Annotated in this window: 196 protein-coding genes, 1 tRNA gene and 8 pseudogenes (1 of these 205 only partly in view); 89 read left to right on the top strand and 116 right to left on the bottom strand. The window is 53.3% G+C overall.

The annotated features are described in order from the left end of the window. Positions 1–113 precede the first annotated feature (113 nt). The 3 genes from feoA to feoC are packed head-to-tail and all read left to right on the top strand — an operon-like array spanning position 114 to position 2,936. Positions 114–341 carry a ferrous iron transporter A gene (feoA, locus tag M1D91_RS21645; protein ID WP_437432787.1) on the top strand — a complete coding sequence of 76 codons (228 nt, stop codon included), beginning with the start codon at positions 114–116 and terminating at the stop codon, positions 339–341. Positions 342–361: 20 nt separating this feature from the next. Beyond that, positions 362–2,680: a Fe(2+) transporter permease subunit FeoB gene (gene feoB / locus M1D91_RS21650; RefSeq protein ID WP_437432786.1), complete on the top strand. Its 2,319-nt coding sequence runs from the start codon at positions 362–364 to the stop codon at positions 2,678–2,680. Positions 2,681–2,690: 10 nt separating this feature from the next. Next, positions 2,691–2,936 carry a [Fe-S]-dependent transcriptional repressor FeoC gene (gene feoC / locus M1D91_RS21655; protein WP_437432785.1) on the top strand — a complete coding sequence of 82 codons (246 nt, stop codon included), beginning with the start codon at positions 2,691–2,693 and terminating at the stop codon, positions 2,934–2,936. A 39-nt stretch (positions 2,937–2,975) separates the two neighbouring features. On the opposite strand, the gene M1D91_RS21660 is transcribed toward feoC, so the two are convergent. Both M1D91_RS21660 and bioH read right to left on the bottom strand, forming a co-directional pair. Next, positions 2,976–3,245 (bottom strand): YdgH/BhsA/McbA-like domain containing protein, encoded by a 270-nt coding sequence (locus M1D91_RS21660; protein WP_437432784.1) that lies wholly within the window; start codon positions 3,243–3,245, stop codon positions 2,976–2,978. Between the two features lie 116 nt (positions 3,246–3,361). After that, a complete protein-coding gene (gene bioH, locus M1D91_RS21665; protein ID WP_437432783.1) occupies positions 3,362–4,135 on the bottom strand; it encodes a pimeloyl-ACP methyl ester esterase BioH in 774 nt (257 codons plus the stop codon). 37 nt (positions 4,136–4,172) lie between these two features. On the opposite strand from bioH, the gene gntX reads away from it, so the two are divergent. From gntX to gntT, 3 genes are all read left to right on the top strand, one after another. Next, positions 4,173–4,856 carry a DNA utilization protein GntX gene (gntX, locus tag M1D91_RS21670; protein WP_437432782.1) on the top strand — a complete coding sequence of 228 codons (684 nt, stop codon included), beginning with the start codon at positions 4,173–4,175 and terminating at the stop codon, positions 4,854–4,856. A gap of 58 nt (positions 4,857–4,914) precedes the next feature. Next, the gene (nfuA, locus tag M1D91_RS21675; protein ID WP_437432781.1) at positions 4,915–5,490 is read left to right on the top strand and encodes a Fe-S biogenesis protein NfuA; all 576 of its coding nucleotides are present in this window, start codon (positions 4,915–4,917) and stop codon (positions 5,488–5,490) included. Between the two features lie 332 nt (positions 5,491–5,822). Further along, positions 5,823–7,139, top strand: a complete 1,317-nt coding sequence (gene gntT, locus M1D91_RS21680) for a gluconate transporter (protein ID WP_437432780.1) — start codon at positions 5,823–5,825, stop codon at positions 7,137–7,139. 55 nt (positions 7,140–7,194) lie between these two features. On the opposite strand, the gene malQ is transcribed toward gntT, so the two are convergent. Next, the gene (gene malQ / locus M1D91_RS21685; RefSeq protein ID WP_437432779.1) at positions 7,195–9,285 is read right to left on the bottom strand and encodes a 4-alpha-glucanotransferase; all 2,091 of its coding nucleotides are present in this window, start codon (positions 9,283–9,285) and stop codon (positions 7,195–7,197) included. An 8-nt stretch (positions 9,286–9,293) separates the two neighbouring features. Next, the gene (malP, locus tag M1D91_RS21690; RefSeq protein ID WP_437432778.1) at positions 9,294–11,687 is read right to left on the bottom strand and encodes a maltodextrin phosphorylase; all 2,394 of its coding nucleotides are present in this window, start codon (positions 11,685–11,687) and stop codon (positions 9,294–9,296) included. Between the two features lie 16 nt (positions 11,688–11,703). Here malP and M1D91_RS21695 point away from each other — a divergent pair, with 16 nt between their 5' ends. Continuing rightward, entirely contained in the window at positions 11,704–12,015 is a 312-nt protein-coding gene (locus M1D91_RS21695) for a hypothetical protein (protein ID WP_437432777.1), read from the top strand. Positions 12,016–12,322: 307 nt separating this feature from the next. Then, a complete protein-coding gene (gene malT / locus M1D91_RS21700) occupies positions 12,323–15,028 on the top strand; it encodes an HTH-type transcriptional regulator MalT (RefSeq protein ID WP_437432776.1) in 2,706 nt (901 codons plus the stop codon). A 74-nt stretch (positions 15,029–15,102) separates the two neighbouring features. Here malT and M1D91_RS21705 read toward each other — a convergent pair whose 3' ends face one another. From M1D91_RS21705 to glpE, 3 genes are read right to left on the bottom strand one after another with little or no spacing between them, the layout of a single operon-like run. After that, positions 15,103–15,861 carry a DeoR/GlpR family transcriptional regulator gene (locus tag M1D91_RS21705; protein WP_437432775.1) on the bottom strand — a complete coding sequence of 253 codons (759 nt, stop codon included), beginning with the start codon at positions 15,859–15,861 and terminating at the stop codon, positions 15,103–15,105. Between the two features lie 17 nt (positions 15,862–15,878). Next, the gene (gene glpG / locus M1D91_RS21710) at positions 15,879–16,709 is read right to left on the bottom strand and encodes a rhomboid family intramembrane serine protease GlpG (RefSeq protein WP_437432774.1); all 831 of its coding nucleotides are present in this window, start codon (positions 16,707–16,709) and stop codon (positions 15,879–15,881) included. 59 nt (positions 16,710–16,768) lie between these two features. Next, positions 16,769–17,098, bottom strand: a complete 330-nt coding sequence (gene glpE / locus M1D91_RS21715; protein WP_437432773.1) for a thiosulfate sulfurtransferase GlpE — start codon at positions 17,096–17,098, stop codon at positions 16,769–16,771. Between the two features lie 263 nt (positions 17,099–17,361). Here glpE and glpD point away from each other — a divergent pair, with 263 nt between their 5' ends. Then, the gene (gene glpD, locus M1D91_RS21720) at positions 17,362–18,867 is read left to right on the top strand and encodes a glycerol-3-phosphate dehydrogenase (RefSeq protein ID WP_437432772.1); all 1,506 of its coding nucleotides are present in this window, start codon (positions 17,362–17,364) and stop codon (positions 18,865–18,867) included. Between the two features lie 76 nt (positions 18,868–18,943). Here the strand turns inward: glpD and glgP are convergent, their stop codons facing one another. From glgP to asd, 6 genes are all read right to left on the bottom strand, one after another. After that, on the bottom strand, positions 18,944–21,391 hold the full coding sequence (glgP, locus tag M1D91_RS21725; protein ID WP_437432771.1) for a glycogen phosphorylase: 2,448 nt from the start codon (positions 21,389–21,391) through the stop codon (positions 18,944–18,946). A gap of 18 nt (positions 21,392–21,409) precedes the next feature. After that, a complete protein-coding gene (glgA, locus tag M1D91_RS21730) occupies positions 21,410–22,843 on the bottom strand; it encodes a glycogen synthase GlgA (protein ID WP_437432770.1) in 1,434 nt (477 codons plus the stop codon). Positions 22,844–22,933: 90 nt separating this feature from the next. Then, a complete protein-coding gene (glgC, locus tag M1D91_RS21735) occupies positions 22,934–24,220 on the bottom strand; it encodes a glucose-1-phosphate adenylyltransferase (protein ID WP_437432769.1) in 1,287 nt (428 codons plus the stop codon). Positions 24,221–24,234: 14 nt separating this feature from the next. Further along, positions 24,235–26,211 carry a glycogen debranching protein GlgX gene (gene glgX, locus M1D91_RS21740; protein WP_437432768.1) on the bottom strand — a complete coding sequence of 659 codons (1,977 nt, stop codon included), beginning with the start codon at positions 26,209–26,211 and terminating at the stop codon, positions 24,235–24,237. Continuing rightward, complete coding sequence (gene glgB, locus M1D91_RS21745; protein ID WP_437432767.1) at positions 26,208–28,394, bottom strand: 1,4-alpha-glucan branching enzyme; 2,187 nt, start codon at positions 28,392–28,394, stop codon at positions 26,208–26,210. The genes glgX and glgB overlap by 4 nt, the downstream gene beginning before the upstream one ends. Before the next feature lie 263 nt (positions 28,395–28,657). Continuing rightward, positions 28,658–29,764 (bottom strand): aspartate-semialdehyde dehydrogenase, encoded by a 1,107-nt coding sequence (gene asd / locus M1D91_RS21750; protein WP_437432766.1) that lies wholly within the window; start codon positions 29,762–29,764, stop codon positions 28,658–28,660. 162 nt (positions 29,765–29,926) lie between these two features. Between asd and M1D91_RS21755 the strand changes: the two genes are divergently transcribed. Next, the gene (locus M1D91_RS21755; protein WP_437432765.1) at positions 29,927–30,520 is read left to right on the top strand and encodes a YhgN family NAAT transporter; all 594 of its coding nucleotides are present in this window, start codon (positions 29,927–29,929) and stop codon (positions 30,518–30,520) included. 558 nt (positions 30,521–31,078) lie between these two features. Here the strand turns inward: M1D91_RS21755 and gntU are convergent. From gntU to M1D91_RS21780, 5 genes are all read right to left on the bottom strand, one after another. Then, the gene (gene gntU / locus M1D91_RS21760; RefSeq protein WP_437434113.1) at positions 31,079–32,419 is read right to left on the bottom strand and encodes a gluconate transporter; all 1,341 of its coding nucleotides are present in this window, start codon (positions 32,417–32,419) and stop codon (positions 31,079–31,081) included. 11 nt (positions 32,420–32,430) lie between these two features. Then, positions 32,431–32,952, bottom strand: coding sequence for a gluconokinase (gene gntK / locus M1D91_RS21765; protein WP_437434114.1), 522 nt, complete (start codon positions 32,950–32,952; stop codon positions 32,431–32,433). Positions 32,953–33,088: 136 nt separating this feature from the next. Beyond that, a complete protein-coding gene (gene gntR / locus M1D91_RS21770) occupies positions 33,089–34,084 on the bottom strand; it encodes a gluconate operon transcriptional repressor GntR (protein WP_437434115.1) in 996 nt (331 codons plus the stop codon). Between the two features lie 102 nt (positions 34,085–34,186). After that, on the bottom strand, positions 34,187–34,882 hold the full coding sequence (locus M1D91_RS21775; RefSeq protein ID WP_437434116.1) for a pirin family protein: 696 nt from the start codon (positions 34,880–34,882) through the stop codon (positions 34,187–34,189). 114 nt (positions 34,883–34,996) lie between these two features. After that, complete coding sequence (locus M1D91_RS21780; protein WP_437434117.1) at positions 34,997–36,043, bottom strand: oxidoreductase; 1,047 nt, start codon at positions 36,041–36,043, stop codon at positions 34,997–34,999. Between the two features lie 281 nt (positions 36,044–36,324). Here M1D91_RS21780 and M1D91_RS21785 point away from each other — a divergent pair, with 281 nt between their 5' ends. The 4 genes and pseudogenes from M1D91_RS21785 to M1D91_RS21800 all read left to right on the top strand — a co-directional run bounded on the left by M1D91_RS21785 (position 36,325) and on the right by M1D91_RS21800 (position 38,543). After that, positions 36,325–36,999, top strand: a complete 675-nt coding sequence (locus M1D91_RS21785) for a bactofilin family protein (RefSeq protein ID WP_437434119.1) — start codon at positions 36,325–36,327, stop codon at positions 36,997–36,999. A gap of 185 nt (positions 37,000–37,184) precedes the next feature. Next, positions 37,185–37,673 (top strand): N-acetyltransferase, encoded by a 489-nt coding sequence (gene yhhY, locus M1D91_RS21790; RefSeq protein ID WP_437434120.1) that lies wholly within the window; start codon positions 37,185–37,187, stop codon positions 37,671–37,673. 192 nt (positions 37,674–37,865) lie between these two features. After that, positions 37,866–38,342, top strand: a pseudogene (locus M1D91_RS21795) (Hcp family type VI secretion system effector); the annotation flags it as partial. Positions 38,343–38,345: 3 nt separating this feature from the next. Continuing rightward, complete coding sequence (locus tag M1D91_RS21800; protein WP_437434150.1) at positions 38,346–38,543, top strand: hypothetical protein; 198 nt, start codon at positions 38,346–38,348, stop codon at positions 38,541–38,543. A 141-nt stretch (positions 38,544–38,684) separates the two neighbouring features. Here the strand turns inward: M1D91_RS21800 and M1D91_RS21805 are convergent, their stop codons facing one another. Continuing rightward, positions 38,685–39,038: a hypothetical protein gene (locus M1D91_RS21805; protein WP_437434121.1), complete on the bottom strand. Its 354-nt coding sequence runs from the start codon at positions 39,036–39,038 to the stop codon at positions 38,685–38,687. A gap of 654 nt (positions 39,039–39,692) precedes the next feature. Next, positions 39,693–41,447, bottom strand: a complete 1,755-nt coding sequence (gene ggt / locus M1D91_RS21810) for a gamma-glutamyltransferase (RefSeq protein WP_437434122.1) — start codon at positions 41,445–41,447, stop codon at positions 39,693–39,695. A gap of 122 nt (positions 41,448–41,569) precedes the next feature. Between ggt and M1D91_RS21815 the strand changes: the two genes are divergently transcribed. Further along, the gene (locus tag M1D91_RS21815; RefSeq protein WP_437434123.1) at positions 41,570–42,019 is read left to right on the top strand and encodes a DUF2756 family protein; all 450 of its coding nucleotides are present in this window, start codon (positions 41,570–41,572) and stop codon (positions 42,017–42,019) included. Here the strand turns inward: M1D91_RS21815 and ugpQ are convergent. The 10 genes from ugpQ to livK all read right to left on the bottom strand — a co-directional run bounded on the left by ugpQ (position 42,016) and on the right by livK (position 52,083). Next, on the bottom strand, positions 42,016–42,756 hold the full coding sequence (gene ugpQ, locus M1D91_RS21820; RefSeq protein ID WP_437434124.1) for a glycerophosphodiester phosphodiesterase: 741 nt from the start codon (positions 42,754–42,756) through the stop codon (positions 42,016–42,018). The two genes, M1D91_RS21815 and ugpQ, sit on opposite strands and share 4 nt — an antisense overlap. After that, entirely contained in the window at positions 42,753–43,826 is a 1,074-nt protein-coding gene (locus M1D91_RS21825; RefSeq protein ID WP_437434125.1) for a sn-glycerol-3-phosphate import ATP-binding protein UgpC, read from the bottom strand. The genes ugpQ and M1D91_RS21825 overlap by 4 nt, the downstream gene beginning before the upstream one ends. A 1-nt stretch (position 43,827) precedes the next feature. Continuing rightward, entirely contained in the window at positions 43,828–44,673 is an 846-nt protein-coding gene (gene ugpE / locus M1D91_RS21830; protein ID WP_437434126.1) for a sn-glycerol-3-phosphate ABC transporter permease UgpE, read from the bottom strand. Continuing rightward, entirely contained in the window at positions 44,670–45,557 is an 888-nt protein-coding gene (gene ugpA, locus M1D91_RS21835) for a sn-glycerol-3-phosphate ABC transporter permease UgpA (protein WP_437434127.1), read from the bottom strand. The genes ugpE and ugpA overlap by 4 nt, the downstream gene beginning before the upstream one ends. Before the next feature lie 114 nt (positions 45,558–45,671). Next, positions 45,672–46,988: a sn-glycerol-3-phosphate ABC transporter substrate-binding protein UgpB gene (gene ugpB, locus M1D91_RS21840; RefSeq protein WP_437434128.1), complete on the bottom strand. Its 1,317-nt coding sequence runs from the start codon at positions 46,986–46,988 to the stop codon at positions 45,672–45,674. Between the two features lie 270 nt (positions 46,989–47,258). Then, a complete protein-coding gene (gene livF, locus M1D91_RS21845) occupies positions 47,259–47,972 on the bottom strand; it encodes a high-affinity branched-chain amino acid ABC transporter ATP-binding protein LivF (RefSeq protein WP_437434129.1) in 714 nt (237 codons plus the stop codon). Between the two features lies 1 nt (position 47,973). Further along, the gene (gene livG / locus M1D91_RS21850; RefSeq protein ID WP_437434130.1) at positions 47,974–48,741 is read right to left on the bottom strand and encodes a high-affinity branched-chain amino acid ABC transporter ATP-binding protein LivG; all 768 of its coding nucleotides are present in this window, start codon (positions 48,739–48,741) and stop codon (positions 47,974–47,976) included. Next, positions 48,738–50,015: a high-affinity branched-chain amino acid ABC transporter permease LivM gene (locus tag M1D91_RS21855; RefSeq protein WP_437434131.1), complete on the bottom strand. Its 1,278-nt coding sequence runs from the start codon at positions 50,013–50,015 to the stop codon at positions 48,738–48,740. Before M1D91_RS21855 ends, livG begins: the two co-directional genes overlap by 4 nt. Next, positions 50,012–50,938 (bottom strand): high-affinity branched-chain amino acid ABC transporter permease LivH, encoded by a 927-nt coding sequence (livH, locus tag M1D91_RS21860; protein WP_437434132.1) that lies wholly within the window; start codon positions 50,936–50,938, stop codon positions 50,012–50,014. Before livH ends, M1D91_RS21855 begins: the two co-directional genes overlap by 4 nt. 35 nt (positions 50,939–50,973) lie before the next feature. Then, positions 50,974–52,083, bottom strand: a complete 1,110-nt coding sequence (livK, locus tag M1D91_RS21865) for a high-affinity branched-chain amino acid ABC transporter substrate-binding protein LivK (RefSeq protein WP_437434133.1) — start codon at positions 52,081–52,083, stop codon at positions 50,974–50,976. Positions 52,084–52,556: 473 nt separating this feature from the next. Here livK and panM point away from each other — a divergent pair, with 473 nt between their 5' ends. Continuing rightward, positions 52,557–52,940 carry an aspartate 1-decarboxylase autocleavage activator PanM gene (panM, locus tag M1D91_RS21870; RefSeq protein WP_437434134.1) on the top strand — a complete coding sequence of 128 codons (384 nt, stop codon included), beginning with the start codon at positions 52,557–52,559 and terminating at the stop codon, positions 52,938–52,940. A gap of 545 nt (positions 52,941–53,485) precedes the next feature. Here the strand turns inward: panM and M1D91_RS21875 are convergent. Beyond that, a complete protein-coding gene (locus M1D91_RS21875; protein WP_437434135.1) occupies positions 53,486–54,589 on the bottom strand; it encodes a branched-chain amino acid ABC transporter substrate-binding protein in 1,104 nt (367 codons plus the stop codon). 251 nt (positions 54,590–54,840) lie between these two features. Beyond that, the gene (locus M1D91_RS21880) at positions 54,841–56,106 is read right to left on the bottom strand and encodes a 4-aminobutyrate--2-oxoglutarate transaminase (RefSeq protein WP_437434136.1); all 1,266 of its coding nucleotides are present in this window, start codon (positions 56,104–56,106) and stop codon (positions 54,841–54,843) included. Positions 56,107–56,212: 106 nt separating this feature from the next. On the opposite strand from M1D91_RS21880, the gene pdxR reads away from it, so the two are divergent. Then, a complete protein-coding gene (gene pdxR, locus M1D91_RS21885) occupies positions 56,213–57,688 on the top strand; it encodes a MocR-like pyridoxine biosynthesis transcription factor PdxR (RefSeq protein WP_437434137.1) in 1,476 nt (491 codons plus the stop codon). A gap of 63 nt (positions 57,689–57,751) precedes the next feature. Here pdxR and rpoH read toward each other — a convergent pair whose 3' ends face one another. The 4 genes from rpoH to ftsY form a co-directional block, all read right to left on the bottom strand. Further along, positions 57,752–58,606 carry an RNA polymerase sigma factor RpoH gene (rpoH, locus tag M1D91_RS21890; RefSeq protein ID WP_437434138.1) on the bottom strand — a complete coding sequence of 285 codons (855 nt, stop codon included), beginning with the start codon at positions 58,604–58,606 and terminating at the stop codon, positions 57,752–57,754. A gap of 267 nt (positions 58,607–58,873) precedes the next feature. Beyond that, positions 58,874–59,932, bottom strand: coding sequence for a permease-like cell division protein FtsX (gene ftsX / locus M1D91_RS21895; protein ID WP_437434139.1), 1,059 nt, complete (start codon positions 59,930–59,932; stop codon positions 58,874–58,876). Then, positions 59,925–60,593: a cell division ATP-binding protein FtsE gene (gene ftsE / locus M1D91_RS21900; protein ID WP_437434140.1), complete on the bottom strand. Its 669-nt coding sequence runs from the start codon at positions 60,591–60,593 to the stop codon at positions 59,925–59,927. The genes ftsX and ftsE overlap by 8 nt, the downstream gene beginning before the upstream one ends. A 2-nt stretch (positions 60,594–60,595) precedes the next feature. Next, entirely contained in the window at positions 60,596–62,068 is a 1,473-nt protein-coding gene (gene ftsY / locus M1D91_RS21905) for a signal recognition particle-docking protein FtsY (protein ID WP_437434141.1), read from the bottom strand. A gap of 188 nt (positions 62,069–62,256) precedes the next feature. Here ftsY and rsmD point away from each other — a divergent pair, with 188 nt between their 5' ends. The 4 genes from rsmD (at position 62,257) to zntA (ending at position 66,146) form a co-directional block, all read left to right on the top strand. Next, positions 62,257–62,859: a 16S rRNA (guanine(966)-N(2))-methyltransferase gene (gene rsmD / locus M1D91_RS21910; protein ID WP_437434142.1), complete on the top strand. Its 603-nt coding sequence runs from the start codon at positions 62,257–62,259 to the stop codon at positions 62,857–62,859. Next, positions 62,849–63,118, top strand: coding sequence for a DUF1145 family protein (locus M1D91_RS21915; RefSeq protein WP_437434149.1), 270 nt, complete (start codon positions 62,849–62,851; stop codon positions 63,116–63,118). The genes rsmD and M1D91_RS21915 overlap by 11 nt, the downstream gene beginning before the upstream one ends. 124 nt (positions 63,119–63,242) lie before the next feature. Then, positions 63,243–63,869, top strand: a complete 627-nt coding sequence (locus M1D91_RS21920) for a lysoplasmalogenase (RefSeq protein ID WP_437434143.1) — start codon at positions 63,243–63,245, stop codon at positions 63,867–63,869. A 75-nt stretch (positions 63,870–63,944) separates the two neighbouring features. Next, positions 63,945–66,146, top strand: a complete 2,202-nt coding sequence (gene zntA, locus M1D91_RS21925) for a Zn(II)/Cd(II)/Pb(II) translocating P-type ATPase ZntA (RefSeq protein WP_437434144.1) — start codon at positions 63,945–63,947, stop codon at positions 66,144–66,146. 481 nt (positions 66,147–66,627) lie between these two features. On the opposite strand, the gene M1D91_RS21930 is transcribed toward zntA, so the two are convergent. The 4 genes from M1D91_RS21930 to tusA form a co-directional block, all read right to left on the bottom strand. Further along, positions 66,628–67,914, bottom strand: a complete 1,287-nt coding sequence (locus tag M1D91_RS21930; RefSeq protein ID WP_437434145.1) for a TRAP transporter large permease — start codon at positions 67,912–67,914, stop codon at positions 66,628–66,630. A 10-nt stretch (positions 67,915–67,924) separates the two neighbouring features. Further along, positions 67,925–68,434, bottom strand: coding sequence for a TRAP transporter small permease (locus M1D91_RS21935; RefSeq protein ID WP_437434146.1), 510 nt, complete (start codon positions 68,432–68,434; stop codon positions 67,925–67,927). A 23-nt stretch (positions 68,435–68,457) separates the two neighbouring features. Then, entirely contained in the window at positions 68,458–69,441 is a 984-nt protein-coding gene (locus tag M1D91_RS21940; protein ID WP_437434147.1) for a TRAP transporter substrate-binding protein, read from the bottom strand. Between the two features lie 187 nt (positions 69,442–69,628). Continuing rightward, positions 69,629–69,874: a sulfurtransferase TusA gene (gene tusA / locus M1D91_RS21945; RefSeq protein ID WP_437434148.1), complete on the bottom strand. Its 246-nt coding sequence runs from the start codon at positions 69,872–69,874 to the stop codon at positions 69,629–69,631. A gap of 337 nt (positions 69,875–70,211) precedes the next feature. Between tusA and M1D91_RS21950 the strand changes: the two are divergent. The 13 genes and pseudogenes from M1D91_RS21950 to M1D91_RS22010 form a co-directional block, all read left to right on the top strand. After that, positions 70,212–72,254, top strand: a pseudogene (locus M1D91_RS21950) (type VI secretion system Vgr family protein); the annotation flags it as partial. A gap of 671 nt (positions 72,255–72,925) precedes the next feature. Further along, positions 72,926–73,324 carry a hypothetical protein gene (locus M1D91_RS21955; protein WP_437434550.1) on the top strand — a complete coding sequence of 133 codons (399 nt, stop codon included), beginning with the start codon at positions 72,926–72,928 and terminating at the stop codon, positions 73,322–73,324. Between the two features lie 380 nt (positions 73,325–73,704). Continuing rightward, a complete protein-coding gene (locus tag M1D91_RS21960) occupies positions 73,705–74,211 on the top strand; it encodes a hypothetical protein (protein ID WP_457975829.1) in 507 nt (168 codons plus the stop codon). 52 nt (positions 74,212–74,263) lie between these two features. Continuing rightward, the gene (locus M1D91_RS21965; RefSeq protein WP_457975830.1) at positions 74,264–75,670 is read left to right on the top strand and encodes a hypothetical protein; all 1,407 of its coding nucleotides are present in this window, start codon (positions 74,264–74,266) and stop codon (positions 75,668–75,670) included. Between the two features lie 28 nt (positions 75,671–75,698). Beyond that, positions 75,699–76,721 (top strand): hypothetical protein, encoded by a 1,023-nt coding sequence (locus M1D91_RS21970; protein WP_437434552.1) that lies wholly within the window; start codon positions 75,699–75,701, stop codon positions 76,719–76,721. A gap of 417 nt (positions 76,722–77,138) precedes the next feature. Further along, positions 77,139–77,420 (top strand): type VI secretion system PAAR protein, encoded by a 282-nt coding sequence (locus tag M1D91_RS21975; protein WP_437434551.1) that lies wholly within the window; start codon positions 77,139–77,141, stop codon positions 77,418–77,420. Between the two features lie 101 nt (positions 77,421–77,521). Next, a complete protein-coding gene (locus M1D91_RS21980) occupies positions 77,522–78,328 on the top strand; it encodes a bacteriophage T4 gp5 trimerisation domain-containing protein (RefSeq protein ID WP_457975831.1) in 807 nt (268 codons plus the stop codon). Then, complete coding sequence (locus M1D91_RS21985; RefSeq protein ID WP_437433470.1) at positions 78,321–79,139, top strand: hypothetical protein; 819 nt, start codon at positions 78,321–78,323, stop codon at positions 79,137–79,139. The genes M1D91_RS21980 and M1D91_RS21985 overlap by 8 nt, the downstream gene beginning before the upstream one ends. Before the next feature lie 82 nt (positions 79,140–79,221). Next, positions 79,222–80,079: a hypothetical protein gene (locus tag M1D91_RS21990; RefSeq protein ID WP_437433469.1), complete on the top strand. Its 858-nt coding sequence runs from the start codon at positions 79,222–79,224 to the stop codon at positions 80,077–80,079. Positions 80,080–80,228: 149 nt separating this feature from the next. Further along, positions 80,229–81,086, top strand: a complete 858-nt coding sequence (locus M1D91_RS21995) for a hypothetical protein (RefSeq protein WP_437433468.1) — start codon at positions 80,229–80,231, stop codon at positions 81,084–81,086. A 110-nt stretch (positions 81,087–81,196) separates the two neighbouring features. Next, entirely contained in the window at positions 81,197–81,481 is a 285-nt protein-coding gene (locus tag M1D91_RS22000) for a type VI secretion system PAAR protein (protein WP_437433467.1), read from the top strand. Positions 81,482–81,628: 147 nt separating this feature from the next. After that, positions 81,629–82,294, top strand: coding sequence for a 7-cyano-7-deazaguanine/7-aminomethyl-7-deazaguanine transporter (locus M1D91_RS22005; protein ID WP_437433466.1), 666 nt, complete (start codon positions 81,629–81,631; stop codon positions 82,292–82,294). 72 nt (positions 82,295–82,366) lie between these two features. Then, on the top strand, positions 82,367–82,924 hold the full coding sequence (locus tag M1D91_RS22010; protein ID WP_437433465.1) for a DcrB family lipoprotein: 558 nt from the start codon (positions 82,367–82,369) through the stop codon (positions 82,922–82,924). On the opposite strand, the gene M1D91_RS22015 is transcribed toward M1D91_RS22010, so the two are convergent. Beyond that, a complete protein-coding gene (locus M1D91_RS22015) occupies positions 82,925–84,127 on the bottom strand; it encodes an MFS transporter (RefSeq protein WP_437433464.1) in 1,203 nt (400 codons plus the stop codon). Between the two features lie 145 nt (positions 84,128–84,272). On the opposite strand from M1D91_RS22015, the gene M1D91_RS22020 reads away from it, so the two are divergent. Beyond that, positions 84,273–85,322 (top strand): AI-2E family transporter, encoded by a 1,050-nt coding sequence (locus tag M1D91_RS22020; RefSeq protein ID WP_437433463.1) that lies wholly within the window; start codon positions 84,273–84,275, stop codon positions 85,320–85,322. Positions 85,323–85,325: 3 nt separating this feature from the next. Here M1D91_RS22020 and M1D91_RS22025 read toward each other — a convergent pair whose 3' ends face one another. Then, positions 85,326–85,463 carry a phenolic acid decarboxylase gene (locus M1D91_RS22025; RefSeq protein WP_437433462.1) on the bottom strand — a complete coding sequence of 46 codons (138 nt, stop codon included), beginning with the start codon at positions 85,461–85,463 and terminating at the stop codon, positions 85,326–85,328. A gap of 128 nt (positions 85,464–85,591) precedes the next feature. On the opposite strand from M1D91_RS22025, the pseudogene M1D91_RS22030 reads away from it, so the two are divergent. Both M1D91_RS22030 and M1D91_RS22035 read left to right on the top strand, forming a co-directional pair. Next, positions 85,592–86,120: pseudogene (locus M1D91_RS22030) on the top strand (ABC transporter substrate-binding protein); the annotation flags it as partial. A 129-nt stretch (positions 86,121–86,249) separates the two neighbouring features. Then, positions 86,250–87,044, top strand: coding sequence for an SDR family NAD(P)-dependent oxidoreductase (locus M1D91_RS22035; RefSeq protein WP_437433461.1), 795 nt, complete (start codon positions 86,250–86,252; stop codon positions 87,042–87,044). A 45-nt stretch (positions 87,045–87,089) separates the two neighbouring features. Here the strand turns inward: M1D91_RS22035 and M1D91_RS22040 are convergent, their stop codons facing one another. From M1D91_RS22040 to M1D91_RS22055, 4 genes are all read right to left on the bottom strand, one after another. Further along, positions 87,090–88,064 (bottom strand): AEC family transporter, encoded by a 975-nt coding sequence (locus M1D91_RS22040; protein WP_437433460.1) that lies wholly within the window; start codon positions 88,062–88,064, stop codon positions 87,090–87,092. A gap of 250 nt (positions 88,065–88,314) precedes the next feature. Then, positions 88,315–90,249: a methyl-accepting chemotaxis protein gene (locus M1D91_RS22045; protein WP_437433459.1), complete on the bottom strand. Its 1,935-nt coding sequence runs from the start codon at positions 90,247–90,249 to the stop codon at positions 88,315–88,317. A gap of 192 nt (positions 90,250–90,441) precedes the next feature. Continuing rightward, entirely contained in the window at positions 90,442–91,557 is a 1,116-nt protein-coding gene (locus tag M1D91_RS22050; protein ID WP_437433458.1) for a metallophosphoesterase, read from the bottom strand. 89 nt (positions 91,558–91,646) lie between these two features. After that, positions 91,647–92,714, bottom strand: coding sequence for an SDR family oxidoreductase (locus M1D91_RS22055; protein WP_437433457.1), 1,068 nt, complete (start codon positions 92,712–92,714; stop codon positions 91,647–91,649). A 100-nt stretch (positions 92,715–92,814) separates the two neighbouring features. On the opposite strand from M1D91_RS22055, the gene M1D91_RS22060 reads away from it, so the two are divergent. Then, a complete protein-coding gene (locus M1D91_RS22060) occupies positions 92,815–93,753 on the top strand; it encodes a LysR family transcriptional regulator (RefSeq protein ID WP_437433456.1) in 939 nt (312 codons plus the stop codon). Here M1D91_RS22060 and map read toward each other — a convergent pair. From map to M1D91_RS22075, 3 genes are all read right to left on the bottom strand, one after another. After that, positions 93,710–94,495 (bottom strand): type I methionyl aminopeptidase, encoded by a 786-nt coding sequence (gene map / locus M1D91_RS22065; RefSeq protein WP_437433455.1) that lies wholly within the window; start codon positions 94,493–94,495, stop codon positions 93,710–93,712. The two genes, M1D91_RS22060 and map, sit on opposite strands and share 44 nt — an antisense overlap. Beyond that, positions 94,492–94,743, bottom strand: a complete 252-nt coding sequence (locus tag M1D91_RS22070; protein WP_437433454.1) for a ParD-like family protein — start codon at positions 94,741–94,743, stop codon at positions 94,492–94,494. Before M1D91_RS22070 ends, map begins: the two co-directional genes overlap by 4 nt. A 184-nt stretch (positions 94,744–94,927) precedes the next feature. Next, on the bottom strand, positions 94,928–95,512 hold the full coding sequence (locus M1D91_RS22075; protein ID WP_437433475.1) for an EAL domain-containing protein: 585 nt from the start codon (positions 95,510–95,512) through the stop codon (positions 94,928–94,930). 1,048 nt (positions 95,513–96,560) lie between these two features. Here M1D91_RS22075 and M1D91_RS22080 point away from each other — a divergent pair. Next, on the top strand, positions 96,561–96,809 hold the full coding sequence (locus M1D91_RS22080) for a biofilm development regulator YmgB/AriR family protein (protein WP_437433453.1): 249 nt from the start codon (positions 96,561–96,563) through the stop codon (positions 96,807–96,809). Positions 96,810–96,845: 36 nt separating this feature from the next. Here M1D91_RS22080 and M1D91_RS22085 read toward each other — a convergent pair whose 3' ends face one another. From M1D91_RS22085 to M1D91_RS22115, 7 genes are all read right to left on the bottom strand, one after another. Then, positions 96,846–97,160, bottom strand: coding sequence for a hypothetical protein (locus M1D91_RS22085; RefSeq protein WP_437433452.1), 315 nt, complete (start codon positions 97,158–97,160; stop codon positions 96,846–96,848). Between the two features lie 49 nt (positions 97,161–97,209). Further along, a complete protein-coding gene (locus tag M1D91_RS22090; RefSeq protein ID WP_437433451.1) occupies positions 97,210–97,452 on the bottom strand; it encodes a hypothetical protein in 243 nt (80 codons plus the stop codon). A gap of 223 nt (positions 97,453–97,675) precedes the next feature. Beyond that, entirely contained in the window at positions 97,676–97,915 is a 240-nt protein-coding gene (locus M1D91_RS22095; protein ID WP_437433450.1) for a hypothetical protein, read from the bottom strand. A 65-nt stretch (positions 97,916–97,980) separates the two neighbouring features. Continuing rightward, positions 97,981–98,196 (bottom strand): hypothetical protein, encoded by a 216-nt coding sequence (locus tag M1D91_RS22100; RefSeq protein ID WP_437433449.1) that lies wholly within the window; start codon positions 98,194–98,196, stop codon positions 97,981–97,983. Positions 98,197–98,412: 216 nt separating this feature from the next. After that, on the bottom strand, positions 98,413–98,619 hold the full coding sequence (locus tag M1D91_RS22105; RefSeq protein WP_437433448.1) for a hypothetical protein: 207 nt from the start codon (positions 98,617–98,619) through the stop codon (positions 98,413–98,415). 259 nt (positions 98,620–98,878) lie between these two features. Continuing rightward, positions 98,879–99,610, bottom strand: a complete 732-nt coding sequence (locus M1D91_RS22110; protein WP_437433447.1) for a MerR family transcriptional regulator — start codon at positions 99,608–99,610, stop codon at positions 98,879–98,881. A gap of 241 nt (positions 99,611–99,851) precedes the next feature. Next, positions 99,852–101,066, bottom strand: coding sequence for a diguanylate phosphodiesterase (locus M1D91_RS22115; RefSeq protein WP_437433446.1), 1,215 nt, complete (start codon positions 101,064–101,066; stop codon positions 99,852–99,854). Positions 101,067–101,415: 349 nt separating this feature from the next. On the opposite strand from M1D91_RS22115, the gene ycgZ reads away from it, so the two are divergent. From ycgZ to M1D91_RS22130, 3 genes are all read left to right on the top strand, one after another. Beyond that, positions 101,416–101,658 (top strand): regulatory protein YcgZ, encoded by a 243-nt coding sequence (ycgZ, locus tag M1D91_RS22120; RefSeq protein WP_437433445.1) that lies wholly within the window; start codon positions 101,416–101,418, stop codon positions 101,656–101,658. Positions 101,659–101,792: 134 nt separating this feature from the next. Further along, complete coding sequence (locus M1D91_RS22125; RefSeq protein WP_437433444.1) at positions 101,793–102,104, top strand: hypothetical protein; 312 nt, start codon at positions 101,793–101,795, stop codon at positions 102,102–102,104. Between the two features lie 50 nt (positions 102,105–102,154). After that, a complete protein-coding gene (locus M1D91_RS22130) occupies positions 102,155–102,421 on the top strand; it encodes a biofilm development regulator YmgB/AriR family protein (protein WP_437433474.1) in 267 nt (88 codons plus the stop codon). On the opposite strand, the gene M1D91_RS22135 is transcribed toward M1D91_RS22130, so the two are convergent. Further along, on the bottom strand, positions 102,418–103,617 hold the full coding sequence (locus M1D91_RS22135) for a BaiN/RdsA family NAD(P)/FAD-dependent oxidoreductase (protein ID WP_437433443.1): 1,200 nt from the start codon (positions 103,615–103,617) through the stop codon (positions 102,418–102,420). The two genes, M1D91_RS22130 and M1D91_RS22135, sit on opposite strands and share 4 nt — an antisense overlap. Positions 103,618–103,845: 228 nt before the next feature. On the opposite strand from M1D91_RS22135, the gene pitA reads away from it, so the two are divergent. After that, the gene (gene pitA, locus M1D91_RS22140) at positions 103,846–105,348 is read left to right on the top strand and encodes an inorganic phosphate transporter PitA (RefSeq protein ID WP_437433442.1); all 1,503 of its coding nucleotides are present in this window, start codon (positions 103,846–103,848) and stop codon (positions 105,346–105,348) included. 104 nt (positions 105,349–105,452) lie between these two features. Here pitA and uspB read toward each other — a convergent pair whose 3' ends face one another. Continuing rightward, positions 105,453–105,788 (bottom strand): universal stress protein UspB, encoded by a 336-nt coding sequence (gene uspB, locus M1D91_RS22145; RefSeq protein ID WP_437433473.1) that lies wholly within the window; start codon positions 105,786–105,788, stop codon positions 105,453–105,455. A gap of 397 nt (positions 105,789–106,185) precedes the next feature. Between uspB and uspA the strand changes: the two genes are divergently transcribed. Beyond that, positions 106,186–106,623 carry a universal stress protein UspA gene (uspA, locus tag M1D91_RS22150; RefSeq protein WP_437433441.1) on the top strand — a complete coding sequence of 146 codons (438 nt, stop codon included), beginning with the start codon at positions 106,186–106,188 and terminating at the stop codon, positions 106,621–106,623. Positions 106,624–106,713: 90 nt separating this feature from the next. Here the strand turns inward: uspA and rsmJ are convergent, their stop codons facing one another. Both rsmJ and prlC read right to left on the bottom strand, forming a co-directional pair. Further along, positions 106,714–107,478 carry a 16S rRNA (guanine(1516)-N(2))-methyltransferase RsmJ gene (rsmJ, locus tag M1D91_RS22155; RefSeq protein WP_437433440.1) on the bottom strand — a complete coding sequence of 255 codons (765 nt, stop codon included), beginning with the start codon at positions 107,476–107,478 and terminating at the stop codon, positions 106,714–106,716. A 129-nt stretch (positions 107,479–107,607) separates the two neighbouring features. Continuing rightward, on the bottom strand, positions 107,608–109,650 hold the full coding sequence (prlC, locus tag M1D91_RS22160) for an oligopeptidase A (protein ID WP_437433439.1): 2,043 nt from the start codon (positions 109,648–109,650) through the stop codon (positions 107,608–107,610). Between the two features lie 229 nt (positions 109,651–109,879). Between prlC and M1D91_RS22165 the strand changes: the two genes are divergently transcribed. From M1D91_RS22165 to gorA, 3 genes are all read left to right on the top strand, one after another. Further along, complete coding sequence (locus M1D91_RS22165) at positions 109,880–110,329, top strand: hypothetical protein (protein WP_437433438.1); 450 nt, start codon at positions 109,880–109,882, stop codon at positions 110,327–110,329. 240 nt (positions 110,330–110,569) lie between these two features. Further along, positions 110,570–111,412 (top strand): 23S rRNA (adenine(2030)-N(6))-methyltransferase RlmJ, encoded by an 843-nt coding sequence (locus tag M1D91_RS22170; protein ID WP_437433437.1) that lies wholly within the window; start codon positions 110,570–110,572, stop codon positions 111,410–111,412. 77 nt (positions 111,413–111,489) lie between these two features. Beyond that, a complete protein-coding gene (gorA, locus tag M1D91_RS22175; protein WP_437433436.1) occupies positions 111,490–112,842 on the top strand; it encodes a glutathione-disulfide reductase in 1,353 nt (450 codons plus the stop codon). 89 nt (positions 112,843–112,931) lie between these two features. Here the strand turns inward: gorA and M1D91_RS22180 are convergent, their stop codons facing one another. After that, positions 112,932–113,906: a fimbrial protein gene (locus tag M1D91_RS22180; RefSeq protein WP_437434604.1), complete on the bottom strand. Its 975-nt coding sequence runs from the start codon at positions 113,904–113,906 to the stop codon at positions 112,932–112,934. A 330-nt stretch (positions 113,907–114,236) separates the two neighbouring features. Between M1D91_RS22180 and M1D91_RS22185 the strand changes: the two are divergent. Next, positions 114,237–114,446 (top strand): annotated as a pseudogene (locus tag M1D91_RS22185) (glutathione-disulfide reductase); the annotation flags it as partial. A gap of 3 nt (positions 114,447–114,449) precedes the next feature. Here M1D91_RS22185 and M1D91_RS22190 read toward each other — a convergent pair. The 6 genes and pseudogenes from M1D91_RS22190 to M1D91_RS22215 form a co-directional block, all read right to left on the bottom strand. After that, positions 114,450–114,638: pseudogene (locus M1D91_RS22190) on the bottom strand (SDR family oxidoreductase); the annotation flags it as partial. A 250-nt stretch (positions 114,639–114,888) separates the two neighbouring features. Continuing rightward, positions 114,889–115,896, bottom strand: coding sequence for a fimbrial protein (locus tag M1D91_RS22195; RefSeq protein WP_437433434.1), 1,008 nt, complete (start codon positions 115,894–115,896; stop codon positions 114,889–114,891). A 459-nt stretch (positions 115,897–116,355) separates the two neighbouring features. Further along, positions 116,356–116,646: pseudogene (locus M1D91_RS22200) on the bottom strand (methyl-accepting chemotaxis protein); the annotation flags it as partial. 39 nt (positions 116,647–116,685) lie between these two features. Then, a complete protein-coding gene (locus M1D91_RS22205) occupies positions 116,686–117,756 on the bottom strand; it encodes an SEL1-like repeat protein (RefSeq protein ID WP_437433433.1) in 1,071 nt (356 codons plus the stop codon). 169 nt (positions 117,757–117,925) lie between these two features. Then, positions 117,926–119,824: a methyl-accepting chemotaxis protein gene (locus M1D91_RS22210; RefSeq protein WP_437433432.1), complete on the bottom strand. Its 1,899-nt coding sequence runs from the start codon at positions 119,822–119,824 to the stop codon at positions 117,926–117,928. 503 nt (positions 119,825–120,327) lie between these two features. Beyond that, entirely contained in the window at positions 120,328–121,236 is a 909-nt protein-coding gene (locus M1D91_RS22215; RefSeq protein WP_437433431.1) for a fimbrial protein, read from the bottom strand. A 775-nt stretch (positions 121,237–122,011) separates the two neighbouring features. On the opposite strand from M1D91_RS22215, the gene M1D91_RS22220 reads away from it, so the two are divergent. The 3 genes from M1D91_RS22220 to M1D91_RS22230 all read left to right on the top strand — a co-directional run bounded on the left by M1D91_RS22220 (position 122,012) and on the right by M1D91_RS22230 (position 123,729). After that, the gene (locus tag M1D91_RS22220) at positions 122,012–122,770 is read left to right on the top strand and encodes a glutamine amidotransferase (protein WP_437433472.1); all 759 of its coding nucleotides are present in this window, start codon (positions 122,012–122,014) and stop codon (positions 122,768–122,770) included. A gap of 234 nt (positions 122,771–123,004) precedes the next feature. Then, positions 123,005–123,292, top strand: a complete 288-nt coding sequence (locus M1D91_RS22225) for a type II toxin-antitoxin system HigB family toxin (protein WP_437433430.1) — start codon at positions 123,005–123,007, stop codon at positions 123,290–123,292. A gap of 20 nt (positions 123,293–123,312) precedes the next feature. Continuing rightward, positions 123,313–123,729, top strand: coding sequence for a helix-turn-helix domain-containing protein (locus M1D91_RS22230; RefSeq protein ID WP_437433429.1), 417 nt, complete (start codon positions 123,313–123,315; stop codon positions 123,727–123,729). Positions 123,730–123,772: 43 nt separating this feature from the next. Here M1D91_RS22230 and M1D91_RS22235 read toward each other — a convergent pair whose 3' ends face one another. Continuing rightward, positions 123,773–124,669, bottom strand: coding sequence for a LysR family transcriptional regulator (locus M1D91_RS22235; RefSeq protein ID WP_437433428.1), 897 nt, complete (start codon positions 124,667–124,669; stop codon positions 123,773–123,775). A 154-nt stretch (positions 124,670–124,823) separates the two neighbouring features. On the opposite strand from M1D91_RS22235, the gene aguB reads away from it, so the two are divergent. After that, on the top strand, positions 124,824–125,711 hold the full coding sequence (aguB, locus tag M1D91_RS22240; protein ID WP_437433427.1) for an N-carbamoylputrescine amidase: 888 nt from the start codon (positions 124,824–124,826) through the stop codon (positions 125,709–125,711). Then, entirely contained in the window at positions 125,711–126,793 is a 1,083-nt protein-coding gene (aguA, locus tag M1D91_RS22245) for an agmatine deiminase (RefSeq protein WP_437433426.1), read from the top strand. The genes aguB and aguA overlap by 1 nt, the downstream gene beginning before the upstream one ends. 76 nt (positions 126,794–126,869) lie before the next feature. Here aguA and M1D91_RS22250 read toward each other — a convergent pair whose 3' ends face one another. The 3 genes from M1D91_RS22250 to M1D91_RS22260 form a co-directional block, all read right to left on the bottom strand. Next, positions 126,870–127,058, bottom strand: a complete 189-nt coding sequence (locus tag M1D91_RS22250) for a type II toxin-antitoxin system RelE/ParE family toxin (protein WP_437433425.1) — start codon at positions 127,056–127,058, stop codon at positions 126,870–126,872. Positions 127,059–127,171: 113 nt separating this feature from the next. Further along, a complete protein-coding gene (locus tag M1D91_RS22255; protein WP_437433424.1) occupies positions 127,172–127,366 on the bottom strand; it encodes a TA system antitoxin ParD family protein in 195 nt (64 codons plus the stop codon). Positions 127,367–127,369: 3 nt separating this feature from the next. Then, positions 127,370–127,774 (bottom strand): GNAT family N-acetyltransferase, encoded by a 405-nt coding sequence (locus M1D91_RS22260; protein ID WP_437433423.1) that lies wholly within the window; start codon positions 127,772–127,774, stop codon positions 127,370–127,372. A gap of 321 nt (positions 127,775–128,095) precedes the next feature. Here M1D91_RS22260 and M1D91_RS22265 point away from each other — a divergent pair, with 321 nt between their 5' ends. Beyond that, positions 128,096–129,745, top strand: coding sequence for an alpha,alpha-trehalase (locus M1D91_RS22265; RefSeq protein ID WP_437433422.1), 1,650 nt, complete (start codon positions 128,096–128,098; stop codon positions 129,743–129,745). Positions 129,746–129,761: 16 nt separating this feature from the next. Here M1D91_RS22265 and M1D91_RS22270 read toward each other — a convergent pair whose 3' ends face one another. After that, positions 129,762–131,357, bottom strand: a complete 1,596-nt coding sequence (locus M1D91_RS22270; protein ID WP_437433421.1) for an STY4199 family HEPN domain-containing protein — start codon at positions 131,355–131,357, stop codon at positions 129,762–129,764. 150 nt (positions 131,358–131,507) lie between these two features. Between M1D91_RS22270 and M1D91_RS22275 the strand changes: the two genes are divergently transcribed. Both M1D91_RS22275 and M1D91_RS22280 read left to right on the top strand, forming a co-directional pair. Beyond that, on the top strand, positions 131,508–132,044 hold the full coding sequence (locus M1D91_RS22275; protein WP_437433420.1) for a GNAT family N-acetyltransferase: 537 nt from the start codon (positions 131,508–131,510) through the stop codon (positions 132,042–132,044). A 67-nt stretch (positions 132,045–132,111) separates the two neighbouring features. Then, the gene (locus M1D91_RS22280; RefSeq protein ID WP_437433419.1) at positions 132,112–132,510 is read left to right on the top strand and encodes a YdeI family stress tolerance OB fold protein; all 399 of its coding nucleotides are present in this window, start codon (positions 132,112–132,114) and stop codon (positions 132,508–132,510) included. Positions 132,511–132,555: 45 nt separating this feature from the next. On the opposite strand, the gene M1D91_RS22285 is transcribed toward M1D91_RS22280, so the two are convergent. Continuing rightward, complete coding sequence (locus M1D91_RS22285; protein ID WP_437433418.1) at positions 132,556–133,314, bottom strand: SDR family NAD(P)-dependent oxidoreductase; 759 nt, start codon at positions 133,312–133,314, stop codon at positions 132,556–132,558. A gap of 119 nt (positions 133,315–133,433) precedes the next feature. Here M1D91_RS22285 and M1D91_RS22290 point away from each other — a divergent pair, with 119 nt between their 5' ends. The 3 genes from M1D91_RS22290 (at position 133,434) to M1D91_RS22300 (ending at position 137,008) form a co-directional block, all read left to right on the top strand. Further along, positions 133,434–134,333, top strand: a complete 900-nt coding sequence (locus M1D91_RS22290; protein ID WP_437433417.1) for a LysR family transcriptional regulator — start codon at positions 133,434–133,436, stop codon at positions 134,331–134,333. A gap of 52 nt (positions 134,334–134,385) precedes the next feature. After that, positions 134,386–135,429: an inner membrane protein YhjD gene (yhjD, locus tag M1D91_RS22295; protein ID WP_437433416.1), complete on the top strand. Its 1,044-nt coding sequence runs from the start codon at positions 134,386–134,388 to the stop codon at positions 135,427–135,429. Between the two features lie 262 nt (positions 135,430–135,691). After that, positions 135,692–137,008, top strand: coding sequence for an MFS transporter (locus M1D91_RS22300; RefSeq protein WP_437433415.1), 1,317 nt, complete (start codon positions 135,692–135,694; stop codon positions 137,006–137,008). Positions 137,009–137,369: 361 nt separating this feature from the next. On the opposite strand, the gene lldD is transcribed toward M1D91_RS22300, so the two are convergent. The 6 genes from lldD to M1D91_RS22330 all read right to left on the bottom strand — a co-directional run bounded on the left by lldD (position 137,370) and on the right by M1D91_RS22330 (position 144,046). Then, on the bottom strand, positions 137,370–138,557 hold the full coding sequence (gene lldD / locus M1D91_RS22305; protein WP_437433414.1) for an FMN-dependent L-lactate dehydrogenase LldD: 1,188 nt from the start codon (positions 138,555–138,557) through the stop codon (positions 137,370–137,372). Further along, positions 138,554–139,330 carry a transcriptional regulator LldR gene (gene lldR / locus M1D91_RS22310; protein ID WP_437433413.1) on the bottom strand — a complete coding sequence of 259 codons (777 nt, stop codon included), beginning with the start codon at positions 139,328–139,330 and terminating at the stop codon, positions 138,554–138,556. The genes lldD and lldR overlap by 4 nt, the downstream gene beginning before the upstream one ends. Before the next feature lie 423 nt (positions 139,331–139,753). Then, positions 139,754–140,116 carry a YibL family ribosome-associated protein gene (locus M1D91_RS22315; RefSeq protein ID WP_437433412.1) on the bottom strand — a complete coding sequence of 121 codons (363 nt, stop codon included), beginning with the start codon at positions 140,114–140,116 and terminating at the stop codon, positions 139,754–139,756. Between the two features lie 59 nt (positions 140,117–140,175). After that, positions 140,176–140,763 carry a mannitol operon repressor MtlR gene (mtlR, locus tag M1D91_RS22320; protein WP_437433471.1) on the bottom strand — a complete coding sequence of 196 codons (588 nt, stop codon included), beginning with the start codon at positions 140,761–140,763 and terminating at the stop codon, positions 140,176–140,178. Then, entirely contained in the window at positions 140,763–141,911 is a 1,149-nt protein-coding gene (gene mtlD / locus M1D91_RS22325) for a mannitol-1-phosphate 5-dehydrogenase (protein WP_457975842.1), read from the bottom strand. The genes mtlR and mtlD overlap by 1 nt, the downstream gene beginning before the upstream one ends. A gap of 224 nt (positions 141,912–142,135) precedes the next feature. Continuing rightward, complete coding sequence (locus tag M1D91_RS22330) at positions 142,136–144,046, bottom strand: PTS mannitol transporter subunit IICBA (protein ID WP_437433410.1); 1,911 nt, start codon at positions 144,044–144,046, stop codon at positions 142,136–142,138. A gap of 533 nt (positions 144,047–144,579) precedes the next feature. Here M1D91_RS22330 and M1D91_RS22335 point away from each other — a divergent pair. From M1D91_RS22335 to selB, 3 genes are all read left to right on the top strand, one after another. Further along, positions 144,580–145,188 (top strand): glutathione S-transferase, encoded by a 609-nt coding sequence (locus M1D91_RS22335; RefSeq protein ID WP_437433409.1) that lies wholly within the window; start codon positions 144,580–144,582, stop codon positions 145,186–145,188. 93 nt (positions 145,189–145,281) lie between these two features. Then, a complete protein-coding gene (gene selA / locus M1D91_RS22340; RefSeq protein WP_437433408.1) occupies positions 145,282–146,670 on the top strand; it encodes an L-seryl-tRNA(Sec) selenium transferase in 1,389 nt (462 codons plus the stop codon). After that, the gene (gene selB, locus M1D91_RS22345) at positions 146,667–148,508 is read left to right on the top strand and encodes a selenocysteine-specific translation elongation factor (RefSeq protein ID WP_437433407.1); all 1,842 of its coding nucleotides are present in this window, start codon (positions 146,667–146,669) and stop codon (positions 148,506–148,508) included. Before selA ends, selB begins: the two co-directional genes overlap by 4 nt. A 32-nt stretch (positions 148,509–148,540) precedes the next feature. Here selB and M1D91_RS22350 read toward each other — a convergent pair whose 3' ends face one another. Further along, on the bottom strand, positions 148,541–149,428 hold the full coding sequence (locus tag M1D91_RS22350; RefSeq protein WP_437433406.1) for an ROK family protein: 888 nt from the start codon (positions 149,426–149,428) through the stop codon (positions 148,541–148,543). Between the two features lie 290 nt (positions 149,429–149,718). Between M1D91_RS22350 and M1D91_RS22355 the strand changes: the two genes are divergently transcribed. The 4 genes from M1D91_RS22355 (at position 149,719) to dbpA (ending at position 151,936) form a co-directional block, all read left to right on the top strand. Further along, on the top strand, positions 149,719–149,859 hold the full coding sequence (locus M1D91_RS22355; RefSeq protein WP_437433405.1) for a type II toxin-antitoxin system HicA family toxin: 141 nt from the start codon (positions 149,719–149,721) through the stop codon (positions 149,857–149,859). A gap of 16 nt (positions 149,860–149,875) precedes the next feature. After that, complete coding sequence (locus M1D91_RS22360; protein ID WP_437433404.1) at positions 149,876–150,283, top strand: type II toxin-antitoxin system HicB family antitoxin; 408 nt, start codon at positions 149,876–149,878, stop codon at positions 150,281–150,283. A 66-nt stretch (positions 150,284–150,349) separates the two neighbouring features. Continuing rightward, entirely contained in the window at positions 150,350–150,481 is a 132-nt protein-coding gene (locus M1D91_RS22365; RefSeq protein ID WP_437433403.1) for a hypothetical protein, read from the top strand. Between the two features lie 81 nt (positions 150,482–150,562). Beyond that, positions 150,563–151,936 carry an ATP-dependent RNA helicase DbpA gene (dbpA, locus tag M1D91_RS22370; protein ID WP_437433402.1) on the top strand — a complete coding sequence of 458 codons (1,374 nt, stop codon included), beginning with the start codon at positions 150,563–150,565 and terminating at the stop codon, positions 151,934–151,936. A gap of 40 nt (positions 151,937–151,976) precedes the next feature. Here dbpA and M1D91_RS22375 read toward each other — a convergent pair. Then, positions 151,977–152,249, bottom strand: a pseudogene (locus tag M1D91_RS22375) (glycoside hydrolase family 127 protein); the annotation flags it as partial. Here M1D91_RS22375 and M1D91_RS22380 point away from each other — a divergent pair. After that, a pseudogene (locus M1D91_RS22380) lies at positions 152,238–152,579 on the top strand (helix-turn-helix domain-containing protein); the annotation flags it as partial. The pseudogenes M1D91_RS22375 and M1D91_RS22380 sit on opposite strands and share 12 nt — an antisense overlap. Positions 152,580–153,886: 1,307 nt before the next feature. On the opposite strand, the gene M1D91_RS22385 reads toward M1D91_RS22380, so the two are convergent. After that, positions 153,887–155,941: an AsmA family protein gene (locus M1D91_RS22385; protein ID WP_437434324.1), complete on the bottom strand. Its 2,055-nt coding sequence runs from the start codon at positions 155,939–155,941 to the stop codon at positions 153,887–153,889. A 68-nt stretch (positions 155,942–156,009) separates the two neighbouring features. Further along, complete coding sequence (gene pdeH, locus M1D91_RS22390; RefSeq protein ID WP_437434325.1) at positions 156,010–156,780, bottom strand: cyclic-guanylate-specific phosphodiesterase; 771 nt, start codon at positions 156,778–156,780, stop codon at positions 156,010–156,012. Between the two features lie 239 nt (positions 156,781–157,019). Between pdeH and kdgK the strand changes: the two genes are divergently transcribed. After that, on the top strand, positions 157,020–157,949 hold the full coding sequence (gene kdgK / locus M1D91_RS22395) for a 2-dehydro-3-deoxygluconokinase (protein WP_437434326.1): 930 nt from the start codon (positions 157,020–157,022) through the stop codon (positions 157,947–157,949). A gap of 110 nt (positions 157,950–158,059) precedes the next feature. Here the strand turns inward: kdgK and M1D91_RS22400 are convergent, their stop codons facing one another. The 9 genes from M1D91_RS22400 to bcsR form a co-directional block, all read right to left on the bottom strand. Next, on the bottom strand, positions 158,060–159,559 hold the full coding sequence (locus tag M1D91_RS22400) for a M16 family metallopeptidase (protein WP_437434327.1): 1,500 nt from the start codon (positions 159,557–159,559) through the stop codon (positions 158,060–158,062). Between the two features lie 216 nt (positions 159,560–159,775). Further along, positions 159,776–161,062: a dicarboxylate/amino acid:cation symporter gene (locus M1D91_RS22405; RefSeq protein WP_437434328.1), complete on the bottom strand. Its 1,287-nt coding sequence runs from the start codon at positions 161,060–161,062 to the stop codon at positions 159,776–159,778. 157 nt (positions 161,063–161,219) lie between these two features. Further along, a complete protein-coding gene (gene hmsP, locus M1D91_RS22410) occupies positions 161,220–163,226 on the bottom strand; it encodes a biofilm formation regulator HmsP (RefSeq protein ID WP_437434329.1) in 2,007 nt (668 codons plus the stop codon). A 215-nt stretch (positions 163,227–163,441) separates the two neighbouring features. Continuing rightward, a complete protein-coding gene (bcsC, locus tag M1D91_RS22415; protein ID WP_437434330.1) occupies positions 163,442–166,927 on the bottom strand; it encodes a cellulose synthase complex outer membrane protein BcsC in 3,486 nt (1,161 codons plus the stop codon). After that, entirely contained in the window at positions 166,909–168,015 is a 1,107-nt protein-coding gene (gene bcsZ, locus M1D91_RS22420; protein ID WP_437434331.1) for a cellulose synthase complex periplasmic endoglucanase BcsZ, read from the bottom strand. Before bcsZ ends, bcsC begins: the two co-directional genes overlap by 19 nt. Positions 168,016–168,021: 6 nt before the next feature. Next, on the bottom strand, positions 168,022–170,454 hold the full coding sequence (gene bcsB / locus M1D91_RS22425; RefSeq protein ID WP_437434332.1) for a cellulose biosynthesis cyclic di-GMP-binding regulatory protein BcsB: 2,433 nt from the start codon (positions 170,452–170,454) through the stop codon (positions 168,022–168,024). Between the two features lie 26 nt (positions 170,455–170,480). Further along, positions 170,481–173,084 (bottom strand): UDP-forming cellulose synthase catalytic subunit, encoded by a 2,604-nt coding sequence (gene bcsA / locus M1D91_RS22430; protein ID WP_437434333.1) that lies wholly within the window; start codon positions 173,082–173,084, stop codon positions 170,481–170,483. Continuing rightward, the gene (gene bcsQ / locus M1D91_RS22435; protein WP_437434334.1) at positions 173,081–173,845 is read right to left on the bottom strand and encodes a cellulose biosynthesis protein BcsQ; all 765 of its coding nucleotides are present in this window, start codon (positions 173,843–173,845) and stop codon (positions 173,081–173,083) included. The genes bcsA and bcsQ overlap by 4 nt, the downstream gene beginning before the upstream one ends. A gap of 11 nt (positions 173,846–173,856) precedes the next feature. Beyond that, positions 173,857–174,045: a cellulose biosynthesis protein BcsR gene (gene bcsR, locus M1D91_RS22440; RefSeq protein WP_437434335.1), complete on the bottom strand. Its 189-nt coding sequence runs from the start codon at positions 174,043–174,045 to the stop codon at positions 173,857–173,859. A 174-nt stretch (positions 174,046–174,219) separates the two neighbouring features. On the opposite strand from bcsR, the gene bcsE reads away from it, so the two are divergent. The 3 genes from bcsE to bcsG are packed head-to-tail and all read left to right on the top strand — an operon-like array spanning position 174,220 to position 177,654. Continuing rightward, positions 174,220–175,782, top strand: coding sequence for a cellulose biosynthesis c-di-GMP-binding protein BcsE (gene bcsE / locus M1D91_RS22445; protein WP_437434336.1), 1,563 nt, complete (start codon positions 174,220–174,222; stop codon positions 175,780–175,782). Beyond that, entirely contained in the window at positions 175,779–175,976 is a 198-nt protein-coding gene (gene bcsF, locus M1D91_RS22450) for a cellulose biosynthesis protein BcsF (RefSeq protein ID WP_437434337.1), read from the top strand. Before bcsE ends, bcsF begins: the two co-directional genes overlap by 4 nt. After that, entirely contained in the window at positions 175,969–177,654 is a 1,686-nt protein-coding gene (gene bcsG / locus M1D91_RS22455; protein ID WP_437434338.1) for a cellulose biosynthesis protein BcsG, read from the top strand. Before bcsF ends, bcsG begins: the two co-directional genes overlap by 8 nt. Before the next feature lie 673 nt (positions 177,655–178,327). Here the strand turns inward: bcsG and M1D91_RS22460 are convergent. The 9 genes from M1D91_RS22460 to rbsK all read right to left on the bottom strand — a co-directional run bounded on the left by M1D91_RS22460 (position 178,328) and on the right by rbsK (position 190,814). Then, complete coding sequence (locus M1D91_RS22460; RefSeq protein WP_457975847.1) at positions 178,328–179,287, bottom strand: IS110 family RNA-guided transposase; 960 nt, start codon at positions 179,285–179,287, stop codon at positions 178,328–178,330. 1,908 nt (positions 179,288–181,195) lie between these two features. Beyond that, positions 181,196–182,209, bottom strand: coding sequence for a dipeptide ABC transporter ATP-binding subunit DppF (gene dppF / locus M1D91_RS22465; RefSeq protein ID WP_437434479.1), 1,014 nt, complete (start codon positions 182,207–182,209; stop codon positions 181,196–181,198). Further along, the gene (gene dppD, locus M1D91_RS22470; RefSeq protein WP_437434478.1) at positions 182,206–183,189 is read right to left on the bottom strand and encodes a dipeptide ABC transporter ATP-binding protein; all 984 of its coding nucleotides are present in this window, start codon (positions 183,187–183,189) and stop codon (positions 182,206–182,208) included. The genes dppF and dppD overlap by 4 nt, the downstream gene beginning before the upstream one ends. A 10-nt stretch (positions 183,190–183,199) precedes the next feature. Continuing rightward, positions 183,200–184,102, bottom strand: coding sequence for a dipeptide ABC transporter permease DppC (dppC, locus tag M1D91_RS22475; protein ID WP_437434477.1), 903 nt, complete (start codon positions 184,100–184,102; stop codon positions 183,200–183,202). Between the two features lie 9 nt (positions 184,103–184,111). After that, positions 184,112–185,131, bottom strand: a complete 1,020-nt coding sequence (gene dppB, locus M1D91_RS22480) for a dipeptide ABC transporter permease DppB (protein WP_437434476.1) — start codon at positions 185,129–185,131, stop codon at positions 184,112–184,114. Between the two features lie 160 nt (positions 185,132–185,291). Beyond that, positions 185,292–186,899, bottom strand: a complete 1,608-nt coding sequence (dppA, locus tag M1D91_RS22485; protein ID WP_437434475.1) for a dipeptide ABC transporter periplasmic-binding protein DppA — start codon at positions 186,897–186,899, stop codon at positions 185,292–185,294. Between the two features lie 622 nt (positions 186,900–187,521). Further along, entirely contained in the window at positions 187,522–188,535 is a 1,014-nt protein-coding gene (locus M1D91_RS22490) for an aldose 1-epimerase family protein (protein ID WP_437434480.1), read from the bottom strand. Positions 188,536–188,546: 11 nt separating this feature from the next. Beyond that, positions 188,547–189,863 carry an L-fucose:H+ symporter permease gene (fucP, locus tag M1D91_RS22495; protein ID WP_437434474.1) on the bottom strand — a complete coding sequence of 439 codons (1,317 nt, stop codon included), beginning with the start codon at positions 189,861–189,863 and terminating at the stop codon, positions 188,547–188,549. 30 nt (positions 189,864–189,893) lie between these two features. Next, complete coding sequence (gene rbsK, locus M1D91_RS22500; RefSeq protein WP_437434473.1) at positions 189,894–190,814, bottom strand: ribokinase; 921 nt, start codon at positions 190,812–190,814, stop codon at positions 189,894–189,896. A gap of 327 nt (positions 190,815–191,141) precedes the next feature. On the opposite strand from rbsK, the gene M1D91_RS22505 reads away from it, so the two are divergent. Next, the gene (locus tag M1D91_RS22505) at positions 191,142–191,927 is read left to right on the top strand and encodes a DeoR family transcriptional regulator (RefSeq protein WP_437434472.1); all 786 of its coding nucleotides are present in this window, start codon (positions 191,142–191,144) and stop codon (positions 191,925–191,927) included. Between the two features lie 1,767 nt (positions 191,928–193,694). Here the strand turns inward: M1D91_RS22505 and M1D91_RS22510 are convergent. From M1D91_RS22510 to M1D91_RS22520, 3 genes are all read right to left on the bottom strand, one after another. Beyond that, positions 193,695–193,771 (bottom strand) — tRNA-Pro (locus tag M1D91_RS22510). A gap of 89 nt (positions 193,772–193,860) precedes the next feature. Further along, on the bottom strand, positions 193,861–195,543 hold the full coding sequence (gene eptB, locus M1D91_RS22515; protein ID WP_437434076.1) for a kdo(2)-lipid A phosphoethanolamine 7''-transferase: 1,683 nt from the start codon (positions 195,541–195,543) through the stop codon (positions 193,861–193,863). 368 nt (positions 195,544–195,911) lie between these two features. Next, positions 195,912–197,114 (bottom strand): L-lactate MFS transporter, encoded by a 1,203-nt coding sequence (locus M1D91_RS22520; protein ID WP_437434077.1) that lies wholly within the window; start codon positions 197,112–197,114, stop codon positions 195,912–195,914. On the opposite strand from M1D91_RS22520, the gene M1D91_RS22525 reads away from it, so the two are divergent. Continuing rightward, on the top strand, positions 197,113–197,271 hold the full coding sequence (locus M1D91_RS22525) for a hypothetical protein (RefSeq protein WP_437434078.1): 159 nt from the start codon (positions 197,113–197,115) through the stop codon (positions 197,269–197,271). The two genes, M1D91_RS22520 and M1D91_RS22525, sit on opposite strands and share 2 nt — an antisense overlap. 82 nt (positions 197,272–197,353) lie before the next feature. Here the strand turns inward: M1D91_RS22525 and M1D91_RS22530 are convergent, their stop codons facing one another. Then, positions 197,354–198,043: an autotransporter domain-containing protein gene (locus M1D91_RS22530; RefSeq protein WP_437434079.1), complete on the bottom strand. Its 690-nt coding sequence runs from the start codon at positions 198,041–198,043 to the stop codon at positions 197,354–197,356. A 158-nt stretch (positions 198,044–198,201) separates the two neighbouring features. Here M1D91_RS22530 and tag point away from each other — a divergent pair, with 158 nt between their 5' ends. Together tag and M1D91_RS22540 are read left to right on the top strand one after the other, a co-directional pair. Further along, positions 198,202–198,783: a DNA-3-methyladenine glycosylase I gene (tag, locus tag M1D91_RS22535; RefSeq protein WP_437434080.1), complete on the top strand. Its 582-nt coding sequence runs from the start codon at positions 198,202–198,204 to the stop codon at positions 198,781–198,783. After that, positions 198,761–199,207 carry an N-acetyltransferase gene (locus M1D91_RS22540; RefSeq protein ID WP_437434081.1) on the top strand — a complete coding sequence of 149 codons (447 nt, stop codon included), beginning with the start codon at positions 198,761–198,763 and terminating at the stop codon, positions 199,205–199,207. Before tag ends, M1D91_RS22540 begins: the two co-directional genes overlap by 23 nt. Here M1D91_RS22540 and M1D91_RS22545 read toward each other — a convergent pair. Further along, positions 199,170–201,518 carry a molybdopterin guanine dinucleotide-containing S/N-oxide reductase gene (locus M1D91_RS22545; RefSeq protein WP_437434082.1) on the bottom strand — a complete coding sequence of 783 codons (2,349 nt, stop codon included), beginning with the start codon at positions 201,516–201,518 and terminating at the stop codon, positions 199,170–199,172. The genes M1D91_RS22540 and M1D91_RS22545 overlap by 38 nt on opposite strands. Positions 201,519–201,713: 195 nt before the next feature. Between M1D91_RS22545 and M1D91_RS22550 the strand changes: the two genes are divergently transcribed. The 5 genes from M1D91_RS22550 to ghrB all read left to right on the top strand — a co-directional run bounded on the left by M1D91_RS22550 (position 201,714) and on the right by ghrB (position 206,981). Further along, complete coding sequence (locus M1D91_RS22550) at positions 201,714–202,730, top strand: LacI family DNA-binding transcriptional regulator (protein ID WP_437434083.1); 1,017 nt, start codon at positions 201,714–201,716, stop codon at positions 202,728–202,730. Between the two features lie 110 nt (positions 202,731–202,840). Next, positions 202,841–203,590 (top strand): sugar phosphate isomerase/epimerase family protein, encoded by a 750-nt coding sequence (locus M1D91_RS22555; protein WP_437434084.1) that lies wholly within the window; start codon positions 202,841–202,843, stop codon positions 203,588–203,590. Between the two features lie 4 nt (positions 203,591–203,594). Next, positions 203,595–204,533: a sugar kinase gene (locus M1D91_RS22560; RefSeq protein ID WP_437434085.1), complete on the top strand. Its 939-nt coding sequence runs from the start codon at positions 203,595–203,597 to the stop codon at positions 204,531–204,533. A gap of 166 nt (positions 204,534–204,699) precedes the next feature. Then, the gene (locus M1D91_RS22565) at positions 204,700–205,986 is read left to right on the top strand and encodes an MFS transporter (protein ID WP_437434086.1); all 1,287 of its coding nucleotides are present in this window, start codon (positions 204,700–204,702) and stop codon (positions 205,984–205,986) included. 20 nt (positions 205,987–206,006) lie between these two features. Then, positions 206,007–206,981 carry a glyoxylate/hydroxypyruvate reductase GhrB gene (gene ghrB / locus M1D91_RS22570; RefSeq protein ID WP_437434087.1) on the top strand — a complete coding sequence of 325 codons (975 nt, stop codon included), beginning with the start codon at positions 206,007–206,009 and terminating at the stop codon, positions 206,979–206,981. Positions 206,982–207,038: 57 nt separating this feature from the next. Here the strand turns inward: ghrB and M1D91_RS22575 are convergent, their stop codons facing one another. Then, positions 207,039–207,749, bottom strand: coding sequence for a DUF3053 domain-containing protein (locus tag M1D91_RS22575; RefSeq protein WP_437434088.1), 711 nt, complete (start codon positions 207,747–207,749; stop codon positions 207,039–207,041). 377 nt (positions 207,750–208,126) lie between these two features. Here M1D91_RS22575 and M1D91_RS22580 point away from each other — a divergent pair, with 377 nt between their 5' ends. Then, the gene (locus M1D91_RS22580; protein ID WP_437434089.1) at positions 208,127–208,420 is read left to right on the top strand and encodes an HTH-type transcriptional regulator; all 294 of its coding nucleotides are present in this window, start codon (positions 208,127–208,129) and stop codon (positions 208,418–208,420) included. Between the two features lie 43 nt (positions 208,421–208,463). Here the strand turns inward: M1D91_RS22580 and M1D91_RS22585 are convergent, their stop codons facing one another. The 4 genes from M1D91_RS22585 to M1D91_RS22600 all read right to left on the bottom strand — a co-directional run bounded on the left by M1D91_RS22585 (position 208,464) and on the right by M1D91_RS22600 (position 213,740). Further along, on the bottom strand, positions 208,464–210,086 hold the full coding sequence (locus M1D91_RS22585) for an ABC-F family ATP-binding cassette domain-containing protein (RefSeq protein ID WP_437434090.1): 1,623 nt from the start codon (positions 210,084–210,086) through the stop codon (positions 208,464–208,466). A gap of 256 nt (positions 210,087–210,342) precedes the next feature. After that, entirely contained in the window at positions 210,343–212,412 is a 2,070-nt protein-coding gene (glyS, locus tag M1D91_RS22590; protein ID WP_437434091.1) for a glycine--tRNA ligase subunit beta, read from the bottom strand. A gap of 9 nt (positions 212,413–212,421) precedes the next feature. Further along, positions 212,422–213,333: a glycine--tRNA ligase subunit alpha gene (gene glyQ / locus M1D91_RS22595; RefSeq protein WP_004126458.1), complete on the bottom strand. Its 912-nt coding sequence runs from the start codon at positions 213,331–213,333 to the stop codon at positions 212,422–212,424. 104 nt (positions 213,334–213,437) lie between these two features. Further along, the gene (locus tag M1D91_RS22600; protein ID WP_437434092.1) at positions 213,438–213,740 is read right to left on the bottom strand and encodes a YsaB family lipoprotein; all 303 of its coding nucleotides are present in this window, start codon (positions 213,738–213,740) and stop codon (positions 213,438–213,440) included. Between the two features lie 175 nt (positions 213,741–213,915). Here M1D91_RS22600 and M1D91_RS22605 point away from each other — a divergent pair, with 175 nt between their 5' ends. Further along, a complete protein-coding gene (locus M1D91_RS22605; RefSeq protein WP_437434093.1) occupies positions 213,916–214,911 on the top strand; it encodes an acyltransferase in 996 nt (331 codons plus the stop codon). 243 nt (positions 214,912–215,154) lie between these two features. Here the strand turns inward: M1D91_RS22605 and xylB are convergent, their stop codons facing one another. Continuing rightward, the gene (gene xylB, locus M1D91_RS22610) at positions 215,155–216,609 is read right to left on the bottom strand and encodes a xylulokinase (RefSeq protein WP_437434094.1); all 1,455 of its coding nucleotides are present in this window, start codon (positions 216,607–216,609) and stop codon (positions 215,155–215,157) included. Positions 216,610–216,671: 62 nt separating this feature from the next. Continuing rightward, complete coding sequence (xylA, locus tag M1D91_RS22615; RefSeq protein ID WP_437434095.1) at positions 216,672–217,994, bottom strand: xylose isomerase; 1,323 nt, start codon at positions 217,992–217,994, stop codon at positions 216,672–216,674. A gap of 362 nt (positions 217,995–218,356) precedes the next feature. Between xylA and xylF the strand changes: the two genes are divergently transcribed. The 4 genes from xylF (at position 218,357) to xylR (ending at position 223,408) form a co-directional block, all read left to right on the top strand. After that, the gene (gene xylF / locus M1D91_RS22620; RefSeq protein WP_437434096.1) at positions 218,357–219,349 is read left to right on the top strand and encodes a D-xylose ABC transporter substrate-binding protein; all 993 of its coding nucleotides are present in this window, start codon (positions 218,357–218,359) and stop codon (positions 219,347–219,349) included. An 83-nt stretch (positions 219,350–219,432) separates the two neighbouring features. Further along, entirely contained in the window at positions 219,433–220,974 is a 1,542-nt protein-coding gene (locus M1D91_RS22625; protein WP_437434097.1) for a xylose ABC transporter ATP-binding protein, read from the top strand. Beyond that, positions 220,952–222,133: a xylose ABC transporter permease XylH gene (xylH, locus tag M1D91_RS22630; RefSeq protein ID WP_437434098.1), complete on the top strand. Its 1,182-nt coding sequence runs from the start codon at positions 220,952–220,954 to the stop codon at positions 222,131–222,133. Before M1D91_RS22625 ends, xylH begins: the two co-directional genes overlap by 23 nt. A gap of 93 nt (positions 222,134–222,226) precedes the next feature. Further along, positions 222,227–223,408 (top strand): D-xylose utilization transcriptional activator XylR, encoded by a 1,182-nt coding sequence (gene xylR / locus M1D91_RS22635; protein WP_437434099.1) that lies wholly within the window; start codon positions 222,227–222,229, stop codon positions 223,406–223,408. A 56-nt stretch (positions 223,409–223,464) separates the two neighbouring features. On the opposite strand, the gene M1D91_RS22640 is transcribed toward xylR, so the two are convergent. Then, positions 223,465–224,292, bottom strand: coding sequence for a protein bax (locus M1D91_RS22640; protein WP_437434100.1), 828 nt, complete (start codon positions 224,290–224,292; stop codon positions 223,465–223,467). 317 nt (positions 224,293–224,609) lie between these two features. On the opposite strand from M1D91_RS22640, the gene M1D91_RS22645 reads away from it, so the two are divergent. Continuing rightward, positions 224,610–226,640: an alpha-amylase gene (locus tag M1D91_RS22645; protein ID WP_437434101.1), complete on the top strand. Its 2,031-nt coding sequence runs from the start codon at positions 224,610–224,612 to the stop codon at positions 226,638–226,640. A gap of 178 nt (positions 226,641–226,818) precedes the next feature. Further along, positions 226,819–228,072, top strand: a complete 1,254-nt coding sequence (gene avtA / locus M1D91_RS22650) for a valine--pyruvate transaminase (protein WP_437434102.1) — start codon at positions 226,819–226,821, stop codon at positions 228,070–228,072. A gap of 638 nt (positions 228,073–228,710) precedes the next feature. Here avtA and M1D91_RS22655 read toward each other — a convergent pair. Continuing rightward, positions 228,711–229,184, bottom strand: a complete 474-nt coding sequence (locus M1D91_RS22655; protein ID WP_437434103.1) for a 4Fe-4S dicluster domain-containing protein — start codon at positions 229,182–229,184, stop codon at positions 228,711–228,713. Positions 229,185–229,304: 120 nt separating this feature from the next. Continuing rightward, complete coding sequence (gene yiaJ / locus M1D91_RS22660; protein ID WP_437434104.1) at positions 229,305–230,120, bottom strand: IclR family transcriptional regulator YiaJ; 816 nt, start codon at positions 230,118–230,120, stop codon at positions 229,305–229,307. A 368-nt stretch (positions 230,121–230,488) separates the two neighbouring features. Between yiaJ and yiaK the strand changes: the two genes are divergently transcribed. After that, positions 230,489–230,686: the beginning of a 3-dehydro-L-gulonate 2-dehydrogenase gene (yiaK, locus tag M1D91_RS22665; RefSeq protein WP_437434105.1), read on the top strand. The gene runs 801 nt beyond the window's last position; only the first 198 of its 999 coding nucleotides appear in the window; its start codon is at positions 230,489–230,491; the stop codon falls past the right edge of the window.

Here is a 230,686-nt window from a genome sequence, read left to right on the forward strand (position 1 = left end):
TTATCATTGGTCGCTCTGGTCAGTATGAATGCCGTCGCCAGCAACGCGTCTGGTTTCCAATGTTTTCATCCGCCAGACAACAACAAAACGTGCGATAAAGATAAGTAGGTCCTATGCAATTCTCACCAGACAGTTCGTGGAAAATAACGGGCTTCTCACGCGAAATCAGTCCGGCCTGGCGCCAGAAACTGCTTTCCCTGGGAATGTTACCCGGCTCCTCTTTCAATGTGGTTCGTGTGGCACCGCTTGGTGATCCCGTTCATATCGAAACCCGGCGCGTGAATCTGGTGTTGCGGAAAAAAGACCTCGCCTTTCTGCAACTGGAAGTCATTTCGGGTTAATTCTGACGGGTAAGAAAATAATGAAAAAGCTGACCATTGGATTAATCGGTAATCCTAACTCCGGCAAAACCACCCTTTTTAATCAACTCACGGGCGCACGCCAGCGCGTAGGCAACTGGGCGGGGGTAACTGTCGAACGTAAAGAGGGGCAATTTTCCACTACGGACCATCAGGTCACCCTGGTTGACCTGCCAGGCACCTATTCGCTTACCACCATCTCCTCGCAGACCTCTCTGGATGAACAGATCGCCTGCCATTACATCCTGAGCGGTGATGCAGACCTGCTGATTAACGTGGTTGATGCGTCTAATCTCGAACGTAACCTTTATCTGACGCTGCAGCTGCTTGAACTCGGCATCCCGTGTGTGGTTGCACTGAACATGCTGGATATTGCGGAAAAACAGAAAGTCCGTATAGATATTGATGCGCTGTCTACCCGCCTGGGTTGCCCGGTCGTACCGCTGGTCTCAACGCGTGGTCGCGGTATTGATGCCCTTAAGCTCGCGGTCGATCGCCACCAGCAAAATACGCCTCTTGAACTGATTCATTATGCGCAACCCTTAAAGCGTGAGGCTAACGCCCTCGCCGCATTTATGTCTTCAGCAATGCCGCTGCATCAGCGCTACTGGCTGGGCCTGCAAATGCTCGAAGGTGATATTTACAGCCGGGCCTACGCAGGCGATGCTGCGCTCAAACTGGAAACGGCACTCACCCGCCTGAGCGGTGAGATTGACGATCCGGCGCTGCATATTGCTGACGCACGCTATCAGACTATTTCGGCAATATGTGAAGCCGTCAGTAACACATTGACCGCCGAGCCCAGTCAGTTTACCGCTGGCGTGGATCGCATCATCCTTAACCGGTTTCTGGGCCTGCCCATTTTCTTATTTGTGATGTATCTGATGTTCCTGCTGGCTATTAATATCGGCGGTGCACTCGCCCCGGTTTTTGATGCCGGTTCCGTAGCTATCTTTATTCATGGCGTTCAGTGGCTGGGTTACACGCTGCACTTCCCGGCGTGGCTGACGATTTTCCTCGCCCAGGGGCTGGGGGGCGGGGTCAATACCGTGCTGCCTCTGGTTCCCCAGATTGGCATGATGTACCTGTTTCTTTCCTTCCTGGAAGATTCAGGTTACATGGCGCGGGCTGCCTTTGTGATGGACAGACTGATGCAGGCGCTGGGTCTGCCGGGCAAATCCTTCGTCCCTTTGATTGTCGGCTTTGGCTGTAACGTGCCATCGGTTATGGGGGCACGCACGCTGGATGCTCCCCGTGAACGCCTGATGACTATCATGATGGCACCCTTTATGTCCTGCGGGGCACGCCTGGCAATTTTCGCGGTCTTTTCCGCTGCTTTCTTTGGTCAGCAAGGCGCGCTTGCGGTCTTCTCGTTGTATGTGCTCGGCATAGTGATGGCTATCCTGACCGGACTGATGCTCAAACACACTATTATGCGTGGTGAAGCCTCACCCTTTATTATGGAGTTACCGGTTTACCATGTTCCACATCTGAAGAGCCTCCTCTTGCAGACCTGGCAACGACTGAAGGGGTTTGTGTTGCGCGCCGGTAAAGTCATTGTGGTGGTCAGCATTTTCCTCAGCGCCTTAAACAGCTTCTCCCTGAGTGGCAAGGCGGTGGATAACATTAACGACTCTGCCCTTGCCTCCGTCAGCCGGGTCTTTACTCCGCTATTAAAGCCCATTGGCGTCCAGCCTGACCACTGGCAGGCTACTGTCGGCCTGTTTACCGGCGCAATGGCAAAAGAGGTGGTGGTAGGAACGCTGAATACGCTTTACACCGCTGAAAATATCCAGCAGGCCGACTTCAACCCTGCGGAGTTTAGTCTGACAGACGAACTGAGGGCTTCCATTGACGAAACCTGGACCAGCCTGAAAGAGACCTTCAGCCTGAGCGTACTGGCAAACCCTATTGAAGCCAGCAAAGGTGATGGCGAAATGGAAACAGGGACGATGGGCGTGATGAGTGAGAAATTCGGTAGCCCCAGCGCGGCTTACAGCTATCTTATCTTCGTGCTGCTCTACATTCCCTGTATTTCAGTGATGGGAGCCATCTCCCGTGAATCGAGCCGTGGCTGGATGGGTTTCTCCATTCTGTGGGGACTCAATATCGCCTATTCTCTGGCAACACTATTTTACCAGACCACTAATTTTAGCGCGCACCCGACCTGGAGCCTGGCCTGCATTCTGGCGGTCATTTTGTTTAACATTATCGTGATCGGCAGCCTGCGCCGCGCCAGAAGCCGTGTCGATGTCAACCTGCTCGCTACCCGTAAAACTGCCGCCAGCTGCTGCGAAAGCCCGGCGGGAGACTGCCACTGAGGTCGCAAAAATGGCATCACTGATTGACGTTCGTAACATGCTTGCGCTGCGGGGGCGGATGGATGTCGGCCAGCTCAGCAGCGCACTGCAGCTCTCTCGCCCGATGGTCGAGGCCATGCTGGGCCGTATGGAAATCATGGGTAAAGCCATACGCGTGCCGCAAGAGGCGGAGGGTTGCCTGACAGGAAGTTGTAAAGCGTGTCCGGAAGGCAAAACGGCCTGTCATCAGACATGGTGGACATTGAGTGGTTGCTGAAAGCGGGTCATCCGACCCGCTTTATGGTTCACGTTACGCTTACTTATAGACATCCGCCGTGGCGTGGATGTCTTTTTCATTTTTCTCGCCGCTGGTGACCACAAAGTAGGTGCCACCTAACTCATCAGCTTTTTTGGACAGCTCTTTTTTGGCGTCCATAGGCGCTGTGGTATCAGACGTGGTAATGGTGCCAACCTTCGTCAGATTCATACTCGCGACCTTATCTTTTTCCAGTTCCTGTGCGGCCATGACGCCAAAGGAAAGGGAACCAATCACCAGAGACGCAACAATACCTGTAACTAATTTCATACCTATGATTCTCCTAGGGTTTTTGATTGTTTTACAGTTGCAGCACAGACTGTACGCGCCGCAAAAGCCTTTTAAGTATCGTAGTGGAATGCCGCTTATTCAAGCCAACGCCCCCGCTACACGAGAGAATCAGAAAAGGACTTTAAAGCTCTGGAAAAATCATCAGGATGGGAAATAAATGGCGCATGGGCTGCTTTGGCGAAAATGAGAGATTCACTGCGTGGCCACATTGCATCCAGGGGGGCAATAATCTTGCGGGGAACCAGGCCATCCAGTCGGCCATAAATGCGCAGAAAGGGCAGCGTCAGCGCGGTCAGCGCCTCGCGCAGGTCTGCGGTTTTCAGGATCTCCAGGCCGCCATTCAGTACCTCTGGTGGCGGCACTGGCAGTGACAAAACAGCATGTTTTAGCTGACGCGCATCCTGACGAGCGGTTTCTGTTCCCATCGTTTGCAACGCCAGAAAGCGCTCTACCGTGCGCTGGAAATGCTCACTGAGCTGCTGCTGAAAACCAGCCAGAACCTCTGATTTAATACCGGCCCATGCGTCCTGCTCGCTAAAGCAAGGGGACGATGCCACCGTGACCAGTCCTCTGACCCGTTCAGGTGCCATTAACGCTACCTGGCTTGCCACCAGTCCACCCAGGCTCCAGCCCACCCAGATGGCCTGCCCCGGCGCGTTTGCCAGCACGATCTCCGCCATTTCGCTAAGCGTCATAGCCGGAAAACCGCTGCTACGACCATAGCCCGGCAGGTCCACCAGATGCAGCGTAAATTGCGTACTAAGTTCAGCGGTAATGCAATCCCATACCTGCGCGTTCAGCCCCCATCCGTGAAGCAGCACAAGATGGCAATGTCCTTCGCCTTTGGTTTCCCACCAGATGTTGTTCATCCGCTATCGTTCTCTTCTACATACAAGGAGGTGGAATATGCTAACAGTGCCAGGCCTGTGCTGGCTATGTCGAATGCCGCTGGCGCTTGCTCATTGGGGCATATGTTCCAGTTGCGCACGCACTCTTCCTCTGAGGATATCGGTATGCCCCTGCTGCGCACTGCCCGCCCTGGACCCCACGCTCCCCTGCGGCCGCTGCCTGCAAAAAATGCCGCCCTGGCAGCATATGGTGGCGGTCAGTAGCTACACGCCGCCGCTTAGCCATCTGGTGCATCAGATGAAATTTTCCAGGCGGCCTGAGCTCGCACTGGCGCTGGCCCGGCTGCTATATCTGGCAGTCAGAAATGAGCAGCGGAGGCGATCAATACCCGCTCCCGACCTGCTGGTGAACGTGCCACTGTGGCATCGGCGTCAGTGGCGCAGGGGGTATAATCAAAGCGATCTGCTTTGCCGGAAGCTGGTGCACTGGGTAGGGTGCCGCTATGAACCTGCGGCGCTCAGACGAATAAAAAGGACCCGTATCCAGCATCAGCTGAGCGCCCGTTTACGTAAACGCAACCTGAAAAATGCCTTTCGCCTTGAATTGCCCGTGCAGGGGCTCCATATGGTAATTGTGGATGATGTCGTCACTACCGGCAGCACCGTCGCAGAACTCTCTAAACTGCTGTTACGCCACGGCGCGGCGACTGTTCAGGTATGGTGCCTGTGTCGAACCTTGTAGAGCCTCGATGATGGGCGTATTATAACCGAGTAAAATAGTCAACTATTAGGCCATTGCTATGATCCATATCTCCGATGCTGCGCAAGCGCATTTTGCTAAATTGCTGGCAAATCAGGAAGAAGGGACGCAAATTCGCGTGTTTGTGATTAACCCAGGCACGCCAAACGCAGAATGCGGCGTCTCTTATTGCCCGCCAGATGCAGTGGAAGCCGCTGACACCGCCCTGGAATTCGAACAACTGACGGCTTATGTCGATGAGTTGAGCGCACCGTATCTGGAAGATGCGGAAATTGATTTTGTGACTGACCAACTCGGCTCTCAGCTGACGCTGAAGGCCCCTAACGCCAAAATGCGTAAAGTGACCGATGACGCACCGCTGATGGAACGCGTTGAGTACATGCTGCAAGCGCAGGTTAACCCGCAGCTGGCCGGGCACGGCGGGCGTGTAACCCTGATGGAAATTACCGACGAAGGCTACGCTATTCTCCAGTTTGGCGGCGGCTGTAACGGTTGTTCCATGGTCGACGTTACCCTGAAAGAGGGCATCGAGAAGCAGTTGCTGAACGAGTTCCCTGAACTGAAAGGCGTTCGCGACCTGACAGAGCACCAGCGCGGCGAGCACTCTTACTACTGATGCCCCCCTCCGCACGTTCTCCTGCTCCCCGGGAGAACGTGTTACCCGTATCTTCCTGCTTATTTTCCCGCTGTTTTTTTCACTGCTTTCTGGTCGTTAATATGACCCACCTCTCACTTCGCAAATTTTGGCCCCCCAGGTGATTCTCTTTTTACAGATGTTACCCGTATCATCCGCGCAGGCATCAACATTATAAAAACATCCAGCTACTATTTTTAAGTATCGATGTAAGCCGTATTGATGCCCCAGCGCTATGTTTTCTACCTCAGGAAACCCGGCACAAGCTGTAGAAACACTGACGTTACCCATAACAAATTAAGGCCAGGTAAATCATGCCATTAGTCATCGTTGCTATCGGTGTAATCTTGTTGTTGTTATTAATGATCCGCTTCAAATTGAACGGATTTATTGCCCTGGTTCTGGTGGCACTGGCCGTCGGAATGATGCAGGGAATGCCTCTGGATGCAGTGATCAAGTCCATTAAAGCCGGTGTGGGCGGAACCCTCGGCAGCCTTGCGCTGATCATGGGCTTTGGTGCCATGCTCGGTAAGCTGCTGGCAGATTGCGGCGGCGCACAGCGTATCGCGACAACCCTGATTGCAAAATTTGGTGAGAAACATATTCAGTGGGCGGTGGTACTCACTGGCTTCACCGTTGGTTTCGCACTGTTCTATGAAGTCGGCTTCGTGCTGTTGCTGCCGCTGGTATTCACCATTGCGGCCTCGGCCCGTATCCCGCTGCTCTATGTCGGTGTGCCGATGGCGGCTGCACTGTCCGTTACGCACGGCTTCCTGCCTCCGCATCCGGGCCCGACCGCTATTGCCACTATCTTCCATGCTGATATGGGCAAAACCCTGCTGTACGGCACCCTGCTGGGTATCCCAACCGTTATTCTGGCAGGCCCGGTCTACGCGCGGTTCCTGAAAGGGATTGATAAACCGATCCCGGAAGGGCTGTATAACAAGAAAACCTTCACTGAAGCAGAGATGCCGGGCTTTGGCGTGAGCGTCTGGACCTCTCTGGTGCCGGTGGTACTGATGGCCCTGCGTGCGGTTGCGGAAATGGTACTGCCTAAAGGCCACGCTATTCTGCCGTATGCTGAGTTCTTTGGCGATCCGGTAATGGCCACGTTAATCGCCGTGCTGATTGCGGTCTTCACCTTCGGCCTGAATCGCGGTCGTTCGATGGACGACATTAACGAAACGCTGACCAGCTCAATCAAAATTATCGCCATGATGCTGCTCATCATCGGCGGTGGCGGTGCATTCAAACAGGTGCTGGTTGACAGCGGCGTGGACAAGTACATTGCCTCCCTGATGCATGGTACCAATCTGTCGCCTATCTTTATGGCATGGTCTATTGCTGCCGTACTGCGTATCGCGCTCGGCTCGGCCACCGTTGCAGCCATCACCGCAGGTGGTATTGCGGCACCGCTGATTGCAACGACTGGCGTAAGCCCCGAACTGATGGTTATCGCAGTAGGTTCCGGCAGCGTGATTTTCTCGCACGTCAACGACCCGGGCTTCTGGTTGTTTAAAGAGTATTTCAATCTGACCATCGGTGAGACCATGAAGTCCTGGTCTGCACTGGAGACCATCATCTCGGTATGTGGTCTGGTTGGCTGCCTGCTGTTAGGAATGGTGGTGTAAGGTTTACGACACGCCCTTTCCAGAAAAAAAGAACCCACCGAAGTGGGTTCTTTTTTTATCTTTTCTTCCCGACTGCCCTTCTGCGTTTATCCAGGTCCTTAATCAGTTTGTTCACGCTCTCATCGCTAAACATCTTCTCAAGTGAAGTGGACAACTTTCGCCGCCAGTTTTTGTACTGATAACTGGTGCCGGGAATATTCACCGGCCCGGCCATATTCAGCCAGTCTTCCGGTTGCAGGCCAAGCAGCGCACTGTTGCTGTCGGCAATGTAGCGCTGCATACCGCGGTTTAAAAGCGACGTCATCGGCATGCGAGAAGCCTTGTGGCCCACCTTTTTCGGCAGACAACCGTGCTGATGAAGCGCATCAAGCAGCCCCTGTTTTGCCAGTTCGCGGTCTTTGAATAAACCGCGCAGCACAACCTCATCCGGGTAAAGCCCCAGGGTTTTACCCAGCGTCAGGTCCCCACTCTCCCAGTAACCACGTAAAGTTGGCAGATCGTGCGTAGTCGCAACAGCCATTGACTGCACCGGCCAGGCTTGCGGCGCCCGGAAATGCTTCTCATGGTCGTTCTCAAAATAGAGCACTTTATAGGAGTAGACTCCACTGTCACGCAGCTTGCTTACGATCTCTACCGGCACCGTCCCCAGATCTTCGCCAATCACCATACACCGGTGGCGCTGGCTTTCCAGTGCCAGGATAGAAAGCAGGTCATCCACCGGATACTGCACGTAAGCGCCCTGATCCGCCGTCTCACCATAGGGTATCCACCACAAACGCAGCATCGACATCACGTGGTCAATACGCAATGCGCCGCAGCTTTTCATGTTCGCCCGCAACAATTCAACAAAGGGTTCATAACCTCGCGCGGCGGTAATATGGGGATCCATCGGTGGCAGCCCCCAGTTCTGGCCCAGCGGACCGAGAATGTCAGGGGGGGCGCCGACAGAAGCTTTCAGGCAGTACAGCTCCCGGTCGCACCAGGTTTCCGCCCCGCCTTCTGCAACGCCAACCGCCAGATCGCGGTAAAGCCCTATCGGCATCGCGAAATCCTGACTGGTATCCCAACACGCGGCGAACTGGATGCAGGCGAGCCATTGCAGCCATAAATAAAAATTAACCTCGTCCGCATGCTCCTTACAAAACGCCTTAACCTCAGGGCTGTCCGTAGAGCGGAGCGCTTCAGGCCAGGCGGGCCAGCCCCAACGTAACGGGTCTTCTTTGACCTGATTTGCATGCAGGGCATCAAATGCCGCCTGCCAGTAGAGGCTTTCGCCCTCCTGCTTAACGAAACTGTTGAAGGCGGTGCGGGCCTCATCGTCAGCGCCACGCGTGGAAAACTGCTTCCAGGCAAGGCGCAACCCTTCAAGCTTCAGTGCCGTTACCGCGGAATAATCCACGAACTCTGCATCGCGGGCGGCGTTCAGCGAGGCCTGTGTATCGGGAAGCGCCCACCACGCCTGCGCCGCTTTACTGGTTTGAAAATCCTCCACCGCGTTGACGTCGATATAAATAACGTTCAACCAGCGCCTGGACGAAGGGCTGTAGGGGCTGGCGCTTTCAGGATTGGCCGGATAAAGGGCATGAATCGGGTTAAGACCGATAAAAGCGCCTCCGCGATGTGCCACCTCAGCCAGCATGGCTTTCAAATCGCCGAAGTCACCAATACCCCAGTTTTTTTCTGAGCGCAGGGTATAAAGCTGCGCACAGGCTCCCCACAGTTTCTTGCCTTCCAGCAGCGCTTGCGGTTCAAAACAGCGTGCCGGCGTGACAATCAACCGGCAGTGCCAGCGCTGCTCACCCCGACGAAGGGTGAGCGTGTGGTAGCCCTGCGGTAATTTTGCCGGTAGCGTAAGTTTTTTACCGCCCTCAACCCCTCCGCGAAGCTGTAAACCCTGCTCCGTTGTAATGTTCCAGTCGAAATGCCCCTCGCCTTCAACGGGCAGCGCTTTTCTTTTCCCCTGAGTAAATACCAGCACACGAGGCACCGGGGTTACTGCAGAGGCGGCTACCGTAGAGGGGTGCATGGCCTCCAGCAAACGCCGTTTGGTTTCAGCACCGATAGACTGCGGTTTGCCATGCGCATTGATAAAATCCGGGCTAATACCCGCTGCCAGCGCGGCACTTTCAAGACGTTTACTCACCATGCTTTCCCTTAGCGTTTTGCCTGCCAGATACGGGTCTGATAATCGCGAATCGAGCGATCCGAGCTGAACATTCCACAACGTGCAGTGTTCAGAATGGCTGCTCTGGTCCACGCCTCCTCATCACGGTATAGCGCATCTACACGCTTTTGTGCATCAACATAGGCGGCAAAATCTGCCAGTACCAGGTAAGGATCGCCCCCCTGCTTGCCCAGACTGTGCAACATTTGGTCAAAGGCATGCTTATCACCGTCACTGTATTTACCGCTCTCAAGCTCTTTTAGTACGGCATCGAGCTGTTTGTCTTTTTTGCGCCACTTCACCGGATCGTAGCCTTTGGCCTTCAGTGCTTTCACCTCTTCCACGGTGTGGCCGAAAATAAAGATGTTCTCGTCGCCGACCTGTTCGGCAATTTCAACGTTCGCCCCATCCAGCGTGCCGACGGTGAGCGCACCGTTCAGCGCCAGCTTCATGTTGCCGGTGCCGGAGGCCTCTTTACCCGCAGTAGAGATCTGTTCAGAGACATCTGCCGCCGGTATCAGGCGTTCCGCCGCCGACACGCAATAATCCGGCAGGAAGACCACTTTCAGCTTGTCACCCACTGCCGGGTCATTATTGATGACCTGCGCCACTTTATTGATGGCGTAAATAATATTTTTTGCGAGGTAATAACCCGGTGCTGCTTTCGCGCCAAACAAAAAGACGCGCGGCACACGATTGGCCTGAGGATTTTCACGAATTTCTTTATACAGGGCCACAATATGCAGCAGGTTTAAATGCTGACGTTTATATTCATGCAGCCGTTTGATCTGAATATCAAAGATGGCGTGCGGATTAATCTCAATGCCAGTGCGATGTTTAACAAATTCTGCGAGCAGGTATTTATTCTGCTGTTTAATGGCGCGGTACTGCGCGCGGAATTCTGCATCATCAGCAAATTTTTCCAGATGAATAAGCTGATCAAGATCGTTAGCCCACTCTTTATTCAGGGTGTGATCTAACAATGCGGCCAGCGCCGGGTTGCACTGCTTGATCCAGCGGCGTGGCGTAATGCCATTGGTCACATTATGGAATTTACCTGGCCATAGCTGGTTGTATTCCGGGAAGAGATCTTTAACTACCAGATCCGAGTGGAGCGCAGCCACGCCGTTCACGGCAAAGCCGCCGACGACACACATATTTGCCATACGAACCTGCTTGTTATGCACAACTGCCAGCTTAGCCCAGACGGCCTCATCACCAGGCCAGGTTTGCGCCACAAGCATTTTGAAACGGTCATTGATCTGCCTGATTATCTGCATATGGCGCGGAAGTAATGCTTTGACCAGTTTTTCGTCCCAGCACTCCAGCGCTTCAGGCATCAGCGTATGGTTAGTGTATGCAAAAGTTTTACTGGTGATTGCCCAGGCGTCATCCCAGCTCATCTGATGCTCATCGAGTAGTACGCGCAGAAGTTCAGGAATGGCGATAGTCGGATGGGTATCATTGAGCTGAATCACTTCATACGTCGCCAGCGTGCTAATGTGACGCCCCGCCAGGTGATGACGGCGAAGAATATCGGCAACCGAGCAGGCGCACTGGAAGTACTGCTGCATCAAGCGCAGCTTTTTGCCCGCCTGATGGTTATCATTCGGGTAGAGTACTTTGGTCAGTTTTTCAGCGTCGATACCCTGCTGCTCGGCGCGAAGAAAATCGCCATCGTTGAATTTGGTCAGGTCAAACGGATGCGCATGGGTCGCCTGCCACAGGCGCAGCGGCTGCGCCACGCTGTTAAGGTAACCGAGAACCGGCAAATCCCAGGCCTCGCCCACCAGCGTGAAACCAGGCGTCCAGTGCCCTTCTTTACTGACTTTGCCCCCGATGCCTACCTGCACATCCCATTGCTCATTATGAGTGAACCACGGGTAGCTGCGGCGATGCCAGTCATCTGGCGCCTCCTTCTGATGCCCCTCATCGAAAGACTGGCGGAACAGCCCATACTGATAGTTAAGTCCATAGCCCGTCGCAGACTGGCCCACAGTAGCCATTGAGTCCAAAAAACAGGCTGCCAGGCGTCCCAGCCCACCGTTACCCAGCGCAGGATCGGTCTCTTCTTCCAGCAGGTCGCTAAGGTTTTGCCCATGCTCCTGGAGAATAGCGCGCACCTCCTGATACCAGCCCAGGTTCAGAAGGTTGTTACCCGTAAGGCGACCAATCAGGAATTCCATCGAGATGTAGTTAACATGGCGCTGTTCAGCCGACGGCTTCGTCTGTGGCAACGCCACCAGCAGCTCTGACAGCGCGCCGCTGACCGCATGCCACCACTGGCGGGACGTCATTTCATGCGCAGCATGCAGGCCAAAATGCTGCCACTGACGTGTCAGGGCCGCTTCGAATTGCGCTTTGTTAAACGTAGGCTTTGACATAAAGAATTCGGATCCTGTGAGTGAAGAAAACAACGTTAGCGCTAGTGTGCCAGGCTCATTAAATGGCGTCCTCATCCTGCCAGGGAATCCACAGGGAGGAGTAGCAGGGATGAGCGAAAAGTGTGATCTCTGCCACTTAAAGTTAGCTGCTTTTTTGAACATTTATCAAGCTGTTGCTTCAGGCCGACCGCTCACTGACCCGGCGACATTTGAAAAGGTGATAAAACATAAAGGGAAAGCGTGCCAGAAGAATGAAATGTTGTTTCACGATAAATTAATCGTAATTATGAATTGCGTTGAGAAAATAATAAATTTCAGGAAAAGCTAAAGCTTTTTTTGCTATTTGTGCTGCCTGATGTAAATCCCTCGAAATAATGTCAGTAAGCGCTATCTCAACATTAAATATTTCTCTCATTCTCCCCCATACCACAGGTGTACTGCCTGCACTACTCGCGGCCTCGGGTGCGGGTAATTTATTCACTAACAATTTAGAAATGTGACATAGCGCAAATTCACAATCCTTAGATATGGACATAACTTGCAATAAATGCGGATTTATCCGACCTTATTAATATTAATTACGAAGCGCAAAAAAAATCGTTTACCCCCTTTGTCCTCACAGTGAAGTGATAACTATGCTGATTCCGTCTAAATTAAGTCGCCCGGTTCGCCTCGACCATACCGTCGTTCGCGATCGGCTGCTGGCTAAACTTTCCGGCGCGAACAATTTTCGGCTAGCGCTCATCACAAGCCCGGCAGGTTATGGAAAGACGACGCTCATTTCTCAGTGGGCATCAGGTAAAAACGATGTCGGCTGGTTTTCTCTTGATGAGGGCGATAACCAACAAGAGCGATTTGCCAGCTATTTTATTGCCGCTATTCAGCAGGCAACCGGCGGGCATTGTGTGAGCAGTGAAGTGATGGCGCAAAAGCGCCAGTACGCCAGCCTCTCCTCCCTCTTTGCGCAACTCTTTATTGAACTTGCACAGTGGCAGCGTGCGCTATATCTGGTGATTGATGACTACCATCTCATCACCAATCCCGTTATCCATGATGCGATGCGTTTTTTCCTGCGCCATCAGCCTGAAAATCTCACTCTGATTGTGCTCTCCCGTAACCTGCCCCAGCTCGGCATTGCTAACCTGCGTGTGCGTGAGCAACTGCTTGAGATCGGCAGTCAACAACTTGCCTTCACGCATCAGGAGGCTAAACAGTTCTTTGACTGTCGCCTCGCCTCACCGATTGAGGCCGCTGAGAGCGGGCGCCTGTGCGATGATGTGGCAGGCTGGGCCACGGCTCTCCAGCTGATTGCACTCTCCGTCCGCCAGAACCACGGGGCGGCCCATCAGTCTGCTCGCCGCCTGGCCGGCATTAATGCCAGCCATCTGTCGGATTATCTGGTCGATGAAGTTCTGGACAACGTAGACACCGCAACCCGTCAGTTTTTACTTAAAAGCGCGCTGTTACGCTCAATGAATGACGCGTTAATCGTGCGCGTTACGGGCGAAGAAAACGGGCAGATGCGGCTGGAAGAGATTGAGCGTCAGGGGCTTTTTTTACAGCGAATGGACGATTCCGGCGAATGGTTCAGTTATCACCCCCTGTTCGGTAACTTCCTTCGCCAGCGCTGCCAGTGGGAACTGGCAACGGAACTGCCAGAAATTCACCGCGCGGCGGCTGAAAGCTGGATGGCGCAAGGGTTCCCGAGTGAAGCCATTCATCATGCGCTGGCGGCGGGTGACGGCACCATGCTGCGTGACATTCTGCTGCATCACGCGTGGGGTCTGTTCAACCACAGTGAACTTGGCCTGCTGGAGGCCTCGCTCAAAGCGCTGCCGTGGGAAAGTCTGCTTGAAAACCCACGGCTGGTGTTACTCCAGGCCTGGTTGATGCAAAGCCAGCATCGCTACAGCGAGGTGAATACGCTGCTGGCCAGGGCTGAGCAAGAGATGACCACCCAGATGGATGCCTCGCTGCACGGCGATTTCAACGCGCTGCGTGCACAGGTGGCCATTAACGATGGAGACGCCGTCGAAGCTGAACGTCTGGCGATGGTGGCTCTGGAAGAGCTGCCGCTTGCCAACTATTACAGCCGGATCGTAGCCACCTCGGTACACGGTGAAGTACTGCACTGTAAAGGGCTGCTGGCCAACTCTCTGCCTCTGATGCAGCAAACAGAGCAGATGGCGCGTCGTCATGATGTCTGGCATTACGCTCTGTGGAGTCTTATCCAGCAGAGTGAAATTCTGTTTGCGCAGGGCTTTTTGCAGGCCGCCTGGGAGACGCAGGAAAAAGGGTTCCAGCTGGTGCGCGAGCAGCATCTTGAGCAGTTGCCGATGCATGAGTTCCTGCTGCGCATCCGCGCGCAGTTACTCTGGGCATGGGCACGTCTTGACGAATCAGAAGCCGCAGCCCGTCAGGGGATGGAGGTACTGGCTTCCTATCAGCCCCAGCAGCAGTTGCAGTGCCTTGCCCTGGTGATTCAAAACTCACTGGCCCGAGGCGACCTGGACAATGCCCGCAGCCACCTCCATCGCCTCGAAAATTTACTCGGCAACGGTCAGTATCACAGTGACTGGGTGTCGAATGCCGATAAAGTCCGGGTGATTTACTGGCAGATGGTGGGCGACAAAAAAGCGGCGGCGCAATGGCTGCGTCAGACACCAAAACCGGAGTTTGCCAACAACCACTTCCTGCAGGGGCAGTGGCGCAACATTGCCAGGGCACAGATTCTGCTTGGCGATTTTGATCCGGCTGAGATGGTACTGGAAGAGCTAAATGAGAACGCGCGCAGCCTGCGCCTGATGAGCGATCTTAACCGTAACCTGCTTCTGCTCAATCAGCTCTACTGGCAAGCCGGTCGTAAAAACGATGCGCAGCGTGTGCTGCTGGAGGCCCTGCAACTGGCTAATCGTACCGGGTTTATCAGCCATTTTGTTATCGAAGGTGAGGCCATGGCGCAGCAACTGCGTCAGCTTATTCAGCTCAATACCCTGCCGGAACTGGATCAACATCGCGCCCAGCGCATTCTTCGCGACATTAACCAGCATCATCGTCACAAGTTTGCCCATTTTGATGAAAATTTTGTGGAACGTCTGCTTACTCACCCGGAGGTCCCGGAGCTGATTCGCACCAGCCCGCTTACCCAACGTGAATGGCAGGTGCTGGGGTTGATTTATTCAGGCTACAGCAATGAGCAAATAGCCGGTGAACTTGCCGTGGCGGCAACCACCATCAAAACCCATATTCGCAACCTGTATCAGAAACTGGGCGTGGCCCATCGTCAGGATGCCGTTCAGCATGCTCAGCGGTTGTTGAAAATGATGGGATACGGCGTTTAACTCCCCTTTCACCTGATGCCCTCCCCGTCCCCCTCTCCCACCGGAAGAGGGGGCCATAAGCGCCCGAAGTCACATCAGCACAGTTCAAGCTGGATGTTGTTGCTGGTTAATACCTGCATCACGCCAGGTGGCGGCGGGGTATCGGTATATACCGTATCGACCATGCTGATGCTTCCCATATTGACCATCGCATTACGGCCAAATTTCGAGTGATCCACCACCAGCATAACGTGGCGTGAATTCTCGATGATTGCCCGCTTGGTGCGCACTTCATGGTAGTCAAACTCCAGCAGCGACCCGTCCGCGTCGATGCCGCTTATCCCCAGAATGCCGAAGTCGAGGCGGAACTGGGAGATAAAATCCAGCGTTGCCTCACCCACAATACCACCGTCACGGCTGCGCAGCTCTCCGCCTGCCAGGATGACGCGAAAATCCTCTTTTTTGAGCAGCGTGTTAGCGACATTGAGGTTATTGGTGACCACCCGCAAATTGCTGTGGTCGAGCAGCGCGTGCGCCACCGCTTCAGGGGTGGTGCCGATGTCGATAAAGAGTGTGGCCCCGTCAGGGATCTGACTGGCGACCTTACGCGCAATGCGCTCTTTTTCCGCCGTCTGGGTAGCCTTACGATCGTGCCAGGAGGCATTCACCGAGCTGGAGGGCAAGGCCGCTCCCCCGTGATGGCGCAAAATCTTATTTTGTTCCGCCAGATCGTTCAGGTCACGGCGAATGGTCTGCGGGCTCACGGCGAATTGTTCTACCAGCTCTTCCGTGCTGACATATCCCTGTACTTTAACCAGTTCAATGATTGCGTCATGACGTTGTGTTTGTTTCATGAATAGTCTCTGGGAAATTATGTTCGTTTTCGCGCATTCATTGTATCGACCAGCGCCATCGCAAGGCCAATCAGCAACCCGGCCGTATGCGCGCCGGTGGCGCTGTTCATTGCCGATACGCCAAACCATTCGGCAACCAGTATCACCACAGTGAAAATAGCCAGCCCACGAGGGAGTGAAACCGGGCGCTCCGGGTCGCGTTCACCCCGAAGCCAGACATAACCTATCAGGGCGTACACCACGCCCGATAATCCACCAAACCAGGGTCCAGAAAGTTTGAACTGCAGGAATCCACTCAGTAAGGCGCTGATGAGGGTTATCACCAGCAGCTTGCCACCACCCAGCCGCTTTTCGACTGTGCCACCAAGATACCACCACCAGAACAGGTTAAAGATGATATGAACCAGTGAAAAATGCATGATGGCGTGGGTGAAGTAGCGCCAGGCTTCAAACTGAACCGCCTCGTTGAACGGCCAGGCCAGCCAGACCATGACCGTCTGGTCGCCGATGACGTTCATCAAAATAAACATCAGTATGCAGGCGGCAAAAATGAAAAGAGTCAGCGGCCCACCACGCTCCTGTAAGGCTGCCCGCAGCGGAAATCCTCGGTAACGTAAGCCATTGCTGGTTTGCCCGGACAGCCAGCTCGCCGCAAGATAACGCGGGTCACCGGGGTTTTCCATAAAGCGAGCCAGCTCTGCCCTCACCCGCTCAGCCTGACTGTCGTCTGCCAGCCAGATATCGCTTTGTTCATGCTGCTGAATGGTCAGAATAACGCCCTGGGTTTGCATGTAATCAACAAACGCCTGGGCGACACGCGGGTTAGCAAAGGAGGTGATCATCAACATGGAAGGTGGTCGCTTAGTCCCTGGAAAAGAGGACAGTATAGCGGCAGAACGCGCTATCCCTATAGCGTTCCGTGAGCAACTTCCGCCGGGAAATGGCGATGCCAGGCATCAAATCCACCATCCACACTGAATACGGTGTCATAGCCCTGCTGAAGCAGATATTGCGCGGCCCCTTTGCTGCTATTGCCGTGGTAGCACATCACCATGACCGGCGTTTCAAAATCCGTCTCCTGCATAAAGGTCCCCAGGGTGTCATTGGTCAAATGGAAAGCTCCTGGCGTATGGCCCATGGCAAAGCTTTGAGGATCCCGTATATCAACCAGCACCGCTTTCTTCTGCTGCAGCTTCTGGTGGGTTTCTTCAACGTTTATACAAACAAAATGATCCATAAGACTCTCTTTCAGACATTGCAGGTAAATCGTGCCAAAACTGCCCCGGCTCTCTTCTCGCCCCGCCAGGGTGGGAGGTCGGGTGAAGAGACAAGGGTTGCACGTAGTATGACGCTCATTTTACGTCCACCCGGCAGATAAACGCCATTATGTTATGCATATCACTCTAAATTGTTTTTTTGATGTTACCAATTGCGCGTTCTTTTGCTATTATGAGCGATATCGAACATTTATGAGCTTTAACGAAAGTACGTGAGGGCAGCATGGAAACCAAAGATCTGATTGTCATTGGCGGGGGCATCAACGGTGCCGGGATCGCGGCAGACGCCGCCGGGCGTGGTCTTTCCGTGCTCATGCTGGAGGCTCAGGATTTAGCCTGTGCCACCTCGAGCGCAAGCTCAAAACTGATCCACGGCGGCCTGCGCTACCTGGAACACTATGAATTCCGTCTGGTCAGCGAAGCCCTGGCCGAACGTGAAGTATTGTTGAAGATGGCCCCTCACATCGCCTTCCCGATGCGTTTTCGTTTACCGCATCGCCCCCATCTGCGCCCGGCGTGGATGATTCGAATCGGTCTGTTTATGTACGACCACCTGGGTAAACGCACCAGTTTGCCAGGCTCGAAGGGGTTGCGTTTTGACTCAGACTCGGTTCTTAAACCCGAAATCGTGCGCGGTTTCGAATATTCTGATTGCTGGGTGGACGATGCGCGTCTGGTGGTTGCGAATGCGCAGATGGTCGTTAAAAAAGGCGGCGAGGTCTTAACACGTACCCGCGCAACCTCCGCAAGGCGTGAAAATGGTTTATGGATTGTCGAAGCTGAAGATGTCGACACCGGAGAAAAATTTAGCTGGCAGGCGCGCGGTCTGGTGAATGCGACCGGCCCGTGGGTCAAACAATTCTTCGATGATGGTATGCATCTGCCGTCGCCGTACGGTATCCGCCTGATTAAGGGGAGCCATATCGTCGTACCGCGTGTGCATACCCAAAAACAGGCCTATATCCTGCAAAACGAAGATAAACGCATTGTGTTCGTCATTCCGTGGATGGATGAGTTCTCAATAATCGGTACTACCGATGTGGAATATCAGGGCGATCCGAAACAGGTGGAAATTGATGAAAGCGAAATCAATTATCTGCTGAAAGCCTATAACGCCCACTTCAGGAAGCCGCTTTCACGTGAGGATATCGTCTGGACCTACTCCGGCGTACGTCCCCTTTGTGACGATGAGTCTGACTCACCGCAGGCAATTACCCGTGATTATACCCTCGATATCCACGACGAAGCGGGTAAAGCACCCTTGCTTTCCGTCTTCGGCGGTAAACTCACGACCTACCGTAAGCTCGCCGAGCATGCGATGGAAAAACTGGCGACGTATTATCAGGGTATTGGTCCGGCGTGGACGAAAAGCAGTATTCTGCCCGGCGGGGAAATCGAAGGCGATCGCGATGACTACGCCGCGAAACTGCGCCGCCGTTACCCGTTCATCACGGAATCTCTGGCCCGTCACTTTGCCCGTACCTACGGCAGTAACAGCGAACTTATTCTCAAAGATAAAACGACGGTTGAGGAGTTGGGTGAGCATTTCGGCCATGAGTTATACGAAGCCGAACTGCGCTACCTGGTTGAGCATGAGTGGGTTCGTCGCCTCGACGATGTTCTCTGGCGCCGGACAAAAATCGGCATGTGGCTGAATGCCGACGAGCAGTCCCGCGTAGCGCAATGGCTGACCCGCCATAGCAAAACCGAGCTGTCACTGGCCTCGTAATAAAAAAGCCGGGGATTAACCCGGCTTAATAATCTCTGTTCAGAACCCGGTAAGCCTGTGCTACCGGGTTTTTGTTTTACAACCGCACCGGATCAATATGCCAGATCTTATCGGCATACTCCTGGATGGTACGGTCTGAAGAGAAGTAGCCCATGTTGGCAATGTTGTGCATCGCTTTGGTGGTCCACTCCTCCGGCGTGCGGTAGAGCTCATCAACCTTGTCCTGGCAATCCACATAGCTGCGGAAATCAGCCAGCACCTGATAGTGATCGCCAAAGTTAATCAGGGAATCAACCAGGTCACGGTAACGGCCAGGATCCTGAGGGCTGAACAGCCCGGTCGCAATCTGTGTCAATACCTGATGGAGCTCTTCATCCTGCTCGTAGTATTCACGAGGTTTATAACCCTGACGGCGCAACGCTTCGACCTCTTCCGCCGTGTTGCCGAAGATAAAGATATTGTCTTCACCTACGTGCTCCAGCATCTCAACGTTTGCCCCATCCAGCGTACCAATAGTAAGCGCACCGTTGAGCGCGAACTTCATGTTACTGGTGCCGGACGCTTCCGTTCCCGCCAGCGAAATTTGCTCAGACAGATCTGCCGCCGGAATAATAACCTGCGCCAGACTGACGCTGTAATTCGGAATGAAGACCACCTTGAGCTTGTCGCCAATCTCAGGATCGTTATTGATAACCGCCGCCACGTCATTGATGAGATGAATGATGTGCTTCGCCATGTAATAAGCGGACGCGGCTTTACCGGCAAAAATGTTGACGCGCGGCACCCACGCCGCTTTCGGATCGGCCTTGATACGGTTGTAGCGCAGGATAACGTGCAGCACGTTCATCAACTGGCGCTTGTATTCATGGATGCGTTTGATCTGCACGTCGAACAGCGCTTTCGGGTTTACCACTACGTTCAGCTGCTGCGCAATCACCGATGCCAGGCGCTTCTTATTCTCAAGCTTAGCCTGACGGATCGCCTGATTCACCAGAGGGTAATCAATGTGCTGTTCCAGCTCGCTTAACTGGCTGAGATCGGTACGCCAGGTGCGACCAATATTCTCATCCAGTACCTCCGAGAGCGGCGGGTTCGCCAGCGCCAGCCAGCGACGCGGCGTGACGCCGTTAGTCACATTGGTAAAGCGCATCGGGAAGATTTTTGCAAAGTCAGCAAACAGCGACTGCACCATCAGGTTAGAGTGCAGCTCAGAAACGCCATTCACTTTATGGCTGACGATCACCGCCAGCCAGGCCATACGGACCCGGCGGCCATTGGACTCGTCGATGATGGAAGCACGACTCAGCAGATCCACATCATTCGGGTACTGCTCCTGAATGGTTTTCAGGAAGTAGTCATTGATTTCGAAGATGATCTGCAGATGGCGTGGCAGTATTTTGCCCAACATATCAATCGGCCAGGTTTCCAGCGCTTCGCTCATCAACGTATGGTTGGTGTAAGAGAAGACCTGACAGGTCACTTCAAAGGCTTCGTCCCAGCCAAACTTATGCTCATCAATTAACAAACGCATCAGTTCAGGGATGGACAAAACCGGATGGGTATCATTCAGGTGAATCGCTGTTTTTTCCGCCAGGTTGCTGTAAGTTTTATGCAACTGGAAGTGGCGACTCAAAATGTCCTGAATAGTGGCAGAGACCAGGAAATACTCCTGACGCAGTCGTAATTCACGCCCTGAATAGGTTGAGTCGTCCGGGTAGAGGACGCGGGAGACGTTTTCAGAGTGGTTTTTATCTTCCACCGCTGCGAAGTAATCGCCCTGGTTAAACTTACCCAGGTTGATGGCGCTACTTGCCTGCGCATTCCACAACCGCAACGTGTTGGTCGCATCGGTATCATAACCGGGGATAATCTGATCGTAGGCAACGGCCAGAATCTCTTCTGTCTCAAGCCAGCGGGACTTTTTCCCCTCCTGCTGAATACGGCCGCCAAAGCGCACTTTGTAGCGCGTATTGTGGCGCTTAAATTCCCAGGGGTTACCGTATTCCAGCCAGTAATCCGGGGACTCTTTCTGCCGCCCTTCCACAATGTTTTGCTTGAACATGCCGTAGTCATAACGAATGCCGTAGCCACGACCCGGCAACGCCAGCGTCGCCAGTGAGTCCAGGAAGCAGGCCGCAAGACGGCCCAGGCCGCCGTTACCGAGGCCTGGGTCATTCTCTTCGTCGATCAGTTCGGCGAGATCCAGCCCCATCTCTTCCAGCGCGTTTTTCACGTCATCGTAGATACCCAGAGATAACAGGGCATTGGAAAGGGTGCGGCCAATCAGAAATTCCATCGACAGGTAGTAAACCTGCCGCGTTTCCTGAGACAGTTGTGCACGGTTGGAGCGCAACCAGCGCTCAACCAGACGGTCACGCACGGCAAACAAGGTGGCGTTCAGCCATTCATGTTTATTTGCAATGACCGGATCTTTACCGATGGTGAACATCAGCTTGTAAGCAATTGAATGTTTTAACGCCTCAACGCTCAACGTGGGTGAAGCATAAGTAAAAGGTGCATTCATAAAAGTGATTCCAGGAGCTTATTTCAACCGATAGTAAAGGTCGCGGTAAGACTGCGCGGCGACCTGCCAGCTAAAATCCATGCCCATCGCCTGACGCTGAACAAAACGCCAGAGTGAAGGACGGGACCACAACACGAAAGCACGCCGAATCGCGCGGAGCAGCGACCAGGCATTACTGTCTTCAAATACAAAACCACTGGCGATTCCATCTGCCAAATTCTCCAGAGAGCTATCGGACACCGTATCAGCAAGCCCACCGGTACGCCGTACCAGCGGCAGTGTGCCGTACTTCAGTCCATAAAGTTGCGTTAATCCACACGGTTCGAAGCGACTCGGCACCAGAATGACGTCAGCGCCACCCATGATGCGGTGCGAGAACGCTTCGTGATAACCAATCTGAACACCCACCTGCCCCGGGTGCTCTGCTGCTGCGGCCAGGAACCCTTCCTGCAGAACCGGATCGCCCGCGCCCAACAGCGCAAGTTGTCCACCCTGCTCAAGCAACCCTGGCAGTGCTTCCAGCACGAGGTCGAGGCCTTTCTGACTGGTTAAACGACTGACCACTGCAAACAGTGGAACCTTGTCGTTAACCTTCAGTCCCATGGCAACCTGCAACTGGCGCTTGTTCTCTGCTTTTTCTTCCAGCGTATCCCTCGTATAACGCGAGGTAAGCAGCAAGTCTGTTGCCGGGTCCCAAATTTTTTCATCGACGCCATTAAGAATGCCGCTCAGGCGACCTTCCATCTGCCGCTGGCGTAACAGTCCTTCCATACCATAGGCAAATTGTGGCTCAGTAATTTCACGCGCGTAGGTGGGGCTAACGGCCGTAATGTGGTCGGCGTAATAAAGCCCCGCTTTAAGGAATGAAATCTGCCCCTTAAATTCCAGCCCATGCATGGTAAAGAAGGAGGATGGCAACCCGATTTCACTCATATGATGCGCGTAATACATTCCCTGGTAGGCCAGGTTATGGACAGTGAACACCGACTTCGCCGGACGCCCTTTCGCTGCAAGATAGGCGGGTGCCAGGCCGGCATGCCAGTCATGAGCATGGACCACATCTGGCCGCCAGAAAGGGTCAAGCCCACTGGCCATCTCTGCACCTACCCAGCCAAGCAGCGCAAAGCGCAAGACGTTATCGGTATAGGCGAAAAGATTTGTGTCGTGGTACGGGCTGCCGGGCCGGTCATAGAGATGCGGCGCGTCAATTAAGTAGATCCCCACCCCATTAAAATGTCCGAACAGCAATGTAATTCGACCGGCGAAGGTCTCCCGACGGCTGACAATCTGAGCATCCGTCACTCCCCGACGGATATCAGGGAACGCAGGCAGTAGCACGCGCGTGTCAACGCCGTCAGCGATTTGCGCCGCCGGTAGTGCGCCAATAACATCTGCCAGACCACCGGTCTTCAGCAACGGAAACATCTCGGAACATACATGTAAAACCTGCATTCTCGCTCCTGTCAAAACCGCTAACACTCAACCGGCATTAGCGGAAAAACAGCACGCGGACCCCTTCCGCGCAAGGTTATCTCGATGCTGTTACTCTTGTTGCAATTTACGCAGCATTTCGCGCGTCACCAGCACAATGCCCTCTTCGGAGCGGTAGAATCGACGCGCATCTTCTTCTGCATTCTCACCAATAATCGTCCCTTCCGGGATGACACAAGCGCGGTCTATAACGCAGCGCCGCAAGCGACAGGAGCGTCCGACCCACACCTCAGGTAACAGAACCGCAGAATCGATATTGCAAAACGAGTTTACGCGCACCCGTGAAAACAATACCGATTGCACGACCACCGATCCGGAGATCACACATCCACCAGAAACCAGTGAGTTCAACGTCATACCGTGACTTCCCGATCTGTCCTGAACAAATTTCGCCGGTGGCAAAGATTCATTATAGGTACGGATTGGCCAGTTACGGTCATACATGTCCAGTTCCGGCACAACGGAAGCAAGATCGAGGTTCGCTTTCCAGTAGGCTTCCAGGGTTCCCACATCGCGCCAGTAAGGTTCTGACTCAGGATCCGAGTGCACGCAGGAGAGTGGGAAAGGGTGTGCATAAGCCATGCCAGACTTCATAATCAACGGGATGATGTCTTTACCGAAATCGTGACTGGAGTTTTCGTTCTTGTCGTCTTCTTCCAGGAGTTCGTAGAGATACTCTGCATCGAAGACATAAATCCCCATACTGGCCAGCGATTTGGTGTCGTCATTAGGCATGGACGGCGGGTTAGCGGGCTTCTCGACAAACGCAATAACTTTGTCATTTTCATCCACAGCCATTACGCCAAAAGCGCTTGCCTCTTCAATAGGCACCGGCAGACAGGCCACGGTGCAGCGCGCACCCTTTTCGACATGATCGATAAGCATGCGGGAATAGTCCTGCTTATAGATATGGTCCCCCGCCAGGATAACGATATATTCAGCGCCGTAGCGACGAATGATGTCGAGGTTCTGCGTCACCGCATCGGCAGTACCGCGATACCAGCTCTCACCGTGCACACGCTGCTGGGCTGGCAACAGGTCGACAAACTCATTCATCTCTTCATTAAAGAAAGACCAGCCGCGCTGAATGTGCTGCACCAGGGTATGGGACTGATATTGCGTAATGACCCCAATACGGCGGATACCGGAGTTAATGCAGTTGGACAGGGCAAAATCGATAATGCGAAATTTCCCGCCAAAGTGAACGGCAGGCTTGGCACGTTTTTTTGTCAAATCTTTCAGGCGCGTCCCTCGCCCACCTGCAAGTATCAGGGCTACAGATTTTAATGGCAGCTGGCGCGCTAACATTAATGGATCATTCTTTTCTAATCTAACCATGACGAACTCCTTTTTTATGACCTTTCAAATACGCACACTCCGTGCGCGGGCCCATGCCAGACAGCCATGACTACCGGATTATCCTCTCCGGCAAACGGAGGAATGGCGCGCCACTCCCCATCGGGTAAAACCAGTTCGGCAACCTCAGGTGTCCCGTTGATCGTTATCAAAAATCGATCGGACAACAGGATTTGCAGGCAATGCAAGCCACCTTGCCACTCACCGGCGCTAAGAGGTTGCGCCGCGTTATTCAGCCACCGAACGTTTCCATCCCCCTCTTCCCACCAGTGATTCCGCGTTAATGCCGGAATACGCTTGCGAAGATGGATCAATGCAGAGGTAAAGCCCACCAGCCCACTGTTTGCCTGTTGCCAGTCAAGCCAGGTCAACACGTTATCCTGGCAGTAGGCGTTGTTATTACCGTGCTGGCTGTGACCCTGTTCATCACCGGCCAGCAGCATTGGTGTTCCCTGAGAAAGCAGCAGAGTGGTCAACAGGGCATGGACGCTGGTTCGCCTCCTTTCTGTTATCTCAAAACTGCTGCTTAAACCTTCTATACCATGATTATTACTATGGTTATTGTTAGTACCGTCGCGATTTTCCTCGCCGTTAGCCTGGTTATGTTTGTGGTTAAAGCTCACACAATCACGCAACGTAAAGCCATCGTGCGCCGTTACCAGGTTGATGGAAGCGCAAGGCAAACGGCCCTCGCGACGGAACAGCTCGCCCGAGGCGGCAAACCGCCCGGCAAATTCGCCCAGCGACAACGACTGCTCCAGCCAGAAGCGACGCGTCGCATCACGAAAATGATCGTTCCACTCGGCAAACGGCGGCGGGAAATTACCCACCTGATAACCGCCGTGACCAATGTCCCAGGGTTCAGCAATCAGTTTCAGCCCCGATAGCAGCGGATCCTGTTTGATGGCTTCAAACAGCGGCGCATGAGGGCTGTAGTCCGGCGTTCTGCCCATCACGCTCGCAAGATCAAAACGGAACCCGTCAACATGAAAGGTGTGAACCCAGTGTCTGAGGCATGCGATCGCAAACGCCACACCGCCCGGATGAGAAAGGTTTAGCGTGTTGCCACAGCCGGTCCAGTTCTCATAATCACCATCACCCCTGATCCAATAATAGCTACGGTTATCGATTCCGCGCAGGGAGAGCGTCGGCCCGTCAAGATCAATTTCAGCGGAATGGTTCAACACAATGTCGAGGATCACTTCAATTCCGTTCTCGTGCAGCGCTTTTACCGCATCACGAAATTCATTGATGGCAGCCTCTGGTGTGCTGGCATAACGCGGTTCGAGCGCAAACAGCCCCAGCGGGTTGTATCCCCAGTAATTACTCAACCCCAGCCGCTGCAGGCGAGGTTCGCTGAGAAAATGCGCGACAGGCATCAGTTCCAGGGCCGTGATCCCAAGCGTTTTGAAGTACTCAATCATCACCGGGTGACCCAGGGCTTTGTAGGTGCCCCGGATCGCTTCAGGCAGAGCAGGATGCAAATACGTCAGCCCTTTAACATGAGCTTCGTAGATAATGGTCTCGCCCCAGGGAGTGGAAGGCGCACGATCGCCCCCCCAGTCGTAAGCTTCATCCACGACGATGCATTTAGGCGCGACCGCGGCGCTGTCATGTGGGTCAGGGGTCTGATAGCCGCCGTGCAGCAGTGGATTATCGTTAACCTCACCTTCAATACGCAGCGCGCAGGGATCAATAACCAGCTTGGCCGGGTTAAAACGGTGCCCCCCGGCGGGATCCCAGGGGCCATGCACACGGTAACCATAACGCAGACCCGCTTTTGCATTCGGCAAAAAACCATGCCAGACGTCACCTGTTCGGGCCGGAAGATCAACACGCTGCTCGTTGCCTTCGTCATCGAAGAGGCACAGTTCCACACGGTGCGCATGAGCGGAAAAGAGGGTGAAGTTTACCCCGTCCTCTGCCACATGCGCGCCGAGCGGCGCTGCCTGTCCAGCCGCCAGAAGCGTCATTCCCCCTCCCGAACCAGCCAGATGGTCGACAACGGAGGCAAGGTGATGGAGAGTGAATGTTCACGACCGTGGCTAGGAATGGTTTCGCTTTGTACACCGCCGCCGTTACCGGCGTTACTGCCGTGGTAGTGCATTGAGTCGGTATTCAGCTCTTCACGCCAGCGACCAGGCTGGTTAACACCGAAGCGATAACCATGACGCGGCACCGGGGTAAAGTTACTGGCAACGATAATTTCATTACCTGCTTTATCACGACGAACAAAAATAAACACCGAACGCTCATAGTCATCGACCACCAGCCATTCAAAGCCGTAATCGTCAAAGTCCAGCTCATGCAAGGCCTTATGGTGACGATAGGTTCGGTTCAGATCGCGCACCAGACGCTGTACACCGTGGTGCCAGTTATCGCTACCTTCCAGCAGGTGCCAGTCCAGGCTTGAGTCATGATTCCACTCGCGACCCTGAGCAAACTCATTGCCCATAAACAACAGCTTTTTACCGGGGAAGGCCCACATCCAGCCGTAGTAGGCGCGCAGGTTGGCAAACTTCTGCCAGGCATCACCCGGCATACGATCCAGAATGGATTTTTTGCCGTGTACAACTTCGTCATGGGAGAGCGGCAACACGAAGTTTTCCGTGCTGTTATAAATCATACCGAAGGTGAGTTTGTCGTGATGGTGCTGGCGATAGATCGGGTCGAGCTTCATGTAGTCGAGCGTGTCATGCATCCACCCCAGGTTCCATTTGTACCAGAAACCCAGCCCACCTATTGAAGGCGGGCGCGAGACGCCAGGAAAATCCGTCGACTCTTCCGCCATGCTCACCGCACCGGGTACCTGCTCACCGAGAATACGGTTGGTGTTACGTAAAAACTCAATAGCCTCAAGATTTTCACGACCACCGTGTTCATTAGGGATCCACTCCCCCGCTTTACGGCTGTAATCGCGGTAGATCATGGACGCCACCGCATCCACGCGCAGGGCATCAATGCCGAAGCGCTCAATCCAGTAAAGCGCATTACCCACCAGATAGTTGCTGACCTCACGACGGCCAAAGTTGTAGATAAGCGTGTTCCAGTCCTGATGGTAGCCTTCGCGTGGGTCGCTGTGCTCATAAAGGCTGGTACCATCAAACTGCGCAAGACCAAAGTCATCTGAAGGGAAGTGGCCCGGTACCCAGTCAAGAATGACGTTTAACCCGGCAGCATGGGCAGCTTTCACAAAGTAGAGGAAGTCATCACGGGTGCCAAAACGACGGGTCGGAGCATACATTCCGGTGGGTTGATAGCCCCAGCTACCGTCAAAAGGATGCTCATTAATGGGCAGCAGCTCAAGGTGAGTAAAGCCCATCCACTTCACGTAGGGGACCAGTTGGTCGGCCAGCTCGCGGTAGCTCAGCCAGAAATTATTGTCAGTATGGCGACGCCAGGATCCCAGATGCACCTCATAAATAGAGATGGGTGCATCAAATTCGTTGGCTTTTTTACGTGCTTCGGTCTGCTCTACCTTCTCAGGAAGATCGCAAATCATCGAGGCCGTTTCCGGACGCATCTGCGCTTCAAAAGCATAGGGATCCGATTTAATGCGCAGCTTGCCGTTGGCATCAATCATCTCAAATTTATAGAGCTGACCGTTGTGCGCACCAGGAATGAAAAGCTCCCAGATGCCGGACTCTTTTCGCAGACGCATAGGGTGGCGACGACCATCCCAGTAGTTGAACTGTCCGACGACAGAGACACGGCGGGCGTTAGGAGCCCATAGTGAAAAGCGCGTACCCGTCACACCATCCATCGTATCGGCGTGTGCGCCGAGGGTTTCATAAGGCCGCAGATGGGTGCCTTCAGAGAGCAACCAGGCATCCATCTCCTGAATCAATGGACCAAAACGATACGGGTCGTCGATGAGGTTTTGCTGACCATGCCATACAACGGCAAGCTGGTAGCGAAAAGGGTTTTTACGTCGTGGCATAACGCCACTAAAAAAGCCACGTGAATCCAGGCAATCCAGGTTGCCCACTTTACGACCCGTTTTGGGTTCAATCACCCAGACTTCTGTCGCATCCGGTAATAATGCGCGGACTTCCAGCCCCGCTTCCGTCTGGTGCATGCCGAGCACGGAAAAGGGGTCCGCAAAATGGCCTGCTATTAGCGCGTTAATCACGTCTCTATCTACAAGCACGGACATGGTTTCATCCTTTTTTATTTGTGTCCCACCAAAGCCGGGAGGGTTATACACCCGGTTGAGACACATTTTTTGACCTGAACTGCGCAGCACATAATGTGCATCCTCTCTGCTCAGTCCCACCTTCAGGTAAGATGCAAAGGCACCCAACTTAAAGCATAGCCAACGCTGTCTCTAACCCCCGATAAAATTAACAATATCCGCGTAGAATCCTTTAATACGCAAAAAAAAGGGGTGACAAGCACCCCTTTTCAAAGAATTTTAGTTTAAGCCAACTGCCGTAGCATGCGGCGTAGCGGCTCGGCCGCGCCCCATAACAGCTGATCGCCAACGGTAAAAGCAGAGAGGAAATCTGGCCCCATATTCAGCTTACGCAGGCGACCAACCGGGGTGGTCAGCGTACCGGTAACCGCGGCCGGCGTCAGTTCACGCATGGTGATTTCACGGTCATTCGGCACCACTTTCGCCCACGGGTTATGGGCCGCCAGCAGCTCTTCGATGGTCGGAATCGACACATCTTTTTTCAATTTTAAGGTGAAAGCCTGGCTATGGCAGCGCAGCGCCCCGACACGTACACACAGGCCATCAACCGGGATTGCAGAGGCAGTGCTCAAAATCTTGTTGGTTTCCGCCTGCCCTTTCCACTCTTCGCGGCTCTGACCGTTATCCAGCTGTTTGTCGATCCACGGGATCAGGCTACCTGCCAGCGGTACGCCAAAGTTATCAACCGGCAATTCACCGCTGCGCGAAAGCTGAGTGACTTTGCGCTCAATATCGAGAATAGCGGAAGCTGGGTTGGCAAGTTCCGCCGCCACGTGACCATGCAGCTGACCCATCTGCGCCAGCAGTTCGCGCATGTGGCGTGCGCCGCCACCGGATGCCGCCTGATAAGTGGCAACAGAGACCCATTCAACCAGATCGTTTGCGAACAGGCCGCCCAGTGACATCAGCATCAGGCTGACGGTGCAGTTTCCGCCCACAAAGGTCTTGATACCCTTGTTCAGACCTTCGGTAATCACAGACTGGTTAACCGGATCGAGAATAATGATGGCGTCATCTTTCATACGTAACGATGATGCCGCATCAATCCAGTAGCCCTGCCAGCCGCTTTCACGAAGCTTTGGATAGATTTCGTTGGTATAATCGCCGCCCTGGCAGGTGACAATAATGTCGAGGGCCTTCAACGCTTCCAGATCGAATGCATCCTGCAACGTACCGGCAGATTGACCGCCAAACGTCGGAGCAGCCTGACCGAGCTGGGAAGTGGAGAAGAAGACCGGGCGAATGGCGTCGAAGTCGCGCTCTTCTACCATGCGTTGCATGAGTACGGAGCCGACCATACCGCGCCAACCGATAAAACCAACATTTTTCATAACGTATTTCCTGCGAAGGTGTGTGCTGTTTGTGCTTGCCAGTATCCTGACTGGCGCTAATAGCCCACATTACAAAATGCACACAAAGTCGCAAGTGAAATTAATCAATGATGGGCAAGCCATCAGAAATACCGCTAATCAGCGGCAAAACAGGTAAGAGTCATGAGCGAAATCATTTCTGTGGCAGTGTTGTTGATCCTGATTATGGACCCTCTCGGGAACCTGCCTATTTTCATGTCGGTACTGAAACATACCGAACCAAAGCGTCGGCGCAAGATCATGATCCGGGAGCTGCTTATCGCCCTGGCGCTGATGCTGATTTTTCTGTTTGCGGGTGAAAATATTCTGGCATTTCTTAACCTGCGCGCAGAAACCGTCTCCATTTCCGGTGGCATTATTCTGTTTCTGATTGCCATTAAGATGATTTTTCCGAGCGAGTCAGGCAGCAGCATGGGCCTGCCTGCGGGGGAAGAACCCTTTATTGTGCCGCTGGCGGTTCCGCTGGTCGCCGGGCCAACGTTGCTCGCTACCTTAATGCTACTGTCACACCAGTACCCGAACCAGATGAGCCATCTGGTGATTGCCTTGCTGATTGCCTGGGGCGGAACGGTCGCAATTTTGCTGCAGTCATCGCTGTTTCTGCGTTTGCTTGGCGAAAAAGGGGTAAACGCGCTGGAACGTTTGATGGGCCTGGTACTGGTGATGCTCGCGACCCAGATGTTCCTGGACGGCATCCGGCTGTGGATGAAAGGCTAGGTAAAAGCAACGGGAATAAAAGCAAAAAGGCAACGCAAGTTGCCTTTTTTAGTGTTTGCTCCCTCTCCCGCCGGGCTGAAGAATTCCCAGAAATATGACGTTTTGCAGCGATATCACAGTCCCATGAGAATAAAACCGTCACCGCGATGACAAGGTCCGGCTGAAAATCGATGAGGCGTTGACGGCTGACCGGGGCCGCCCGCAGGGAAGCGGGCGGAGGGGATAGCCTGCAGGGAGGCAGGCTGGTCCCCGACCCGATAGTCAGACGACATAAGCATCATGGACCGCGAAGCGGCGATTTTCCTTGCCGGGAGCCCGGGTCGCCAGGGTGGTGGCGGTGAACCACCCTGGCACGTTCACGGGTTCTGGCGTGACAGAAAAGCAAGGAACATAAGGTGAACGGAATGACCACAAGAGCCGCATGTTTCCCCTCACCCTGGCCCTCTCCCCAAAGGGGCGAGGGGGCTTTCCGTGCTCGAAATATTTTGTGGGGATCCCTCAGCTCCGTGGGAGAGGGTTGAGGTGAGGGCATCAGACCGCACCTCTCCATGCAATACCTTAACTTAGCAACGTAAACGCAATCATCCCGACAATGGCACCAGTGGTCCCCAGAATGGTTTCCATTAACGTCCAGGTCTTTAGCGTCTGTGCTTCGGTGGCGCCGGTGAATTTACCGAATAACCAGAAACCCGCATCGTTCACGTGACTGACCACAATGGAACCACCGGCAATACAAATCGACAGGGCTGCCATCTGCGCTCCGGTAAAATGCAGTTGCTCAATCACCGGCATCACCAGCCCCACCGCCGTTAAGCAGGCGACCGTAGCAGAACCCTGAATAATACGCACCGCAGCGGCCAACACGAAACAGGTCACTGCAATCGGTAGCCCCATTCCGGTCAGCGCTTCACCCAGCGCCGGGCCAACGCCTGAATCCACCAGAACCTGTTTGAATACGCCGCCCGCCCCAATCACCAGCAGGATAATCCCGGCGGGTTGCAGCGCCTGGCCGCAGATTTCCATCACGCGGTCTTTCGCCATGCCCTGACGAATCGCCAGGCCATAGATTGCCACCAGACATGCCACCAGAATCGCCGTAAAGGGGTGACCAATAAACTCAAGCCAGTTGTAAAGACCAGAGCCTTCGGCAACAAAGCGGGCCGCGATCGTCTTCATTCCCACCAGCACCAGCGGCAGCAGAATGAGCGCCAGACTAAAGCCAAAAGAGGGCATCTTACCTTCGCCCAGATGCGGCTCGGAGATGTCGTCCGGGATATGCAATTCAACATAGCGGCTAATAAAATTGCCCCACAGCGGCCCGGCAATCAGCATGCCCGGAATGGCCGCACACAGGCCAATCAGGATCATCCAGCCAAAATCTGCGTGCATCTGAGAGGCCAGCAGCATAGGAGCAGGACCTGGCAGCAGAAACGCCGCAGCCGCAGCCACCCCCGCAAACAGCGGAATGACCAGCTTCACCAGGTTGGTCCCGGTGTGGCGCGCCATAGAGAAAGCCACGCTAATCAACAGCACAACCGCCACTTCGAAGAACAGCGGCAGTGCGCAGATCAGACCGGCCAGGCCAATCGCATAGTGCGCGCGGCTGTGACCAAAGGATTTGAGCATCTTCACGGCAATCTGGTCGACCGCGCCGGTCTCATGCAGAATTTTGCCGAACATGGCCCCGAGCGCCACCACAATGGCGAGGAAGCCCAACGTACCACCCATCCCTTTTTCCATCGTCGCCGCAATTTTAATGAGCGGCATACCCGAAAAAAGACCTGCACCAATAGAAACCACCATCAAGGCAACGAAAGCATGCATACGTGCTTTCATCACTAAAAACAGCAGCAGCAAAACAGAGCCCACTGCTGTTAAAACAAGCGTTAATGTACTCAAAACTACTGCCTTTATTTATTAATTACTGCAATTGTGCTGGCGACAACCCCTTCCAGCGGCTGGTCGATATCGACGACAAGTACGTCGCGCTCGTCCGCACCCGGCTCCTCCAGTGCTTCAAACTGGGTCACCAACATCTGCGTTTTAAAGAAGTGGCCTTTACGTGCTTTCAGACGACGTTCGATCACGTCAAATTCGCCTTTCAGATAGATAAAGGAGAGGTTCGGATTCCCATCACGTAACAGGTCACGGTAGCGCTTCTTAAGAGAAGAGCAGACGATCAGCGACACCTTGTTGGTGCGTTGCATCGCAAACGCAGCGTCGTTCAGCGCCTGCAGCCAGGGCTTACGGTCATCATCATTCAGTGGCTCACCTGCCGCCATTTTTGTGATGTTGCTGCGCGGATGAAGGAAGTCGCCATCGAGAAACGCGGCATGGATTTGATGCGCCACTTCACTGGCGACAGCGGATTTACCACTGCCAGAAACGCCCATCAGGACATAGACGTGGTGATCATGATTAGTCGTGCTCAAAGCGTAGCTCCCACTCAGACAAAGAGAATTGTTACGGGTAACAGTTATCGGTAACATTGTCCTGCCGGGGTAATGGAGAAGCAATATCCATTCATGCCAGAAGTGAATAAGTGTGAGCTAGTTCAAATTTGTCAGACTAAATTGATCCACCCGGTGACAAAGTGAAACCTAAATCTAACAATTTTGGCGTAACTGTTTCACCTCGAATCCGCGCCAGCAGCCGTTCGGCACCGATACGCCCCATACGTTCACGCGGCGTCAGTACGCTGGCCAGACGGGGCTCCATCACCTGGCCGATGTCATGCCCATGAAACCCGGCAATCGCCATATCATCAGGAATGCTTAAGCCCAGACGCTGGCACTCAAAGGCAGCGCCAATGGCCAGGTCATCGTTGGTACAAAAGATCCCGTCAAGCTGCGGGTATTCGCGGCGGGCCTGTCGCATCAGGTCAATACCAGCAGAATAGGATGAAGACTGCTCCACCATTACACTGTAGGGCGTCAACCCGGCGTCGAGCATCGCCTGCTCATACCCCTTCTGTTTGATGATAGTACGTTCATCGAGACGTGCACCCAGGTAGGCCACACCACGGTGACCACGGGCAATGATAGCGGCCGTCATTTGCCGGGCGGCTTCGAAGTTATCGAATCCAACGGCGATATCCAGGCAGGGGGAGACGCTATCCATCAGCTCAAGTACCGGAATGCCGGCCACTTCTATCATCTTCAGTGTACGTGGCGTGTGAGTACGTTCGGTCAGGATCAGGCCGTCAATATTCCACGAGAGCATGGATTCAAGACGTTCCTCTTCCATCTCAGGCTTGTAGCCAAAGTGGGCCAGCATGGTCTGATAGCCCCATGCGTCGGTCACGCTTTCTATACCACGTAGAACTTCAGCAAATACCTGGTTGGTTAAGGAAGGCAGCAGAACGCCCACCGCACGACTGGTGGCGTTGGAGAGAATGTCAGGAGCGCGATTGGGAATATAACCCAGCTCATCAAGCGCGGCCGCGATTTTTCCCCGAAGGGCGATGGAGACTTGCTCCGGATTTCGCAGAAAACGACTGACCGTCATTTTGGTCACGCCCACGCGATCGGCCACATCCTGAAGTACGGGTCTTTTCTTTTTCATCGTCCTGAAGTAATAAGCTGAGAAATAATGGCTCAGTTTATCACGGACACTACGCAACCTTCCGGTGTTAACCAGAAGGTTGCGTCATTTATTTAAGCAGGATCATACTGGCGGCAGATCAAAGAGCAGAATTTCACTGTCACTGTCCGCATGAATCGACAGCGCTTGCTCATCCCAGATAGCCAGGCCGTCACTGGTGGTGGCTTTGGTTCCGTTAATCGTCACGTCCCCTTTCACTACCTGGATCCAGACTTTGCGATCCGCAGCCACCTGGTAAACCGACTGCTCATCTTTCAGCAAGGCCCAGCGATACAGTTCCATATCCTGATGCACTTTCAGGGAGCCTTCACGGGCATCCGGAGAGAGTACCAGCTGGCGGCCCTGCTTCGCGTCAAAACGACGCTGCTCATAGCGAGGCGTAATGCCCGTTGCTTCTGGAATAATCCAGATCTGGTACAGACGCAGTGGCTCGGTGGCGCTCGGGTTGTACTCGGAGTGACGCACCCCGGTGCCGGCGCTCATAATCTGGAATTCACCTGCCGGTACCTGCTCTTTGTTGCCCATGCTGTCTTTGTGTTCCACAGCACCCTGCAACACGTAGGTCAGGATCTCCATATCTTTATGGGGGTGAGTCCCAAAGCCCTGGCCGGCGTCAATTACGTCGTCATTGATAACGCGCAGTGCTGAGAAGCCCATGAAGTTAGGATCATGATAGTTGGCAAATGAAAAGGTATGCCAGGAGTCCAGCCAACCATGATTTGCATGGCCACGGTCGTTTGCTTTGCGTAAGTAAATCATGTTTTCACCCTCGTGTTCGTTTCGATGGAGTCAGTGTGTACCCGATCGAACCGCAATCATAGAGGGTGAAAATTGACTCCTCTGTTCAAAAAAAATGAACAAGTTAAAATAAGCTTAAATCCCCTGCTTTGCGAGGGTTACCGTGGCTGGTGAGGCCTGCTCGAAGGCCCGCTCCAGGATCTCAAGATTAGTGAGAACGTCAGATTCCTTGACGTAATTGTCCACCCCGTCATTGATGGTGGCATAAAGCGCATCATAGACCTGGCCGTAATCCCCCTGCTCCGGCGGCAGAATTTCTCTTACCGTCTCGCCGGCACCGTTAATGTACTCCAGCACACCAGTGCTTTCATCAGCCGCAAAGCCCGGTTCACCCGGCATGATGTTAGCTTTTAGGCTGGTCTCCTGCTGGTCGATACCGTACTTGATAAATGATCCTCTGGTGCCATGAACAATGAATTTCGGATAGTCGATTTTCACCAGGTGGCTGGTTTTGACGATTGCCTTCAGGTCACCAAAGAACAGCTGCGCTTCGAACGTATCATCAGGATTGGCTTTATTGCGCAGGCTGCGAAGGTCATAAGCCACATGATCGGGGCGACCAAACAGTGAAATAATTTGATCCAGGGTGTGTACGCCCAGCCCATAGAAGAACCCATCCTGCGGCAGGCCAGGCCTGGTCTCTGCAACAGGACGGTAGTAGTCGAAATGGCTCTCTACTTCGACAATCTCCCCTAATTTGCCGCTCTCAATCACCTTTTTTGTCATCAGGAAACAGGAGTCAAAGCGGCGATTCTGATAAGGCGTAACGGTAAGTCCTTTACTTTTTGCCAGGGTAAACAGCGTGATGGCTTCTGCCAGAGTGGGCGTAAACGGTTTTTCGACCAGTACGTTTTTGCCGGCTTCCAGCGCCCGTTTTGCATATTCAAAGTGGCTGTCAGCATGCGTACAGACGATCACCAGTGCGATTGTCGGGTCGTTGAGCACCTCATCAAGATCGCTGGTGAAATGAATATGTTGATACTGCGGGTTCTGCTCTTCCGGCTTCGCGCTGCGCCGGAAAATGTGGCTCACTCGCCAGTTCTCTTTGCGGTTAAGAACATACGGAAGATGGTAACGGGTCGTACTTTTGCCAAAGCCGATAAAGGCACAGTTCAGGGTCATGATGCGGTCCTTGTTTTGCGTCACTGCGTTAAACCTTAGCGCAGTCAGTTGGTGATAAAAACCGCCGGGCGTCTGAGATTAAAACATCCATTAACTGAATGGCTGGAAACATCACCACCTTTATTCTGTATAAAACAACAAAATACAAGGGCTTATAAATCCTAAAGTGCTGCGTCTGACCTTGACGCAAACCGTTCAATTCCGCATAAGAGAGCCGCGTTTTTGCACGTACGTCAGCACAGGCGTTGCTGATAATCCCGAAAGGTGGCTCAGGATCTTCCATGGAAAGAAAATACTACCTGCTCAACCTCACTTTTTTATTGTGGCTGTTTGCCTTGTTAGCCTGGTGTCTGGGTGAACATACCCTGGCCCGTATTGCAGGATTACTGGCCGTTGCTGCCTTTATCATTCAACTCGTTCAAGGATGGATAATACCGATGTTCAAAAAACAAAAGCCCGCTGAAGCGTCTGCCACGCCGACCACACCCGCTCCGGTGAATGAAACAGTGACCAGCGCACTGGAAAAACATACCAATACGGTTATCGCCAGCGATGTGCATGTGGAAGGCAATATCGTTTCGGCGACACCGGTCTACATACACGGCAGTCTGCACGGCAACATCACGGCGCCTGAAGGTCTGATAAAGGTTATGCGCACGGGCTCAGTGGAAGGTAACGTGACCTGCCGCGAGCTGATTATTGACGGGACGATTCAGGGTCAGTGCCTCGCAGATACCGTTGAAATTTATGAAAACGGACGAATCAATGGCACCCTCGCATACCGGCAACTGGCGATAAAAAAAGGAGGTCAGTTTATCGGGCAGGCCGATATCCAGCCGCCTGAGCAGACGAAGAACAACGTAGTGGGGTTGAAAACTGAGGCCTCTTTAGCGCAAAGCGATAAACCTGCAGATGGTCTAAATGAGCAAAAAAAAAGCCAGCACCCGGCTGGCTAAAAAATACTGGAAGCAATGTGAGCAATGTCGTGCTTTCAGGATTACCGCATAGGTTTCCCTGAACGCATGACAATAATAATCATTATCATTCGCACTTGTCCACTCCTATTTTGCAAAAAATGCTGCTTGACTCACTTTGGCAACTCGGTGAAGTTGAAAGGGAACATTCAAAAAGGAGAAAGGAAATGAGTAGCATCGTGATCCGCCATGCAGAAGCCCGTGACGCAGAGCCCTTACGTCAGATTAATGCGCATCCGGAGGTTTATCACGACACGCTACAACTTCCTTATCCTTCTATGGACATGTGGAAGGAGCGACTGGAACCACGAGCCGGCCGCCGCCACCTTGTCGCCTGTATTGACGATGTGGTGGTAGGCCATGTGGTGGTGGATGTTGAACAAAATCCACGCCGCAGCCACGTGGCCACCTTTGGCATCAGTGTTTCCAGCGCATTCCGTGGACGTGGTGTAGGCAGTGCTATGCTGCGCGAAATGGTCAATCTCTGCGATAACTGGCTGCGCATTGAGCGCATTGAGCTGACGGTTTTCGTCGACAACACCCCGGCGCTGGCGCTCTACCGCAAGTTTGGTTTTGAAGTGGAAGGCACCGGCAAGAAATTTGCTCTACGTAACGGTGAATATGTGGATGCCTGTTTTATGGCGCGGGTGAAATAAATTTAAAAACCCCTCTTTCAGTAATAGAGGGGTGATTAATAGAAATAACATATAATTTTTATTAAATATACTCCACATCTATAACACCCGACATCTTATGCTCCATCTCACATCTAAAATATAGAAACTCTTAAAATATAGACCTTCCTTTAAATAAATAGTAAAAGATACTTTTCTAAAGGGAATTTAGAAATGGAAAATATAATATACCTTTCAATAAATGGCACACAGCAAGGTTTAATATCTTCCGGATGTTCAACGCAAAAATCTATAGGTAACAACTATCAGTCAACTCATGAAGATGAAATTTTCATTTATGAATTGATAAGCGAAATGACGCGTGAACAAAACGTCATGGTACAGCCAGTCCAAATAAGAAAACCTACCGACAAATCAACACCACTGTTAGCTCACGCTGTAGCGAACAATGAATAACTTGAATGCATATTTAAAGTTTACCGTTCTTCTCGAGGGGGAGGCATGGAATTCTACTTCCAGCTAAGGCTCCTCAAAGCTCATATAAATCATATACGTTTTTATTATCCAAACTCATTGACTCATAACGACAGTCAGCCGTAAGAAAGCATCTCTTTCATTTATGAACCAGTTTTATGGGAACATATCGCCGCAGGAACCAGCGCATGGAGTTTATGGGAAGAGAGGATATTCAAAATGGGAACGGCAGCCATCATTTATTTGAGAATCGATCTTGAACGCTATGCATTAGCGCTATGTTGCGTCGCCAACCTCGGGGCTACATTTTTTATAAAATCCACATTATCAAGAATGGAATACATTCAGGAGATTGGGAATTTAATAACAGAAATCACCAAAGAATTCAATTTAACTTCTGATGTCAACGAGCAATGACTATGGAAATAATTTTTGTTGAAATCCAGAATGTTAAAAATCATCCAGGCTGGCTCTATGGGTTATAAATTCAAAATAACATTTCTGGATGAAGATTATAAATTTGATAATTATTCATCACCAAAATGGCTTAGACATAAATCATCTAGATATGTAGACAATCCATATCTCAGGAAGTTCTTTTGGAGTCTTAACACTATGATAAATGAACTTATATTTCATCAAAATCATCTTGAAACATAAACTAAATGAGAAAGAAAGATTCTTTTTAGCTTGATACAAACACATTGTCGTTACAAAAAGGAATATCACCCCGTAAATATAAAACGCTTTTAACCCATCATTTTCAAAAACAGAGAAAACAAGGAAGACAAAGGCTATAGTAGAAATCATTCCGATGGATGATGCACAAAAACCAGATAAGGACATTATTGTATAAATAAAATCTTGCTTTTCATCTACCGCAATACCATTTTTTCGGGCAATTTTATTCATTTTCGTATAGCGCCCCTTCAGGTAAAAGGTCTTTCTTCGTCAGAATCGATAAAATAATTTCCCTTGCATTCATCCTTATTCTCCATTCATCAGCAATCTTTGTCATCAAAAATATCACTACTTGAGTATTTCCTGAGACACCACCTTAATCTAAGGAGTTTGAGATAAGTGAGCCAGGGTAATCTTAATGTTGAGCAACTTCTTACACAGAAACATGCCACAATAAAAACATGAACACCACATAACGATATGAAATACATATCAAAAACGCTATCCATAAATAGAAAAGAGATTAACAAATAACAAAATGAGACATAATTAACAATCCAGACGTATTCGGCAGACATCTTTGCATAATGCAAAATAAGATTCATCACGGTCTCGCTTTCCGTGGGCCTCTCCCCTTCAGAATAAACCTGATCGACTAAGGATTTATATCGACGTTTGAACCATAAAAGTTCTTTATAAGTAAAACCCGTGATAATTCTCTTCCTGACATTCATAGCACCTCCTGGCAAAATAAACATTTTGCGGAGATTTTATATAAACGCAAATCTTTAGTTTAATTTTCTATATTTTATTCGCACCAGAAATATATAAACTTTTAATTAATCATCGTGAAGGCCCTTTTTAGCAAAAGGGCCTTTATTATGTTTAATATCCTGCCGTTAAATCATCCACTGTCCTTGGGTCAGATGCCCCATACAACATGCCATCCGGGCCGACCATAATGCTCTGCGTGCTGCCCATTGCCTCTTTCACTGCCACCTTCTGCCCTTTCTGCTCAAGCAGTTTAAGGGTATCAGGGCTAAAGCCTTTTTCGACGCGCAGCTCATCCGGCAACCATTGATGATGGAAGCGCGGTGCATTGGTGGCTTCGGCGACGTTCATCCCAAAGTCAATGCTGTTCACGACCATTTGCAGTACGGTTGTGATGATGCGGCTACCGCCTGGGCTACCGGTGACCAGCCAGGTTTTACCGTCTTTGACCACGATAGTCGGCGACATCGAGGACAACGGACGTTTGCCCGGCCCCACGGCATTAGCATCGCCGCCCACCAGCCCGTAGACGTTAGGCACGCCGGGTTTAGCAGAGAAGTCATCCATCTGATTATTCATCAGAATACCGGTATTCCCCGCCACGATGCCTGAACCAAACGTCGTGTTCAGGGTGTAGGTCACCGCAACAGCGTTGCCGTCTTTATCCACAACCGAGTAGTGTGTCGTCTGGTTACTTTCATATGGCTCAAGCTTACCGGGGCGAATCTGGCTTGACGGTTTCGCCTTATTAACGTCGATCTGCTGGGCCAGGGATTTGGCATACTCTTTATTGGTCAGCGCCTGCCAGGGAACCTTAACGAAATCCGGGTCGCCTAAATATTCCGACCGGTCGGCATAAGCGTATTTTTCCGCCTCAGCCATCACCTGCAGGGCGTCCGCGCTGCCAAACCCATATTTAGCGAGATCGAAATTCTCCAGAATATTAAGAATTTGCACAATATGGATCCCGCCAGAAGAAGGCGGCGGCATTGAATAAACCTGATAGCCACGGTACTCGCCGCTAATCGGGGTGCGCTCGACAGCTTTGTAATTCGCCAGATCGTCTTTGGTGATAAGACCACCGTTTTTACTCATCTCCTCGGCAATCTGATCGGCAATCGGCCCCTTATAGAAGGCGTCGGGACCTTTTTCAGCAATCATCTCAAGACTTTTGCCAAGATTGCTCTGCACCAGTTTCTCACCCTTCGTCAGCGGCTCACCCTCTTTCCAGAAAATGGCTTTACTGCTGTCGTGGTTCGGCAGCACTTCGCTACCGTAAGTTTTGAGGTCATCTGCCAGGGCATCATTGACCACAAATCCCTGCTTCGCGAGTTTGATGGCGGGCTGTACCACTTTGTTAAGCGGCATTGTGCCGTATTTCCCGAGCGCCAGAGAGAAACCCGCGACCGTGCCCGGTGTGCCTGAAGCTAAATGGGAGGTCAGTGATTTCTTGCTGTCCGGGTTACCCTGCTCATCAAGGAACATGTCACGGGTGGCAGCAGCCGGAGCCATTTCGCGAAAATCGATAGCCGTTGTGTTCCCCTCTTTGGTGCGGATCATCATAAACCCACCACCACCGAGGTTACCTGCCTGAGGGTGCGTCACTGCCAGCGCGTAACCTACCGCCACGGCAGCATCTACGGCATTCCCCCCTTGCCTTAGGATCTCAACCCCGACCCGAGTGGCGGTATCGTCAACCGAGGCCACCATACCCTGCCTGGCGCGAACCGGGTGAAAGACATCGGCCTCAACCCCATAGGATACCGGCGCAGGCGCCGCGACAGGCGGAGGGGCGGCTGCAACGCTAAAACATCCTCCCGCCGTCAGAGCGGCGATGGCCACCCAACGTGCAAACTTCTGCTTCATCATCGTCCTTCTCCTTCAATTGGGGCGACAGTCCCCGCTTAAGCCTGGTTCAGAACTCTTAAAAGATCATCGAAATGTCTGAAAGCAAGTAAACTTAGGAGAAGCCTCACACGGAGGAGATGACCATGAAACCACTGATTCTTGTGGCGGCATTTTTGCCGTTTACCGCATTCGCACAGCCTTTAAATACCCTGAATAACCCTAACCAGCCGGGTTATCAGATACCCAGTCAGCAGCGAATGCAGACGCAAATGCTCAACCAGCAACAGCAGCAAAAGGGGATGCTGAATCAAAATTTGCAGACGCAAACCCGCCTGCAACAACAGCATCTTGAATCACAGATTAATAACAACTCTCAGCGGGTACGCCAGTCGCAACCGGGCGAACTCAATGCGGGTCAGCAACAAATCTTACCCAACACCCATGGCGGCATGTTGAATCAGAGTGTCAACAGCGATGCGCCGCTAACCCAGCAACAGCATATGCTGCCATCCCAACAGACCAACGGTATGCTGAATCAGCACTCTGTCAGCACACCGCAGGCCAATATTCCGTTGAAGACGGTCACGCCCTAAGGTTGAAAATGGGGACCGATGACGTCAATCGCATCGGTGCAGATACAGTCAACGCCCCAGCGTAACAGCTCTGCTGCACGCTGCGGGTTGTTGACGGTATAGACCAGAATATGCAATCCAGCGTCACGCAGCGCGGCAACACGCGCCTCGTCAAGCAGACGATGATTAAGGTGAATGGAGACGCAGCCGAGACGCGTCGTCAATGCATGCCAGTCATCCCGCCATTCGTCCAGCAGCAAACCACGGGGCAGTTCCGGTGCTGCCTGTTGCGCCGCCTCCAGCGCATCAATCTCAAAGGATGATAACAGCGGCGGCGTCATGCCCTGCCACAACTCGCGAGCCGCCAGTGCGACGGTTTTCCCGGTCAGTGGGCCTGTGCCGGTGGTCGGTTTAATCTCTATGTTTGCCAGCAGCCCGTGGTCGCGGCAACGCCCGGCGACGTCGGACAGTTGCGCCAGGGGTTCGCCCTTAAATTCCCGACTAAACCAGCTGCCTGCATCCACTTTCAGCAGATCGTTCCACGTTAGATCACCCGCCACACCCCAGCCGTTACTGGTGCGTTCAAGATTGTCATCATGCAGCAGGAAAATATGCCCGTCTTTTGACAGCTTGACGTCAAACTCAATCATGGTGTGACCGTAGCGGGCACCTACGTCAATTGCCGCCAGCGTGTTTTCCGGTGCCAGTTTTCCGCCGCCACGGTGGGCGACGATGTGGGGGTAAGGCCAGTTGCTCATATGCGTTGTCCTGTTTCACCGTCGAAGAGGTGCAGGTGATTTTCCGGCAGATGCAGCCATAATGTACTGCCCTGCACCGGACGCTCCTGATGGGGCAAACGCACCACCAGTTTGTGGTTGCCCCAGCGACCATGCGCCAGGTTATCCGCACCGAGCATTTCCAGGGTATCCAGTACCAGCGGTACCCCACCTGCGGCCTGTGAGCTTAACGCAATATGTTCCGGGCGGATACCCAGCGTCATTTTGCGCCCGGCATAGCCGCGGTAGAACCAGTTAATCGGCAGTGCCATGCCGCTGTCGAGTTCAAAATGGGTGCCGGTGCTGCTGATGCGACCATCCAGTAAGTTCATTGCCGGGCTGCCGATAAAGCTCGCCACAAAACGACTGGCCGGCTTTTCATAAACTTCTATCGGCGTACCAATCTGCTCTGCAACACCTTTGTTCATGACCATCACGCGTTGCGCCAGGGTCATCGCCTCCACCTGGTCATGGGTCACATACAAGGAGGTGGTTTTCAGACGACGATGCAGATGTTGTAACTCAAGACGCATCTGCACGCGCAGTTTGGCATCGAGGTTAGAGAGGGGTTCATCAAACAGAAACACCGCCGGGTCACGCACTATTGCCCGCCCCATAGCGACGCGCTGACGCTGACCACCGGAGAGCTCACGAGGGCGGCGCTTGAGCAGGCCATCGAGCTCCAGAATACGGGCCGCTTCCTTGACCCGCTCGGCAATATGCTCTTTGCCCATGTTACGGATTTTCAGCCCCCACGCCATGTTCTCTTCCACGCTCATGTGCGGGTAGAGCGCGTAGTTCTGAAACACCATCGCAATCCCACGATCTTTGGGTTCCATTTCCGTCACGCGCTGACTGTCAATCCAGATATCGCCGGTACTCACGCGCTCCAGCCCCGCAACCATGCGTAGCAGCGTCGACTTACCACAGCCTGACGGCCCTACCATTACAATAAATTCGCCATCAGCCACATCAAGGGTTAGTGGCTGAATAACCTGCGTTTTTCCGCCATCCCAGCTTTTGGTTACAGCCTGTAATTTTAATCCTGCCATCTTATTTCTCACTGTCTACCAGGCCACGCACGAACGCGCGCTGCATGGCTAAAACGATAACGACCGGAGGGATCAGCGTAAGCAACATCGCCGCCATCACCTGGTTCCATTGTGTGGTGCCTTCGCCCGTGGCGATCATGCCCTTAATGCCTGCGACTGCGGTGCCCAGGTTGACGTCACTGATAATCAGCAGCGGCCACAGATACTGGTTCCAGCCGTAGATAAAGGTGATGACAAACAGCGCCGCAAGGTTGGTTCTGGAGAGCGGCAGCACGATATCCCGGAAAAAGCGCATCGGTGAGGCCCCATCAATGCGCGCCGCCTCAATCAGCTCATCCGGCAGGGTCATAAAGAACTGACGGAACAGGAAGGTGGCGGTCGCTGAGGCCATCAGCGGCAGCGTCAGGCCGGTGTAGCTGTCGAGCATTTTCAGGTTGGCGATGACTTCCACGGTCGGGAAAATACGCACTTCAACCGGCAGCATCAGGGTGATAAAAATCATCCAGAAGAAGAGATTACGCAGCGGAAAGCGAAACCAGACGATAGCGAAAGCGGAGAGCATCGACACCGCGATTTTCCCCACGGTAATGGAGAAGGCCATGATGAAACTGTTGGTCAGCATCAGCCAGAACGGGGCGCTGTTTACCCCCACGCCCTGCGTCCAGATGGTGCGCAGGTTTTCCCACAAATGGGTGCCAGGAATTAGCGTCATCGGCGTGTCATAGACGGCGTTAATGTCCAGCGTGGCGGTGACGAAGGCGACGTACATGGGAAACAGGATCGTCACAATGCCCAGAATCAGCATAACGTGGCTGAATAAGGTTAGCCCGGGGCGGTTCTCAATCATTGGTAACGCACCTTACTTTCAACATAACGGAACTGGACGACGGTCAGCACGATAACCAGGAACATCAGCACCACCGACTGTGCGGCAGACGCCGAGAGATCCAGTCCAACAAAACCTTCTCGGTAAATCTTGTAAATCAGGGTCGTCGTGGCCTGTACCGGACCACCCGCCGTCGCGGCGTCAATGACCGGGAAGGTGTCAAAGAAGGCATAAACCAGGTTGACCACCAGCAGGAAGAAACTCACCGGGGCTATCAGCGGCAGTGAGAGCCTGAAGAACCGACGAACCGGCCCGGCACCGTCTATCGCGGCGGCTTCAACCAATGAACGCGGGATGGATTGCAGCGCGGCGAAGAAGAACAGGAAGTTGTAGCTGATCTGCTTCCAGACGGAGGCGAAGACCACCAGGAACATCGCCTGACCACTGTTCTGCGCGTGGTTCCAGTCGTAGCCGAACTGCTCAAGAAAATGGGTAATCAGCCCGCGGCCTGGGTTGAAGAGGAAGATCCATAACACGGCAGCAACCGCCGGGGCGACGGCATAGGGCAGCAGCATCAGCGTCTGATAAATGCGGCTGCCGCGCACCACGTTATCCACCAGGGCGGCAAAAAACAGGGAGCTGAAGAGGCCAAAAAAGGTTACCAGCGCACTGAAGCGCATCGTCGTCCAGAAGGACTCGAGATAGTAGCTGTCACGGAACAGGGCGGAAAAGTTGTCCAGCCCGACAAAGGTGCTGGAAAGCCCGAAGGGATCAACGCTCTGTACCGAGTACCACAGCGCTTCGCCCGCAGGCCAGATAAAGAATATAACGGTTATAACCAGTTGGGGCGCGACCAGCAGATAGGGCAGCCAGCGCGAACGAAACACCGGACGGGATGAGGACATAGTTAAGCTCTGCGTTGTATTTTCCCCTCACCCTAACCCTCTCCCCAGAGGGGCGAGGGGATGGTTTGCACCCTCTCCCTTTCAGGGAGAGGGCCGGGGTGAGGGTGTAAGCTATTAAGACTTCGTGGATTGCTCGAAACGACGCAGCAGCTGATTACCACGCTCTACAGCGGCATCCAGCGCCTGTTGCGGGGTTTTCTTACCGGTCCACACACTTTCCAGTTCCTCATCCACGATGGTACGGATCTGCGGCATGTTGCCCAGACGCAGACCCTTGGTGAACGGCAACGGCGGCTTGTTCAGCATCTGACGGGTGGCGATATCAGCCCCTGGATTCTTGTCGTAGAAACCCTCTTTACGGGTCAGCTCATACGCCGCAGTGGTGATAGGCAGATAGCCCGTTTTCTGGTGCCATTCAGCCGCATTTTCTGGTTTAGCGAGGAATTCCAGGAACTGAGCAACGCCGGTATAAGTGGCTTTGTCTTTGCCCTGCATGACCCACAGGCTGGCACCACCAATGATGGCGTTCTGCGGTGCGCCTTTCACGTCAGCGTCGTAAGGCATCATGCCAACACCGTAGTTAAATTTGGCGTAATGGCGAATGTCTGCCAGAGAACCAGAAGAGGCGGTCGTGATGGCGCAGTCACCGTTGTAAAACTTCTCGGTAGACTCATCTTTACGACCAAAATAGCTGAAATCGCCCTTCTTATTCAGCTCCTGCAACATCGCGATATGTTTCACCTGCTCTGGCTTATTGAACTCAAGCACAGCATCCGTACCATCGAAGCCATTGTTTTTAGTGGCGACCGGCAGACCGTGCCAGGCGCTGAAGTTTTCGATCTGGATCCACCCCTGCCAGCCGCTGGCGTAACCGCACTTCATCCCTGAGGCTTTGAGTTTGGCCGTGTAAGCTGCCAGGTCCTGCCAGGTTTTTGGCGGCTGCTCAGGATCTAAACCGGCTTTTTTGAAAGCGTCTTTGTTGTAGTACAGCACCGGCGTGGAACTGTTGAATGGCTGAGACAGCAGGTGACCGGTTTTAGAGTCGGTGTAGTAACCGGACACGGTCGGGACGAACTGAGATTCGTCGAAAGTGATACCGGCATCTTTAAAGACTTCGTAGACTGGCTTAATTGCCTTCGAGGCCATCATGGTCGCCGTGCCCACTTCATAAACCTGCAGCATGGCAGGCGCATTACCGGTACGGAACGCAGCAATGCCGGCACTCAGGCTCTGCTCGTAGTTCCCTTTGTACACCGGCACAATTTTGTAATCCGGGTGGGTTTCGTTAAAACGTTGCGCCAGGGATTCAACTTCTTTACCCAGTTCCCCTTCCATGGAATGCCAGAACGGGATAGATGTAGCGGCCATTGCGTTGCCTGCGAAGATCAACCCAAGTGCCAGACCTAAAGCTGTGTGTCGTAACGGTGTCATTCGGTTTTCTCTCTTGTTGTGCCGGATGCGCGATATCACGCGTTTTATGCTCGCGAGGTAACATGACACGCTCGAATTACAGAAAAATAACCGTTTAATTACAATAAAGTGACAACCAGGCGTCAGAGAGATGATGACAGGATGATGAATTGGTGAAGGTTAGATGGCGAGGTAATGTGTGGCCTGATGCCCTCACCCCGGCCCTCTCCCACAGGGAGAGGGAGCAAACACTAAAAACGGCAACTAACAACGTTGCCGTTTTGCTTTTACCTATCCGCCCAGATAGGCGCTACGTACCGCTTCGTTAGCCAGCAGCGCATCACCGGTGTCTTCCAGCACCACGTGGCCGTTTTCCAGCACATAGCCGCGATCCGCGAGTTTCAGCGCCTGGTTGGCGTTCTGCTCGACGAGGAAGATGGTCATTCCTTCTTTACGCAGCTGTTCGATGGTGTCGAAAATCTGCTGGATAATGATCGGTGCCAGACCCAACGAGGGTTCATCAAGCAGCAACAAACGCGGCTGGCTCATCAGCGCACGACCAATCGCCAGCATCTGTTGCTCACCACCAGACATGGTCCCCGCACGCTGCACCCGACGTTCATGCAGACGCGGGAAGAGATCGTAAACACGCTTAATGCGGCTCTGGAACTGTTCGCTGTCAGCAAAGAAGCCGCCCATCGCCAGATTCTCTTCCACCGTCATACGGGAGAATACGCGACGCCCTTCCGGAACAATCGCGACCGCTTCACGCATGATTTTTGCCGTCTGCCAGTCGGTAATATCTTTGTCATCAAAGACAATACGACCACTTGTGGCACGTGGATCGCCGCAGAGCGTCCCCAGCAGCGTGGTTTTCCCGGCACCGTTGGCACCAATGAGGGTCACAATCTCGCCCTGATTGATATGCAGGCTGACGTCGTGCAGCGCCTGAATTTTGCCGTAGTGGGCACTAACTTTGTCAAAAGACAACATGACTTTTTCCATTTTATGCCTCACCAAGGTATGCGCGGATCACGTCCGGGTTGTTACGGATCTCTTCCGGGGTACCGTTCGCCAGCGGGGTTCCCTGGTTTACAACGTAAATACGATCGGAGATGCCCATTACCAGTTTCATATCATGCTCAATCAGCAGGATGGTGGTGTTGTGGTGACTGCGCAGTTCAACAATCAACTCATCCAGCTCTTTGGTCTCTCTCGGGTTCAGGCCAGCGGCCGGTTCATCAAGCATCAGAATTTCCGGCTGGGTAACCATGCAGCGGGCGATTTCCAGGCGACGCTGATCGCCATACGCCAGGTTACTGGCCTGGCGGTTAGCGTGCGCTAACAAACCAATACGCTCCAGCCAGATAGCCGCCCGATCGAGAGCTTCTGCTTGCGCGCGGCGGAATGAGGGCGTTTTCAACAGGCCAGAGAACACGCCGGTTTTCAACTGCTGATGCTGTGCCACCAGCAGGTTTTCAATCACCGTCATCTCACGGAAAAGACGCACGTGCTGGAACGTACGCACCACGCCCATGCGGGCGATCTGTTGTCCCGGTAGCCCCTCAAGGTGCTGGTCACGCAACATAATGGTGCCGCCGGTCGGCTTGTAAAAGCCGGTCAGGCAGTTAAACACCGTGGTTTTACCTGCCCCGTTCGGCCCGATAAGGGAGACAATTTCCTGAGGATGTAAATCAAGCGCCACGTTATTAACGGCCAGCAGGCCGCCAAAACGCATCATCAGGCCATTAACGGATAACAGTGGCTGACTCATGCCTGCTCTCCTTTCGCCTGACTATTTTTCAGTTTCAACTGTACGCGGGTCATCGGCAGCAAGCCCTGCGGACGCCAGATCATCATCAATACCATCAAACCACCCAGCATCAACATACTGTATTCATTGAAATCACGCATCAGCTCGCGCGACACCACCAGCAGAATCGCTGCGAGGATGACCGCAAACTGGGACCCCATACCGCCCAGCACTACAATCGCCAGTACAAACGCCGATTCCGCGAAGGTAAAGGATTCCGGGCTGACAAAGCCCTGACGAGCTGCAAACAGCGTACCGGCAAAACCTGCAAAAGCAGCACTAATGGTAAACGCGGTCAGCTTGATGCGGGTCGGGTTCAGCCCCAGAGAACGGCAGGCAATTTCATCTTCACGCAGGGCTTCCCAGGCACGGCCCAGGGGCATACGCAGCAGGCGGTTAATCACAAACAACGAGAAGACCACCAGCAACAGCGCCACCAAATAAAGGAAAATAACGCGATCGCTCGGGTCATACGGCACGCCGAAGAAGTTACTGAAGGTATCCCAGCCGCCTTCACGCGCGCTGCGGCTGAACTCCAGGCCAAACAAGGTCGGTTTAGGGATCTGGCTGATACCGTTCGGACCACCGGTAATTTCGGTATTGTTCAACAGCAGAATACGGACTATCTCACCGAAGCCTAAGGTCACGATCGCCAGATAGTCACCGCGCAGACGCAGTACCGGGAAACCGAGCAGGAAGCCCGCCGCCGCGGAGACCAGCGCCGAGAGCGGCAGGCAGGTCCAGAAACCGAGCCCGTAATAGTGATTCAGCAGCGCAAAGGTGTACGCGCCGATGGCGTAGAAGCCGCCGTAACCGAGCACCAGCAAGCCGGACAACCCCACCACCACGTTCAGTCCTAACCCCAGGATGATATAAATCATGGTCATGGTGGCGATATCAACAGTGCCGCGTGAAACCACAAATGGCCATGCTACGGCCGCCACCAACAGGGCAACCAGGAACAATTTCTGTTTAACGGTAGAACCGTCAATCGCGGGCAGGATGAATTTCGGGCCAGAGACGTTTTTCAGGCTCTTCTGGAACACCGGACGCAGAAGCTGGAAGAAGAACACAACTGCGGTGCCAATGAAGACCCACTCCCAGCGAATGCTCGCCGCGGTGTTGACCACGAGTTTGGTGCCATCCAGCTCTAACTGCACGCCCATAAAGACGCCCGCGAGCACGAAGAACATGGCAGCAGAGAGCAGCGCCATCGCAAAATGCATCGGTTTCATACTTTTTCAACCTCCGGGCGACCCAGGATACCGGTCGGCATCACCAACAGCACGATAATCAGCAGGGCAAAAGCCACCACATCTTTATATTCCGTACTCAGGTATGCAGAGGAGAGCGATTCCGTCACGCCCAGAATCAGACCACCGATCATGGCACCAGGAATGCTGCCGATACCGCCTAATACTGCGGCGGTAAAGGCTTTCATGCCCGCCATAAAGCCGATATACGGGTTGATAACGCCATAGAACTGACCGAGCAATACCCCCGCTACCGCCGCCATCGCTGCACCGATAACAAAGGTGAGCGCAATGACACGGTCGGTGTTAATACCGAGCAAACTGGCCATTTTCAGATCTTCCGAACAGGCGCGGCAGGCACGGCCCATGCGGGAGTAGCGAATGAATATGGTCAGCGCCAGCATAGAAACGAAGGTCACCACCCAGATAACTAACTGCATGGTGGTGATGGTCGCAGAGAAGTTTTCGCTGCTGCCTACGGTCCATTGACCGTTGAACAGACTCGGTAGCGCCACATCGCGCGACCCTTCGGTAAGGCTGACGTAGTTCTGCAGGAAGATGGACATCCCGATAGCGGAAATCAATGCAATCAGGCGCTTAGAGCTACGTACCGGACGATAGGCCACCCGTTCAATGCTCCAGCCATACGCACTCGCAATTACGATTGCGCCGACAAAGCCTGCGGTAATTAACAGCCAGCTTGCGTCAATACCCATCATCATCAGGGCAGCAATGATCATAAAGGAGACATAGCTACCAATCATATAAACCTCGCCGTGGGCGAAGTTGATCATGCCGATAATGCCGTAAACCATGGTGTAACCAATGGCGATCAACGCATACGTGCTTCCCAGCGTGACGCCGTTAAACATCTGCTGCAAGAAATAGAGAAACTGCTCGGACATAACGTAACCTTTTAAACCCGCAATAACGGGATGAGTTATTTAGCTACCGAAGACGACCCATCGGCGTGCCACTGAAAGACACCAAAATCAAATCCTTTCAAATCGCCTTTCTCATCCCAGTTCAGCGGCCCTATTACGGTTTTAGCCCCGTTGGCTTTTAAATCTTTCACCAGCGCCAGCGGTTCGTTGCTACCCGCGCGGTCAAGTGCCTGCGCCAGTGACTGCACGGCGGCATACGTGATCCAGACATATGGTCCACTCGGATCTTTTTTCTCTGCTTTCAGCGCATTGACAATGCTCTGGTTGGCCGGGTCCTGGTCATAGCGTTTTGGCATAGTGACCAGCATGCCTTCGCCCGCATCGCCCGCAATATTCGAAAGGGAGGCGTTACCCACACCTTCCGGACCCATAAACTGCGTTTTCAGGCCATTTGCACGAGCCTGACGCAGGATTTGGCCCATCTCCGGGTAATAACCACCGTAGTAAACAAAATCGATATTTTCTTTCTTCAGACGCGCCACCAGCGCAGAAAAATCTTTCTCGCCTGCGGTGATACCGTCGAAGAAGACAATATTGGCGGCGCTGGCTTTCAGGCTTTCCTGAACAGAGCGCGCCAGACCTTCACCGTACTGCTGCTTGTCATGAATAATGGCAATGCGCTGCGGCTTAACGGCGCTCAAAATATATTTCGCGGCGGTAGGCCCCTGAGAGGAGTCCAGTCCTGCGGTACGCATGATGTAGTTATAGCCGCGCTGGGTCAGTTCCGGGTTCGTTGCACCCGGGGAGATCATCAAAATGCCTTCGTCTTCATAAATGTCTGACGCGGGCTGGGTTGAGGATGAACAGAGATGGCCAATAACATACTGTATGCCGTCGTTTACGATTTTGTTAGCGACAGCCACGGCTTGTTTCGGGTCACAGGCATCGTCATATTCCACGGCAACCAGTTTATCGCCCTTGATGCCGCCTTTTGCGTTGATATCTTTGATGGCCTGACGTGCGCCATTGAACTCCATGTCACCCCACTGAGCAACCGGACCGGACATCGCACCCACAACCGCTACTTTAATATCTGCCGCCATGGCTGTATGGGACATTGCAAATGCAACCATCCCCGCGATAACTGTCTTCGCGTTCCTTTTCATACTTCAAATCCCCGTTCGTGATGTAGTGCCACACCTGTTTATCAGGTCATGTCGCAACGACATGAATCTCTAGTGTGAAAATTTTGTTTTTTTATGGTTAAAAAGCATTCTGTACTTTTAATAGACAACGCTATTTTTACCAGTGCCATGAATGGTTTAGCGCAGTTTTTTGGCAAAAACAAGACTAAATACTCTATTTTTCAGGCGATTAAGCAAAGATAATATTCTGAATTTATCAGGAGATAAACCAAAAAAGTTCAGTTGGCAGCATAAAATAATGGCACAAAGAGCGGAATAAAACGCTACCTTTTAGGGGAAAATGCTACCTGGTTTTTGATCTCTAATGTTTAAAACTGCAACATCGCCTGCCTTAAAAGTAATCGCCTGCAAAACGAAAAATAAAAAAGTAACAGCCCGCGTCAGGGGAAATTGTTTACACTGCCCTTATCTTGAAAGACAGGGACACGCTGTACATGAAATTGACTATCATCCGTCTGGTGAACTTTACCGACCAGGATCATATTGATTTAGCTAAAGTCTGGCCGGAATACTCTCCTGCATCGCTGCAGGTAGATGAATCTCATCGTATTTACGCGGCACGCTTCAACGATCGTTTATTAGGTGCGGTGCGAGTAACACTGCTTGGTACGCAAGGGGCACTGGATTCCCTGCGCGTGCGTGACGTCACCCGTCGCCGTGGTGTCGGGAAATATTTGCTGGACGAAGTGATTGCCGATAATCCGGGCATTACCACCTGGTGGATCACCGAAGTTGGCGTAGAAGACCGTTCGATTATGGCCGCTTTCGCCCAGGCTATGGGCTTTACCGCGCAGAATGATGGCTGGGTGAAGCGTTAGGGCGCTCCGGCCTGATGCCCTCATAACGGCCCTCTCCCACAGGGCTGAGAGGAATCCCCACAAAAAATGCCAGCCAGCCTGGTCCCCTCGCCCCACCGGGGAGAGGGTTAGGGTGAGGGGAAACATGCGGCTCTTGTGGTCATTCCGTTCACCTTATGTTCCTTGCTTGTCTGTAGTGTCAGAACCCGTGAACGTGCCAGGGTGGTTCACCGCCACCACCCTGGCGACCCGGGCTCCCGGCCAGCCGTCAACGCCTCATCGATTTTCAGCCGGACCCAGTCATCGCGGTGACTGTCTAATTCTCATTGCGCCGTGATATCGCTGCAAAACGTCATATTTCTGGGGATTCTTCAGCCCACGGGGAGCAAACATTAAAAAAGGCAACTTGCGTTGCCTTTTTGCTTTTATTCTGGTGCAGATTTGACCAGGAATTTCGTGCTACAGGAAGATGGCAAAGACGTTAATCCCCAGGAGCTTACATCAGTAAGTGACCGGGGTTAACGGATGCAGCCAGCGCCCTTGTAGTGCGAAAGGCGAAGGTCAAATTATTTAGCGTCGGTGGCCGTACCGTTCGCATGCCAGGTAAACACGCCGAACTCAAAGCCCTTCAGGTCACCTTTTTCGTCCCAGGACAGCGGCCCCATCACGGTTTCAACGGAGTTCGCTTTCAGCCAGGTGGCAATTTCAGCCGGTTCTGCGTTCTGGTTCAGACCCGCAGCCAGGGACTGCAGTGCAGCGTAGGTGGTCCAGACAAATGCGCCGCTTGGATCCTGTTTCTTCGCCTTAATCGCATCTACGATAGGTTTGTTTGCCGGAACCTGGTCGTAGTTTTTCGGTTTGGTTACTAACATGCCTTCAGCTGATTCGCCCGCAATGTTAGACAGGGAAACGTTCGCTACGCCTTCCGGCCCCATGAATTTGGTTTTCAGCCCTGCCGCACGAGACTGACGCAGAATCTGGCCCATTTCCGGGTGGTAACCGCCGTAGTAAACGAAGTCGATATTCTCTTTCTTCAGACGCGCGACCAGGGTAGAGAAATCTTTTTCACCTGCGGTGATGCCGTCAAAGAAGACGACGTTCGCGCCACCTTTTTTAAGGCCATCCTGCACGGCACGCGCCAGACCTTCACCGTACTGCTGTTTGTCGTGAATGACCGCAATGCGCTGTGGCTTCACGCTCTCAAGGATGTATTTTGCGGCGGTTGGGCCCTGGTCTGAGTCAAGGCCGGTGGTACGCAGAGTCAGCTTATAACCACGAGCGGTCAGCTCAGGTGCGGTCGCCGCCGGGGTGATCATCAGAATGCCTTCATCTTCATAGATATCAGACGCAGGCTGAGTAGAAGAGGAGCACAGGTGGCCAATAACGTATTTAATGCCATCGTTAACCACTTTGTTCGCTACCGCGACCGCTTGTTTCGGGTCACATGCATCGTCGTATTTAGTGATAACCAGTTTGTCGCCTTTAATACCGCCTTTGGCATTAATGTCTGCGACAGCCTGCTCAGCACCTGTAAATTCCTGATCACCGTACTGCGCAACCGGGCCAGACATTGCACCGACAACGGCAACTTTAATATCTTTGGCAAATGCCATGTTGCTCATTGCTAACGCAATACATCCTGCCAGTAACGCTTTACCCTTCATTTTCATCCTGAGGTTCCCCATTCTTGTGGTGATTGAATTTGTTGTGATGTTGTTGTTCGGCACATTATTTTGTCTACAGTCATAAGGAAAGAATATGATGGTAGTTCTGAGAGCGTCTTCCCGTGCCTTTGCAGCATTCTCTGCTAAAACATACCCCATTTTCTGAAATTTGGAACAACATTTTTGAAGGTTATATAACAGCAGGATGAATAATGCAGGAAAGCCGCCAGAAGGCGGCTTCAGATTATCCATCAGGTTTATCGTGTCAGCGCGTGATGAATAATATCCAGCGCTTTGCGGAACTGAGCCTCTGGAATAGTCAGCGGATAAAGGAAACGAATCACGTTGCCGTAGACCCCGCAGCTCAGTAATAACAGCCCCGCTGCCAGTGCGTTATCCTGCACCTGCCGGGTAAATTCCGGTGACGGCGCGCCAGAGTCCGGGTCGTTAAACTCTACTGCGACCATCGATCCCTGCGCGCGAATATCCGCAATGAACGGACAGTCCGCTTTCGCTTTGGTCAGCACTTCCACCAGGTGTTGACCCAGATGATTAGCACGCTCGCACAGATGCTCTTCTTCAATCACATCCAGTACCGCATGCGCCGCCGCGACCGCCAGTGGGTTACCGGCATAAGTCCCGCCCAGCCCACCGGGCGCGGGCGCATCCATGACCTCGGCACGACCGGAAACGGCAGAGAGCGGCAGGCCGCCCGCCAGGCTTTTCGCCATCGTAACCAGATCGGGTTTGACGCTGTAATGCTCCACTGCGAACAGTTTTCCGGTACGGGCAAAGCCGGTCTGCACTTCATCGGCAATCAGCAGAATGCCGTGCGTGTCACAAAGTTTACGCAGCGCCTGCATAAAATCATCGGGGGCAATGTTGAACCCCCCTTCCCCCTGTACGGGCTCAAGGAGAATGGCCGCTACCTGGTCCGGGGCGATATCCGCTTTGAAAATACGATCCAGGCTCTTCATCGCCTCAGCCGTGCTCACGCCATGCAGGGCATTTGGAAATTGCGCATGAAAAATAGAACCGGGGAAGGGGCCAAAACCGATTTTGTAGGGTGCGACTTTGCCAGTCAGCGCCATGGTCATATAGGTGCGACCGTGAAAACCACCACCAAAGGTAATCACCCCGGGACGCCGGGTATGGGCACGGGCAATTTTTACCGCGTTCTCTACCGCTTCAGCACCGGTAGAGAAAAAAGCCGTTTTCGCCGGGCCTTCGACAGGGACACGTTCGTTGATCCGTTCCGCCAGCGAGACATAACTCTCATACGGGACAATCTGGTATGCCGTGTGGGTAAAAGCGTGCAACTGCTTTTCCACGGCGGCAACCACCTTCGGATGGCGATGCCCGGTGTTCAGCACCGCGATACCCGCCGCGAAATCGATCACTTCATTACCTTCAACATCCCAGAGCGTGGCATTTTCGGCTTTATCAGCATAGAAGCCGCACATTACGCCTATCCCGCGTGGCGTAGCCGCTAAACGGCGTTGTTGTAATTCATTATTTTTCACGTTGTACTCCCCCGTCATGGATTGATCTCGCCGCCATCATCTTTTGTCACAATGCCATAAGCGGTCCTATAATCGAGTACCAGTTTTGAATAATTAAGGGATCCAGTTGCGTTCACTCGTCAGTGACTTACTGCAGTTGCGCCTGGGCGCTCAGCGGGATGGCAGGCTGCATAAGAAATTATATAACGCGATTCGCCTGTCTATTCTGGATGGAAGCCTGCCCCCGCAAAGCCGTCTGCCCCCCAGCCGGGACCTGGCCGCCGAACTGGGGCTGTCACGTAATACGGTGTTGACGGTCTATGAACAACTGCTGGCCGAAGGATATGTGGTTTCACGTACCGGCAGCGGGACCTTTGTCGCCAGGACCGTGCCTGATAGTTTGCTCTCGGCACCCGCATCTCATTCTGACGATGCCACAGGCGACCTCCCGTCACATCTCTCAAATCGTGGACAGCATCTCCTGCAGCGCAGCAGCGCCAGCCCACGCCAGTGGGGGGCATTCTTGCCAGGCGTACCGGATGTGGGCGCCTTTCCCCATGCCCTGTTTCGTAAAATTCAGAGCCGGGTAAGCCGCACCTCGCAGGCAAGTCAGCTCTCATACAGCAATGCAGGCGGTAGCCCGGCGCTGCAGCACGCCCTGGTGGACTACCTGCGCATCTCCCGTTCAGTAAAGTGCAGCGCTGAACAGATCCTGATAACGGAAGGCATCCATCAGGCTATCGATCTGGTCTCACGCATGTTGTGTAACCCCGGCGACAGCGCATGGATTGAAGAGCCAGCGTACTGGGGAATTCGTAATGTTCTGTCGATGAATGGCGTGATCCTGGAGCCGATCCCTGTTGATCTGGCCGGCATGGACCCACCCGAAGCCGGAGAGGGGCCGCCAAAACTGATATTCGTCACGCCGTCTCACCAGTATCCACTCGGCTGTGTGATGAGCCTGGAACGGCGTCAGCGTCTGCTGGCGCTGGCGCGGCAGACGGGGAGCTGGATTGTGGAAGATGACTATGACAGCGAGTTTCGTTTCTCCGGCCATCCGATACCGGCGCTGCAGGGACTGGTGGATGACGCGCCGGTTATCTATACGGGTACGTTCAGTAAGACGCTCTATCCGGGGCTTCGTCTGGGCTATCTGGTGCTGCCACGTCCGTTAATGCAGGCGTTGAAAACCGCGCATACGGAGCTTTATCGCGGCGGGCGCTTACCGGACCAGGAGGCGCTGGCGTTGTTTATCAGCGAAGGGTATTACACGGCCCATATTCGTCGCATGAGGCTCCTTTATTCCCGTCGACGAGCACGGCTGGCAGGCCTGATTGTCGGGGCATTGGGTAAAGAGGCGTTGAGCGAGTTTAACGATAACGCGGGTCTGCACCTTGTGTTATCTCTTCCTGAAGACTGTGATGATGTCGCGCTTGCCCAACGGGCGAATGAGCGGGGCATTCTGGTGCGCGCCCTTTCACGCTATTACGCGGGCGACAGACCGATGAAAGGACTGCTGATGGGATTTGCAGCAATGGAAGAAGAGGAGATGGGCGCGGCGTTTGAGCTGTTGCTGGCCTGTATAGAGAAACCGACGTTATAAGGTGCCAGAAAGCAAAAAGCCGGGTCGCTTTCGCTTAACCCGGCTCCTTGATGCGCGCGTGATTTACGCTTCGATGGCCGCACGCAGTTTTTTCATGGCGTTCTTTTCAAGCTGACGCACACGCTCAGCGGAAACACCGTAACGGTCAGCCAGTTCCTGAAGCGTGGACTTATTGTCGTCGTCCAGCCAGCGGGCGCGGATAATATCCTGACTACGTTCGTCAAGACCTTCCATTGCATCCGTCAGTTTATTCGCGGCCTGCTCTTCCCAGTTATCGTCTTCAATGCCGTCAGCAAAGTTAGAAGATTTATCCTGCAGGTAAAGCACCGGCGCAACTGCATGGCTTTCGGAATCGTCGTCGGAGGACATATCAAATGCCATATCCTGCGCCGACATACGGGATTCCATCTCACGCACATCTTTGCTGCTGACGCCCAGCTCGCGGGCCACCATTTCTACTTCATCCTGATTAAACCAGCCCAGACGCTGCTTAGTTTTACGCAGGTTAAAGAACAGCTTACGCTGCGCCTTAGTGGTAGCAACTTTCACAATGCGCCAGTTACGCAGCACGTACTCATGAATTTCGGCTTTGATCCAGTGCACGGCGAAAGAGACCAGACGCACACCCACTTCCGGGTTGAAACGACGCACGGCTTTCATCAGGCCGATATTGCCTTCCTGAATCAGGTCGGCCTGCGGCAGGCCATAGCCCGAATAGTTACGAGCAACATGAACAACAAAGCGCAGGTGTGACAGGATCAGCGTCTTAGCTGCTTCCAGATCGCCCTGGTAATGCAGCTTTTCAGCCAGTGCCCTTTCTTCATCAGCCGTCAACATCGGCCATGCTTTAGCGGCCCGGACGTAAGACTCCAGGTTACCAACAGGGGCTAAAGCTAAAGATTGCATTTCTTTGGTCATTCAAATCCTCTCAATTTACATCCAACTGGCGGCGGTCTGTCCCCATCAGGCAACAAACATGCCAGCGTTAATGAGCAACGAGAATATCATCCACTCTTGTATCAGACAGTGATTTTATCCACAAGTTCCGGGTCGGGTTGTGAATAAATTAGGCACAAAATGTGACATAAGTATGAAAAGCCGGGGCAGGAAAAGGGAGATATGAGTTATACGCTTTCCCTGCTACGGGAATACTGCATTGCAGGGAAAGAGTATATCAGAGATTTTTTACTGTGGAGTAAAGTGACGTAAATGTTGCACAGTTGCAAGCCAGGCGGCCACCCATCCAATCATTGAACACACCAGTAAAAGGAGTAAACACTCGTCAAACGAGAGGCCGCTAAGCTCAAACTGCGTGCCAAACACCTTTGCCACTTCCGTCACGGCTGATGAGAGGCGCATCACCAGAATCTCAGAAAGAATGAGGGAGAGAAACGCGCCGCTGAAACCGAGAAGGGCTCCGCCATACAGGAAAGGTCGCAGAATAAAGCCGTCCGTTGCGCCAATCAGTTTCTGCACGTTAATGGTGTCACGACGGGAAAAGATGCTCAGGCGCACGCTGTTACCAATGACGAGGAAGACGGCCGCCACCATCAGCACACCGATCATCGCGGACACACGCCCCACCAGCCCCGTTAGCGAAGCCAGACGAGCAAACCAGCTGTCATCCATACGCACTTCATCAATGCCGTGCAGTTGCGAAATGCGATCGCGCAGGGTATTGAGTGAGTTAGTGCTCTGAAAGTCCAGTTTCGGGACCACAACGGCAACAGCGGGCAGCGGATTTTCTTCCAGCATATCCAGCGCGCCGCCAAAACCTGACCAGTTACGGAACTCCCCCAGCGCATCCTCACGGGAGAGGTAGTTGACCTTCTCCACCCCCTGCTCTGACTGTAACTGCCCGACAACCTGCGCCGCCGCATCATCGTCCAGCGACTTATCGAAGTAAACGGTGATTTGCGGAGAGGGATAATACTGAGATGCAGCCTCATTGACGTTTTTGTAAACCATGTAGCAGACGCTTGGCAGCGTCAGGGAGATGGCAATGACCATCACCGTCAGGAAGGTCGCAAATGGCTTACTTTTTAGATCCTGCAATGCCCCCTGGAAGGCGTAGCGTACCTGCTCGTTAAACACATTGGTTTTACGGGAGTTCGGTTTGGGTGGTGTTTTACCCCGGCGCGGGGCATTACGACCCGCCTCGCCCGGCCCGCCTGCCGATTTACGCAAGCGATCTAATTTGCTGCCAAACTGCCGGATTTGATTGATTGCGTCGCGCTTATTCACCCGCCAGGCCTCCATGCAAGTGGCCATCGCTCAGGGTCAGCATGCGGTACGAACGACGGGAGATAAGCCCCAGGTCGTGCGTTGCCATTAACACTGTTACCCCAACACGATTAAACTCCTCAAAAAGACGTAAAATCCCCTCGGAGAGGGCTTCGTCCAGGTTACCGGTTGGTTCATCTGCCAGTAGCACTGCAGGCTTGTTGACCACCGCACGGGCAATCCCCACGCGCTGCTGCTCACCCCCGGAAAGTTGAATCGGGAAATTTCTCGCTTTGTCGAGCAGGCCTACTTTATCAAGCGCCGCAGAAACACGGCGGCGGATATCGTCGCCGCTGGCACCCGCGATGATGAGCGGGATAGCCACATTGTCATACACCGTTCTGTCCATCAGGAGATGGTGATCCTGGAAAATCATGCCAATCTGCCGACGCAGAAATGGCACTTCGCGGTTTTTCAGGCGCGTAATATCATGCCCACTGAACAGGATTTTCCCGGCACTCGGCCGCTCGATGCCACAGATAAGCTTAAGCAGGGTACTTTTCCCCGCGCCGGAGTGGCCGGTCAGAAATGCCATCTCGCCCGGTTGCAGGTGAAACGTGACTCCCTGCAACGCTTGTCTCCCACCGAGATAGGCTTTGCTGACGTGTTCAAAGCGAATCATTGTTAATCCTCTCGGGCAAAAAGTGCCTCAATAAAATCGCCCGCATTAAACGGACGCAGGTCCTCAATTCGTTCGCCAACCCCGATGTAACGGATAGGAATACCAAACTGATCCGCCACCGAGAAGATGACGCCACCCTTAGCGGTTCCATCCAGCTTGGTCAGGGTGATTCCTGTCAGGCCAACGGCCTCATGGAACAGTTTGGCCTGGCTTACCGCATTCTGCCCGGTGCTGGCATCAATAGTCAGCATGACTTCATGCGGCGCATTTTCGTCGAGCTTTTTCATCACACGGACGATCTTTTTCAGCTCTTCCATCAGGTGCGCTTTATTTTGCAAACGCCCGGCGGTATCTGCAATCAGTACATCCACATGGCGCGCTTTCGCCGCCTGGATGGCATCGAAAATCACCGACGCGGAATCCGCGCCCGTATGCTGGGCAATAACCGGGATATTGTTACGCTGACCCCATACCTGCAGCTGCTCAACGGCAGCGGCACGGAAGGTGTCACCGGCTGCCAGCATCACCGATTTACCCTGCTGTTCGAACTGGCGCGCCAGTTTACCGATGGTGGTGGTTTTACCCACACCATTAACGCCAACCATCAGAATAACAAAGGGAGTTTTGCCTTCTACATTCAGCGGCTCATCCACTTTGGCAAGGATGTCACTCATCTCTTCTTTGAGCAAACCATAGAGTGCTTCCGCGTCGCGCAGCTGCTTACGTGAAGCGCCTTCTGTCAGATTGGTGATAATTTTACGGGTGGTTTCCACCCCAACGTCAGCAATTAACAGTTGTTCTTCGAGCTCTTCAAAAAGATCATCATCGATTTTTTTACCACGGAACAGACTGATAAATCCGGAACCGAGGTTTTCTTTAGTTTTGATCAGGCTGCGTTTAAGCCGCGCGAAAAACCCTTCTTTGGTGGGCTTCTCTTGCTCAACAACGGCCTCTTCCACCGGTTCGTCGACCGCCGCATCCGGCGCTTCTTGCACGGGTTCTTCAACCGGCACCACCACCAGTGCCTCTTCGGCGGCAGCGGCAGCGAGCGCCTGAGCTTCCAGCTCTTCTTCACCGATCAGCGCCTCTTCCTCTGGGCTCTCCTGCTCAGGCTGCCACTCGTCTTCAGCAATGTCTGGCTCTGACACCTCTTCGGGCAAGGGTAGCGCTTCGTGCTCTACTGCCGCAGTCTCTTCTGCCGCAGTCTCTACTGCCGCTGGCTGCGCAACATCTGCTGCCTCTGGCGCAACTTCCTGCTCAACCAGTTGCTCCGTGACCTCCACAATCTCTTGCGCGAAGGCCTCGCTCTCCTTTGCCGGTTCGGGGGTCTGCGTGTCGACGGGCGGCTCAGCGTCCTGCTCCTGAACCTCTTGCGCAACCTCTTCTTTTACTTCTTCTTTTACTTCTTCTTTTTCCTGTTCCTTTTGACCAAAGCCGAGCCAGGAGAAAAAGCCACGTTTCTTTTCATTTGCCATTTGCGACCATACTCCCGCGGTTAATTTATGGCACAAGCCCACATTGCCGTAGCCGGGGCTAAAAAAATGTAATTAGCTAAATAGTCTATCACTTTCCTGAACATGCTTCACCGCCTGCGGATTAAGGTTTCGCGCCGCGCGACACGCCGCTAGAATAGCAGGCCGAAATGATGAGCAAAGCGAAGACCATGAAGAAACCCACTCGGGCCACCACCGGCCAAATCCGCATCATTGGCGGACAATGGCGTGGACGAAAACTCCCTGTACCAGACAGTCCTGGCCTGCGCCCTACCACCGACCGCGTGCGTGAAACCCTGTTCAACTGGCTGGCACCCTCCATGGTTGATGCACATTGCCTTGACTGCTTTGCCGGCAGCGGCGCGCTGGGTTTAGAAGCGCTGTCCCGCTATGCCGCCAGCGCCACGCTGCTCGAAATGGAGCGTGGCGTCGCGCTGCAGCTGCAGCAAAACCTCACCACCCTGAAAGCGACCAACGGCAAGGTCTTCACCGGCAATACGCTGGCGTTTCTTGCCCAGCCGGGCACGCCGCATCACATCGTCTTCGTCGATCCGCCGTTTCGTAAAGGCCTGCTCGAAGAGACGCTTTCCCTTCTGGAAATTAACGGCTGGCTTGCGGATGACGCGCTAATCTATGTGGAAAGCGAAGTGGAGAATGGGCTGCCGCCGGTTCCGGAGAACTGGAGCCTGCATCGTGAAAAGGTCGCCGGTCAGGTTGCCTACCGCTTATATCTGCGTAAATCACAAGGAGTGAACGATGAACATAATGATTAACCTCGGGCGTCTGCTGATGCTGTTTGTCTGGGGATTTCTCCTGCTAAACCTCTTTTCTCCGTTCCCGAAGCCATTAAACATCTTCGTTAACGTCGCCCTGTTCTTCACCGTGTTTATGCACGCGCTACAGGCCACGATGATGAAAAAAACGTTGCCAAAAGAGGGCCCGCAGATGACCCGCTGGGAAGAGTTTCGTATCTTCCTGTTTGGCGTTTTTGAACTGCTCATCTGGCTAAAAAAGCTCAAGGCAAAAAGATAAACACGCTTTTTTAAGATTCCCCTGCCTTCCGTAACATTGTCATTCGCCCGCCGTGACCACTAAACTCAGAATAAGAGCCGTGGGCATGGTGCTCGCGATACAATAACGGATTCAGGGACTTATTATGCTTTGGTCATTTATTGCTGTCTGTTTCTCCGCCTGGCTGTATGTGGATGCCTCCTATCGTGGGCCCACATGGCAACGCTGGGTCTTTAAACCCGTCACACTGCTGTTACTTCTGCTGCTCGCCTGGCAGGCCCCGATGTTCGATGCCATCAGCTATCTGGTCCTGGCCGGGCTTTGTGCATCGCTGGTAGGTGACGCCCTGACGCTTCTTCCGCGCCAGCAACTTCTTTATGCTATTGGTGCATTTTTCCTCGCCCACCTGCTGTACACCATCTACTTCGCCAGCCAAATGACGCTGTCGTTCTTCTGGCCGCTGCCGCTGGTATTGCTGGTCATTGGCGCGGTGTTAATGGCCGTCATCTGGTCGCGCCTGGAAACGTTGCGTGCGCCAGTGTGCACCTTTATCGCCATGACGCTGGTCATGGTGTGGCTGGCCGGTGAGCTCTGGTTCTTCCGTCCTACCAGCCCGGCGCTCTCTGCCTTCGTCGGTGCCGCTCTGCTGCTTATCAGCAATGTGGTCTGGCTGGGTAGCCATTACCGTCGCCGTTTCCGGGCTGACAATGCTATCTCCGCCGCCTGCTATTTTGCTGGTCACTTTTTGATTGTGCGTTCGCTGTATATATAAAACGCTTGACTCTGGAGTCGACTCCAAAGTGTATCCTCCGGTTAATGAGAAAATTATCATTCACCGGAGGATGCCATGCCTGCCCCGATCCCAACGAAAACCCCTCAGTTTGCGAGCCTGAAGCTGCGTCCTGTCGCTTCGCCGCCCTCTGCGTGTGAATGCAGTGAAACCTGTGACGCCCCACCGATAACAACGGAGGCAGGCGAAGGCAAACGTTACAGCTGGCTTGTCTCAGGTATGGATTGTGGTGCCTGTGCACGTAAAGTAGAGAACGCCGTCCGGCAGATTGACGGCATCCTTCAGGTCCAGGTGGCCTTTGCCACGGAAAAACTCACCGTCACCGCCGGGGAGGATGTACGCGCGCAGGTCGAAAAGGCGGTAAGCGAGGCAGGGTACAGTCTTAAAGGTGAACATGCCCCCCATGAACCCGCTCCATCACGCCTGCGAGAGAATCTACCGCTTGTCCTGCTGATCCTGATGATGAGCGTAAGCTGGCTGCTGGAGCAGGTTAACCATCCCCTTGGTCAGGCAGCCTTTATCATCACCACCCTGGTGGGCTTGTTCCCGATTGCCCGCCAGGCATTACGCCTGATGCGCAGCGGCAGTTGGTTTGCCATTGAAACGCTGATGAGCGTGGCCGCCATTGGGGCGTTGTTTATCGGCGCTACCGCAGAAGCGGCGATGGTTCTGCTGCTGTTCCTCGTGGGGGAACGACTCGAAGGCTGGGCCGCCAGCCGTGCCCGTCGTGGCGTCAGCGCACTAATGGCGCTAAAACCTGACACCGCCATCCGCCTGGTGAACGGTAAGCGCGAAAGCGTCACCGCTCAGATGCTGCGTCCCGGCGATATGATTGAAGTCCCGGCCGGCGGGCGTTTACCGGCAGACGGTAAATTGCTCTCCCCCTTTGCAAGCTTTGATGAGAGCGCGCTAACCGGTGAATCCCTGCCTGTGGAACATGTCACCGGTGACAGCATTCCGGCGGGCGCCACCAGCGTTGACCGCCTGGTGACGCTTGAGGTGGTCTCCGGGCCTGGCGAAAGCGCCATCGACCGTATCCTGAAGCTGATTGAAGAGGCAGAAGAACGCCGTGCGCCCATCGAACGCTTTATCGACCGCTTCAGCCGGATTTACACCCCCGCTATCATGGTGGTGGCTCTGCTGGTGGCTGTCGTGCCGCCGTTGATGCTGGGTGACGCGTGGCTGGGGTGGATCTACAAAGGGCTGACGCTGCTGCTGATAGGCTGTCCATGCGCGTTGGTTATTTCGACTCCGGCGGCGATTACCTCTGGTCTTGCCGCCGCCAGCCGTCACGGGGCACTTATAAAAGGGGGGGCTGCGCTGGAGCAACTGGCATCCGTTAAGCAGATTGCCTTCGATAAAACCGGCACCCTGACCGTGGGCAGACCGAATGTCACCGGCATTTACCCGCTTGCGGGTAGCCGTGAAGACACACTGCTGATGCTGGCTGCGGCCGTTGAACAAGGTTCGACTCACCCTCTTGCGCAGGCCATTTTGCGTGAAGCTGAGGCGCGCCAGTTGGTTCTGCCGCAGGCTGAAAACCAGCGTGCGTTGGCAGGCAGAGGGATTGAAGCACAGGTTAACGGAGAGTCCATACGCCTGAGCGCACCGGATAAACTGGCTGATATTTTACTCGAAGAGAGTCTGCTCTCGACAATTCGTCATCAGGAAAACCAGGGCGAAACGGTGATTGTGGTGCTGCGAGAAGGGACGGTGATGGGGGCGATTGCCCTGCGCGACACCCTGCGCGAAGACGCGCGTGAAGCCATTGCTGCGCTGGGGGCGCTGGGAGTACAGGGGGTGATGCTGACCGGCGATAACCCGCGGGCGGCTGCAACGATTGCCGGTGAGCTGACGATGGATTTTCGCGCCGGTCTGCTGCCGGAAGATAAAGTTAACGCGGTCATTGCGTTGAATAAACAGGCACCGCTGGCAATGGTCGGCGACGGTATTAATGACGCGCCCGCCATGAAGGCAGCCACCATCGGCATTGCCATGGGCAGCGGGACGGACGTGGCCCTGGAAACGGCCGACGCTGCCCTGACCCATAACCGCCTCGTCGGTCTGGCGCAGATGATTACACTCGCCCGCGCCACACAGGCCAACATTCGCCAGAATATCGCCCTTGCGCTGGGGCTGAAAGCCATCTTCCTGGTGACCACGTTGCTCGGGATGACCGGATTATGGCTGGCGGTGCTGGCCGATACCGGTGCTACCGTGCTGGTTACAGCAAATGCCCTGCGGCTTCTGCGAAGGTAAAAGCAAAACGGCACCACCGGGTGCCGTTTTTAGTGTCTGCTCCCTCTCCCCGTGGGAGAGGGAGCCCCTGTAGTATTACGTTTTACAGCGATTTCATTGTTGAATGAGAATAAACAGTTACAGCGATGACAGGGTCCGGCTGAAAATCGACGAAGCGTATCCGTAAGGCCGGGGCGACGCGCAGGGATGCGCGGCGAGGGCGACTTTACAGGGACGTTACCTTCGCCCGTCCCCGATTAGCCTGAAGGAGAAGCTGCGTGGACCGCGCAGCGGCGATTTTCCTGGCCGGGAGCCCGGGTCGCCAGGGTGGTGGCGGTGAACCACCCTGGCACGTTCACGGGTTCTGGCGTGACAGAAAAGCAAGGAACATGAAGTGAACGGAATGACCATCAGAGCTGCATTTTCCCCCTCACCCTGACCCTCTCCCTCAAGGGAGAGGGGACCGACGTGGGGATTCCCTCCCCGCAGGAGAGGACATCCGTTACTGCATACCCAGCACCCCCGGTAGCCACAGGGAAATGGCCGGTACATACGTCACCAGCCCCAGCACAATCAACAGCATCGCATAAAACGGCAGCATCGCTTTCACCACCGTTTCAATCTTCTGCTTACTCACCGCACTGGCAACAAACAACACCGATCCGACGGGAGGCGTAATCAATCCGATCCCAAGGTTAACCATCATGATCATGCCAAAGTGAACCGGATCAATCCCCAGTGAGTTCGTCACCGGCAACAGCACGGGGGTCAGGATCAAAATGATCGGTGCCATATCCATCAGGGTGCCAATCAGTAACAGCATGATATTGAGATACATCAGAATGACGTATTTGTTATCTGACAAAGAGGTGAAAAATTCGGTGATACGTACCGGGAGCTGCATATAGGTCATGACCGCGCCAAAAGCGGCAGCAAACCCGATAAGTATCATCACGATGGTGACGGTCTTCACGGTACGACACATCAGCTTCGGCAGTTCACTCCACTTGTAATCCCGATAGATGAACATGGTAACGAAGAAAGCCCACAGGCAGGCAACAGCCGCAGATTCGGTAGCGGTAAATATCCCCGAGAGAATGCCCCCGAGAATAATGACTACCGTCATCAACCCCCATAACGCATCAATGAACGTTCTGATGGCCTGCTTAAAGGGAATGCGCTCCCCTTTCGGATAACCGCGCTTGTGAGCAAAGCCAAGACACAACAGCATCAGACACAGTCCCAGCAACAACCCCGGCAGCACGCCAGCGATAAACAGCGTGGCAATGGACACCGTGCCTCCTGCCGCCAGCGAATAGATAACGGAGTTATGGCTGGGCGGGATCAAAATCGCCTGCACCGACCCGCTGGCGGTGACGGCCGCCGCGTATTCGCGCGGGTAGCCCTTCTTTTCCATCTCCGGGATCATGACGCTGCCGATTGAGGCGGTATCGGCCACCGAGGAGCCGGAAATCGCGCCGAAAAAGGTCGATGCCACAATATTCACCAGCGACAACCCGCCACGGATGAATCCCACAAACAGGTAGGCGAAATTGACCAGCCTGCGTGCGATCCCGCCCTCTGCCATGATGGCTCCTGCAAGAATGAAGAACGGAATGGCCAGCAGCGTAAATTTATTCACCCCGCTGGTTATCTGAATCATCAACGCTTCAAGCGGAAGATCTATCCACAACGCGCCGGCAACGGCGCTTAACCCCACGGCAAAGGCTACCGGCATACCCAGCGCCAGCAGGATGGCGAGGGTGAATAACAAAACAAATGCGTCCATAGTTCACCCCTTAACCGTGATTGCCAATCAGCACGACCGGACGATGTTCCTGTGGCCCGAAGAACAACCGTTCGAGCACAAACAGGATCAGAATTGCCGACCCTACCGGCAACGGCAGATAACTTTCGCCAGAGGTAAGGATGGGAAATTCCGCAACCGGTTGCTCCCAGAGCTCAACACACAGCCAGTAGCTGTACCAGCACATGATCGCTGAGATCAGCAGCATCAGCAGATCGACAAGCCGTGCGCAAAGTGTCTTCAGCGTCTCCGGCAGGCGGTCCGTGAGCATGTTGACCGCAATATGGGAACCGGCGCGGTAACCTACCGCCGCGCCAATGAACGTAAAGGTCACCATGCAGATAATGGCAACAGGTTCCGGCCAGGACTCGCCACGATTGAGCACGTAGCGCGAAAAGATGCCAATGGGAATCACGATGGTCATTACCAGAAGCGCCAGGCCAGCTATCGTCATGGCGAGCAGGTACAGGCGATCCATCCACTTAGAGTAGAGTTCTGACATACATTCTCCGCAAAAAGTGGGGGTTATTTAACGTTAGCGATAGCGTTCATCAGATCCTGATGCTTGTCGCCATACTGGGCGCGCACCGGCTCTGTTGCTTTGATAAACACCGCTTTGTCGATGTCATGAAATTGCACGCCACCCGCTTTCATCTTTTCCAGTGCCTGCTGGTTATAAGCGTCCCAGAGTTTGCGCTGTTCGAACTGGGCTTCACGCGCGAGCGTCAGGATTTTTTTCTGATCATCCGCGCTGAGTTTGTCCCATTTCACTTTGGAGTAGAGCAACATTTCGGGGGTAATAAAGTGACCGCTGAGGGTATAGTTTTTGGCAATCGGCATATAGTTATGGGCAATAAACGTCGGTGGGTTATTTTCCGCACCATCAATAACGCCCGTTTGCATGCCGCTGTACACCTCGCTTACGCCCATTGCTACCGAGTTAGCACCCATCTGTTTTAACGTCGCCAGGGCCACGGGACTGCCCTGAACGCGGATTTTCATCCCCTGCAAATCTTCAGGCTTCACCACCGGTTTTTTCGTGATGAGGTTACGCGTGCCGGAGTCCATCCAGCCAAGGAAAACCAGCCGGGACTTAGGATTGGCGGTCAGCTTATCGCCGATCTGCTTACCGATATCGCCATCAATGATCTTGTGCATATGGTCTTCATCACGGAATACATAGGGTAGCGTGAAGACTTCGATATCCGGGAGAATGGCGGCCACCGGGGCCATAGAGACGCGAATCATATCAATAGCGCCCATTTGCGCCTGCTCAATCATCTGTTTTTCATCGCCCAGTACACCGCCGGGGAAGACTTTTATCTCCAGCTTACCGTCCGTTTGTTGTTTAAGTTTTTCTCCCATTTTTTGGACGGCAACAATATTGGGATAACCTTCCGGGTGCACATCGGCGGCTTTAATCGTCTGGGCGTTAACGTTGGCAACAAATAACAGTGACACGGAGGACAGGCACAACGCGGCCAGCAACGGCTTGATAGTCGTTTTCATCGGGTCTTCTCCAGGGTAGGAAGCGGTAAATGTTAAAACAATGTTTTATTTTTACGCTTAAAAACTAGTCTACCGCTGGAAAAGGGAGGGTGAAGCGCCTCACAAAAAGCGCCAAAAAATGAAACGGTGGTTTAGATTGGTGTCAGAGATCGCAAACTGGATAAAAACAGACACGCTTAAAGAGAATTTATTGCCCTTTACGCAGCAGATACCGGTACGGCAGTGAGGCCGTTTCAAGCGCCACCAACTCGTGTTCCATAAAACGACAAAATCCTGGAATATCGCGCGTCGTTGCCGGGTCGTCTGCAATCACCAGCAGGGTTTCACCCGGCTGCATGTTGCGAACGGTTTTGCGCACCATCATCACCGGCTCCGGGCAACGCAGGCCCAGTGCGTCCAGGGTGTGGTCGGCAGAAGTAAAAGCGTCGGTCATGGTTATCTCGCTTAATAAAAATCGGCCATAGTTTACGCTAATGCCGATTGGTTAAGGATCCTTTTTTAGTCCAGTGACTATGAAACACTCCGAAGCGCCCCGCTTACGGATTTTTTTATGCGCACTGGGGATCTTAAATGGCGCATCCTTTACTTTTTTCCCCTTAACTCTCACCCTTATACAAATTCCGAATTTCCCCCTTCCCATTGTGTTATCGCTTCGTCTCTTTCCTTCCATCTGCAATTATCCCTTTTTATATTAAGGACAATCAGGTCATGCCAGGCAGGAGAAACTTCGGTTTCCTCCAGCGGTAGCGTGACTGGTCACGGAGGAATGTATGTCTCAGGAAGGCCTTCGCTTTACCCTTGACGTGGAGGGGCTCCCCCCGCGTGCCATCGCCGTCGTCACCTTTTCCCTTCAGCAGCACCTCTCCACACCCTTCCGGCTTGACGCGGAGGTCACCGGCAGATTCTCAGGCTGGGACGCCGCCCGTTTTTTGGAGAAAAATGCCACCTTCACCGTCTGGCAGGGCAGCGTTTCCCGGTTCGTCCTCAGCGGCATCGTGACCGGCTTCGCCCTCGCGCACAGCGCCCACGGTCAGATGAACTTTGCCCTGACGGTCTCGCCTGCCCTCTGGCGCTGCGGCCTGCGCCGGAACTTCCGCATCTTCCAGCAACTGGACACTGAGGCCATCACCGCCACCCTCCTCACGGAGCACGGCGTCACCGGCCAGGTGCCCTGCCTGTACGACCCCCACCCGCCACGCGAATTCTGCGTCCAGTACGGCGAGACTGACCTCGGTTTCCTGCGCCGTCTGTGGGCCGAGGAGGGTATCTTCTTCTTCGACTGGTTCGCCTGCGGCGCAGCGGAGCAGAAACTGGTGCTCACCGATGATGTCGCGGGCACCGGCAGCGCGGGTGAGCTGCCCTTTAACCCCAACACCCGCACGGAGGTCTCCACGGACTGCATCAGCCTGTTCCGCTACCAGGCGCAGATACGTCCCTCCTCGGTACAGACCCGGGATTACACTTTCAAAGCGCCACACTGGCAGGGCAGCTTCAGTCACCACCCCCGTGAGCTCAACGGCCAGCGCACGCAGTACGAAATCTTCGACTACCCCGGGCGCTTCAAGGATGAGCAGCACGGGCGGGATTTTGCCCGTTATCAGGCAGAGGGCTGGCGTCGGGATGCGGAGACCGCCACCTGCGAGAGCAACAGCCCGGTACTGTGGCCCGGCCGGCGGTTCACCCTGACCGGTCACCCCGCCTCCCTGCTGAACCGGGAATGGCAGGTCACCGGCAGTGTCATGGAGGGCCGGCAGCCGCAGGCGCAGCACGGCAGTCCGGGGGAAGGCACCACGCTGATCAACCGCCTGGAGGTTATCCCGGCAGACCGCACCTGGCGTGTCACCCCGCTGCCGAAGCCGCGGGTGGACGGCCCGCAGAGTGCCGTGGTCACGGGCCCGCCGGGCGAGGAAATCTTCTGCGACAAATACGGCCGCGTGCGGGTGCGCTTTCACCAGGACCGTTACCACGGCAACAGTGAAGACAGCTCCTGCTGGATACGGGTCTCCCAGGGGTGGGCGGGCGCCGGGTTCGGCAGCCTGGCCCTGCCCCGCGTCGGCCAGGAAGTGATTGTGGACTTTCTGCACGGCGACCCGGACCAGCCCGTCATCACGGGGCGTCTGTACCATGACGTGAACCGCGCCCCCGGCCGTCTGCCGGACACGAAGACGCAGATGACCATCCGCTCAAAAACCTACCGGGGTGACGGGTTTAACGAACTGCGCTTTGAGGATGCGACGGACCAGGAGCAGGTGTACATCCACGCCCAGAAGGACATGGACACCGAGGTGCTGAACAACCGCACCACGGACGTGAAGGCGGACCACACCGAGACCATTGGCAGCAACCAGCGGATTAGCGTCGGGCACGACCAGACCCTCACCGTGGCTCATGACCGGCGCATGACGGTGCGCAATGACCAGACGCTGCGGGTTAATAACGACCGGAGGGTGAGCACCGGTCATGACGACGGCCTGCACGTGGCGAATGACCGCACGGTGACCGTGGAGGGAAACCAGAACCACAGCACCACCGGGGACCACCTCAGCCGGGTGGAGGGCAGCCACAGCCTGACGGTCAAAGGCAGCCAGGCACTGAAGGTGACGGGGGCCTGCGGCACCCGTGCGCGGGGTGAAATCGTGCTGCAGAGCGACACGCAAATCACCCTGCGGGTGGGCGGCTCCTTTGTGGTGATACACCCGGCCGGGGTGGACATCACGGGGCCGAAAATCAATCTCAACAGCGGGGGACGTCCGGTAACGCCGGTGGGGGTGATGTTGCCGGGGATGATGGATGTGATAGCTGATGATGAATCAGAAGGATATATTGCTTATCTCCCTAAGGGCATACAAGAAGAAGTAATGGATCAGGGCGAAGCAGAACAATATGGACAGACAGCACAAAAGGTAGTTCATAAAACATCAGAATTAGCCATAAGCGGGAAAGAAAAACTTTATACATCTGAAGTCATACTGATAACATCAACTATTATAGAGAAGCATTCAACATATGAAATAGGTGGAGATCACTCCGCTATATATTTTAACGTAAAAAATGATTCTTTTGGGCCATATCTGTTCGATCCTAATGGAAGTTATAATCCCTATAAAAAACTAGAGGGTGGATATGGACAACGTGGATCAGGTTTTTTATTTAGTGGTGAATTTGCAAATTTGAATGACTTCATTACTTATCAGGAAAATCCTGAGGGGAAATCTAAAGATAAACTTGATAATGAATGGTTTCCATATAAGGTTAAAATAGTAGCCTTACCTGTTACGGATGAAGAGATAGTGGTGCTAACAAACGCCGCTATCGCTTTAGATGATGGTGATGAGGAACCTGGAGCATTTAGTTGCGCTGAATGGTCTTCAAAATTGCTACAACATATAGAGCCTGAAATGGATACGTATACGTTACCAAATTCGTTATGGGCAGCAGTGATTGAGATAAGAAAACGTAGGCTGGAAGAGATGAGTGCCGCCAGATGAGAATTTTTAAAACAGCTGCCCTCCTGATGATTTTCATTATTATGATGGTTGCTCACTTTTATTTATTGGATAAAATTGTAGAAAAACATCAGGTTTCTGGTTTTTATATTTTTATATATTTTTTTATATATTTCCTTTCTTCAATGTTCTTATTGTTAGCATTTGACATTTTCTATACGATGAAACCCGCATGGGCCTTGTTTATCGGTGGTATCTGTGGGTGGTTTTTATCCTTTTGTTCGCTGCTTATTACTGATGTAATATCAGGAGAAGACTTAACCACCCGATGGCGCTTACTTTTCATGGTTTCAGGCGTGATGTTAATTGGGTGGTGGTATTTTCCGTTCTTTATTTTTATTATGAAACGCTTTGATTCAATGAAAAGGGAATTATAATCATTAAATGGAAATCAGCAATATTATTGAACATATCCAGCGTACATAGCATCCAGCCAGGAGTTCGCGATATGTACAAATCAAATTCATTGAATTTTATTATTATGACTTAGGCATTAAAATAGGATATCGAACTGGCGTGGGCGTGATATGCAGGTAAACTAATTGTGGAGAAATAACAAAATGAAAATTTACATTTTATTGATTTCACTACACCTCTCCTTTGGCACGTTTGGAGCGAAACCATGTAAAGAAGAACATGATTATCAAGCATTCTATGATTTAAAAAATCTCTCGAGAATAAAAAGGAAACAAACGAGAAAATATATAATGTGCTTAAAAACAAGCTTAATGAGTTAGAGGTGTGCCATGAAAAACCGATGAATGATATTTATATTATTAGAAGTAAAATTTATTCATATAAAGTGAATGGGAAAGAAACTAAAGCAAGTGTTATATACGATTGCGATAATTTGTCAACGAAAAACGTATGTTTAAAAGATAACCGCATTGATTGGGACTGGACTGAGCGTATATATCCAAGATCTAGTTCAAAGCTACGAAGATCTTTACCAGAAAGCAATCAAGAGATGGAATTTCCATTTTCAGTCGATGGGTTTGAGCTAACCAGTATCACTCTTACATACATTAACACCTTAGGGATAAAGGAAAATAAAAACGTTGAGTATTATAAAAAAAGCAATAATTATGCATACGCCATAGTAAACATAAGAAATTTATTTTATGAAAATATTATTGCTAATGACCAATTTTCAAATTGCTGGCTAGTCTCTATCTATAAAAATCCCAATGGAAAATATCTTAAGGTAATATGGTATTATGCTGGATCAAATTTTTTGGAAGACATGAAAAATAAAAATAAGTAAACATTGATAACACAGCACCTGCAGAAATATAACTTAAAAAATTACTCCATCGATGTTTATAACTTTACCCAAAAGTGGGTGTCCGGAAGCATGGCTGAAAGAGTATAAAGCGGGGGCGTCTGAATCGTTAAGTGCTGATGAAAAGCCAGAAAAAGTCATACTGTATTACGGAGGAAAGAAAAAAGAATTAAGTATAGGCGGTTCATTCAGAAGTCCGTGGGACTATCTCAGTTCAGTTACCCACCCCGGAAAAATTTTTGATGAACCGGCTCATTATGCAGTTGTGGTAAATGGCTGTCACGAGTGTGGCAGATATGTTGAAATTGATGTCTGTCCGACGATAGAAATACGTTTTACGGTTGGGTTAAGCTATGACCTTATTTCATCACGCAGAGAGCGAACTATCAAAGAACGCCGTGACGAGCAAATAAAATCCCGTCAAACCATGGATAATACGCAGTCAAAAAATAAGAATAAATTACGTAACGGCTGGACGTATAAAACGGCTCAGTTTGAGTTGATGAATAAAACTGCACTGAACGTGGATTTCGGATTGAAAATTTGCAATAAAGAATTTACACATGAGTATGAGGAAGAAATCAAAAAACTGCGCAGAACTAAAGCACTTGAGCAGTTAAATCGGGCAGATCAGTTAGTTGATAACCTCAACACTTATTTTGCTCCTGATCCAGAAAATGGAAACAAGACACGAGAATATGCTGTATTTTCATTTAAAGCAGAGCCACTGAAAATCGGCGTTTCTTACGCTTATCAGTACACTGATATAAAAGAAGGCCCATGTCATTATTTCGGATTATATGGAAAGCCTTTTCTGGAGGCAACGCTAAAATTTGACATTATTCAGTTTATCTGCGCCTACTGTAAAATTGATACATTAGTCGGCAGATGTCGTGACTATCTCAGAAAACACGGTACCAGTGTGGAGTGTTATATAGAGGTAGCATCTGGCATAAATCTAAACATCGGGGCAGCATACAGCCAAAAAGATGATAAATGGACATTCAATACCCTCACAGAGAATCAGTTATACCTGGGTATAAAAGGTGTGGTCAGCGCCACCTTTGAGGCCGAAGTTTTTGTCGTAGAACTCAGGGCTGAGGCTGAAGCCACTATCGGTGCAGCAGCAGGCTTTGCTCTGGATGAGCATGATAATGGCCTGGATCTGGTTGCATACCATGACGGAATTAAGGGGACGTTTAAGTTTGCGATTGACATACAGAGTGGGAAGGATAAAAAAAAGAATGACTCGTTACCAAAAAAAAGTAACAACGCTGAAGAAGATTGGCAATTATGTTCTCCATTAAAACCTGAAGGATCTGTGTTACGTATTAATCTTTACGGTGAAAAGCGCGTACTCCCTCAGACTTCAGTAACGCCGCCAACTCCTGTTCAACCATGGGCCATGGGTTCTAATCCAGACTGGAATAAAAACGATTAAAAGGACAATGAGCATAACGGAGTTATACATGATTAAGAAAGCGAAAAAAATCAGGCTGAAATACATATTACTCACTATTTTTATCACTGGAGGTATTATGACTTTAAATGCATATTCTAATAGGGAAACACATAAAATTCGTAGCTTATTCAATATAGAAAAATCTTTTTGTATAATTAAAACAAATGATGTTACTGGATTTGACAATCGCGATTCGGCGTGGGCGGAACGAGGTGGTGGCACCTCCAGCACCAATACTTTAATACTCATGGAAAACGGTGAAAACGAAATCAGCCTGGAGATTGGCGCACTGGGTTGGTTCTCTGATAAAACATTATCGCCAGAAGAAAGACGGCGTTTCGATCCGAAATCAGCTTGCCATCTGGAGCTAGTACGTTTTAATGGACAGGAAAAGCAAACACTCTCATCAATAAAAGTAGCTATTAATTCATTGGGGTTACCGGATGCTCAACCTGATAATCTGCACCCAATTGCCAGAACAAAAATTCTGGCTGAACAGATTATCCCAGGACATATTGATCCTGATTATTTTAATAAAACCTATTTCCCGCAAGGAATGGAGCTTTATCGGTTTACGCAGAAAGTTGTATTGAGTGATATCCCAGATTGGGAGTGGGTCAAAGCAGAGCCTTTTACGGGAAGTAATATCCAAATTCAGAAGTTACGAACCGCATACAATGAAATGGCAGAAATTATTAATAGTAAAGACCGTAATCGGCTAAAAAAATTCAATAAAATCGCGTTGAAAGCATGGTCAACTACTACTGGTGACAGTGAAGATGAGATATTGTCATCATTGTATACAAAAGAAAAATTAGAGGGAGGAAGAGCAAAACTAATCCCTATCAAATGGGATGATTATGATGTTCGCATTATGAATAAAGGACGCATGGTAAAACTATACAATAAATCAGATAGAAACTACTCCCCATTAACATATAAATATATTGATAAAAATGGTGATGAGTATTTGGGTTTTTATGCACCGATCTTTTCATTAATTGATGGCGAATTCGTCCCTGTAATATAAAATACACTCTGAAATGTTGTATATAACAACGCAGATAGCAAAAAATAGCCATATATACTTTCAAGATATTTCTTCGCGCTACCTCACTATCATCAAGCATGAAGGCTTTAATCATATATGACCTCCACAAACACTGCCTGCCTGATATCCAGCAGACTTACAGTGCCATTAAGACTTATAATTTTATCGTTAAGAACACCATAAGCCCCCATGGGGTTGTAAAACATAATAGGCAGGTCATGGATAAAAAACTTAACCAACATCATGTTTTATTATCTACAAATCAACCATTCAGGAAATGATCAGCAGAATTAAATTTTACTAACCCCCTCTAAGACGAAATGGCTACAAAAATATATCCGAAAGTGATGAAAAACAAAAAACAGTATCGACTAATAACACTTACTGGAGAAAAATATGCCACTGGCTGCAAAAATTTCAGACAAAGGTTCTCAGCATGATGATTATCGTGAAACTGTCATTAATACCGGTTCAGGCAGCGTATTTATCGATGGTCTCCCTGCTGCCCGAAAAGGAGATCCCCTTACACCCCATGCCAAACCCAAACACCCTCCTCACCCAAGAAAAATAGCCAGTGGTTCTGGTACGGTTTTTATTGAGGGTCTGCCCGCGGCCAGAACGGGTGATGCTGTTAACTGCGGCGGTGTGATTATCGGCGGTACAGTCACTATTGGTTAACTTTCTTAGTCCAGAACTTGTGATGCGACTAAATGTGTACCCGGCGGGCATACGGCCGCGTGCGGGTGCGTTTTCACCCGGACCGCACCACGGACGTAAAGGTGGACCACACCGAGACCATTGGCAGCAACCAGCGGATTAGCGTCGGGCACGACCAGACCCTCACCGTGGCTCATGACCGGCGCATGACGGTGCGCAATGACCAGACGCTGCGGGTTAATAACGACCGGAGGGTGAGCACCGGTCATGACGACGGCCTGCACGTGGCGAATGACCGCACGGTGACCGTGGAGGGAAACCAGAACCACAGCACCACCGGGGACCACCTCAGCCGGGTGGAGGGCAGCCACAGCCTGACGGTCAAAGGCAGCCAGGCACTGAAGGTGACGGGGGCCTGCGGCACCCGTGCGCGGGGTGAAATCGTGCTGCAGAGCGACACACAAATCACCCTGCGGGTGGGCGGCTCTTTTGTGGTGATACACCCGGGCGGGGTGGACATTGTGGGGCCGAAAATTAACCTGAACAGTGGCGGACGTCCGGGGACACCGGTGGGGGTGATGTTACCGGGGGTGATGGAGGGGTGGGGGGATGGGAATAAATATGAGGAGCAGAATGAACCGCAAGCTGAAGAGAATAATTACAATCATGGTGACGATGAAACACCCGATGATCAGGAAGAACCGGACGAAGATGACAATTATTACCGTCAGTTTCATTTCAAAAATGATGATGGCGTACCTTACGCCTCTGCCCGGTATCTTGTGCGATATGCCGATGGAAGTAAAAGTTATGGCATAACGGATCAAGAAGGCCAGACAGAAAGATTCATCCGCGAATGCGCAGAGATAATTGATGTACGATTATTAAGCCAGAATATTGATATGACTGAAGGAGGCGTCGATGAGTGAGAAAAAAAAGAGTTCATCAGCGGTAACGATTAAAAGTAAAAAATGTGTGCAAGAGGTGAAAGTCACCAACCAGTTTAAAAGAATGATGACAAAAGCGCTGAAAGCGACATTGATGGTGCTGGAAAAAAGGCGGGAGGATTTATCCACGGAAAAGTGGGGGATAGAACAGCAAAAAGATTTTTTTAAAATCTTTGGAGTAAGGCATGATGTGATCATCACTATTGACAGCGAGGCAGAAAAGGAAAAAGTAAAAAAACTTGATCCGGAAACGCCAAGAGATCCCTATATTGAAAAAAAAGAAAATATTACCGCCTATCTCTTTATGCAGAAAAGCGTCGACAGAATGATATTTATTTGCGAAAAAATGAGCCTCGAAAGCAGAGTTAACAGCAATGACATTCGACAGGGAAATTTTATTAATGCAACAGAAAAGAGCGGTGCTAGCGCCAGTGTTTCTGCGGACCAGACAACAGGCTTGCATCCTGATTTGTATGGAAAGATCTTAACAGTGAATATATTTCAGAATTTTATCTGCAAACCCTTAACAGGGTGGAATTCACAAGTGTCAACGCTATGTCATGAATTCTCCCATTTTTACCGTCATGGCAGTGAGGGGGAATATGGCGGAATGGGTACGGATGACATCCCAATAGACACGAAAGACAAAAATGAAACTGGTTACCTGCTTAAAGCAAACGATCTTGTGAAAAAGAACAGCCAGTATGTTTTTAAAAGCGCCTATAACATTGAACGCTATTTTGAGCTAAACCTGACAGAGGAAGAAATAAAGATAATAGAAGACATCCGTTAGAATGCCAGTGTTTGGCACCCTAAGAAATCGATAAATTATCGCAAGCTTTAATCTATGAAAGATGCAAAATAAAGGATAGGTTATGTCTTTTTGTTTATGGCGAAGATTGGTATTGTCAATCGTCATTATCTTCAATGGGGCAATATGTTATGCAAGTGAAGAAATGCTGTTAATCCGTTATCATTACGGTTCGTTAGTATGGGACGGTGCCAGGCACGAAAAACCAGATATTGTGCCATATTTCTTTTTTTCAGATGCTACTCGTATCAATGATGTGAACTATCCCAGATTTACCATCGGTGATGTAGAAAGTAATGCATCTCAGGAGGAATACAAGCTCTCCGTAAAACTAGACGTAAAGAAAAAAGATAAGTATCTACAGGCGCATGTGGTTATTAAAAACAAAAGCACAACTCCTTACTATGTACATAGGTATATGCTGGCGGAAAAGGGATCTATTTATCCACTCTGCGGTAATGTTTTTTCTATAGTCGCTGATGGAATAATATTAAGGTACCTTAAGATAGAATGTCATTATGATCGCGATGATGAGTGGCAAAAAATCCCTGCCGGGGGCTCCTTTGCATATTCAGTAAACCTGAATGAGGCCTATGCATTTCCTTCAGGATACCGACGATACAACATTGGTTCACACACATATCAAGTGGTGACTGAAAACTGGTTTCAGGAACAGAACATCAACGAGGCGATGTTTTCAATATTAGACTGGGAATATCACTGTAAAATTGAAAAAAATGTCAGTTACATAGAATCAGGCGGAGCGGTATGTGACCTGGATAAAAAATCCTTTAGTACATTTATCTATCTTACAGGACTGAAAAGTGAAAGAAGTGGCAATAAGTTTTACATCAGAACGAATCAGGTTACCATCTATCTGGACGGTGACACATTGCAACCCTTCAACTATAACCAGTACTGATGCAAAAAATGAAATCTACGAGTTGAATCTGATAGAGGAATAAATAAAAATAATAGAAGATATCCATTAAATAAATCTTGATGGCGCATATAAGCGATAATTATTATTATCTGTGGCCTGTTAACTATATAAAATCAATAGGAGAGATTATGCGTCTTTTTTTATGGCGAAAATGGATGTTAGCAATCGTCATTATCTTCAATGGGGCAACATGCTATGCAAGTGAAGAAATGCTGTTAATCCGCTATCATTACGGTTCGTTAGTATGGGATGGTGCCAGGCATGAAAAGGCAGCTATTGTGCCATATTTCATTTCTTCAGATGCTACCCGCATTAATGATGTAATTTACCCCAGATTTACCATCGGTGATGCAGAAAGCAAGGCATTACAGGAGGAATACAAACTCTCCGTAAAATTAGACGTGAAGAAAAAAGATAAGTATTTACAGGCGCGTGTGGTTATCCAAAACAAAAGCACAATCCCTTATTATGTGCATAAAAACATGCTGGCAACAGCGATATCCTCTGACCCACTCTGCGGCAACACTTTTTCTATCGCCACTGATGGAATAGAACTAAGATACCTTCAAACAATGTGTCATTATGATCGAGATGAAGAGTGGGAAAGAATCCCAGCCGGTGGCACCTTTGCATATTCAGTGAACCTGAATGAAGCCTATGCATTTCCTTCAGGATACCGTCGATACAACATTGGCTCCCTCGAATATGACGTGGTCACTGAAAACTGGTTTCAGGAGCAGAACATCAACGAGGCGATGTTTGCCATATTAGACTGGGAATATCACTGTAAAATTGAAAAAAATGTCAGTTACATAAAATATGATAAATTTGTATGTGACATGGAGAAGAAATCATTTAGTTCATTTATCTATCTCTCAGGACTGAGAAGTGAAATAAGTGAAAATGAATTTTACATCCGAACGAATCAGGTTACTATTTACTTAGACGGTGACACATTGCAGCCTTTCGATTACAACCGGTACTGATGCATATTTTTTAGGAAATAGCCCAAGTTATTCCTGGATAAATTAAACAGAACCTCCCTTCAAAAAAACCATCTAAAATCACAAACAGATAAAAAAACAAAGGAGAAAATATGTCCCAAGCCGCCAGACTTAACGATAAAGGTACTCAGCATGATGGTTATCGTGAAACCGTCATTACTGCAGGTTCACCCACTGTATTTATCGATAGTCTCCCTGCCGCCCGAAAAGGAGATCCTCTGACCCCGCATTCAAAACCTAAACATCCGCCTCATCCTCGAAAAATAGCCAATGGTTCCGCTACGGTGTTTATCGACGGCCTGCCCGCTGCCAGAACCGGTGATGCTATAGACTGCGGCGGTGTGGTTATTGGTAACGGCACGGTCATTATTGGCTAGCCTGTAGCCACAGGGCAAAAGCCAGGTTAACGGTTGCGTTAAAAATAACCATTGCATCGAATAATTGTTGCAGTATCATGCGGCGGCTTTCAAAAAGCGTATGCATGTTTATTGGGTTCCCTCACCCCAACTTAAAAAGGTCAAAATATGACGCAGTTTTCACACTCTCAGCGCATGAAAGCGCTGTTCTGGCTATCCCTTTTTCACCTCTTGGTGATCACCTCCAGTAACTATCTGGTGCAGTTGCCGGTGAGCATTTTCGGCCTGCATACCACCTGGGGGGCGTTCAGTTTCCCGTTCATCTTCCTCGCGACCGATCTGACCGTGCGTATTTTTGGCGCGCCGCTGGCACGCCGGATTATCTTTGCGGTGATGATCCCGGCGCTGGTTATCTCTTACGCCATCTCTTCTCTGTTCTATATGGGAAGCTGGCAGGGATTCGACGCGCTTGTCCACTTCAACCTGTTCGTGGCCCGTATCGCGACGGCCAGCTTTATGGCCTATGCGCTGGGGCAGATCCTCGACGTGCACGTATTTAACCGTCTGCGTCAGAACCGACGTTGGTGGCTGGCGCCTGCTGCCTCCACGGTATTTGGCAACGCCAGTGACACGCTTGCTTTCTTCTTTATCGCCTTCTGGCACAGCCCTGACCCGTTTATGGCCGAACACTGGATGGAAATCGCCCTGGTGGATTACGCCTTTAAGGTCATTATCAGCATCGCGTTCTTCCTGCCGATGTATGGTGTGTTGCTCAATATGTTACTGAAAAGACTGGCAGACAAATCTGAAATCTCGGCGTTACAGACCAGTTAAAGGTACGCGTTTCCAGTTGTGGTAAGATGGACGAATGAGCCGTTATGGCTGTTTATCGAAAGGAAGAAGTCAATGCGCAATCTGGTTAAATATGTCGGTATTGGCCTGCTGGTGATGGGTCTGGCGGCCTGCGACAACAGTGACAGCAAAGCGCCCGTGCAGGGTGCCTCGGCAGAAAGCAACGCCGCCGGGCAACCGGTCTCCCTGCTGGACGGCAAGCTTAGCTTCTCACTGCCCGCAGACATGACCGATCAAAGCGGCAAACTGGGCACTCAGGCCAACAATATGCACGTTTACTCTGACGCCAGCGGGCAGAAAGCGGTAATTGTGATTGTGGGTGACGACACGCAGGAAGGGCTGGATACGCTGGCAAAACGTCTTGAGGATCAGCAGCGCAGCCGCGATCCTCAGCTGCAGGTTGTGACCAATAAGTCTATCGAGCTTAAAGGCCAGACGATGCAACAGCTCGACAGCATTATCTCTGCAAAAGGGCAGACAGCCTGGTCAACCGTTGTGTTGGGAAAAGTGGATAACAAACTGCTGACCCTTCAGGTTACGCTGCCGGCAGATAACCAGCAGCAGGCGCAGACCACAGCGGAAAACATTGTTAATACGCTGGTCATCAAGTAATCAGCAAGCGGCCTCCGGTGGAGGCCGTTTTTTTAACCACCACGTCAACAGCAACGCTCCCGCCACCAGCAGCGCCGTCAGCAGATAAACCATCGACACGCCTGACCATGCCATCAGCAGGCCCGCAAGCGGCCCCGTGATGCCCAGCGACAGATCCATAAAAACCGTATAAGTGCCGAGCGCAGCACCCTGGTTATGCTGCGGGACCGCCTTGACCGCCACCACCCCCAGCGCCGGGAAGACCAGCGAGAAACCGGCCCCAGTGAGGAACACGCCGATTTTCGCCACCATTGGCGCATCGGCTATCCCCACCAGAATCAGCCCGACCACCTCCACCGCCAGGCTTATCATCGCCACGTTCAGACCGCCCAGACGGTTAATACTGTTCGGGAAAACCAGCCGGGAGCCAACAAAGGCCAGGCTGAACAGGGTCAGGGCAAAGGCCGCTCCGTCCCACCCTTTTGCATCATAAAAGAAGGTGATAAAGGTGGCGATAACGCCAAATCCGGCAGTGCCGAGCGCCAGCCCCATGCCATAAATCCAGACGAAACCCAATACCGCACGGAACGGCAGCGGCTTGCCTTTGCTGGCTTTCACCGCCGCACGTGGCAGCGCGCAGGCAATCGCGACGAACACCACCGCCATAATGAACCAGCCCAGCCCGCTCAGCCCGGCGTAGTTAAAACAGATAACGCCAAGCGGCGCACCGAGCGCCATCGCGCCATAGGTAGCGATACCATTCCAGGAGATAACACGGGCGATATGCAATGAACCGACGACACCTACGCCCCAGAGCATGGACCCGGTACCGGCAAAGCTTTGCCCGACCCCGAGAATCACACGCCCGACGCAAAGCAGCACCAGACTGACCAACGGAGAGGTGCTTTGCAGGTCCGCCAGCCAATAGCAAAGCCCACAGATGAATGCACCACACAGACCAAACACCACCACTTTTTTCGGCCCAAGCGTATCGGCATAGCGCCCGGCATGGGGGCGGCTAATGAGGGTCGCGAAGTATTGCAGGCTGATAACCAGCCCCGCCCAGAAGGCGCTGTAGCCGAGGGTGTCGTGCACATAGCCGGGTAAGACGGCGAGCGGTAACCCTATCGTGAGGTAACTTGCGAAATTAAAAACAACAACAGACAGAATCCGCAGATTAAGACGTAATCCGCTTAGCGCCGGTTCAGCGGCTTGTTCAGGCATGGGGGATCACCAGATATTCACAACAATGTTTCACTATTACCACGTCATGAGCAGGAAATCAGCAAGCAGATTAAGATTATCTGCCCAGGGCGAAGCGCACGCCAGTAGCTACACTTAGCGTGCGGTATATAAAAAGGAATTACCCATGACACAGCCCCAGCCCGATCGTGCGGGTTTACACATTCTTCTCAAACTGGCCTCTCTGGTCATTATTCTGGCCGGTATTCATGCCGCCGCCGATATTATTGTGCAATTATTACTGGCACTGTTTTTTGCCATCGTTTTAAACCCACTGGTCACCTGGTTTCTTCGACGCGGGATTAAGCGCCCCGTTGCTATCACTATCGTGGTTCTGGTGATGTTAGTGTTCCTGACCGCGCTGTTTGGGGTACTGGCTGCCTCCATCAGCGAATTCATGGATATGCTGCCAAAATACAATCGCGAGTTTACTCGTAAGTTCCTTCAGCTCCAGGAGGCCCTCCCCTTCCTGCACCTGCATGTCTCGCCGGAACGCATGCTACAGCGCATGGACTCCGACAAGATGATGACCTTTGCTACCGCGCTGATGACCCAGCTTTCCAACGCCATGGCGAGCATCGTTTTACTGGTCATGACCATGGTATTTATGCTGTTCGAAGTGCGCCATGTTCCTTACAAGTTGCGCTTTGCGCTGAACAATCCACAAATCCATATTGCCGGATTACACCGGGCACTGAAGGGGGTGTCACACTACCTGGCGTTGAAAACGCTACTGAGTTTGTGGACCGGGGTGATCGTGTGGGCAGGCCTGGCCATTATGGGCATTCAGTTTGCGTTGATGTGGGGGGTGCTGGCGTTCCTGCTTAACTACGTACCCAATATCGGTTCGGTCATTTCCGCCATTCCGCCAATGCTCCAGGCGCTGCTTTTTAATGGCGTTTACGAGTGTGTACTGGTGGGGAGCCTGTTCCTGATCGTGCATATGGTGATAGGCAATATTATGGAGCCGCGCATGATGGGTCATCGGCTCGGTATGTCAACGCTGGTGGTCTTCCTCTCATTGCTGATCTGGGGCTGGCTACTTGGCCCTATCGGCATGTTACTCTCCGTGCCGCTTACCAGCGTCTGTAAGATCTGGATGGAAACCACCAGAGGCGGCAGCAAACTGGCCATCCTGCTTGGACCGGGCAGACCAAAAAGCCGCCTGCCAGGGTAGACGTTAAACCGGGGCAGACGGAAATTCGCTGGCGGCGCAGATGATGACCTTCTCATTGTCTGCGCCGCAGCCATGTAACTGCGTGATGGCAGCGAACAGAGCAATAACTTCGCTCCGATACCCAGGCCTGCAGCGCGACACCTTCCCCTTACGGCGGAAGAAATATCCATTTTATCTATGTGGCTTTTAATCCCGTGCACCATATCCCTATGATGAATGATTAGAACCGTCATACTCCTTTCGTCACTGTCTCTTTTTCCAGGACAACGATGCCGTTCTCACGCGCTTTCAGCGCTCTGCTGTTAGCCCGCGCGACGCTCATTACTCATGCTTTTGCTTCCTCTGAGCTGACAACCGCCTGGCCCGTCAATGTAGGGCCACTCTATCCGCATCGCTATACCCCTAACCTGATGTTCGCCAGAGCAGGGCTGGTGAAGTATCAGGTTGCGCACCGAGGCGACGTTCTCTAACGGGGTATCCTTCAACGCCGTGGCGGCAGCAGAAAACGTCCGTGCGGTGCTGGATAACCGCAAGCGCCACGCCTGGCTTGAGCTGACTAACCAGATAACCGATGTCAAAGCCCTCGGCGACAGCGAGCTGCAAATCCCCCTGAAGAGGGCTTACTACCCTTTCCTGCAGAAACTGTCGCTGTCGCGTCCGTTCCGCTTTATCGCCCCGTCGCAGTTTACAGATCATGAAACCAAAGACGGCATTCTGATCCCCATCGGCACCGGTCCGTGGGTGTTAAAAGAGACGCGCCTGAACCGGTACGATGTGCTGGTACGCAACGATCGCTACTAATTTGCGAAACGCGCCTGCGGCGGTTTATCAAAAAGGGCCTTCACGCTTCCCGGACCGCCTCTTCGCTACCTGTCCTGAAGATTAGCTGCCAGGATTAATCATTCCTTCCATCAAACAGGAGCAAAAATGAAAATCGATCTGAGTGGAAAAGTGGCACTGGTTACCGCCTCTACGGGCGGCATTGGTTTTGCTATTGCGACAGGACTGGCCGAAAGCGGTGCGGAGGTGATCCTTAACGGGCGCAGTGAGGCATCAGTGAGCAAAGCCCTTCAGGCACTGAATGCACGTGTACCAGGCGCACGTGTGCGCACCGCCGTTGCCGATCTCAGCGCAGCCGAAGGCGTGGAAGCCCTGTTAAGCGCGGCGACGGATGCCGATATTCTGGTCAATAATGCCGGGATTTACGGCCCGCAGGATTTTTATGAAACCGACGATGCAACCTGGGAGACCTACTGGCAAACCAACGTGATGTCTGGCGTGCGTCTCTCCCGTGCGTTACTGCCTGCGATGGTAAAAAAAGGCTGGGGGCGCGTGGTATTTATCTCCTCAGAATCGGCGCGCAATATTCCTGCTGACATGATCCATTACGGGGTGACCAAAACTGCTCAGCTTTCGCTGGCCCGTGGGCTGGCGAAGTTTGTTGCCGGTAGTGGTGTTACAGTCAATAGCGTATTGCCAGGCCCAACCCTCTCCGATGGCTTCGCCGCTATGATGGAGGATGAGATCAAACGAACCGGTAAATCGCTGGATACGCTGGCAACCGAGTTCGTGATGAGCAACCGCCCCAGCTCCGTTATTCAGCGGGCTGCAACCGTCGAAGAGGTGGCAAACATGGTGGTCTATGTCTGCTCAATGCAGGCGTCGGCCACGTCAGGCGCGGCACTGCGCGTGGACGGCGGCGTAGTGGACGACATTCTGTAAAGCAGACGTTGCAGAGCACGCACGCGTGCTCTGCGTCAGTAACGCTCAGGGCCAGGCGGGATAAAAGCGGCTCATCAGAATCATCAACAGCGGGGTGGTAAGCGTGGAAAGAAGGGTCGATATCAGCATGCTGGTTGCCGTCGCACCCTGTAACACCTTGAATTTCTGCGCCATCAGGTAGACGTTTATGCCCACCGCCATCGATCCCAGCAGGACGACGACCTGGCTCTCTTGTCGCGGCAGATGCAGTGCATAGGCCAGCGCCCAGATAAGCCCCGGCATCAGCACCAGTTTAATCAGGCAAATGGCTCCGCTTTCCCGCAGCCCCTGGCTGATATTGTAATGCGACAGGCTCATCCCCAGCGTGACCAGCGTTAGCGGGGCGGAAATTTGCCCGAGCATGCTCACCGGGCCATCAATAAACTGCGGAAGGGGGTGGTGGGTCGCACTCCAGGCGAATCCCGAAAAAATACCGATTATCAAGGGATTGCGTAGTACGTTGAGCAGGGTTTTGCCGATGCCTTTCCAGGTAAAACTGCCGCTCTGCGCCCACTCTACGGAGACGGTCACCAGGGTCCACAAAATCAGGCTGTTAAACACCAGCACCAGCGCGACTGAGGCCAGGCTCTCCTGACCGAGAAGGATCACGGCAACCGGAATACCGAGCATGACATTATTAGAGAAGATACCGCCGAGGCCAAAAACCGATCCTGAGACAGCATCCAGGCCAAACACGCTTTTTGCAACAACGCGTCCTACGATATATATCAGCAGGCAACTGCCAAAATAGGCAATGAGTAAACGCATATCAACCGGCGGGCTTTGGTAAAATTTACTCATGACCTTAAATAACATGCAGGGCAGGGCAATCGAAAAACAAAAACGGTTAAATACCCCACTGGCTGCTTCCGGCCAACCTGCAAATCGGCCGAGACAATAACCTAACGCAATTAATGAAAATAACGGGGCCGACAATATCATTTGCTGCGTAAGCTGCCCCAGAAAACTTGCGGTTTCCATCCTTTACCCTGCCTGTTCTATCAGTGTGAGTCATTTTTTTGTTTTTTGGCAGTATAGGGAGTTTGAGACGAGGCGTCAGGCAGGATGCGAGGGTTTGTAAAACTGCCCGGTAGATTTCTGGCAAATGAACAAAGCGGTAATGGCAGCACATGACCCTCACCCCTGCCCTCTCCCTGAAAGAGAGAGGGCGAAAAGGGGCCACCGTGCGACAGGTCCCCTCGCCCCACTGGGGTGAGGGGAAAACGCGACATTAGTATTCTGCCTGGCCCTTTGCAAAAAAGGCCAGCGTCTCCTCCAGATTCTTCGCCTGCTCCTCCAGCGACATCGCAGCGGCGGAAATCTGCTGCACCAGTGACGCATTCAGCTGGGTGGCGCTGTCCATCTGATTGACCGCTACGCTGACCTGACTGACCCCTTTGGTCTGTTCATCCAGCGCCTGAACAATCTCACCAATCACCAGATGCACGCTCATCACCGACTCGATTATCTGCGCCATCATGGCTCCGGTCTCATTGACCAGCATGACCCCCTTGCTGACGCGCCCGTTAGACTCCTCAATCAGCGTCGAAATCTCTTTGGCCGCGTTAGAGCTGCGCTGAGCAAGATTACGCACCTCCCCCGCCACCACCGCAAAGCCCCGCCCCTGCTCACCCGCACGTGCCGCTTCCACCGCTGCGTTCAGCGCCAGGATATTGGTCTGGAAAGCAATGCCATCGATGATGCTGTTGATATCGCCAATCTTATTGGCGCTCTCATCAATCTTACCGATGATATCCACCACTTCCCCTACCAGCGTCTCCCCTTGTCCGGCTATCTGTGCCGCTTTTTCGGTAAGACGGGTCGCTTTCTGAACATTGTCGGCGTTATTTTTCACGGTTACGGAGATCTGCTCCATACTCGCCGCCGTCTCTACAATAGCCGCCGCCTGCTCTTCTGTGCGTGAGGCCAGGTCGAGGTTACCCGCCGCTATTTCACTGCTGCCCGACCGCACTGAGTGGCTGGCATCACTGATGCTGCCCACAATACGTTGCAGCTCAGACTGCATGGTATGCAGCGCATAGAAAATGCTGCTGGTGTCCCCCGATCGTACCGGAATCGGGTTGCTTAAATCCCCCTGCGCCACGGAGAGGGCAATCTCTGAAGCTTCTGATGGCTCGCCACCTACGGGGTGCGCTACTTTACGGGTGAAAACCAGCGCAACCACGACGCTGACAATGATGATGCTCAGGATCATCAAAATAATGGCATTGCGCAGGTAGTTCCAGGCTTCCGCCATCACCACGCTGACCGGTGCCACAATGGCGAGCTTCCACGGCGTCTGGCTGTTGCCTACCTCGATGGATTGCCAGGTCACAAACGCAGGCTCGTTCAGAATGGCGTCGTCGATACGCACCACCGCCTCCCCGCTTATCGCCCCGGTCCAGGGCTTACCGGTCATTGATTTATCCGGGCTGGAGATGACTTTGTTCTGCGCCGAGAGGAGCAGCGCATAGCCCGACCCCTCCCAGGGTTTGATGCTGCCAATCATTTTTTGCAGGGTTTCCAGTGAAAAGTCTGAGGTAACGGATCCCTGGAATTTACCGTCGCGAATAATGGGCGCGGCAATGGAGGTGAGCATCACATCCACCCCATTGTAGGGATAGAGGTAAGGTTCAATGATGACCTCTTTCTGGCGCTGGCGAGGCAGCACATAGTAATCACCGCTGCCCGGCGTTTCGTAGTCCACAAGATTGTGCAGTGCCGGGTTGCCGCCGCTATCGCGGTCGACATAACGGGCGTAACGTCCGGCCGGATCCTGCTCCGGCTGACCGGCAAAATCGCTGTCTTTTCCATCGAATGCGTTCGCTTCAAAGGTCAGCGACATCGACAGGAAGTCATTATGCTGACGCAGAAAATCCGTCAGCAATTGATCAAGCCCGCGCCTGTCCTGAAGCCCCGCCTGATGCAAAGACCAGGCACTGATACCGAGATCGCGCGAAGCGGTCAGCGCCGTGTCGAGCTGCTGCTGTACACGCAGCGATTCAGTATGGGCAATTTGTTGCAGATGTTTTTGCGCAACGGCTTGTTGTTGATGCATAGACTGCCAGAGCAGCAGGCCGATAGTGATCAGGAATCCGATCGTGATAGTGATAAATATTGACGCCAGCATCAGCGTTCTGGCCGTCATTTTCTTTCGTTTACTCATCTTTCCCCACCTGGGCAGTCGCCCTCTGGCAATTAACCCAACGACTCATAATTCATATATCGGTAAAAAGCCGTTAACACTTAAACCAAATATGAATTAATTTATTTTCACAATATTTTTAAAGGAGTTAGGGGGGAAAGCGCTGAGCCAGGGGCTGACTCAGCGATGCAAGGGAATACTTATCTTCGGGGATTACTTGTTCACGTGCATAATAATTTCCGTGATTTCTGACGGACGCCCGAGGCGTAACGGGAAACCGCTCCACAGCCCTGCGCCATTGCTGACGTAAAGGGTCATGTTGCCGACCTGGTAACGACCGGAAACAAAACCGCCATTTACCGCTTTCACTGCCTCATCAAGGCCACGCACCATGCCGCCGTGGGTATGCCCGGAAAGCTGGAGCCTGACGCCGTATGCTGCATTTTTTTCTGCGGTATCCGGGCGGTGATCGAGCAGGATTATCGTATCGTTAGCGGTGGTGCCCTGCAGCGCGCGTTCGATGTTGGGGGCATCAAAACCGAAACGTTTGGCGATTTTGTCCGTTACGCCCGCCAGCACCAGTGAGGAGTCGCCTTTTGCGATACGCACATGGCTGTTCATCAGAAAAGGGATGCCAAGCTTCTGCCAGGCGGGTATCCACTCCTGGTAGTCAAAGTAATATTCATGGTTGCCCGTAATGGCAAAAACCCCGTCTGCCGCGCGCAGGTGAGCCAGAGGCTCCACATCGCTGTAGCGAACCCCGAGCGTACCATCAGACATGTCGCCGGTCAGGGCGATCAGATCCGGTTTTAACGCATTGGTTTTCGCCACGATTTGTTCCACCCACTCTCTGGGCAGAAGGCGGGTTGCGTGAATATCCGCAAGCTGAACAATGCGGTAGCCTTCAAATGCAGGCGGTAAACCGGTGATACTGACCTCTACGGTGCGGACGGCGGGAACCTGAATCGCCTGCCAGACGCCGATGCCCGAGAGCGCCACGGCGCCTGCCAGCATCGGCAGGGAGACAGGCAGAAACGGCAGGCGTTTACGGGTAAGCAGACGGATAAGCAGCGCAGCCAGGTCGCGCAACAACAGTAAACCGGCAAAAAGCACCGTGGCGCCAAACAGCGTGCCGATAGCAATCATCGCCGGGCGCGGCCATTCGGGAGAGAACATGTTTCCCCACAGCATCCTGCTGATAAAGTGGAACTGACAAATCAGCACCACAAGCAGGGTAAAGAGCAGCTTAGGGATGACAGGAAGCGAGAGCCGCCAGATAAAACGAAAAGCAATATACAGTGCCGGTAACAGCGTCCAGAGAAAAAACATCACAGCTCCATAGCAACGAAAGTAGAACAACAAGGTGTCAGTGTTTTAAAACTAGCACCTTGTTGCGCCGTTTCGGTGGCTATTTTCTCTTAGCGTGGCAGGATATTTTCCGCTTTTAGCCGCTCAAAGAGCTGAGTGAAGGCGTCCAGCGTGCTGCGATAACCGATGAAACCTGCTTTGCGGCTTTTGCTCATGTCGGTGAAGGCCTCCATCGGACGACCGAGATCGGCATCCGTATGCCACCAGGAAGCCAGACGTGTCAGATCGTGCTCTTTTAACTGGTAACGATGGGCAATCTCCGCCCAGGCAGCGTTAGCCTCCTGCATCCGCCCTTCCAGCGGAGCCGGGGTGCCGTTAAACCCGACGGCCTCAATACCAAACCAGGCGGCGAGACGCGGCCATAACCAGTTCCAGCGAAACACGTCGCCGTTCACCGCATTAAAATCTTCGTTGGCTGCGTTCGGACTTGAGGTGGCCCAGCACAACTGCTCTGCCAGAAGACCGGCATCGGTGACGTCGGACACGCCGTTCCACTGCTGCTCAGAGCCGGGGAAGATAAAGGGCCATCCCTTTTCACGGCACAGCGTGGCATACACGGCGAGCGTCAGCCCCATATTCATAGCGTTTCCAACGGCGTAACCAATAATGGAATGCGGGCGGTGAACGCTCCAGCGATAACCATATTTTTCCGCTCCGGCGAAGATCTCGTCTTCCTGAGCGTAATAAAAATTCTCAACCGGCTGACGGCCCTGCTCTTCACGAAACGGCGTCACGGGCACCGCGCCTTTGCCATAGGCTTCAAAGGGGCCAAGGTAGTGTTTTAGTCCGGTTACCAGCGCCACATGTGCGCCGCTCAACCGCTCGCCCAGCGCGTCAATGACGTTTTTCACCATCAGGCTGTTCACACGGATGTTGGCTTTTTCGTTCTCCTGACGCGCCCAGACGCTAAAGAACAGCGCATCAGGCTTAACGGACGCCAGCGCCTTGTTTACGGCATCGCTGTCGGTTAAATCGGCGATCAGGCTGGTGCAGCCTTCCGGTACGGCACCCCGGCCACGTGAAAGGCCCGCAACATTCCAACCTTCCGCTTTCAGTTTTTCTGCCAGCGCCCGGCCGATAACACCGCTAATGCCGACTATCAGGGCTTGTTTCTGCATTCAGGTATCTCCTCATCAGGTTAATGAGTAGACTAATAGAGAACAGCATTCTTATCTCTGGCATTAATTCACATCATTCTCAACCTGAGTTCATGAATCCATGCACGATCAGCGCCTGAAAGATATCGTCCCCTTTGTGGCAAGCGTCGAGAGCGGCAGCTTTACCGCCGCCGCAACACGCCTGCACGTGACCGGTTCTGCCATCAGCAAAAGCGTGAGTCGGCTGGAAGCCCGACTGGGGTCGCGCCTGCTCGAACGCACCACCCGCCACCTGCAGCTGACCGATGCCGGACAGGCCTATTACCAGACCTGTATCCGCATCATGGAAGAGCTGGCGGAAGCCGAATCGGTGCTGGCGGCCCAGCGCATCATTCCTTCAGGGCGGCTGCGCCTCGCGGTGCCAAACACCTACGGACGAGTAAGCGTCATGCCGCTGCTTATCCCCTTCTGCCAGCAAAACCCGGAGCTGGAACTCAGCCTCACCTTCTCTGACCGCTTTGTTGATCTTTTTGAAGAGGGAATTGATGTTGCCGTGCGGATTGGCGACACCGGGCCGCTGCCCGCCTCGTTGGGGTGCAAACTGCTGGGACGTGAAAAGATGGTGTTTTGCGCCTCGCCTGCCTATCTCAAAGCGCACGGCAGGCCGCAGACTGTGGAAGCGTTACTGCAGCATCAGGCCATTTTGTATGAACGCGTCGACGGGACGGTAAAGCCCTGGCTGTTTATCACCGAAGATAATCATCTGCGCTGGCGCACGGTCCCCTTTCGCATGGCGCTGGGGGATGTGGATGCTCAGATTCAGGCTGTCTGCGCCGGGCTGGGGGTTGCGCAAAGCCCGACATGGCTTATTCGTAATCAGCTGGCCTCCGGTGAACTCGAGATAGTATTACCAGACGTACAACCGGAGGGGCTGGCGCTGACGCTCGTCTGGCCGCGTCGCAAACAGTTACTGCCGAAAGTGGACGCGCTACTGAACGCCCTCAGCGCTCTTGAAATCAGGGCACCGGATACACCTCTGACGGATCGGGCCACGGTGTGAGAACGTCAAACCCGGTGGAAGTGACGGCGACCATATGTTCCCACTGGGCTGAGAGCGAACGGTCTTTAGTTACCACCGTCCAGCCATCGGAAAGCACGCTGGTCGCCGCTTTCCCGGCGTTTATCATCGGCTCGATGGTAAAGATCATCCCCTCTTTCAGCACCAGGCCCGTACCCGGCTTGCCGTAATGCAGTACCTGGGGCTCATCATGATAAATTTGTCCCACACCGTGTCCGCAATACTCTCTTACTACTGAGAACCCTGCGCCTTCCGCAACCTGCTGGATAGCAGCACCGACATCCCCCAGTGTTGCGCCCGGTTTTACCACCCGGATACCCGCAACCATCGCCTCGTAAGTCACGTTGATCAGTCTGTTGGCACGAACCGACGGTTCGCCAACCACGTACATACGACTGGTATCGCCATACCAGCCGTCTTTGATGATGGCCACGTCGATATTAACGATATCGCCTTTTTTCAAGACCTTAGCGGAAGGAATACCGTGACAGACCACATGGTTGACCGACGTGCAGACGGTGCGGGTATAGCCGTGATAACCAATATTCGCCGGAATAACCTTGAGCGTATCGCGAATATAGTCGTGACAGAGCGTGTCGAGTTCGTCGGTGGTGACGCCCGGGCGCACATGGTGCTTGATCATCTCCAGCACGTTCGCGGCCGCATGCCCGGCCGCACGCGCCATCTCAACCTCTTGTTGAGTATGAATTTTTACGTTACTCACTGTGCTTCCTGCTCCATCGGTATTGAAAGGGCTTCGCCGTCGATAAGGGTATGAATATCGACGCCACCATTGCGCTCTGCCTGAATAAGCAGCCGCGTCAGCTGCTGATGAGTGAGGTGTGGGTAGAGTTCAGCCAGCATGCCCACTTTAAGCCAGTGTTCTGCCTGCGCGTTGACTGAACGGCTTAGCGCATTACTGGCCAACCGCAGGTTCTCATGCATCAGATCGGAGATTTTTACAATGCCCATAACTCACCGTATACGTTTTATATATGAAACGTATAATACACCAAATCCCTGAGTGAGGAAGCAGAAAAGCGGAGAGCGACCGGCCCGGCAGATACGGGTTCGGACATCTGGTCAGAGAGGAGATAAAACTTTCTTGCGGCAGGCACACCACGTGCCAGAAGAAAGAACGCCTACGTTTAACCGGCTACATTCCCTCCATAAGCTTAAACTGATGGAGGGTTAAGGGGTAATAGAAGATATACCCCTGGACACCGATATTTTTATACTTTTTAAGCAGGTTGAGATCGGCTTTCTTTTCCACACCTTCGCAAATGATATTGACGTTAAGGCGAAAAATAGTGGTCAGGATAGTATGAAGCGAAAGTCGTTTAGCCTCATTGCGCCCGATACCATCGACTATCGAACGATCTAATTTAATGGTATCAAAATCAAATAAACCCAAACTTTCTAACTGAATATTACCCGCACCAAAGTCATCAAGTGAGATCGAAAAACCATACTCCTTTGCTTCTTTTAAAAATCTCTCACACTGGATGAGCTGCTCTTTGGTCACTTTTTCGCTTATTTCTATTTCAATGTTTTGTGGATTGACACCCTGGCAGGCGCATTCTAAATAAAATTTTTCAGGATATGTCGTATCATTCAGTAGTGAGTGAGAAAAATTAAATGATACTTTTAGATTCTGTTTTTTTGCAATCAAACTACAAATTAGTTTAAAAATAAAATCTGTAATTATATTAACCGAGCCCGTTCTTTCTGCTTTATCTATTACTGTTTATGTGGATACTTGCGTTCCATTTTCATTTTTAAATCGGGCGAGGGCTTCGTACTGGTCAATTTTTTGTGCATGCAGACTTACAATCGGCTGAAAAGCCGCAGTCATATGAAACTTTTCATCCTCGAATTCAAAAATCCTTGTTTCCATTTATTTATTGTTCCATTGACCGGCAAGAATACTTTCACATTTCGCCATACATTACACATTCTAATCATTTATTACGGATCTTTAAAAATTGTTTTAAATGATCAATATTTATCTTTTGATAGGTTTTAACTATCGCGATTATTTCAATGATCGCTACAAGCTATTTAACTTATGGTCACTAACCAGGCCCGCGGTAACAAACGGCGAAAATCGGCCTTAAAGCAGAAATATAATCCATTGATTAAATTAAGAAATATCGATTTTTATTATCATATGATCGCGGATATATTTTCACTTGAAATACATTCATATTACTTATATAGCTAATTTCACAAATTATTAACAAAAACAGATAAGCCAGACGACACCCCAATTCAGCAGCCCTATATATAAGTGTCTTTCATGTTTTCGGGCGGAAACCTGGCGCAAGGGAAAAGCATAATATTGTATAAGACAGACAGATGTCGTCTGAGTTAAGTATGTGGGAAATTTGCGCCAGGGTGCAGCAAAACAGTGTCTCGGTGGAGAGTTAAAAACGGCAACAAACATCCGCAATCCGGCTGGTTCACTGTTATAAATTTTAAGCAGTTGTAAACCTACGGGTTGAAAAGCTCCTGTCTTACCACCTGTTGCCGTGAATCAGCGGGTTAAAAACGTGGTCGTGCGGTGGCATTTTTTGGGCATCAGGCGCAGGGAGTGCCTTCAGGTACGGAGATCTTCCATCAAGGCGCATCGTAACAGGCGGGTTAAAACCTTCCCTAAGAGCTGCTTGTTCTGCATAGAGATTAATTATTTTCGCAGAAGTATGCACAAAACTAAAAACAAGCTACTTTTAATTGATAATAGAGATTTTTCTGATGTACTGATGCCGTAACATTAAGGAGGGACTGAAATGACGATGAGTACCAGAGTTGAGTTTCTAAACCCCACTCAGACAATCCGTTTACCGGTATACAGTGCTGAAACGGCTTTTATCAAAACGGTAGAAGATGAACTCAGAGGGCTGGGTTTTCCTGTCAGCAACAAAGCTGTCATCCTGGCGATCATTCGTCACCTCGAAGAGGAACGCGATCCGCAACGATCCGCTTTATACCGCAGCGCACTGGAAATGGTCGTCAGAACAACACCTGATGATTTGTGATTCAGTAGATAAAAATGAAAATAAACCGCTAATAAATCAATGCTTTTTTTCTCCCCGCGTGGGAGGATCGTTATTAAGATAGTGCATTAGCGTGTCTGAACCGCAATTTTTATCGCCTCCCCATTGCGTCGCCCCTTTTCTTTTATCGCTCGAAAAGGAATAAGTCCGACGAATTTCTTCTATCGCAGCCGCCAGCGCATCCCGTCTTGTTTCACGGGTTTCCGTTTCGCAATGGCGAATCAGTAGCCCCAGTAGTGCCTCATGAGAGATAGGCGCATCAGCTTCCAGCAGTTCAAGAATGGCGTCACCAATTACGATTTCAACAAGGCTTTCTTTGGCATTTTTGTACATGGTGCCTTCCTTAGTTTTTATTCTGCCTGACCCGAACATACGGGTTGCCTCACTCACCCAGTTTCTGGGTCAGTAGCAGACGCAGAATATCTGCATAGTGGGCTTCAAGGACGGCAGGGGTGGTTTGATCAATGCGCCCCGCTACCGCCACACACAGGCTTTGGCGAGTAATGATTCGTCCTTCACGGATCATTTCCACAACGATAGCGCCGAGGGTCTGCTCAATACAGAGCATTTCTCCTCCCGGCGGCAGTACTATCTTGTCCCGACCATCACTACGTGAGTCACTCATATTTAACCTTTTCTTTAAGTAGAGGAAAATATCTATATGACAGCGCGCTAAAACATGGCGCAAAAATGCGCGCTTCGCATTGTGTCATCTGAGAGAAAGAATTGAAAGGATATCCCGGAAATGAAAGTGTGCAGACTGGGAGAAATGCTGAGATTAATGACCTGATTTTGGGAAATATTGAACGTAATCAACCCTGGCGGCATAAGATGCCCCAGGGCTGTCGTTAGCTACTCATGCTGGTTATCTCGGGTTGCACAAGGTAGTTTTTATACAAAAGCTCATGAGCGCGAACTTGTCCGATGGCCAGGGTATAGTGCAATCGCTGGTCATTATCGTCAGTCATCATGCGCTCGTCCCTTAACTGTCGTATCAGGTTGGCATACGTTATTTTTGACTGCGACTCCAGTAACTGAGCCGTTGCCTCGCAAATAAGCATGTCGGTTAACCTAGTGGTGGTTTTCATTATATCCTCCTCATGGTTGAAACTCATGCTGCCAACTTTATTAGCGACTGTTATTATTGAATAAATTACTGCATTTTTTGCTGCACGCGTTTCCGTGCGTCCTGATAAATTGCTTTACGTTCTGCCATCTCTGTATTCTCCTCTTCCTGCATCAGAATTTGGATCAGACCGCGAGTAGTCACCGGAAGACCTTTTCTAATCAGTTGTGTAGTCGCAATACCGATTGCTTCACGAATTAATTCTTCTTTTGTCAAACCATCATTATCGGTTTGTTTTTCCATAGTTATGGTAAGCCCTCCTGTTTAAGGGATAATCAATTATGGGTAACGTCCTGGCTGTTATAAACGGCAGTATCTTTAATTGCTTCTATTTGAAGTTGCAGCGTTTATTATGCCGGGCATAGATAGCTCCCTGTCCCGGTTTTGAACCGGAATAGTGGCCAATAATTTTAGAATTAGTGGCTGAGCGTTACATCAGGATTAACTACGTAAGGGTAGCTAATTGATGAAAGTGGCGGATCCGCTTAATAGCGCTCGCCCTTGCAGGATTTGTGTACGATGCACATGATTAGTCGCCTCCTTCTCCTGCCTGATTAAAGTCTCAATAAGTGACTCGCAGGATAGTTCCGCATCATTTTGAATATTCTCAAGTACTGCGTCACCGATAGAAATATAACCCAATTTATTTTCATCATCGCTTATCATTAATATTCCTCCTTTATTAATGTTTTGATGTAAATAATTGACTTACATTTTAAGTATAGCCTTTGGTTATCTAAAATTATTTTATTCAGGGAATTCTTAGATGAGGGGGGCACTGAAAATTAGAAAATGTCCATTTTAAGGAGAAAAGAGAACGACTATTTTTTAATAATTACAATGTAATAAGAAGGAGATAAGGGGGATAGCGCCCCCCGAAAGGTAATAGTTAGTTTTCTAATCCGCTAAGAATAATGGCCTCACTCTAGACATCATGGTGGGTAATGGAGAACCCCTGTTTTTGCCAGTGCGTTAATTGCTCCTGCTGATAACGTGACAGCGTTTTATCCGTCAAGACGAATATCTGTTGCCCGGGGAAAAGCTCCGGCCGGGGCGAGTCCAGCGGCTCGGCCAGGACATCAACATTCCAGCCGCGCTGCGATAAACGCCAGGCTTCAAGCCACAAACGTGTCCTGTCCTCAATGCTCCAGCCAATAAGCAGGGCATCTTTGCCGAGTTTTTTACGCGCGCGCGTTAAAGATAAAATGACATGATCGATAAGGATGCCATCCAGCAGGCTGCACATGGTCCGCGCGGTATTTTGATCCAGCGAAAGCCGCTGACGCACCGGCACAAAAACATGGTCAATGAGTGCATCAACAGGGTGTTCACGACAAAACGCAGCGATGGTAGTGCGAAGTCTGGCGGGGCGGACATGGCGCAGAGAGGACATTAACTCTTCCTGCAGTGACTCCCACCCTTCGTGCGACGCCACTTTTTTCTCTTCCAGCAGTGCCTTAACCTTGCCAACCGGTACGCCGCTTTCGATCCATCGTTTAATGTTTTCGATACGTTGAATATCGTCTTCATCAAACTGCCGATGCCCGCCTTCGCTTCGCTGAGGCTTAAGCAAACCATAGCGCCGCTGCCATGCGCGCAGGGTGACTGGGTTAATGCCGCATCGTTCGGCTACATCGCCAATACTGTAAAAGGTCATCAGTTCCCTCGTACTCAAACCCGATACATGTATATCTAAACTAGCTAATACGAACAGGTTGTACAATTCATTTTATGCTGTACAACTAAGGAACAGCGGGAGCACAAGCATAACCCGAATTCTATAGAAATCAGAACCACAATTTTCAGCATGGGGAGGAAAGGAACTCCATACCACCAGAAACGGGAATCCTGGTAGTATGGATTAATTCAGGAGAGTAGATAGGAGAAAAACGTCAGATTCAGACCTTTTTTTCTGGCCATGAAACCTCCGGGATCCCGCCCAGCAGCGGGCTTGCGAAGAGATATCCCTGGAACTGAGATATGCCCGCTGACTCGAGCCACATCCACTCTTCCGCCTGTTCTACCCCCACTGCTGAAACCATGATCTCAAGGGAGATACAACATTTGATGATGGCTTGTACAATTGCCTGGCGAGGACCACTCTTATGTACATCTTTGATGAGATCGCGATTAATTTTGATGCGCTCAGGCTGAAACTGGGACAGCAGCAGCAGTCCGGCGAAACCAGCACCAAAATGGTCGATAGCTACCCTGAAGCCAGCGCCTTTAAGCAGCTTAACGCCCTCGGTGAACTCATCGAGGCGGGAGATAACTTCGCTTTCGGTAAATTCAACAATCACCTGCTCCGGCACCAGACCATTGGCTTTACTCTCTTCGAGCAGGAAATTCACCGCGCCGGGCACCTTCACCAGCGTCATCGGCAGCAGGTTCACAGAGAGCGTCTGCTCGCCCAGGTTTAACGCTGCCGCCATGGCAAATGCCACTTTCTTGCTTCGCAAATCAGCTTCATAGATATCGTCACCCTGCCGTCCGGCAAACCAGGCCTGGGGCGAGTCACCGTCCGGCGTACGAAGTAACGCTTCCAGCGACACGACCTCACGCGCGAACGGGTCAATGATAGGCTGAAAAGCAAAATGGCACCCTGCTTCACGGTCGGCGCTGACAGTCGTGGGGACGGCGTCAGGTTCATCAGGAATAAAATCCCAGGAATCGCCCGGAGGGATCTCAAAATAGTTTTCTTTTTCAAGATCTTCAACAAAGGTTCGGAAGAACTGAAGGGCGCGGTCTTCATAGGTCAGCTGGTACTTTGACGTGCCTTTATCCAGTACATTCTGCAGCACTTCTTCCCGATCGTATTCGCGCAAATCGAAGAGTTCCATACCACACTTACCGAACCGACGTGAGGGGGCATAGTCTCGCAGCAGCTCAACAATATTGTAATGACGGTTATCCCGGCAAATATGACCGTAGATGGTCGACACCTTTTCTTCAGGCCCTTCCAGCAACTGGAAAAAATGCGTGCCGTTAAAAAGCAAAATACCCGTTACGTCTACATGCCAGTTCTTATTATTGGCAGAGGAAACCATATCTTCGAGCACATTAAACGGGACATTATCGCAAATATGGCTGCGGTAAATGATTGTTGTAAGCATGAACGATCCGAGAGAAAGCGTTGTAATCACCACATTAGCAGAGGCATGCGCGGGAGGCCTTTTAACCATCGTGACCATCGGCGGGTATACAACTGATTGATGTTAAAATGACAAAAAACCCTGCAATCCTTGAGGCTTTACTTATCACTTTCTGGCTACTTCAGCTTACAGTGTAGAACGAAAACGCAATTTTCTCCTCTTTCTTTGCATCTATCTCTTTGAAAATTAACTATTAGCATTTATTGATCAAAAAGATCGACATATTTGTACAACTTTTCTGTACAGATTTCCTATAGTTGTATAACTTAGATGCTTCCTTTACTGATTATTGGTTTTACAGGAGTGACCCATGCAGCAGAACGGCTACCTTCCGGATACAGCGAATGCGATTGCCCAGTACTTCAACAAGGCAAGCTTGCCGACTCAGCAAGAGACGCTTGGGCAAATCGTGGTGGAGATCCTCAAAGATGGCCGCCATCTGAACAGAAAATCACTCTGTACAAAACTTCTGAGCCGACTGGACCAGGCTTCCTCTCCTGAAGAGGAGAGCCACTATCAGATGTTGATTGGCTTGCTCTTTGGTCCAGATTAAACAAAACGCAGCACGATCACCTGGTGAACTGAGTTAATTCTGGTGGGTATTCCATAAGCCTGCCGCCTGTACCGGAGGATTGACTCACTGCCGCGTTTCATTATCTGAACGGTGCGGCAATCAGAGATGCAGTTATGAAAAGTAGTGAACACGAACAACTGACCGATGAACTGATTGGAGAAGCGGTACTCTCTCTTCTTCAGGATAACGGTCCTATTAACACGCTGTCCCTCATTGCACGGTTGCAAACGATGAAAAGCAACGAGCGAGAGCGCCAACGCCAGGAGATGCTGTCGCGTCTGATTGATGAAATTAGTCACAGCCATATTACTCCTGCTGGTGAAGAAGAAGGCGTTAAGCAACATGAGTGGAACGGGGATAGCGGAGATAATGTTTACCCATTATTCGGCGATCGCCAGCGGCAGGGGCGCAGTAAAAAACACTGACGTACCCGGCATCAATCATAAATTTAAGGCGTGAAAAAATGAGCCAAGCGATGTTTGACCCATCAGAGCAATATGAAAACCTGCCTGCTAACGCACTTACCGACTATTTTAAAAATGCGGGTGAAGTGCTGGCGGAAGAGGCAGCTATTCTCGGCGGCGTGATTCGCAGCATCCTTGCCTATGAAGGGCAGATAACTAACAAGGCCATTATTCTGCGGCTGATCAATCTCCTGGAGAACACGGAAGATGTGGTCACCGGTGACATCATCCGCAAAACGCTGGAGATTGTGGTCGACCACACGCTGGATGATATCTAAGCCTGCGCGTCTACCAGGGCCTGCGCACAAGCCCAGGCGCTTGACCACGCCCACTGGAAGTTATAACCGCCAAGCCAGCCAGTAACGTCCACGACCTCGCCGATGAAATAGAGGCCAGGTACATTACGCGCCTCCATCGTGCGGGAGGAGAGCTCATGGGTATCGACCCCGCCGAGCGTGACTTCCGCAGTACGATACCCTTCCGTACCGTTTGGTTGAACACGCCAGTTTGTCAGTGTTTCGATGAGGCTGTGCTGATCGCGAACGTTCAGTTGTTTCAAAGTGACGTCGGGAACCTGACCCAACTGTTGCAGACACTCCACCACTCTTTTCGGCAGGCAAATCGCCAGGGTATTTTTCAGACTTTGATTTGGATGAGCCTGACGCTGTTCGTTCAGCAGGCTTTCCAGATCGCACTCCGGCAGAAGATTTATACTCACGAACTCTCCCGCCTGCCAGTAGCTGGAAATTTGCAGTACTGCCGGACCCGAAAGCCCACGGTGAGTGAATAGCAGGTTTTCTTTAAAGAGGGTGCCGTCCTGAGCGGTAATAACGGCGGGAACTGACACCCCCGAAAGCACCTGAAACTGCTCAAGCATAGGCTTATGCAGCGTAAAGGGAACGAGCCCTGCCCGCGTTGGTAATACTTTCAGCCCAAACTGCTCAGCGATTTTATAGCCAAACGGCGACGCCCCAAGGCCCGGCATCGACAATCCACCGGAGGCAATCACCAGCTTTGACGTACACACCGTCTCACCATTTAGCTGCAGCGTATAACTGCTTTCATCGCGCGACACGCTCAACACCTCACTGCGCAGGCGCGTGGTGACGTTGCCTTTCTCGCACTCCGCCACCAGCATAGTGACGATTTGCAGAGCGGACTCATCGCAAAAGAGCTGGCCGAGGGTTTTCTCATGCCAGGCGATGCCATATTTCCCCACCAGTTCGATAAAATCCCACTGCGTGTAGCGGGCCAGCGCTGATTTGCAAAAATGAGGGTTCTGGCTGAGATACGCCGCCGGTTCGACATAAAGGTTGGTAAAGTTGCAGCGGCCACCGCCGGACATGAGGATTTTACGGCCAGGTTTTTTTCCGTTATCCAGTAATAGCACGCGTAAGCCCGCTTGCCCTGCCTGAGCGGCACAAAACATTCCTGCCGCACCGGCACCAATAACGATGACATCAAACCGTTCCACACTTCACCTCACTCTTTTTCGTCGCGCGGATTGTAAATTTTTCAAGCTGGTCGCACCAGCCCGAATATCCTACTTGCAAGCCATTCCCTTGAAAAATATAAGAATAACCTTAATGGCAGACGGTTAAATCATAAAGAATGTCAAAAAAAGTCCATATTTCACTTTGCCGATGTCCCTAAAGTCACTGATAATGCGCCGCGTTCATGTCCTCAAGATGGCGTAACGTCTATGCTACATTTATTTGCCGGCCTGGATCTCCATACCGGGTTATTACTTTTGCTTGCTCTGGTTTTTGTTCTGTTCTACGAAGCGATCAATGGCTTCCACGACACGGCAAACGCTGTAGCTACGGTTATCTATACTCGCGCTATGCGCTCGCAGTTGGCTGTTGTAATGGCGGCTGTGTTTAACTTCTTCGGTGTTCTGCTGGGGGGGCTAAGCGTCGCCTATGCGATCGTGCATATGTTACCAACCGACTTACTGCTCAACGTAAGTTCCGCTCATGGCCTCGCCATGGTCTTCTCTATGTTGCTCGCTGCGATTATCTGGAACCTGGGTACCTGGTATCTTGGTCTGCCAGCCTCCAGCTCCCATACTCTGATTGGCGCGATTATCGGCATTGGTTTAACGAACGCGCTGATGACCGGCACATCAGTGGTGGATGCGCTTAATATTCCAAAAGTGCTCAACATCTTTGGCTCCCTTATTATCTCTCCTGTCGTTGGGCTGGTGTTCGCCGGTGGCCTGGTCTATCTCCTGCGCCGCTTCTGGGGTGGTAGTAAAAAGCGTAATCGCATTCACCTTACCCCAGCTGAGCGTGAAAAACAGGACGGCAAAAGAAAGCCCCCGTTCTGGACGCGTATTGCCCTGATCCTCTCAGCTATCGGCGTGAGCTTCTCGCACGGCGCTAATGACGGTCAGAAAGGTATTGGTCTCATCATGCTGGTACTGATTGGCGTCGCACCCGCGGGCTTCGTGGTCAATATGAATGCGACCGGTTACGACATCACCCGTACCCGCGATGCGGTCAACAACGTGGAAACTTACTTCCAGCAGCACCCTGAACTGCTGCAGAAAGTGACGGGCGTTGACCCTATGGCCCCGGTTCCGGCACCAACGAATACTGTCGCTAATCCGTCAGAATTCCATTGCCATCCTGACCGCGCTATCGTCGCGCTCGACAGCGCAAAAGCGATGCTGACCGGTATCGAAAGTTACGACAAACTGCCGATTGAGCAGCGTAGCCAGCTGCGCCGCATTATGCTTTGCCTGTCCGATATCACCGATAAAGTGACTAAACTGCCTGAGGTCAATACTGACGATCAGCGTCTGCTTAAGAAACTGAAAGGCGATATGCTGAGCACCATCGAATATGCCCCTATCTGGATTATCATGGCCGTGGCACTGGCGTTAGGCCTGGGCACCATGATTGGCTGGCGTCGTGTGGCGACCACCATCGGTGAGAAAATCGGTAAGAAGGGCATGACCTATGCGCAAGGCATGTCAGCACAGATGACGGCAGCCGTCTCCATCGGTCTGGCAAGTTATACGGGGATGCCTGTCTCCACCACCCACGTACTCTCCTCCTCCGTTGCGGGGACGATGATTGTGGATGGCGGCGGCCTGCAACGTAAAACCGTCACCAGCATTCTGATGGCGTGGGTATTTACTCTGCCGGCGTCCATCCTGCTTTCGGGCGGTTTATACTGGATAGCGCTGAAGCTCATTTAAAAACACCAGCCTATATAATTCGCGTTGCAGGCAGGCGGTAATGTACATGCAACGTGGAGAATGACGGAAAGAACGGGTCAGCATGCTGGCCCGTTTTTTTATGCTCAGTGCCAGATCATCAGCGCGATTAAGCTCACGACGATCAAACCGCACAGCGCACTGGTTAAGATAAATTGCCCGCGGACTCGCTCACAACGGCGAATAAACTCATCATCATGATGATCGCGATAACGTTGAGCGTAGATATACCACACCAAACGCATCTGCTTACCAGGTTGCCCGTGGGAGGTAAAAAAGCCTCCGCCATCCACATATTGATAAAGCAATGGGTCACAACCACGCAGTACCACTAGCAAAGCACGTAACGACGAAAAGTAGCGTGCCATGTTAACAACACAAACGATGCATAAAGCCCAAAACAGCGCGACGGTGCTGATCATCATCTCTACTCCCCCGGCGACCCGCCCACGGAAACCTGCTCCGGGACTACCGCTCCCAGATATCACCCAAGTCATTCAGTAAAGAGTGTTACCAATAACCGATCGGGATCACAAACTTCTATCCGAACGGCTCTTTAAATAGTGTAGGAGATCAGTCTATTTTTTTGCCACATCGTTAAGCGTTCTATTCATTTTGTTAACAAACAGGCATTAAGTGATTCGTGATCGCGGTGGATTGACGCTTCCTGAAGAGAGTTATAAGGTAGAAATATCCTCTACAATGAGATCCTTAAGGCCGGGCGCTACCCGCGCAACTGGAAGGCAGGACCTGGGAAGTGCTACTGCATCATGGGGATAATCCCTGTGGTCATCGAAAACTTATGGAAGGAGTAACATTATGGCTTACAAACACATACTCATCGCGGTAGACCTCTCACCTGAAAGCAAATTGCTGGTTGAGAAAGCCGTTTCTATGGCGCGCCCTTACAACGCGAAAGTGTCCCTGATTCATGTCGATGTTAACTATTCCGATCTCTACACTGGCCTTATCGACGTTAACCTCGGCGATATGCAAAAGCGAATTTCTGATGAAACGCATCATGCCCTGACCGAACTCTCTGTTAATGCAGGTTATCCTATTACCGAAACCCTGAGCGGCAGCGGTGATCTGGGCCAGGTACTGGTCGATGCCATCAAAAAATACGATATGGATCTGGTGGTCTGCGGCCATCATCAGGATTTCTGGAGCAAACTGATGTCTTCGGCTCGCCAGCTGATTAACACGGTTCACGTCGATATGCTGATCGTACCGCTGAAGGACGACGAAGAAGAGTAATCAGACAAGCACACCACGATGACAACGCCCGCTGATGCGGGCGTTTTTTTGCTTTTTATGCTGAAGACCTGCCCTTCGGGCAAAAGAGGGTCAGTCCGTCTGTTCTTCCGGCGTACCGGCGTAAATATCAAACCGGTGGCCTTTGGTGGTCACGGCATTGGTCGTCGCCACGTCGGCCAGCGGCGGCGCATAGTCTGGTCGCTTCACCACCACCCGCCGGGTGGCAAGCAGGCGAGCAGGAGCCAGCAGCCCATCGGCGTCGATATCCGGCCCTACCAGCGACTGAAACACACGCATCTCCTTTTTCACCAGCGCGCTTTTCTGCTTATGCGGGAACATCGGATCGAGGTAGACCACCTGCGGGCGGGGCGAAATAGCCGTAAGCCCGGTCAGGCTCGAGGCATGAATCAGCTGCAACCGCTCCTGCAACCAGCCACCAATTTCCGGGTCGGCATAGCCGCGCGCCAGGCCATCATCCAGCAGCGCGGCGACCACCGGATTACGCTCTACCATCCGCACACGACAGCCTACCGAAGCCAGCACAAAGGCATCACGCCCCAGTCCTGCCGTGGCGTCCACCACGTCCGGCAGATAGCTGCCCTTGACGCCTACTGCTTTGGCGACCGCCTCACCGCGCCCCCCGCCAAATTTGCGCCGATGCGCCATCGCCCCGTCGACAAAATCCACATAAATACCGCCAAGTTTTGGCTCATCGCGTTTACGCAGTTCAAGACGGGAGGACGTGAGTACGAGCGCCATCAGGTTCGCGTCGTCATGTTCCAGCCCCCAGCGGGACGCAAGAACAGATAAGGCGCCATCGCTGGCGCCTGTTTCATCAAGTAAGCAGATCTTCACTACGCAGTACCCAAATCATTCAAGTTGCATCAAGACAACAGGGGAGCACATCCCCGGGAGCGTACAAGAGTACGTGACCCGGGTTGGCGAGTACAGTTGCCGCTGAGGCCGTCTGAAGGAGTAGAGGTATCAGCCCTCAATCCCGTAGTGCTCCAGCATCGCATCCAGCTGCGGTTCACGCCCACGGAAGCGTTTGAACAGCTCCATCGGCTCTTCCGAACCGCCACGGGTCAGGATGTTATCGAGGAAGGACTGACCGGTTTCGCGATTGAAAATCCCCTCTTCTTCAAAGCGCGAGTAGGCATCCGCCGCCAGCACGTCAGCCCACAGGTAGCTGTAGTAACCTGCCGCGTAACCGCCAGCAAAAATGTGGCTGAACGCATGCGGGAAGCGACCCCAGGAGGGGCTTTGCATCACGGAAACCTGCTTTTTGATCTCAAACAGCGTATCGAGGATTTTCGCACCCTGCTGCGGGTTGAATTCCGCATGCAGACGGAAGTCGAACAGGCCGAACTCCAGCTGACGAAGGATAAACAGCGCCGCCTGGTAGTTTTTCGCTTCCAGCATTTTATCGAGCAACGCCTTCGGCAGCGGCTCACCCGTCTCATAATGACCGGAGATAAACGCCAGCGCGTCCGGCTCCCAGCACCAGTTCTCCATAAACTGGCTCGGCAACTCAACGGCATCCCACGGCACACCGCTGATACCGGCCACCCCCGGGGTTTCGATGCGGGTCAGCATATGGTGCAGGCCGTGACCAAACTCATGGAACAGCGTGATCACTTCATCGTGCGTAAAGAGCGCTGGCTTGCCGTTAACCGGGCGGTTGAAGTTACAGGTGAGATAAGCGACAGGCTTTTGCAGCGAACCGTCCGCCAGGCGCATCTGCCCCACACAGTCGTCCATCCACGCGCCGCCGCGTTTATGCTCGCGCGCATAAAGGTCGAGATAGAAGCTGCCGCGCAGTTCGTTACTCTCATCGTACAGTTCAAAGAAACGCACGTCCGGATGCCAGACGTCGACATCGGTACGCTCTTTCGCCGTGATGCCGTAAATACGTTTTACGACTTCGAACAGGCCGCTCACGGCTTTATTCTCGGGGAAATAGGGGCGCAGTTGTTCATCGCTGATGCTGTACAGATGCTGTTTTTGCTTTTCGCTGTAGTACGCAATATCCCACGGCTGCAGGTCGTCGACACCGAACTCGCTTTTTGCGAAGGCACGAAGCTGCGCCAGTTCGCGCTGCCCCTGTGGACGCGCACGCTTTGCCAGATCGTTAAGGAAATCGAGCACCTGAGACGGATTCTCCGCCATTTTGGTCGCCAGTGATTTGAAGGCGTAGCTTTCAAAGCCGAGAAGCTGCGCCAGCTCGTGGCGCAGGGCGAGGATCTCTTCCATTACCGGACTGTTGTCCCATTTGCCCGCATTAGGGCCCTGGTCAGAAGCGCGGGTGCTGTAGGCACGATACATCTCTTCACGCAGCGACTGATTGTCGCAGTAGGTCAACACCGGCAGGTAACTTGGGATGTCCAGTGTCAGCAGATACCCCTGCTGCTCTTTGGCTTCAGCCTGCGCTTTCGCAGCGGCCAGCGCGCTTTCCGGCATACCGGACAGCTCGGCTTCATCGGTAATCAGTTTGCTCCAGCCCATGGTGGCATCCAGCACGTTGTTGCTGTACTGATTGCCCAGCTCAGACAGGCGCGCCGCAATTTCGCCGTAGCGTTTTTGTTTCTCTTTATCCAGACCAATACCGGACAGCTCAAAATCACGCAGGGCATTATCGACAGATTTTTTCTGCGCGGTATTCAGCGTGGCGTAGTGATCGCCGTCACGCAGGTCACGATACGCGTTATACAGCGCTTCATTCTGCCCGACCCAGGTACTGTACTCAGAGAGCAGTGGCAGGGTTTGTTCGTAAGCTTCACGCAGTTCCGGGCTGTTTTGTACCGAATTCAGGTGACTGACCGGAGAGAAAAGACGGCCCAGGCGATCGTCAGCTTCGGCCAGCGGCTGGCAAAGGTTGTCCCAGGTAAAAGGTCCGCTTTGTGCGACCACGCTTTCCACCGCCGTACGGCAATCATCCAGTGCCTTCGTAACGGCAGGCACGACATGCTCAGGCAGGATTTTTGAAAATGGCGGTAAATCGAAAGGCGTCAACAATGGATTGGTCATATGCGCAGTCCTGTCCTGTTTGAGAAAGTGAATGAAGCGCACAATCCGGCGCTCTGCATAACGTTGTAGCATGGGGCTAAGTGTAGAGGATTTCAATGGCAGGCGTTGCGCGCAACGGCTGATTGCTGCAATCGCCGCATCGCCCTGCTCTCTGATTCTTACTAAGGAATCAGGGTCATAAATTTTTCATCAATGCGTATACTCGTCATAACAACGACAAGGAGAACACATGTTGAATTTCATTCTGACGATATTGCCGCTGCTGGCGCTGATTGGGCTGGCACTCACTTTCCCGAAGTGGCGACGTCGTAAAAAGGGCGCCACAGCGGATAACGGCTTACGAAAAATATCTATCCCCACCAAAACCTTCCGCCCCGGTAAAGGTGGGCAGTTGTTACCAACAACGTATTATTTCGATGAAGAGAATTTTTATGAAATTCAGGTGGATGTGAAAAAATCGGTGCCATTGAGCGCAATAATTAAAGTCGAACGTGAAAGCATCGAAGTAAATAACCGCTCATTCTGGAAAGTCACTTACACCAACGAAGGCCAGACGAAACAGGTACGTTTTCGCCACAATTACACCCTGTTTAACACCGATTTCGCCGACTTTCTGGAGGCGGTAAAGCGCGCCAACCCCGAAGCCAGCGTGCGGGCACTAAATATTTTTACGCTCTGAACAGTAAGACGCTGCCAGAGTGTGCGGGCGGTGGCGTTTTCTTAAAAGTGGGTAACCACACGGCGGCGCGGTTTTCATCCTGTCAGGGTACGGATCGTCTTTGCCCCCGTCGTCTGGCATCTGGTCAATGGTGTCGCCCGCCATCAGTAAATTGAAACAAGCGCATCGGACAACGGCATTTCAACCCAATCTACGGTAAACTGTGCGCAATCACGTTCATTTTCTGGAATCTCTGCCTCCATGCTCAGTTATCGCCACAGCTTTCACGCTGGCAACCACGCCGACGTCTTAAAACACACCGTTCAGAGCCTGATCATCGAATCGCTCAAAGAAAAAGATAAACCCTTTATCTATCTGGATACCCATGCGGGCGCGGGGCGTTATCAGTTATCTGGCGAGCATGCCGAGCGTACCGGCGAGTATCTGGAAGGGATTGCGCGTATCTGGCAGCAGGATGATGTGCCTGCTGAGCTGGAGCCGTACATGAACGTACTGCGCCATTTCAACCGTAACGAAACCCTGCGTTACTACCCTGGCTCGCCGCTGATTGCCCGCCAGCTACTGCGTGAGCAGGACAGCCTTTTCCTCACCGAGCTGCACCCGAGCGACTTCCCGCTGCTGCGCCAGGAGTTTCAGAAAGATGAGCGCGCACGCGTAGAACGCGCCGATGGCTATCAGCAGCTGAAATCCAAACTGCCGCCCGTCTCCCGTCGCGGTATGGTATTGATTGACCCGCCCTATGAGATGAAATCCGATTACCAGGCGGTAGTCGCTGGCATTCATGAAGGCTACAAACGCTTTGCTACCGGCACCTATGCTCTGTGGTATCCGGTTGTGCTACGTGCGCAGATCAAGCGCATGATTAAAGAGCTTGAAGCCACCGGCATTCGCAAAATCCTGCAAATTGAACTGGCGGTGCGCCCGGATAGCGACCAGCGCGGCATGACCGCCTCCGGCATGATTGTCATTAACCCGCCGTGGAAGTTAGAAGCACAGATGAATAATGTACTGCCGTGGCTGCACCGTACACTGGTGCCAGGCGGAACCGGGCATACTCTCGTAAACTGGATAGTACCCGAGTAATCACAGCGATTGAGGGAACCTTCTGGGCTGCGCGCTACAATCTCGACACTTTTCAACCTCGTTCAGGATTAAGGAATATGAGCAAACACTACGACTATATCGCCATCGGCGGCGGCAGCGGCGGGATCGCCTCCATCAACCGCGCGGCGATGTATGGCCAGAAATGCGCGCTGATCGAAGCCAAAGAGCTTGGCGGTACCTGCGTGAACGTGGGTTGTGTGCCGAAAAAAGTGATGTGGCATGCGGCACAAATTCGTGAAGCTATCCACCTGTACGGCCCTGATTACGGTTTCGATACCACCATTAACCAGTTCGACTGGGCAAAACTGGTTGCCAGCCGTACCGCCTACATTGACCGCATCCATACGTCGTATGACAACGTATTGGGCAAAAACAACGTTGACGTGATCAGAGGCTTCGCCCGTTTTGTCGATGCGAAGACGGTCGAAGTGAACGGTGAGACGATCACTGCCGACCATATCCTGATCGCCACCGGCGGACGGCCGAGCCATCCGCGCATTCCGGGGGCAGAATACGGTATCGACTCCGATGGTTTCTTCGAATTACCCGCCCTGCCTGAGCGTGTCGCGGTAGTGGGCGCAGGTTATATCGCCGTTGAACTGGCAGGCGTAATTAACGGACTGGGCGCAGAAACGCACCTGTACGTGCGCAAGCATTCGCCGCTGCGTAGTTTCGACCCGATGCTCAGCGAAACCCTGGTGGAAGTTATGGATGCCGAAGGCCCGACACTGCACAAAGAAGCGGTTCCGAAAGCGGTGATTAAAAATGCCGACGGCAGCCTGACGCTGGAACTGGAAGATGGTCGTTCGCAGACCGTGGACTGCCTGATTTGGGCCATTGGTCGTGAGCCCGCCAACGACACTTTCAATCTGAAAGTGACCGGGGTGAAAACCGATGAAAAGGGCTACATTGTCGTCGATAAGTTCCAGAATACGTCAGTTGCTGGTATTTATGCGGTGGGTGATAACACCGGTGCCGTCGAGCTGACGCCCGTTGCCGTGGCCGCAGGCCGCCGTCTCTCTGAGCGTCTGTTTAACAACAAACCTGATGAGCACCTGGATTACGATAACATCCCGACGGTGGTCTTTTCCCATCCGCCTATTGGCACCGTGGGTCTGACCGAGCCGCAGGCCCGTGAACAGTACGGCGATGAGTCAGTTAAAGTCTACAAATCGTCCTTCACGGCGATGTATACCGCGGTGACCTCTCGCCGTCAGCCGTGCCGCATGAAGTTAGTCTGCGTCGGCCCGGAAGAGAAAATTGTCGGTATTCACGGCATTGGTTTTGGGATGGATGAAATGCTGCAAGGCTTCGCGGTCGCCCTGAAAATGGGTGCTACCAAGAAAGACTTTGATAACACCGTGGCGATTCACCCGACGGCGGCAGAAGAGTTTGTAACGATGCGGTAAGTGCCCAGTAGCCCGGACAGGTGAGCAGCACCACCTCCGGGAATCGTCGGCATCCCCCACTAAGGCCAGAACCTGTTCTGGTCTTTTTATTATTGATAATCCAGAGTGAATTCCGCACTCGACTTTATTGCTCCGGGTGTTATAGCCCCACTACCTTTATAGTAATAGTAGACATCAAATTTCAAATTTGTTGCCCCTGACGCACCTGTCCTTATTAAATGCGCGTTATTTACCTTAACCGGATTACCACCGTAAAAAAGCTGAAAGCCAACGTTATCATTGCCTGCCATAAGATTTTTGATGGCATTATCTGTGCCACTTAATACCGTCGCATTAAAGGTTATAGCGACGTCAGTATTATCATTACATTGCAGATTCAGATTAAGGGGTTTTGAAATAGCAGCATATTTCCCTACCCCGTTATTTACGAGATCGTTAAGTGATACTGAAGGTAATGTGATGGTCGCATCGTAATCACTGATGGTACAGGTATAAACGGGCGGCTCGACTTTATCCTGTAGCGTAAAGGTGATGGTATAGGTTTCTCGATCAAACCCTCCTGATACCCCAGAACGGCGCTCCAGTATCACCGTCGCCAGTACGGTGCCACTGGCCAGGGTCACCGCCGTACCCGCCAGTTTGACGGATATCCCCAATGTATCTTTCATGCCACTGTAAGATGTTGTCGAACAGTTTATATCCGGCCAGACGCACAGATTACTGGAGCTGATGGTTTCCGCCGACGCCACGGCCGTGGCACCTGTACTCACCGAGCTGTTACCGCCAGCCACCTGTAAGGTACGGGTAAAACCGCTCAGGCCGCTGTGGTAACGTACCGATCTTACCCGCATGGCATCCTGCCATGATCCATTTACTGAACCATTACAATTCTGAATAACTCCGTCGGGGAGAGTAAAGATTGTGCTTTTGGTGGTAAAGGTTGATGCAGGAACCGGCACATCAACTGTTTGGGTTGAACAACTAAAACTCCATGCAGCGCAGGGAAACAGAAGAGCGCACCAGGCAATTGCCAGCAGAAAACCGATTACATTCCTTTTTCTCATTGACCACCCCTCCTATGAATATTGACAGAAACTTCATGAAGTAAGTGTAGGAACGCGGCTGTATCAAGAATATAAATTAATCATGGCAAATGTGGCAAAAAGAAATGAAAACTTGAATGCAAATAAATATTTCATCTTAAATAGAATCAAATTATCCAGCATCCACTATTTTGTAAGATTTTATAATGGAAAACACTAACAAAAATAGCACTTACATTGATAATACCGGTTATATTTTAAGGCCTCCTGAATATTTTATTACCATAATGCTAATTTAACCTCCCCTTAGACATTCTACGCCTCATTGCCGATCGCTCCTGACATTATACCGTCACCTCTCGCCGTCAGCCGTGCCGCATGAAGTTAGTCTGCGTCGGCCCGGAAGAGAAAATTGTCGGTATTCACGGCATTGGTTTTGGGATGGATGAAATGCTGCAAGGCTTCGCGGTCGCCCTGAAAATGGGTGCCACCAAGAAAGACTTTGATAACACCGTGGCGATTCACCCGACGGCGGCAGAAGAGTTTGTAACGATGCGGTAAGCAGGTGGTAATAAGGCGCCGCCAGCCACGGCGGCGCATGGCGGGCAGCAGCTCATCGGTGCGCTGAATCAGCGAAGCGACCATCACGGAAAACTACTGTTGCCAGACAGCGGCGTCCGTTCCCTGCGCAGTCGCAGGCGGCGGGCCATCGGAGTTATTGACCAGAATAGCGATATCGCCCCAGTGCGCACGACGATACGCTTCGTCAAATTCAGCCGGCCCCTGTCATCGCGGCAACGGTTTTATTCTCATTGCACGCTATTATCGCTGTGAAACGTAAAATTACCGGGATTGCTCACGCCTTGAGGGAGAGAGTGAACATGTGATGCTGATGATCACCGCCTTCGCCTTTTGTACCTTGCTTCTCTGCCGTTCATTAAGAAGAACGACAGAGAACATTAATCGTGCCCTAAAAGACGAAATCACAACATCAATGGCATAGTCAGTTATATGACACTAAGAACTCTGCCTGCGAGCGAACGGGACCCGTTTTTATTTCGCCACCTTTATAATAGTAATAAGCCTTAAATTTAAGTTCTTCACTGGCGGCGGCGGCGCTTGAAACCTGCATAATTGTTTCATCTACTTTAACGGCATTATTATTATAAACCATCTGTATACCAATATTATTGTTTGCAGTGTCACTATTAGTCAGTACGTCATTGGTCGCAACGCCTGACATTGGATCCCCTTTGAATTTAATGCTCACTTTGGGTTTATCCGTACATTGCAATTTAATACTGAAATCTTTCTGTGCCGCGCTGTAACGACCCGGCCCCTGGCTTTGAATATCGCTACGCATAACGGAGGGCAAGGTAACAAGTTCATCGTATCCCGTAACATCACATGTCGGATTGACCACCGTGATAGCGTTGCTTTGTGTATAAAGATAGACTTTAGCTGTAGAAACCCCTGAGTTTGAATACTGAGCAAGCCATACGATGGCAATGTTTGTACCCGCCCTGATGGGTGTATAGGATGTCATACTATTACGTTTAAGCCTTACCGAAATACCTTCGGTATAGGATTTTTGTACATGGGGAGACCCATAGACCGAACAGTACCTGTCTGGCCAAACGCAAGAGTAGATACGTGAGGAGGCACTGCCCCAGGATCCCGAACCAATTTTCATCTCTACTGTAAATCCTTTATTGGTAAACTCTGAATTTACAGACACATCAGTAATGATTACTCTGTCTCGACTGTTTGTGTCCGGCCATCCTTCAGCCCAGACCTTAGCCTCTGAACTCACATTACTGGACGTAACATTGCCAAGTTTTTCAATGTTATCATCGGCGTTTATGGTGAGATAACCATTATACGAAGTTCCAAAAAAGAAAGCCTCAGCTGTAGCCGGGAAAAACACGGCGCTGGCTGTTATCAAAAACAGAATCAGGAGAGATTTTTTATCCTGATAGTCAGAGAGATACTTCCAATTCCATTTTTTCATCAAAATCCCTTATTCTGTTTGAATAGCCGCAATACGATAATAAAGCCCGGGATAGTTAAAACGTTACTGTTAACTGGCACTACCCTATGGTTCCGCTGAGGAAGTAAAAATGCGGGTCATGATTAATCATCAAAACTATAAAATCAACATCATGTAATAATTAAATAAAAAAATCAGAAAAGTGCATACGTCTTACCGTAACAGGAACAATGAATAGAAAGAATGGCCTGGAAAATAAGCAGAGATAATGATTCAATGAAGATTCATTTATATGGCGAGCAAATTAATTATGCAGTCCGTTTTCAGACTTTTATTCAGCGGATAATCTCTGAGAAACAGGTTAGTTATTCCGACCAGTAGCTGGAAAACAATTAAAGACGATTTGCAGTTGAAAAAACAGGCTCAATGTTTGCCTGTAAAAGAGATAGCCGACCCGACCGGGTCGGCTATCGTTTATGGTCAAAGCTTAAAACTGCCCACTACGTTTTCAAGCTGTACCGTCTGTTCTTCCATCGACTGGGCGGCGGCGGCCACCTGTTCTACCAGCGCGGCGTTCTGCTGCGTTGTGCTGTCGAGCTGGTTAACGGCGATGTTGATTTGCGCAATGCCACGGCTCTGTTCGTCGCTAGAAGAACTGATCTCTGAAATCAGCACATTGACGCTTTCCACTTTCTCCATCAACCTATCCATATTGGTGCCGGCCTGGCGCACCAGGCCGCTGCCCTGCTCAATGCTGCTGACGGACTCTTCCGGGATGGCGAAACGTGGGCGGTCAGCGCATTAAACCCTTTATCGGTAGCCTGGAGATGACATGATCTGCCAGGCAACAAACAACACGACGGCGACGATTACCAGCAGAACGATTTTGCCCAATGCGCCTCCGCCACCACCACTGCTTACAGGAAGTTCAGTCACCACCATGGTCGCTTTTTCCGGCAGGTCAAAACCACACTGCAACTCTTTCACGGTGGTTTCAGTTAATGGTGGCGGGTTCCTACGGAAGGGGAAAACCTCTACAAAGCGGGTGCGGTCTGTATTAAACGTATCCGGCAGGCTATGTACCTTATCGCCGACGCGCGGATCATGAAAATCGAAGGTTTTTCCTGCAGGCACATCCGTCCTGCCCAGGGCCCGATCGAAAACAACCAGCTCGGTATCGCTGCTATTAATAAACTTAGCAAAAGAGCTTACCAGGTAGTATTTAGCGCTGTGATAGTGAACCGTGTTTCCCCGAGTAACACCCTGACCAACAATATCTTTCTGCGCGCTATAAGCGATTCGGGTCTCAACCCGACACTCTCTTATTTTTAATAACGGCAGCACCCACTCATATCCCTGTGAAATGCGCGCCTGGCAAAGTGCTTTATAAGCAGAAACATCACCGGATTTGTACAACGCATGCAGTTCCAGCAGCGTTGCCAAAATAAAGAATTGCTCTCCCGCTGACTTGAGATCATCGCAACCTTTATTGATAAGCTCTTCGACCAACGCAATCAGCGCATTAAGACTGGCGACATGCTGCATCGCCTCTTCACTACTTAAATTACGATTATTAAAAAGTTGGAGTTTTTCAGGCAGTTTCAGCGTGGCTTTTCGCTGCATCCGCAGAATACGAAGCCCTGCCGCCTTTACCCCACCCTCCAGCGCCAGCATATAGTGGTGTTTCGCGCGTTCAACATCGGGCTGTGTACCTTCACCCACATTGTAGCAATAAGCAATATTATAATGCGCTTTGGGGTCATTGGTTGTATTAGCAATATTTGTCCATTCAATGAACGCAGCATAAAAATCATCCGGGAGTTTATTGCCGATAAAATAAAGGAGACCGTCTTTAATTAATCCGTCTATTTTTTCTTTCATGAATGCCCCAAAATAAAACGTCAAATATTATTGCGTTTATTCCACTGCCACGGAAAAACGTCACCATCTTCGTCCCGGCAACGATAACAGATAAAAATCACAACAGTCACTTGCTGATTTTGGTAGGCAACAGCATGGCCGGCCCTTGCGGGTCGGCCATTGCTTATGGTCAGAGCTTAAAGCTGCCGACCACGTTTTCGAGCTGCACGGTCTGCTCTTCCATCGACTGCGCGGCGGCAGCCACCTGCTCTACCAGCGCGGCGTTCTGCTGCGTGGCGCTGTCGAGCTGGTTAATCGCAATATTGATTTGCGCAATGCCACGGCTCTGCTCATCACTTGAAGAGCTGATTTCTGAAATCAGCACGTTTACGCTTTCCACTTTTTCCATCAGGCCATCCATGTTGGCACCCGCCTGACGCACCAGCCCACTGCCCTGCTCAATGCTGCTGACGGACTCTTCAATCAGCTTTTTGATCTCCTGAGCAGAACGGGCGCTGCGCTGAGCAAGTGAACGTACTTCCCCTGCCACCACCGCAAAGCCGCGACCATGTTCACCCGCACGCGCAGCTTCTACTGCGGCGTTGAGCGCCAGGATGTTGGTCTGGAAGGCAATGCCGTCAATCACACTGATGATCTCCACCACTTTCGAGGAAGAGTCATTAATGTGGTTCATGGTGGAAACCACCTGGTTTACCACACTGGCCCCTTTTCTGGCGGCCTGCGTTGCTTCCACCGCCAGCTTATTCGCCTGCAATGCATTTTCAGCATTCTGGCGCACGGTGCTGGTGAGCTCTTCCATCGATGCTGCGGTTTCAACAATCGAAGAAGATTGCTCCTCGGTACGTGACGAGAGGTTCAGGTTGCCGCTGGCAATCTGCCGTGAGGCCGACGAAATTGCCATTGAACTGCTGCCGACCTTCTGCATCAGTTCATTAAGGAATGAAATGAAGGTGTTGAAGTTATTAACCACCGCATTAAATTCCGGGCTCTTACTCTGCGTTAAGCGTTGGGTTAAATCGGCCCCGCCGCTGGAGAGCGCTTCAATATTCTGATTCAGTAAGGTCACATTGCGGAAAATATTACGCACAATGATCATCATGATGAACACAATCAGCAGGCCAATCACCGCCTGCACAATCGTCAGTTTCGTCATAATGGCATCTGACAGGCTTACCAGGTGGCTGGATGGAATATCCACCGCCATGTACCACGGGCTCCCGCTGATCGGCAATACCAGCAGCGTGTGCTCGCCCTCCTCCCCCTCATAAGTGCCGGTGGCTTCGGTTGTGCTGCTTTTTGCCAGTAGCGCCGATAACGCTGAAGAGGAGGGAAGATTGAGGTCACGTACGTTCGACAGCGCGGGTTTATCCTGCACCGCGGAGCCATTACCCACGATTTTGCCATCCGCTTCCACGATCAGCACGCTGCCGCCTACGGCTTTACCCATGTCCACGGCCAGTTGGTTAAAGAAGCCCAGCGTGACGTCGATAGTCGCCACACCCCAGGCTTTACCATCTTTGGTAATAGCCATCGCACAGTTGGTGCGCGGCTGCGGGCTGGCAGCGTCCTGGTAGGCTTTCGCCCAGGCGCACTCGCCCTTCGGCGCATTCATGCCGTCTTTATACCAGGGCTGTTCCCAGTATTTTGCCGACTCAGGCTGGTTCCAGACTGTATTGACCTGAAGCGTGCCGCTGGAATTACGTGCATAAAAGGTACTGAATTTGTCCCGCGCTGGATCACGCTGACCGGGTAACGGCCAAATCCCGCCGCCGAAGACGTTCAAATCTCCATATTGATTAACGAGTTGCGGTAACAGCGCATCAATCTGATCGCTTTGTAATGCCACAACCAGTTCAGTCATAGCGCGTTGCTGCGCTTTTACACGGTTCATCTGCTCTTTGATCGCATCACTTTGCAATTCAACCGTGGCCTGAATATTTTTTGTTTCCGTTTCAATTATTTGTGGTGAAACAAATTGCTTAATAACGATCCAGGTAACTACAAGTAAAATAACGAAAAAACTAATAAGCAATAGGCCAATACGGCCCTGCGTGGTTTTCCATGACATAATGGCGAGTACTCGGTCGGGTTGAATTAAGGTTTATAACGACAATTAATAGAATTTCTTTAATTTAAATCGGCAATCATTTCTTATGAAACCTTGTTCCATCAGGCAAAACCAGGTTTATGAAACCTTTTTCGGGATCAAAAGTGCTTTATATAAACAAATGCAATGCTGAAAATTGTGTTCTCCCATTCATACAGTCCAATATTATCAAGATGTTGGAAGAAGAGATGAGAACATCCTCATGAAAAAGAAGGTTAAGCGAGCGAAGAGGAGCTTTTTATTAGTATGTAATTTGCTCTTTGTTGAATGAGACGCAGTTAATGCGGAGAAAGGGGAACAAATCAGTGCTCATTTGTAAAAAGCAACTTAATGCAAATTAAAGAGTGCGGGCACTTAATTAACAATAGTGTAAGGTCAGAAGTAAACGTCAGGGACAGTAAGTAGGTAAGCAGGCAACTACCCCACGCAAAGCATGCCAGACTGGGACTCAGACTGGCAATTTTTTACTCATAGTCAAACGTAAATTCGGCATTGCTGGTAATAGTACCCGCATTGATCCCCGTACTTTTGCGATAATAATAAGCGGTGAATTTCAGCTGTTCATTCTCCTGTGTGCTGGTCATTAAAGCTTTATTATCACCGAACTTTAACGGCGTGTTTTTATAATAAATTTGAAACCCAACATCATCATTACCGATTGTGGTATTGGCCAGTACATCATCAGTGACGCCTGCCATTTTATTTGAACTGTCAAATTTGAGATTAATCTTCGGCTGGTTTTTACATTTCAGTGTAAAGGTAAAATCTTTGAAGATTTGGGAGTAACGGCCCGTGCCGACTGCCAGTTCGGCACGTGGGACAGATGGCAAACGTACCGTGCTGTTATCAACTCCTGTGACATCACATGTCCCATCAAATCTTACGTCTCCGACAAGGAGAAAGCTTAAATAAGAATAATATTGAGAATAATCGTATCCAACAAAGGTCATTTGACCGCGTGCGAGCACGGTGTTTGTACCGAGGCTTTGAATATGCCCAGCAGGGCAATCGAGAACTACTCCGTTTGAATACGGTCTCACTGTTTGGCTATGGGAGTAAGATGGATCTATGTAACATAGTGTGCAGTAAGGAGATTGCGCGCTCACGGCTATGTAACACCCACTAATGCTGCTTGTCATACCACCATAATAAACTCTGTCATGATAGTAAGTACCGTTATCAATACTACAATACCCCATGACATTACCTAATGTGAACCTTTCCCGGCCTGGTATACTGGTGTTTTTACTATTAATAAAATCAGCTGCAGTAACTTGTTTGGTTTCACTCCAACATGTCCCCGCAGTTGCCCGCTCTGGACTTACAATTGCAATGAAAAATAAAAAAAGAAATCCAACGCTTTTAATCCGCATTATTCATATTCCTTATGAATACATTCAAACAAATCACCAAAGGCGAACATATGAAGCAAAATTTATTCATAGCGCATGCTTAGAATAAAATTTATTAGAAAATGAATGCTTGGGATCACAATGTCAACTTATTAACTCCGGCTAAGCTCACATTAGTTTTAAAATCAGATTTTTATTATCATCAGGAATGATTGATAAAATTATGGCAACAAGTGAGGGTTATAGATTCTTTATTATTCAAGGCGGGCGCTGGATAATAACATGATTGACTGAACTGGTGCTTCGATTAGTAACTATCGGAGACTCTTAATACATTCATACTGGTAATGATTACCATTTATGGAAAATAGAGAAGAATGTTACCAACCCCCCCATAACGGTTTAAGATCCTACCCGGTAATAAAAAGTAATGAATCTCATAAACCATAACGGTTTACGTTACGCCAGTAACGGAATTCAAAATTTCATATCGCATCCTCGATGTGAGCGAAAACCTCATCTTCAGGTTAACCAACGTTCACACAAACTACTGTCAATAGAATCTTTCTTTGCTTGCGTAATTTAAAGGAATTTCGTGATAGCTCATAAAAAAATGAACATTTAATGACTGTACAATTTTTAGACTAAAAAACAACAAAATAGCACCACTTCTGGCCTGCAGGCCCCGTGGTTAGCCGCTTCGCCTTTACAATCCTCTCACTGCTAACCTCTTCACAACATGCATTTTTCGGCGCATAGTTGAGCAAATGTTCAGCAGAGGAAGAGAGTGGTTGTAATGGCAGATCGTCCGTTAATTATCCTGCAAGTTGGTTTTCCCTCAGAATCTATTCGTGAAGCCCATGGCGATATCCCCTCCTGGTTTTGTCGTGCTATCGGGCATCCTCTTGAACAAACGGAAGTGATCAGAGTGTTTGAAGGCGAAGCCCTTCCGCCACCGGATACCAACCGCGTTGCGGTGATAACCGGCTCGTGGGCAATGGTGACCGACAAACTTCCCTGGAGCGAAGCCGCCGCCGAGTGGATCCGGGCAGCCATGAATATTGGCATGTCGCTGTTCGGCGTCTGCTACGGCCACCAGCTGATGGCACATGCGCTCGGGGGCGAAGTCCAGTGGCATCCGAAGGGGCGTGAAGTGGGCAGTCAGTCAATCCAGCTGCATCCGCTTGCCAGTAATGACATGTTACTCAGCACGTTACCGCGCGAGTTTCCCGCTCATCTGACCCATTTGCAGACGGTCTCTCGCCTGCCGGAAGGTGCGCTGGCGCTGGCATCGTCCTCTCATGACCAGCATCAGATAGTGCGTTACGGACCAAACGCCATGTCGACGCAGTTCCACCCGGAATTTACGCCTGATATCGCATCCGCGATGATTCACCAGCGGAAAGAGGTGTTAAAAGAAGAAGGGTTTGATCCACTCGCTCTGCTGGCGGGTGTGTTACCCTCGCCGGAAGCGACGGAGTTGCTGCGCCGTTTCGTGCATCAGGCATTTAACCGTGCGGTGCCGGAGCAGGATGATCTGGCGCAGAGTGCCTGATTTGGTATCCCGGAGGCGCAATGTCATCCGGGATTCGAGCATCAATGAATATCAAACACACCCTGCCAATCTTGCGGCGTTGATTCCATATTCGTTAACTTATCAGCAAGTTAGATTGAATCCTTTCTGCTTTCAGACCAAAAATAGAATTTCACAGAAATAATGGCTCATGCCTTGTTGACAATATGTCAACAACCAATTTATTGTTTATCTACCACGGATGGGGAAATTAACGTGCATATCATCTCACGGGCACCCTTTGATGAAGCGGCCAGGCGTTATCCAAATGAAGCGCAAGCACTTACGGATATCTATAAAACGCTTAAGCGACTGCGATTCACTACGCCAGATGAGATGAGAAAGGTATATGCCCCTTTGGATCGAATGAAATATCGCGAGCGCTGGTGGGTAATGGACGTTGGCGGTAATAGCTTACGCATTATGTTTTATGCTGATTTCGAATCAGGCCGTCTTTTTATCAAACACATCGTCAGCCACGCCAGTTATGACAAACTCATTTAAAAATATCGGGAGCAATCAGAGTGAGAACACAGGATATCCTAAATGCTGCAAATCATCTGGTTACTTTGCTTCCCATTCTGGGCAAAACCCCTTGCAGGCAAGATTATGAGGATGCACTGGAAATGGTAGAATATCTTTTGGAAAATGAGCCAGCAAGCCCACTCATCGACATCCTCAGCGAGCGTATTGATAAATACGAAAACATTGCCCCTGAATTTGCCGAGTTCAATGCCAGAGCGGCAAACACTGAGAGCGGGTTAGCGCTGTTTCGTGTATTAATGACCCAGCATGGGCTGAATCAAAGTAGTTTTCAGCAAGAAATAGGTAGTCGCTCACTGGTCAGCAAAATAATGAATGGCAAGCGCAACCTGACGTTAGATCATATGCGGGCACTGGCAAAGCGTTTTAATGTTCCTGTAGGGGCTTTTACAGAATAACGATGAGCTATTGCTGTAGCACCATCCGGGATGCCTGTCCTGTTCAGTCAAGTCTCACCGTCTTTAACTCCTCAATCAGCCACTGCAATGCCGACTGATAATCAAATAACCGGTGCGTTAACAGAATTAAATCATAAGACGGTGCGCCTGCGGGTAATTCCAGAATACGCAGCGGCATCATCGCTGCTAATTCTTTGGCAATGCGGTATGGCACACACATGAGATATCCCGATGCCACCGCCACGCGTCCTCCTACGGCGTAACTCTGCACCACGGTGGTCAGCGGGCGATAGAGGTGTTGTTCTAACAACCAGCTGTCAATGTGGTCTGCGCCAGAACTGACCGCAGGCAGATGAATTTGTGCTTCGGTCACCAGGTGTTTTAGCGCTAACTGCTCAGGCAAGTCGGTACGCTCAACCGAGGCAATCGCGACATAATGGTCGGAAATCAGCGGGTGCTTATTAAAATACTGCGGGATGTATTGCAGGTTATTAACGCCAATAAAGGCATCCAGTTGCCCACGCTCCACGCGTTCGAACTTGATGGTCTCAGACAGAATATCGACGGAGAGGCGAACATTGGGCGCAGTGGCTTTAAATTTCGCCGTCAACGCAGGCATATACATGAACTCGAAGTAATCCACCGCACCGATGTAGAAGGTGTGCGGATCGCGACGCGGGTCAAAATTGCCTTTTCCCCGCGTTGCCGAGTCCAGTTTGCTCAGCGCATTTTCAATTACCGGGATCATAGAAGCGGCATAGGGTGTGGGTTCCATACCATTGCGGGTGCGAACAAACATCTCATCATTGAGCTGTTCACGCAGCCGGTTAAGCGCATGACTGAAGGCCGACTGGGTGATGTTGGCTTTGCGCGCTGCCCGGGTAACATTTTTCTCTTTCGCCAGAATGGGCACGAGGCGCAGCAAATTGAGGTCAATCACGACTATGCATCCTGTTCATGGTTTCATGCAAACAATACATTTTATGCATAACCTCAGACATTGCTATAGTCATGTTTACGCAAAATAAATGCTGCCTGTTATGAGCGGTATTTATGATTCAGAACGATTTACCCTCTGCATTACGGAGAAGCTCATGAGAAATGTAACGGTTGCCGCTACCCAAATGGCCTGTACCTGGGATCTTGATAAAAACGTGGCCAACGCTGAACGTCTGGTGCGTGAAGCACACAGCAAAGGTGCGCAGGTTGTCCTGATCCAGGAACTGTTCGCTGCCCCGTACTTCTGCATCGATCAGAGCCCGGAACACTATGCGCTGGCGCAGGAAGTCGCTGACAGCCCGCTGATTAAACACTTCTCGGCGCTGGCGAAAGAGCTGGAAGTGGTGCTGCCACTGAGCCTGTTTGAGAAGCATAACAACGCTTACTACAACTCGCTGGTGATGATTGACGCCGACGGCAGCGTACTGGAAACCTACCGTAAAACGCATATTCCGAACGGCCCGGCCTACCAGGAGAAACAGTTCTTCATCCCTGGCGACACCGGCTTCAAAGTATGGAACACCCGCTACGCCAAAATCGGCGTGGGCATCTGCTGGGATCAGTGGTTCCCGGAAACCGCACGCAGCCTGGCGCTGTTGGGTGCTGAGATCATCTTCTACCCGACCGCGATTGGTTCAGAACCGGCTTACCCGGAAATCGACAGCCAGCCGCACTGGACGCGCGTTCAGCAGGGCCACGCCGCGGCAAACCTGGTCCCGGTTATCGCCTCTAACCGTATCGGTACCGAAGCGAGCAAATACATCGAAGGCCTGGAAATGACCTTCTACGGCTCTTCCTTCATTGCCGACCAGACCGGTGCGCTGGTTGAGCAGGCGAACAAGACAGATGAAGTGGTGCTGGTCCACACCTTCGATCTGGAAGCGATTGCCGCGCAGCGCGCCTCCTGGGGTCTGTTCCGCGACCGTCGTCCGAACATGTACACCACGCTTGCCACCTCGGACGGTAGCGAGAGGAGCAAATAATGCCTGCGTTGACTACACCGCGTCAGGATGGCTTCGCTATGCCAGCCGAATGGGCGCCGCATCAGGCTGTCTGGATGTGCTGGCCGTATCGTACCGACAACTGGCGTGCTAACGGCGCGCCAGCCCAGCAGGCCTTTGCTGCCGTCGCTGAAGCCATCTCCCGTAAAACGCCGGTCATTATGGCCGTACCAAAAGCGGAAATGGAAAAGGCACGCAACACCATGCCAGCCAGCGTCACACTGGTGGAGATGGAGAGCGATGATGCCTGGATGCGCGACACCGGTCCAACCGTTGTGCGCAATGCCGCAGGCGACGTTCGTGCCGTAAGCTGGACGTTCAATGCCTGGGGCGGACTGCTCGGCGGTCTGTACGACAGCTGGGATAAAGACCAGTTAGTCGCAGGCCAGGTGGCCCGTTATCACGACATGCCCTGCTACGACACCCGTCTGATTCTGGAAGGGGGGTCGATTCATGTGGATGGTGAAGGCACCCTGCTGACCACCGCGGAATGTTTGCTGAATCCGAACCGTAACCCGCACCTGTCGAAAGAGGAAATCGAACAGCAGCTTCGCGATTACCTGGATGTAAAAACCTTTATCTGGCTGCCGGATGGGGTGTTTAACGACGAAACCGACGGGCATATTGATAACATGTGCTGCTTCGTGCGCCCCGGAGAAGTGGCGCTGCACTGGACGGATGACGTGAACGATCCGCAGTACGCCCGTTCCGTTGCAGCGCTGGAAATTCTGGAAAACACCCCGGATGCTCAGGGCCGCACGCTGAAAGTGTGGAAAATGCCTTCACCGCCGGCACTCTACGCCAGCGCGGATGAAACGCGCGGTGTTGAGAAGGGTAATGCCATTGAGCGCCACGAAGGTAACCGCCTGGCGGGATCTTATGTGAACTACCTGATCAGCAACGATCACATTATTTTCCCGCTGCTTGACCCGGCAACCGATGCCCAGGCTGAAGTACTGTTCCAGCAGATGTTCCCCGGCATGCTGATTACCGGCGTTCCGGCGCGTGAGATTTTGCTCGGCGGTGGCAATATTCACTGCATTACGCAACAGATTCCGCGCTAATTTGTAGACCCTCACCCCTGCCCTCTCCCTAAAAGGGAGAGGGAGCAAAGCGGTCAGGGAACATGTCTTTAAATTCTCAGCAAATGATCTTCAAATCTGCTTTACGGTGCTTTTTTTGGTCATCGTAGAAGTTTTCATGTGAGCCAGGACTCAGCATGTACAGTTCAAGCTTTTGTTCAACCCAGCTATCGCCAGGAAGGTATTGTTGGTTGCTCATGCGAAATTTATGGACGCGCAAATAAGCAAGATCGCCTTTTTTGCTCACCCAGTTCCGGGGTATCAATGATCAATTCGATCTGTTCATCTACGGTATCCCTCTCCTGCTGATTCAAAGAACCTGGCTTCTTTTCAAAGCGGCGGGACAGGTAAACGTCAATCTCAGGCTCGGTCTTTTCTGCGCACATACTTTACCGTTTGCCTGTTATCAATTTCTGATTTGGCTGACAGGGCTTCATTGATTAGCGAGAAAGGCATATCAGGGTTACCTTCGGCTATACGTCCGATTTTCGCCCAATATTCAATCTGCCCGGGCACACTCCTGCTCTGCGCGTCTGCATACACTAAGACCCACATCCCTCACTCACGCACCATGCGCACGAACTCTATGCCCTTCTTAAAGAAGGTTTCTCCTTCAGATATAAAGCCAAACTTTTCATAGAACCCTGTCGCTGACGTTCGCGCATTCAGGTGGAAGTGTGTAATCCCGGCTTTAGCCATTCTCTCCAGAACGGACTGAAACAGAAAACCGCCAAACCCCTGCCCCTGGTAAGCCTTCAGGGTGGCGAATTTACGAATCTGACAGGTAGAGGCATCGCAGATGAACACCGAGAGGCAGCTCACTATCATCTCTTCATGCACAACGCCGAAATGCTGCGCCTCTTCATCTCCCTCAACCCGTGAGGCTTCGCGGGGAAGGTGCGGCCACAGAATCGCATGACGGATATCCAGACACTGCTCAAGCGTAACGGGGGAAAATTTCACAGGAACTCCGGTAATTTAGTAGAAAAATTGAACAATTCTGCTCGAATTCACAGCAGGTTTAGCCAAATACGATAAACTTTCCTTAACCTCACGGAGATCATAAATCGTTGCAAAATGATTAGTCCGAAAAGCGCTGGCCCCCGCGCTCTGTATTCTCTTTAAAAACAAACACCTAAATGCTATCAGAACATTCAGGGTAGATATCGAAACGTGATCTGTAGCACACTTTGTCCCCACATATCGAAGCGAAAGTCTACGCTTAGGTAATAGCCGGGAAAAACCCGTAATGTATTACGACGACATCCGGAGGCCAGTATCTCTATGTTTAACCAGAAACTTCACAGCGCTGAATCCGTAGAATTTGGGATCGAAGACGAGGCCCGCTACGAAATCGACCCCTGCGAGTTAAAACTGGAAGAGATGATCGAGGCGGAGCCGGAGCCGGAGATGATTGAAGGGCTGCCCGCGTCGGACGCGCTCACCCCAGCCGATCGTTATCTGGAACTGTTTGAGAATGTGCAGTCAGCACGCATTTTTACCGACAGTAAAACCTTCCCTGACTGCGCACCCAAAATGGATCCGCTCGACATTCTGATTCGCTATCGCAAAATCAAACGCAAACCAGGCTTTGACCTTCGCCAGTTCGTGAAGGCCCACTTCTGGATGCCAGCAGACTACAGCAAAGAGTATGTTTCCGATCCGGGTAGCTCGCTCAAGGAACATATCGATCAGCTGTGGCCGGTGCTCACCCGTGAGCCGCAGGACCACATCCCCTGGTCTTCCCTGCTGGCCTTACCTCAGGCCTATATTGTGCCGGGTGGCCGGTTTAGTGAAACCTACTACTGGGACTCCTATTTCACCATGCTGGGGCTGGCAGAAAGCGGTCGTGACGACCTGCTGCGCTGCATGGCCGATAACTTCGCGTGGATGATTGAGCGTTATGGTCACATTCCCAACGGGAACCGCACCTACTATCTCAGCCGCTCTCAGCCGCCGGTCTTTGCGCTGATGGTGGAGCTGTTCGAGGAGGATGGCGTACGCGGCGCGCGACGTTATCTCGAACACCTGCTGATGGAGTACGACTTCTGGATGGACGGCGCAGAGTCGCTGTCGCTCAATCAGGCATATCGTCATGTGGTGCGAATGCCCGATGGTTCACTGCTCAACCGTTACTGGGATGACCGTGATACCCCGCGTGATGAGTCCTGGCTGGAAGACGTAGAAACAGCCAAGCACTCCAGCCGACCGGCCAATGAGGTTTATCGCGACCTGCGTGCGGGAGCCGCCTCTGGCTGGGACTACTCATCGCGCTGGCTGCGGGATGCGCATCGACTGGCCAGTATCCGTACCACGCAGTTTATCCCCATCGACCTGAACGCCTTCCTGTTCAAACTGGAAAGTGCGATTGCCAATATCGCCGGTTTGAAAGGTGACCGGGAGCGTGAGAGCGAATTCCGTCAGAAAGCCAGCGACCGCCGCGCGGCGGTTAACCGCTATATGTGGGATGACGAAAACGGCTGCTTCCGCGACTACGACTGGCGTCGTGAGCAGATGGCACTCTTCTCCGCCGCCAGCATCGTGCCGTTGTATGTGGGTATGGTGACTCATGAGCAGGCAGAGCGCGTAGCCGAGGCGGTAACGACCCGCCTGCTCACCCCCGGTGGGATTCTGGCAACCGAATATGAGACTGGCGAACAGTGGGACAAACCCAACGGCTGGGCCCCCCTACAGTGGATGGCCATTCAGGGATTCAAACTCTATGGCAACGATGCGCTGGGGGATGAAATTGCCCGTAACTGGCTGCGCACCGTGAACCATTTCTATGAGCACCACCACAAGCTCATCGAGAAATACCATATTGCGGACGGTACGCCGCGAGAAGGTGGCGGGGGTGAATATCCTTTACAGGATGGCTTCGGCTGGACGAATGGCGTGATACGCCGTTTGATTGGGCTATACGGGGAGCCGTAACTCCCCGTGCTCTCTCCTACTCAATGACGTCATAAATGGCGGACTGAATATCCGCCCATTTTTTGCTGTCATCGTCAGGTGCGGCTTTGTAACGTAACTCCGCCTGTTCCATCTCATAACGCTGGCGATTGACCACTGGTTTTGAAGTGCAAAACGCCTGCAACAGGTTCTTACGCACCGAGTCCAGTCGCGTACCTGCCGCCATGTTATGCGCCATATTCTCTATAAAGCGACGGCACGGGCGATTCTCCTCCATCTGCAGACGATAACGCAGGAGCATATCCAGCACGTCCGTGTAATTGTTCGCCAGCGCCTGTTCAGTCCAGGAGAGTTTCCACGGCATACCGGTGCTCAGAAACAGTGAAACAACGCGGGTATCGTTGCGATCGATGGCCGAGCGGAAGTTGCTTTCATCGCGTGGGATGCCCATACGGCTCAGCGTTTCTTTCGGCGTGACTTTCTCTTTACTTTGAGAAATGGGCACCGTGATGCGGCTCTCCCCGGTAAGAGGCCCCGTTGCCATGGAGGCGCCGCCGCTGAACATCATAAACGCGCCCACTGCCATTACCACCACCACCACGCCGACGGCACCCCATAACAGCGTCGACAGCATCTGTTCGCGCTGCTCGCGTGTGCGGGCAGCCCGTTTTTCCGGTTTCTCAATATCACCGCGAATTTGCATCGCATCCCCTCCCGCCGCGCGATCTTTTGAACGCGCATGCTCCCAGTAAGCCTCTAAACCCTCTCCTGCCTCTTTCATTAAACCCGCAGGATTAATCTTGATTCGCCCCTCTTCCCAGGCTCGCTGCACGGGACCGGTGATTTGCGGATAATAATTATCCAGTAAGGTCAGCTGATTGCTGGTCAGGGGTTGACCGGCCACCACCGTGCTGCGAATCTGGCGAATATCATCGAGGAACGTTTGTAGCGTTTTACGGGGTTCAAGGAAAAGATTCAGTACTGCGGTGTCGTTAAAAAGCCGCGCATAGTGCTGACTGAACTCTTTTCTGTCGACCAGTAGTGACGCCAGCTCGCCAAACTTCATGCCACTCAGAACATCATCGTCGTCGCCGGTTTTCAGCCAGCGGCGCACATTATCAGCCCCAAACCGTGTTTTCAAATGGTTACGTAAGCGTAATTTATCAGGCCAGGCGTGGTTGATTAAGGATTTCAGCATCAGCTCCAGCGCCCGTAGCTGAACCAATCCATGCTCCTGCCCTTCGTGCTTATCATGCAGGGTGGTGTTGTAGGTCAGGAGCGGCTGTTTCATGCGCAGGTGCTCCAACGCACGAACAAAACGCAGGGCGGTAATCAGCTGATTTTCGCTGACGTCCTGACCTTTTTCATAATGGGGAACCACCTGTTGTAAATGGCGCAACTGCAACGTGAACTGCGTTAATTCCGCGTCGTTCAGTTTTAATCTTTTTGCCACCATTCCCCAACCACCAAGACTCAGGCGCGCAATATCAAGTTGCTCCAGAAACCAGCGCGGATCTTTGCCTTCCTCGAAATGTACATTTAATAACAGCAAAATCTCGACAGACGCCTGGCGGATAATTCCGATGCATTCGTCAAATTGTTCACTCAGACTACGGGGTGCAGAACGGGCCATTCTCTTCCTTTAAGTGCAACCTAAGAAATAATTAACTGGCGAGAACAATCGTTAAATTTTCTTTATTTATGAGTAGTTAAAACATAGACCAGTTAACGATTATTATCAGTGACGGCGGCTTTAACAAAACAAAAATCCTGGAGCAAAATAATGTTAACCCTGAAGACGACACGACTGACCTGCTCCCCGATAACGGAGAGCGACTGGCCATTTTTTCTCGCCTTACAGCAGGATCCGCAGGTGATGCGTTTTGTTGCAGAACCTCGTCCGCAGGCGGCGATCCGTGAAGCATTCGATACCCGCCTTCCCGCCTGGTCTCCTGGCAGTGAACACTGGCTCTGTCTGGTAGTACGCGACAGCGTGACGGGTATGCCGCTCGGCGTGACCGGTTACGTCCATCGGGAGCGTGACTGCGCCGAAGTGGGATTTTTATTTGCGCCGCCCGCGCAGGGGAAGGGCTATGCGCTGGAATCCCTGCACGCCGTCTGTAGGTACGCATTCGCAGAGGGGGGAATCCGCCGCCTTGTGGCGACAGTGACAGCAGGTAATACCCCCTCCAGGCGGGTGCTTGAAAAAGCAGGTTTTGTGCAGGAAGGTGAACTGCGTGAAGCATTCTGGCTGGCAGGCCGCTGGCAAAATGACTGGATATTTGGGCTGCTGCACCACGAATACGGCGAAACCAGATAATTCACCTGTCATCCTCAGCAGGCTGTGCCAGGCTTAGCCAGTGTTTTACTGATCGTGAGGCGAGCTTATGAAGAAGATTCTGCTGGCAACAGCCGTAGCAGCACTGTTTTCCATGACAGCATTCGCAGAAGATTCACCCGGACTCAAAGCGGATAAAGCGCCACCCGCACCACATAAAATGGATGAGGGCTATCGCGGTATGGAAGATGCCCGTTCCATGACCGTGGAACAGGCAAAAGCAATGCACGATGGTGCCTCCGTCTCTTTACGAGGCAATTTAGTGCGTAAAATTGGTGAAGATGTGTATGAATTCAGGGATAAAACCGGGCAAATAGAGGTACATATCCCGATGGCTATCTTCGATGGTCGCCAGGTTTCCCCGGACCATCTGGTGGGCATTAGCGGGTCCCTCGACGCGAAGCAGAAACCTGCCCGCGTTAAAGTCACCCACTTCCAGAAACAGTAACCTCGCATAAAAACCGAGCCGGGTAATCCCTACCCGGCCTCTTTTTTACAGGAACATCCCGCCGGATACTTCCATACGTTGAGCATTCATCCACGCCAGGTCGTCACTCAGTAATGCTGCTATCGCATCGCCGATATCATCCGGTTTACCCACCCGTCCAAGCGCCGTTTGCGAAGCAATATGCTGGTTGATGTGTGGATTATCGCGCACTTCCCCGCCGCGAAAATCGGTCTCAATGGCACCAGGCGCAATGATGTTTACCGAAATGCCGCGTGCGCCGAGCTCTTTGGCCTGATAACGGGTCAAGACTTCCATCGCCCCTTTCATGGCTGCGTAGGTGGCATAACCCGGCAGCGCGAAACGCGCCAGACCACTGGAAACGTTCAGAATGCGGCCTCCATCGACCAACAGCGGCAGCAAGCGCTGGGTGAGAAAGAACGGCCCTTTTAAATGGATGTTCATTAATTCATCAAATTGCGCTTCGCTGGTCTGAGCAAACGGGACACTGATACCTATACCAGCATTGTTCAATAAATAATCAAACGTCTCCCGCCCCCATGTGGTATGCAACTGCTCTTTCACCTGTTGGGCAAAAACCTCAAAGCTTGCTACATCGCCGACGTTTAAGCGCAATGCCACTGCTTTCACGCCTTTACGCGTGATTTCCTCAACCACGTCCTGAGCCGCCTGCGCATTGTTGTTGTACGTCAGGATGATCCCTGTTCCACGTGCTGCCAGCTTCATTGCCGCGTTTTTTCCCAGCCCACGGCTGCCACCGGTAACCAAAGCGATACGTTGTGTCATGAGAAACCTCGTTTTTGTCTGTTGTTCACTGTAGAAAAAGCTTATTAGCTGGTGGTACAACAATAAAGGCACTGAATTACGCTTCACTGTTTCATTACAAACAACAATTGGGGCATGGAATGGATAGAATTTATGCAATGCAGTTGTTCATTCGGGTCGCTGAACTGGAGAGCTTTTCGCGTGCGGCAGACTCCCTTGGTCTGCCTAAAGGCAGCGTATCTCGCCAGATCCAGGCGCTGGAAAACCATCTCGGCACCCAGCTGCTTTATCGTACAACCCGGCGTGTGCAGCTGACGCAGGATGGCATGGTCTATTACGAACGGGCGAAGGACCTGCTCAGTAACATGGATGAACTCGACGGACTCTTTCTTCATGATCCGTCCAGCATCAGTGGACGTTTGCGGGTGGACATGCCGGTGGCTGTCGCGAAAAACCTTGTTATCCCCCGTCTCCCTGCTTTTCTCCAGCACTACCCCGGCATTGAACTGGAACTCAGCAGTAGCGACCGGCGGGTCGATGTGATTCGGGAAGGCTTTGACTGCGTGGTGCGTGTCGGTACGCTTAAAGATTCGGGACTCATCGCCCGCCATCTGGGCAGGCTGTCGATAATCAACTGCGCCAGCCCTGATTATCTGGCGCGCTTTGGCTACCCGGAGACGCTGGATGACCTCTCTTCTCACGCCGTTGTTCACTATGCACTCAACCTCGGCGTTCGTCCGCAGGGCTTTGAAGTCTGGTGCGATAACAAAACGTCGTGGATAAAAACCGGGGGCATTCTCACCGTGAATAGCACCGATACCTACCATGCGGCCTGCCTGGCCGGGCTGGGTATTATTCAGGTGCCGCGCATCGGAGTAAGGGATGCCTTACGCAGCGGCACACTGGTCGAAATCCTGCCGCAATACCGCGCAGAACCGATGCCGGTCTCTCTGATTTATCCTCACCGGCGCAACCTTTCACGGCGCGTACACCTGTTCATGGAGTGGCTTTCAGGGGTAATGAAAGACTACGTTGATTAGAGGCAGTCTATAATTTTACCTAATCGCGAGCAGACAAAGGAAATTAGCACTGATGACCCCGGAAAACAGCGAAAAACGTCCCACTCAGGACCTGGAATACGAGCCAGTCAGAAAAATGGAGACATCAGATCCCTCCGAAAAGCCCGACACTAAGCCTTCTGATGACGGCGCATCCCATTCCGCGCTGGAGACCGTTACGCAGGTCGCGAAAAAAGTGCAGCGCCGCCCGATGGTCGCGCATCTCATTCGCGCGACTGAACGCTTTAACGACCGTATGGGTAACCAGTTCGGTGCTGCTATTACCTACTTCTCATTTTTGTCGATGATTCCCATTCTGATGGTCTCGTTTGCGGCGGCAGGGTTCATTCTGGCGTCGCACCCCACGCTGCTCCAGGACATTTTCAGCAAGATCCTGCTTAGCGTCAGCGATCCGACGCTTGCCGCTACGCTGAAAAGTACCATCAATACAGCCGTGCAACAGCGAACTACGGTGGGGATCGTTGGCTTCGCCATTGCGCTCTATTCAGGCATTAACTGGATGGGCAACCTGCGTGAAGCCATTCGCGCCCAGTCCCGCGATAACTGGGAGCGCAGCGCGCAGGATGAAGAAAAAATATGGATGAAGTACTTACGCGACTTTATCTCGCTGATTGGGCTGCTGGTCGCCTTAATCATCACCCTGTCGATTACCTCCATCGCCGGCTCGGCCCAGGAGATCATTATTTCCGCCCTCTATCTGGATTACATTGAGTGGCTGAAACCGGCGTGGAGGCTTATCGGCCTTGCCATCTCCATCGCTGCCAACTATCTGTTGTTTTTCTGGATTTTCTGGCGACTGCCGCGCCACCGCCCACGTAAAAAAGCGCTGATTCGCGGCACCCTCATCGCGGCTATCGGTTTTGAGGTGATAAAAATCGTCATGACCTACACCTTACCGTCAATGGTGAAATCGCCGTCGGGTGCCGCCTTTGGTTCGGTACTGGGTCTGATGGCGTTCTTCTATTTCTTCGCCCGCCTCACCTTATTCTGTGCGGCATGGATCGCGACGGCACAGTACAAAGGTGACCCGCGAATGCCGGGTAAAACGCAACGCTAGTCCCCCTGTCGGGCTGAATATTTCAGCCCGATTCCTCATTTCAGCATGAATAACCAAGCCGTAACTTTTATTTAACCTAAAACCAGTTTTTAATTCCAACATTAAAAATTTGTGAAGCATTTCATAGAAGCGAAATCGCAGGTCTGAAAATTATCCGCTTTTTGCCGCTTTTTTGCCCACTCCCGCACTTTGTTACAGATTGAAATGTCGCTTTTGCTATGACTAATATGGTCGTCCGTTCGCCCAAAAATAAGAAAATATTATGCAAGCCACAGCCACAACTTTAGACAACGAGCAGGAAAACCCACCGGTAAACTCACGCAGTAAAGTCGTTATCGCCTCGCTGATTGGCACCGCCATCGAGTTTTTCGACTTCTATATTTATGCCACTGCGGCGGTCATTGTTTTCCCCCATATCTTCTTCCCGCAGGGCGATCCGACAGCGGCCACGCTTCAGTCGCTGGCGACCTTTGCTATTGCTTTTGTGGCGCGTCCGATTGGTTCGGCGGTCTTTGGTCACTTCGGCGATCGCGTAGGGCGTAAAGTCACCCTGGTCGCCTCACTGATGACGATGGGGATCTCTACCGTACTGATTGGCCTGCTGCCGACATATGAATCCATTGGTGTGATGGCACCGCTGCTGCTGGCGCTGGCCCGTTTTGGTCAGGGGCTGGGGCTTGGCGGCGAATGGGGTGGTGCGGCGCTGCTGGCCACTGAAAATGCCCCGCCGCGTAAACGCGCGCTTTATGGTTCCTTCCCGCAGTTAGGCGCGCCGATCGGCTTCTTCTTCGCTAACGGCACTTTCCTGCTGCTCTCCTGGCTGCTGACTGACGAGCAGTTCATGAGCTGGGGCTGGCGCGTACCCTTTATCTTCTCGGCGGTTCTGGTGCTGATTGGCCTGTATGTTCGCGTATCGCTGCATGAAACGCCGGTGTTCGCCAAAATCGCGGCAGCAAAAAAGCAGGTGAAAGTGCCGCTGGGTACTCTGCTGACCAAACACGTGCGCGTGACAGTGCTCGGCACCTTCATCATGCTGGCGACCTACACGCTGTTTTACATCATGACCGTCTACTCGATGACCTTCAGTACCTCACCGACCGGGCTGGGTATGCCGCGCAATGAAGTGCTGTGGATGCTGATGATGGCGGTCATAGGCTTTGGCGTGATGGTCCCGATTGCCGGTCTGCTGGCGGATAAATACGGTCGCCGTAAGAGCATGATTGTGATTACGTCGCTTATCATTCTCTTCGCGCTGTTCGTCTTCCCACCGCTGCTGGGTTCCGGTAACCCGGCGCTGGTGATGGCTTACCTGCTGATTGGCCTGAGCCTGATGGGGCTGACTTTCGGTCCGATGGGCGCGCTGCTGCCGGAGCTGTTCCCGACGGAGGTGCGTTATACCGGTGCGTCTTTCTCGTATAACGTGTCATCCATTCTGGGGGCATCCGTGGCACCCTATATCGCCACCTGGCTGCAGGCGAATTACGGTCTGATGTACGTGGGGATCTATCTGGCGGCGATGGCCGCCCTGACCCTGACGGCGTTAATTCTGACCCATGAGACAAAGCACCAGGCGTTGTGATTTCTGCGGCCTGATGCCCTCACCCCGGCCCTCTCCCACAGGGAGAGGGTGAAAACCCCTTCCCTCACCTTTTCACCGTTGACTCGATTGGTCCCTTCTCCCACCCGAAGAGTTCAGACTCGTTCGGCCCTTATCCCATCTGGAGAGTTCAGACTCGGTCGGTCCCCTCTCCCATCTGGAGAGTTCAGGCTCGGTAGTTCCCCTCTCCCATATGGAGAGTTCAGGCTCGGTCGGTTCCCTCTCCCATATGGAGAGTTCAGGCTCGGTCGGTTCCCTCTCCCATATGGAAAGTTCAGGCTCGGTCGGTTCCCTCTCCCCTTTGGGGAGAGGGTCAGGGTGAGGGGAACAGGTCGCACAAATCCTAAGCCGCATCCCCCTGCGTCAGCGGGGCCAGCGCCGCCGGGATCTTACTCAGCTCCTGCACCAGCGAATCTTTGCCGATCTCACCTATCGATTTCGCCCCGGTCAGGGTCATCGCCACGCGCATCTCTTTCTCAATCAGGTTCAGCAGGTTCGCCACACCCGCACGACCATGCGTCGCCAGCGCATAAAGGTACGCACGCCCCAGCAGGACGGTATCTGCGCCAAGGGCAATCATGCGCACCACGTCCAGCCCGTTACGAATGCCGCTGTCGGCCAGGATAGCGATATCGCCTTTCACCGCATCCGCAATGGCCGGCAGGGCGCGGGCGGAAGAGAGCACGCCGTCGAGCTGGCGACCGCCGTGGTTGGAAACCACAATCCCGTCGGCACCGAAGCGCACCGCATCCCGTGCATCTTCTGGATCGAGGATCCCCTTGATCACCATCGGGCCATCCCAGAATTCGCGGATCCACTCCAGGTCTTTCCACGAAATGGACGGATCAAAATTGGTCGCCAGCCAGCCGATATAATCCTCAAGCCCGGTGGGTTTCCCTAAATACGCAGAGATATTCCCCAAATCGTGCGGCCTGCCGTGCAGACCCACGTCCCAGGCCCACTGCGGATGAGTCACAGCCTGCCAGTAACGTCTCAGGGCTGCGTGCTGCCCGCTCATGCCGGAGTGCGCATCACGGTAACGCGCCCCTGGTGTTGGCATATCAACCGTGAAGACCAGTGTGGAACAGCCCGCCGCCTTTGCGCGCTCCAGCGCATTACGCATAAAGCCGCGATCCCGCAGAACGTACAGCTGGAACCACATCGGGCGTTTGATGGTGGGGGCGACTTCCTCAATCGGGCAGACAGAGACGGTTGATAAGGTGAAGGGAATGCCCTTGTCATCCGCCGCTCCCGCCGCCTGCACCTCACCGCGACGGGCGTACATACCGCATAGCCCAACCGGGGCCAGGGCGACAGGCATCGAGAGCTTTTCGTTAAACAGCGTGGTTTCCGTGCTCAGCGCTGACATGTTCTTCAGCACCCGCTGGCGCAGGGCGACCTGACCCAAATCCTCCACGTTTCGGCGCAGGGTATACTCCGCGTAAGCCCCCCCGTCGATGTAGTGGAACAAAAAAGGGGGCAGAATGCGTTGGGCGGCAGCGCGGTAGTCGCTGGCGGCGGAAATGATCATGCTTTATCTCCAAAGGGAAGCGTATGCCGTTCATCGGGCAGGCGAGTGATGCGCGCGCTGCGCGCCTGGTCTTCATCAAACTGGCGGATAGTGGTGTGCACAAAACTAAGGTGAGTCATCATGGCATCGCGTGCGCGCTGGGGCTCACCGGCAAAAATGGCGTCCATAATCTCCCGGTGCTGCCCGGTTAACTGGGTAAAGACAGGGGGGGCCTGGTACATACGCTGGCGGCTCTGCTTGACCGACCTTTGCAGCAGATCGAAAAAGCCGCGCATGGTTTGCAGCAGCACAAGGTTATGCGACGCCTCGGCAATGGAGAGATGAAAGCGCACATCTGCCTGCGAGGCGAGGTCCGGGTCATCGACCAGGGTGGCCTCAAAGCAGAGACGGATCTTCTCTTTCTCAACGGGCGTGGCCCGTAAGGCGGCATGCCAGGCGGTGCTCCCTTCAATGGCGTGGCGGGCTTCCAGAATATCGAAGCTGTAATCGGGGTCGTCTTCCAGCAGCGTTTTAAGCGGCTGCACAATGCTCTGCTCCGACCAGGTTTCATGCTGCCAGCGCACAAAGGTGCCACCACCGTGACGGCTCAACAGCACCCCTTCGCTGATGAGCCTGGCGATAGCTTCGCGCAGCGAATTGCGGGAAACACCAAGTTGCAATGCCAGCTGTCTCTCTGACGGCAAACGCATGCCCGCCTCAAGCCCTTTTTCTTTAATCAGTGTCCTGATACGCCGGGCAACATCCTCAGAAAGCCGTTCAGCCGTCGCGTTCATGGTCTGCTCCGTGTCAGTGAAATCCGGGGGGAAGTGGTACTGCCAGTTTCCGGCAGCACGATGCCATAAGCACAAGGGTAATGGGCCGTTTTGTAATGGCAATGTTAATTTAATGTGATTTTGCGGGCTGTGAAGCGGTGCGCATTACGGCGCGAAGTGGTAGGGCCACTTGAAATCCATTCCACCTGGCTAGCTTGCTTGCCAGTTAGAATCCGGGCAGTGTCCAAACAAAACGCAGGGCGTTTTGGACGCCCTCAGGGCGGTCCCGTAGGGATAAGCGAAGCGTATAATCCTCACGTACTTCGTGTACGCTGCGGTTTTACCGCGCTGTCCAGGCTCAACCTTCCTGCGCCGATTATGCCTGGTGGGATGGATTTTTACGGAAAAAAAGCGTTCCCCTTCGGTTATGAAGGGGAAGCGAAATCAGAAATCGGTCTTCGAAAAACCGGTCATCTCTTTCAGACCCATTTCACGGCCCAGGGCGGTCATCGGGTGAACAACGACCAGCCCACGTACGCTTTTCTTCAGCTTACCGAGGTCGGCCTGCTCTTTCTTGGTGATGGCGCGTTTGAACGGCATGTTCACCAGCTTCTGTGCTTCTTTGCTGAGCTTTTGGCTGTACTGGCCACGCAGACGTTCGATTTCAGTTTCGAGCGTCTCTTTTTCTTTTTCCAGCTCTGCGTATTTCTCGGCAGACTCCACCAGAGACAGGGCGGCCTGCTGGTGGCGAATGAGATCCAGGCGGTCGCTCAGGCGTTTGATTTCGTTCTTTTCGACTTCTTTCATGGTATTTGACTCAGAAAACGGGGGAAATAATGACAAAGGATACACGAATGCGCGCAGGCTTACTTCTGAAACGCCTTTTTCAAGCTGATTTTAGAAATCAGCTCGGTCAAAGAGAGCACCATGGTTGAGCGGACAACCTGCTGGTAGCGCTGCTTCTGCATCGCGTACAGGTCAGGGTCGCTGGTATCAAAAAGCGGGACAGGAGGGAGGGCAGACACGCAGTTCAGTTCACCGAAAGGACCCAGAATTTCATCATCGGTAAATCCATATTCGGTGCCGTCATGATTGAGCTCTTCACGCAGCGCCATCAGCAGCTCCGCATCCTCATACTCCGGGCGGCTGAGTACGCCAAGCCCATAAATTAACTTCAGGCGCACCGAGAGATTGCCCAGCGGTCCATCTCCGTCAAGCAACGGCTCTACAGCGTATTTCACTGCATAGTCGTCTTTGCGGAAGACCTGAAGCACCAGAATATTTACCGCCTCGGTGAGTAACTCCACGGCGGCAATTAAAAAGCTTCGTACGGTTTTGCCAGCATTCAGACGCTCGAGCACACGGTTTTCGAAAGCCTGTGTAAGTTCCATTATTGCCTGCATATCTGACAATTTTGTTAACAGGCGCGGGATGTCCCGCGCCAGATTCGGCATCATGCCTTTGCGTTGTAAGCATCGACGGCTTCAGCCACCACCGCGCTATTGGCATCCAGACCAGAAACCTGCACCAGTGCGCCCTGAGGGCCTTTTTCAGCAATCAGTGCCGCCAGTTCCTGCGCCTGCGGGTCCTGTTCACTACGATAATGCATCGCCGCAGCGATACCCTTGACCAGATTAGTGTGCGCAGTCGCATATTCCAGCGTGCCGAGCAGTGGCTTGATCAGACGATCGCCTGCGCTCAGTTTACGCAGCGGCTGGCGCCCAACGCGCTCAACGTCATCTTTCAGGTATGGGTTTTCAAAACGACCGAGGATTTTTTCAATATACGCGGCGTGTTTCTCAGCATCGAAGCCATAGCGCTTGATCAGCACCGCGCCACTCTCTTCCATTGCGCCCTTCACCACCGCACGAATGTTCTCGTCCAGGATGGCATCGCGAATGGTCTGATGACCCGTCTGTTGACCAAGGTACGCGGTTATAGCATGCCCGGTGTTTAACGTGAAGAGCTTGCGTTCAACAAACGCCATCAGGTTATCGGTTAATTCCATCCCCGGAATGTCCGGCAGCGCACCTTTGAACTGGGTTTTGTCGACAATCCACTCGCTGAAGGTTTCAACGGTGACTTCCAGCGGATCGTGGGTGGCGGATTCAGACGGCGGAACGATACGGTCAACGGCAGAGTCAACGAAGCCAACGTGGGCTTCGACCCAGGCTTTATCCTCTTCCGCCAGTGCGTTAAAAACATGGCCTTTAAGCTGGGTGGTACCGCGCACCATGTTTTCACAGGCGATGATGTTCAGCGGGGTGTCGAGCCCTTGCGCTTTACGTTTTACCAGACCTTTGGCAATGGCCGGGGCGATGCGCTCAAGTACCACCGGGCCGACAGCGGTCGTCACCAGATCGACGGTCGCAATCAGGTCAACCACCTCATCACCAATGCTGCTTACCGCGTTGACACCAGAGACGGTATCAACCTGCTCGTTTTCGCCAACCACATGCACCTGATAGCTATGACGGGCATTAAGGGCGTCGAGAACCACCTGATTCACATCGGCGAATGTCAGCGTAATCCCCGCGTCCGCCAGCAGTTTGCCGATGAAACCACGTCCGATATTACCTGCGCCAAAATGCAATGCTTTCATAGTGTTAACCTTCATCAATGTTTTTACCCGAGAGGGCTGGGGTGAGGAACCGCACGCGTTTCTCCTCACCCAAACCCTCTCCCCAGAGGGAGAGGTTTGCCCCCGTTTGGTTCGGGCGGCAGGTGGGTTGGCGTCTTCATGGATTCTGGTTACTTAGAAAAATGACCAGTACCCTGTGTTACCTGCCTTCCCGCCGCCCGAATTTTCAGGGGAGCGTTCTGACTTTATGCCTTCAGCAGCGCCAGCACTTCTTCAACGCTTGTGGTGTTAGCCAGACGCTCAATGACGGTTTCGTCATCCAGGGCGTTGGTCAGGCTGGTGATAACCTGAATGTGCTCGTTGTTTCGCGCAGCGATACCGATAACCAGACGGGCCACATCTTCCGGCTCTTCACCGAACAGCACGCCTTGCGGATACTGGCAGAACACCACCCCGGTTTTCAGTACACGGTCTTTTGCTTCCACGGTGCCGTGTGGGACAGCGATAGACTCACCCAGATAGGTCGGGGTCAGTTTTTCGCGCTCCAGCATCGCTTCCACATACTCAGGCTGAACGTAACCACCTTTCACCAGTTGCTCACCCGCGAAGCGAATCGCTTCTTCTTTACTGCTGGCGGTGCGGCCAAGGAAGACGTTTTCAGCACTTAATTTGAACAGGTTGCTGTTGCTGGTATCCAAACTGTCCTGCAGGCTGCTCTGTACTTTGACCGAGTTATCCGCGTGGCGCTGTGCAGCCACCAGGCGTTCAGTCAGGTTGGTGTACAGACCGCTGTCCAGGAAGTTGGTCAGCGAAATGTGCTGAGCCTGAGGCACCTGACGCATGGCGCGCTCAGTCAGGTCGCGGTGAGTAATGACCAGGTCAACGTCAGACGGCAGGCTGTTGATGGCGCTGTTGGTCACGGAGATGTTGGTCAGACCCGCATCCTGGACTTTTTTGCGCAGCACGCCTGCACCCATTGCGCTGGAACCCATACCGGCATCACAGGCCACAATGATTTTACGCACATGACTGAGATCGTTGGTCACGTCACCCGCTGCCAGTGCTGTTGCACCTTTAGACTGGGCTTTCATGTCCTGCATACGGCGAGTGGCCGCTTCGATATCCTCTTCTTCGTCTTTGACTTTGCTGGTTTTCAGCAGAATCGCGGCGATAACGAAGGAGACGACCAGCGCAGCGAAAATTGCCACGATGTTGGCGAAGTACGCGCCTTTTGGCGTCATCGCCAGTACCGCCAGGATGGAACCAGGAGATGCCGGAGAAACCAGACCGCCACCCAGCACGCTCAGCGTGAAGACGCCAGTCATACCCCCAAGGATAACTGCGATCAGCAGACGTGGGTTCATCAGCACATACGGGAAGTAAATTTCGTGAATACCACCCAGGAAGTGGATGATGGCCGCGCCGCCAGCAGACTGACGTGCGCTACCACGACCGAAGAACATGTACGCCAGCAGGACGCCCATACCCGGACCCGGGTTAGCTTCGATCAGGAAGAAGATAGACTTGCCGATTTCATTAGACTGCTGAATACCCAGCGGCGAGAAGATACCGTGGTTGATGGCGTTATTGAGGAACAGGATTTTCGCCGGTTCAACAAAAATAGACGCCAGCGGCAGCATGTCGTGCTCAACCATGAAGTTAACGCCAGCCGCGAGACCGCGGGACAGCACTTCAACCGCAGGGCCGATGGCGAGAAACGCCAGCAGGGCCAGGATCATACCGATGATGCCAGCGGAGAAGTTATTCACCAGCATTTCAAAACCGGATTTGATCTTACCGTCTACGGCAGCGTCAAATTTCTTGATGCACAGGCCACCCAGAGGACCTGCAATCATCGCGCCGAGGAACATCGGCATATCCGCACCGACGATAACCCCCATGGTAGTGATAGCACCAACAACGCCACCACGATCGCCACCCACCAGGCGGCCACCGGTATAACCGATAAGCAGCGGCAGCAGATAAGTAATCATTGGGCCGACGAGCTTCGCCAGCGTTTCGTTTGGTAACCATCCTGTTGGAATAAACAGAGCGGTAATGATACCCCACGCGATAAACGCGCCGATATTTGGCATTACCATGTTGCTGAGGAAGCGACCAAAGCTTTGCACTCTGATCTTGATATCGGATGACATAAAACACCCCTTCTTATGTTTGCTATCGCACAGGCCGGAAGCCCGAGGTTTTGTTGTTAACGTGGCGGCAGAGGTAGCCGGACCCGTGTTCTGTGATGCGAAATCTCGCACCGAATCAGCCAACTGTCCAGATGACGCCCGGCAATGTGACTTAGATCACGTTAAAGCAGGGGTGACACCGTACTTTAACGTGATATTCGTCACAAAATGGTTGTGTAGAAAAAGAACAAAGCGCAAATAAACAGCGTGACACCCCTAATAATGTGACTCTTATCACAATTTGTGGTGGCGTTTTTGTTATTCATTTGTGATCAACATCACAAGATATTTTTGCCAGGACTTTTCTGAGTGTGATCGGTCGCAAACTCTGGTTTTAGCTGACACAACGACCTGTAATTCACTTTCATCTCATCAGCGGCGACGGGAACCGGTTCACCATAGCCAGACAACTTTTCACATTTATGAAACGGCTGCCGCCGGATTTGTTTACCTTAGTACATACTTAAGGCTTTGCTGGCGATAAGGAGACGGTAATGAAACTGATTGGCAGCTACACCAGCCCGTTTGTACGCAAAATTTCCATTATTCTGCTGGAGAAAGGCATCACTTTTGAGTTTGTGAATGAGCAGCCCTATAACGCGACCCATAACGTGATGCAGTACAACCCATTAGGAAAAGTGCCGGCGCTGGTCACGGACGACGGTGAGATCTGGTTCGACTCCCCGATCATTGCTGAATATATTGATTTATTGGGTATCGCTCCGCCTATGCTGCCAACAGACGCCAAAGCGGCGCTCAGGATCCGCCAGATTGAGGCGCTGGCGGATGGCATTATGGATGCGGCGCTGGTCTCCGTCAGGGAAACGGCCCGCCCCGCAGCACAGCAGTCTGAGGCGGAACTTCTGCGCCAGCGGGAGAAAATCAGTAACGGGCTCGACGCCCTCGAAGGATATCTCACCGACGGCACGCTGAAGGTCGATGCGCTGGATCTGGCAACGGTTTCGATTGCCTGCGCCATTGGTTACCTTAACTTCCGCCGCGTTTCGCCAGGCTGGTGTGTCGACAGGCCGAAACTGGTGAAACTGGTGGAGAATCTGTTTCAGCGTGAGAGCTTCGCCCGTACCGAACCACCGAAGGATTGATGCCTGTTATGTGCGCCTGAATCAACTCGCGCTACAATCCCCTCTCGTCGTTAGCCCTCCCGACGGAGGGGAAAATCTCAGCCAGGCCCAGCCATGACAACGGATATTCAGTCGCTTTACAGTCAGATACCTTCAACCGACCGCCTGCTACGTGAAGCGGCGTTCTCTCCCTTACTGGCCGCCTTTGGTCACCGTCAGGTTGCTGATGCGTTACGTCAGTTACAGGAAGAGGCGCGTGCTACGGTCTGCAAGGCACGGCAACTGCCAGCGTGGTGCGATAACTGGTCGCAGGCGGTATATCAGCGGCTGGTGAGCGACAGCGCGTGCGCATTACGCCCTGTCTTCAACCTGACCGGCACGGTGCTGCATACCAACCTGGGGCGAGCGCCGCAGGCGCAGGCCGCCATTGATGCCGTCACCGAGGCCATGCGTTCACCGGTGACGCTGGAGTACTCACTGCATGATGCCGGGCGGGGCCACCGGGACCGGGCGGTAGCAGACCTGCTCTGCCGTCTGACAGGGGCGGAAGATGCCTGCATCGTAAATAACAATGCAGCTGCCGTTCTGCTGATGCTCGCGGCAACCGCCAGCGGCAAAAAGGTGGTGGTTTCACGGGGTGAGCTGGTGGAGATTGGCGGCGCGTTCCGTATTCCCGATGTGATGCGCCAGGCGGGCTGCGTGTTACAGGAAGTGGGCACCACTAATCGCACTCATGCCAAAGATTACCGTCAGGCGGTAGATGAGAACACCGCGCTGCTGATGAAGGTTCATACCAGCAATTATCACATTGAAGGCTTTACCAGCACGGTAGAGGAAGCCGAGCTGGTCACGCTTGCAGAGGAGCTGAATGTTCCGGTGATTTCCGATCTGGGCAGCGGCTCGCTGGTAGAGTTAAGCCAGTACGGATTACCAAAAGAACCCCTTGTGCAGGCGTTAATTGCCGCTGGCGTAAGCCTGGTGAGTTTTTCCGGGGACAAACTGCTTGGCGGCCCGCAGGCCGGGATAATCGTCGGCAAAAAAGCGTTGATTGAAAAGCTGCAGTCCCATCCACTAAAACGCGCCCTGCGGGCAGATAAGATGACGCTTGCGGCACTCGATGCCACGCTGCGCCTCTACCTGCACCCGGAAAAACTGCACGAACAGCTGCCGACATTGCGCTTACTCACCCGCCCGCAGGAAGAGATAACCCGGCAGGCGCAGCGGCTGCTTGCTGCTCTCAGTGGTCGCTACGCCCACTTTACGCTACGGGTGGAGGAGTGCCTTTCGCAGATAGGCAGTGGCTCTCTCCCCGTTGACCGCCTGCCAAGTGCCGCGGTCACTTTTACGCCCGTTGATGGCAGTGGGCGGCAGGTAGAGGCTCTGGCCGCCGCCTGGCGCGAGCTGGAACAGCCTGTTATTGGCCGTATTTATGATGGCCGTTTATGGCTGGATTTACGCTGCCTTGAGGATGAACCCCGTTTTCTGGAGATGCTGTTGAAATGATCATTGCCACCGCCGGACACGTCGACCACGGCAAAACCACCTTACTACAAGCCATAACGGGCGTGAATGCCGACCGGTTACCGGAAGAGAAAGCGCGCGGGATGACCATCGACCTCGGCTATGCCTACTGGCCGCAACCGGACGGCAGCGTGCCGGGTTTTATTGACGTTCCGGGCCACGAAAAATTCCTGTCCAATATGCTGGCAGGTGTCGGCGGCATCGACCACGCGCTGCTGGTGGTCGCCTGTGATGATGGTGTCATGGCGCAAACGCGTGAGCACCTTGCCATTCTGCAACTGACCGGGAACCCGTCATTAACGGTGGCCCTGACCAAGGCCGATCGCGTGGACGCGGCGCGTATTGCTGCGGTGCGTGATGAGGTACAACAAACCCTGCGTGAATACGGCTGGCAGGAGGCGGCGCTCTTCGTCACGGCAGCCACGCAATCGCGCGGCATTGAGGAGCTGCGTGCCCATCTGTTGCAACTGCCTGCGCGCCCCCATCCTCAACATCAGCGTTTTCGTCTCGCGCTGGATCGCGCCTTCACCGTGAAAGGGGCGGGCCTGGTGGTGACCGGGACCGCCCTGTCTGGCGATGTGAAGGTGGGCGAGACCCTGTGGGTGACCGGGGCAAATACCGCCATGCGCGTGCGCGGCCTGCATGCGCAGAATCAGCCTGCTGAGAAAGCCCACGCCGGGCAGCGCATTGCGCTTAACATCGCCGGGAATGCGCAAAAAGAGGATTTAACCCGTGGCGACTGGCTGCTCTCCACGCCACCGCCTGAACCGGCGGAGCGGGTAATTGTGGCATTACAGACCTTCGTGCCGCTCACCCAGTGGCAGCCTCTGCACATTCACCATGCTGCCAGCCATATCACCGGGCGCGTTTCACTTCTGGATAACAATCTGGCAGAACTGGTGCTGGACACCCCGCTGTGGCTGGCCGACAACGATCGCCTGGTACTTCGTGACATCTCGGCGCGGGAGACGCTGGGCGGCGCAAGGGTGGTGACGCTGCACCCGCCACGCCGCGGCAAGCGCAAGCCGGAATACCAGCAGTGGCTGGGCGAACTGGCGGTCACCCAAACCGATGCGCAGGCGCTGGCGGTGCATTTGCAGCGTGGCGCGGTGAACCTCCCGGCCTTTACCTGGGCTCGTCAGTTGAATGACGCCGGGCTTGCGGCACTACTGAATGAGCCCGGTTTTATTCGCGCCGGCGATAATCTCCTCAATGCGCCGGTGGCGGCAAGCTGGCAGCGTAAGCTGCTTACTACGCTTGCGACCTACCACGCGCAACACGCCGACGAACCCGGCCCCGGCCGCGAACGTCTGCGGCGTATGGCATTGCCGATGGAAGACGAGGCGCTGGTGCTGACACTCATTGAGCGCATGCGTGAAAGCGGTGACATTGAGAGCCACCACGGCTGGCTACACCTGCCGGATCACAAGGCCGGTTTTACCCCGGAGCAGGCGGCTATCTGGGAGCGTACCGAGGCACGCTTTGGCGACGAGCCCTGGTGGGTAAGGGATCTGGCACGGGAGACGGGCACGGATGAACAGATGATGCGCGGCGTGCTACGTCAGGCGGCGCAGCAGGGGCTGATTACGGCGATCGTGAAAGATCGTTATTACCGCAACGATCGTATTGTTGCCTTCGCCAGCATGATCCGCGACCGGGATCCGGTTCACGGTTCCACCAGCGCTGCCGATTTTCGCGATACGCTAAACGTCGGACGCAAACTGGCGATTCAGATTCTGGAATATTTTGACCGCATTGGTTTTACCCGTCGCCGTGGTAACGACCATATCCTGCGCGACAGGGCCTTGTTCACCAGATAACTATCACGGCGGCCCCTAAAGCCGCCGTGACGTTAAGAGGCTTTAGTGGCGATTTTGCGTTTTGCCAGCCAGACCGCGCCCAGCCGACCCGCCTGGTTGCCCAGTTCGCATGGGAGGATCGGGACTTTCAGGGCATCCCAGAGTTCAAAGGTTTGCAGATGACGTTCAAGCAGGGGATAGAGTTTTTTCTGCTCGCTGATACCGCCGCCAATCAGCAGGACCTGCGGATCAAACATGGAAATCACACCGTACACGCCGCGGGCCAGAAAATGCGCCCAATCGTTCACTGCTTCGCGCAGATGAACGTCACTGTCCATCCTGTCGAAAATCTCTTTGCCATGTGGCATCTCTTCTTCAGGCACCCCCAGCGCTTTTCGACAGGCGGTCATTAAGCCACTGGCAGAGGCGACCTCATGCATCGTCTCTCCGCCGTTGCCGACCGGGATCACGCCAAACTCTCCTGCCCGAAAATGTGCGCCACGATAGAGGTCACGGTCGACGATAATACCGCCGCCGATACCGGTGCCCACCGTAATGCAGACCAGGCTGTCATAACGCCTTCCTGCGCCGCGCCACTGTTCACCCAGGGCAGCGCAGTTAGCATCGTTCTCTACGGTTAAGGGGAGATCGGTGAGTTCACCGAAAAGTTCCAGCAGATTGGCGCCATCCAGAAAATCCACCGCCCCCGCTTTGGCAGCAAGCCCGGTATGTGGGTTGATATGGCCAGGAAAACTGACGCCTATGGCGGCAATATCATGATCGCGCTGGCACTTTTCCACCGCTTCCTGCCAGCGCTGCCTGAACGTTTTTTCATCCTCTGGCGTGTCATATTCCTCATTAAACAGCTCTTCGCCTTCTTCGGTGATCACGCCATATTTGATGTGGGTTCCGCCCACGTCAAAACCGATAAATCGTTGCATCTCTTCTCCCTGCGCTGTCCCGGATAGTCAGATTAATTATGGCTTACTGCTACGGGAAAACTGTAAATCCAGGTAATGACTGAATCTCTATTCCCTCAGGATGATTTTGCAGAGGAAATTTTTGCGCACCTCTTCCCAGGATCTGCTTCCTCTCGATGAAAACCGCGCTGTACTGCGTTAATGTGATCGCTATAGATAAATTCGTGTGTATGATGTGTATAATTTAAAGCGGGGGACATGGAAAGTGACCAGCGCAGAGGTGATGGTAATACTCAAAAAAACAGGGATGGGTGCTTATCAGAACAAAAGGAAGTCATCATCAGTTTAGCCACCCGCTTCGGTCTGGACTGGTAACGGTTCCGCATCCTCGCAAAGACATCAAACCTGGCACGCTGGCGCAAATCTGGCGGCAGGCAGGCATTAAACCTTAATTCGCAGGAGCCAGAAATGTTTTATCCGGCCTACATACACTCTGATGCTGATGGCAGCGCCAGCGGTTTTTTCCCCGACGTACCTGGCTGTTTTTTTGCGGGTGATAGCCTGAACGAAGCGTTTAAGGATGCGCAAGGTGCACTCACCGCACATTTCGAAACCCTGTGTGAGTTGGGGCAGGTTTTGCCAGTAGCAACTGCGGTTGAACAGCATTTACAGCAGCGGGCAGAGGAATTTGTCGAAGGCCAATGGTTGCTGGTGGATATTAATATGAATCAGTTCGATGGCCGGGCTGAGCGTATCAACATCACTCTGCCTCGCCGTTTGCTCAGCAAAATCGATGTTTTCGTGCACGATAACCCTGAATTCAGCAATCGCAGTGCCTTTCTGGCCGAAGCGGCGCGACGTGTATTGCCAGGCTAATCACCTTATTCCCGGCTTCAAACTTCTGTTGTCTATACTTACTGAACAACGACAAGGGAGAAAATCATGTCCAACACACCAAAATCCGAAGAAGAGCAGGTCAAAGAAGTTAAAGATGCGCCTAATAAGCAGGGTGAGATCCCCCGTAAGCGCGATGACAGTAAAGACGACAAGAAAGACCCTTTTAAGGCGAGTTAAAAGTAAACCCAGGCAGGCGCGATGACCGGACCCGCAGAGTCTGCTAGCATAGCGGCCTGCTACTGACTTCGGGATAACACCGTGACTGCCTTTTCAACCTTAAATGCTTTGCCTTCTGAACTTCTCGCCAACCTGAATGAGCTGGGTTATCACACCATGACCCCGGTCCAGGCGGCGGCACTGCCGGCAATCCTTGAGGGGAAAGATGTGCGTGCCCAGGCGAGAACCGGCAGCGGCAAAACCGCCGCCTTTGGTCTTGGCCTGCTGCAGCATATCGAAGCCGGGCGGTTTGTGACGCAGTCTCTGGTGTTGTGCCCTACCCGCGAACTGGCGGATCAGGTGGCGAATGAGTTGCGTCGCCTGGCGCGCTATCTGCCTAATATCAAAATTCTGACCCTGTTTGGCGGCGTACCTTTTGGTGCGCAGCGCGATTCGCTCGTGCACGCGCCACATATCATCGTTGCCACGCCGGGCCGTCTGCTTGATCACCTGCAAAAAGGGACGGTCTCACTGGCAGCGCTAAAAACCCTGGTGCTGGACGAAGCGGATCGTATGCTGGATATGGGCTTTAGCGATGCCATCGTTGACATCCTCGGCCATGCGCCGGCACACCGTCAGACGCTCCTGTTCTCGGCGACCTGGCCGGAAGGCATTGCCGCCATCAGCACCCGATTCCAGCGTGACCCGCTGAACATTGAGATCGATGCGGTCGATGCGCTTCCTGCGGTTGAGCAGCAGTTCTTCGAAGCCTCGCGCCGGGAAAAAATTCCGCTACTGATGAGTCTGTTGAGCAAGTATCAACCCGCGTCCTGCGTGGTGTTCTGCAACACCAAAAAAGATTGCCAGGAAGTGTGCGATGCACTGAACGCTCAGCGCCAGAGCGCGCTGGCTCTGCACGGCGATATGGAACAGCGTGATCGCGATCAGACGCTGGTGCGCTTTGCCAACGGCAGCAGCCGCGTGCTGGTGGCGACCGACGTTGCCGCCCGTGGTCTGGACATCAAATCGCTGGAGATGGTGATTAACTTCGAACTCTCCTGGGACCCGGAAGTGCACGTTCACCGCATCGGACGCACCGCACGCGCCGGTGAGAGCGGTCTGGCGATCAGTTTATGTGCGCCGGAAGAGGCTCAGCGCGCCGCTATTCTCAGCGAAATGCTGGCCCTTTCTCTGGAGTGGAAAACGCCGGTTATCAGCAGCAGCGTCAAGCCGCTTGAGGCTGACATGGCGACCCTGTGCATTGATGGCGGTAAAAAAGCCAAAATGCGACCGGGCGACATTCTCGGTGCCCTGACCGGGGATATCGGGCTGGACGGGGCCGACATCGGCAAGATTGTCATGCACCCGATGCACGCTTATGTGGCGGTTCGCCAGTCGGTGGCAAACAAAGCGTATAAACAGCTGTCGCAGGGTAAAATCAAAGGCAAAGCCTGCCGCGTTCGCCTGCTCAAGTAATCCTTAAAATGGCCCGTGTTCACGGGCCATCAGCGTCTTCTCAACGCTTCTCGTTTACCCAGATGCGCATCTCCCCCTCTCCCCGGTTGGCCCAGCTAAACCACGGAATAAAGGTGAGCGTCTGCGGCGTAGTGCTGGCGGGCATCTTGTCATAGCGCCACAGAGGCTGCTGCGTGGCATCGGCGGTGGTCTGTTTTACTCCCTGCGTCTGTATCAGCATCTTGTGGGCAAAAATACCCTTCCCCTCAAAGACATGGAACTGCGCATCCGGTGGCAGCCACAGGTTATGCAGCTCTTCCCCGGTATCGCGCTGGCATGGAAAGCCCGTCAGATGATTGGCACACATTTTCACTTGCCGATTTCGGCCTCAACGCTGGCAAAAGAGTTGCACTGTAATGTGGATTATCTGGGGCGTGTTTACCGTCGTGCTTTTCGCCTGACGCTGACCGAAGCCATCCATCGCCAGCGGGTGCGGGCGGCAGAGAAGTTGCTGATAAGCGATTCATTATCGCTAAAGGAGGTGGCGATACAGTGCGGGTTTCATGATGTGGGTTACTTTCGGCAGATTTTCCGCAAGCACACCGGCATTACGCCCGCCGCATGGAAGCGGCGGTATTGTAAGGAGCATATTAATTCGGGGTGAGGTTGTGCGGTCTTTTCCCCTCACCCCTTTGGGGAGAGGGCTGGGGTGAGGGGAGCAGTGGGTGACTGGCTTAAAGGGTTCCGCTTACCCCTGAGGGAATCGTTCCGTTCATCTCGCATGTAAAATCGGGCACGCTTTTCTCCCTCGCCCCTATGGGGAGAGGGCCGGGGTGAGGGGACTGTGGGTGACTGGCTTAAAGGGTTCTGCTTACCCCTGATGGAATCGTTCCGTTCATCTCACATGCTAAATCGGGCACGCTTTTCCCCCTCGCCCCTTTGGGGAGAGGGTCGGGGTGAGGGGAACAGTGGGTGACTGGCTTAAAGGGTTCCGCTTACCTCCGGTGGAATCGTTCCGTTCACTTCATGTGCCGCGCTTCCATGCAGTACCTTCCCCCGTGAACGTGTTAAGCGTTCTCCGCCACGCCCTTAACAATCCCGGCTCCCGGCACGAAAACTGCCGCTTCGCGGTGACCCTCCGCGTGTTTCTCCGGGCTTTCCGGGACCGGGCGCGATGCAGCGTCCCTGCAACGCGCGCCCTCGCCGCGCATCCCTGCGCGTCGCCCCGGCCCCGCGAAAACGCGTCGGTACTTTTCAGACGGACCCACCACACCTGACCCACCGCGCGGTTTTTGGCTTTTAACAGCAAAGGCTTTTTATCTGTAACTCCTGGCGTACAGCGGGGGGGTGCGGTCCGGCTGAAAATCGGTGAGGCGTTGACGACGGGCCGGGACCGCCCGCAGGGACGCGGGCGGAGGGGATAGCCTGCAGGGATGCAGGCTGGTCCCCGACCCGACAGCACGGCGGCATAGGACGAACGGACCGCGCTGCGGCGATTTTCCTGGCCGGGAGCCCGGGTTGCAAGGGAGGCGGCGGCGAGCCTCCCTTGCACGTTCACGGGTGCGGTGGCTTCAGAGAAAAATGAACTTACGGTGAACGGAACCATTCCACGTAGCCTGCATGGGCTGTTCCACTATCCGCAACAGTCTCTCCTTGAGCAATCGTGCGGAATGTTCCCCCTCACCCTGACCCTCTCCCCAAAGGGGCGAGGGAACGGTCCGTGCCCACATACAATTCCCCCTTCACCCTGGCCTTCTCCCCGGAGAGCGAGGGGACCGTCCGTGCCCGTACAAAATTCTCCCCTCACCCTGACCCTCTCCCTCAGGGAGAGGGTCAGGGTCGTGCCCGTCTCAAACTGCGCCAGCCGTATGCGAAACGGTTCCGATCACCTCGCATGCAAGACCGGGTACGCTTTTCCCCCTCGCCCCTTCGGGGAGAGGGTTGGGGTGAGGGGCAGTCACCGCACAATACTTACTTCTTCATCTGCGACAGTATCGTCCGGCACTGATTCTCTTCACCTTCCGATGGCGACACCAGCGCCAGCAGCGCAGCCGCGGGCGTGACCAGCGTTGCCAGCGCTGCCGCCACGGCACCACGGGCAATCAGTGGCCCGGCTTTAACACCGGCTTGCGGGTTTTTAAAGCTTCCGCGCACATAGAGCGGTGAACGCAGGGTCACGATACGGATGCCTTTACTCTCCGGATCGATGGTCAAATCCAGTTGCTCTGAGGCAAAGCTTGCGGTCCCGGTCACGTTAATGAGCGCATTCTCTGTATCAAAGGCGAAGATTTGCGGACGGGCCACGCCGTTGACCAGGTTAAGGTTCGCTGCCGCACAGTTGACCCGTACCTCATCGTCACCAAAAAGCTGCCCGACCAGGTAATTCCCGACATTAAGCCCGACAATCTCCATCAGGTTCCGGCTGATAAGACCATCGTTCATCAACAGTTTCAGGTTGCCGTTGCTGGTGCCAAGAAGCGCTGCCACCGAGTTCCCGGTTCCCCGGAAGTCTGCATCGCCATTCATTTCACCCAGCGTCTTCTGCATCAGTTCTACATCCGGCATCAGCTCTTTGAGCTTCAGCCGCCGCGCCTGGATCTCCGCCCGCCCCTGCATCGGTTTTTTATCCCCTTCGAGGCGGATATGGGAGGAGATGGTGCCCCCCGCAAGGCCGAACTTGAGTGGACTCAGTTTGAGGTCAGCATTTTGCAAAATGATGTGCGTTGACAGATCGCTTATCGGCAGGGAGCTACCATGCTCTATGCGTTTACCTTTAAAGCGCACATCGGCATCCATCACGTCCCATTTGTCGGTTTCAAAGCGGTCATAAGGCAGCACTTTCCCGGCAGGTTGGAGATTTTTCTCACCTTTTTTCTGCTCAGCCTGCTTCGATTTTTCTGCGCCTTTACCGGAATCAACGCCAATCAGCGGCCCCAGGTCTGCGAGTCGCAGCTGCGTTGACTCAAGATCGCCTTCAAGTTTCGGGCGAGGTTTACCGGTGGTGTAGGTCAGCGAACCGTGAATATCACTGTCGCCAATACGTCCGTTAAACCCGCGATAATCGTAGACGGAGCTTTTCTCAGCATCGATTTTAGCAATCAGATGCCCGTCCGTTTCGAACGGCGGCGTATCCGGCAGCAGCACACCTGTCAGGTCGTAGAGTTCGCTCAAGGAATTGCCGGCAAATTTCAGTTGCAGATCCACGCCGCCCATTTTCATCGGGTCGTTAACCTTACCAACGAATGCCACGCGGGTGTTACCGGAGCGAAAATCTGCCTGTACCGGGAATGGCGTTCCTTCGCTGCGTAATGCCAGCATACCGCCAATTTTTCCCGTGCCGGTGAGCGGCTGGCCGTTGTAACGCCCTTTTGCCTTCAGCCCAAAGACATAGTCAGCCACCTGCGCGTTATCTTTATTGTCACCGGTGATTTCGTTAAAGGGCACTGGCTTACCCAGTGGGTCAATGAGGATCTCGATATCCGCTTTGCTGACCTTATCGTCAACCGTCACTTTCCCCTGATCGAAGAGAATATTATCAAGGCGGAACGCCCAACTGGAGGGCTGAGCATTGGGGTCTTTGTTTTCATCGCCGGCGAGATCAAAGGTCCAGTTATTATTCTTCTCAGAGAGCCGAATCAACCGGGCATCCGGTTTTTGCAGCTTGATCCACGGCAGATAGACGGTTTTGGTGAGCAGCGCCAGTGGCGCCAGAGTGGCTTCTACGCGCGGCAGATGTACCATAGTGACTTCCGGGATCTCTGGCGGGTTGCCAAGAATAATGTCATCAGCATGAATGTGCGGCCAGGGCACCCAGCTTCGCCAGCCCCTCTCCTCTTTCTGACGCTCCCAGACCACCCCCAGATCGCCTCGAATGGCGAAGGGCCGGTTAAGTTCGGTGGAGACCTTCTCATTAATAGTGGGTTTGAGACGATTCCAGTCAAAAGTCGCAATAATAACGATCGCCACGACAACCAGTAGCAGTAATGTTCCAGTGACGGCGAGAATAATTTTCCGTGTTTTTGTCATGCGGGCGCCCTTTCTTTAAAGCCTTGCCTGTCATAAAGATAGCCGAGGCTGGCGGAAAGGGGCGATGCTTAGAGGTCAAGAATGACGCGGTCGAGCGTTTCCAGTGGAACCGGGCGGGAAAGGAAGTAACCCTGGGCTGCAAAAGCCGGAGAATTCTGAACGTCACGCCACTCTTCCAGCGTTTCCACCCCTTCCACAATCACACCCTGACAATAGCGGTTCATCAGCTGGAGCAGCAGCGCAAACAGGTTCTGCCCTTCCGGCGTTTTACGCAGCATGATGAAGAGGTCACGCGCGACTTTAATGTAGTCGTAATGCATCTCGCCGAGCGCGGAGAAGTTGGCCATACCGGTGCCGAAATCATCCAGCCACAACGGTCCCATATCGCTGATCATCGCGAGAGTGGTGTCTTCCGGCAGACGAATGTGTTCCACCAGCTCAAAACGGATCCAGGGTACGGTTTCAATCAGGGCTCTCAGCGCTTTGTTCTGGCGCATTGCCAGCAGCGTGGGGCCATCCACATTGACCGACGCCAGGACATTATTTTCGATGAAGAAGGCGTGCTGCTTCGCTAACAGGGCAATCTGCTCATGCACAACATCAACGCGCTGGCGAACGGCGACTTCAGAAAAATAGCGATCCGGAGCAATGCGCTCACCGGGTTTACTGGGATGCGTTACCACGGTCAGCACCTCAATCGCCATCAGGCGACCGTCAGTCTTGTAGATAGGCTGATAAGTATAAGCAAGCTCACACTGCAGCCAGTAACGACGCTCCTGCAAGCTTTCAACGCTTGCCTCAGGATAGTTTAGCCGCTGGATAACCTGCTTTAACTTCATTTCGCCTGTCCTGTTGAAGATAAGTACCGAAAAGAACTCGCCATTGGGTTATCGGCGTAACGGCAGATAACTTTACGTCCACAAAAGACGCATTCTTAAAAAGCCCGGCAGGTGTTTTCAGCTGATTGCACAGAACACGCGTGAGCTCAAATAAATAATGGAACGATGTTTTAATATAGTTGACCACGAAACACGCACACAGCACACTATTGTTAATTCATCTGATTCAGGTTCCGACTATGTCAAAGAAAATTGCGGTTATTGGCGAATGCATGATTGAACTGTCACAAAAGGGCACGGACGTTAATCGTGGCTTTGGTGGCGACACGCTTAACACCTCGGTCTATATCGCTCGTCAGGTCGAGCCAACAGACCTGTCCGTACACTATGTGACCGCCCTCGGCACCGACAATTTCAGTCAGCAGATGCTGGATGCCTGGCAGGCAGAAAACGTCGATACCAGCCTGACTCAGCGTATGGAAAACCGCCTTCCCGGTCTGTATTACATCGAAACCGATGAAACCGGCGAACGCACCTTCTACTACTGGCGTAACGAAGCGGCCGCGAAGTTCTGGCTGGAGAGCGAGCAGTCCGCCGCCATCTGCGAATCGCTGGCCTCCTTCGATTATCTGTATCTGAGCGGTATCAGCCTGGCCATTCTCAGCCCGGCCAGTCGCCAGAAACTGCTGTCACTGTTGCAGGCGTGCCGTGCAAACGGCGGTAAGGTTATTTTTGATAATAACTACCGTCCGCGCCTGTGGGCCAGCAAAGAAGAGACGCGTCTGGTTTACCAGCAGATGCTTGCCTGCACCGATATTGCTTTCCTGACGCTGGACGATGAAGACCTGCTCTGGGGCGCGATGCCGGTAGAAGAGGTCATTGCCCGCACTCAGCAGGCAGGCGTGAAAGAGATCGTGATTAAACGCGGTGCCGACTCCTGCCTCGTGGCCATTGAAGGTGAAGCGTTAAAAGAGGTGCCAGCGGTGAAACTGCCAAAAGAGAGCGTGGTGGACACCACGGCCGCAGGCGATTCCTTCAGCGCCGGTTATCTGGCGGTGCGCCTGACCGGTGGCGATGCACAGGCAGCGGCAAAACGTGGTCATTTAACGGCCAGTACGGTGATTCAGTACCGTGGGGCAATCATCCCTCGCGACGCGATGCCGAACTAAGACGAGATTTTTCCCCTCACCTTCTTTCCAAAGGGACGAAGGGGCCAGTTGTCGTCTGGGATGAAAGCAAAAAGCCGGGTCGCGTTAGCGCTACCCGGCTTTTTAGTGGACTAGGGTTTTGGCGGAATATCCGAAACGTCGGAATGCGGTTCCTCACTGCCCACCGGCGTCGCTACTGGAGCGGCATCTCCGGTCGACATAAAGGTTTCCCAGCCTGCCTGCAACTCCTTCATATTAAATTCCGGCTCCCCTTTTGGCTGGAGCAGAATTAATGCCATATCCTGAGAAAGCTGCTGATGCAAATCCTGGTTCAGCTCTTCTTTCGTCAGAGAGGCAAGGAAGTTTTGCCGCAGTTTCTGATACTGCTCGGGGGCAATATCCACGACCTGATTCTGTAACGAACGCATCCGCTGGCTGATGAGAATATCCGTATCCGCGCGGGCGTAGGTGGCGAACAGTTTCTGCAGTTCGAGATTCTTTTGCGCCACTAAGGCGTTGAACTCCTCTTCTGCCAGACCGTTATCACGGACCTTCGCCAGCTCGCGGGCGACCACGCCTACATTGCTTTGCAGTTTGTCATTCGGTGAATCGAGGTTAATCGCGCACTGGGCACGCTGGAACAGCACCCGGCAGTCGAAGCCGAGGCCAATCTCTTTGTTATTCGCTTTCGTCAGATACTGCTGGAGATGCCAGAACAGGGCTTCGCGGGCCAGATCCTCACGCCAGTAGCGCTGCAAGGCTGCTGACTCACGAATCGGCTGCCATGCGCTATCCCACGTGATAGCGAGCCTGTCCTGCGATACGGAATCGGTCATGATACTCACCGGCTGACGCGGAATCGCTGACAGTGTAGGCACGGGCGCAGGCGTTTCACGCTTGCCCTTCAGGTCGCCAAAGACTTTATTGATTTGTTCAACCACGCCGCGGGTATCGACATTCCCCACCACGATCAGCGTCATCGCATCCGGTGTATACCATTTCTGGTGAAAAGCCTGAAGCTGCTTGATATCCACGGGTTGCTTAAGGCTTTCTGCCGGATCGTGCCCTAACAGCGTTGACCCCTTAAGACGATAGCGCCACCAGCTGTCTTTGGTATTGCCCGGCCAGGTGGCCACCATATCTTCACTGGCCAGCGCATGGTTCACCGTTTCAGGCGTAATGGTGAGTCTTCCGGTACTGTCTGACAACCACTGCAGCGCCTCTTTAAGCAGATCGCTGCGGTTGTTCGGAAGACTGAGGTTAAACATGGTGTATTCATACGACACCAGCGCAGGAGGCAGTGGGCGTTTGGGATCAATCCCCTGACGCCAGAGTGAGCGCACCTGGGTCGGTTGCAGGCTGCCGCTGTGGGTCAGCGCAATGCGAGGAATAAAGTGGCTGAAGCCGGTTTGTTGGGTACTTTCAGTGAGTGACCCCGTATTGACTGACAGGCGAACCTCAACGCGATCGCTTGGACGCTGAGGGGTGGCTAAAACCTGCCACTGTAAACCGTTTGCCAGCGTCCCCTGTTGCCAGGCGGGATCTGGCTGGAGTGCTTCTGCCTGCACATAACCGACAGCTGCCAGCATCAGCAAACCGCCTGTTAACAATCGAATTTTTGTGCCCTGCATGAGAACCCCTAATCAACATTCCTGGTTAAAAAGTTAGCCCCGCTATCGTGGGAGGCCAAAGATCGCTAACACTGGGTGTTAGACCCCGTAAAAGCGAAAATGTCTCACGGCAAAGTGAAATATCAGTAAGAATTCCAGTGGGACGATAGCGGGCCAGGGGTCAATTATGCTCAGGCACCCGCAGCCCGACAAGGGCTACGGGCTTAAGTTACGAAATTATGAGGAAATTTCCCCCGTTTTGCTGCCTGAAGCACGGTTATCCAGCGTATCGACAAGCTTTTTCTGATCCAACTCTTTTACCCACTTCGCCACCACCACGGTTGCCACACCATTGCCCACCAGGTTAGTCAGCGCACGCGCTTCCGACATAAAACGGTCAATACCCAGAATCAGCGCCAGCCCGGCGACAGGCAGATGCCCGACCGCTGAGATAGTTGCCGCCAGCACAATAAAGCCGCTGCCGGTCACACCCGCCGCCCCTTTCGAGGAGAGCAGCAGCACCACCAGCAGGGTGATCTGATGGAAGATATCCATATGGCTGTTGGTGGCCTGCGCAATAAACACCGCCGCCATCGTCAGGTAAATGGAGGTGCCATCAAGGTTAAAGGAGTAGCCGGTCGGGATAACCAGCCCCACCACCGACTTGCGACAGCCGAGGCGCTCCATTTTTTCCAGCATACGTGGCAGGGCCGATTCCGACGAGGAGGTGCCGAGCACAATCAGCAGCTCTTCACGGATGTAACGGATAAACTTGAAGATATTGAAGCCGGTCGCACGGGCAATACTGCCGAGCACGACCACCACAAACAGAATACAGGTGATATAGAAGCAGATAATCAACTGCCCGAGTTGTATCAGCGTCCCTACGCCGTACTTACCAATCGTAAAGGCCATCGCACCAAACGCGCCAATCGGCGCAAGACGCATGATGAAGTTGATAATGCCGAAGATCACCTGCGAGAAACTTTCAATCACGTTGAAAATGAGCTGACCTTTGCTGCCCAGGCGATGCAGCGCAAAGCCAAACAGCACCGCAAACAGCAGCACCTGCAGAATGTTACCGCTGGCAAACGCGCCAATCACGCTGGATGGAATGACATCCATCAGGAAGGCAATAATACCCTGATCCTTGGCCTGTTCAGCGTAGACCGCCACCGCTTTTGCATCCAGCGTTGCCGGGTCAACGTTCATCCCCGCGCCGGGTTGTACTACGTTAACGATCACCAGGCCAATAATCAGCGCCAGCGTACTTACCACTTCAAAATAGAGTAACGCCACCGCGCCCGTGCGGCCCACTGCCTTCATGCTTTCCATACCGGCGATACCCGTCACTACCGTACAGAAAATGACCGGGGCGATAATCATTTTGATGAGCTTAACGAACGCATCACCCAGCGGTTTCATTTGCGCGCCAATGTCAGGGTAGTAATGGCCGAGCAAAATACCGATAGCGATAGCCGTCAGCACCTGAAAGTAGAGACTTTTAAACAGAGAGGTTTTCATAGGGTGTCCTTGAGGTTTAAACCACAGGCTTTATAGGGGTTTCTCGCGCCTGCGGAATAAAAATAACACCCGTAAAACATGACAGAAATAAACTCACATCAAATTTGAAACAATCATGTTAAGAATTTAGAGCTGACTCGCACAAGCCAGCGCTAGTTCATGCATTTTCAGTCTTATCTGAGCGGGTCAGATACCGCGATTCGAAAGCTTCCGGCGTTACCGCTTTATCGAACAAAAAGCCTTGCGCCATTTCAACGCCGGCATCGGTCAGCCAGTCGCGCTGGGCCTCGGTTTCCACCCCTTCGGCGATGATATGAAGATCCAGGCTACGCGCCATATGAATAATGGAGGCAACCATGCTGCTGTCGCCCGGCAATCCCTCGACGAAGATTTTGTCTATCTTAAGCAGGTCCACCGGCAGTGACTTCATATGCTGTAACTGACGTAATCCGGCATACCCCATACCGAAATCATCGAGCGCAATCTGCACGCCGGCATTGCGCAACGGGCGCAGTATCGCCACGGCAGCGTGGGGATCGTCAATTCGACGGCTCTCCGTCACTTCCAGGATCAGCATATTGGGTTTAATGCGATAGCGGTTCAGCAGCTCCAGCATGTCCGGTACCATGTTGTGGTGCATCAACTGAAGCGCAGAAAGGTTTACCGACAGCGGCATCGTCATCCCTTTTTCCTGCCAGGCAGCCAGCAGGCGGCAGGACTCCTCCAGCACCCAGTAGCCCACCGTCACCATCAGGCCGCAGGACTCGATGCGCTCAATCAATCCCTCCGGCAAATCCCAGCTTCCGTCCGGCTGCTCCATGCGCAACAACGCCTCGGCGCTGACGACCTGCCGGGTCGCGAGATCCACCTGAGGCTGAAGCCAGATAGCGAATTTTTGCTGGTCGAGGGCGTTGAGAATGTCACTCTCTTCGGTCAACCGCTTTTGCGCTTCTTCCATTTGCTCCGGGTCGAAGAACTGAATCTGATTTTTCCCTTTTCGCCGTGCGGTAAAGGCGGCGGAGGCGGCCCGGCGATAGAGCTGTTCAGCATTCATTCCGCCGTAGAACATCGCTACCCCGATACTGGCGCTGGGGCGCAGCTGAATGCCATGCATCGGCAGCCGCTCGTTAATCACAGTGAGCACTTGCTGACCGAGCGTGATCGCATGCCAGGGCTCTTTCACGCCATGCGCCACAATCGCAAAGTCGTAGCCACTGACCTGCGTTAACACCATCCGCGGTGCCAGCACGGACTTGATTTTTTCCACCAGCGTCATCAGCAGGATCTCCCGCTGCGCCTCTTTCAGTACCCCCGCCGTCTCCTGCAACGTTTCACAAGCGACAAACATCAGCGCCGTGGTTTTTTGCCGGGTCACCACCTGTTCCAGCAGCGCCATCAGAAAGGCTTTATTGGGCAGATCTGAGACCGGGAACTGCATCGACTGAACGTTGAGTTCATCGTGCTGGCGCAACAGATTTTGTTGATTTCGGTTATAGCTACGTACCAGGCTGCCAATTTCATCATCATGGTGGTGGCGCGGCAGCGGAAGCTGGTGTCCAAACTGCTCCTGGAGCGGGAGTTCATGCAGTTCGCGGGCAATTTTGCGTAGCGGGTGAACAATAAGACGGTTAATACACCAGGTAATGGATACCGTCATAATTAACGTCAGCAATAAGTAAGCGGTCACCAGCGTAGAAAGCGTACTCATCACAAATTTATAAACCCGGTATGAATCCGCCTCCAGCACCAGGTACGCCAGCGGCTGGGGATTCGCCGGACGTTGCAGGGAGTAGATGGGCAGCGAGATCTGAATCGGCAGTTCGAACACACGGGCCAGCATCATCGGCACCGGTCGCTCCGGGATAAACCGCACCCGCAAAGCCTGGAACTGGTTGGGTAAAACGACGTCTGCGCGACTGACTACGCCCGCAGGCTTAATTTGTTTGATGATGGACTCGGCTTCCGGGATATCCGCTTTCAGTATGGCCTCGGAAAGGGGTTCACGAACAGACCGGGCAATACTTTCCAGTTGCGTAGCCGTGTTGTAGCGATTTTGCTGCACAAAATGAAACAGCAAAGTGACGCAAAAAATAAAAATAAACACCACCGCCACGGCAAAGACCGCAGCCATCTGTTTAATGGTTAAAGAACGGCTGACACGCAAGTTAACTCTCCAGAGATACAAAAAAGCAGGCCGTCGAATCAGAACGCTGCCGCCAGAGTATACTCTATCGGGCCCTTGTTGAGCTAAACCGGTGAAGAGTTTATATGCGCAAATAAGCACGCGACGGGCGCGAATTAACCCAATGAATGCTATGCCTTAATCGGGTGCGCCGGGGGAGAGATCCCCCTCCCCGCGCCCCCAGGAATACTCTTCATTTACCAGTCAGCATACGGCGTCAGCGTCTGCGGCGGCATATCCATATCGCCCTGCCATCCCGCGGCGGAATAGCGCACGAACAGCATGCCCTGACTCGGAGTGTAATCTTTTGCCTGCTGTATATTGACCCCCAGCCCTACTGACCAGTTAGAGGTCACTCTGCGCTCGATCATCGCCTGGGCGGTATACCCCACACCCGATGAGGCGCCCCCGCTTTCAATGTCCTCGCGGGCATCCGCACGATATGCCGCAGGAATAAGCCTCATCAACGGATAGCTGGGCTGCGATGCACTGCGCGAATGCGACCAGGAGACGGAGCCGCCAAGCTCCCAGGACCACTCCCCGGTGCGCTCACGCCAGGTGACAGGCACGGCAAACGAGAGGTATTCCTGTGGGCTGTAATAGCCGCCCTGGCCCAACGTGTAATGGCTGAGATCTTTATCGTAATGCCAGATCATGTTGCTCAGACCCACGGTGACCCGGCGATTATTCTCGTTAACCAGCTTGTAGTAATACCCCGCCATCCAGCGCACACGCCAGTTATCCGCCACGTTTTTACCGGTTAACTGGTCAGCACCGAGCGAGGCCCACACGCCGTGAGCGTCGCCGCGATCGTAACTCATGCTTGCCGTTGCGCCGTTGGCCCGCACCCCGCCCCAGGTGGTGCCGGGGTGATCGCCATTACCATTATCCTGCTGTCCACCAAAAGCCAGCATTGAGCTGGAAAGGGGGCGGCGGTGCGCATTCAGCGTGTAGCCAATCACGCCAATATCGTCGCTATAGCTCAGCCCGCCGACCACATCTACCACGTTAAATCCGATAGGGGTGGTGCCGATGTCCATATCCCAGGTGTCATTGCGCCAGCCGACGGCTACGCTCACGCCGCTGTCTTTTTGCGTTCGATGACCGGAATCGCAATCGAACAGATTACAGGTGCCCCAGTTTGGCGACCAGCTACCATCGTCATCCCTGGAGAAGGTTCCGGCGTTCATATTGACCCAGTCACCGCGCAGGAACATTCGACCATCCGCCAGCGGCGCATCCGCCTGCAACATGGTGGTTTGCGCCTTCAAATCCGAATAGCCCCCGGTGCCACTGGAACCCCAGTTATTATGTTGCAGCGTGACGTTAACATCCTGCTGGCGATAGAGGTCAGCCGCATCACTGCGGACACCGCGTTTCAGCCAGTCGTCTTTCTCATCGTTACGCGTCAGCAGCGTGAAGGCATCGTTACTGGCGGGGCGTACCGGGGTGATACCCGCGGCGATCATCGCCTCTTTATACGTCTCCAGCGCCTGTTCTGGCTGGCCCATGCTCGTCTGAAAACGTGCGGCATCCCGCAGCACCAGCGCGCTCTCCATTGACGGAGGCTGGGCTTTGGCCTGCGGCACAATGTGATTAAAGGTCTGTTCTGCCTCCCGCGTATCACCGAGTTGCGCCTGCACCAGCGCAACGCGCCGGGCGGCATTAAGGGATGGCATTGCCGTTGGTGCTGGCAGTTTTGCCAGCATCTGACGCGCCGCCATACGATTGCCCCGGGCGGCATAGATTTCAGCCAGTCCCTGCAGAGCGTCTGCATTGGCAGGGTCACGCGCCAGCACCGACTGATAACGGGAGGTCGCTTCGTTATGGTCGCCCCGCTCCTGCGCCCAGTCTGCCAGCGTCAGTTCAATGCGGGTCGAGGTGGGTTGCTGTTTCAGGAAGGCTTCCGCCTCCGCTTCCTTGCCGCTGTCACGGAGCGCGTTGGCCCGCTCCAGCAGTTGGTTAGCTTCCAGCCTGTTCGCCAGTTCCTGAATGTTACTGTTCCATTTCGCTTTCGGCAGGGTGTTGAGGTGCGCCAGGGCTGCACTTTGCTGATCGTTACCAGAGAGGTACAGCCCGTACGCATAGACCTGTTCAGCGTCGCCTGGCTTATCCTGTGCGAGTGTACGCATTTGGGCGTCGGCGGCTATTTGCTGCCCCGACGCGCGCAGGTCGCTTGCCAGCCGGTAGGTCACCCAGACGTTGCCGGGATCAAGTTCAAGCCGGCGACGTTGTCGCTCCGCCGCCCCGGCAAAGTTCCCCTGATTCTCCAGACGTTCCGCCTCCTGCGCCAGCCCCTCGTTGGCCATGCTGCGCTCGATATCATCGATGCTGCGACGCTGGCTGGCCGAGAGCGTCTCAATAAAGGCCGTCGCTTTCTCAGGTGACTGCGCACGATAAATATTGGTCAGCCCGCGCACTGCGTTGGTGTTGCCCTTATCCATCCGCAGCGCCTGTCGATAGTAGCGCTCGGCAGACGCCGTATCGTTACGCGCCAGTGCCGCGTCTCCCAGACCCAGCACCGCATAGCTATCTGTCTCATCAATACTTCTCGCCTGCTGATAGTACTGCTGCGCCCGACCGGGATTTTTCGCCGCCAGTTGCGCATCCCCCTGCTGAATAAGCAGCCAGTAGCGATTGACCTTCAACAGGCTGTCCCACTTCCCGCGGTTATCGCTATCGGGATCAAGGGCGATGGCTTGCTCCAGTTGCGCAACGGCACGAGCGCGATCGCCGCGCTGAGAATAGGCCTGACCCAACGCACCAATGGCTTCGCTGTCCTGATGATTTTTATTGACCGCCTGCTGCAATGCCGCAACGGCATTTCCACCCTGGCCCGCCTCCACCGCTGCCAGCCCGCGCGCCCGCGCACGAAACGTCGGGTCTGCCAGCTGCTTCTGTTGCGCATCGAGCTGCTGACGCGCGGTCACCACGGTGTCGCCTTCACTAAAAACGCTCAGAAAACGCTGTAATGCCGCCACGCTTTGGTCACTGACGGTCATTCCCTGAATGTTTTGATACCAGATAGAGGCGGCGTTCTCGCGCCCGGTATTATTTTTTGCCATCTGCTCAAGTACGGCATACCCCTCTTCGGTCCGCCCGTCCGCGAGCAACAGGCGCGCAAGGGTGCTTTGCAGGTCGGCATTTCCCGGATTACGGCTATTAATGGCTTTAAGCTGATTTACTGCTTCGGCATGACGTGCCGGAATTTTTGCCACCAGGCTCCAGTACTCCGGGGCCAGGTTTCCCTCCGGCGGAGCGCCGTTAAACAGACCTTCATAAGCCGCAATCGCCTCCTGAGTATGCCCGGTCGCTGCCTGCAAGCGCGCCTGCTGTAATGCCTGCCGCCCTTGCGCAGTGGAGAGGGCCATTTCCGTTTTTGCGGCCTTATAGGCAGCAGAGTCTGGCGCCAGCGTGACCAGACGGTCGAGCTGTTTCTGCGCCCCTGCAGTATCGCCCTGACGCAGCAGATAGCGAAGGCGCGCGGCGATAACATCCGGATCGTCGGGTGCCATCAGCTCCAGGCGATAGAGTGACTGACGCACCAGATCTTCACGCTTGTTGGTCTCGCCAAGACGCACCTGTTCCAGCAGCTGCTGTTGCGCGGACGGGGCCGCTTGCGCGACGGGCATCAGAGCGATGCCCAGCGCTAAACTGAGAAGACTTAATGAGAACTTGCGCATTCCTGGCCCCAGTCAGGTTGTAACTCACCACGAGGGGTGAAACGGAAACGGTGCTCGTCCCAGCCCTGACCAAAAAGGGTCAGGACGTAGCTGAAGTAAGCATCATTGCCCGGAAAATGATCTGCCACGCGCTGGCGTTGTGTTGCCTGAGCGTCACGATTCTGAATAAAAGGGAGTAACACGGCGGAAAAGCCGACCGGCCCCTCTCCTTTGGCTTTCCCTGTGGCTACGTCCACTTCTTCCGGCGGCAGGCCCTGCTCCGCGGTAAGGGTCGCCATCGGTTTGAAGCGTGCCAGCAGACGCGCTTTTTGCAGATCCCGGTCATGCATCATGCCCACCCATCCGTAAACACGAATAGCATCGTAGTTACTGATAAGCGTTTTCTCTGGCTGCAGCTGCCAGCCCTTGTTTTTTTGATAGCGAACCCAGTCAGGGGCGAATCCTTTGGGTGCCGTCTCCAGCAGCAGGCGCAGGTTCGTTTCGCGAAGCGTGGTCCAGGGGGCGCCGTAGCGGGTAAAGTATTGCGCCAGCTGAGGCGGGAAATAGCTCGGATTAAAACGCCAGATATCCTTATCCACAAAACCTACTTTACCGGGAAGCAGCATAGCGCCAAGGCCGGGGACGTTGACCACCTCTTCTTTCGCTATTCGTGACAGCAGCGCCTTACCCAGACGGGTGTACTCCGGCTCGTTCCATAACCTGCCCGCTTCCAGCAGCGACCAGGTTATCCAGACATCACCATCCGCTGCGGAATTGCTGTCGAGCACCTCCCAGTCATTATCGTTTTTCTTTCCCCATAGCCAGGCCGGAAGGTGGGCGCTCAAATCCCCCTGCGCAAGGTTGTCCTGCGTCCACTGCAGGAGGGACGCAAACGCCGGGCGATCGTTCGCCGCAAGCGCAAAAAACAGCGCATAGCTTTGCCCTTCTGAGGTGGTGATCTTACGCGCATCGCTGGGGTCAACCACTCTCCCACCTTCGCTGATGTAGTGCTTTTTGAAGGTATCCCAGGCCGGCCAGCTACAGGCGGCGCGTGCCTGCACCGCCAGCAGCATCAGCACCACTACCATAGCCCAGCGAAACACTCTCATTATGGCTTACTCATGATCCGGGTCGAGGCGACGGCGGCTGATAATACGCAGCAGACGCCACAACACCCAGGCCAGCAGCACTACACTTACAGCCGCCAGCACCGCCAGCAACACCGGATGGCTCGACAACGCATACCAGATGCGCTCGAACCACGGCAGGTGGCCGACATAGTAAATATCCCCTACGCGCAGACCGCTCACCCCCGACTCACGAATCACCGATACAGAACCATAAATCGCCGCGCGTTTACCGCTGTCGTTCATGGCGCTGTTGAGCAATTCGTAGCCGCGCGGGCTGTCTGCCAGCAGCGCAACCACGCTACGCTGTTCATTGAACGGCGACTGGAAACCCACAATCGCAGCCATCGGTCCGCTGGAGCTCACGGCGGTTTGCACATCTGGCTGACGGTCCGCCTCGTCCGGCAACGGGCCGGGGAATGGCGTCTGACGGGTTGGTGTTTTCACCCAGCTTTGGGCGGCGTTCACCAGCAGGTCGATATGTTTGTCATTTTTGAGTTTGTCCGGTATCGAGCCGATGATCAGGATGTCGGCATCTTTACCCTGAATCTGGGTATTGTCATCGGTCAGGGTCAGATTGATGGCCGGGAAACCGGTTTGAGCCCCGAGGGAACCCAGCGCGTCCAGCAGCGTCGTCAGTTGCGCCGGGTCTGGCTCAGGCGGTGTCACCACAATGGTTTGCGACAGGTCAGCCATACGGGTGAAGGGGAAGCCCGCATTGGCAAATGCACGCAGATCGGGCATGGCCAGGAAGTGGTAGTACTTCGAGAAGTCGATGGTGGAATCATCACCAATGACTACCCGGTTCTGTACCGGCTGGAAGGTGACGCAGTTGTCGACAGTTCCGCCCGGCATCGGGTTCATGTACTGAAAATCAAAACGCAGCTGGTTAACCGCACCCAGTTTCAGCGCCGGAACAGCGACATCCGTTTTGCCATCAAGTAACCCTTGCAGCACCGGTAAACGCAGCAGCAGACGATTAGTGTCCTGATTGCTGGTCAGACTGAAGTATTGCAGGAACTGGTTATTGAGGCTGATATCCATGCGCGAATTGTCTTTCGTCGGCGGCGCGGTGTAGCGGTAGTTCAGCTTCATATCGATGCCATTGCTGCGCAACAAATAGAGATCCGGCGGCAGGTTCAGCGCAACGCTGATAGAGCCAGGCTGCAGCCCGGAAGACTGCAACTGCTCTTCAAACGTTTTCAGTTCACCGAAGGTGACGGGGCGGTCCGTACGCACCCAGTTCGGCGCATCATAAGGTTTACGCGCCAGCAACGGTTTTATCTCATCAACCGTGACGCTACTGCCACGGAACAATACATTGCCCTGGGCGATGCCTTTTGCGGCCTGCAGCAGATCCTTGTCATCACGCCCGAAGACCACCAGCAGCTTCACGTATGGATTGGTCGGATGGTTCATCATGGTAATGGTAGGGGCCTTCACCGCAGGTGCGTCGCGCAGGAAGGCTGGCCGCTTGTCGTTGGTGGCGAACACAATGGCGTTGCTGTCCGGCAGCCCGTCAAACTGCACCGGGAAACGCTGTCCGCGCCAGCCGGTGCGGGAACCAAACCAGGAGGCAATGATGGAGGCCGCCTGCTGCTGGGCAATATCCGGGGTGCCCGCGAAGACCATCGGCAGGGTTAAGGGGCGATTATCGCGGGGGTCGAAAAAGGGGATCGGGAAATGGGACAGATCGTTTTGCAACGCCAGCGTCTGGTAAGAGAGCTCAAGCGAGCTGCTGCGCCCGATGTCCATCCACAGGGTGCTACTGGCCGGGTTCTCGCAGACATCACGATAATGGCCGACAAACTCCAGCCGCACGCGGTTAAAGTCGGTAATGTAGAGCGGGTCGATGGGCACCTGAGCGCGGGTTTTATTGCCCAGCTGTTCCCGCGTCACTGGCAATACGCCCATCAACTCTTCGTTGAGATAGACCTTCAGCTGCGACTGAACGGGCAGAAGTGACGGAGAGGGCGTGTACTCCAGCGTTAACAGCGCCTTAGATACTACCTCATCGCTGCGCGTACCAAACTCCACGCCATTACTCGGGTTGATACCGCGCAAGACCATGCTGCCTGGCGGCGGGGCAATTTCAGCAAAGGTCAGCTTCACGTTACGCGACGGGGCGGCGTCCGCAACGATGGGGGCATTCGCTTGCGTTACCCCCGGCATCACCTGGCCTATGGCCTGACGGCCCGCCGCCGGAGCCGGTGCGGTCTGGCCCTGGGTTGGGGTTGCAGGGCGCAGGGCTTCGGTTTGTCCGGGTGCAGCTGTCACCACCGGCTCGGTGGCAGGCGCAACGGCAGGTACGGTCGGGGCGGCCTGCGCCGCCGGGTTACCGGGCGCCGCATGGGTCATTATTGAGGGGAGCGTACTTATCCCCAAAGCCACTGCACACATCCAGGAGAGTTTTGTTTTCATCGCGTTTTCATCATTGTTGAGCCCAATCACGTCACCGGTTGCTGTTCCGCCACGCCACGCTCGGGGCGGCGCGGAACGAACGACACAATCCAGGAAACCAGTACGGTCAGAGACCGGAAAATCATTTTTACCGACGCAGGAGCAAACTCCGCGAGATGGCGATAACCACGGAAGCCCAGTTTTAAAATATCCAGCAGGCTTTCCAGAGGTTTATCTTCCGGGAAGCTGTCCTGCCACAGTGCCCATGTATCCGCGCGGGCAAAAGTGCACTGAACAAAATCAACGTGTTGCTGCGTGGTTAACGGCATCAGCTGAAGCCCGACTTCATTGCCTGACACGCGCACCACCATCGTCGGGAAGGCGTACTCCTGCTGCCCGCGTTTTAGCAACAGGCGCACTTTTTGTCCTTCAAGCACCTGCGACTGGCCGTTGATTTTGATACCTACGCCGCCATCGGAAAAATCATGCACCGTGCATGAGAAGAGGTGCCCGTCCTCACGGGCAATGGCCGCTGGCATTGAGATTTCAACGCGGTGCGCACGACGAACCTGTTTACTTTCCACCGACACCGCCACCGCGCCGCCAAGGATGATCAGGTTATAAAAGACCCATGCAATACTGACAAAGACGGTGAGAATTTCGTTTTCGGGGCCATAGAAGTAGCGCCAGACCCCCACCATTACCCCCACAATGTTCAGCAGCACCAGGTAGATGTAAGGACGCGAGATCACCCAGTCGACATACTCTTCTTCCACAAGGCCACCTTTCGCGGTGACGTTAAACTTGCCCTTGTGCGGGTTAAACAGCGCCACCATCGTTGGCGGGGCAATGTACCAGGCCAGCACCGTTTCGTAGATTTCACTCCAGAACGAGTGACGATATTTACCCTGAATCCTGGAGTTAGTGAGGCTTGCGTGGATCATGTGCGGCAGAACAAAGAGCGCAATCATGATGGCTGGCGCATAAATGATGTAAGCATGGAGCAGCAGAAAGGCTAACGGTGCCGTCAGAAAGACCAGCCGGGGAATACCCGACATAAAGTGCAGCATGGCATTAACGTAGCAAAGGCGCTGCGCCAGCTTCAGACCTTTACCAAACAGGGGGTTATCGAGCCTGAAAATCTGTACCATGCCACGGGCCCAGCGAATACGCTGACCGATATGCGCGGACAGGCTTTCCGTCGCCAGCCCGGCTGCCTGCGGGATCCGCATATAGGCTGACGTATGACCACGGCGGTGTAAACGCAGCGAGGTGTGCGCATCTTCGGTGACCGTCTCAACGGCAATGCCGCCGATTTCATCCAGCGGACCACGGCGGATCACAGCACAGGAGCCGCAGAAGAAGGTCGCATCCCACATGTCATTCCCGTCCTGCACCAGTCCATAGAACAACGTCCCTTCGTTAGGCGTTTTGCGAAAACGTCCGAGGTTGCGTTCAAAGGGATCGGGCGAGAAGAAGTGGTGCGGCGTCTGCATCATCGCCAGATCCTTTTCCTTGATGAACCAGCCCATCGTCATCTGCAGGAAAGAGCGGGTGGGTACGTGGTCGCAGTCAAAGATGGACACAAAGTCGCCTTTGGCATATTTGAGCGCGTTATTGATATTCCCCGCTTTTGCATGTTCGTGTGTCGTACGGGCGATGTACTCCACACCGACCCTCTGCGCGAACTGGCGAAACTCCTCACGTCCGCCGTCGTCCAGTATCCAGATTTTGAGTTTATCTTTCGGCCAGTCGATGCCCAGTGCGGCATAAATAGTATTTTTAACGACGTTCAGGTCTTCATTATAAGTGGGCACGAAAATGTCTACGGCAGGCCACAGAGTCATATCTTTTGGCATAGGCACCGGCTGACGATTAAGCGGCCAGACGACCTGAAAATAGCCCAGCACCAGCACTATCCAGGCATAGGTTTCTGCGAAGAGCAGGACCAGGCCACACACCAGGCTGACCGGATCGTTCCAGTTTAGCGTTGAGGTATAGCGCCACCAGATGTAACGGCAGGAGACGGTAAGCGAGAGCACAATCAGCATCAGGGCCGCAAATCGTCCGGGGATACGCCGCACGAGGAGCGCTGCGCCCCAGAGTAAAACCAAAAAGATGAACTGAGACAAAGGGTTAAACGGCTGGGTAATACAGAGCAGGGCCAGAATCAGCGAGATGGTCACGATAATACCCAGAATCACGCGCCGCGCCCCCTTGCTTAAATGGCCCAGCTCTTTCTGGTTGTCGAGGTGGCGGGTCTGGTCGGTCACCCGGCCCGGCAGGTTATCGAGCCAGCGATGGTAGCGCTCGCGCAATGAACGTGTACGGGTAAATCGGGCAGGCCGCGCCTCATGGTGTCCGCGCCGTGGCCGGGCTACCAACAGCCACAGGGCCTGTAGCAGGTAGCGCGCCGGATCGAGCGGACGCGGGCGGTCAGGGTTGATATGGGGAAATAAGGTCGCGTGTTGCGCCCGTATAGCCTGCCAGCGCGGCCGCTCAAGGGGAATAAATAACCAGGCCATGATAACCCAGAAACAGCCACACGCGGCGCTAAACCCCGGCGCCTGATGACGGCGATAGTGTTGGTAACGCTCGCTTAACCGGGCGTAAACCGGGGGGATTAATAGCCAGGCGGCAGGTTGACTCATGGCGCTACCCCCGGGGGATCACCTTTCTGAGCGCGTGGGGTGGCACAATGTAACAGACACCAGTTTGCCAACGTCAGGATCTCTTCGGCTGCCAGAGCATCAGCCCGGTATTCACCTAACGGCTGTTTAGCCCCCAGACACTCGACCATCGCCTCATCGCGATGGATGACCGTGTGCAGCAAACGTGGCTGGCTCTGCAACCAGACCTGGTAGAGGTCATCCTGCATTTGGCTGCCGATGCGAAAGTCATTAATCAGAATATGTGCCCCCGCCGGCAGGGGCTGTTGATGCAGACGGACATGACAGTTAGTGTCCGGCTTAACCACCACCAGAGTATGGTCGCAATGCGCAAGAAACTGGCGAGTTAACGCTGAAAACCCATGCGGCAGATCAACCAGTACCCAACTGTAATGGTGCTGTGATTGCAGGGTGTGCAAAATGTGGGTGAAGTGGCTCAGGGCGTCGTGCAGCAGGTGGCTGTTTTCCCACTCCCCTGCCGTCAGGCGGCCAAACGGAAGAATATCGAGGCTGGAGGTATACCGCATACCGGCATCGCGCCAGTCCTCGCTATCCAGCATGGCACGCGCCCAGCCCTGTTCCCGCTCGAATTCAACGTTGAATGACAGACGCAGGAGGTTATCGGGGCAGGCATCCACCACGAGCACGGATTCGCCAAGAACCTGTAATGCCCAACCGAGTGCGGCAGTAATGGATGTTGTGCCTACACCGCCGCGCACCCCTTGTAACCCCAATACGGCCATCCACAGCTCCCTTATGGTTGTCGCGCTAATTCGGCAAGGAGTGGCCAGCGTTTAATAGCCGCAGCCAACTGTTCTCGCTGAGAAATATCGGCATAATCAATTTCAGGTAATGAAAATGCCTTACTCAGCGCCAGAAAGTCGTTTTGAAATGTATAACCCAGGGTCGTATCACCTTGAGTTTTAGGCTTTTCACTATGCATTTCAGGCCCGATCCCTTTGAAGAGAAAACATACATACATTCTTAGCAATCGTATTTGCCAGGGAAAAAAATTTTACACGCCAAATCTGATGTTCTTTAATTTCAATGTTAGGTTTATTTCTTCGCTTTCGCTAGTAAACTGATATACAGATTAATTACAAAGTAGAGGGACACCGTGACCCCCATATTTTCTATTGGCATCCGCTCATTATGGGACGAACTGCGTCACATGCCAGCAGGCGGTGTCTGGTGGATTAATGCCGATCGCGAGCAGGACGCAATAAGACTTATGAATCAGACGCTTGCATCGCAGGCTGACGACAGTCGGGTAGCGGTGACCGGAATGGGTTACGATCTTCGTAAAATCATCGAATTAGATCGAGATCACGGGCCGGAAAAAATACGCTTATTTTCCATGCCCGCTACTGAGAATGGTCTATACTTTTTCACCCGCGATTTATTGTCTACATTTGAGCCTGAAAATTATTTACTTATCCTTATTTGTGCAAATAACGCGTGGCAGAATATATCGGCTGAGAAGTTGCATGAGTGGATTAAAAAAACGCATGAGTGGGCGAAATATCATAATTGCTCCTTACTGGTATTAAATCCCGCCACGAACAGTGACAGACAGTCATCCATATTGATGAGTGAGTATCGCTCTCTATTTGGGTTGGCCAGTTTACGCTATCAGAGTGAAACATATCTGTACGACGTGGCCTGGTGGTGTAATCAGAAAGGCGTCAGTGCCCGTCAGCAACTTATTCTGGAAAACCACAACAACGGCTGGCAATTAGCCCAGCAGGAAGAGACGACAATACAGCCACGCAGCGATGAGAAGCGCGTGCTGAGTAACGTTACCGTCCTGGAAGGTGCGCCTGCACTTTCTGAACACTGGATGCTTTTTGAAACCAATGAAGCCATGTTCAATGAGGCACGACTGGCGCAGGCTGCGACCATCATCTTTGCCCTCAGGCAGAACAATCAGATTGAAACCATCGCCCGGCAGATCCACGCTTTGCGTCGTCAGCGTGGGAGCGCATTGAAAATCATTGTGCGTGAAACGCAGGCCAGCCTGCGGGCCACGGATGAGCGATTGTTACTGGGGTGCGGGGCCAATATGGTTATTCCCTGGAATGCTCCCCTCTCCCGTTGCCTGACGCTGGTCGAAAGCGTGCAGGGTCAGCAGTTTACCCGCCACGTCCCGGAAGATATCACCACGCTTCTCTCTATGACCCAGCCGCTTAAGTTACGCGGTTATCTGCCGTGGGAGACCTTCAATGAAGCGGTGAGCAATATGGTGAATAACCCGCTGTTGCCGCCGGACAGTAAAGGGATACTGGTCGCACTGCGTCCGGCTCCGGGGATTCGCGTTGAGCAAGCGCTCACTTTATGCAGACCAAACCGCGTCGGCGATATTGTCACCATCGGCGATAACCGGCTGATCATGTTTTTATCGTTCTGTCGGGTAAACGATCTTGATACCGCGCTAAACCATATTTTCCCGTTACCTACGACAGATATTTTCTCGAATCGAACGATCTGGTTTGAAGATACCCAGATTACCGGCGAACTGGTGCTGATGCGCGAAATCGAACCGGAAAAATGGGGCAAACCGCTGCCCATCGTGACCAGGGAGACGAAAAAAGTGATTAACGCCGAGCATGACGGTCACGCCTGGCGTCATATTCCTGAACCGTTGCGATTATTAGCGGAAGAGACGGAGCGTTCACTATGATGTCTGTGGCTGACATTGTTCAGCTCGTGGTGCTCTGCGCGCTGATTTTCTTTCCGCTAGGGTATCTCGCGCGTCACTGGCTGCACCGTATTCGCATCATTCTACGAATAATGTTTACGAGACCCCGGTATGTGAAACCGGCGGGCACTCTGCGCCGTACACCGCTTGTCAAGGCAGACCGAAAACATGACTAATCAATCCTTTACCGCTTCTTCGCCCTCGCCGCTTTGGCAATACTGGCGGGGTCTTTCCGGCTGGAACTTCTATTTTCTGGTGAAGTTCGGTTTGTTGTGGGCAGGTTATCTTAATTTTCATCCGCTGCTGAACCTGGTGTTCATGGCATTTTTGCTGATGCCCATCCCCAGACGCAGTTTGCATCGCTTACGTCACTGGATTGCTATCCCGATTGGCTTTGGCCTGTTCTGGCATGATACCTGGCTGCCAGGCCCGCAAAGCATGATGAGTCAGGGGAGTCAGGTGGCAGGGTTTAGCGCCGACTATCTTCTGGATCTGGTGACGCGTTTTATTAACTGGGAAATGATTGGCGCGATCTTTGTCCTGCTTGTCGCCTGGCTGTTTCTCTCGCAGTGGCTTCGCGTTACCGTCTTTGTGGTGGCAATTATGGTCTGGCTCAACGTGCTGACGATTGCCGGCCCGGCTTTTACCTTATGGCCCGGCGCACAGACGGGGGGGACTGTCGCGACAACGGGTGGCACCGCCGCGCCTACGGTTGCCACGACAGGAGCGGGCACCGCGCCGGTGGTCGGGGGTATTCCGGCACAGACTGCGCCGCCTACGTCAGAGAACCTGAACGCGTGGCTCGCCAGCTTCTATGCCGCCGAGGAGAAACGCCAGACGCCGTTTCCGTCACAGCTGGCGGCCGATGCGCAGCCCTTCGATCTGCTGGTGATTAATATTTGTTCCCTCTCCTGGGCCGATATTGAGGCTTCGGGCCTGTCATCGCATCCGCTCTGGCAGCACTTTGATATCGTCTTTAAACAATTTAACGCCGCTACGGCTTACAGTGGCCCGGCTGCAATACGTCTGCTGCGCGCCAGCTGCGGCCAGACATCTCACAAAAATCTCTACCAGCCTGCGGGTGCGCAATGTTATCTGTTTGATAATCTGGCAAAACTGGGCTTTACCCAGCAGCTGATGATGGATCATAACGGCGTCTTCGGCGATTTTCTTAAAGAGGTGCGTGAGAACGGTGGCATGCAGGCACCGTTGATGAACCAGGCTGGCCTGCCGCCGGTGCTGCTCTCCTTCGACGGCTCGCCAGTGTATGACGACACGGCGGTACTGAATCGCTGGATGGAGAGTGAAGCCACGCAACAGGGACATCGCACCGCGACCTTCTATAACCTGCTGCCGTTACATGACGGAAACCACTACCCAGGTGTGCGGCAGTCGGCGGACTATAAAATCCGTGCGCAGAAGATGTTTGATGAGCTGGATGCATTTTTCACCCAGTTAGAAAAATCCGGCCGCAAAGTGATGGTCGTTATGGTGCCGGAACACGGTGCTGCGCTGCAGGGCGATAAAATGCAGGTATCGGGTTTACGTGATATTCCAAGCCCGTCTATCACCCACGTGCCGACGGCGATCAAATTCTTTGGTATGAAGACGCCACACCAGGGAGCGCCGATTGAAATCAATCAACCGAGCAGTTTCCTGGCCATATCAGAACTGGTGGTGCGTGTGCTGGACGGTAAGATTTTCACCGAGGACAGCGTGAACTGGGATCAACTGACCAGCGGCCTGCCACAGACGGCGCCGGTATCGGAGAATGCGAATGCGGTGGTGATTCAGTACCAGAACAAGCCGTATGTTCGTCTGAACGGCGGGGACTGGGTACCGTATCCGCAGTAGTGTGGTTGACATGCAAAACCGAGTACGTTTTTCTTGCTCGCCCCATTGGGGTGAGGGCCGGGGAGAGGGGAACAGTGGGTGACAGGCTCAAAGGGTTCCGCTTACCTTCGGTGGAATCGTTCCGTTCACCTCACATGCGAAACCGGGCTCGCTTTTCTCCCTCGCCCCTTTGGGGAGAGGGCCGGGGTGAGGGGAACAGTGGGTGACTGGCTTAAAGGGTTTCAGCCGTAAAAAGCGCGGTTCCGCTGACCTCCGGTGGAATGGTTCCGTTCACCTCATGTGCCGCGCTTCCATGCAGCACCCTCCCCCGTGAACGTGTTAAGGGCGTTCTCCGCCACGCCCTTAACAATCCCGGCTCCCGGCACGAAAACTGCCGCTTCGCGGTGACCCTCCGCTTGTTTCTCCGGGCTTTCCGGGAGCGGGCGCGATGCAGCGTCCCTGCAACGCGCGCCCTCGCCGCGCCTCCCTGCGCGTCGCCCCGGCCCTGCGAAAACGCGTCGGCAGTTTCCAGCCGGACTCCCCACACCTGACCCACTGCGCGGTTTGTAAGTCATTAAAGCGATGCGGTGCCTTTTGAAACACAGTGGCGTGCAGCAGGGGCTTACGGGTCCGCCTGTAAAAGCGGGATCGCTTTTCTCCCTCGCCCCTTCGGGGAGAGATACCGTCTTGCGGTTCAGGCCGCAAGCGGTATCTCAGCGTCGAATATGCGACCCGATTTCACTACGCCATAAGCCAGTTGCAACAGCTTTCTCATTCCCGCGCAGACCTGCTCTTTCCCTGATTTTCCTCGTTCAGCCAGCCGCCCCATCAGGCTCTTCACCACTTCGTTATATCTGCCCGCGACGATGGCAGGCATGTACAACGCGCTACGTAACTCTCCCTGCCCCACCTTCGATATCCGGCTTTTCCCTTTCCACAACCCCGATTCACAGCGCCGTGGATTCAGTCCTGCATACGCCACCAGCGCCTTGCTGCTACTGAACCGGCGCAGGTTTCCCGCATATGCCAGCAGGCTGGCACTCAGCATATCTCCCACGCCCGGAATGCTCTTCAGCAGGGCTTTATCACGCTTCAGATCCGGGTTGTCGTCGATGTGCTGATTGATTTTCTTCTTCGTCTCTTCTATCAGCGCATCCAACTGGGCGATATGTTCAGTCAGGGACGCAAGGATGACCTCTTCAGCCCCTTCCAGCCGGTTTTCCTCCATCTGGCGCATCTCTTCCAGATTTTTCAGATGGCGGACCAGCGCAGTCAGTTGCCGCTCGTACAACGGCGCCGGGAACCAGGCCGATGGCTGATGCAGGGCGCAGTAACGCGCTATCAGCGCAGCATCACTTTTATCCGTCTTATTGCGGGTCAGTTCAGCCTTGCCAAAAGCGCTGATGCGCGCCGGATTTTCGAGGCTTACCCTGCAACCGTTATCAGCCAGCAGAGTGGCAAGTTCAGTGCTGTAGCAACCGGTGGCTTCCATGCAGACATGGCAGTCGCCAAAGCGCTTCAGCCAGGCCAGGAACTCGCGCGCCCCGGAAGAGGTATTCGCGAATTTTTTAGTTTTGTATTTCTGATTAGGAAGCAGAACGGCAACATCAAATTTGAGTTTGGCGATATCCACGCCGACAGGAACAAGATTCATGATGGCACTCCGTAACCTTATGACAATATCGCCGGACCATCCTTATATGTGGGTGCTCAGGGCACAGGATACCGTTCGGTCTTGAGGCGACAGGGAAACAGGTGACCGGGGCATAATCTCTCCCACGGGCTCAGAGGCACCAGGGCCAGGGGATGCTCACCGGTCACCTCCCGATGATCAGTCGGGGATCTTCTCCGGCTGAGCGGAGAAGATCAAGACATAAGGGCCGGGGTGAGGGGAACAGTGGGTGACTGGCCCGAAGGTTCCGCTTACTCCTGGTGGACTGGTTCCGTTCAACTCACATGCTAAACCGGGCACGCCTTTCCCCCTCGCCCCTATGGGGAGAGGGCCGGGGTGAGGGGAACAGTGGGTGACTGGCCCGAAGGTTCCGCTTACTCCTGGTGGACTGGTTCCGTTCAACTCACATGCTAAACCGGGCACGCCTTTCCCCCTCGCCCCTATGGGGAGAGGGCCGGGGTGAGGGGAACAGTGGGTGACTGGCTCAAAGGGTTTCAGCAGTAAAAAGCGCGGTTCCGCTGACCTCCGGTGGCATCGTTCCGTTCACCTCATGTGCCGCACTCCCATGCAGCGCCTTCCCCCGTGAACGTGTTAAGGGCGTTCTCCGCCACGCCCTTAACAATCCCGGCTCCCGGCACGAAAACTGCCGCTTCGCGGTGACCCTCCGCTTATTTCTCCGGGCTTACCGGGACCGGGCGCGATGCAGCGTCCCTGCAACGCGCGCCCTCGCCGCGCCTCCCTGCGCGTCGCCCCGGCCCTGCGAAAACGCGTCGGCAGTTTCCAGCCGGACTCCCCACACCTGACCCACCGCGCGGTTTTTGGCTTTTAGCAGCAAAGGCTTTTTATCTGTAACTCCTGGCATGCAGCGGGGGGTTGCGGTCCGGCTGAAAATCGGTGAGGCGTTGACGACGGGCCGGGACCGCCCGCAGGGACGCGGGCGGAGGGGATAGCCTGCAGGGATGCAGGCTGGTCCCCGACCCGACAGCACGGCGGCATAAGACGAACGGACCGCGCTGCGGCGATTTTCCTCGCCGGGAGCCTGGGTTGCAAGGGAGGCGGCGGCGAGCCTCCCTTGCACGTTCACGGGTGCGGTGGTTGCAGAGAAAAATGAACTTACGGTGAACGGAACCATTCCACGTAGCCTGCATGGGACGAGTCCATGCAACCTGAATAATCCCTTTCGCATCCGTGCGGAATTCTCCCCTCACCCTGGCCCTCTCCCCAGAGGGGCGAGGGGACCGCCCGTGCCCGCGTACAATTTCCCCACACCTGACCCACCGCGCGGTTTTTGGCTTTTAACAGCAAAGACTTTTTATCTGTAACTCCTGGCGTACAGCGGGGGGGTGCGGTCCGGCTGAAAATCGGTGAGGCGTTGACGACGGGCCGGGACCGCCCGCAGGGACGCGGGCGGAGGGGATAGCCTGCAGGGATGCAGGCTGGTCCCCGACCCGACAGCACGGCGGCATAAGACGAACGGACCGCGCTGCGGCGATTTTCCTGGCCGGGAGCCTGGGTTGCAAGGGAGGCGGCGGCGAGCCTCCCTTGCACGTTCACAGGTGCGGTGGTTGCAGAGAAAAATGAACTTACGGTGAACGGAACCATTCCACGTAGCCTGCATGGGACGAGTCCATGCAACCTGAATAATCCCTTTCGCATCCGTGCGGAATTCTCCCCTCACCCTGGCCCTCTCCCCAAAGGGGCGAGGGAATGGACCGTGCCCGTGTACAATTTCCCCCTCACCCTGACCCTCTCCCCAGAGGGGCGAGGGGATGGACCGTGCCCGCATCCCCCCCTCACCCTCTCCCTCAGGGAAAGAGAACCGTCGCTGCTCCTGCGCTCATAAAAAAACCGGCGCACTGGCACCGGTTAATTAATTTCCCACATCTGCACTCAGACGTGCGGCTTCTCGCCATTTTCATCCTGATCGACCGCAAAGCAGGCGACCAGCTGGCCATTATAATCCTTCAGTTGCGGCTGCAACTGAGTACAAGGCCCAAAGCGACGACGGCAGCGGGCGTTGAACGCACAACCCGGCGGTGGGTTGAGCGGGCTTGGCAGCTCACCTGTCAGTTTAATGCGCTCACGACGATCGTCCGGGTTCAGACGAGGGGTCGCAGAAAGCAGCGCCTGAGTGTAGGGATGGCGCGGATTAGAAAAAATCTGCTCTTTGGTGCCCTTCTCAACGCAGCGACCGAGGTACATCACCATCACTTCATCGGCAATATGCTCCACCACCGACAGGTCATGCGAGATAAAGACATACGATAGCCCTAAATCCTGTTGCAGGTCCATCATCAGGTTCAGCACCTGCGCACGTACGGAGACGTCCAGGGCGGAAACCGGTTCATCAGCGATAACCACGTCCGGGTCAAGCATCAGACCACGGGCAATAGCGATACGCTGACGCTGACCACCGGAGAACATATGCGGGTAACGGTCATAATGTTCGGTTTTCAGGCCGACCTTCGCCATCATCTCCAGCGCTTTCTCACGACGCTCGGCTTTACTCAGGGCCGAGTTAATTTGCAGCGGCTCTTCCAGAATCTGTCCCACTTTTTTACGCGGGTTCAGCGAACCGTAGGGGTTCTGAAACACAATCTGGATTTTCTGCCGGCGCAGTTTTTGCGCCTGTGGATCGTGCTTGAGCAGATCCTGGCCCTGATAGTAGAGCTCGCCCCCGGTTGGGGTTTCGATCATCGTCAGCAGGCGACCCAGCGTGGATTTACCGCAGCCCGACTCCCCCACCACCGCCAGCGTTTTACCGCGCTCAAGGGTAAACGATACCCCGTCCAGCGCTTTAACCAGGCGTTCCGGGGCAAACAGCCCCTTCTTCACCGGGTAATGTTTTTTCAGATCAATGGCCTGCAACAGCGGTTGCTGCGTGGTGGCCTCATGCGTACTCATAGGGTCGGCCTCCCGGCATCATCGAGTGGGTAGTGGCATTTAGACTGACGTCCATCCGCCAGCGTATTCAAATCTGGCTCATCAACACGGCATTTGTCGGTGGCATAGGGGCAGCGCGGGTTTAACAGACAGCCGCTCGGACGGTCATACTTGCCGGGCACCACGCCCGGCAGGGAGGCCAGACGGGCTTTGTCCTGCGCAAACTCCGGCAGCGCTCGCAACAGCGCCTGGGTATAAGGGTGACGCGGTGCACGGAAGATATCCGTCGCCGCACCCGTCTCCACCACCTGACCTGCGTACATCACAATGATTTTGTGCGCGGCTTCTGCCACCAGCGCCAGATCGTGCGTAATCAGGATCAGCGCCATGTTCTCTTTCTGCTGCAATTCGAGCAGCAGTTCGATGATCTGCGCCTGGATGGTCACGTCCAGCGCGGTCGTCGGCTCATCGGCAATCAGCAGTTTTGGCTGACAGGCAATCGCCATCGCGATCATTACGCGCTGGCTCATCCCACCGGAAAGCTGGTGCGGATAAACATCCAGACGCGAAGCCGGATCAGGGATACCGACCTGGTTGAGCAGGTCGATGGCGCGCTGACGGCGGGTTTTCTTGTTGCCGCCCTGATGGACCTTAATCGCTTCCATAATCTGAAAACCGACGGTATAGCACGGGTTAAGGCTGGTCATCGGGTCCTGGAAAATCATCGCCACTTCGGCACCCACCAGACTACGGCGCTCTTTTTCCGAAATACGTTTCAGATCCTGACCATTAAACTCCAGTTTCTCCGCCATCACGCGGCCAGGGAAGTCAATCAGACCCATGATTGCCAGTGAGCTTACCGACTTACCGGAACCCGACTCACCCACAATACCGACCACTTCACCCTGATTTACGCTGTAGCTCACACGGTCTACGGCGCGGAATGCGGCCCCTTCGTCACCGAAGTGCACCGACAATTTATCTACATTTAATAACGCCATCTCGAACCTCTTACTGCTTCAGTTTAGGATCGAGCGCATCACGCAGGCCGTCACCCATCAGGTTAAATGCCAGCACCGTCAGCAGGATCGCCAGACCCGGGAAGGTCACGACCCACCAGGCACTCTGTGCGAACTGCAACACGTCGGAGAGCATCGTGCCCCACTCCGGTGTTGGCGGCTGCGCACCCATGCCAAGGAAGCCAAGGGCGGCCATGTCGAGAATGGCGTTCGAGAAGCCGAGCGACGCCTGAACAATCAGCGGCGCAAGGCAGTTAGGAAAAATGTTAACAAACATCTGACGCATCGCACCGGCACCCGCCACGCGGGAAGCGGTAACGTAGTCGCGGTTCACCTCCACCAGCACCGCCGCGCGGGTAAGGCGAACGTAGTGCGGCAGGGCGACAAAGGTGAGCGCCAGCGAGGCGTTAACGATCGACGGACCGAAGATGGCCACCAGCACCAGCGCCAGCAGCAGGCTCGGCAGCGCCAGCATGATGTCCACAACACGCATGATGACGGTATCCACGATACCGCCGAAGTATCCTGCAACCAGTCCGAGAATAATCCCCATCACCAGCGACAGCACAACGACCAGGCAGCCAACCAGCAGCGACAGGCGCGCACCGAACATCAGACGAGACAGCGTATCGCGGCCCACATCATCGGTCCCCAGAATATGCGACCAGGTGCCGCCATCCTGCCAGACCGGCGGAGCCAGCAGCGCATCACGGAACTGTTCCGCCGGGTTATGCGGCGCAATCACGTTAGCAAAAATGGCGATCAGCAGCATAATAACTACATAAGCCAGGCCGACAACCGCGCCCTTGTTACGTTTGAAATAGTGCCAGAACTCCTGCAGCGGCGTCATAGGCACCGGTGCAGTAATAACTTTAGTTTCAGTGGTTTGTGACATGATGGCCCCTTACTTCTTATGCCGAATACGCGGGTTCACCACGCCGTAGAGCAGGTCGACCAACAGGTTGACGACAATAATCATCGTTGCGACCAGCAATACCCCGCCCTGCACCACCGGATAATCACGGCGCTGCAGCGCGTCAATAAGCCAGCGCCCAAGGCCCGGCCACGAGAAGATGGTTTCCGTCAGAATGGCCCCTGCCAGCAACGTACCTACCTGCAGACCGATAACGGTCACGACCGGCAGCATCGCATTACGCAGCGCATGCACGATGATGACACGCATGCGGGTCAGCCCCTTGGCGCGCGCGGTTCGGATGTAATCTTCACCCAGCACTTCCAGCATGGAGGAGCGCGTCATACGCACAATCACCGCCAGGGGAATGGTTCCGAGCACTACGGCAGGCAGAATCATGTGCGCGAGGGCATCAATAAAGTTGCCTTCTTCGCCCCAGATGGCCGTATCAATCAGCATGAAACCGGTCAGCGGGTTACTGTCGTCAAGGAACACCATGTCACTCACGCGCCCGGAGACAGGCGTCAGATTAAGCTGCACCGAGACCAGCATAATCAGCATCATGCCCCACCAGAAGATAGGCATAGAGTAACCGGTCAGCGCGATACTGACGGCGGTATGGTCGAAAATAGAGCCGCGTTTTACCGCAGCCAGTACGCCTACCGGGATACCCACGGCAACGGCGAAGATCATGGCGCAGATACCGAGTTCCATCGTCGCTTTAAAACGCGGTACGAACTCGTCCCACACCGGGAGACGGCTTTTAAGGGAGATGCCTAAATCACCGTGCAACACACCCCACACATAGTTGACGTATTGTTCCCACAGCGGCTTGTTAAGGCCCAGCTCCGCCAGCAGCTGAGCATGACGCTCAGGGGAGAGGCCACGCTCACCCGCCATGATCATCACCGGATCGCCGGGGATCATATGGACAAAGGCAAAGGTGAGAAGGGTGATACCGATAAACGTAGGGATGACGAGCCCTAAACGTCGGAGGATGAACTGCAACATAACCCGGATTCTCTGTAATGACGCACAACCAGGGGCTGTGGTCTGTATTGCTCACAAATGTAAATTCCCTCTCCCAAAGGGAGAGGGGTAGGGTGAGGGGAAGCATACAAAGCCCTCACCCCTGCCCTCTCCCAACAGAAGAGGGAGAAAATACGACTTATTATTCGACTGACACGTTTTCGAAGTGATGTTTGCCCAGCGGATCAACCACATAGCCTTTCACTTCTTTACGCACTGGTTCATACACGGTGGAGTGAGCCACGATCAGCGCCGGCGCCTGGTCATGCATTACTACCTGAGCCTGTTTGTACAGTTCGATGCGTTTGTTGTGGTCGTCGGTCGCACGTGCCGGTTGAATCAGATCTTCAAACGGCTTGTAACACCAGCGAGAGTAGTTGGAGCCATCTTTCGCAGCCGCACAGCTGAACAGGGTGGCGAAGAAGTTATCCGGGTCCCCATTGTCGCCGGTCCAGCCCATCATCACAGCCTGGTGTTCGCCAGCTTTCGCACGCTTGAGGTACTCGCCCCACTCGTAGGTGACGATCTTAGCCTGCACGCCCACTTTCGCCCAGTCAGCCTGAATCATCTCAGCCATACGGCGAGCATTCGGGTTGTAAGGACGCTGTACCGGCATGGCCCACAGCTCAACGGTGAAGCCTTGCTCGTGGCCAGACTCTTTCAGCAGCTGTTTCGCCTTCTCAACGTCGTAGGTGTAATCCTTAACGTCGTCGTTGTAGCCCCACATGGTTGGTGGAATCAGGTTTTTCGCCGCGGTGCCAGCACCCTGGTAAACCGCTTTGATGATAGCTTCTTTGTTCACCGCGTAAGTCAGCGCCTGACGCACTTTCACGTCATCAAACGGTTTTTTCTCGGTGTTAAAGGACATATAGCCGACGTTCAGACCCGCCTGCTCCAGCAGGTTGATGTTTTTGTCCTGCTTCATACGTGCAATGTCAGCCGGGTTCGGGTACGGCATAACCTGGCACTCATTTTTCTGCAGTTTGGCATAACGTACGGAGGCGTCAGGCGTGATGGAGAAGACCAGGCGATCAATCTTCGGCTTGGTGCCCCAGAAGCCTTCAAACGCTTTGTACAGAATACGGGAGTCTTTCTGGTATTGCTGCAGCTGGAACGGACCAGTACCAATCGGGTCGAGGTCCACTTTATCCGGCGTGCCGGCTTTCAGCATGTTGTCAGCATATTCTTTGGAAAGAATGGAGGCGAAGTCCATCGCGAGGTCTGCCAGGAACGGCGCTTCCGGGCGGGTCAGGACGAACTGAACGGTATTGTCGTCCACTTTCTTCACTTCGCTTATCAGATCAGGCAGGCCCATGCCTTCGAAGTACTCATAGCTGCCGCCAGAGATTTTGTGATACGGGTTCTGATCGTTTTTCTGACGATCAAAGGAGAAAACCACGTCATCCGCGTTGAATTCACGCGTCGGTTTGAATGCTTTGTTGTCCTGCCACTTCACGCCTTTACGCAGGTGGAAGGTGTAGGTTTTGCCATCTTCGCTGACTTCCCACTTCTCAGCCAGGCCAGGAATCACCTCGGTAGTACCGGTTTTAAATTCAACCAGACGGTTATAAATCGGCACCGAGCTTGCATCGTAAGTTGTACCAGAGGTGAAAAGCTGTGGGTTAAAGCCTTCAGGGGATCCTTCTGAACAATAAACCAGGGTTTTTGCCTGCACGCTTGCAGCCACGGTCAGCGCCACCAGGCTAAGACCGAGCTTCAGCATCCCTGACTTCTTCAAGGAAATACTCATTATTCTGCTCCAATGTGATATGTGTTGTTACCCTTGCGAAGGGTTATCCGACAGGCCTTTATTTATTTTTTACCTGGACTTATCGGCAGTTATGAGAGATGGGAAATCCTTTCACGAGGTTGACTGAGTTGCAGTGCAGATTCTCCATGAAATGCCCCTCATGCCCTACAATCTGTCAATAGAATGTCAAAACGTCAATACAGGTAACGGGGATTTACATCATTGATGCGAATCAACAAACAAAGTTAAAAAAAACTTCAGGCCACTATTTTCAGCAGGTAAATTTGTGCTACAGGCCACAAAGCAGAATAATGCCCTTAAGAATTTACTCTCTATGGTGTTTATCGTTTGTACAGATAATGAAAAATTTCTGACGAAATGCTGAATATGTGAGCGATAAATACCGCGAACGTTAAAACGCACAGCGTAAAATGCTGCCGCTATCCATAAGCAACGCGAAAAAAGATTTAACTATATATAAAAAAATACAATGGAATATGTCACAAAACAGTGACCTGACAGGGAGAAATAAGGTTAACGTTGGGTTAAAAAATGGGACTTTTTTCGCCCGGCGATGTGAGAAAAGTAACATTCGCCGGGCAAAACCCTTAGCTGAACGCCATTAAGCAATGCCGGTAGTAACCGTAAACGAGCGAGTCTGCTGGGGTGCCAGTTCGATTAATGAGCCATTACGCTGAGCGGCAAGAAACCCCTCCGGGCGGCAGGTCGCCGGCAGCGCAAACGCTGCCACCTGCTGATCGCCGTTATACAGGATCCAGCGGGTAACGTAATTCAGTTCGGCACTTGAGAACCGGGTCATGAACGTCGTGCCATCCGGCGCCGTCATGCGAAATTCCGGCGTTTCAGTAATGTCGTCCAGTTTATCGGCAAAGAAGACGATTTCCGGATCGTAGAACTGCGGCTCGTTCAGCCTGGTCAGGGTCGCTTCTCCCTGTAAAATCCGCTGGTTGAAGGCCAGCCACTGTTCGGTGGGCTTCACGTGTGCCGGCACCGACTCGCGCAGCGTTAAAGCCTCATCCGGGATATTCTGGCTGAAGGTCGCCTCTGGCACATAGGCATAGTTCATATGGCACATGTACTGTAGCGGCATGGCCACTGAAGCCAGGTTGGTCACCGCCATCTCAATATCAAACAATGCGCTCGCTTTACGCAGGACTACCCCGGGCCGGGCCTGGTAATGATGACCAAAACCCATCACATATTCATAGCGCCCGCTAATGCGCAGGCTCTCCTCGTCAATCTCGATCCAGGCCTCGTCCATCGCGGCACAGGCCATCTCGCCGTGCAGGGGGTGGGTATCTTCCGGTGACGGGCAGCCGTTCGCCAGCAAGCCGGAGTGGAAAGCGAAGCAGCCGTAGGTTGCCACCACCTCCGTTGCTGGTTTTGGCTGGCTGAACATGTTGCGCATAGTCAGATCATGGCCGTCAAATTCGGCATCCCAAATCATCTGCCCCATCCAGGGCAGAATGACGAGATGACCACGGCTGTTCTGCACTTTCAGCCCTTCCACACCGCTGGCATAGCGAAAGGCACTCACCCTGAAGTCGCTGTTTTCCAGCAGGATGCGTGGCTGTTCTGTAAACAGTGAACGCCATAAGGGAAGACGCGTTGTCATCATGATTCTCCTTAAGAAGCCGTCGCTTCGGTCACATCATTGCGTACTTTGCTTTCGCGCCAGAAGTAGAGGCCAACGTAGACAAAGCACAGCATGGAAACGAGGAACGAGAGCTGCAGGGAGTGGAACATGTCCGCCACGTAGCCCTGAATTGCCGGGACGACCGCCGCACCGACAATCGCCATCACAATCACGGCGCCTGCCATCTCGGTATGTTCGTTATCCACCGTATTCAGCGTGCCTGCATAAATGGTGGCCCAGCAGGGTCCGAACAGCACACTCACCAGTACAGCCACATAGACGGCGCTGAAGCTTGGTGCCAGCGACACATACGCCAGGAACAGCGCGCCGATGACGGAGTATAAGATCAACACTTTTTCCGGGTTGAAGCGCGTCATCAAAATGTTGGCGATAAATTTGCCAATAAAGAAACAGATGAAGCTGTAGACCATAAAGTTGGAGGCATCACGTTCGTTGATGTCACCCAGCTCCAGGGCAAGGCGAATGGTGAAAGACCAGACAGCAACCTGCATACCGACATAGAGGAACTGCGCCACAATACCGCGACGAAAACGTCCATTGCTCGCCAGATAACGCAGAGTTTCCATTGCTGACGGGCGCTTGTGGTTTGCCGTCTGCGCCACTTTACAGGTCGGGAAGCGGGTCAGCATGAAAAGCACCATCACTACCACCAGTACCATGATCATGTACTTGTAGGGCTCAAGGGTGTTTTCCAGCATCAGTACTTTGAAGTTATGGATCTGCTCCGCATTCATCCCTGCCATCTGTTTTTCCAGGCTTTCCCCTTCCGAAAAGACCAGGTATTTACCAAGCAGGATGCCCGCTACCGCGCCAATCGGGTAAAACGTCTGACTGATGTTCAGGCGCAGCGTGGCGTGTGCCTTCGGGCCAATCATTGAGCTGTAGGTATTGGCTGCAGTTTCCAGAAAACTCAGGCCGATTGCGATGGCAAAAATGGCCGCAAGGAACATGGTATAGGTGGCCATGTGCGAGGCCGGGAAAAAGAGCGTACAGCCGACAATATAAAGTGTCAGGCCGATTAATATCGCCACTTTATAACTGGTTTTTTTAATGACCAGGGAGGCCGGGATCGCAATTAAGAAATAGCCACCATAAAATGCACTCTGTACTAATGCGGAGGCAAAGTTACTGAGTGAAAATACACTTTTAAACTGCGTAATCAGAATATCATTTAAAGCCGCTGCGCATCCCCAGAGCGGGAATAAACAGGATAACAAAATAAACTGGAACAGAGGGGTCTTATTCAGATACCCGTCGGGCATCTGAATGATGTTTTTATCGTTCATAGTGCTACCTTTTACTTTGCAGGGTGGTTGTTATTCGTTTAAGGACAGATATTCATTAAATTGTTCAATACTCGGATAAGAAGACTGGGTGCCTTTTCCAGTGACGCTGAATGCCGCGAACAGGACTGCTTTTTTCATCGCAGCTTCAACATTGCCGCTCTGGACATAATAGTGGGCAAAACAGCCGATGAATGCATCGCCCGCACCACTGGTATCAACAGCGTTAACCCTGAACGCGGGTACATGAACTTCCTTATCACGGGTCATCCAGAGTGCCCCTTTTTCGCCCATGGTAACAATAATATTGTTCAGCCCTTTATCGAGCAGACTACGGGCCGCTGCACGGATATTATCGTAGGTATCCACTGGCATACCGGTAAGTATTTCCAGCTCGGTTTCATTTGGCACGAAGAAATCACACTTGCAGGCATAAGACATATCTAATTCACGCAATGCAGGTGCCGGATTTAATAACACTTCTATGCCATGTTTTTTGCCGAATTCGATCGCGTGGTATACCGTCTCCAGTTGTACTTCAAGTTGCAGGACAATCAGCTGGCATTTTTTTAAGTCCTCCGCAGCTCTGTCGATATCCTCAGGCGAGAGAAATTTATTCGCACCTTTGATAATTAAAATGCTGTTGCTGGAGTTAGCGTTGACAAAAATAGGTGCCACGCCGCTGCTGGTACAGGGTACTTTTTCAACATAGGTGGTATTAATACCCCAGGATTCAAGATTGCGAATGGTGTTATCCGCGAAAATATCGTCCCCGACTTTGGTCAGCATTAACACTTTAGAGTTGAGTTTAGCTGCCGCAACGGCCTGATTCGCCCCTTTACCACCGCACCCGATTTTGAACGCTGGCGCTTCGAGTGTTTCCCCCTCTTTCGGCATCTGATTGGTGTAAGTAATGAGATCAACCATGTTTGAGCCGATAACCGCGATATCCATTTTTACTACCTCTTAGAAACAATCACGCAACAATGATATTAAAATAACATTAGCATGTTACTTCCGTATCATTTGTGATTATGATCGCGATTACAGGATCATTTTTTTGATTAATTACCAGGCAGTATTTATATGTTTAATCGTGGGAAGAATGATTAAAATAATCATAAGAATATGAAATATATAGAATAAAATTAAAGATAAACCTCAGTCATCCTACTTTTAATTAGGCTGGCCGGGCAGTATAGTAGTGCACCAGGGTGATGTTCCTGAAGCCACAAAAATGTTACTAATGGAACATATGCACGACCACAGGCGGGAAAGCGAATGGAAACAAAGCAAAAAGAACGTATCCGGCGTCTGCTGGAGCTGCTGAAGAAGACTGACCGCATCCATCTGAAAGAGGCGGCCCGCATGCTGGAAGTCTCCGTCATGACCATCCGCCGCGACCTCAGTCAGGATGATGAACCATTACCGCTCACCCTGCTCGGTGGATACATTGTGATGGTGAATAAACCCGCCTCGTCTTCCCCTGCACCCGCGCCCGCTCACCGCGCCCATCACCGCGATGATTTACCCGTCGCGATTCTGGCGGCAGGGCTGGTGAGCGAAAATGACCTGGTCTTCTTTGATAATGGCCCCGAAATGCCGCTGGTCATCAGTATGATCCCTGACGACATCACCTTTACCGGGATCTGCTACTCACACCGTGTGTTTGTCGCCCTCAATGAGAAACCTCATGCCACGGCGGTGCTGTGCGGCGGAACCTATCGCGCAAAAAGTGATGCCTTTTACGATACCAATAATCCTTCTGCACTTGATGCGCTTAACCCCCGTAAAGTGTTTATTTCCGCCAGTGGCGTGCATGAGCATTTTGGCGTGAGCTGGTTTAATCCTGAGGATCTGGCGACCAAACGCAAAGCCATGGATCGTGGTTTACGTAAGGTTCTGCTCGCCCGTCATGCCTTGTTTGATGAAGTGGCTCCCGCGAGTATTGGTCCGCTGTCGGCGTTTGATGTGTTGATTAGCGACAGACCGCTGCCGGTAGATTATGCGGCGCATTGCCGTAATGGCTCGGTAAAAGTGATTACGCCGGATTCAGAGGGGGAGTAAGGGATGACGTGCTCAAGCGCAACGTTGAGCACGCTTTTCGCCCTCGCCCCTTTGGGGAGAGGGTCGGAGTGAGGGGACTGTGGGTGACTGGCCCGAAGGGTTCCGTTCATCTCACGTGCTAAACCGGGCACGCTTTTCTCCCTCGCCCCTTTGGGGAGAGGGTCGGAGTGAGGGGAACCGTGGGTGACTGGGCCGAAGGGTTCCGTTCATCTCACGTGCTAAACCGGGCACGCTTTTCTCCCTCGCCCCTTTGGGGAGAGGGTCGGGATGAGGGGAACTGCGGGTGACTCGCTGGAAGGGTTCCGTTCATCTCATATGCTAAACCGGGCTCGCTTTTCTCCCTCGCCCCTTCGGGGAGAGGGTCGGGGTGAGGGGAACCGTGGGTGACTGGCCCGAAGGGTTCCGCTTACCTCTGGTGGAGTCGTTCCGTTCACCTCACATGCTAAACCGGGCTCGCTTTTCTCCCTCGCCCCTTTGGGGAGAGGGCCGGGGTGAGGGGACTGTGGGTGACTGGCCCTAAGGGTTCCGCTTACCCCTGGTGGAACGGTTCCGTTCACCTCACATGCTAAACCGGGCACGCTTTTCCCCCTCGCCCCTTTGGGGAGAGGGCCGGGGTGAGGGGACTGTGGGTGACTGGCCCTAAGGGTTCCGCTTACCTCAGGTGGAATCGTTCCGTTCACCTCATATGCCGCACTCCCATGCAGCACCCTCCCCCGTGAACGTGTTAAGGGCGTTCTCCGCCACGCCCTTAACAATCCCGGCTCCCGGCACGAAAACTGCCGCTTCGCGGTGACCCTCCGCTTATTTCTCCGGGCTTTCCGGGACCGGGCGCGATGCAGCGTCCCTGCAACGCGCGCCCTCGCCGCGCCTCCCTGCGCGTCGCCCCGGCCCTGCGAAAACGCGTCGGCAGTTTCCAGCCGGACTCACCACACCTGACCATTTTCACTGTCTGTAAGTCCTTAAAGCGATGCGGTGTCTGTTGAAACGCAGTGGCGTGCAGCGGGGGGTGCGGCCCTGCGAAAACGCGTCGGCAGTTTCCAGCCGGACTCACCACACCTGACCCACCGCGCGGTTTTTGGCTTTTGACAGCAAAGACTTTTTATCTGTAACTCCCTGGCGTGCAGCGAGGGGGTTGCGGTCCGGCGAAAACGCGTCGGCAGTTTCCAGCCGGACTCCCCACACCTGACCATTTTCACTGTCTGTAAGTCATTAAAGCGATGCGGTGTCTGTTGAAACGCAGTGGCGTGCAGCGGGGGGGGTGCGGTCCGGCTGAAAATCGGTGAGGCGTTGACGACGGGCCGGGACCGCCCGCAGGGACGCGGGCGGAGGGGATAGCCTGCAGGGATGCAGGCTGGTCCCCGACCCGACAGCACGGCGGCATAAGACGAACGGACCGCGCTGCGGCGATTTTCCTCGCCGGGAGCCCGGGTTGCAAGGGAGGCGGCGGCGAGCCTCCCTTGCACGTTCACGGGGGAGGTGGCTTCAGAGAAAAATGAACTTACGGTGAACGGAACCATTCCACGTAGCCTGCATGGGCTGTTCCACTATCCGCAACAGTCTCTCCTTGAGCAATCGTGCGGAATGTTCCCCTCACCCTGACCCTCTTCCTCAGGGAGAGGAATACTTTGTGACCGCGCACAATTCTCCCTCAGCTCGACCCTCTCCCGCAGGGAGAGAAACAATAAACGTAAGGAGAGAACAAGCCGCCGGACCGCCACCAGGCCCCAGAACGCAAAAAGCCTGCTCAAAGAGCAGGCTTTTTTAATTTGGTCGGTGATAGAGGATTCGAACCTCCGACCCCTTCGTCCCGAACGAAGTGCGCTACCAGGCTGCGCCAATCACCGAATGCGGGGCGCATCTTACTGCCCCGCCCCGCGATCGTCAATCACTTAATGTAAAAAAGCCCGCTGACTGGTGAGAAAGCCATCAGACCCTATTTTGCTGTTTCTGAAGGCAAACGACACCAGTTGTTATTCTCATTAATACCGCCATCTGGCGAGGTATATCCGAGACAACCCATAATGGTATCGTACAGCTCAACATGCCGACGCGGCACCTTCATATCCGCTTCCTGTTTCAGGTGCGCGAACATTTTGGCTTTATCCGGGTCTTCAAGATACTTGTCAGACATCCAGACCATCATCGGTACACGGAACTGCTCAGGCGGAGCCATTTTACGCGGCGTACCATGCAAATGCTCCTTCTCGTTGATGGACTCACCGTGATCAGCCGCATAGAAAACAATCGCTTTTTTGTCGCGGACTTTATCAATTACGCTGTCGATAAAGTGGTCAACATAGGTCACGGAGTTATCAAAGGAGTTAATAAGCTCCTCTTTACTGCACTTATCATCAACGCTGACACACTCCGGCTTCCACTGCGCGAAGCTGCGTGGGTAACGCTGAGTGTAATTAAAGTGCGACCCTTTAGTGTGCATAATAATCAAATGCTTGCCGCCGATATTGTTATCAAGCGAGCGCTGCATTTCATTAATCAGCAGCATGTCATCCACGTTTTTGCCACGGTTACGCGGCTCGGCGCCAATCTGTTCGCGGTAGGCAATGTTGTCCGCCATGGTGTTGCTGTAGAACCACATTTCACTTTGCATCGCATACAGATCAGAAGAGAAACCCAGCTGCTTAAGCACGGCAAATATGTTCTGCTCTTTTAACGTGCGTTGAGGGTTGTCATCTGCCCCGCCCTCGCGCACAAACATACACCGCAGTGACAGCTTGGTGGCGGTGTCACAGGAGTAACCGCGGAAAGCGACCAGGTTTTTCTCCTGCGACAGCTTCGGCGTAGTATTACGCGAATAGCCGAGCATCCCCATATGATCCCAGCGCGTTGTCTCGCCAATCACGAACACCACGAAGGTATCATCAAGCCCTTTTGGGGCGACATAGGTGTATTTTTTAGCAGGGTTAATCAACGATTTATAATCTGAAGATTCATCCACCTGCGCCCAGGCGTACAGTCCAAGCGCTGAAAGCCAGTTGGACGGCAGGTATGAGTTTGCAACCACGCCACCATAACTTGGCATATCCACGCCCGATGTCCGCTCCTCGTGCTTTTGTTGCAAATCCAGCAGGCGAATAGGCCCCCAGACCATCAGTGCCGCAACCATGACCAGCGACAGGCTTCTGACCCGTTGACCCGGCGTGCGGAGCTGGCGCAGCAGCGTGTAGCGTGATTTATTGTTCCAGATAGAGAGCAGCGGTAAGACGCTGACGATGACCACCCACGCAATAAGCTGCCATCCCACCACTTCTTTAGACAGATCGATATCGGTCGTCATCACCGATGCGATAATGCCGTAGCCAATAACCACATTCAAAAACGTCATGTAGTAGCTGGCTGCCGCCGAAAAGATCACTACCAGCGACGCCAGTACGCGCCAGATGCGACGCCCAAATAATGAGAGCATCCGTAATAAAAAGAAGGTCACTAAAACAGTGCCAACCAGTTCAACTACTGCAGAGAGTCCTTTCCAGACAGTAAACGCTTGCGCATAACCGTCAAACCGACGGAAAAAAACTGCGCTATTCATAAATAGGCCGATATACAACGCCAGCAGAAAACTAAGCCTCTGCTGAGTCATTGATTTTATATAACTCATGCAAGCAACCCTGGAAAAAGGGGGGAATAACACCGCCGTGCTTACGCTACTTTTGACGTTCGCAGACAGATACAACGCGGGAAGTTAATTGAGGAACTTCTTATGCGTGGCTAAGTAGACCACAAGGGCGGTAAAAAGTGTCTATCGGTAATGCGATCAGGTCATTTATTTACAAAAATATATGACCGACAGCAGATTATTCGCCATTTAAATCTTTAACAGCATCTCCTCGCTGACTTTTCTTCTCTTCATCGCTTCCCACGGGGCGGTTGCTTGCAGCGAAAATAGTGTCCAAAGCAAGTGCCTGACGCCGCGGCAGGCATAAAAAAGCCGCCAGCAGGAGCGGCGGCTTTTTTGCGGTTCAGCGATTATGCATGTGCATGTTTGTAGACGGTGCGCTGCGGCTGACGAATGGTGGTAGAAAGCGCCAGCGAGAGGATCAGCAGGATGAATATCACGCAGAAGGTCACATAAAAGCCACCGAACAGGGAAGCGATAATGGAGCCGCAAATACTGCCAATCCCGAAGCCCAGATAGATCACGCCATAGTTTTTCGCCAGATTGTTCAGGCCGAAAAATTCGCTGACCAGGGACGGGAACACGGTGATGGTGCCGCCAAAATTAAAGGCTACACAGGCAATCGCGGCAAAAAAGGTTGCAGCATTAAGTGGTGCGAAGAGCAGCGCTGCCATCCCGACCAGGGAAATGACCTGCCCGATAGTGATAACGCGGATACGCGCGATTTTGTCAGACAGGATACCCAGCACCAGACGCCCCGTCAGGTTAGCAATAGAGATCACGGTAACCGCGTTCGCCGCCGTTGCCGCATCAAGACGGACCATGCCCTGCGCGATATCTTTCGCCACGCCAATCACGTAAAGGCCACTCATACAGGCGGTCAGGAACATCACCGCCAGCATCCAGTACTGCGGTTTACGCATGGATTGCGCCAGGGTGAAGTCGTTTTCTACGACACCGTTGACCGACCCCACTTTCTGCTGGGGTGCATCGGTCATCAGCGTTGCGCCGAAAACAATCATGACCAGTACCATCATGCCCCAGATCATAAAGGTTTTTTCCAGGCCGACGGTTGCCAGCAGGTGGCTGTCGATAAATTTGAACCCCAGACTGCCCAGACCATATGAGCCAATAGAGAAGGCGGAAATCAGGCCCTTACGTTCCGGGAACCACTTCACGCAGTTAGAGAGGGTAAGCAAATAACCTGCGCCATCTGCCAGCCCGACCAGGATGCCCGCGCTCAGCCAGAGCATCATCAGATTACTGGAGTGAGCCGTCAGGAAAAAACCGATGCCCAGTAACACGCCGGAAGCCATCGTCACGCGTTTAACCCCAAAACGCTCCTGTAATTTACCCGCAACGGAGGATGAAATCGCAAGGCCAAGACTTAACAAGCCAAAGGAAAACGCCACCTGGCTGACCGGCTCGTCGAGCTTCTCCGCCAGCGCGCTATTGAACAGGCTCCAGGTGTAAACCGATCCCAATGCAAATTGCGTAATGATGGTGCCGACAAGGGTTAGCCAGCGAGTACGGTGAGAAGAAGGTGTTTTCATGGCAGTTGTCCTGCAGAAGAAAGTAAAGGAATTCACTGCCAACAACGATAACGAAGCGCACGCCATGCCAGGGCTAAAAAGGCATGAAATGCGGCGGAGAAGGAATGAAATGCATCTGAGAGGGAATGAATGGCACGACGAATTATCATTGCCATGAATTTATAATGTAAGTTAGCACGCACTATCAGCCTGAGGGGCGGCAGCATTGTTTAATATTTGTAAAACTGCGCGCTAAAGGATTAAAAGCGTGCGCTGACGCCCATGCTGTAAAGGTAATTTTGCCCGAGCATCCAGTTTTCTGATTGAGACATCGAGGCATAAGCCGCCAGATGCTGATTAAGCAGCATATCTGCCCCTAATGTAACATCCATCCAGTTACCATACTGGTTGGCGGCGGAGAGACGATTCAGGCCGGACTGAATTTTCCAGACATTTTCCCCAAACTGCTGGTTATAGCTGATTTGTGCCCAGGGACGTAGATCGCCAATTTGCGTATCGACACGCCACCCCAGAGAGCTGACGCTGGCATGCCAGAGCGGATCGCTGTAGTGGTTATTCACTACGCTGTCGCCAAACTCATTGTACGTTGAGGTAGCAGAACCGTCGTAATGCCAGGTCGCGACCGGTCCTGTGACCACCCCTTTCATCAGAGGAATATTCCAGCCCACGCTCAGGGTGCTGGTCGCATCCATAGGGGTGCTGTCCGGTAAATTGAACGTCATACCGGGGCTGTTTTGGGAGGAGCGAATTCGCTCTTCGAGGATATCGTCGTAACGTGGCTGGTGATCGCTGTCCCAGGTATAACGTTCCGCCATATTATTGTGCAGGTCAGGGGCGATATATTCTTGCTGCCAGGCAAATACCGAATGGCTAAAAAGCAGGCAAGCAGGTGCCACTGCCAGGAAACGGCCACTGTACTTTCTTTTCATTAACGCGACTCCAGAAGAGAGCCGAATTCGGCATAGTTGTTATCGTTTTATGAATAGTGTGGACGGGTAAAATCCCTTAATTAACTATTGTCTTTTTAACAGGTACGTCAAGGTTCACACTCATATTAGTTTGATCAAAATCAGCAACGGAGAAGGATATGCAACGCTGCGGCTGGGTAACTCAGGATCCCCTTTATCTCGCTTACCACGACACCGAGTGGGGGGTGCCACAACGGGACGGGCAAAAACTCTTTGAGATGATCTGCCTGGAAGGGCAGCAGGCGGGATTATCATGGATAACGGTGCTCAAAAAACGTGAAAACTACCGCAAATGCTTCTATCAGTTTGACCCGCACCGTGTTGCGGCAATGGGAGCTGATGATGTGGAACGGCTGATGCTGGACGCGGGGATCATCCGCCATCGCGGAAAAATCGAGGCCATCATAGGTAACGCACGCGCCTACCTTACGATGGAGCAAAACGGTGAGCCTTTTCGCGAATTTGTCTGGTCATTTGTTAACAATGAGCCTCAATTGACCACCGCCACCTCGCTCAGTGAATTACCGACCTCCACCTCAATGTCGGATGCTCTCTCCAAAGCGTTAAAAAAACGCGGCTTTAAGTTTGTCGGCACCACTATTTGTTACTCCTTTATGCAGGCCTGCGGTCTGGTGAACGACCATATTGCAGGCTGTATCTGCCACCCCGGAGGAAAGCATGATCCGCAAATGGCAAAATAGCGATCTCACCCCTCTTCTCACGCTGTGGCTGGAGAGCACCACCTTTGCACATCCTTTTATTGCCGAAACGTACTGGCTGGATAGCGTAAAGCTGGTACGCGAGGTCTATCTGCCGGGCGCGCAGACGTGGGTCTGGGAGGAGGATAGCAGGCCTGAAGGGTTTATCAGCATCATGGAGACGCAGTTTGTCGGTGCGCTTTTCGTCCGACCGTCGGCGCTCAGGCGCGGCATTGGAAAAGCGCTGCTTGAACATGTCAAACAGCGCTTTAGTGCCTTAAGCCTTGAGGTCTATCAGAAAAACGAAAGGGCGGTGAATTTCTATCATGCCCAGGGCTTTCGCATAGAAGACAGCGCCTGGCAGGATGATACCCAGTCCCCGACGTGGATCATGAACTGGCAGGCGGATCAAACGCCGTCAGCGTAAGCACAGGCCCGGTGTACTTCTCTAACCAGGCCAGGGCTGTATTTCCCGCGCAGCCATTCCCCAGCTTCGAGCTGGGGAGATCTTTCGTCAGTACGTTAACCGCACCGTTTTTACAAATTCCACCTTCGGCACGATCAAGGTCTGGCCATGCCCCCTGGTGAATACAGATAACACCAGGTTTAATGCCTTCACTTACCACCGCCCCCGCCAGCACCTGCCCACGCCGGTTCCAGACACGCACCAGATCGCCATCGGCAATTCCGCGCGCCTTCGCATCGCTGGGGTGTAACGTCACCGGCTCACGCCCCGCCACGGCATACTGCTCACGCAAAGAGGAGTAGTTCAGCTGGCTGTGCAGGCGGTGTGCCGGGTGGGCCGAGAGCACCTGGAGTTGTCCATCCTCGGCGTTGCCATGCCACTCATCTGGCTCAAGCCACATCGGATGTGGCGGGCAGTCAGCGTAGCCAAACCCGGCGATGCGCGCGGAGTAAATTTCAATTTTCCCACTGTCGGTTTTCAGTGGATGTGCCTGCGGGTCGCGGCGGAAATCAGCAAAACGGACAAAGGTCGCGTTCTGCGCGTTCTCAGGCATTTCAATAATGGCATTGTCTTCCCAGAACTGCGCAAAGGGTGGCAAGGTCACGCCCTGCGCCGCGCCGCGCTGCTCCGCTATCTTGTAGAAGGTTTCAAGCCACTGCAGATCCGTTTTCCCTTCGGTGAAGCGTTCGCGTCCGCCCGGCTCCCACAGTTCGCTGAGAGAAGCAAAGACCTCAAAGTCATCACGCGCTTCCCCCTGGGGGGCAACCACCCGTTTCATTGGCACCATGTGCTGGTTGCTGTAATCCCCGGTCATGGTCATATCGTTGCGTTCAAACGAGGTGGTGGCAGGCAACACGATGTCGGCATGTTTCGCCGCCGCCGTCCAGAAGCATTCGGAAATTACAATCAGCTCCGGCTTCTGCCAGGCACGGATCAGACGGTTGGTATCCTGATGATGGGTAAAGTTGGCGCCACCCGCCCACCAGATAAATTTAATATCCGGGAAATGTCGATCCATTCCGTTGTGCTGATAAAAAGCACCGGGCTTTTCCAGCGCTTCAATGATGCGCGCCACCGGGATTTTTTCGACCGCCTCAATGCCCCCTTTCACTGCCCCTTGCATAGAGGCCAGCACCGCCGCGCGCCGCGTGGGGTTGCCGCCATTGGCAAAGTGATAAGAAAGCCCAAACCCGGTTCCTGGCAGGCCAATCTGCCCCAGCATGGCGGCGAGCGTCACCAGCATCCAGTGTTTTTGCTCACCGAACTGCTGACGCTGCATGCCCCAGCCGGACATCAACATCGTCTTGTTTTCGTGGAAAAGTTTTGCCAGTTCGCGGATTTTCGCCGCTGAAATGCCGCAAATATCGGCCGCCCATTCGGCTGTTTTAGCAACCCCATCACTTCTGCCGGTCAGGTACTGCGCAAAGAGGGGGTAACCTTCAGTACAGCGATGCAGGAAGTCATCATCCTGCCAGCCGTTTTCCACCAGCGTATGGGCAATGCCCAGCATCATCGCAACGTCAGTACCCATATGCGGAGCCAGCCATTCAACGCTGTCGCCAAGAAAGTCGACGGTTTCCGATCGCATGGGATCAATGCAGATCAGCCGCTTACCGCTTTTACGCAGTGCTTCAAAATAGGGAATACCCTGCTCGTCGCTGGCGTTCCAGGCAATTTTCAGGGTGTTGAGCGGGTTGGCGCTCCAGAGCACGACCACCTCGGCGTGTTCCAGCACCAGGGGCCAGCTGGTCTGCTGCTGATAAACCTCATTTCCCCCGACCACGTAAGGCATGATCGCCTGCGCCGCCCCGGTGGAGTAATCCCCCAGATGGCCGGTGTAACCTCCTGCAAGGCTCATATAACGCTGCAGTAACGTAGCGGCTTTGTGCAACACGCCATTGGATCGCCAGCCGTAAGAACCGGCAAAAATCGACGCCGGGCCATGCTGCTCGCGGATGCGTTTATGCTGCTGATGAATCAGCCTGAGCGCGTCGTCCCAGGAGACACGGACAAACTCATCTTCCCCACGAATACCCTGCGGGCTCGCCGGGGAGGCCAGAAAACCTTTACGCACCATCGGGAAACGCACGCGGGTTTTGCTGTGAACCTGGTCACGCACCGCAGTTTGTAGTGAATTTGGATGGTCAGTCGGTAATGCGCCGCGTGAGGAAAATACCGTTTCGCCGTCAGTGTCGACCAGCATTGGCCCCCAGTGGGCAGCCGTCAGAATTGTTTGAACTACAGAGTTTGCCAAAGCGCGCTCCTGGTGCATGCAGGTGATGACCGCGTATATGCCGCAGTCTTATGAAGGATGAAAGTCGTGCTCTATCATCCACAGGCACGGGCAATTGGCAAAGAATTAAACGTCATGACGGTAACGCACATGGCGATAAGCGGGATTTCCTCCTTGCCTGCACCAATTTTCGCGCTATGGTGTGGTCACATTCTTCAGGCGAGGGAAGCATTCATGGCAAAAACGACGCGCCCGACCATCAGCGATGTCGCAAAAGCGGCGAAAACGGGCAAAACCAGTATTTCACGCTATCTGAACGGCGAAAAACACCTGCTGTCAGAGGCGCTGCTGGCGCGTATTGAAGCCGCGATTGCTGAACTCGACTATCGTCCAAGCCTGATGGCCCGCGGGCTAAAGCATGGGCGCACCCGCCTGATTGGTTTAATCATCGCCGACATCACGAATCCGTACTCAGTGCACGTACTGAGCGGCATCGAAGCCGCCTGTCGTGAAATGGGCTTCACGCCGCTGGTCTGTAATACCAACAATGAAATCAACCAGGAGCTGCACTACCTCGATTTGCTGCGAAGCTACCAGGTGGAAGGCATTGTGGTCAACGCCGTTGGCATGCGTGAAGAGGGGCTGAACCGCCTGCAACAATCCTCCCTGCCGATGGTGCTGATTGACCGTAAAATCCCCGATTTCGCCTGTGATGTGGTCGGACTGGATAACACCCAGGCGGCCACCACCGCCACCGAGCACCTGGTTGAACAGGGTTTTGAGGCGCTGCTGTTTCTGAGCGAGCCGCTGGGCACCGTCAATACCCGTCGCGAGCGGTTGTCTGCCTTTCGCGCTACGCTTGCCCGCTACCCCGGTGTGGTGGCCGAAAACGCCGAAGTGCCGCTACACGAAGCAGAACAGATGGATAACACCCTGCGCCAGTTTCACACCCGCTATCGCGGGATGCGCAAAGCGGTTATCTCTGCCAATGGTGCACTGACTCTGCAGGTCGCCCGTTCACTGAAACGTATTGGCCTGCACTGGGGCAGTGACATCGGTCTGCTTGGGTTCGATGAGCTGGAGTGGGCGGAGCTGGCAGGTGTTGGGATCACCACCTTAAAGCAGCCGACCTGGCAGATTGGCTATGCCGCCGTTGAACAGGTCGTGCAACGTATTGAGGGTAAAAGCGATACCGTGCGTGAGCGGGTATTTTCAGGCGAACTCATCGTCCGTGGCTCCACGGCACGATAATTAACCTTCGTGATGACGATCATAAATTCAACATAGTGACCTTTTCTTTGGAACCGGTTCCATCTAGCGTTAAAGGCAGATGCAGTCTTTAACTTTGAGGAAGCCGGAAGATGAAAAGAAAAATCATCGTGGTCACCGCCGCCTACGGCAACGAACAGATTCGCGCGCTCGGTGGGCAGCTTGCTGTTCTGCCGATCATCGCCGAAGCGGGCGCTGACGGCGTGGAAATTCGTCGTGAACTGCTGAGTCCGAAAGAGCTCAGCCACCTGGCCTCACTCTCCTTTGCTATCGAAGCCCATAACCTGCTGGCCTGTTACTCCGCACCCGAGCCATTGTGCCTGCAAGATGGCTCGCTGAACCCACGCCTCCCTGACCTGCTGGAAGAAGCCCGCACCCTGAAGGCGCAGTGGCTGAAAGTCTCGCTGGGCCACTACCAGCAAAAAGCAGCGCTCGAGCAGCTGTGCGACTGGCTGGAAGAGAGCGGTATGGCGCTGGTGGTGGAAAACGATCAGACCGAATGCGGACAGCTTGCCCCGATGCAGCGTTTTAAAGCCGCCTGCAGCGTACTCAAACTCCCGGTCACGCTGACGTTCGACACCGGTAACTGGCTATGGGTCGGCGATTCACCGGAAGAGGCTGCGCGCCAGCTTGCTCCTGCCGTGAGCTATATTCATGTTAAGGCCGCGGTGCCACATCAGGAAAAGTTTCGCGCAGTGGCCCCCGACAAGGCCGATGACCGCTGGCTCGCATTGCTGGATCAGCTGCCGCCCGATGCCCCACGCGGCATTGAGTTTCCGCTCGAAGGAGGCGACCTGACCGCCGTCACCCGCCACTACGTTAACCTGTTGCGTGAGGAGTAACGCCATGCACAACCCGCTTGATGTCATTACCATTGGCGAAGCCATGGCCATGTTCGTTGCCACCGACACCGGCGACCTGGCCGATGCCGAACACTTTGTGAAGCGCGTGGCGGGCGCAGAGCTGAATGTCGCTACCGGGCTGGCCCGCCTGGGCATGAACGTGAGCTGGGTAAGCCGCGTGGGTGATGACAGCTTTGGTCGTTTCGTCCTGAATTCGTTGAAAAAAGAGAAGATTGATGCCAGCGGCGTCACCGTGGATTGCCGCTTCGCAACCGGCTATCAGCTGAAATCGAAAGCCGAAAATGGAACCGATCCCATCGTGGAGTATTTCCGCAAAGGGTCTGCTGCAAGTCATCTCTCCACCGACGATTTTGATGCTGCCGTCTTCCTGCGGGCGCGTCATTTGCATCTGAGTGGCGTGGCGGCGGCACTCTCTTCCACCTCTTATGTCCTGCTGGAACATGCGGCAGCAACCATGAAAGCGCAGGGCAAAACGATTTCCTTTGATCCGAATCTGCGTCCGGTGCTGTGGAAAAGTGAAGCCGAGATGGTGGAGAAATTAAATCGCCTCGCCTTCCAGGCCGACTGGGTGCTGCCAGGGCTGAAAGAGGGGGTCATCCTCACCGGACAGCAAACGCCGGAGGGTATTGCTGATTTCTATCTTGAACGCGGCGTAAAAGCGGTGGTGATAAAAACCGGTCCGGACGGCGCCTGGTATAAAACCGCCAGCGGTGAACAGGGAGTGGTCGCACCGGTGAAGGTGGACAACGTGGTGGACACCGTAGGCGCGGGAGATGGGTTTGCCGTTGGCGTCATCAGCGCGCTGCTTGAAGGCAAAACGCTGCATCAGGCCGTAGAGCGCGGTAACAAAATTGGCGCTCTGGCCATCCAGGTACTGGGTGACAGCGAAGGGCTGCCCACGCGGGAACAACTGGGGGAATGACGCGTTTACACCCTCACCCTAACCCTCTCCCTCAAGGGAGAGGGAATGTTTTCCCCCTCGCCCCTCTGGGGAGAGGGCCGGGGTGAGGGGGACACCTACTCACCAAAAAACACTGCCACCCGACCCTACATCCGGCGGCACAAACCTCAACCATAGAGGCTCTCTTATGAAAAGCTCGACAAATGCAGCAAAACGCTGGCTTTACATTATGCCGATTGTTTTCATCACCTACAGTCTGGCCTACCTTGATCGCGCAAACTTCAGTTTCGCTTCCGCTGCCGGTATTAACGACGACCTGGGGATCACGAAAGGGGTCTCCTCGCTGTTAGGCGCCCTGTTCTTCCTCGGCTATTTCTTCTTCCAGATCCCCGGCGCGATTTATGCAGAGCGTCGCAGCGTCCGTAAGCTTATCTTCGTCTGCCTGATCCTCTGGGGAGGGTGCGCCTCTCTCACCGGGATGGTTAACAATATTCCTATGCTTGCCGCCATTCGTTTTATTCTTGGGGTGGTGGAAGCGGCGGTCATGCCAGCAATGCTGATTTACATCAGCAGCTGGTTTACCAAATCGGAACGCTCACGTGCCAACACCTTCCTGATCCTGGGTAACCCGGTCACCGTACTGTGGATGTCGGTGGTTTCCGGCTATCTGATTCAGGCGCTTGGCTGGCGTGAAATGTTCATTATCGAGGGGGTTCCGGCCATCATCTGGGCCTTCGCCTGGTGGATGCTGGTTCGTGATAAACCGGCGCAGGTAGGCTGGTTATCTGCCGATGAAAAGTCTGCGCTGCAGGCACAACTGGATCAGGAACAACAGGGTATTAAAGCAGTACGTAACTACGGTGAAGCCTTCCGCTCCCGTAACGTTATCCTGCTGTGTATGCAGTATTTTGCCTGGAGTATTGGTGTATACGGCTTCGTACTGTGGCTGCCGTCCATTCTGCGCAACGGTGGAACGAATCTCGGTATGGTGGAAGTGGGCTGGCTCTCCTCCGTCCCCTATCTGGCCGCGACCATTGCCATGATCCTTGCCTCATGGGCTTCTGACAAACTGCAAAACCGTAAGCTGTTTGTCTGGCCACTGTTGCTGATTGGCGGGCTGGCCTTTATCGGCTCCTGGGCCGTGGGCGCTGACCACTTCTGGGTTTCCTATACCCTGCTGGTGGTGGCAGGTGCTGCAATGTACGCCCCCTACGGCCCCTTCTTTGCCATCATCCCCGAGATGCTGCCGCGTAACGTGGCGGGCGGCGCAATGGCACTCATCAATAGTATGGGGGCGCTCGGTTCGTTCTTTGGCTCCTGGTTTGTCGGCTACCTCAATGGCGCCACCGGTAGCCCGTCTGCGTCGTACATTTTTATGGGGGTGGCGCTTTTTGCCTCTGTATGGCTTACTTTAATTGTTAAGCCCACTTCAGTTAGCGATAAAACGATTTCAACGGGCGCACGACACGCCTGAATCATCACGAGGGAGAATTCATGAAGCCGTCCATTATCCTGTACAAAGCATTGCCTGAAGATTTACAACGCCGTCTGGAAGAACATTTCACCCTCACGCAGGTACCGAACCTGCGTCCTGAAACCGTGGAACAGTACGCCGATGCGTTTGCGAATGCCGAGGGTTTGCTGGGTTCCAGTGAGAAGGTGGGAAGTGCGCTGCTGGAGAAGATGCCGAAGCTGCGTGCCGCCTCCACTATCTCTGTTGGCTATGACGCCTTCGATATGGACGCGCTGAATGCGAAAAAGATTGTGTTAATGCATACCCCGACCGTGCTGACCGAAACCGTGGCCGATACCATTATGGCGCTGGTGCTCAGCTCCGCTCGTCGGGTGGTGGAAGTGGCCGAGCGCGTGAAAAAGGGCGAATGGACCAAAGGCATTGGGCCGGATTGGTTTGGGGTCGATGTGCATCACAAAACGGTCGGTATTGTGGGCATGGGGCGTATTGGTCTGGCGGTGGCCCAGCGCGCCCACCTGGGTTTTGGCATGCCGGTTCTTTATCACGCACGCCGCCAGCATGAAGAGGCGGAAACCCGCTTTCAGGCGCGTTACTGCGATCTTGATACCCTGTTAAAAGAGTCTGATTTTGTGGTGCTGGTTCTGCCTTACACCGAAGAGACACACCACCTGATTAATGCAGAGAAGTTTGCCCTCATGAAATCGTCCGCCATCTTCGTCAACGCCGGGCGTGGTCCGGTGGTCGACGAAAATGCCCTGATCGAGGCACTGAAAGAGGGTGAAATTCATGCCGCCGGGCTGGATGTGTTTGAGAAAGAGCCCTTACCTGCTGACTCTCCGCTGCTCACGCTGCCAAATGTAGTCGCACTGCCGCACATTGGCTCCGCCACGCATGAAACGCGTTACGGTATGGCAGCCTGCGCCGTCGATAATCTCATTGATGCCCTTAGCGGCAACATTGAGAAGAACTGCGTGAATCCTGACGTAGCAAAATAATTACGCAGGCATAAAAAAAGAGGCGACAGGGTCGCCTCTTTTTTATTGTCGCAGCGCTTACTGCGTGGCGCTCACGGTGGCCGTCCATGCCTGGGTGAACGCCTGGTGCTGAGCAGCAAGCGGCCCAATCAGCGTGTTATACTGGCTCGCCTGCTGTGAGGTCGGGAACTGAATACCGTTTGCAACAAAGCTGACCTGCGTACCCTGTTGCGCAATGAAATCACCAACCTGCACAAGCTGCTGCGTGAAGATTTGCGCCGCCGGGATCAGCGGTTGCAGCGCGTTAGCCGGGTTGGTGACCACCTTCGAATATATTTTATCAAAGACAGGTTTGAGATCGTCTGCCTGTTTCAGCGCAGAGTGCGCGGCATCTGCCTGCATTTTTGCATTTTGCAGCTGCTGGCTCAGCACACCCAGAGAGCCATTGGCCTGACGCAGCGGTTCACGCTGAGTGACATAATCCTGCGGCACACGGATCGCGTTAACGCTATCCACAACCGGACGCAAACCTGAATCCATCGCCTGGTTCACCTGTTGGGAGTAACCATACAGGATTGCATAATCGGACACGAACGGACCAAATTGTTTTTTCTGGTCAGCCGTCAGCGCGGGAAGACGTTCGCTGCTGCGCATTGCGCTATTTTGCAGGAAATCGATAAACGCTTTGCGCTGATCGCCTTCTTTATCAAAGCACCCACTCAGTCCAACTACCATCAGTAACGCCGCAAGTGGCGCAAACCAGCGAGAACAGGACGTTCCTGTCGCCATTTTAAACTCCTTTAACCCATATAAAACAAAGACGGCACCCGCGTGCCCAACGCTGACAAGGATAGTCCAGGACGGCCTCAGAGGATACCCTTTTCCTTCTATTCTTATTGACGAAACCACTACAACATCGACGCGCAGAATATAGTCCTGGCTTATGCGACTTTTTGCTAACTATTTACAAAAAAATACGGACTTAACACAGATTGTTCTTAATCAAGTAATTAAGATGCAGCGAAACGTTTGAATATGCATTCTGAAGACATCAAAAGGTCCTTAGCCTGCAATATATCTCTGTTAAGACCCTCCACACGCTGTTTTACCGACTATTCTTACTCATGCTGTATCTCTATCCGCTGTGTGATTTTGAGGAGTTCTCAATGGAGAATAAAGATCCGATGTTTGAGCTGCTAAGCAGTCTGGAACAGATTGTTTTTAAAAAAGATGTAACGCAAGCGGTAACCCTTACCCAGAAGGCGAATACATTCAATGAATTGGAACAACTACGCCGTGGTACTGGGTTGAAGTTAGACGACTTTGCTCGTGCAATGGGAGTGACGGTAACGATGGTCCAGGAATGGGAATCGAAACGCGTACGTCCCTCAGCAACCGAGATGAAACTGATGCGCCTGATCCACTCGAACCCGACGCTCAGTAAGCAGTTGATGGAATAAAAGTAGTACGTCAGGGCCCCCGCGATGCCGGGGGTTTATGTTTTCAGTACCACGCCTCAAAGATAATTTCATCCCCTCGCCATTGCAGACAGTGTGTCAGTCTTAGCCCCTGAAGAAACGACTCATCATGTGAAACCACCATCAACGCCCCCGGAAAGGTCGCCAGCGCGCTTTCAATCGCCAGCGTCGAGGCGAGATCGAGATGGTTAGTCGGCTCATCCAGCAACAATAACTGCACAGCGTCGCGTCGCCAGAGTACGCAGGCCAGCGCGGCCTTCAATCGCTCACCGCCACTTAATGCCGCCAGGGGTAACGTGACTTTATCTGCCCCCAACTGCAACTGCGCCAGGCGCGTGCGCAACGCCCCTTCGGTAAGAGGCGTCTCTTCAGCACCCAGGTTTTCAAGTAAAGAGAGCGACAGATCCAGCCCCGTCAGATGCTGGTCAAGATAAGCCGTGGTCACGGGTACATGGCAGAAGCCTGAGAGGGGCGCTATTTCACCAGTGAGAACCTTCAGTAGCGTCGACTTACCGCAGCCGTTTGGCCCACGCAGCGCCACCCGTACCGGCCCTTCCATCCGCACGCTTAACGGGGCGAGCGGTGTAAACGGCAGAACAACCTCGTCCAGTACCAGCACCTGTTTCCCGTCGGCAACATGGGTGCCCGGCAGGGTAAAGAGCACCGGGGCCGCGTCCTCAACCCGCTCGCGGGCCAGGTTTACCGCAGCGCTGAGGGCATCGTTCTGCTCACGGTGTTGACGACGAACCGTGCCAGTACGCTCCTTTGCAGCACCTTTATATTTCACCCGTTCAAACGAGGCGATGTTCAGATTATCAACATTACGCAAGGTCTGCGCAGAGCGCCGCTGGCTGGCGTCATGCTCTTTTTGCAGACGAAGGCGGGTACGACGACGTTCGGTAGTGGCATGCTCCAGCGCCGCCTGAGCGGCCTGTTGCTCCGCACTGCGCTGGCGCTGATAGTCGGCATAGTTCCCGCCATAGCTGCGCAGCCCTGAAGGGGTAAGCTCAAGAATACGTGGCATCAGAGCCAACAGTTCACGATCGTGCGTGGCCACCAGAGTGCCGCCACGTCTGCGACTGAGCAGGCTACAGAGCCACTCACGTCCCTGGCGGTCGAGATGGTTTGTCGGTTCGTCCAACAGCAGATAATCCGGATCTTGCAGAAAGGCGGCACACAGTAACGCCCGTATTCGCTCGCCGCCGCTGAGCGTCAGGGCGGGGAGCCGGGCAGAGAAAGCGGGTAAGCCCGCCTCGATAAAAGCAGCCTCAAGACGCTCCTGCAGGTCCCAGAATCCGTCCATTTGCTCAAGGTCGCCGGGATGGTAATCGCCCTGCTCAATCCGTTCGCGGGCGGCAAAGAGAGCCTCATAGCCCAGCAGGCCGGCAAGGGTCGTCTCTGGCGTCACCCTCTGCTGCTGCGCAACATAGGCCAGTGAACCACTTCGCTCAATATGCCCATAAGCAGGCTTATCCAGGCCGGCGAGTAGCCGTAGCAGGCAGGTTTTGCCGCTACCGTTACGGCCAACAAGACCACATAGCTCAGCCTCAAGCGTGAGCGTTAACGGACCAAAAAGGGTGTCTCCTGTCGCAAACTGACAGGTAAGTTGGTGCAATATAAATGAGGGGGATTGGGCGCAATGAGCCATAAGCACTCCTGATTGAAATCAATACCTCCCTGCCCGCACTGAGTGCGTTGCAAGGCGTGAAATTCATCAGTCGTGTTTGTTCATTTTTGATGTGCGCTCCAGAATGACGAGGGCTTCGTCGAGGCAAAGGATAGCCGCAGAATGGTCAGGATGACAAGGTTAAATTTTAGACTCTTATTCGAGATCGCTTTGAAGAATGGAGATTCAGATAATAAAAAACCCGCCGGGCGGCAGGTTTTTTTAATTAACGTAACCGTTACTGCAACAGCGAAATATCCGCGACCTGCAGGAACAATTCACGCAGTTTGGCGAGCAGCGTCAGACGATTGAGACGCACCTCTTTCTCTTCCGCGTTAACCATGACGTTTTCGAAGAACTCATCCACTGGCTCACGCAGCGCCGCCAGTTCAATCAGGGCTTCCTGATAGCGACCTTCCGCGAAATAAGGCTGCAGTTTATCGCGCAACACAACGAGGTTGCCCGCCAGTTTGATTTCTGCCGCTTCTTTCAGAACGGAAGCATGCACGATGTCGTTCAGCGTTTCGTCGGATTTCGCCAGAATGTTGGAGACACGCTTGTTGGCTGCCGCCAGCGCAGAGGCCTCTTCCAGGGAGCGGAAATGGGACACTGCTTTCATGCGTGCATCGAAGTCTGCCGGACGGGTCGGACGACGCGCCAGCACCGCCTGAATGGTGTCCACGGTGTAGCCTTCGTCCTGATACCAGGCGCGGAAGCGGCCGAGCATAAAGTCGATAACATCATCCACGACTTTCGCATTGGTCAGCTTGTCGCCGTACAGACGCACCGCCTCTTCGGTCAGCGTTTGCAGATCCAGATTCAGGTTCTTCTCAACGATGATACGCAGCACGCCCAGTGCAGCACGACGCAGCGCAAACGGGTCTTTGTCGCCTTTCGGATGCTGACCGATACCGAAGATACCCGCCAGGGTGTCCATCTTATCGGCAATCGCGACCGCGCAGGCTACCGGATTAGACGGCAGGTCATCACCGGCAAAACGCGGCTGGTACTGTTCGTTCAGCGCGACGGCAACGTCTTCCGCTTCACCGTCATGACGCGCATAGTGCATGCCCATCACGCCCTGGGTGTCGGTGAACTCGAAGACCATGTTGGTCATCAGGTCGCACTTGGACAGCAGCCCCGCGCGGGTGGCGTGGTTAACATCCGCGCCCGTCTGACCGGCAATCCAGCCCGCCAGGGCCTGAATACGGTCAGTTTTGTCACGCAGCGTACCCAGTTGCTGCTGGAACAGCACGGTTTGCAGACGCGGCAGATTATCTTCCAGACGTTTTTTACGGTCAGTATTGAAGAAGAACTCGGCATCCGCCAGACGCGGGCGCACTACCTTTTCGTTACCGGAGATGATCTGCTGCGGATCTTTGGATTCGATATTCGCCACGAAGATAAAGTTTGGCAGCAGCTTGCCCGCGTTGTCATAAACCGGGAAGTACTTCTGATCGCCCTTCATGGTGTAGACCAGCGCTTCAGCAGGCACCGCGAGGAACTTCTCTTCGAATTTCGCCGTCAGCACTACCGGCCATTCCACCAGCGAGGTGACCTCTTCCAGCAGGCTTTCGCTCAGATCAGCATTACCGCCAATCTTACGTGCAGCCGCTTCGGCATCCGCTTTGATGGTCGCTTTACGCGCGTCGTAGTCGGCGATGACTTTACCGCGCTCGAGCAGAATTTGCGGATACTGATCGGCATGGTCGATGGTGAATTCCGGCTCGCCCATAAAGCGGTGCCCGCGAATCACGCGATCGGACTGAATGCCCAGAATGGTTGCCGGAATGAGTTTGTCGCCCAGCAGCAGGGTCACGGTATGCACCGGACGCACGAAGTGGACGTCGCTTGCACCCCAGCGCATCAGTTTCGGGATCGGCAGTTTCGCCAGAGAGGTGGCAACCATGTTCGGCAGCAGCGCTTCTGCGCTTTCGCCTTTGACATGAGCGCGATACAGCAGCCATTCACCTTTATCGGTGGTCAGACGCTCGGCCTGGTCAACGGTGATACCGCAACCGCGTGCCCAGCCCTCTGCCGCTTTGCTCGGTTTACCCTCAGCATCGAACGCCGCAGAAACTGCCGGGCCGCGTTTTTCGACTTCGCGATCCGGCTGGGATGCCGCCAGGTTCGCCACTTTCAGCGCCAGACGGCGCGGTGCCGCAAACCACTCGACGTTACCATGCACAAGGCCTGCGTTATCAAGCTCGGCCGTCACGTTCGCAGCAAAGGACTCCGCCAGGCTGCGCAGGGCTTTTGGTGGCAGCTCTTCGGTGCCGATTTCCACCAGGAAAGTATTCTCAGACATGGCCGCCTCTTATTTATTCTTGTTGCACATCGGGAAGCCGAGGGCTTCACGGGAAGCATAATAAGCTTCAGCTACCGCTTTGGTCAGGGTGCGAATGCGCAGGATGTAGCGCTGACGCTCGGTAACGGAGATGGCTTTACGCGCATCCAGCAGGTTGAAGCTATGTGCGGCTTTCAGAATACGCTCGTAGGCAGGCAGCGGCAGCGGATTTTCCAGCGCCAGCAGCTGCTGGGCTTCTTTCTCGTACTGTTCAAAGCAGGAGAACAGGAAGTCCACATCAGCGTATTCGAAGTTGTAGGTGGACTGCTCCACTTCGTTCTGATGAAACACGTCGCCGTAGGTGGTTTTACCCAGCGGGCCGTCGCTCCAGACCAGGTCATAAACGCTGTCTACGCCCTGAATGTACATCGCCAGACGTTCCAGACCGTAGGTGATTTCACCGGTAACGGGTTTACACTCCAGGCCACCAACCTGCTGGAAGTAAGTGAACTGCGTCACTTCCATGCCGTTCAGCCACACTTCCCAGCCCAGTCCCCAGGCACCCAGCGTCGGGTTTTCCCAGTTATCTTCCACGAAGCGAATATCGTGAATGGTCGGGTCCATACCCAGCTCTTTCAGCGACCCCAGGTACAGCTCCTGGATGTTATCCGGTGATGGTTTGATGACCACCTGGAACTGATAGTAGTGCTGTAAACGGTTCGGGTTTTCGCCGTAGCGGCCATCGGTCGGGCGTCGAGAAGGCTGCACGTAGGCGGTCGCCATCGGCTCCGGCCCTAACGCGCGCAGACAGGTCATGGGATGAGAGGTGCCGGCGCCAACTTCCATGTCCAGTGGTTGAACAATGGTGCAGCCCTGGCGAGCCCAGTAATCCTGTAAGGTCAGGATCAGGCCCTGAAAGGTCCTGGTATCAAACTTTTGCATATTATTTCGTGCTGGATACGTGTGGATTTAAGGAAGGGCTCAGTATACCCGCTGAGTGCAAGATATACAGTATGAAACAGGTTTGTTTAGGGAAAATTGAAAAACTAGCGCATAGAAAGGTGCAAAAACTGCCCTTCTGCATCGAAAGCGCAGACAAAGCGCTCCTTCAGAGGGGTAAACCCGCGCATTTCATAGCTACTCTGGAACTGTTCAAACCCGATAACGGCGATTTTTTGCCTGTCGGTGTTGTAGCGGTAGGCCGCACTATTCCTGCACTGTTGCTCCATTGCCAGCGAATGTGACGGGCTGACTTTGGTTTTTTGCGCCTTTTGTTCAGGTGCGGTCTGCTGAGCGCTGCATCCGGCGATAAGTAATGTCAGCGCTGTTGCTATCTCTTTCATCATCATTTTCTTACCGTCAGCCGGGCATGCTGTTATTTTTATCAGGAACACCTTCGAACCCTAAATCTTGCAAACCCAGCCGCCGGGTAACAAGCGCAGGCGGGAAAACTCAGAATTATCCAGTGAGAAAGTGGAATAAATCGTTAGTCTGAGGGTATTTGACGGGAAAATTGAGGAACTGATGTCGCCGAAAATTAACTGGATTGAAAATCTGCGAGGGATCGCCTGTTTGATGGTTGTGATGATCCATACCACAAGCTGGTATATCACCAATGCGGCAAGCGTCAGCACCTTCGACTGGGGAGTCGCCAATCTCCTGAACTCCGCGTCACGTGTCAGCGTGCCGCTCTTTTTTATGATTTCAGGCTATCTTTTCTTCGGCGAGCGCAGCGCGCAACCGCGTCATTTTTTACGCATCGGCCTCTGTTTACTGTTCTACAGTACCCTCGCCTTTGCGTATATTTTCTTTTTCACTTCGATTAACAGCGATTTAGCGCTGAAAAACCTGCTGCAAAAGCCGGTGTTCTACCACCTTTGGTTCTTCTTCGCGATTATCGTCATCTACCTGGTATCACCGTTAATTCAGGTAAAAACCGTCAGCGGAAAAATGCTGCTGGCGCTCATGGTGGTGATTGGCGTCATCGCAAATCCGAATACGGTGGCACAAAAAATGGGGGGCTTCGAGTGGCTCCCGATCAATCTCTATATCAATGGCGATACTTTTTACTATGTGGTGTATGGCCTGCTGGGTCGCGCCCTGGGGATGATGGACACCCACAAAAAACCACTCAGCGCGGTAAGCGCCGTTGTCTTCGTGCTGGCGGTCTGGGCCATCTCGCATGGCACACTGAACGAACTGAAATGGCGCGGTAACTTCGCCGATACCTGGTATCTGTACTGCGGCCCGTTGGTCTTCATTTGTGCTATAACGCTGTTAACACTGGTGAAAAACACTCTTAACACCCGGGTTTTACCTGGGCTGCGCATGATTTCGCAACACTCACTGGGGATCTACGGTTTTCACGCCCTGATTATCCATGCGCTGCGTACGCGTGGCGTGGAAATCCAGCGCTGGCCGGTACTCGATATTATCTGGATATTTAGTATCACGCTGGTGGTGAGTCTGGGGCTGTCGATGCTGTTACAGCGTGTTGATACGCGGCGTTATATTAGTTGAGAGAAGACACCCGGCCGCGGCATCCTCAACCAATGGGCTGAGGGATCCGCATAAAAATGCGAGTACGGGCAATCCCTCCGCCCGCTTCCCTGCGGGCGGCCCCGGTCAGCCGCCAACGTCTCATCGGTTTTCAGCCAGACCCTGTCATCGCTGTAACTGTTTTATTCCCATTGCGCGGTGTTATCGCTGTAAAACGTAATATTACCGCGGATTCCTCAGCCCAATGGGCGAGGGAACCTGGATTCAGGACATTAACGGTAAAAGCTGCTGATAAATGCGGCGGAAGGTTTCGCGACGCGGCTGGTAAGAAGCGTGGCGGGCTGCATCCGGGATATGTTGTTGCTCAATAGTCAGTTGCGGTAAAAGACGGGCAGGCGGCACGTCAGGATGAAGCGCAATTTGCGCCAGCCGGGCAGCCCCAAGCGCCGGCCCGACATCCCCGCCCGTGCGGTAGTCCAGTTGCTGACCGCTGATATCCGCGAGCATCTGCCGCCAGTAGCCGCTACGTGCCCCACCGCCTATCAACGTCACACGCTGTGGCGTCACTCCACAGGCGTGTACTACGTCCATGCCATCCGCCAGCGCATAACCCACGCCTTCCAGCACCGACTTTGCCAGCTCATTCGGCCCATGCTGATGGGTCAGACCAAAAAAGACGCCTTTGGCTTGCGGATTATTATGTGGTGTACGCTCACCGGACAAATAAGGCAAAAACCAGAGATCGCCCGCTCGCTCGTCCGCGTGTTCCGCCGCCGCAATAAACGCCTGCACCGAAGGCTGACCGGTCAGTTTTGCCGCCCAGTCCAGGCAAGAGGCAGCACTTAACATGACAGACATCAAATGCCAGCGCCCAGGCAGCGCGTGGCAGAAGCTATGTACGGCGCTTTCGGGCTTGCTGAGGAATCCTTCACTTACCGCAAAATAAACGCCTGAGGTGCCGAGCGACAGCATTGCCTGCCCCGCATCCGCCATGCCGACACCCACGGCGCCGGCGGCGTTATCACCTCCACCCGCGACAACAGGAACAGGCGACATCCCCCACCGTTCGGCAATATCAGGTAACAGGGTGCCCGTCACATCGCACCCCTCGAACAGCGCAGGCATGTGGTCGCGGGTAAGCCCGCAGGCGGCGAGCATCTCATCGCTCCAGTCGCGTTTTGCCACATCCAGCCACATGGTTCCGGCGGCATCAGACATGTCGCTGGCGTAGGTCCCGGTCATTTGCAGCCGCAGGTAATCCTTCGGCAGGAGGACTTTTGCCACCCGTGCAAACCGTTCGGGCTCGTGGCGCTTCACCCAGAGCAGCTTCGGTGCGGTGAAGCCCGGCATCATCAGGTTACCGGTAATGGCGCGGGAATTTTCCACCGCAGATTCCAGCAACCTGCACTCTTCTGCACAGCGTCCGTCATTCCACAAAATAGCCGGGCGCAGTACCTGATCGTCTTTATCCAGTAGTGTCGCACCGTGCATCTGCCCGGCCAGGCCAATAGCCTTTACCTGCTGCAAAGTGTGCTGTTCGCTTAAGCCGCGGATGGCGCGGTCCGTCGCCTGCCACCAGTGACCGGGATCCTGCTCAGACCAGAGCGGGTGCGGACGCGACACCGTGAGCTTTTCCGTTTGCGACCCCAGGACGGTGCCCTGCTCATCGAGCAAAATCGCCTTCACCCCGGATGTGCCAAGATCGATCCCGATATACATAGCGGTAACTCCTTTGAAAACCATGCCCGATCGCTGACCGGGCCGTTGAGTGCCTCAGGCGATTATTTGTCGAACAGGTAATGATTAACCAGATTCTCCAGCAATTCCTGATGCCCGCTCTGATGAACTGGCGCCAGGTTCTGCTGTTCAGCGTACTTCGCCAGCTCCGCAAGCGTTAGCTGCCCCTGAAGAATTTGCTGGCCCAGTTCACCATTCCACCCTGCGTAACGTTTTGCCACACGCTTATCGAGCTCGCCCTCCTGGGTCATTCGCGCTGCGACTTTTAACGCCAGCGCCATAGTGTCCATCGCCCCGATGTGGCCATAGAAGAGGTCATATTTATCGGTGCTCTGGCGGCGTACTTTGGCATCGAAATTGAGACCACCGGTGGTGAACCCGCCCGCTTTGATGATTTCATACATCACCAGCGCATTCTCCTCAACGCTAATCGGGAACTGGTCGGTATCCCAACCCAGCTGCGGGTCGCCACGGTTGGCATCCACTGAACCAAAGATTCCCAGCGCAATGGCAGAGGCGATTTCATGATGGAAAGAGTGCCCCGCCAGGGTCGCATGGTTGGCTTCGATATTAACTTTGATCTCTTTTTCCAGACCAAACTGTTTCAGGAAGCCATACACCGTTGCCACGTCATAATCGTACTGGTGCTTGGTCGGCTCCTGCGGCTTCGGCTCGATCAGCAGCGTGCCACGGAAGCCAATTTTATGTTTATGCTCGACCACCATCTGCATAAAGCGGCCAATCTGCTCGCGCTCCTGCCGCAAATCCGTGTTAAGCAGTGTTTCATACCCTTCACGCCCTCCCCACAGCACGTAGTTTTCACCGCCGAGTTTATGCGTGGCATTCATGGCATTGGCGACCTGGGTAGCGGCCCAACTGAATACGTCAGGATCCGGGTTAGTGGCGGCACCGGCGCCGTAGCGCGGGTTGGTGAAGCAGTTGGCGGTACCCCACAACAGCTTGACTCCACTCTGCTGCTGTTTTTCTGCCAGCACGTCCACCATTTGCGCGAAGTTATTGATGTATTCCTTCAGCGATGCGCCTTCCGGTGAGACGTCAACATCGTGGAAGCAGTAGTAGGGCACATTCAGCTTGTGGAAGAATTCAAATGCAACGTCAGCTTTGCGTTTCGCCAGCTCAAGCGCGTCTCCCGGCTTCTGCCAGGGCCTGTCGAAGGAGCCCACGCCAAACATGTCTGCGCCATTCCAGCAGAAGGTGTGCCAGTAACAGGCGGCAAAGCGCAGGTGATCTTCCATTCGTTTACCCAGCACCAACTCGTCCGGGTTGTAATGGCGAAACGCTAATGGATTGGTGGTAGTCGGGCCTTCAAAACGAACACGTTCGAGCTGGTCAAAATAAGCTTGCATATTGAGCTCCATAATCAGGTGTGCGGCAAAGTTTCACTCTCGAAGTAATACTGAGTTGTCTCATTGCCTTGCTCAATTACGTTATTTCACACTGCCATTAAGAGAATACGCAAATGTGCGCTGTCTCGCAAAAACTGGGCTATTATTTTTGCGGTGCCCTTCCTGTTTTTTTCGCAAAACCGATTCCGCTTATTTTAAAATCAGATCGCGGTCAAACTTCCACAAATAAACCAAAAATCATAACGCCTGGATAAAAATCAGGAATTGCCAGCTCCTGCTTCCGTGTTAAAAATTTGCAACGATCGACGCAGTGCATGTTTCTTTTATCTCAGCTTTGTCACCCTACAAAAGGTATTACTATTATGAAGATAAAGAACCTTTGCCTTACTCTCTGTGCTTCATTGCTGCTCGCCAGCATGGCGGGTCACGCGAAAGAAGTAAAAATTGGTATGGCTATCGATGACTTACGTCTCGAACGCTGGCAAAAAGACCGTGATATTTTCGTGAAGAAGGCCGAGTCGCTGGGTGCCACCGTGTTCGTGCAGTCAGCCAACGGAAATGAAGAAACGCAGATGTCGCAAATTGAAAATATGATAAACCGCGGCGTAGATGTTCTGGTCATTATTCCATACAACGGTCAGGTATTAAGTAATGTCGTAAAAGAAGCCAAACAGGAAGGGATTAAAGTGCTGGCTTACGACCGCATGATTAATAATGCCGATATCGATTTTTACATCTCTTTTGACAATGAAAAAGTGGGTGAGTTACAAGCACAAAGTCTTGTCAGCAAAGTGCCGCAAGGGAATTACTTCTTAATGGGTGGCTCACCGGTTGATAATAATGCCAAGTTATTCCGTGCCGGTCAGATGAAAGTGTTAAAACCCTATGTTGACAGTGGAAAAATTAAAATCGTTGGCGATCAGTGGGTAGATGGCTGGTTGCCAGAAAATGCGCTGAAAATTATGGAAAATGCGCTGACGGCCAACAATAACAAAATTGATGCCGTTGTTGCCTCCAATGACGCCACCGCTGGCGGCGCGATTCAGGCATTAAGTGCCCAGGGGCTCGCCGGAAAAGTCGTGATTTCAGGTCAGGATGCTGACCTTGCGGGTATCAAACGGCTTATCAACGGTAGCCAGACGATGACGGTCTATAAGCCCATCACGCAGCTGGCAAACACCGCCGCAGAAATTGCCGTTGAGTTGGGCAATGGCAAAACCCCCAAATCCGATACCACCCTTAACAACGGTCTGAAGGAGGTCCCCTCCCGCTTACTGACGCCTATCGAAGTCACCAAAGACAACATCGACGCCACGGTTATCAAAGACGGCTTCCATCAGAAAGACCAGCTATAAGCCTCACGGCATGCCTCCAGCAAGGAGGCATGCCGGGTTCTCTCTTCAGGCACTGTGAATACCCCGAATGACGTGGAGCAGTTATGCCTTATTTACTTGAAATGAAGAACATCACCAAGGCCTTTGGCGCGGTCAAAGCCGTGGATAACGTCAGCCTGCAACTTAACGCAGGGGAAGTGGTGTCATTGTGCGGCGAAAATGGCTCCGGCAAATCCACACTGATGAAGGTACTTTGCGGCATCTACCCGTGGGGCACCTATGAGGGTGACATCGTTTTTGCAGGCGAAACGCTGCAAGCCGGCCATATCCGTGATACCGAACGCAAAGGCATTGCCATCATCCACCAGGAACTGGCGCTGGTGAAGCATCTGACGGTGCTTGAAAACATCTTCCTCGGCACCGAAATCACACGTCATGGCGTAATGGATTACGACACCATGACCCTGCGTTGCGAAAAGCTGCTCGCCCAGGTGAGCCTGAACATCTCACCGGATACCCGGGTGGGCGATCTTGGCCTTGGCCAGCAGCAGCTGGTGGAGATAGCGAAAGCGCTGAATAAGCAGGTGCGGTTATTGATTCTCGACGAACCGACCGCCTCGCTCACCGAGCAGGAAACTGCCGTACTGCTGGAGATTATTCGTGATCTGCAGCATCACGGTATCGCCTGCATTTATATTTCTCACAAGCTCAATGAAGTCAAAGCAATATCAAATGTGATTTGTGTTATCCGCGACGGGCAGCACATCGGTACGCGCGATGCTGCGGGGATGAGCGAAGATGACATCATCACCATGATGGTAGGCCGCGAACTCACAGCACTCTATCCCAATGAACCTCACGACACGGGGGATGAGATCCTCCGTGTTGAGCACCTCACCGCCTGGCACCCGGTGAATCGTCACATCAAGCGGGTCAATGACGTCTCCTTTTCCCTTAAGCGCGGGGAGATTCTGGGCATTGCCGGGCTGGTCGGGGCGGGGCGCACCGAAGCCGTTCAGTGCCTGTTTGGCGTCTGGCCTGGACGCTGGGAAGGGAAAATCTTTCTCGATGGCAGGCAGGTAGAAATCAACAACTGTCAGCAGGCGATTGCCAATGGCATCGCAATGGTACCGGAAGATCGCAAAAAAGACGGTATCGTGCCGGTGATGGCGGTCGGCAAAAACATCACGCTCGCGGCATTACACCAGTTTACCGGCAAGCTCAGTAGTCTGGACGACGCCGCCGAACAGCATTGCATTTTGCAGTCGCTGCAACGCCTCAAGGTCAAAACCTCCTCGCCAGACCTGGCAATTGGTCGCCTGAGCGGAGGGAATCAACAGAAGGCCATTCTGGCCCGCTGCCTGCTGCTCAACCCGCGCATTCTCATCCTGGATGAGCCGACGCGCGGCATTGATATCGGGGCAAAGTACGAAATTTATAAACTTATTAATCAACTGGTACAGCAGGGTATCGCCGTTATCGTCATCTCATCCGAATTACCTGAAGTGCTGGGGCTGAGCGATCGGGTGCTGGTGATGCATGAAGGCAAGTTAAAAGCCTCCCTTATTAATCATCAACTGACCCAGGAGCAGGTCATGGAAGCGGCGCTGAGGAGCGAACATCATGTCGAAAAGCAACCCGTCTGAAATGAAATTATCCGCCCCGCTACCTGGGGCATTTTCCGGACTCAAATCCCTGAACTTACAGGTGTTTGTCATGATTGCCGCCATCGCCGTGATCATGCTCTTTTTCACCTGGATGACCGACGGTGCGTACTTAAGCGCACGCAACGTCTCCAACCTGCTGCGCCAGACCGCCATTACCGGCATCCTGGCGGTAGGCATGGTATTTGTGATTATTTCGGCTGAAATAGACCTTTCCGTCGGTTCAATGATGGGCCTGTTAGGCGGCGCAGCGGCCATTTTTGACGTCTGGCTGGGCTGGCCGTTACCGTTGACCATTGTGGTGACGCTGGTACTCGGGCTGCTGTTAGGGGCATGGAACGGCTGGTGGGTCGCCTATCGTAAAGTACCTTCTTTCATCGTCACCCTGGCGGGCATGCTCGCTTTTCGCGGCGTGCTGATTGGTATCACGAATGGCACCACCGTCTCTCCTACCAGTAGCGCTATGTCGCAAATTGGTCAAAGTTATCTGCCTGATGGTGTTGGCTTTGGCGTGGGCGCTTTCGCGCTGGTCGCCTTCATTTTGTGGCAGTGGCGTGGCCGGCTACGTCGGCAGTCGCTGGGGCTGGCGACACCAGCTTCCACGTCAGTCGTCGGTCGCCAGGCACTGATTGCCGTGCTGGCACTCGGCGCAATCTGGCTACTGAATGATTATCGTGGTGTTCCAACCCCGGTGCTGTTGCTCGTGTTCCTGCTGATGGCGGGAATGTTCATGGCTACACGCACCGCCTTTGGTCGACGCATTTACGCTATTGGTGGCAACCTCGAAGCAGCTCGTCTTTCAGGGATTAATGTGGAACGCACCAAGCTGGCGGTCTTTGCTATTAATGGCCTGATGGTGGCGATTGCCGGTTTGATCCTGAGCTCACGCCTCGGTGCAGGCTCCCCCTCGGCAGGTAATATCGCCGAGCTGGACGCCATCGCCGCGTGTGTGATTGGGGGAACCAGCCTCGCGGGCGGTATCGGTAGCGTGGCGGGGGCGGTGATGGGGGCCTTCATTATGGCCTCGCTGGATAATGGCATGAGTATGATGGACGTGCCGACGTTCTGGCAGTACATCGTCAAAGGGGCGATTTTACTGCTGGCGGTATGGATGGATTCCGCCACCAAACGTCGGGCATGATCGCAATAATGGTCACACTGCCGGAAAATTTTCCTCCGGCAGTGTACTGAATATGATAAGCAGAGTTGATGATTCATTAGCGACGGAACCGACATGTTTGAAAAGCGCCACCGCATTACGTTGTTATTCAATGCCAACAAAGCCTATGACCGCCAGGTCGTTGAAGGCGTTGGCGAATATTTGCAGGCGTCACAATCAGAATGGGATATTTTTATCGAAGAAGATTTCCGTACCCGTATCGAGAATATCAAGGAGTGGCTCGGTGATGGGGTGATCGCTGACTATGATGACCCTGAAATCGAACGACTGCTGGCCGATGTGGACGTGCCTATCGTCGGCGTGGGTGGCTCCTACCATACCCCGGAGCACTACCCTCCCGTTCACTATATTGCTACGGACAATTACGCACTGGTTGAACATGCGTTTTTGCACCTGAAAGAGAAAGGAGTACACCGTTTTGCCTTCTACGGTCTGCCGCCGTCCAGCGGAAAGGGCTGGGCCGCAGAGCGCGAGCATGCGTTTTGCCAGCTCGTCGCCCAGGAGAAGTATCGCGGTGTGGTTTATCAAGGGCTGACTACGGCACCGGAGAACTGGCAGCATGCGCAGAACCGGCTGGCCGACTGGCTGCAAACACTCCCGCCACAAACGGGCATTATTGCCGTTACCGATGCCCGCGCACGCCATGTTTTACAGGTCTGCGACCACCTCCATATTCCGGTACCAGAAAAGCTCTGCGTGATTGGCATCGATAATGAAGAGCTGACACGCTATCTCTCCCGCGTGGCCCTTTCGTCAGTGGCGCAAGGGACCCGTCAGATGGGTTACCAGGCCGCCAAGCTGCTGCATCGCCTGCTTGATAATGAAACGATGCCATTACAGCGCCTGTTGGTGCCGCCGGTCCGTGTGGTTGCCCGACGTTCGACGGATTACCGTTCACTGAACGATCCGGCGGTTATCCAGGCCATGCATTACATCCGTAACCACGCCTGTAAGGGCATTAAGGTGGATCAGGTGCTGGATGCGGTGGGAATTTCGCGTTCGAATCTGGAAAAGCGCTTTAAAGAGGAAGTGGGCGAAACAATTCATGCGGTAATTCATGCGGAAAAGCTGGAGAAAGCGCGCAGCCTGCTGGTTTCCACTTCACTTTCAATCAATGAGATTTCCCAGATGTGTGGCTATCCATCGCTACAGTATTTCTATTCGGTGTTTCGCAAAGCGTATGACAGTACACCGAAGGAGTACCGCGAACGCTACGGGGAAGTGTTGCTGCCTTAGCGTGGCGTCAGAGTGGCAAAAATAAAACGCCTTCCAACTGGAAGGCGTTTGTGCAATTACATATGGGCGGCGATTAAACGCTGATTATCCTGATACATGGCAAACAGGTAATTGTTATAGCTTGCGCCCTTCGTTGAATAGCCTTTGAGCTTGTGAATCATAGTGCTGGCCGTTACTTCCTGATCCGCTTTACGCAGCTGCGCACGGGACTTACGGAACGACGAGTAAGCCGGATGGGTATTGAGGTTCACCACATACGCATTCACGGAGGCTTCAACAGACTCGAAGTGCGAATAGCCTTTCACTTTTCCAGGACCGTTAGTGCAGCGCCCTTTTCCGCATTTCATGCCGAACAGGTTATTGTTATTACGCGCCAGCTTAGAGGTACCCCAACCGCTTTCTGCGGCGGCCATGGTCGCCACCATGCTGTCCGGAATAATGTCCACGCGTTCCATTAACGCATTCCACGGAATACGGCGGGTATTGCCAGACCAGCTAATTTTATAGCGTTTGGCGATATCCTTAAGACGCGAACGATCGGACGTCGACCATTGCTGGCTGTATTGACGTTCCATTAGCCAGTTACGATCGGCAGTGATGGCCGCATTTTGACGAGTAATGTAGGGCATTACGGTCCGGAGAAACGCTTTCTTTCTTGGTGCTCCGGAAGGGTATTTTCGCAAATCAGGAAGTGAACTGCTATTTACACTATTGCGAGAATACTCTTGTTTACTGCTTACCTGTTTTTTACCGGTCGTCTTTGAGATTTGGGCCTTGTGACTCACTGTTTTGCTGTGCGTTTGGGCAAGCGCCTCACCTGAAAATACGATGGTGAGAAACATGAGTATCGTAGCCCCAAGTCGTCGCAAGGGAGTCGATATCATTAAGTCTCCTGGTCGGATATAAACATTCCAACACCTTATTTTTTTCACAATTTTGAGAGCGGAATCTCAAATCATACCAAAAATAACCACTCAGAGCACGTACAGAAATAAGCCAATTCCGAAAGCCTGTCATCACGAATCAACCAGAAAGCGAAAAAAATGCGTTAAAAATGTGGCGATTATCGCAAATCTTGGGCAAATTTTGCGCGCGATCACTCACCCTTCGTCCTCCTCCCTGCGATAACGCGCGCAGGAGGAGTTTGCAGGCCTGTGCTAATGGCAAGATGAGTAAAACAGACGTTACGGGAAGGATTGAGATGAGATACAGCCCCCTTTTTGCCCTGCTTTTACCGGCCATCGCCAGTGCGAACTGGTCTGCGACCGGATTTAATGCGTTTAAGGATGACGGCACCGGCGTATGGCGCAGCGAAGCCAGGCTGCAAAAAGGATCCTATCCGTTGACTCTGCAAGCCGATCAGCAGTGCTGGCAGCCCTCAGGGGAGATCAAACTCAATCAGATGCTCTCACTCAAGCCCTGTGCCGCAGAGGCACCGCGCTGGCGCATTTTCCGTGAAGGCGAGTACCGCATTCAGATTGATACCCGTTCGGGTACACCGACACTGATGTTGTCAGTAAAAAGCGAAGCAGCAGAGAAAGTCGTGGATGTGAGGCGTCAGTGTCCGGTCTGGGACGGTCAACCGCTGACGCTGGACGTCAGCCAGACCTTTCCTGAAGGCAGCGTGGTTCGCGATTTCTACAGCCAGAAAACGACCACCGTCCATCATGGCAAAATCACTCTGGCTCCCGCAGAAAATAGCGGGGGGCTGTTACTGCTTGAACGCGCCGAAACAGACGCACCGGCGCCCTTTAGCTGGCAAAACGCCACGCTCTACTTTGTGCTGACCGACCGTTTCGTTAACGGCGATCCGTCGAACGATAACAGCTACGGTCGACACAAAGACGGAATGGAAGAGATTGGCACCTTTCACGGCGGCGATCTGAAGGGACTCACCAGCCGGCTTGACTACCTGCAACAACTTGGGGTTAACGCTTTGTGGATAAGCTCGCCGCTGGAGCAAATTCACGGTTGGGTAGGCGGCGGAACAAAAGGCGATTTCCCCCATTATGCTTATCACGGCTATTACACACAGGACTGGACGAGACTGGATGCCAATATGGGTACCGGGGAAGAGTTACGCCAGTTAGTTGATGAAGCGCACAAGCGCGGCATTCGCATCCTGTTTGACGTCGTCATGAACCACACCGGTTACGCCACCCTCGCGGATATGCAGGAGTTTCAGTTCGGCGCCTTGTATGTACAGGGCGAAGAGCGCAAAAAAATCCTCGGCGAACGCTGGACCGACTGGCGTCCTGGAGCGGGGCAAAGCTGGCACAGTTTTAACGATTACATTAACTTCAGCGATAAAACCGCATGGCAAAACTGGTGGGGTAAAAACTGGATCCGTACCGACATTGGCAATTACGACAATCCTGGGTTTGACGATTTAACCATGTCGCTGGCCTTTCTGCCGGATCTTAAAACAGAGTCCACCTCGCCGTCCGGCCTGCCGGTTTTCTATCAGCATAAACCCGATACCGCAGCCCGCGAAAAGCCAGGCTATACGCCACGCGATTACCTGACGCACTGGCTGAGCCAATGGGTACGCGATTACGGCATTGACGGTTTTCGCGTCGACACCGCCAAACATGTTGAGCTTGCGGCCTGGCAACAGCTGAAGACCCAGGCAAGCGAGGCACTGGTGGAATGGAAAAAAGCCAACCCACAGAAAAAAATCGACGATGCGCCGTTCTGGATGACCGGAGAATCCTGGGGGCACGGCGTGATGCGCAGTGATTACTACAACCACGGTTTCGATGCGATGATCAATTTTGATTATCAGGAGCAGGCGGCCAGCGCGGTCAAATGCCTTGCCGACATGGATCTGGTCTGGCAGCAAATGGCGGAAAAACTGCAAAGCTTTAACGTCCTGAGCTACCTCTCTTCCCATGATACCCGCCTCTTCCGCGATGGGGGCCAGGAGGCGGCAGAGTTATTAATGCTGGCACCGGGCGCGATACAGATTTTTTACGGCGACGAGACAAACCGGCCTTTTGGCCCCACCGGCTCAGACCCGCTTCAGGGGACACGTTCAGACATGAACTGGCAGGATATCGACACCACCGAGGCACAACGGCTGCGCCACTGGCAAACCCTGGGGCAGTTCCGTGCCCGCCATCCGGCACTGGGAGGTGGAAAACAGACCACGCTCAGCCTGCAACAGGGGTATGGCTTTACTCGCACACTGGCCGGGGACAAGGTAATGGTGGTCTGGGCGGGCAATCGCTAAGACCGACCTGGCTCCCTCTGCCATGAGGGAGCCAGGTGACCAAAGCAAAATAAAAATCCATACAATCAAAAATAAGTGAAATAAAATCTCACACAACCCCCTCTCCTCCGATTTGCACAGCAGGGTATGTAGCGCTATGGTGAGCCATTTTTAAAATCAGACCGACAGAACCCTTGCTATGACATTCTCACTTTTCGGCGACAAATTTACCCGCCATGCAGGCATCACGCGCCTGATGGAAGACCTCAACGACGGTCTGCGCACCCCCGGAGCCATCATGCTTGGCGGGGGAAACCCGGCACAAATCCCGGCCATGACCGATTACTTCCACAACCTGCTCGCACAGATGCTGGAAAATGGCAAAGCCACTGATGCGCTTTGCAATTATGACGGCCCTCAGGGTAAGTCTGAGCTACTGACTTTGCTCGCTGCGATGCTGCGAAAAGAGTTTGGCTGGGATATTGAACCGCAGAACATCGCACTGACAAACGGCAGCCAGAGCGCATTTTTCTACTTGTTTAACCTTTTTGCAGGCCGACGCGCCGATGGAAGTACCAGAAAGGTTCTGTTCCCGCTGGCACCTGAGTACATTGGTTATGCCGATTCCGGCCTCGAAGACGATCTTTTTGTCTCTGCCCGCCCCAACATTGAACTGCTACCGGAAGGCCAGTTTAAGTACCACGTCGACTTCGAACATCTGCACATCGGTGAAGAGACAGGGATGATTTGCGTGTCGCGCCCGACGAACCCGACCGGCAATGTGATCACCGATGACGAGCTGATGAAACTCGATGCGCTGGCGAATCAGCACGGCATTCCGCTGGTTATTGATAATGCTTACGGTGTGCCCTTCCCTGGCATCATCTTTAGTGAAGCACGCCCGTTATGGAATCCGAATATCATTCTTTGCATGAGCCTGTCGAAGCTGGGCCTGCCGGGTAGTCGCTGCGGCATTATCATTGCGAATGACAAAGTGATTTCTGCCATCCGCAACATGAACGGCATTATCAGTCTTGCCCCGGGGGGCATCGGCCCTGCCATGATGAGTGAAATGATTAAGCGCAACGATCTGCTGCATTTGTCAGAAACTGTCATCAAGCCTTTCTATCACCAGCGTGTTCAGGAGACTGTCGCCCTCATCCGCCGCTATCTTCCTGAAGAGCGCTGCCTGATCCATAAGCCAGAAGGGGCAATCTTCCTCTGGCTGTGGTTTAAAGATTTGCCGATTACCACCGAGCTTCTCTACCAGCGGCTGAAGAAACGCGGCGTGCTGATGGTCCCGGGCCATTACTTCTTCCCGGGGCTGGACAAGCCCTGGCCTCATACTCACCAGTGCATGCGCATGAACTATGTACCGGACCCCGATAAGATCGAAGCGGGTATAAAAGTGCTTGCTGAAGAAATTGAAACCGCCTGGCGTGAACATGCCTGACGAAAAGGCCCTCCCCGGAGGGCCTTTTAAAATGACCAAATAACGTTTCTTTTGATAAGGTTTTTTGAGTAGTTTTCTGTTTTAATTAGCATATATCCCCTTGTACACTCCAAAGCTAATTCAGGAAATTAAGAAATATATTTTATAGTTAAATGTAGCTACACAAAAAATTTGAAGATAAGCAGCGATTAATCTCCAGATTAATTATTTATATTGTTGTTTTAATTAAAAAAATTATTAACTTAGAATATTTAAACCAGGATTAATCATATTTTACTGCTTTTTTAATATTTATTTCACTCCTTTCCTACCATAACGGAAAATCGGTATTACACTCATTCACTCGCAGACGACGTTTTATTTTAACGGTGCTTATCATAGCGGCGCCTGCAGGAATGGACTGCCCGCCAATAGCGGGGCGGACGACAGATGTGGACGTGTCTGTCACGCATCACGTATCCAACACCAGTGGGATCCCCAGCCAGCCGGGATAATCACCGGTTGAGTTGGCGGCATAAGAAACCAAAAAATCAGTCACTCCTTTTGTGCCCCCTTGCGGGGGCATTTCTTCAGCGCATTTTCATGGCGCTGGCACTCAGTACACATGGCCATGAGAAGCGGAGCTACCGGCCTACTGGTTACGCTCGCGGTATGTTGAGACGGGTTTGTCGCAGTGTGACAGGATCTATACATTGCAGCGCCAGGGTCGGGCAGGCTTCCACACACGCGGGTCCCGCTTCGCGGTGCAGACAGAGGTCGCATTTCAGCGCCTGCACCTGTGACTGCCGGAGGGTGACCTCCATCGCGCCAAACGGGCAGGCAAGCATACAGCTTTTACAGCCAATACAGCGAGATTGTTCGACGTAAACCGCCCCGTTCACCCGTCCGATCGCCCCCACCGGGCAGACACTGGCACAAGGGGCATCTTCACAATGATGGCAGGTCACGGCGGTCGTAAATGATCCGCTCTTTACCACCCGGATGCGGGCGCTGAACGTTGCCGGCGAGAGGGCGGCGCAGTCCTGGTTTTCCTGATGCGACACCACGCAGGCGACTTCGCAGGTTCGGCAGCCTATGCATTTGGCCGGATCCGCCATAATAAAACGGTTCATTTTTCACTCCGCCAGACGATGATTGCCGCCAGCGTGCCAGAAAATCAAACGCCCTCGCTTTGATCCTGGCAGGGGTTGTAGCCAGTTAGGTCATCTGCCTGAGCCTATCTGGCTTTATGCCTATACGCGCAACGTAAATCCCAGCTCGTTGGAGATAGCCTCTGCGGTTTCACGCAGCGGCTTAAGCAGGTTTTTCTCACCTATCTGTTTCAGACGTGAGGTAGAGAGAGAAATAGAGATGGCATAGGGCACCCGGTGGTGAATATCAAACACCGGTACGGCAATACACGAGACGCCAAGCTCATTCTCTTCACGGTCCATCGCCATGCTGCTTTCACGGATCTGCGCCAGTTCGTCGTACATCGCTGGCAGTCCGGTGATGGTATTGCGCGTTAGCGGCTGGATCTGCTCCTGATGCGTCTCCCAGTACGCTTTTACATACTCAGGCTGACCAAAGGCCATGTAAATCTTGCCCATCGCTGAGCAGTAGAGCGGCATATGCTGACCAATGTAGGCGCGGGTACGTAACATGCCGGTGGTCGGCTCCAGCTTGTAAATCAGAATGGCATGATCGTCTTCGCGGCTGGAAAAGTTGATGGTTTCACCGGTGGCGAGGTTCAGGGCTTCCAGATGCGGTGCCGCCACATGGATGATATTCAGCGATGTCAGGGCCTTCTGCCCGACAGCAATGAATTTGGTTGTTAAACGGTAGCTCCCGGCTGCAGGCGCAGGGGTGACGTAGCCACAGGATTGCAGCCCTTGCAGCAATCGGTGCACGGTACTTTTATTCAGCCCGGCAAGTTCTGACAGATGCGCCAGCGGACAGCCGTTCGGGTAATTGCTCAATATCTCAATCAACATCAGGCCGCGAAACAAGCTCTGACTTCCTGCCGGCCGCTCTTTTTCCTGCGTGGTGTCACTCTCTTTTGTGTTCATCGCTTCCGCTCCCCATTTGTGGCGACCTGATGGTAGCGCAAAGTGTGTTTCACTTCACGATCTGAACAGAAATTTTGTAATTCATTGATTTTATTGTCTTTCAAAAATACAGGCGCCAATTGCATTGTGAAAATTTGATCGTTATATTTGAAATCAAGTTTCGCATAGTGAAATTTAAAGCGTTTTCATTGTTCAGTCCGACACCAGGGAAAACGCGTTTACCGTCTCACTGCACCTCCTGTTTTCCAGGAGGGGATAAAAAAATTACCCAAAAACGCACCGCGCCTGTCGGCGCGTTTTTGCAACTCCGCACAATTTAGTGGAATGACATTCCACTATGTAAAACTATAATGTTAGGGAGAGAGCGTATGCTGTTGAGTTTTTCGGATCTTAAAAATGAATTTACCCGCGTCCTGCTGGCACGGGGCGTGGCGGCGAAAACCGCTGACGCCTGTGCAGAAATGTTTGCCCGCACTACCGAGTCAGGGGTCTATTCACATGGCGTAAACCGTTTCCCGCGCTTTATCCAGCAGCTGGAAAATGGCGACATCATCCCCGATGCGCAG

The organism is Enterobacter sp. SA197 (assembly GCF_054131575.1).

Excerpts from the sequence above, each read along its gene's own strand:
- feoA (WP_437432787.1), top strand. The coding sequence starts at position 114 with ATGCAATTCTCACCAGACAGTTCGTGGAAAATAACGGGCTTCTCACGC.
- feoB (WP_437432786.1), top strand. The coding sequence starts at position 362 with ATGAAAAAGCTGACCATTGGATTAATCGGTAATCCTAACTCCGGCAAA.
- feoC (WP_437432785.1), top strand. The coding sequence starts at position 2,691 with ATGGCATCACTGATTGACGTTCGTAACATGCTTGCGCTGCGGGGGCGG.
- M1D91_RS21660 (WP_437432784.1), bottom strand. The coding sequence starts at position 3,245 with ATGAAATTAGTTACAGGTATTGTTGCGTCTCTGGTGATTGGTTCCCTT.
- bioH (WP_437432783.1), bottom strand. The coding sequence starts at position 4,135 with ATGAACAACATCTGGTGGGAAACCAAAGGCGAAGGACATTGCCATCTT.
- gntX (WP_437432782.1), top strand. The coding sequence starts at position 4,173 with ATGCTAACAGTGCCAGGCCTGTGCTGGCTATGTCGAATGCCGCTGGCG.
- nfuA (WP_437432781.1), top strand. The coding sequence starts at position 4,915 with ATGATCCATATCTCCGATGCTGCGCAAGCGCATTTTGCTAAATTGCTG.
- gntT (WP_437432780.1), top strand. The coding sequence starts at position 5,823 with ATGCCATTAGTCATCGTTGCTATCGGTGTAATCTTGTTGTTGTTATTA.
- malQ (WP_437432779.1), bottom strand. The coding sequence starts at position 9,285 with ATGGTGAGTAAACGTCTTGAAAGTGCCGCGCTGGCAGCGGGTATTAGC.
- malP (WP_437432778.1), bottom strand. The coding sequence starts at position 11,687 with ATGTCAAAGCCTACGTTTAACAAAGCGCAATTCGAAGCGGCCCTGACA.
- malT (WP_437432776.1), top strand. The coding sequence starts at position 12,323 with ATGCTGATTCCGTCTAAATTAAGTCGCCCGGTTCGCCTCGACCATACC.
- M1D91_RS21705 (WP_437432775.1), bottom strand. The coding sequence starts at position 15,861 with ATGAAACAAACACAACGTCATGACGCAATCATTGAACTGGTTAAAGTA.
- glpG (WP_437432774.1), bottom strand. The coding sequence starts at position 16,709 with ATGTTGATGATCACCTCCTTTGCTAACCCGCGTGTCGCCCAGGCGTTT.
- glpE (WP_437432773.1), bottom strand. The coding sequence starts at position 17,098 with ATGGATCATTTTGTTTGTATAAACGTTGAAGAAACCCACCAGAAGCTG.
- glpD (WP_437432772.1), top strand. The coding sequence starts at position 17,362 with ATGGAAACCAAAGATCTGATTGTCATTGGCGGGGGCATCAACGGTGCC.
- glgP (WP_437432771.1), bottom strand. The coding sequence starts at position 21,391 with ATGAATGCACCTTTTACTTATGCTTCACCCACGTTGAGCGTTGAGGCG.
- glgA (WP_437432770.1), bottom strand. The coding sequence starts at position 22,843 with ATGCAGGTTTTACATGTATGTTCCGAGATGTTTCCGTTGCTGAAGACC.
- glgC (WP_437432769.1), bottom strand. The coding sequence starts at position 24,220 with ATGGTTAGATTAGAAAAGAATGATCCATTAATGTTAGCGCGCCAGCTG.
- glgX (WP_437432768.1), bottom strand. The coding sequence starts at position 26,211 with ATGACGCTTCTGGCGGCTGGACAGGCAGCGCCGCTCGGCGCGCATGTG.
- glgB (WP_437432767.1), bottom strand. The coding sequence starts at position 28,394 with ATGTCCGTGCTTGTAGATAGAGACGTGATTAACGCGCTAATAGCAGGC.
- asd (WP_437432766.1), bottom strand. The coding sequence starts at position 29,764 with ATGAAAAATGTTGGTTTTATCGGTTGGCGCGGTATGGTCGGCTCCGTA.
- M1D91_RS21755 (WP_437432765.1), top strand. The coding sequence starts at position 29,927 with ATGAGCGAAATCATTTCTGTGGCAGTGTTGTTGATCCTGATTATGGAC.
- gntR (WP_437434115.1), bottom strand. The coding sequence starts at position 34,084 with ATGAAAAAGAAAAGACCCGTACTTCAGGATGTGGCCGATCGCGTGGGC.
- M1D91_RS21775 (WP_437434116.1), bottom strand. The coding sequence starts at position 34,882 with ATGATTTACTTACGCAAAGCAAACGACCGTGGCCATGCAAATCATGGT.
- M1D91_RS21780 (WP_437434117.1), bottom strand. The coding sequence starts at position 36,043 with ATGACCCTGAACTGTGCCTTTATCGGCTTTGGCAAAAGTACGACCCGT.
- M1D91_RS21785 (WP_437434119.1), top strand. The coding sequence starts at position 36,325 with ATGGAAAGAAAATACTACCTGCTCAACCTCACTTTTTTATTGTGGCTG.
- yhhY (WP_437434120.1), top strand. The coding sequence starts at position 37,185 with ATGAGTAGCATCGTGATCCGCCATGCAGAAGCCCGTGACGCAGAGCCC.
- M1D91_RS21800 (WP_437434150.1), top strand. The coding sequence starts at position 38,346 with ATGGGAACGGCAGCCATCATTTATTTGAGAATCGATCTTGAACGCTAT.
- M1D91_RS21805 (WP_437434121.1), bottom strand. The coding sequence starts at position 39,038 with ATGAATAAAATTGCCCGAAAAAATGGTATTGCGGTAGATGAAAAGCAA.
- ggt (WP_437434122.1), bottom strand. The coding sequence starts at position 41,447 with ATGATGAAGCAGAAGTTTGCACGTTGGGTGGCCATCGCCGCTCTGACG.
- M1D91_RS21815 (WP_437434123.1), top strand. The coding sequence starts at position 41,570 with ATGAAACCACTGATTCTTGTGGCGGCATTTTTGCCGTTTACCGCATTC.
- ugpQ (WP_437434124.1), bottom strand. The coding sequence starts at position 42,756 with ATGAGCAACTGGCCTTACCCCCACATCGTCGCCCACCGTGGCGGCGGA.
- M1D91_RS21825 (WP_437434125.1), bottom strand. The coding sequence starts at position 43,826 with ATGGCAGGATTAAAATTACAGGCTGTAACCAAAAGCTGGGATGGCGGA.
- ugpE (WP_437434126.1), bottom strand. The coding sequence starts at position 44,673 with ATGATTGAGAACCGCCCCGGGCTAACCTTATTCAGCCACGTTATGCTG.
- ugpA (WP_437434127.1), bottom strand. The coding sequence starts at position 45,557 with ATGTCCTCATCCCGTCCGGTGTTTCGTTCGCGCTGGCTGCCCTATCTG.
- ugpB (WP_437434128.1), bottom strand. The coding sequence starts at position 46,988 with ATGACACCGTTACGACACACAGCTTTAGGTCTGGCACTTGGGTTGATC.
- livF (WP_437434129.1), bottom strand. The coding sequence starts at position 47,972 with ATGGAAAAAGTCATGTTGTCTTTTGACAAAGTTAGTGCCCACTACGGC.
- livG (WP_437434130.1), bottom strand. The coding sequence starts at position 48,741 with ATGAGTCAGCCACTGTTATCCGTTAATGGCCTGATGATGCGTTTTGGC.
- M1D91_RS21855 (WP_437434131.1), bottom strand. The coding sequence starts at position 50,015 with ATGAAACCGATGCATTTTGCGATGGCGCTGCTCTCTGCTGCCATGTTC.
- livH (WP_437434132.1), bottom strand. The coding sequence starts at position 50,938 with ATGTCCGAGCAGTTTCTCTATTTCTTGCAGCAGATGTTTAACGGCGTC.
- livK (WP_437434133.1), bottom strand. The coding sequence starts at position 52,083 with ATGAAAAGGAACGCGAAGACAGTTATCGCGGGGATGGTTGCATTTGCA.
- panM (WP_437434134.1), top strand. The coding sequence starts at position 52,557 with ATGAAATTGACTATCATCCGTCTGGTGAACTTTACCGACCAGGATCAT.
- M1D91_RS21875 (WP_437434135.1), bottom strand. The coding sequence starts at position 54,589 with ATGAAAATGAAGGGTAAAGCGTTACTGGCAGGATGTATTGCGTTAGCA.
- rpoH (WP_437434138.1), bottom strand. The coding sequence starts at position 58,606 with ATGACCAAAGAAATGCAATCTTTAGCTTTAGCCCCTGTTGGTAACCTG.
- ftsE (WP_437434140.1), bottom strand. The coding sequence starts at position 60,593 with ATGATTCGCTTTGAACACGTCAGCAAAGCCTATCTCGGTGGGAGACAA.
- ftsY (WP_437434141.1), bottom strand. The coding sequence starts at position 62,068 with ATGGCAAATGAAAAGAAACGTGGCTTTTTCTCCTGGCTCGGCTTTGGT.
- rsmD (WP_437434142.1), top strand. The coding sequence starts at position 62,257 with ATGAAGAAACCCACTCGGGCCACCACCGGCCAAATCCGCATCATTGGC.
- M1D91_RS21920 (WP_437434143.1), top strand. The coding sequence starts at position 63,243 with ATGCTTTGGTCATTTATTGCTGTCTGTTTCTCCGCCTGGCTGTATGTG.
- zntA (WP_437434144.1), top strand. The coding sequence starts at position 63,945 with ATGCCTGCCCCGATCCCAACGAAAACCCCTCAGTTTGCGAGCCTGAAG.
- M1D91_RS21930 (WP_437434145.1), bottom strand. The coding sequence starts at position 67,914 with ATGGACGCATTTGTTTTGTTATTCACCCTCGCCATCCTGCTGGCGCTG.
- M1D91_RS21935 (WP_437434146.1), bottom strand. The coding sequence starts at position 68,434 with ATGTCAGAACTCTACTCTAAGTGGATGGATCGCCTGTACCTGCTCGCC.
- M1D91_RS21940 (WP_437434147.1), bottom strand. The coding sequence starts at position 69,441 with ATGAAAACGACTATCAAGCCGTTGCTGGCCGCGTTGTGCCTGTCCTCC.
- tusA (WP_437434148.1), bottom strand. The coding sequence starts at position 69,874 with ATGACCGACGCTTTTACTTCTGCCGACCACACCCTGGACGCACTGGGC.
- M1D91_RS21955 (WP_437434550.1), top strand. The coding sequence starts at position 72,926 with ATGAGAATTTTTAAAACAGCTGCCCTCCTGATGATTTTCATTATTATG.
- M1D91_RS21960 (WP_457975829.1), top strand. The coding sequence starts at position 73,705 with ATGAATGATATTTATATTATTAGAAGTAAAATTTATTCATATAAAGTG.
- M1D91_RS21965 (WP_457975830.1), top strand. The coding sequence starts at position 74,264 with ATGTTTATAACTTTACCCAAAAGTGGGTGTCCGGAAGCATGGCTGAAA.
- M1D91_RS21970 (WP_437434552.1), top strand. The coding sequence starts at position 75,699 with ATGATTAAGAAAGCGAAAAAAATCAGGCTGAAATACATATTACTCACT.
- M1D91_RS21975 (WP_437434551.1), top strand. The coding sequence starts at position 77,139 with ATGCCACTGGCTGCAAAAATTTCAGACAAAGGTTCTCAGCATGATGAT.
- M1D91_RS21985 (WP_437433470.1), top strand. The coding sequence starts at position 78,321 with ATGAGTGAGAAAAAAAAGAGTTCATCAGCGGTAACGATTAAAAGTAAA.
- M1D91_RS21990 (WP_437433469.1), top strand. The coding sequence starts at position 79,222 with ATGTCTTTTTGTTTATGGCGAAGATTGGTATTGTCAATCGTCATTATC.
- M1D91_RS21995 (WP_437433468.1), top strand. The coding sequence starts at position 80,229 with ATGCGTCTTTTTTTATGGCGAAAATGGATGTTAGCAATCGTCATTATC.
- M1D91_RS22000 (WP_437433467.1), top strand. The coding sequence starts at position 81,197 with ATGTCCCAAGCCGCCAGACTTAACGATAAAGGTACTCAGCATGATGGT.
- M1D91_RS22005 (WP_437433466.1), top strand. The coding sequence starts at position 81,629 with ATGACGCAGTTTTCACACTCTCAGCGCATGAAAGCGCTGTTCTGGCTA.
- M1D91_RS22010 (WP_437433465.1), top strand. The coding sequence starts at position 82,367 with ATGCGCAATCTGGTTAAATATGTCGGTATTGGCCTGCTGGTGATGGGT.
- M1D91_RS22015 (WP_437433464.1), bottom strand. The coding sequence starts at position 84,127 with ATGCCTGAACAAGCCGCTGAACCGGCGCTAAGCGGATTACGTCTTAAT.
- M1D91_RS22020 (WP_437433463.1), top strand. The coding sequence starts at position 84,273 with ATGACACAGCCCCAGCCCGATCGTGCGGGTTTACACATTCTTCTCAAA.
- M1D91_RS22035 (WP_437433461.1), top strand. The coding sequence starts at position 86,250 with ATGAAAATCGATCTGAGTGGAAAAGTGGCACTGGTTACCGCCTCTACG.
- M1D91_RS22040 (WP_437433460.1), bottom strand. The coding sequence starts at position 88,064 with ATGGAAACCGCAAGTTTTCTGGGGCAGCTTACGCAGCAAATGATATTG.
- M1D91_RS22045 (WP_437433459.1), bottom strand. The coding sequence starts at position 90,249 with ATGAGTAAACGAAAGAAAATGACGGCCAGAACGCTGATGCTGGCGTCA.
- M1D91_RS22050 (WP_437433458.1), bottom strand. The coding sequence starts at position 91,557 with ATGTTTTTTCTCTGGACGCTGTTACCGGCACTGTATATTGCTTTTCGT.
- M1D91_RS22055 (WP_437433457.1), bottom strand. The coding sequence starts at position 92,714 with ATGCAGAAACAAGCCCTGATAGTCGGCATTAGCGGTGTTATCGGCCGG.
- M1D91_RS22060 (WP_437433456.1), top strand. The coding sequence starts at position 92,815 with ATGCACGATCAGCGCCTGAAAGATATCGTCCCCTTTGTGGCAAGCGTC.
- M1D91_RS22070 (WP_437433454.1), bottom strand. The coding sequence starts at position 94,743 with ATGGGCATTGTAAAAATCTCCGATCTGATGCATGAGAACCTGCGGTTG.
- M1D91_RS22080 (WP_437433453.1), top strand. The coding sequence starts at position 96,561 with ATGACGATGAGTACCAGAGTTGAGTTTCTAAACCCCACTCAGACAATC.
- M1D91_RS22085 (WP_437433452.1), bottom strand. The coding sequence starts at position 97,160 with ATGTACAAAAATGCCAAAGAAAGCCTTGTTGAAATCGTAATTGGTGAC.
- M1D91_RS22090 (WP_437433451.1), bottom strand. The coding sequence starts at position 97,452 with ATGAGTGACTCACGTAGTGATGGTCGGGACAAGATAGTACTGCCGCCG.
- M1D91_RS22095 (WP_437433450.1), bottom strand. The coding sequence starts at position 97,915 with ATGAAAACCACCACTAGGTTAACCGACATGCTTATTTGCGAGGCAACG.
- M1D91_RS22100 (WP_437433449.1), bottom strand. The coding sequence starts at position 98,196 with ATGGAAAAACAAACCGATAATGATGGTTTGACAAAAGAAGAATTAATT.
- M1D91_RS22105 (WP_437433448.1), bottom strand. The coding sequence starts at position 98,619 with ATGATAAGCGATGATGAAAATAAATTGGGTTATATTTCTATCGGTGAC.
- M1D91_RS22110 (WP_437433447.1), bottom strand. The coding sequence starts at position 99,610 with ATGACCTTTTACAGTATTGGCGATGTAGCCGAACGATGCGGCATTAAC.
- M1D91_RS22115 (WP_437433446.1), bottom strand. The coding sequence starts at position 101,066 with ATGCTTACAACAATCATTTACCGCAGCCATATTTGCGATAATGTCCCG.
- ycgZ (WP_437433445.1), top strand. The coding sequence starts at position 101,416 with ATGCAGCAGAACGGCTACCTTCCGGATACAGCGAATGCGATTGCCCAG.
- M1D91_RS22125 (WP_437433444.1), top strand. The coding sequence starts at position 101,793 with ATGAAAAGTAGTGAACACGAACAACTGACCGATGAACTGATTGGAGAA.
- M1D91_RS22130 (WP_437433474.1), top strand. The coding sequence starts at position 102,155 with ATGTTTGACCCATCAGAGCAATATGAAAACCTGCCTGCTAACGCACTT.
- pitA (WP_437433442.1), top strand. The coding sequence starts at position 103,846 with ATGCTACATTTATTTGCCGGCCTGGATCTCCATACCGGGTTATTACTT.
- uspB (WP_437433473.1), bottom strand. The coding sequence starts at position 105,788 with ATGATCAGCACCGTCGCGCTGTTTTGGGCTTTATGCATCGTTTGTGTT.
- uspA (WP_437433441.1), top strand. The coding sequence starts at position 106,186 with ATGGCTTACAAACACATACTCATCGCGGTAGACCTCTCACCTGAAAGC.
- prlC (WP_437433439.1), bottom strand. The coding sequence starts at position 109,650 with ATGACCAATCCATTGTTGACGCCTTTCGATTTACCGCCATTTTCAAAA.
- M1D91_RS22165 (WP_437433438.1), top strand. The coding sequence starts at position 109,880 with ATGTTGAATTTCATTCTGACGATATTGCCGCTGCTGGCGCTGATTGGG.
- M1D91_RS22170 (WP_437433437.1), top strand. The coding sequence starts at position 110,570 with ATGCTCAGTTATCGCCACAGCTTTCACGCTGGCAACCACGCCGACGTC.
- gorA (WP_437433436.1), top strand. The coding sequence starts at position 111,490 with ATGAGCAAACACTACGACTATATCGCCATCGGCGGCGGCAGCGGCGGG.
- M1D91_RS22180 (WP_437434604.1), bottom strand. The coding sequence starts at position 113,906 with ATGAGAAAAAGGAATGTAATCGGTTTTCTGCTGGCAATTGCCTGGTGC.
- M1D91_RS22195 (WP_437433434.1), bottom strand. The coding sequence starts at position 115,896 with ATGAAAAAATGGAATTGGAAGTATCTCTCTGACTATCAGGATAAAAAA.
- M1D91_RS22205 (WP_437433433.1), bottom strand. The coding sequence starts at position 117,756 with ATGAAAGAAAAAATAGACGGATTAATTAAAGACGGTCTCCTTTATTTT.
- M1D91_RS22210 (WP_437433432.1), bottom strand. The coding sequence starts at position 119,824 with ATGTCATGGAAAACCACGCAGGGCCGTATTGGCCTATTGCTTATTAGT.
- M1D91_RS22215 (WP_437433431.1), bottom strand. The coding sequence starts at position 121,236 with ATGCGGATTAAAAGCGTTGGATTTCTTTTTTTATTTTTCATTGCAATT.
- M1D91_RS22220 (WP_437433472.1), top strand. The coding sequence starts at position 122,012 with ATGGCAGATCGTCCGTTAATTATCCTGCAAGTTGGTTTTCCCTCAGAA.
- aguB (WP_437433427.1), top strand. The coding sequence starts at position 124,824 with ATGAGAAATGTAACGGTTGCCGCTACCCAAATGGCCTGTACCTGGGAT.
- aguA (WP_437433426.1), top strand. The coding sequence starts at position 125,711 with ATGCCTGCGTTGACTACACCGCGTCAGGATGGCTTCGCTATGCCAGCC.
- M1D91_RS22255 (WP_437433424.1), bottom strand. The coding sequence starts at position 127,366 with ATGTGGGTCTTAGTGTATGCAGACGCGCAGAGCAGGAGTGTGCCCGGG.
- M1D91_RS22265 (WP_437433422.1), top strand. The coding sequence starts at position 128,096 with ATGTTTAACCAGAAACTTCACAGCGCTGAATCCGTAGAATTTGGGATC.
- M1D91_RS22270 (WP_437433421.1), bottom strand. The coding sequence starts at position 131,357 with ATGGCCCGTTCTGCACCCCGTAGTCTGAGTGAACAATTTGACGAATGC.
- M1D91_RS22275 (WP_437433420.1), top strand. The coding sequence starts at position 131,508 with ATGTTAACCCTGAAGACGACACGACTGACCTGCTCCCCGATAACGGAG.
- M1D91_RS22280 (WP_437433419.1), top strand. The coding sequence starts at position 132,112 with ATGAAGAAGATTCTGCTGGCAACAGCCGTAGCAGCACTGTTTTCCATG.
- M1D91_RS22285 (WP_437433418.1), bottom strand. The coding sequence starts at position 133,314 with ATGACACAACGTATCGCTTTGGTTACCGGTGGCAGCCGTGGGCTGGGA.
- M1D91_RS22290 (WP_437433417.1), top strand. The coding sequence starts at position 133,434 with ATGGATAGAATTTATGCAATGCAGTTGTTCATTCGGGTCGCTGAACTG.
- yhjD (WP_437433416.1), top strand. The coding sequence starts at position 134,386 with ATGACCCCGGAAAACAGCGAAAAACGTCCCACTCAGGACCTGGAATAC.
- M1D91_RS22300 (WP_437433415.1), top strand. The coding sequence starts at position 135,692 with ATGCAAGCCACAGCCACAACTTTAGACAACGAGCAGGAAAACCCACCG.
- lldD (WP_437433414.1), bottom strand. The coding sequence starts at position 138,557 with ATGATCATTTCCGCCGCCAGCGACTACCGCGCTGCCGCCCAACGCATT.
- lldR (WP_437433413.1), bottom strand. The coding sequence starts at position 139,330 with ATGAACGCGACGGCTGAACGGCTTTCTGAGGATGTTGCCCGGCGTATC.
- M1D91_RS22315 (WP_437433412.1), bottom strand. The coding sequence starts at position 140,116 with ATGAAAGAAGTCGAAAAGAACGAAATCAAACGCCTGAGCGACCGCCTG.
- mtlR (WP_437433471.1), bottom strand. The coding sequence starts at position 140,763 with ATGCCGAATCTGGCGCGGGACATCCCGCGCCTGTTAACAAAATTGTCA.
- mtlD (WP_457975842.1), bottom strand. The coding sequence starts at position 141,911 with ATGAAAGCATTGCATTTTGGCGCAGGTAATATCGGACGTGGTTTCATC.
- M1D91_RS22330 (WP_437433410.1), bottom strand. The coding sequence starts at position 144,046 with ATGTCATCCGATATCAAGATCAGAGTGCAAAGCTTTGGTCGCTTCCTC.
- M1D91_RS22335 (WP_437433409.1), top strand. The coding sequence starts at position 144,580 with ATGAAACTGATTGGCAGCTACACCAGCCCGTTTGTACGCAAAATTTCC.
- selA (WP_437433408.1), top strand. The coding sequence starts at position 145,282 with ATGACAACGGATATTCAGTCGCTTTACAGTCAGATACCTTCAACCGAC.
- selB (WP_437433407.1), top strand. The coding sequence starts at position 146,667 with ATGATCATTGCCACCGCCGGACACGTCGACCACGGCAAAACCACCTTA.
- M1D91_RS22350 (WP_437433406.1), bottom strand. The coding sequence starts at position 149,428 with ATGCAACGATTTATCGGTTTTGACGTGGGCGGAACCCACATCAAATAT.
- M1D91_RS22360 (WP_437433404.1), top strand. The coding sequence starts at position 149,876 with ATGTTTTATCCGGCCTACATACACTCTGATGCTGATGGCAGCGCCAGC.
- M1D91_RS22365 (WP_437433403.1), top strand. The coding sequence starts at position 150,350 with ATGTCCAACACACCAAAATCCGAAGAAGAGCAGGTCAAAGAAGTTAAA.
- M1D91_RS22385 (WP_437434324.1), bottom strand. The coding sequence starts at position 155,941 with ATGACAAAAACACGGAAAATTATTCTCGCCGTCACTGGAACATTACTG.
- pdeH (WP_437434325.1), bottom strand. The coding sequence starts at position 156,780 with ATGAAGTTAAAGCAGGTTATCCAGCGGCTAAACTATCCTGAGGCAAGC.
- kdgK (WP_437434326.1), top strand. The coding sequence starts at position 157,020 with ATGTCAAAGAAAATTGCGGTTATTGGCGAATGCATGATTGAACTGTCA.
- M1D91_RS22400 (WP_437434327.1), bottom strand. The coding sequence starts at position 159,559 with ATGCAGGGCACAAAAATTCGATTGTTAACAGGCGGTTTGCTGATGCTG.
- M1D91_RS22405 (WP_437434328.1), bottom strand. The coding sequence starts at position 161,062 with ATGAAAACCTCTCTGTTTAAAAGTCTCTACTTTCAGGTGCTGACGGCT.
- bcsC (WP_437434330.1), bottom strand. The coding sequence starts at position 166,927 with ATGCGCAAGTTCTCATTAAGTCTTCTCAGTTTAGCGCTGGGCATCGCT.
- bcsZ (WP_437434331.1), bottom strand. The coding sequence starts at position 168,015 with ATGAGAGTGTTTCGCTGGGCTATGGTAGTGGTGCTGATGCTGCTGGCG.
- bcsB (WP_437434332.1), bottom strand. The coding sequence starts at position 170,454 with ATGAAAACAAAACTCTCCTGGATGTGTGCAGTGGCTTTGGGGATAAGT.
- bcsA (WP_437434333.1), bottom strand. The coding sequence starts at position 173,084 with ATGAGTCAACCTGCCGCCTGGCTATTAATCCCCCCGGTTTACGCCCGG.
- bcsQ (WP_437434334.1), bottom strand. The coding sequence starts at position 173,845 with ATGGCCGTATTGGGGTTACAAGGGGTGCGCGGCGGTGTAGGCACAACA.
- bcsR (WP_437434335.1), bottom strand. The coding sequence starts at position 174,045 with ATGCATAGTGAAAAGCCTAAAACTCAAGGTGATACGACCCTGGGTTAT.
- bcsF (WP_437434337.1), top strand. The coding sequence starts at position 175,779 with ATGATGTCTGTGGCTGACATTGTTCAGCTCGTGGTGCTCTGCGCGCTG.
- bcsG (WP_437434338.1), top strand. The coding sequence starts at position 175,969 with ATGACTAATCAATCCTTTACCGCTTCTTCGCCCTCGCCGCTTTGGCAA.
- M1D91_RS22460 (WP_457975847.1), bottom strand. The coding sequence starts at position 179,287 with ATGAATCTTGTTCCTGTCGGCGTGGATATCGCCAAACTCAAATTTGAT.
- dppF (WP_437434479.1), bottom strand. The coding sequence starts at position 182,209 with ATGAGTACGCATGAGGCCACCACGCAGCAACCGCTGTTGCAGGCCATT.
- dppD (WP_437434478.1), bottom strand. The coding sequence starts at position 183,189 with ATGGCGTTATTAAATGTAGATAAATTGTCGGTGCACTTCGGTGACGAA.
- dppC (WP_437434477.1), bottom strand. The coding sequence starts at position 184,102 with ATGTCACAAACCACTGAAACTAAAGTTATTACTGCACCGGTGCCTATG.
- dppB (WP_437434476.1), bottom strand. The coding sequence starts at position 185,131 with ATGTTGCAGTTCATCCTCCGACGTTTAGGGCTCGTCATCCCTACGTTT.
- dppA (WP_437434475.1), bottom strand. The coding sequence starts at position 186,899 with ATGAGTATTTCCTTGAAGAAGTCAGGGATGCTGAAGCTCGGTCTTAGC.
- M1D91_RS22490 (WP_437434480.1), bottom strand. The coding sequence starts at position 188,535 with ATGACAACGCGTCTTCCCTTATGGCGTTCACTGTTTACAGAACAGCCA.
- fucP (WP_437434474.1), bottom strand. The coding sequence starts at position 189,863 with ATGAACGATAAAAACATCATTCAGATGCCCGACGGGTATCTGAATAAG.
- rbsK (WP_437434473.1), bottom strand. The coding sequence starts at position 190,814 with ATGGATATCGCGGTTATCGGCTCAAACATGGTTGATCTCATTACTTAC.
- M1D91_RS22505 (WP_437434472.1), top strand. The coding sequence starts at position 191,142 with ATGGAAACAAAGCAAAAAGAACGTATCCGGCGTCTGCTGGAGCTGCTG.
- eptB (WP_437434076.1), bottom strand. The coding sequence starts at position 195,543 with ATGAGTTATATAAAATCAATGACTCAGCAGAGGCTTAGTTTTCTGCTG.
- M1D91_RS22525 (WP_437434078.1), top strand. The coding sequence starts at position 197,113 with ATGGCAGTTGTCCTGCAGAAGAAAGTAAAGGAATTCACTGCCAACAAC.
- M1D91_RS22520 (WP_437434077.1), bottom strand. The coding sequence starts at position 197,114 with ATGAAAACACCTTCTTCTCACCGTACTCGCTGGCTAACCCTTGTCGGC.
- M1D91_RS22530 (WP_437434079.1), bottom strand. The coding sequence starts at position 198,043 with ATGAAAAGAAAGTACAGTGGCCGTTTCCTGGCAGTGGCACCTGCTTGC.
- tag (WP_437434080.1), top strand. The coding sequence starts at position 198,202 with ATGCAACGCTGCGGCTGGGTAACTCAGGATCCCCTTTATCTCGCTTAC.
- M1D91_RS22540 (WP_437434081.1), top strand. The coding sequence starts at position 198,761 with ATGATCCGCAAATGGCAAAATAGCGATCTCACCCCTCTTCTCACGCTG.
- M1D91_RS22545 (WP_437434082.1), bottom strand. The coding sequence starts at position 201,518 with ATGCACCAGGAGCGCGCTTTGGCAAACTCTGTAGTTCAAACAATTCTG.
- M1D91_RS22550 (WP_437434083.1), top strand. The coding sequence starts at position 201,714 with ATGGCAAAAACGACGCGCCCGACCATCAGCGATGTCGCAAAAGCGGCG.
- M1D91_RS22555 (WP_437434084.1), top strand. The coding sequence starts at position 202,841 with ATGAAAAGAAAAATCATCGTGGTCACCGCCGCCTACGGCAACGAACAG.
- M1D91_RS22560 (WP_437434085.1), top strand. The coding sequence starts at position 203,595 with ATGCACAACCCGCTTGATGTCATTACCATTGGCGAAGCCATGGCCATG.
- M1D91_RS22565 (WP_437434086.1), top strand. The coding sequence starts at position 204,700 with ATGAAAAGCTCGACAAATGCAGCAAAACGCTGGCTTTACATTATGCCG.
- ghrB (WP_437434087.1), top strand. The coding sequence starts at position 206,007 with ATGAAGCCGTCCATTATCCTGTACAAAGCATTGCCTGAAGATTTACAA.
- M1D91_RS22575 (WP_437434088.1), bottom strand. The coding sequence starts at position 207,749 with ATGGCGACAGGAACGTCCTGTTCTCGCTGGTTTGCGCCACTTGCGGCG.
- M1D91_RS22580 (WP_437434089.1), top strand. The coding sequence starts at position 208,127 with ATGGAGAATAAAGATCCGATGTTTGAGCTGCTAAGCAGTCTGGAACAG.
- M1D91_RS22585 (WP_437434090.1), bottom strand. The coding sequence starts at position 210,086 with ATGGCTCATTGCGCCCAATCCCCCTCATTTATATTGCACCAACTTACC.
- glyS (WP_437434091.1), bottom strand. The coding sequence starts at position 212,412 with ATGTCTGAGAATACTTTCCTGGTGGAAATCGGCACCGAAGAGCTGCCA.
- glyQ (WP_004126458.1), bottom strand. The coding sequence starts at position 213,333 with ATGCAAAAGTTTGATACCAGGACCTTTCAGGGCCTGATCCTGACCTTA.
- M1D91_RS22600 (WP_437434092.1), bottom strand. The coding sequence starts at position 213,740 with ATGATGATGAAAGAGATAGCAACAGCGCTGACATTACTTATCGCCGGA.
- M1D91_RS22605 (WP_437434093.1), top strand. The coding sequence starts at position 213,916 with ATGTCGCCGAAAATTAACTGGATTGAAAATCTGCGAGGGATCGCCTGT.
- xylB (WP_437434094.1), bottom strand. The coding sequence starts at position 216,609 with ATGTATATCGGGATCGATCTTGGCACATCCGGGGTGAAGGCGATTTTG.
- xylA (WP_437434095.1), bottom strand. The coding sequence starts at position 217,994 with ATGCAAGCTTATTTTGACCAGCTCGAACGTGTTCGTTTTGAAGGCCCG.
- xylF (WP_437434096.1), top strand. The coding sequence starts at position 218,357 with ATGAAGATAAAGAACCTTTGCCTTACTCTCTGTGCTTCATTGCTGCTC.
- M1D91_RS22625 (WP_437434097.1), top strand. The coding sequence starts at position 219,433 with ATGCCTTATTTACTTGAAATGAAGAACATCACCAAGGCCTTTGGCGCG.
- xylH (WP_437434098.1), top strand. The coding sequence starts at position 220,952 with ATGTCGAAAAGCAACCCGTCTGAAATGAAATTATCCGCCCCGCTACCT.
- xylR (WP_437434099.1), top strand. The coding sequence starts at position 222,227 with ATGTTTGAAAAGCGCCACCGCATTACGTTGTTATTCAATGCCAACAAA.
- M1D91_RS22640 (WP_437434100.1), bottom strand. The coding sequence starts at position 224,292 with ATGATATCGACTCCCTTGCGACGACTTGGGGCTACGATACTCATGTTT.
- M1D91_RS22645 (WP_437434101.1), top strand. The coding sequence starts at position 224,610 with ATGAGATACAGCCCCCTTTTTGCCCTGCTTTTACCGGCCATCGCCAGT.
- avtA (WP_437434102.1), top strand. The coding sequence starts at position 226,819 with ATGACATTCTCACTTTTCGGCGACAAATTTACCCGCCATGCAGGCATC.
- M1D91_RS22655 (WP_437434103.1), bottom strand. The coding sequence starts at position 229,184 with ATGAACCGTTTTATTATGGCGGATCCGGCCAAATGCATAGGCTGCCGA.
- yiaJ (WP_437434104.1), bottom strand. The coding sequence starts at position 230,120 with ATGAACACAAAAGAGAGTGACACCACGCAGGAAAAAGAGCGGCCGGCA.